This is a genomic window from Bifidobacterium pullorum subsp. saeculare (assembly GCF_016899725.1).
Classification (GTDB): Bacteria; Actinomycetota; Actinomycetes; order Actinomycetales; family Bifidobacteriaceae; genus Bifidobacterium; species Bifidobacterium pullorum_C.
Genome location: NZ_JACLYU010000001.1, coordinates 115,343 through 338,193, shown reverse-complemented (window position 1 = coordinate 338,193; position 222,851 = coordinate 115,343). Strand labels below are relative to the sequence as shown.

Below are 222,851 nucleotides of genomic sequence, written 5' to 3'. Positions count from 1 at the left end.
CCCGCGCCCCGGTCCCGGCGCTGAACCCCGGTCCGCCCGGCCCGGGGCTCAGCGCCGGGACCGGGGCGCGGGCTTGCGCAGCAGCTTGCGTTCCACGAAGCGCGTGACATGCGGCGCCACGAACAGGCAGAGGAAGAAGATGAGGGCCGCCAGCCCCAGGGCGATGGCCGTGGCGACCGCGGTGCGCCCGGTGGGGATGCGCAGGGCGAAGAACCGCGCGACGAAGGGGATGAACGCGCCGGCCACGCCGGCCGCCGCGAACGCCGCGACGAGCACGCCGCGCCACGAATTGAGCGGCTGGGCGACGCGAGCGAGCACGAACACACCCATGAGGAACAGCACGACGGCGCTGGTGGAGCGCAGCGCCATGAGGTCCGCGTCCGAGGCGAGGATATCCCACCCCATGATGCCGGGCAGGATCCATGCGGTCAGCAGCACCGACAGGCCAGTGGCCACGCCGCCGGGCAGCGCGAAGCGCACGACGCGTTTGAGGAAGCCGGGGATGTACCGGCGCGTGTTCGGCGCGAGCGCGAGCACGAAGGCGGGCACGCCGATGGTCAGGGCGCCCACGTAGGTGATGTGCCGGGGCAGGTACGGGTACGGGATGCCGGAGAGCACCACGCCCAGGGAGATGAGCGCCGAGTAGACGGTTTTGACCAGGAACAGCCCGGCCACGCGCTCCATATTGGCCATGACCTGCCTGCCGCGGGCCACCACGTCGGGTAGGTGGGAGAACCTGCCGTCCACCAGCACCACCTGGGCGACGGCCTTGGTGGCGGGCGCGGCGTTGCCCATCGCGATGCCCAGGTCGGCCTCCTTGATGGCCAGCGAGTCGTTGACGCCGTCGCCGGTCATCGCCACCGTGTAACCGCAGTCGTGCAGCGCCTCGACGATGAGCTTCTTCTGCTCGGGCAACACGCGGCCGAGCACGTCCACGTCCTCCAGCAGCCGGCCGAGCTGGTGCGCGTCCTGCGGCAGGTCGCGCGCGTCCATCGCCACCGGCTCGCGGTCGCCGGTCAGCCGCACCTTGCGGGCGATGGCGCCGACGGTGACCGGATTGTCGCCGGAGATGACGCGGCAGCGCACGCCCTGTTCGCGGAACCAGGCGAGCGTCCGGGCGGCGTCCGGGCGGATCCGTTCGGAGCACAGGATGAGCGCGACGGGGCGCGCGGCCGCGTCGAGGACGAGTTCGTCGGCGAATCCGGCGGGGGCAGGGCCGTCGCGCCGGGCGACGAGCAGCACGCGTTCGCCGTTGTCGGCGTGCTCGTTGACCAGGCCGAGCAGGTCGGCGAAGCCGGCGCCCGTGCCGGCGCCGTCCGCGCCCAGCGCGGCGACGATGACCTCGGGGGCGCCGAGGTACCAGGTGGCGGTGCCGGTGGCGATGGCGCTCCATTTGCGCGCCGAGGAGAAAGGCACGCGCGCCTCGATGCCGCCGGGCCGGTAGCCCCGCTCGCCCAACCCCTCGAGGATGGCGCGGCCGGTGCCGTTGGGGTTCTCCTCGTAGGCGAGGTCGTAACAGGCCTGCGTGGCGGCCTCGCGGTCGGCGTCGGTGTGCTCGCCGAGCATGACGAGCCGGTCGAAGGCGATGCCGCCGTCAGTGATGGTGCCGGTTTTGTCGAGGTTGAGGCAGTCGACGCGCGCCAGAGTCTCCACCGACTCGAGCTCCTGGACGAGCGTATGCTGGCGCGCCAGGCGCATCGCGGCGACCGCGAAGTTCAGCGAGGTGAGGAGCACCAGGCCCTCGGGGATCATGCCGACCACGCCGGCGACGGCGGAGACGACCGCCTGCCGCCACTCCCCCGTGGCGATGGCCGTCTGCCAGCCGCCGACGGTGCGCATCTGCGACCAGATGAGCAGCGCGCACAGCGGCACGACCAGGAAGGTCATGAACTTGAGGATCGTGTTGATGCCCTTGTTAAGGTCGGAGACGGTTTTCTTGTACACTTTGGCCTTCGCGGTCAGGGTGGCCGCATAGGAGTGCTCGCCGACGGCGGTGACGCGCACCAGCGCCATGCCGGAGACCGCGGTGGACCCGGAGTAAACGGGGTCGCCCTCGCCTTTGCGCACGGTGCGGGACTCGCCGGTGAGCATCGACTCGTCGAGCTCCAGGCCCCAGGTGCGCACGATGGCGGCGTCGGCCGGCACCTGGTCGCCGCCGCGGATCCACAACAGGTCGCCGAGCACGATCTGGTCGTGGGCGACCTCGGTGTCCGTGCCGTCGCGCCGCACGAGGAAGCGCGAGGCGACGAGGATGGAGAGGCTGTCGAGCGTGCGCTTGGCCTTGAGTTCGGTGACGATGCCGATGCCGGTGTTGATGATGATGACGAAACCGAACACCGCGTCGCGCCAGGAGCCGGTGACGAGGACCAGCGCCATCGCGGCGAGGATGATGCCGTTGAACAGCGTGAACACGTTGGCCCTGACGATGTCCTTGACGGACCGGGAGGTGCTCGCCTTGACGACGTTGGCCTCGCCCGCCTCGGCGCGGGCGGCGGCCTCGGCCGCCGTCAGGCCGGTCTCGTGGACGGAGGGCATGGTGCTGCGTGTGCTCATGCCGTCCAGCCTACCGCCCGCCGCGCGTCAGCGCCGGGTTCCGCCGCCTGTTCGGGGGGATGTTCAGGGCAATTCCCAGTCAATGCCCAGGGTTCGTCCGGGTGATGGGGTTCGCCCGGGTGGCCGTCCGGGCCGGCAGGCGTCAGCGGACGTCGGTGGTGACGGGCATCCGCTTGGCGTGGGGAAGGTCGTCGATGATCTCCATCAGCGCGTCGTCGATGAGTGTGGGGGCGCCGTCCCCCTTCCCAGCTCCTGCGGTGAGGAAGGCGGCCGCGTACAGCGTCCGGTCCGCGGGGGCATGGGCCGGGTCGATGAGCACGACCGGCAGCCCGGCCTGGCGCGCCTCGCCCAGCGCCTCGTCCCAGTCGGCCGCGTTGGCGGTGTCCACCGCGATGCCGGAGACGAGGATGGCGTCGGCCATGCGCGCCACGGCGTCGCGCACGCCGTCGCGCATCGCGGCGTCAGGATCGGGCACGCCGTCCGTGGAGGCGTAGTAGGTGCCGATGCCGGATGCGGCGAGCGCGTCGAGCACCGCCCGGTCGGCGCCGCCGGAGGCGCCGTCCGGCGAACCGACGAGGCCGACGACGAGGTCGCCGCGGTCGGTGGCGTCGACCGGCACCTTCGGCGCATGCTCCTGCGTGTCGCCGACGGCTTTGCCGGCCGGCGCGCAGGAGGCCAGCGCAACGGCCGCGGCCAGCGCCAGCGCGGCCGCCGCCCAGGCGCGCGGCCGGCCCGTCATGCCCGCTCCCGGCGCAGCAGGGCGATGGTCTCCACATGGTGGGTCATCGGGTAGATGTCGAAGGCGTGGATGCCGGCCAGCGTGTAGCCCAGACCGGCCAGCGTGGCGGTGTCGCGGGCCAGGGAGGTCGGGTCGCAGGCGATGTAGACGATGGCGCGGGGGCCGGCCCCGGCGATCTGGCGGCACACCTTGGCGCGGGCGCCGGCGCGCGGCGGGTCGAGCACCACGACGTCGGGATGGGCCAGGCCGGCGGGCACGTGGGCCAGCGTCCTGGCCACGTCGCCGGTGCGGGCGTCCACGTTGCCCAGGCCCGCCGCGCGCAGGTTGCGGCGCGCGTTGGCGACGGCCGGCGCGAAGCCCTCCACGCTGAGCATGCGGGTGCGGGGGCCGGTCAGGGCGGCCAGCGGCAGGGTGAACAGGCCGGAGCCGGAGTAGAGGTCCCAGAGCACGGGACCGGGCGTGCCGTCGAGCTCGGCCATGACGAGTCCGAGCACGTGGGCGACGAGGGCGACGGGCGCCTGCCGGTGCATCTGCCAGAAGCCGTCCGCGGACACCCGGTAGGTGAAGTCGGCGCCGCCGGCCTCGACCCGTTCGGTCAGCGTGCCGGTGCCGGCGCGCAGCTTGCCGTCCACCAGCACGGCGTAGTCGCCGGACTGGCGCGCGGGGGCGTCGCCGCCGCGCGGCTCGGGCACGGCCAGGCGAATCTGGGAGCCGGGAGCGAAGCCGCCGTCCCAGACGTGCTCGGCGTCGGCGACACGCAGCAGCTCCTCGCTGGCCAACGGCATGGTGTCCAACGGCACGCGCACATGCGTGCCGCGGCGGCGCATCGAGGGACGCCCCTGGTCGTCGGCGATCATCTCGATGCGGGTGCGCCAGTGCAGGCCTCCGAGCGCGGCGTCCCCGTCCATCCGGTCCACCGGCACCTGGGCGGCGTCCAAGTCGACATGGCCGAGGCGACGCATCTGCTCGGCGATCGTCGCGGCCTTCCAGGCGAGCTGGCCGGGCAGCGAGACGTGGACGAGGTCGGCGCCGCCGACGCCGCCGCCCATCGCCAGTGGGCCGGCGAGCGGCCACGCGGGAGTCACCCGGTCGGGACTGGGTTCGATCACCTCGCCGACCTCGGCGGTCCAGAAACGCTCCTCGCGGTCATGCGGCTCGTCAAGCGTGACGCGCACGAGCTCGCCGGGCAGGGCGAAGCGCACGAAGACGACACGCCCGTCAATATGCCCGACGCAGCGGCCCTGGTCGGCGTGGCGTTCGATGCGGATGGTCGCGTCCATCATCCCTCCTCGGCGGCGCCGTCGGCCTTGGCGGCCTTCTCGGCGGCGATGTGGCGGTGCAGCGGCGTGGCGACGATGAGGTAGCTCACCCAGATGGCCAGCGCCCAGAACGGGATGCCCATGAGCAGCCTGGCGGTGCCCAGCCAGCCGACCTGGTCGGTCAGGTACAGCGGCACCTGCACGGCCAGGCGCAGGCAGAACAGGCCGAGCCACAGGCCGGTGACGGCCATGTAGGCGCGCTTCAGGGGCCGGTCGTCCATCCAGCCGCGCAGCCATGCGCGCAGATGCTCGGTGGGCAGCTGGCGGATGAACTCGACCATGAGGCCCAGGCCGGGCACGCGCGCCGCCAGGGAGACGGCGAGCAGCACGGCATACACGGCGTTCGTGATGAAGCCGAACATGTAGTAGTTGCGCGCCTCGTGGCTCTGCCACGCCCACACCAGGCAGATGCCGACGGCCACGAGGCCGGAGGCGGCGCCCATCGCGGACTGGCGTTGGACCAGCCGCACGACGACCTGGAGCACGGCGAGCACCGCGGACACCGCGATCGTGAGGTTGAGGTCGGCCGTGGCCACGAATAGCACGACGAACACGAAGCCGGGCAGCACCGATTCGACGACGCCGCGGGGGCCGCCGATCGCGTCGACGACGGAGAAGTCGCCATCGTCGGCGGCCAGGGCGGCGATGCCGGTGCGCTTGGGGCGCGGAGTGGGGTGCGTCATGGGATGTCGGTTCCGCTGCTGGCGCCGGGCTCAGCGCACCTCGGAGAACATCGGGCCGCGGGAGAGCGTGGTCTTGACCTGCGTCTCCTGGTCCTGGCTCAGCGGCCCCTGGGGGCGCTCGGGCACGTCCTTGAGGTGCTCCTTGCCGGAGGCGCCTTCCGCCTCGGCCTCGGTGGCCGCGCGGGCGGCCTTGCGCTCGGCGGGGGCGACGGGCGGGTGCATCGGGATGAGGTCGCGCGGGGCGAGCGGCTCCTCGCCGCGCTCGACGACGATGTCGGAGAAGTACTGGTCGAGCGCGTGGGTCTCCTCGGCGTCCGGGTCGTTGGCGGCCACGCCGGAGAAGATGCCGCGCAGCATCCAGCGGGGGCCGTCCACGCCGACGATGCGCGTGATGACGGTTTTGCCGCCCCGCACCTGCACCGGGAGCATGAGCTCGGTGCCGAAGGTGCCCTCGCGTTCGGTGGCGGCCTCGTTGGCCTTGAGCAGGTCGGCGCGCACGTCGTCCCACAGGCCCAGCGTCTTCGGGGCGGCGTAAGCCTCGATCTCCAGGCTGGAGCCTCGGTAGGTGATCGTGGAGCCGATGACGGCGCGGGTGGCGCGGTTCGCCTTGACGCGCAGCTCGAGGCCCTGCAGATACGGCAGGTAGTAGGAGCCGAGGTCGAGGTAGTCGTCGTAGTCGGGGACGGCCTCGTCGGCCACATCCCACGGGCCGCGTTCCTCGCCTCGCCCCGCGTAGGCGGCTTCGGCGCCGGCGGCGTCCGCGGTCTCGGCGATCGCACTGTCCGCGCGGGCCGCGGCGTTGGCGGCCTCGGCGGCCTTCCGGTCCTCGTCGACCCGCTCGGCGGGCTGATCCTCGCGCTGATGCTTCTTCTTGCCGAATCCGAACAGTCCCATGGGTCCTCTCATTTCAACATGCTTCGGTGTGCAACCCCGACCAGCCTAGCACCAGGCGCCGGGCTTCGCCCGCAGGTCACACGTCGTAGCGGATGGTCAGCGGCGCATGGTCCGACCAGCGGGCCTCGTAGCTGGGCGCCTTGTCGATCACGAAGCCGCGGGCGGTCTCGGCCAGCTCGGGCGTGGCGAACTGGTAGTCGATGCGCCAGCCGACGTTGTTGTCGAAGGCGTGGCCGCGCTGGCTCCACCACGTGTAGGGGCCCTGGATGTCGCCGGCGAGCATGCGCATCACGTCGACGAACTCGTACTCCCCCAGCCAGCGGTCCACGTAGGCGCGCTCCTCCGGCAGGAAGCCCGCGTGCTTCACGTTCGCCTTGGGGCGGGCGATGTCGTGCTCGGTGTGCGCGATGTTGAAGTCGCCGCAGAGCACGGCCTGGCGTCCCCCGTGCGCCGCCTCGTCGCGCAGCTGGCCCATGCGCACGAGCATGGTGTCGAGGAAGCGGTACTTCTGCGCCATCTTCTCCGGGTCGTCGGTGTTGCCGGCGTGCACGTACACGCACACCACGGTGATGCCGTAGCCCTGCGGGGTGGTGACGTCCGCCTCGATCCACCGGCCGGAGTCCACGTCTTCCGTCAGTCCCGGCAGCCCGTGGCGCACGGCGGTGACGGGCAGCGAGGTGAGCAGGCCCACGCCGGCGCGGCCTTTGACGCGGCACACCTCGTTGATGCGCGTGAGCCCCTCCTCGCCGTCGGTTTTGCCGGCCTGGGCGTATTCGCCGGCGAAATCCGCGTAGATCGGGTCGAGCTGGTCCTGCGGGGCGCGCACCTCCTGCATGCACCACACGTCGGGCGTGTGCTCTTCCACCCAGGTGTCGATGCCCTTGCGCTTGGCCGCGCGGATGCCGTTGACGTTCGAAGTCGTGATCGAGATCATGGCCCCGAGCCTAGCAGCGCCCCGAAACGACACCGGCCGCCACAACGGGAAAGCCACCCGCTTCGGGGTGGCTTTCCTTGGGGTCCGTGGCAGCGCGCCGCCTGCCGCGTCAGTCCAAGCCGAGCTGGAGCTTGCCGCCGGGGATGGCGTCGAGCAGGTCGCGGGTGTACTGCATCTTCGGATGGTCGAACACCTCGTCGGTGGTGGCGTGCTCGACGAGCTTGCCGTGCTGCATGACGACCACCTCGTCGGCGATCTGACGCACCACGGCGAGGTCGTGCGTGATGAACAGGTAGCTCAGCCCACGCTCGGCCTGCAGATCGTTGAGCAGGCGCAGCACCTGGTCCTGCACGAGCACGTCGAGGGCGGAGACCGCCTCGTCGCACACGATGACGTCCGGGTCGAGCGCCATGGCGCGCGCAATGGCGATGCGCTGGCGCTGGCCGCCGGACAGCTCGTTCGGATAACGGCCCATCACCGACTCGGGCATCTCGACCATGTCGAGCAGCTCGCGCACGCGCTTGCGGCGGCTGGTCTTGTCGCCGATGCCGTGGATGCGCAGCGGCTCCTCGATGGAGCGGAAGATGGAGTACATCGGGTCGAGCGAACCGTAGGGGTTCTGGAACACCGGCTGCACATGGCGGCGGAAGTCCAGCAGCTCCTTGCCCTTGAACGAGGCGATGTCCTTGCCTTCGTACAGGGCCTTGCCGCTGGTGGGCTCCAGGAGCTTGAGCACCATGTTGGCCACGGTGGACTTACCCGAGCCGGACTCGCCCACGATCGCCAGCGTGGTGCCGCGCTTGACCGAGAACGAGACGTCGTCGACGGCCTTGAACATCTCCTTCTTGCGCGGCAGCTTGAACTCACGGGTCAGATGCTCCACCGTGATGATGTTCTCGCTTTTCTCGAGCTTCTCCTCGCCGACGACGTGGTGCTCCATGAGCGAGGCAGCGTCCTGCCCGCGCTCCTTGGCGGAGATGATGCGCTGGGAGGCCAGGGACGGGGCGGCGGCCACCAGGCGCTTGGTGTACGGATGCTGCGGGTGCTGGAGCACCTCGAGCGAGGGGCCGGACTCGACGACCTGCCCCTTGTACATGACGACGATATGCTGGGCGCGCTCGGCGGCCAGGCCCAGGTCGTGCGTGATGAAGAGCACGGCGGTGCCGAGCTCGTCGGTGAGCATGTGCAAATGGTCGAGGATCTTCTTCTGCACCGTCACGTCCAGCGCGGAGGTGGGCTCGTCGGCGATGAGCAGGTCGGGCCGGCAGGCCAGGCCGATCGCGATGAGCGCGCGCTGGCGCATGCCGCCGGAGAACTCATGCGGGTATTGGCGGGCGCGGGTGGCGGCGTCGGGCAGGCCGGCTTCCGCCAGCAGGCCGGCGATACGGTCGTCCATCGTGGAGCCGGTGACGTACCGCTTGGCGATGTCCCAGGCCTTGTCCTCGTCCAGACCGGCCTTGACCAGCGAATCGGCGACGCGCCAGCGGGTCTCGGAGCCGGGCACCCAGTCGCGCTCGAACTCGGCGAGGGCCTGGTCGTAGGCCTCGCCGGAGACCCCGGCCTCCTGCAGGGCCGTCTTGGCGGCGTCCATCAGCGCGGGCAGCTTGTCGGAGCCGAGGAAGGTCTCGTCGTCCTTGCCGCGCACTTCGACCTCGGCGCCGGCGAGGGCCTTGGCCAGGGCGGAGCGCTTCTCATGCGCGACGTCCATGCCGTTGGCCTTGAGGGACTCCTGAACCTGGGTGCCGATGCGCCACACCGGGTTGAGGTTGCTCATCGGGTCCTGCGGCACCAGGCCCATGCGCGAGCCGCGCAGCTTGTCGAAGTCCTTCTGCTTCAGGCCGGTGAGTTCCTGGCCGTCCAGCTTGATCGAGCCGCCGACCACGTGGCCGGTGCCGGGCAGCAGGCCGAGCACCGCCATGGCGGAGGTGGATTTGCCGGAGCCGGATTCGCCCACGATGGCCACCCACTGGCCCGGGTAGACGGAGAAGGAGGCGCTGCGCACGGCGTGCACCGCGCGCTTGTCGTCGGTGGTGAAGTCGATCGCCAGGTCCTTGACCTCCAGCAGCGGACCGTGTGCGCGCTGCATGGCGACGAGATTCTCGTTGATGTTCTTGGTCATGGTTCAATACCTCAACTTCAGGCCGTGCGGCTCTTGGGATCGAGCGCGTCCTTCACGGCGTCGCCCAGCATGATGAAGCTCAGCACGGTGATGGCCAGCGCGGCGGACGGGTAGAACAGCACCATCGGGTTGGTCATCAGGCTGGTCTGGGCGTTGGAGATGTCGCCGCCCCAGCTGACGGTGCTGCTCGGCAGACCGACGCCGAGGAAGCTCAGCGTGGCCTCGAGCACGATGTAGGAGGCCAGGGAGGTGGTGCCGATCACGATGATCGGGGCCATCGAATTCGGCAGGATGTGGCGGAAGAGGTTGCGCACCGGGGTGGAGCCCAGGGCGGTGGAGGCCGTGTTGAACTCGAGGTTCTTGGCCTCCATCACCGCGCCGCGCGCGATGCGGGCGGTGCTCACCCAGCCGAAGAGCGCGATGACGAGCACGATCTTCCAGATGGAGCCGTTGGTCTTGAACATCTGCAGCACGACGATGGCGCCGAGGAGGATCGGCAGCGCGAGGAAGATGTCGTTGAGGCGGCTGAGGACCGCGTCCACCCAACCGCCGAAGAAGCCGGCGACCGAGCCGATGAGCGTGCCGATGATGACCACCAGGATCGTGGAGGCTAGGCCCACCATCAGCGAGGTGCGGGTGCCGTACACGACGCGCGTGTACACGTCGCAGCCCTGGAAGTCGAAGCCGAAGGGATGCTGGGCGGTCGGGTCTCCCAGCGAGTTATCCAACGTGCAGTAGTTCGGATCCTGCTTGGTGAACAGGCCGGGGAACAGCGCCACCACCACGATGAAGATGATGAGGATGCCGGAGATGATGAACAGCGGGTTCTTGCGCAGGGAGCGCCAGGCGTCCGCCCACATGCTGGTGGCGGGGGGTGCTCTCGTCAATGGAGTCGACGGCCTGCAGCGGGGTCTCGTCGACCGGGGCGACATAGCGCTCCTGGCCGGGAAGCGGCTCCTGCAGCAGGTACTCGTCGGCGGTACGGGCCTGGAGGGCCTCGTCCTTGGTCTCGTTCATGTCATTCGCGATCTGTGCGTCGGTCATTGTTCTCTCCTTGCCTCTCACGCGTAGCGGATGCGCGGGTCGAGCACCGCGTACAGCATGTCGACGATGAGGTTGCACACCACGAAGATCAGCATGAGCAACGTGACGATGGACACGACGAGGTTGCCCTCGCCCTTGAGGATGGACTGGTAGGTGAGCCAGCCGACGCCGTGGATGTTGAAGATGGTCTCGGAGATCATCGCGCCGCCCATGAGGGCCGCGATGTCCTGGCCCAGGTAGGTGACGACGGGGATCAGCGAGTTGCGCAGCACGTGGCGCAGCATCACGGAACGGTTGCTCATGCCCTTGGCGCGCGCGGTGCGCACATAGTCCTCGGCGATGTTCGAGGAGATCTCGGCGCGGGTGAGTCGGATGATGTAGGCCATCGATACGGAGCCGAGCACCATCGCCGGCAGCAGCAGATCGATGAATCCGGGATTGTTGCCGGCCGTCACCGGCAGGATGGACCATTTGACACCCAGGAGGTACTGGCCGAGGAAGCCGGTGACGAAGGTCGGCACCGAGATGAGCAGCAGGGAGACGATGAGGATGACGGTGTCGTACCACTTGCCCTTCTTGAAGCCGGAGATGATGCCGAACACCACACCGAAGATCGCCTCGAACACGAACGCCATCAGCGCCAGCTTGATGGTGACCGGGAATGCGCGGGCGATTTCGTCGATGACCGGCTGGCCGGCGAAGGTGTTGCCGAAGTCCAGGGTCAGCGCATTCCTGAGGAACAGCAGGTACTGGACGATGAACGGCTTGTCAAGGTTGTATTCAGCGCGGATCTGGGCTGCGACGGCTTCATTGACGGGCTTATCGCCGAACATCGCCTTGACCGGGTCACCCGGCAGGGCGAAGACGAGCGCATACACCAGCAGCGTCGTACCAAGAACCACGGGTATCACCTGCAGGATTCGGCGCAGCAGATACTTGCCCATTGGTCACTCCTTGTTGCTTTGACCACTCCCAAGCGTGACGGTTTCGGGTGTGGTCCGACAAATACCCCGATAGTCTACCGCAAGCCTTGACCGATGGGGCCATGGCCGCGGATGCGGGAAGGGGGAGTCCGCGGTGCCGCGGGCTCCCCCTTCGGACAGTGTGCCGGCGCTTCGCACGCTCAGCGCGCCATGCGCGAACCGCTCACTTCTTCGACATCTCCTCGTAGGTGGGCAGGTTCTGCCAGTTGAAGGCGAAACCGGACTTCACGGCTTTGGAGGCGACGCCGTTGGCGTTGGAGTAGTACAGCGGGATGGCCGGCAGCTCCTTGAGCAGGATCTCCTCGCCCTGCTGGTAGATCTTGTTCGCCGCTTCCTCGTCGCCGGTGGCGGCGGCCTGGTCCATGAGGGCGTCGAACTCGGGATCCTTGAAGTCGCCGTCGTTGGAGCCCTTGCCGTCGGCCGCGGAGGAGGCGAACAGCTGCACGAGGTAGTTCTCCGGGGACGGGTAGTCCGGCTGCCAGCCGGTGCGGAAGGCGCCGGTCATCTTACGGTCGGTGATCGCGTCACGGAACTCCTGGAAGGTCGGGATCGGGTTGGTGGAGGCCACGCCCTTGCCCAGCACGTTGTTGATGGAGTTGGCCACCGCGTCGTAGATCGGCTTGGCGCCGCCGTCGACATTGTACGAGAAGGTGAGCGGGCCGTCGAACTTGGAGATCGCGTTGGCCTTGTCCCACAGCTCCTTGGCCTTGTCCGGGTTGTACTCGAGGTTCTCCTTGCCCGGCAGGCTATCGGAATAGCCCGGGGTCTTCGGGGAGGTGAAGTCCGTGGCCGGGGTGCCGGTGCCGGAGAGCACCTTCTCGCACAGGGCCTTGCGGTCGATGGCCATCGAGATGGCCTGGCGGCGCAGCTCGCCTTCCTCGGTGCCGTTCTGGAAGTGCTCCATGTTCGACGGGATCGTGAAGGTCTGGATCACGGAGCCGGCCTCGTTGAACGGCTGGACCTTCGGGTCCTTCTCGAAGGTCTTGGACTGGGCGGCCGGGACGGACTCCATCACGTCGAGGTTGCCGGCCTGGATGTCCGCGTAGGCGGCGGTGTCGGAGGTGTAGATCTTGAAGTCGATGCCGTCGTTCTGCGCGGGGCGGTTGCCCTTGTAGTCCGGGTTCTTCTTCATCATGATGTCCTGGTTGTGCTTCCAGGACTCGAACACGTACGGACCGGTGCAGCCGTCCTTCGGGTTCTCGCCGAAGGCCTTCGGATCGTCGAAGAAGGAATCCGGCAGCGGCGCGAAGGCGGTGTAGCCGATCTTCAGGCCGAAGGCGGAGTCGGGGGCGGACAGCGCGACGGTGAAGGTCTTGTCGTCCACAACCTTCAGACCGGACAGCTGCTCGTCGCCCTTGAGGTTGTCGGCGTCCTGCAGCGCGTCATAGCCGGCGATGGTCTGGAAGAAGGAGGAGCCGAGCATCGCGTTCTTCGCGTTGGCCACATAGCTCCAGGCCTTGGTGAAGTTCTCGGCCTTCACCGGGTCGCCGTTGGAGAACTTCCAGTCCTTGAGCTTGATCGTGTACTCCGTCGCGTTCTCGTTCGGGGTCACGGACTCGGCGATCTCGTTGCTGGCCTTGCTGTTGTCGTCGAAGGACACCAGGCGGGCGAACATCATGTCGGCCGGCTTGCCGCCGCCCGTCTCGTTGATGTTGCCCGGGATGAACGTCTTCTGCGGCTCGGACGCATAGGCGAGGATGTAGCTGCTGCCGGAACCGCCCGCGGTGGTGCTGTCACCGCTGTTGGAGGAACCGCAGCCGGAGAGCAGCATGGCGGCTGCGCATGCGGCGGCGGCGAAAGCGAGCGCTTTCTTCTTCATAGTCATTGTCTCCTGTTCATTGAGAGCGGTGCGTGCCCACCCCAAGCCTCACAAGGCCAGGCGCGGGGCATCGCACCATGCAAAAAGGGGCGGCGCGGTTTCGCCACGCCAACCCCCTTGCTGGTACCACCATTGTCACCCTCAGGGGGGACGGTGCGCAATCACGTCCCGTAATATGGGCGTAGCATGGATGCAATGGTGTGACAACCCGTCGTTGCCCCCTCGCCTCCCCTACTGCCGACTGCGTTCCGCGCCTTCCGCGCGCCACGGACCGGCCGGTGGCTCCCCGAGCCGCATCCCCCCACACAGACCTCCGCCTATGTTACGGACATGTTACCGACTGACATCCCGGCGCATGGAGTCGTGGACGAAGGCCGCGCTCCCCCTCGGCGCTTCAGGTGCCCCCGTTACGAGGATGACGCCGCCATTCCTGGCGGCCGTGGCCCGGACCGGCTCAGGCGCGGGGGAAGGCCTGGGCGTAGCGTTGGCGCAGCTGTTCGATGGAGACGTGCGTGTAGCGCTGCGTGGTTCTGAGCGAGGCATGCCCCAGCAGCTCCTGCACCTCCCTGAGGTCGGCGCCGCCGTCGAGCAGGTGGGTCGCGGCGCTGTGGCGCAACGCGTGGGGGCTGATGTCCGGCACGCCGGCCTCGCGTGATTCGCGGTGGACCACCTCGCGGGCGACGCGTGGGTCGAGCCGGCCGCCGCGGGCGCCGAGGAACAGCGCCGCCCCGCCCGTGCCATCCGGACTGCGCAGCGCGGGCCGGCCGCGTTCCAGCCAGACGTCCAGCGCATGGGCCGCGGGCGCGCCGAAGGGCACGACGCGTTCCTTGCTGCCCTTGCCGGTCACGCGCACGGTGCGCTCGGCGAAATCCACGTCGGCCACGTCGAGGCCGGTGAGCTCGGCCACGCGGATGCCGGTGGCGTACAGCAGTTCCATGATCGCGGTGTCGCGCAGCGCCAACGCCCTGTCCTTGGCCGCGGCCTTGGCCGTGCGCCCGGAGGCGCGACCGGCCGGTTCCGGCTCCTCGGCGGCGTCGGCCTGGCCGTCGGCGTGGTCGAGCAGCGTGGCGGCCTGGGCCTCGGTGAGCACGGCGGGCAGCGTGGTGGGGATGCGCGGGGTCATGAGGCCGGCGGCGGGGTTCACTTTCGTCAGCCCCCGGTCATGCGCCCAGGCGAAGAAGCCGCGCACGGCCACCGTTTTGCGCGCCATGCTGGAGCGCGCGTGGGTGCATGACTCGTGGGCCATCCAGGCGCGCAGGTCCTCCAGCGTCACCTCCCTGAGGTCGCCGATGCCGCGCAGGTCGAGCAGGTGGAGGCAGGCCTCGAGGTCGGCGTGGTACGCCTTGCGCGTGTTCGTGCCCAGGCCTTGGTTCGCCTTGAGATAGGCGAGGTAGGCGTCGAGTTCGGCGTCGAAGCGCATGGCCGTCCCCCTTCCGTGCGCGCCGGTGCGTCCGGCGCCGTATCCATCATGCCATCGAAGCGGCCGGAGCGCGGTATGGTGGGATGAGGCATCGCATCGGGGCGAGGAAAGGACGTGATCATGGTGTTGCCGAAGGAGATTCCCGCGGGTTCGCGTGTGGTGGTGCGCGTCATCGAAGGGGTGGACCCGGCGGACGGGCGCACGAAGTTCCGTGACTATGTGGGCCATGTCACCTCATGGGATGGCGTGACGCTGGAGATGTCGCGCGACGCGTCGGCCAACGGTTCGCGTCCGGCGATGAACGTCCGCATCGACGCGGACACCATCGCCACGTTGAAGCCGGTGCCGGAGCGGCCGCGCCATCCTGCCCGGCCGTGAGCGCCGGTCAGTCCATGCCGGCGGCGGTCACGACGGCGGTGTGGTCGCCGGCGAGGCACACGAGGCGTTCGCCATGGCGCGCGGAGGCGAGCAGCGTCTCCTGCCAGCCTTCGGCAGGAATGGCCAGCGTGCGCTCCTCCGGCTGGCGTTCCGCACCGGCCAGGGCGGCGGCCCGTTCGCGGGCCTTGTACTCGCGGAAGGGCTGGCCGAGTGCGAAGAACGCCGTCAGCGCGCGGTCGTCGTAGGCATCCAGCGCGTCGGCCACGCCGGTCAGGCGGGCGGCCATGGCGCGCAGCAGCGCGGCGACGTTGCGGGAGTCCTCCTCCACCATCGCGCGCGTGCGCTCCGGGTCGGTCAGGGCGACGCGCGTCATGTCGCGCCAGGAGCCGGCCGCAAGCGCGGCCGCGATGTTGCGGTCGGGGTCGGCGACCAACGTGTTGACCAGCGCGGTGGCCACGACGTGCGGCATATGCGAGATGAGCGCGGCGGCCTGGTCGTGGGTCGTGTCGTCGAGGGCGATGATGCGGTTGCCCACGCCTTCGGTGACGAACCGGGCGACGGCGAGGAAGCGCGCGTAGTCGGTTCCCGGGGTCACGGTCAGGGCCCACAGGGCGCCGTCGTACAGGGCCGGGTCGGCGGCCTGCCAGCCGGAATGTTCGTTGCCGGCCATCGGATGGGCGCCGACGTACCGGTCGCCGAGGCCCGCGGCCTCGACCTGCTGGCGCACCATCCCCTTGACGCTGCCGACGTCGGTGAGCGTGATCCGCGGGCGGGAGGCGAGCAGGGGCCGGAGTCCGACGAGCACGCCGGGCATGGCCTTGAGCGGGTTGCACAGCACGATGAGGTCCGGGCCGGCGTCCACGAGCTCGCCGAGTGTGGCGGCGCAGCGGATGCCGTCGCGTTCCGCCTCGGCGTAGGGGTGCGGGCGGTGGTTCCAGGCCACGACGCCGATGCCGCGGGCGACGAGGCGCCGTGCCAGCGAGCCGCCGATGAGGCCGAGTCCCACGATGCCGACCGTGGGGGTGCCGGCGTGCCGTCCGCCGTCCAGGGGAATGCCGTTGGCCATCGTCCTGCCGTCCTTTCCGCTCACCACAGCAGCTCCTTGCGCACGCGCGCGTCCGTCCGCCAATCCTGTCCCAGGCCTCCGGCGACGAGGTGGACGCCGCCTTCGGGCAGCATCCAGGCGTCCACGGGCGGGTTCGGCCGTTCGCGGCGCGGATAGGCGGCGAGCACCTTCACCCAGTCGCCGTGTTCGGCGACCTCGCCGAGCACGCGGCGGAAGCGCGGCTGCCAGGGGGCGGTGTCGATTGTCGCGATGAAGCTGTACGTGCCGTCGTGGCCTTTGATGGGCCGGGAGATGAAGCTCGTCATGTTGAGGCCGGCGTCGCGCAGCACGTCGAACAGGTCGGCGAGCACGCCGGGACCGGTGCTCAGCGGGATGAAGGTGACGATGGTCTCGTATTCGGCCTCGCCGCCGTCGCGTGCGGCGGCGAGCAACCGCGTGGCCTCGGCGCGTGGGACGAGGACCAGGAATTCGGTGCGCGCCCCGTCGAAGTCCTGCACGCCCGCGGCCAGCGTGGTCAGGCCGTACAGCGGCCCGCACAGCGAGGGGCCGAGGGCCACGTCCCCGGGGCGCAGATCGCGGCAGGCGGCGGCGTTGGAGGCGGCGGGCTCGGGCCGCAGCCGGTGGCCGTCCACGAAGCGCCGGCACTGGGCCAGGCCGTGCGGGTGGGCGGAGACCTTCGCGCCGGCGTAGTCGGCGGGGTCCGGCCGCCCGGCGTCCCCGGCGGGCAGGCGGACGAAGGCGTCGAAGGCCACGTCCACGCCCACGCGGGCGAAGCCGGCGGCGTCGGAGGCGTCGATGAGGGCGTCGAGGTTGGGCACCACGTAGCCCTCCACGTTGTTCTCCCAGGCGATGACGCCCCAGGAGGCGCCGCTTTCGACGGCGCGCATGATGGCGGGCACGTCGTCGGCGGGCACCACGCGGGGCCGCTCCCCCAGCACCGGGGCGAGCCGGTCGGCGGCCGTCAGCGCGGCCTGGTGGGTGAACGTGCCCTCGGGGCCGAGGTAGGTCAGCGTCTTCGTGGTCATGAGCTCCACTGTAGCCTCACGCGCCGATGGCGGCGGGCTTGGCCTTGCGTGGCGGAACACGGAACCAGGCGGCGGGCAGGAACACCATCGCCAGTTGCAGGACGATCCCGCCGTACAGCCAGATGAGGCTGGCGTGCTCGGAGAAGAACGGCACCTGGCCGGAGAATCCGGCGGGCATGAGGATGTCGCCGCCCGGACCGGGCCGGGCCATCTGCCAGACCACGAAGGAGGAGGTGATGAGGTGCACGGCCAGGCCGGTCACGTCGGAGCGCGACCGGGCGCACCAGGAGGACAGGCCGAGCAGCAGGAACGCGAGCAGCAGGCCGACCGGGATGTTCTGCGCCGCGCCGAACCGGTGCGCGACGGAGCCGATGGCGCCGACGGCCACGCCTGCCGCCGCCGACACCAGCAGGCGGGCGGGCAGGGGCAGGCGGTGGCTCCACGGCAGCGGCGACGGGGCGCCATCGTCCGCGGGCGCCTGGGGCCGGCGTCCGCCGCGGTCGGCGCCGGCCGTCACTTGGCCGCCGTCTGGTTGTTCTGGCGGCGCTGCTTGGCGCGCCACTTGTACCAGTCCTCGCGGCCGAGGATGATCTTGCGCACGCGGATGGACTCGGGGGTGACCTCCACGCACTCGTCCTCGTTGGCGAAGTCGAGCGCCTCCTCGAGCGTGAGCTTGATCGGCGGGGTGAGGGTCTCGAGCACGTCGGCGGTGGAGGAGCGCATGTTGGTCATGTGCTTGGCCAGCGTGATGTTGACGTCCAGCTCCTCGGGCTTGTTGTTCACACCGACGACCTGGCCCTCGTACACCGGGGACTGCGGCTCCACGAAGAACTGACCGCGGGCCTGCAGGCGCTGCATGGCGTACGGGGTGGCCACGCCCTTGCGGTCGCAGACCATCGAGCCGTTCTGGCGGAGGGTGATCGGGCCGGCCCACGGCGCGTAGCCGGCGGAGATCGACGAGGAGATGCCGGTGCCACGCGTGGCGGTGAGCAGCGCGGTGCGGAAGCCGATGAGGCCGCGGCTCGGCACGGTGAACTGCATGCGCACCCAGCCGGAGCCGTGGTTGCTCATCGAGTCCATGCGGCCCTTGCGGTCGGCCATGAGCTGGGTGACGGTGCCCATGTATTCCTCGGGCACGTCGATCGTGGTGTTCTCCATCGGCTCGTTGACCACGCCGTCGATCTTCTTGGTGACCACCTGCGGGCGGCCGACGGTCAGCTCGTAGCCCTCGCGGCGCATCTCCTCGGCGAGCACGGCCAGCGCCAGCTCGCCGCGGCCCTGCACCTCCCAGGCGTCGGGGCGGTCGGTGGGCAGCACCTTGATGGACACGTTGCCGATGAGCTCGCGGTCGAGGCGGTCCTTGATCATGCGGGCGGTGAGCTTGTGGTCCTTGCCCTCGGTGCCGGCCAACGGGGAGTCGTTGACGCCGAAGGTCATCGAGATGGCCGGGTCGTCCACGTGGATGAGCGGCAGCGGCTTGGGGTCGTTGGGGTCGACGATGGTCTCGCCGATCATGATGTCGTTGACGCCGGCGACGGCCACGATGTCGCCGGGGCCCGCGGATTCGACCGGGATGCGGTCGAGGCCCTGGGTGCGCAGCAGCTCGGAGACGCGGAAGTTCTCGATGGAGCCGTCCACGCGGCTCAGGCCGTAGGTCTTGCCCTTCTCCAGGGTGCCGTTGTAGATGCGCACCAGGCCGAGGCGGCCGAGGAAGTCGGAGGAGTCGATGTTGGCCACATGCGCCTGCAGCGGGGCGCCTTCCTCGTACTCGGGGGCGGGGATGTTGGAGATGATGGCCTCGAACAGGGGCTCCAGGTCCTTGTTGTCCGGCAGGGCGCCGTTGGCCGGCTGGTTGGTGGAGGCGTAGCCCACCTTGGCGGCGCAGTAGATGACCGGCAGGTCGAGCAGGGCGTCGAGGTCGAGGTCCACGCCCTCCTCCACCACGTCCTGGGCCAGGCCGAGGAGCAGGTCGGTGGATTCGCCGACGACCTCGTCGATGCGGGCGTCGGGGCGGTCCACCTTGTTCACGCACAGGATGACCGGCAGCTTGGCCTCGAGGGCCTTGCGCAGCACGAAGCGGGTCTGCGGCAGCGGACCCTCGGAGGCGTCGACGAGCAGCACCACGCCGTCGACCATCGAGATGCCGCGCTCCACCTCGCCGCCGAAGTCGGCGTGGCCGGGGGTGTCGATGATGTTGAGGGTGATGCCCTCCGGGTGGCCGTACTTGGCGGCCAGCGGACCGGTGTAGTTCACGGCCGTGTTCTTGGCGAGGATCGTGATGCCCTTCTCGCGCTCCAGGTCGTTGGAGTCCATGACGCGGTCCGGCACTTCCTCGCGCTCGTTGAAGACGTGGGACTGCTGGAGCATTGCGTTCACCAGCGTGGTCTTGCCGTGGTCGACGTGCGCCACGATCGCCACATTACGGATGTCACCGCGAACAGCCATCGATAACCTCTCTCGTTGATTTCCTTGGGTCGAACACACCCAAACCAACGGAATCGTACCCGCTGAGCCTGACAGGCCGGCGCCCCCGTCCGCCTCGTGGGGCGGGCGGGGGCGCCGGGGCGCGCGGGTTCAGTCCTCGAGTTGCCTGCCCTTGCGCTCGGGCAGGCACAGCGCGCACACGCAGGCGAGCACGAAGGCGGCCGCGAAGACGATGAAGGCGACGGTTTTGTTCCCGCCGGACAGCGTGAGGAACCACGGCATGAGCAGCGGGGCCACGATGGCGGCCACGCGCCCGCAGGCCGCGGCGGCGCCGGCGGCCGCGCCGCGCAGACGGGTCGGGTAGATCTCCGGCGTCACCGCGTACAGCACACCCCAGGCGCCGAGGTTGGAGGCGCTCAGCAGCATGCCGAAGCCCAGCACCATCGCCACCGTGCCGGCCTGGGAGAACGCGAAGGCGGCCACGGCGGAGACGGCGAGGAACACGGACAGCGTGCGCCGGCGGCCCCACCGCTCGACCAGCCAGGCGGCCAGGAAGTAGCCGGGCAGCTGGGCCAGGGAGATCACCAGCGTGTAGCCGAAGGAGCTGGTCAGGGAGCCGAACTGGTCCGCCAGCAGGCTGGGCATCCACGTGAAGGCGCCGTAGTAGGAGAAGTTGACGAAGAACCAGGTGCCCCAGATGGCGGCGGTGCGGGCCAGGTAGCGCCGGCCGAAGAGCTCGTGCGCGCCGATCCTGGGCAGCGGCTCGCCCTTGGGGCTGGCCACGGGGGCCACGCCGCCGGCCTGCTCGAACCAGCGCACGGCGCGCTCGGCCTCCTCCTCGCGCCCTTTGGATTCGAGGAAGCGCACCGATTCGGGGATGTGGATGCGGGTGACGATCGCGTAGAGCAGCGGCAGCGCGCCGATGAGCAGCGCCCAGCGCCAGCCCCAGTCGCCGGTGTTCGGGATCACGAAGTAGCCGATGCAGGCGGCCACGATCCAGCCGACGGCCCAGAAGGATTCGAGCAGCACGGTCATGCGGCCGCGCTGCCTGGCGGGCGAGAACTCGGAAACGAGCGTGGAGGCGACGGGCAGTTCCGCGCCCAGGCCCAGGCCGATGATCAGGCGCGCGCCGAGCAGCATGCCCAGCGACCAGCTGGCGGCCATGAGGCCGTTGGCCAGGCCGAAGATCACCAGCGTGGCGGTGAACACGGTTTTGCGTCCCACGCGGTCGGCGATCCAGCCGCCGAGCGCGGCGCCGACGGCCATGCCGACGAAGCCGATGGACAGCACCCAGCTTTTCTCGGTGGGGTCGAGGTTGAAATGCGGGTCGGCGGCGATGGCAGCGACGACGAAGCTGACCAGGCCGACGTCCATCGCGTCGAAGGCCCAGCCGACGCCGGAGGCGACGAGGAGCTTGCGGTGCGCCTTGTTGAGCGGCAGGCGGTCGAGGCGCTCGTTGCGCGTGAGCGGCCTGGCGCCGGCCTGGGCCGGCGCGGTGCCGGCGGCGGTGGTTGGTGTGGACATGGGAACCCCTTCTTCCGTGGTGGTTGTGGTGTGGCTGGCCCCGGCGCGCAGATCAGCGCGAGGGCATGAGCGCGCTGAGCGCGTCGTCGGCGGAGTCGGCGACGCCGTCCTCCCCGGCCCCGGTGCCGCGGGACGCCGGGTCGAGGGCGTCGAGCCGCTCGCCTTCCCAGGCGTAGGGCCAGGGGTCGGCGGCGGCGACGTAGCGGTAGACGGCGGCCGGGCGCTGGCGTCCTTCGCGCCGTTTGCGCCCGGTGTCCTCCAGCTGGCCCGAGGCGAGCATCTTGCGCCGGAAGTTCGCCAGGTCGATGCCTTGGCCGGAGACGGCCTCGACCACGTCGTGGAGCTGGCGCAGCGTGAACGTGGGGCCGACGAGCCGGGCCACGAGGCTCGGGACCTCGATGCGGGTCCGCAGCCTGCGCAGCGCGTGGTCGATGATGCGCCGGTGGTCGAAGGCGAGTTCGAGGGAGTCGAGCGCGTCCTCGGCGAACCAGCGCACGGTGCCGTCGGAGGCGAAGTCATGCGTCTCGGCGCGTCCGACGAGCGCCCAGTGGGCGATGGTGACCATCGGCAGGCCGCCGTGCGAACGGTCCGGTCCGGAGAACGCGTGCAGCTGCTCCAGGTAGCGCGGGTGGAGGCGGGTGGTGGATTCGAGCGCGCGGTAGGCGGCCCGTTCCAGCGATTCGTCGGCCCGCACGCCGCCGCCGGGCAGGGCCCAGCAGCCGGCGAAGGGCTGCTTGACGCGGCGCACCAAGGGCAGCCAGAGGCGGGCGCGGGACCACTCCCCGTCCGCCGCCTGGGCGTCCGGCGCGGCGCATGCGGCGTCGCCCAGCGCGAGGATGACGACGGAGACGCCAAGGTCCGGCTGACCGCGCCGACGTTCCGAGACGTTGCCGTATCCCATGCCGTATCCCTTCCCCGCGCCCTGGTCCGCGCGGCCGGGGCCAGCATACCACCACTTATGGTCACTCTGACCATAAGTGGTCGGCCGGCGGGCGCTCAGCGTGTCTCGAGGTCCGCGGCGCCTTGCACCGCGTCGGCGGCGGAGGGCATGAACGGGGCGAGGGCGGGCAGCTGGTCGAGGGAGTCGAGCCCCATCCGCTCCAGGAAGACGGCGGTGGTGACCAGCAGCGCGGCATGGGACTCGGGGTCCACGCCCCGCTCGGCCACCAGGCCGCGCAGGCTCAGCGAGCGGATCACCCCGTCGGAGTTGACGCCGCGGATGGCGCCGACCTGGGCGCGGGTGACCGGCTGGCGGTAGGCGATGATCGCAAGCGCCTCCAGCGCCGCCTGGGAGAGCCGGGCGGTCTGGCCGTCGGCGGCGAAGGCGGCGACGACCGGCTCGAATGCGGCGCGGCTCGCGTACTGCCAGCCGCGGGCGGTGCGGCGCAGTTCGAAGCCGCGGCTTTCCTGCGCGTAGGAGTCGCGCAGGCGTTCCAACGCCTCGGCGATGTCGCGCTCCGGCGCGTCGAGCACGCGGGCGATGTCGCCGGGGGTCAGCGGCCGGTCGGTGACCATGAGGATCGCCTCGAGGCAGGCGTCGAGCCCGCCCGGGAATCCCTCGGGGTCCGGTGCCGGCGCGCCTGCGCCGCGCGCCGAGTCCATGGGTGGGGTCGTGATGCGGTCGGTCATGCGAAGTCCTTCTCCTCCAATGCGTCGCCGGCCTGCGCGCCCGGCACCCAGCGCAGGTGGAGCGGCGCGTACGGCCCCTCCTGGCGCACCTGCACCGCGCCCTGTTTGAAGAACGCGAGGATGGCCAGGAAGCGGGCGACCACCTCCAGCCGGCCGGGGGCGTCGGCGGCGAGTTCGGCGAAGGTCGTGCTGCGCCCCTCGCCCAGGGCGCGCAGCCGTCCGGCGACCAGCGCGGCCTGGGCCCTGAGGTCCACCAGCGGCACATGCAGCTGGTGGACGGCCACCTCGGTGGCGGGCGCGTTGGCGAACGCCGCCGCGGCCAGGCGGGCGAGGTCCCCGGGGCCGATTGTCCAGACGAGCTCGGGCAGCAGCCCGGCGAGCCCGTCGTCGCAGGCGGGGTGCGGGTGCCGGCCGGCGTTGGCGGCGAGGCGGAGGCGGAAGTCGCCGGCCGCCTCCCGGTAGGCGCGGTATTGCAGCAGGCGCGCGAAAAGCAGGTCGCGTTCGCGCAGCGCCTCCATGCTCTGTTCGTCGCGCCGGCCCTGGCCGTCGTCGGGCAGGAGGGCGGCGCTTTTGGCCTCCACGAGCGCGGAGGCGACGTCGAGGAAGGCGCTGGCCTCGTCCAGGTCGCCGGCGGCGTCGAGGCCGCGCGCATAGGCGAGGAATTCGGCGGTGACCTGCGCCAGCGCGACCTCCGTCAGCTCGAGCCGGCGGTTGGCGATCATCGACAGCAGCGCGTCGAAGGGGCCTTGGAAGGCCTCGAGCTCCACCGAGAAGCCGGGGACGGGCCCGGGCTCGCCGTCCCGCATCAGGCGACGATGCCGTTGGCGACGAGTTCGCGCGCCACCTCGCGGTACTCCTTGGCGGTTTTGTGGTTCGGCGCGAAGATCGTGATGGGCGCGGCGGCCACGGTGGAGTCGGGCAGCTTGATCGAACGGGAGATGACGGTGTGGAACACCTTGTCCTGGAAGGCCTCGTGGATGCGCTGCATGACCTCCTCGCAGTGCAGCGTCTTGGTGAACATGGTCACGAGCACGCCGTACACCTCCAGGCGCGGGTTGATGCGCGTCTGCACCTTCTCGATGGACTGCATGAGCAGGGCCACGCCCCTGAGGGCGAAGAACTCGGCGGCCACGGGGATGATGACGCCGTCGGCGGCGGTCAGCGCGTTGACGGTGAGCAGGCCGAGCGAAGGCTGGCAGTCCACGATGATGACGTCGTACTCGTCCTTGAGCGGGCGCAGCACGCTGGCGAGCACCTGCTCGCGGCCCACCTCGGTGACCAGCTGCACCTCGGCGGCGGACAGGTCGATGTTCGCGGGGATGATGTCGAGGTTCTCGAAGTCGGTGTGCTGGACCACGTCGTGCACGTCGATGCGCGGGTTGAACAGCGCGGTGTAGATGGTGTTGTCCACGGCGTTCGCGTTGATGCCCAGGCCCACGGTGGCGGCGCCCTGCGGGTCGAAGTCGACGATGAGGCAGCGCCGGCCGTACTGGCTCAGGGCGCCGGCGATGTTGATGGAGCTGGTCGTCTTGCCCACGCCACCCTTCTGGTTGCACATGGCGATGACCCGAGCCGGGCCGTGCTGGCGCAGCGGTCCGGGGGCGGGGAAGGTCTCGTAGTCTCGTCCAAGCATATCCGTAGGCATATCGTTCACTGTATCATCAGCGCCCGCGCCGCCGCGGGCTCACCGCGCCCGGGGGTGGGCCATCACATACGCCTCGATGAGGTTCTCGGGGCTGACATGCGTGTAGATCTGCGTGGTGGTCACGGAGGCGTGGCCGAGCAGCTCCTGCACGGTGCGCACGTCGGCGCCGCCCTGGATGAGGTGAGTGGCGAAGGAATGCCGCAGCGTGTGCGGGTGCAGGGGCTTGCCGAGGCGGGCGCGCTCCCCCGCCGCCTTGACGACCTCCCACACGGACTGCCGGCTCATGCGCGCGCCGCGCTTGTTGAGGAACAGGGCGCGCCGCTCGGGGGCCTTCGCCTTGGCACGGGCCAGCAGCGCGGGGCGTCCGGCCCGCAGATACCGGCGCAGGGCCTGGCAGGCGCAGCCGCCGACGGGCACGAGGCGCTGCTTGGAGCCCTTGCCCATGAGCCGGGCGAGCGCGCCGTCGAGGTCCACGTCCTCCAGGTTGGCGCCACAGGCCTCGGAGACGCGGCAGCCGGTGGCGTAGAGGAATTCGAGGAGCGCCTTGTCGCGCAGCATGACCGGGTCGGCGGCCGGCCCGTCCTCGCCGTCGGCGGGGACGGGCACCGCGTCCAGCAGGCGGGCCACCTCATCGACGGAGAGCACGTCGGGCAGCCGCCGGGCGCCCTTGGGCGCCTTGATGGCGGCGGAGACGTCGTCGGCGACGAGCCGCTGGGCGGCGGCGAAGCGGTGGAACTCGTGGAGGGAGGCCAGGCGGCGCGCCTTGGAGCGGGCGGACTCCCCCGCCGCGTCCAGGCTGGCGACGTAGGCCTCCACGTCGTCACGCGTCACCTCGGCCATGCCACCGCGGCCCCGCCCTTCCAGCCAGGCGGTGTAGCGGCCCAGATCCGAGCCGTAGGCGGCGACGGTGGCGCGCGCCAAGCCCCGCTCCACGTCGATGTGCGCGAGGAACTGCTCGAGCAGCGCCGCGAAGCCGTCCGGCCTGCCGTGTCCCGTGGTGTCCGTCATGCGCCCCATCGTAGCGGCACCGGTACGGCGGGCGCGGCGGCCGTCCGACGCAAGAACCCCGCCTTCCGGAATCGGAAGACGGGGTTCGCTCAGATACCGGAGGGCAGCGCTCAGGCCTGGGCCGGGGCGTTCACATCCTCGGGCAGAGCGGCCTTGGCGGCGTCCACGATGCCCTTGAAGGTCTCCGGGTCGGAGACGGCCAGCTCGGCCAGGGCGCGGCGGTCGAGCTCGATGCCGGCCAGCTTGAGGCCCTGGATGAAGCGGTTGTAGGTGATGCCCTCGGCGCGGACCGCGGCGTTGATGCGCTGGATCCACAGCTTGCGGAAGTCACCCTTGCGGGCCTTGCGGTCGCGGAAGTTGTAGTTGAACGAGTGGAGCAGCTGCTCCTTGGCCTTGCGGTACAGGCGGGAGCGCTGGCCGCGGTAGCCGGAGGCCCTCTCGAGGACGACGCGACGCTTCTTGTGGGCGTTCACTGCGCGCTTGACACGTGCCATATGGTTTTCCTCAGCTTTCTAGAAAATGTCTGTGTCTCGAAACGGTCGCTCACTTGGAGAGCATGCGGTTGAGCTTCTTGACCTGCGGGGTGGCCAGCACCTTGTCGGCGGAGTACGCGCGGGCCTGGCGGGAGGACTTGTGCTCAAGGTTGTGGCGCATGGCGGAGCCGGCGTGCATCAGCTTGCCGGTGCCGGTGCGGCGGACGCGCTTGGAAGCGGCGGAATTACTTTTCATCTTCGGCATTGCTGCCCTCCTTGGTGTTGTTCTTCTTGTCGGAAGTCGCGGTGGAGACCTTCGCCTTGGCGGCCGCGACGGCGGAGGCCTGGGCCTCCTGCTTGGCGGCCAGACGCGCGGCCTGGCGGGCCTGGCGCTCGGCGCGGGACTGGTCGCCGCGGCGGCGCTGCTCGGACTGGGCGTGCACCTTCTTGCCCTTCGGAGCCAGCGTCATGATGATGTTGCGCGGCCCCTCCTGCTTGGGCTGGGACTCGATGGTGCCGTACTCCGCCACCTCGTCGGCCAGACGGTGCAGCAGCTCGACGCCACCCACCGGACGGGACTGCTCGCGGCCACGGAGCATGATCGTGACCTTGACCTTGTCGCCGCCGTTGAGGAAGCGGATCACGTGGCCCTTCTTGACCTCGAAGTCGTGGTCGTCGATCTTGAGGCGGAAGCGGATCTCCTTGATTTCGGCGGTGTTCTGGTTGCGGCGGGCCTCGCGGGCCTTGACCTTCTCGTTGTACTTGAACTTGCCGTAATCGATGAGCTTGGCGACCGGAGGCTTCGCGTTCGGCGCGACCTCGACGAGATCGAGATTCGCTTCCTTCGCCAGGTTCAGGGCGACCGTGGTCGCGATGACGCCGACCTGCTCGCCGTTCGGGCCGATCAGGCGGACCTGCGGGACGCGGATCTCGTCGTTGATGCGTGGTTCGTCGCTGATGATGACTCCAATCCTCATGGGTTCCACGCGGAGCTGCCACAAGAGGTCGTCCCAAGGATTCGGTTCCATGCCATGCGGTGCCCGCGCATGCCCAGAGGCGTATGCGCCGCTGTTGCGCGTGCTTCGCGATGCCCATCGCATCGCTGCCGTGCCCGCGCGATATGACGCGCCGGGCCGTTGGCCGTGGACCCGAGGCCATGGAAGGCTTCCAGGTGGGGTTGCCCCGCTTTCTTGATTTCTCAAGCCGAGGATGAAGTCTACCACAGGCCCGGACATCGCCGGCCGGAAGCATCCGGGCGTGTCGCCTTAGGACAGGGCGTCGAGCAGGCCGCGCACGCCGTCCTTCCTGAGGATGTCACGGTAGGGGCCGGCCTCGTCCGCGATGATGCGGTCGATGGCCCGCATGCCGAGCACCTCGACCGGGGCTCGGTCGTCGGTGAGCACGGCTCCGGACCGGAAGCCCGGCTCCCCCGGCGCCGGCACGCGCCGCAGCCGGGCCGCGACGGATTCCATGAGGCCGGTGAGCTGCGCGTCGCCGGAGCGGGTGGCGGTCGTGGCGGCGAGCGCCTCGGCTCGGCCGTCCAGCAGCCCGGTGCCGTCCCCGCCGGCGGCGGGTCTGACGGCGAACAGCTCGCGGTTGGTGTTGCCGTCCACGTCGGCGGTGGCGACCATGCCGGTCAGCCCCGCGGCGTTGAACACCTGGGAGATCGTGGATTGCAGGGCCTCGTTGATCGAGCCGGCGCCGTCGGAGACCATGTTCATGTTGACGACCATCACGCCGCCGGGGTTGAGGTGCTCGCGCACCATCCGGAAGAACTCCGTGGAGCTCATCTGGAAGGGGATGGTGATGTCCTGGTACGCGTCGACCATGATCACGTCGTAGGTCCGGTCCACGGCGGCGAGCCAGGCGCGGCCGTCGTAGGTGGCCACCGGCACGTCGGCGGGCTCGTCGAAGTACCTGCCGGCCAGGGCGGTGATCTTGGCGTCGATCTCCACGCCCTCCACCGTCATGTCCGGGTAGTAGCGGCGCAGCTGGCACGCGTAGGTGCCGGTGCCCATACCGAGCACGAGGGCGGAGCGGGCGTGGGCGGCGAGCGCGGGCGCGGCGAGGGCCGTGTCGTAGTACATGCCGGTCAGGCCGTCGTCCTTGGTGGTGACGGATTGGACGCCGAACAGCACGTTGGTGGACAGGATCGTGCGGTCGGCCAGGTCCTTGACCTGCAGGTAGTTGTAGATCGATTCGCCCTCGTAGGCGAGGTCGCGTTCCCAGAACGCGAAGCCGGTCAGCGGGCTCAGGCAGCTGGTGGCCACGAACGCCACCACGCTGGCCGCGCATGCGGCCAGACGGGCCTTCAGCGAGAGGAAGTAGACGAGCGGGATAGCCAGCAGCGCGCCGGAGAAGACGAGGAAGGTCACGAAGGTGCCGACGGCGGGGATCGTGACGAAGGTGGGCAGGAAGGTGCCCAGGATCGAGCCGATGGTGTTGCAGGCGGACAGGCGGCCGACCACGGAGGCGTTGTCGTCCAGGGAGTCGGTGGCGAATTTGTTGAGGCCGGCGGTCACGGTGCCCAGCAGGAACAACGGCGGCACGAACACGACCATGCAGCTGACGAACGCGGCGATGACCAGGAAGTTCGTGGACACGGTGACGATGAGCAGCCCGGAGACCAGCAGGATCACGTATTTGCCGACCAGCGGGATGAGCGCGATCCACACGGCGGCGGCCATGATGCGCAGGTAGAGCTTGTCCGGGTTCGGGTCGCGGTCGGCCCAGCGACCGCCGAACACGGCGCCCAGGGCGAGGGCGATCATGATGGTGCCGATGATGATCGTCCACACGATCTGCGAGCTGGAGAAGTACGGCGCCAGCAGACGCGAGGCGCCGAGCTCGGCGGCCATGACGGCCATGCCGGAGAAGAACTCGGTGACGTACAGGAACACCTTCGACCTGAGGATCGGCCGTTCGCTCGCCGCCGTCTTCACCGCCATGGTGGCTCTCCTTTCCTTCCGGTCTCGCCGGGTTCCAGCCCAGTCTATCCGCGCGGGGGCGCCCAGGCCCGCCGCGCCACGGCGCATCCGCGGCGCGGACGGGACCGGCGGCTAGGCTGGCCGCATCGCATGGGACGAGACGGAAAGGACGGTGCCCCATGGCGCACGGCACAGACGTATGCGTGGTGTTCGCGGCGGGCGAGTATTACCCCGGCGCGCGGATCGAGGTGCCCCGGGGCGCGTTCGTCGTCGCGGCGGACGGCGGGCTCGACCATGCGCGCGCGCTGGGCGTCGTCCCGGATGTCATCGTCGGCGACTTCGACTCGGTGCGCGGCCCAGTGCCCGGCGTGGCCGGGGAGTCGGCCGCGGCGGCGGGCGGCGGGCGCGTCCCGCGCACCATCGCGCTGCCGGCGCTCAAGGACGACCCCGACCTGCTGTCGGCGCTCAAGGTCGGCTGGGCGGCGGGCGGGCGCACCTTCCATATCCACGGCGCGCTCGGCGGGCGCATCGACCACACCATCGCGAACATCCAGCTGCTCGCCCAGGTGGCCGCGCACGGCGGCATCGCCTACCTGTATGGCGACGGGGACGTCGTCACCGCGATCAGCGACGGCGCCCTCACCTTCCCCGCCGGGCGCGTGGTCCCCGGCCGGATGGTGTCGGTGTTCTCCCACGCGGACGAGTCGCGCGGGGTGAGCGAGACCGGGCTCAAATACGAGCTGCGGGACGCCTCGATGCGCAACACGCAGGTCGTGGGCGTGAGCAACGAGTTCCTGGCGGGCGTCGAGGCGCGCATCGCGGTGGCCGACGGCACGCTGACGGTCACGTTCCCGCAGGAGGCGGGCGAGCCGCTGGTCGAACGTTTCCACGCCTTCCACGGCGACCTGGGGCCGCTGGACACCGAGGTCTCCCCGCTGCTCAACGCCGCGGCGCGCTGAGGGCCCCGCCCGGCCCGCCGGGCCGACGGCCGGCGGCTGTGAGCGCTCACGGAAACCGGGCGTCCAGTTCCCGAAACACGGGCGGAAACGTTGGCGTAAGTACGCCAGAGGCATTACAGTGGGACATGTTGGAATAACACTGGCCGAGGCATGCACCCGCCCAGCGAGCGCGGGCCGAGGCCAATCCCCAAGGGAGAATTACATGACAGTCAAGATTGGTATCAACGGCTTCGGCCGCATCGGCCGCCTCGCCTTCCGCCGCATCTTCGAGCTGCAGGCCCGCGGCGGCCAGGCCGGCGATATCGAGGTCGCCGCCATCAACGATCTGACCACCCCGTCCGTGCTCGCCTACCTGCTCAAGTACGACAGCACCCACGGCACCTTCAAGCACGACGACGGCACCCCGGTCGACGTCAAGGCCACCGACAACTCCATCATCGTGGACGGCAAGGAGTACACCGTCTACGCGGAGAAGGACGCCAACAACATCCCGTGGGTCAAGAACGACGGCGTCGAGTACGTCCTCGAGTGCACCGGCTTCTACACCTCCGCCGAGAAGTCCCAGGCCCACATCAACGCGGGCGCCAAGAAGGTCCTCATCTCCGCCCCGGCCAAGGACGACACCACCCCGACCGTGGTCTACGGCGTGAACCATGAGATCCTCAAGGCCAGCGACGTGATCGTCTCCGCCGGCTCCTGCACCACCAACTCCATGGCCGCCATGGTCAAGCTGCTCGACGAGCAGTGGGGCATCAAGGCCGGCTTCATGACCACCATCCACGCCTACACCGGCACCCAGATGATTCTGGACGGCCCGCGTGGCACCAAGACCGGCCGCAACCTGCGCGCCGCCGCGATCAACACGATCGCCCACTCCACCGGCGCCGCCAAGGCCATCGGCAAGGTCGTCCCGTCCGTCAACGGCAAGCTGCAGGGCCACGCCCAGCGCATCCAGGTCCCGGACGGCTCCGTCACCGAGCTGACCACCGTCCTGAACAAGGAGACCACCGCCGACGAGATCAACGAGGCCTTCAAGGCCGCGTTCGCCGACTGCGAGTACTACGGCTACAACGACGAGGGCATCGTGTCCTCCGACATCATCGGCGACACCCACGGCGGCGTGTTCGATCCGACCCAGACCGACGTCAACACCGTCGACGGCGTGACCCTGGCCCGCACCGTCTCCTTCTACGACAACGAGTACGGCTTCACCTCCAACATGATCCGTACCCTGCTGTACTTCGCCGAGATCTCCGAGTGACGCCGCGCGGGGCCTGCCCCGCGTCCGCGCCACCGGTGAGACGGTGAATCCCTTGGAAAGGCCCCTGCCCGTTCGCGGCAGGGGCTTTTTCGTCGTTCCCCGGAACGCGCCGCGCCTCCGGCGAGGCGGGCGTGTATACCGGAGTCCATGACGAAGAGGAAGCATGGCGGGGGCACGTCCGGCTCCGGCTCCACGCCGGCGACGGTGGAGCTGGAGCGCGCGGGCGTGCCGTTCCGCACCTACGAGTACGAGCATTCCGACGACCACATGGACGACGGCTACGGCGTGGAGGCGGCCATGAAGCTCGGCTTCGACGAGCACCAGGTGTTCAAGACGCTGATGGCCGATGTGGGCGACGAGCGCGTGGTGGGCGTGGTGCCGGTGAGCGGGCATATGGACCTCAAGGCGCTGGCCCACGCGGTGGGCACGAAGAAGGCGCGCATGGCCGACCCGAAGGTGGCAATGCGCGAATCCGGCTATGTGGTGGGCGGCATCTCCCCGCTCGGCCAACGCACCAGGCACCGCACCGTGCTGGACGCGTCCGCGATGGCCTACGGCGAGATCCTCGTCTCCGGCGGCAAGCGCGGCTTCTCGGTGGGCGTAGCCCCGGCCGACCTGGTCGCGGTGCTCGGCGCGCAGGTCGCCGATATCGGCACCTGGTGAGCGGCCCGCGGGCCGCTCACATCCTCGGCAGCACGAAGTGCATGTCCTCGCGGACGGTGCCGACGGTTACGGTCTCTTCGAAGCCCCGGTCCTGCAGCGCGGCGACGACGCCGGCGACGAGCGCCTCGGGCACGGAGGCGCCCGAGGAGACGCCCACGGTCCGCACGCCCTCGAACCAGGCGGGATCGAGTTCGCTGGCGTCGTCCACGCGGTGGGCCCTGCCGCGGCCGGCCAACGCCTCGGCGGCGACCTCCATGAGCCGCACCGAGTTCGAGGAGTTGGCCGAGCCGACGATGACCACCGCATCCGACCGCTCGGCGACGAGTTTGACGGCGGCCTGCCGGTTGCTGGTCGCGTAGCAGATGTCGGAGGCGGGCGGCTCCTCGATCCAAGGGAAGCGCGCCTTGAGCGCGGCGATGGTGCCGGCGGTCTCGTCCACGCTCAGCGTGGTCTGGGTGAGCAGGACGAGCTTGGTGCCGGGGGCGAAGTCGAGACGGTCCACGTCGCCGGCATGTTCGATGAGGTGGACGTGCTCGGGGCTCTCCCCCACCACGCCGACGGCCTCGTCGTGGCCGTCGTGGCCGATGTAGACGATCTCGTAGCCGGCGCGGGCGAAGCGCAGCACCTCGCGGTGCACCTTGCCCACCAGCGGGCAGGTGGCGTCCACGACGTTGAGTCCGCGGCGCTCGGCCTCGGCCTTGACGGCCGGGGAGACGCCATGCGCGGAGAAGACGACCGGCACGCCGGCCGCCGCCGCCTCGTCGGGGATCTCGTCGAGCTCCTGGACGAACACGGCGCCCTGGGCGGCGAGGTCCTCGACCACGTGGCGGTTGTGCACGATCTGCCGGCGCACGTACACCGGCGGCAGGTCCGCGCCGCCGGCGGGGCGGTCGGCGGCCGCCTTGAGGATCGTGCGCACGGTGAGGATCGCCCGGTCCACGCCGGCGCAGAAGCCGCGCGGATCCGCCAGCACGATGGTCTTGGCCATGTCGGTCCCTCCTTGCTCGGGGCGGCGCCGGACCCGATGGGCCGGCCGCATCCCTGCCACCATACCGCAGCCGGGGCCGCGGAGGCGCCGGGCGGGCGCGGCGGCGGGCGCGGCAGGCTAGACTTGTGGGCGACATCACGTCCGGACCATTTCTCGCAAGGAGCGCCATGACCGTCAAGAAGCCGTTCACCGGCAATCAGTATTCCATCCATTCCGGCGACTGGCATGCCGTCATCACCGAGCTCGGCGCGACGATGCGCAAGGTCACCTACCAGGGCAGGAACGTCATCGTGCCGCTGGGGCCCGACGACCCGGTCACCTGCTGCCACGGCCAGCTGCTCGTCCCCTTCCCCAACCGCATCGAGGCCGGCACCTACACCTTCGAGGGCACGACCTACACGCTGCCCATCGACGAGCACGACCGCAACACCGCCATCCACGGCTACGGCTACCGCTCGTTCTGGACGCTGGAGGCGCTCACCGAGAGCTCCGTCACCCAGTCCTGGCGTGTGCCGTTCCTGCTCGGCTACCCCTTCGACGTGACCGTCACCGCCACGCATGAGCTCAAGGACGACGGCCTGCACATCACCGTCTCGGCCCGCAACGACGGCGGCACGGACGCCCCGTGGGCGCTGGCCATCCACCCGTGGCTCGACAACGGCCTCAACGGCTGCGGCGACGAGATCGACGGCCACAACGCGCAGTGCCATCTGACCCTTCCGGCCGACACGCATGTGACCGTGGACGACAACCTCATCCCCACCGGCACGGAGCCGGTGGACGGCACCAAGTACGACTTCCGCGACGGCATGCTGCTCGACCAGCAGCCCTATGACGACGCATGGACCGACCTGTACCACGAGGCCGACGGCTCCGTGGCCGCCGTGTTCACCCGCCCCGACGGCATGCGCATCACCGTCGGCGGCGACGAGACCATCACCTCGTTCCAGGTGTGCACCGGCACCGGCTTCCCCGCGTGGCAGCATCCGGCGGGCACCGCCGTGGAGCCGCAGACCGCCTACGCGAACGCGTTCAACACGGGCCGTGACCTCACCGTCATCCGCCCCGGCGAGACCAGCGTGACGCGCATGTTCATCGGCGCCGCCATCGACTGACACCACCGGTGCGCCGCAGCCGGCGGCGGACGCCATTGCTTGCGCTCGTCGCCGGTTCGTGCCATAATTCCGAAGGCTTATTCTTCATCTAGCAAAGGAGTCCATCATGGGCATGCGCGGACGTAAGCGCAAGGATCGTCGCAAGAAGGCCGCCAACCACGGCAAGCGCCCGAACGCCTGATCCCTTCCGCGTTCAACAGAGGAAAGCCCGCCGCAGGCGGGCTTTTTCCGTCTCCGGGCCCGACTCTCAGCTCTCAGCGCGAGGCGACGCCGCCGTCGCGGGCGGCGGCCGTCTCGTCGGCGCAGCAGCGGTCAAGCGTCGCCTTGAGCCTGGCCACCAGGCAGTCCGGCGCGCTCTGCGGGCGCAGATACGCGCGCAACGCGGCGATCATCGCCTGCTCGCGGGCACTGCAACAGGAGGCCGGGTCGAAATGGTCGTCGAAGCGGGCGGCAGGACTGTCCGGATCCGCCTCGTAAGGCTCCCCCACGGTCACACGGGTCACGCTGGTGGTGCGGGAGACCATCGTCACGCGTCCCTGCGGCGTCTGGGTGACCTGCAGGTCGGTCCGCGTCACGCTGCCCGCGGCGCGGCGGGTGACGGACACATGGTCATGCCGCTCGATGCCTCCGGTCATGTCCGCTCCTTTCCCGCTGCCGCCGCGGCCTGATCCGCCGCGGCGCGTCGCTTCCCATTATCGGCGCCCCGGCCCCGCGCGGCAACGGGCCGCCGGGATTGAGCCGACGGTGAATCCCCACGGCCCGCCCCGCCGTATCCGCGTTCCCGGGCGTAGGCGGCGAGCTCGCGCTTGAGCTGCGTGCGGGCGCGGTTGAGCCGGCTCATCACCGTGCCGATCTTCACCCCCTGTTCGGCGGCCACCTGCCGGTAGGTCTTGCCGTCGATGGCGGTGTCGATGAACACCTGCCGGCGCTCCGGGCTCAGCTTGGCCAGCGCCTGCATGATCTCCTCGGGCGCGAAGGCGTCCAGGTACTCGTCCTCGGCCGATTTGAGGCCATCGGAGGAATGCTCGGAGGCGTCGTACAGGCCCCAGTCGTCGTATTCGCCGGAGCCGTCGTTGGCGCGCTGCGGACGCCGCCTGGCCTTGGCGTATTGGTTGAAGTAGGCGTTGCGTTCGATCGTGGTCATCCACGCCTCGAAGTTCGTGCCCTCCTTGAAGGAGTCGAAGGCCTTGAACCCGCGCTCGAAGGTGTCCTGCACCAAATCCTGCGCGTCGTCGGGGTCGTTCGTCAACCGCATGGCGTAGCGGTACAGCGGGTCGATGGCCTTCATCGCCAGCGCCTCGAAACGCGCCCTCTTGCCGGCGAGGCGCTCCGTCCTCGCCGCCCCCTGCTCTCCGGACGTCTGGCTCACAACCGCCCATCGTAGCCGACGGACCGGATGGCACCCGGCGCCCTCCCCGAGGTTTCTCCACAGGTCTGCCGCTATACTGGGCGACCGGAACATCCAACACGTCAACCAGGAAACGGACGCTGCGCAATGATCTCCCTGGAACAGGCATCACCTTCCGGCATCGAGGCTCAGGCCGAGGCCCTCGGCTTCGCCCTGCCCATCGAACAGACCCAGGTCTGGGCCGACTACCAGGCCACCATCGACGGACGCACGCCATGGGGCGGCTACGTCATCAAGGACGGCGGCACGACCCTCGGCTTCGTGTCCTTCGTCGACTACGAGACGCACGGCTACCACTTCCTGCGCTCCGTGCACGGCCCCGCCTGGATCCATAAGCCGGACAAGGCCAACGAACGCGAGGCCGTAAACGCGCTGCGCGCCGCGGTGCGCCGGCGCGATCGGCGGCAGGTGTTCCTCCGGTTCGCCGTATGGCATTACGAGGAGGACTGGGCGCTGCCGACGCTGTCCACCGTGCCGTACAACGAGACCGTCGTCATCGACGTGACCGGAGGCGACGAGGAGATCCTCGCCCGCATGAAGACGCGCGGCCGGCGCGACGTGCGCAAGTCGCTGCGCGAATGCCCGGCCGTCTGCACGGACGAGACCCGTGAGGCCATCGCCGATTTCTCCGAATACTACGCGGTGATGGAGGAGACGGGCGCCCGCGACGGGTTCGCCCCCGCCCCGATGAGCGACTACGCCGACATGATCCGCATGCTCGGCGCCAACCACTGCCGCGTGTTCGCCGCCCGCAACGAGGGCCGGCTGGTGGCGTGGTCCATCGTGACGGTGAACGGCACGCACGCGGTGCGCTACTACGCCGCGATGCGCGACGACGCCCGCCGCATGCATGTGACCGACCGCCTGCTGTACTGGGAATGCTGCGAACTGGGCCGCCAGGGCATCGCCGACTACGACCTCATGGGCATCGGCAACGACTTCAACCCCTCGATCAAGGGCCTCAACGAGTTCAAGACCAAGTTCACCAAGCAGACCACGCCCGTGGCCCCGGACCGCGACATCACCGTCAGGAAGGGCTTCTACACCGCCCTGACGCTTGTCAAGCGGCTGCGCGGCGCCCTGCGCCACTGACCGGCCGGCCCGGGGCGCCAGGCAGGCGGCCTGCGGACAGGTCAGCAGGCCGCCTCGCATACCGCGTCGCACACGGCGTGGGCACGGTCCTCGCCCAGCTCCGTGGGCAGGCAGAGCGAACGGCTCACCATCTCGTCGGAGACGACGACCGTGGCACGGTCGAGCCGGTCCAGGCCGTAGGCGGCCGGGTCCGTCACGCCGGGGAACAGCTCCGGTCGGTACCAAGCCTCCGCATAGCCGCCGGCGGCGCGCGCAGCATGGATCAGACGGTCGGCCGCGGCGGTGTCCGCGGCCAGCAGCGGGAAGCGGAGCAACGGCTGCGCGGGGCCGGCCATCGCGCCACCGGGGACCTCGATCCCCCGCGCGGCGCCGAGCCGGCGCCGGTAGAGTGCGACGATGCGGCGGCGGGACTCCTCGTTGGCGTCCAGCGCGCCGATGGCGGCGGCGGCCTTGCGGTCCATCCACGCATTCATCGCGTACGCCGGGTAGCGCAGGCCTCCGGCCATCTCCTCCGGGGCGATGGCGGGCTCGTACAGGCCCGCCGCCGCACAGGCGTGGCGAATCCTGGCACCCAGCGCGCCCAGCCGCGAGAACACGCGGTTCTGGTTCACATACGTCCGCGTCACCATTCCCAGGCGCACGCCCGGCTCCGGCAGGCCCGCGAGCGCGGCGCGCAACGTCTGATCGACCTGCGGCATGCGGTCGCGCAGCCGCGGATTCACCCAGATGGCGCCGCCGAAGCGGGTGGGCAGCATCTTCTCCACGCCGAACGAGTGGACGGACACGTCAGCCACAGACATGCCGTCCCCGTCGCGGGCCACACGGCCCACGCAGTGGGCGCAATCCTCGACCACCAGCGCGCCCGCCGCATGCGCCGCGGCGGCGACGGCGGCGGAGGACCCGTCGTCGACCATGCCGAAGGTGTGCTGCACCACCACCGCACGCGTGGCATCCGACAGCAGCGGCCGCAGCGAGGCGGCGGTCACGGACAGCGTGCCCGCGTCGATGTCGGCGTACCGCGGCGTCAATCCCGCGGCGGTGATTGGATCGACGGCCGTGCAGCAGGTGAACAGCTGCGTGGCGACCTCGCCGTCACCGACAATCCGGCGCAGCGCGTCGAACGCGAGCCTCATGCCGTACCGGGCCTTGAACACCGGGAACCAGTCCTGCTCGCTGGTGCCGGTGCGGTGTGCGAGCGCCCTGCATGATGCGTGAGCGGCCATGGGCAACCTCCATATGCGCGGGTGGCAACGGCGTTCGCGGCGTCGCCTTGTACAATGACTCACGACATCTTAGGCACGGCAGTGCCCACAACTCCATATGAAGGACCAAAGTGATGACTTCCTTCCAACCGGTGATCCTCGGCGGCGATCTGGGCGCCTATGCGCTGGCCCGCGAGCTCAACGACGCCTACGGCGTCCGGCCGATCATGGTCACGGCCTACGATCCGAACGCGATCCGGGACTCGCACATCCTGACGCGCCACGCGTTCGCCCAGGCGAACGAGGCGGAGCCGCTCGTCGACGAACTGTGCCGTCTGGGCAGGCAGCTCAAGCAGGAGCGGCCGGACCGCCGTCTGCTGCTGCTCGCCAACACCGATTGGCGTATCCGCGTGCTCGCCGAGCATCGCGACCGGCTCGAGCAGTGGTATGTGGTGCCGATCCCCCCGCTGCAGGTCATCGACCAGGTCAGCGACAAGCGCATCTTCGCGCAGCTGGCCGCCGAGCAGGGCATGCCGGTCCCCCGGTCGCATTACGTGGACTTCGTGGACGCCGCCGACGCCGGCTGGAGCCCCGCGCCCACGCCGTCCGACCTGCGCTTCCCCGTGGTCGCCAAGCCGGCCGACAGCTCCGACTACGAGAACCTTGTTTTCCCCGGACGGCAGAAGGTGTACCGGATCGACGACGATGCGGCGCTGCAGGCCCTGTGGGCGACGCTGGCGAAGGCGGGCTTCCGCGGCACCTTCGTCGCGCAGGAGCTCGTTCCCGGCGACGACACCGGCATGTATTCGGTCACCGCCTACGTGGACTCCACCGGCACGGTGTCGCTGCTGTGCTCGGCGCATGTGCTGCTCGAGGAGCACCATCCCGCCACGCTGGGCAACCCGTGCGCGATGGTCACCGAGCCTGTGCCGCAGATTCTGGAGCCGGCGCGTCGCTTCCTGGAGTCGATGCCGTACCGGGGATTCGCGAACTTCGACGTCAAGCGCGATCCGCGCACCGGCGAGTTCTTCTTCCTGGAGCTCAACCCGCGCATCGGACGCAACAACTTCTATGTGCAGGCGGCCGGCATCAATCCTATGGAAGTGCTCGTCTCCGATGCCATCGACGGCCATCCGATGGCGCCGCGCACCGCTGACGGCGAGGCGCTGTACTCGATCATTCCCAACCCGCTGCTCCGCCGCTACGTCACCGATCCGGAGCTCATGGCGCAGGTCAGGCGCCTTATGCGCGCCGGGCGCGTCAATCCGCAGCGCAATCCGCGCGACGGCGGTGTCAAGCGCTGGCTGCGCCTTATGGAATCCGAACTGCACCAGGTCGTCAAATTCCGCAAATACTACCCCAAGCCGACCGACACCGGCTTCTAGGCCACGCTGCCGGCGGATGGATCCGTCCCATAGGCGGATCCATCCGAGCACCGTTGCCAACGTTCACGGTCACTGCCGTGGCCGTGAACCGACATACCGATGGAATTTGATGATCTGATGCAGATAGGTCAGCAACGACCAGAAGTTGTGCGCCAGAGTGTCCTTCCTGTAGAACAGCGGGCATCCGTCGCGATGGTCGTGAAGGCGCTGCCGCACCTGCTGCCATGACGAGGGGTCGGCATACCGGCGAATGACCATGGTGGGAATCACGCGGTATGCGAATCGGTGGTTCGCCAGGGTTGGTTCGGCATCATGACCCAAGACATAATGCTCCACGATCGGTTTGACGAAATTCTCCCCCGCCAACGTCACATAATACGTGTTACGACCGGGCCGCGTGTTGATCTCGAAGAACTTGTACGTCCCGTCCCGTTCATCGAATTTGGCATCGAAATTCGCGTATCCTTCGTAACCGACCTCGTTCAGGAATCGCGCGGCCTGATCCAGCACCTCCTGGTCATAGTCATCGATGATGCACACGGGATTGCCGATGGCGGTCGGATCATGGTCCTGCAGCACCACCTTGCCCATGCAGGAGACCGACACATTGCCCTCCGCGTCGCAGAAGCAGGTGATGGACCGCAGCCGAGCGTCATCACCGGGAATGTATTCCTGGATCAATAATGCTTTGTCATAGGAGGATCGCTTCAGTGTCTCGACCAGCCAGGTCAGCTTTTCAGGAGTCTCGATGGTGAATACTTTCTCCTGCCCTTCGAATTGCACGTAATGGTACAGTGCGGAATTCGAGGGCTTGGCGATCAGCGGATAGGTGAACGACCGGGCATCGACGGTGGCGTCGGGATCGGAGCAGTCAACCTCCCAGGTGCGAGGATACGGGATGTTCAGCCGTTCGCAGATATGATAGAACTCGTCTTTCTGCGTGATGCGGTCAAGCAGCGGAAAATCGATATAGGGCACGGTGAACCATGGGGACAACTGCGCCTTGTTCTGTGAGATCAGCCGGACATACCAATCGCCGACTCCCAACAGCAGAGGAATTTTGCGCTCCTGGGCAAGCTGCCTGCCCAACGTGACCAGATAGGGCAGCAGCACGGATTCCCTGTCGATCCCCGGGACGACGCGATACTCGCAGAACCGGCTCGTGGACATATATTTCTAGTTCTGGCTGGCCAACACGATGGATTGCACGCCATACGCCTCATGGAAACAACGGACGTACGAGTATGCCAGGATGTCCGCGCCTACGATCACAGGCTGAAGGCTGCGCAACGTATCCTTCGCCGTTCCCCTCATCATCCGCTGACCGCTTCCTCGATCCATGCCCCGAACTGGTTGGTCGGACTGCCTTTCGGCGTGCCAATCATACGGAGCGGTTTCCCCGTGCTTCTCTCGTCGGTCAGACGGCAGCCGGCCGCCCGATCGACGTACGCCTCAGCCTACCAATCCCATCGGGTAATCGCCCGAATGCGAACCATTTCCCGAGTCGCTGCCCCAGTTGTCGGCGTAAACGCGGTAGGCTTGTTTCCGTGCAACGAATGACAACGAGTGTCATCCGTAGGCACAGGGGAAGAAGGTTGTCATGCCATCAACATGTGCTCATTGTGGAGCGGCGCTGCCCGACGGCGCCAGATTCTGTATCTCATGCGGCGCACCGGTAGCCAATGCTGCGCCGGCTAGCGACGCCACGGCTGCCGGACCGGTCTCCGCGCCCGCGCAGACGCCACAGCCCGGCCAGCCCATGTACGTCGTGCCGGGCCCGCAGCCTGCGCAGCCCCTGTACCCGGTGCAGCCCGGGCAGGTGCCGCCCCAGACGTATCCTCAGGCCGCCGCGGTGCCGGCTGCCGTCGCAGCCAAAACACCGATGTCGCCGAAGAAGCGCACCACGATCATTGTGGTCGCTGTCGTCGCCGTCATCGCCATCATCGTGGCGGTGGCGTTCGGCGTCAAAGCCTCGGCGGACACACGCGCCAAGAACATCGATGGCACGTATTCGTTCACGCCGGGGGATTACTCGGATGACACGATCAATCTGAGCGTCACCGACGGGCACTTTTCGATCACCACCCCGGAATACCCGGGCAGCAATGTGTCAGGCTCCGTCGATAAGGGCACGATCTCCGGAGATTCCGTCACCTATGAGCTCACTGACATCACCATGACGGCCGACGGCGAAACCAAGACGCTCCCCGATCTACTGTCGTTGGTCGGCGTGTCCGACGACGGCATCATGAAGGACGAGGCCAAGGGCGCCGCCGTGCAGCTGACGATTCCCAAGGGTGCCACGCGCGGCAACGTGATCGGCACCTGGGAGCTCTCGATCGGTCTCATGGGCATCAAAGCCGGCGCGCTCACACTGACAGTGGGCCAGGGCAACACCTTCACCTACTCGCAGCAGGCGGCGGGCACGACCTGGTATGACCAGCAGGGTCACTGGAGCGATTTCGGCAACGGACATTACACGCTCTACGACACCGACGGCGATTCCATCGTCAGCGTCACCATGCAGCACTGAGCCGGCTCAGCTGTGCCGCAGCCGCTGCGAGACCACGGTGGTCACGCCGTCGGTGCGCATGGTGACACCATAGAGCGCGTCGGCGATGGCCATCGTACGCTGCTGGTGGGTGATGACGATGAGCTGGGCGTGCTCGCGCAATTGCCGGAGGGCGTCCAGCAGACGCGTGAGGTTGACGTCGTCGAGCGCCGCCTCCACCTCGTCCATCACATAGAACGGGCTGGGCCGCGCGGTGAAGATCGCGAACAGCAGCGCCAATGCGGTCAGGCTGCGTTCCCCGCCGGACAGCAGGCTCAGCTGTTTGACCCGCTTGCCGGCCGGGCTGGCCTCGACGATCACGCCGGTGGCGCGCAGGTCCTCCGGATCCTCCAGGCGCAGCCGGCCCTTCCCGCCGGGGAACAGCGTGGCGAACACCCGTTCGAAGGCGGCCGCCGTGTCTTCGAAAGCGGAGCGGAACACCTCGGTCATTGTGCCGTCGAGGTCCTTGACCAGGCGCATGAGGTCGTCGCGGGACCGCGCCACGTCGTCGCGTTGGGCGGCGAGGTACTGGTTGCGTTCGCGCAGGGCGTCGTATTCCTCGGTGGCCAGCGGGTTCACCTTGCCCAACGCCTTGAGGTCGCGCCGCGCCTTCTCCAGGCGCCGCTCCTGCTCCGCGCGTACATAGGGCGCCGTCCGGTACACCACGGGGCCGTCCGGCACGACCTCGCCGTCCGTGGCGCCGTCGTCCACGGGGATGGGGTTGCCGTCGTCGTCGAGGAGGGGGACGGGCACTTCGGGCCCGTAGTCGCGCACCAGCGTCTCGAGGTCCATGCCGAGTTCGTCGGTGGCCCGCTGCGCCAGCTGACCGTGCTCGGTGGCCAGGCGTTCGCGGGTCACGTCGAGCGCGTGCTCGCGACCCGTCAGCTCCGTGACGGTGGGTTCGATGGCGTCGCGGCGGGCGCGCAGCTCCTTGAGCTCGGCGTCGTGGCCTGAGGCCTCCGCCTGGAGCGCTTCACGCCGGCTGACGACGCCGGCGATGGCGTCGGCGGCCATCGCCGCGACCGCCGTGGCGTCCCGTGCGATGCCCTCGAGCCGGCCAGCCTGGGCTTTGAGCCGCCGGTTCCGCCGGTCGATGCGCTCGCGGCGTTCGGCCGCCTCGCGCGCGTTGGCGTGCAGCAGCCCGGCTTGGCGGGCCAGGGATTCGGCGGTGCGCGTGGCCTCGCCCCAGGCGAGTTTCGCGGTCACTTCCCGTTCGCGCAGCGCGTCCAGGGCCTGTTCCAGAGTGCGTTCACGTTCGGCGAGTGCCTCGGAATCGGCGCGGCCGTCGCCCGCCTGCTGCGCGGCGGCGAGCGCCTGGGCGAGGTCGTCGAGTCTGGTGGCGTGGTCGGCGCGGCCGTCGGCCACGTCGCGGGTCTTGGCGTCGAGGTCGGCGATCTGGCGGTCGAGGCCGGCGAGGCGGCCGGCGGCCGTCTTGAGCGCCCGGGCGGATTGCTCGGCCCTGAGGCGGGCCTCGGTGCGCCGCGTGGTCTCGGCGTCCACGGCGCGGGCGGCCTCGTCGCGGGCGGCGCGGGCCGCGTCCACCTCGCGGTCCAGGTCCCCGGCCTCGGCGCGCAGCGCCTTGGCCTGGGCGAGGGCCTGGTCGCGGCGGGCGGCGAGCGCGAGGCCGCTGTGCGCCAGCCCCGAGCCGCCGGCGGCGGCGACGCCCGCGGCGAACACTTCGCCGCCTCGGGTCACGGCGAGGGCGCACTCCCCCGCCGCCGTCATCCGTTGGGCGTCGCGGGCCGTGGGCGCGGCCATCGCGCCGCGCAGCAACGCGCGCACGGCGGCGGCGACCGCGCATGCCCGCGCTCCGTCCGCAGCCTCGGGGTTCGGATGGACGAGCGCGCCCAGCGGGCATGGCGCGGTGATGCCGGCGGTGTCGTCGGAGGCGTCCGTGCCGTCGACGGTGAGCGGACGGATGACGGCGGTCGCGCCGAGGCGGCGTTCGTCGGCGAGGTCCAGCGCGCGCAGCAGGCCGTCCTCGCCGGGGACGACGGTCGCGCCGGCGAACTGGCCGAGGGCTCGGGCGACGGCGTCCTCCCAGCCGTCGGCCACGCGGATGAAGTCGGTGAGGGGGCCGAGCGCGCCCACGGACGCGTCATCGGCGAGGGAACCGGAGGCGTCGCGGCTGTCCAACGTGTCGCGCAGGGCGTCGGCTTTGGCGTCGAGGGAGACGATGCGCGATTGGAGTTCGCGTTGGCGCTCGAGCATCGCGTCCAGCGCCTCGCGGCGTTCGGCGAGGCTGGCGCGGGCCGCGTCGAGCGCGGCGCCGTCGTCACCGTCGCCGGCGCTCGCCTCGGCCTCGAGCCGGTCGCGGTCGGCCTGGGCCTCGTCGCGTTGGGTGGCGAGCTGGGCGCGCTGGGCGGCGAAGTCCTTGGACCGGGTGTCGGCGGATTGGACGGCGGCCTCCTCGCGGGCGATCCGCTCCTTGAGGCCGGCGATGCGCCCGTCGCGTTCCTTGGCGTCACGGCGCAGCTCGGTGAGGGTCTGGCGCACGGCGGCGAGGCGGCGCTCGTGGTCGGCGCGGGCCTCGGTGGCCTGGTCGAGTGTGAGGCGGGCGTCGTCCACGGCCGCGGCCTGGGCCTTGGCCTGGCTGTCGAGTTCGGTGGCACGGCGTTCGAGCAGGTCCGGGTCCTCCCCCGGCTCGGCGGCGATGCGACCCGCCACGGCGCGGGCGCGTTCGGCGGCGAGGGAGGCGAGCGCGTCGAGCCGTTCCTTGGTCTGGGACAGGGAGCGCCAGGTCTGGTTGACGCGGTCGATGGCGGGGCTCGAGGCGCCGGCGGCGGCCTCGACCTGTTCGATGCGCACCTTGACGTGGGCGAGGTCGCGGCGGGAGGCGGCGAGATCGGCGCGCACCCGGGTCAGTTCGGCGCGCACGTCGGCGCGGGCGGCCGCGGCGCGGGCGGCGTCGTCGGCCAGGAGGCGGGCCTGGGCGTCGCGCAGGGACACCTGGATGGCGTCGGCGCGGCGCGAGACGCGCGCCTGGCGGTCCAGCGGCCCCATCTGGCGGCGGATCTCACCCAACAGATCGTCCAATCGGCTCAGGTTGGTCTCGGTGTTGGCGAGTTTGCGCAGCGCGCGTTCCTTGCGTTTGCGGTGCTTGAGGATGCCGGCGGCTTCCTCGATGAAGGCTCGGTTGCCGGCAGGGTCGGCCCTGAGGATCGCGTCGAGCCGGCCCTGGCCGACGATGACGTGCATCTGCTGGCCCAGGCCGGTGTCGCTCAGCAGCTCCTGGACGTCGAGGAGGCGGCAGGGCGTGCCGTTGATCGCGTATTCGGAGCCGCCGTTGCGGAAGATCGTGCGGCTGATCGTCACCTCGGCGTAGTCGATGCCGAGCGCGTGGTCGGCGTTGTCGATGGTCAAGCTCACCTGGGCGCGGCCGAGCGGCGGCCGGGAGGCGGTGCCGGCGAAGATGACGTCCTCCATGGAGCTGCCTCTGAGGTTCCTCGCGCCCTGCTCGCCCATCACCCACGTCAGCGCGTCGACGATGTTCGATTTGCCCGAGCCGTTCGGTCCGACGACGGCGGTGATGCCGGGCTCGAAGCGCAGCGTCGTCGCGGAGGCGAACGATTTGAACCCCTTGAGGGTCAGTTCCTTGAGGTACATCGCGGCTCCGTGCGGCCCCTCAGGCGGCGTCCGCGCCGGAGGCCGGCGGCTCGGACGGGTCGGTCCGGTCGGATGGCGCCGCCGTGGCGGCGGCTTCCTCCACGGCCTTCACCGCGTCCAGGGGCAGGCCGGAGGCGAGCTCGTCGCCGTCGAAGTCGGCGGGGTCCCAGTCATCGGCATCCTGGTCATCGCCGCGCGGCTCGGGTTCCACCACGGGCTGGTGGATGCCCATCGCGCGCTCCATGACGGGGCTGGCGTGCTCCTTGAGCATGGTGCGGGCGTCGCCGGCGGTCACGAAGCTGCCGCAGATGAGCACGCCGTGGCCGTAGCCGACGCCGAGCTCGTCGTCGACGTCCACCATGTTCACAGCGGTCTGGATCGCGTCGGGCAGCTCCGGCTCGCACACCACGCGGTCACGGCCGAACACTCCGACGGCGATCTGCTCGAGCTTGTCGGCGGGCATCACGCGGTCGCGCCACGAGTTCTCGGTGACGACCACCTGGCTCAGGATCGGCTCGAGCACGCCGAGGTAGGCCTCGACCTGCTTGTCCTCCATCATCGCGACGACGCCCACGAGCTGGGTGAAGCCGTAGTTCTCCTCGATGGCGGCGCGCAGCGACTCGGCGGCGTTCACGTTGTGCCCGCCGTCGATGATGATCGTGGGCGAGGTGCGGATCTGCTCGATGCGCCCCGGGATCTTGACGCCGGAAAGCGCCTCGGCCACGAGGTCGCCGTCCAGCGCGTCGGAGACGGGGATCACGGTCTCGCAGGCGGCGAGCGCGGCGAGCGCGTTATGCGCCTGGTGTTCGCCGAACTTGGCGATCGGCACCTCCTCGTAGGTGCCCAGCGGCGTGGCGAGCGTGGCGACCTGCCCGCCGACGGCCGGCGCGCGGGAGACGACCTCCATCTCCTCGCCGTCGCGGACGAGGCGGGCCTGGTTCGCGCGGGCGGCCTCCTCGAGGATGGGCATGACCTCCTCGGCGTGGGGCTGGGGGCCGATGACGGCGGTGCAGCCGGGCTTGATGATGCCGGCCTTCTCCTGGGCGATCTGCTCGACGGTGTTCCCGAGCCAGGCCATGTGGTCCATGTCCACCGGGCCGATGACGGCCGCGTCCGCGTCGAGCACATTGGTGGCGTCCCAGCGCCCGCCCATGCCGACCTCCACGATCGCCACGTCGACCGGGGCATCGGCGAACTTCCAGATGGCCATGGCCGTCAGGACCTCGAAGAAGCTCATGCGCGGGGCGCCCTGCCGGTCCATCGCCGCGTCGACGAGCGCCACGTAGTCCTTGACCTGGTCCCATGCGTCGACGAAGTCGTCGTCGGACAGCTCCTGGCCGTCGATAGCGATGCGCTCGTTGATGCGCTCCAGATGCGGCGAGGTGTACAGGCCGGTGCGCATGCCGTAGGCGCGGCAGATCGCCTCGGCCATGCGCGCGGTGGAGCCCTTGCCGTTGGTGCCGGTGACGTGGATGACACGGAAGGACTGCTCGGGGTGGCCGAGGATGTCGAGCATCATCGTCATACGCTTCAAATCCAGGTTCGTGGTGTTGCGCTCGGAGGGGCGGGACATGATGTCCCGTTCCACGTCGCGGATGGTCTCGCCGTTCCTGTTCGGATGCTCGAATGACATGCCTCTTCCCATGCTCCTTCGTCTCGTGCGCCCGGGGGCGGGCGCCTCACGTCATTCTAGCGGTTCCAGCGGCCGTCGCCTACGCCTCGCCCTCGGCGGACAGGCGGTCCGGCGCAGCCTAGGACGGCAGGGCGAGCAGCTCATGGCACGGCTTCCTCCCGGCTGAGGCGCACGGGATAGGGGAATCCGCCCTCCTCGTTGAACGTCGTGATGAACATGCGCAAGGCGTCCGCCGAGGTGGTGCCGAGACGCCGCGCCGTACCATGGTGTCCATGCTGATTCGCCATGCTACGTTGGATGATCTGGATGCCGTCGCCGCGTTGGAGGCCGCCTGTTTCCCCGCAGCCGAGGCCGCGGGCCGCGAGTCCCTGCGCGGTCGGCTGGCCGCGTACCCCGACGGCTTCTGGCTGCTCGTCGACGGGACCACGGAGGGCGGCGGGACCGCGGACGGCGAACTCGTCGCCATGGTCAACGGCTTCGCCACCGACCTGTCCGACCTGACCGACGCCATGTACGACGATCCGGGCATGCATGACCCGAACGGCGCCTGGCGGATGATCTTCGGCGTCGACACCGCCCCCGCCCGCCAAGGCCATGGCCACGCCACCCGTCTGCTGCGGCAGGTCATCGCCGACGACCGCGCCGCCGGCCGCACCGGCCTGGTGTTCACCTGCAAGGACCGTCTCGTCGGCTTCTACGCCCGCCTCGGCTTCCTTGACGAGGGCATGTCCTCCTCCACCCACGGCAACGTCGCCTGGCACCAGATGCGCCTGACGTTCTGACGACAGCACCTGCGCTGCAATAAAGCTGCAAGTCATCTGTACTGTTCAATTCATCTCTATACCGCAATGAACATGCATCCGTTTCCCACAGTGATGATGGGTGGAATCATCCCAACTGCACACCGGCAAAATGTTTAAGAGGTGCATGACATGAGCGGACAACAGCGGCTGACCACGGGAATTGTGGACAATGACGTGCTGGTACTGGACGCGATCCGCCATGGTTTTGAGCGATATCGTGCTCCGGTGGATGTTCTCTGGGCTGTGACTTCAGCCAATCTCGCACTGCAGGAATGTCTTGCTGCTAACACGCGGTCACAGGTACTGCTTACCGATATGGAAATGCCGGAAATGAATGGTGCAACTCTGGCAGAACAGCTTTGTGCAGCACATATACCGATCGCCATCACAGGCATTACTGCATTTGATCAGTCATTGTGTGACGGGAATCCCCCACGGGGATTTTCTGCAATACTGCCTAAAGAAGCACCTGTTCCTACGCTAGTACGCGCCATGGGGCACGCAGCAGGCATTCCTCAAATTGCACAGTGGAACATCAACGTCCCAACAGTCAACCCCCTGTCTGCCATGGAACGTGAAGTGCTGCGCCTTTATGCCGAGGGAAAAACAACAGATAGCATTGCCAGACAGCTCAGTATCAGCGTCACAACCGCCAAAACGCATGCGCAACGGGCTTTCCGCAAGCTTCATGCGCATAACCGCACCGAGGCTATTGCCATAAGTATTGATAACGGATGGCTTCGATGAGATTCAGACCAGTTGTTCGCCATACTGTTCGCCACAAAAAATCACCGTCACATATCAATCAGCTTCGCAGACGCGCAGTCGATGGCATACCAGCCGCCATGTGCCTTATGATTTTCGCCTGCGAGCTAGTTGTGTCGTATCGCAATCTGACTGTAATTGATGGTATTTTTGCTGCCCTCTATGCGATGCTGCTGCTCTGTTCTGCAGTACAACCCCGGCCGTACTGTATCATGCTGGCCCTGCTGTGCGTCGCAGAATCCCTGGTCCCCTGCGAGATCAACGGACCAACGATGCTCTGGGGAGTCTGGCTTTCACTCGTCAGACTTGCATATTCAATCAATATGACACTCGCCATAACATTGGGCGGTCTGTGCACACTGACAACGCTGATTTCCCCACTGCTGGAGCAGTCAGCCCCCGGCACCGGAACAATATCACTGGCGGCGACCTACATGGTTGCTGTGGGCGGTGGTGCTGCAGCACGTTGGCGTCAACGTATCACCACACTCCAATCAGAAGCAGAAGTCACGCAGGAACGTATCAGGCAGCAACAAGAGCGTCTCCGCGTCGCTCACACATTGCATGATTCAACAGCCGGTTCATTATCCTATGCCATCCGTCTGTGCCAGACAGGCATGGATAAGTCCTCTTCTGATGCCCGGCAATATGTTCACGCGTGTCACAGGTCCTGGAAGATGCCCTGTACGAGCTGCGCGCTGAAGTGCTCAATCCATTGCGCGATACTTCGCAATATCTGTCTGCCGAAGCTTACGTACATGTTGAAACCCAACCAGCCGTTGCCACAGCGAATCAGATTCCTCAGCCGGATGCTGATTCCCTGCTTGCCATGAAATCATCAGATACATTCGAGCACATACTCGCAAGACAACGGCAACGTCTTGCTTCGCTAGGATTCACAGGTTCCATACACGTCGATTTCGACCGCAGCAGGAATATGCCTGTTCTGCAGGCTATAACATCGATAGTGCTGGAGATCACCAACAACATCATGAAACACGGGGAGCCAGGACGTTATGTACTCACTGTTGTCGGTCACGGCAACACTGCTCATATCCTTGCTGCAAACGCAATCCGGCGCGGAGAATCGTTCGACAATGAACTTATCCCCACGCCGGAGTCCTTGCGTTTCCTCGTCGATTCATGTAACGGCACCATATGTGTCAATACCGATGACGGGGAATGGACCATGTCCATCACTATTCCTGTTCCCTGATTACTTTCTGTCACATAATTAAAAGCGTATCCACGTGCACCTAATTGCACCCATTTTGTAGTCTTTGATGTATTCTTCCAACTCCGAGTCTGGCTTACTGTTACAGTATTTGATTTTGCAAGAAATGCTGCAACCTGAGCATGTGCCACGGCCCAGAAATCAGCTGAAGTTGAGCCACTGATAGCTCCAGGCATGAACGCGTAGTCATTTCCGTAGCAGACGCACCCTGAACCATAGTCAGAGAACACACCAAGGCAATAACAGAGACCAAGCCTTGAGCCTATTCCGCTTGTTCATTATTCCATTCCTTTTTGTTCTGTTCTTTCGTACATAGCTATAACAAGACGCGTGCCGTCAGAAGCGTGAATAGACAGTGATGTAGCATCAGGAAATCGCGACACCGGATATTCAATCGACTCCACACCACCCATGCATGCCTCGTGCAGAATGAGACGACGCCGCTCATCACCGCGTTTCAGAGACAATGAGAATGACGCCTGCGACGGCTGCTTGCACAGATAGGCAACGTAATACGTTGTGTCAGCTCCAACAGCTCCGACCGGTGAACGTAGCGGAATATCACTGTTGCCGTTCGTCGAGGCTTTCCCCAAAAGCCGCGCAGGAACCATGTCGTCATCGAAATCATAGGCCTGCTCATATGCGGTCAACGCCCGTATGGTGAAGTCCCGGGCTGCACGCTTCGCTGCTGCCTCCGATTCAGATTGATCACCGGCGGCAGGTACAGAGCGCTGCTCCGCAGAAGTGTCATGCATTCCTTCACAGGCAGACAGGCCAACCAGACATGCCGTTATCGTCATACCAACCAGTGCACGGCGAATGATGCAGCTACGCATATGCTCACCTCCATTGGAGAGATCTCTGCATGACAGGTGCGGATGGTACCCGTCATGTACCCTCCCCATGCTACGGCGTCACGCATCTCCCTGCCACAGCGTTCTGTCATCCGAATGGACAGTTTTGCCATGACTGAACTGCTCGCCATGACGCAGAAGAACTGAGAGAAAAAACTCATGCACGTACATACGGACCCGGGAATAATCGAAACTGGAAACGCTGCGAGGCGCGGTAGGATGGTGCGCGGAATATGGCATCCGAAGCGACAGGAGGCACCAAGGTGAGCGATGTGATCACCGACAAGGACAGGGAATACGAGGCGCGCGAGGCGGCTGCGGCTCCGGGAGACGACCAACCGAATGCGGACCGGGTGAACAACCGCACGCTGCGCCCCACCGGCGAGACCTTCCGCGAGTTCATGACCACCGGCTGGGACAACCAGGAGCCGGCCATCGAGCCGCTGGAATCCTCGAAGTACATCGGTGCCCGTCTCAAGGCCCTGGGCGCCCACTTCCCCGGCGAGCGCCTGGTGATCCCCGCCGGCCAGCCGAAGGTGCGCAACAACGACTGCGACTACGCCTTCCGCCCGGACACGACCTTCGCCTACTACACGGGCCTGGGCCAGGACTACGAGGCGGGCGCCGTGCTCGTGCTCAACCCGGTGGATCCGGACTCCCCGGAGGCCAAGGCCGGCCAGACCCACACGGCCGAGTTGTTCGTGGCCCCGCGCGCGGACAACTCCACCGCCGACTATTACACGAACGCCCACTACGGCGAATACTGGGTGGGTCCGCGCGCCGGCGTCAAGGAGCTGGCCGCGATGACCGGCCTGGAGACCCATGACATCGCCCAGCTGGCCGACGCGCTGTCCAAGGACGTGGGCGCGGAGGCGGGCGCGGTGCGCGTGCGCGTGGTGCGCGAGGCGGACCCGGCCATCACCGCGATGGTCGAGGGCGTGCGCGAGGCGAATGGCTTCGCCGATCCGGACAGCAACACGGCCGCCGACGACAAGCTGCACGAGGTCGCCGCCGAGGCGCGCATGACCAAGGACGCCTACGAGATCGGCGAGATGCGCAAGGCCATCGCGGCCACGAAGCGCGGGTTCGACCATATCCTCATGAAGCTGCCCGAGGCGCTCGACCAGCCGCGCTCGGAGCGCATGCTCGAGGGCGCGTTCAACGCCGTGTCCCGCGAGGACGGCAACGAGGTCGGCTACGACACGATCATCGCCTCCGGCCCGCACGCCCCGATCCTGCACTGGATGCGCAACACCGGCGTCGTCAAGTCCGGCGACATGCTGCTCATCGACGCGGGCGTAGAGACCGACTCCCTATACACGGCGGACATCACGCGCACCTTCCCGACCAACGGCCATTTCACCCCGCTGCAGAAGGAGATCTACTGCACCGTGCTGCGCGCCCAGGCCGCCGGCTTCGAGGCCGCGCAGGTGGGCGCCACCTACTCGGACATCCACCATGCGGTGATGCGCGTGCTGGCCGAGCAGCTGCACGCCTGGGGCATCCTGCCGGTGAGCGTGGAGGAGTCGCTCTCCCCCGAAGGCCAGCAGCACCGCCGCTGGCACGCCTGCGGCTGCGCCCATCATCTGGGCCTGGACGTGCACGACTGCGCGCAGGCCCGCTACGAGTCGTACCAGGGCGCCGAGATCCGCCCGGGCATGATCTTCACCATCGAGCCGGGCCTGTACTTCAAGGAGAACGACCTGCTGGTGCCGCCGGAGTTCCGCGGCATCGGCGTGCGCATCGAGGACGACGTGCTCATGACCGAGCAGGGCCCCGAATGGCTGTCCATCGACATTCCGAAGAAGCCCGAGGACGTCGAGCAGTGGATGGCCGCCATGGCCGCCAAGGCCCGGTGATCCGGCATCAGTCCGCACGATAGGGGTCTTGGGGAGGGCGTCTGGCCGGGCGTCCTTTCCAAGACCTTGGAAAGGAACGACCATGGCGACGCCACAGTTTGTGCTCGACCTGCGTGCCAAGATCGGGCATGACCTGCTTTGGATGATGGGGGTGACCGGCATGGTGCGCCGCGACGACGGCCGCATCCTGCTGGGCCGCCGCTCGGACACCGGCGAGTGGGCGATGGTGTACGGCATCAATGAGCCCGGCGAGCAGCCGGCGGACACGGTGGTGCGCGAGGTCAAGGAGGAGACCGGCGTGGACGTGGTGGTCACCGACCTGGTGGCCGTGACCTCCAGCCCCAAGGTGCTCACCTACGCCAACGGCGACCGCGCGCAGTACATGGACCATTCCTTCCTGTGCGCCCTGAAACCCGGCGGCAACGCCGAGCCCTTCGTCGGCGACGACGAAAGCCTCGCGGTCGGCTGGTTCGACCTCGACGACCTGCCTTCGCCGCTGGCGGCCAGCACGGTGGAACGGCTGGCCCTGTTCCGCCGCTACCTGGCCAACAAGGCCGCCGGAGACGCCCACGCGCTGTTCGTCGCCGACGGCGAGCAGCACTGACGCGGCCCACCGCACCGACCGTCGTTCTGGAGGCACCATGCCCATCCTCTCCCCCGCCTTGGCCGACTACGCCGCCCGGCGTCTCGCCGCGCGCGGCCCCGAACTCGCCGCCGCCGCGGTGGCGCTCCCCGAATCGCTGCAAGGCGACCGCCGCACGCTGATGGCGCTGCTCATGGGCACGCTGCCGCTGACCGACCTGACGGACCGTCCGGCGGACACGCTGCTCGATTACGTGGACCATGCGCTGACGCTGCGCGCCACGATGCCGTGGACCCGCGCGCTGCCGGAGGACGTGTTCGTGCACTACGTGTTCTGGCCGCGGGTGAACAACGAGCGTCTGGAGCCCTGCCGCGAGCGCATCTTCGACGATCTGGCCGACCGCGTGGAGGGCCTGGACGCCGCGCGCGCCGTGGTGGAGACGAACACCTGGTGCGCCGAGCATCTGACTTATTCGCCCTCCGACGAGCGCACGCTCGGCCCGTACGGCACGCTCAACCGCGGCGTCGGCCGCTGCGGCGAGGAGAGCACGCTGCTGGTGCACGCGCTGCGCGCGATCGGCATCCCTGCCCGCCAGGTGTACACGCCGCGCTGGGCGCATTGCGACGACAACCACGCCTGGGTGGAGGCACTGGTGGACGGCACATGGCGTTTCCTAGGCGCCTGCGAGCCCGAGGAGCGCCTGGACCGCGGTTGGTTCGACCGCGCCGCCTCCCGCGCGATGCTCGTGCATGCGCGCGTGTTCTGCGACTACACGACCGGCACGGTGGACGCCTCGGCGGACGCGGGCTGTCGCGGCGGCGTGCTGTTGGAGAACCTCACCGCCTCCTATGCGCCGACCACCCCGCTGGAGGTGACGGTGCGCCGCGCCGACGGCTCGCCGGCCGCTGGCGCGCTGGTGGCCTTCGAACTGCCCAACGGCGCCGAGCTCTTCCCCCTGGCCACGCTGGCCGCCGACGCCGACGGCCGCGCCCGCCTCGAACTGGGCCGCGGCACCGTGCTCGTGCACGCCTCCCTCGACGGCGACTTCGGCGAGACAATCGCCGACACCGCGGCCTGCGGCGCCGACGGGACCGCCACGGCGTCGGTGACGCTCGACGGACGGATCGCCGCCGATGCTACGTCCCCACAGGCCGCCGACACGTCCGCCACACTGCCGCAGGGGTGGCGGCCGATGACCTTCGCCGCACCGGCCGGCGGCCCCTCGCGCGCCGCCGACGCGACGCCCGAGGAACGCCAGGCCAGCGCCGCGCGCGCCGCCGGGGCCGAACGCCGCCGCGTGGCACGCCTCGCCCGCTTCGCCGACGAGGCGCTGCGCCGCGCCGAGGCGGACGGACTGACCGATCCCGACGTGCCCCGGCTGCTGCGCCAGGCCGGCGGCAACTGGCCGGTGGTCGAGGCGTTCCTCGCCGCCGCCGGCGACGAAGCCGACCGCATGCTGCGCATCCGCCTGCTGACCGCGCTGAGCGCCAAGGACCTGTGCGACGTGTCCGGCGCGGTGCTCGAGGACGCCCTCGGCGGCGCGATGGCCGTGCGGGGCTTCGCCGCGGATGCGCTTGCCAAGCTTCCCGAAGGCGAACGCCTGGGCATGGTCGTCGACCATGTGCTTGATCCGCGCGTGGCCCACGAGGAACTGGCCGGCGACCGCCGCGCCCTGCAGCGGATGATCGACGACACCGGCCGCGGCCTGGCGCGCCGCCAGCCGCGCGCGCTGTGCGCCCTGCTCGACTCGTATGCGACGGTGCCGTCGTGCGAGGAGGTGCCGCCCGTGGCCGCCTCCACCTTCCTGACGGCGCGCCGCGGCACGGCCGAGGAGGCGGCGCTCGCCTTCGTGGCCATCTGCCGCGCGCTCGGCGTGCCCGCCCGGCTCGACCCGGTGACCGGCCAGCCGCAGTGGTTCGACGGCACCGCCTTCGTCGACGCGCGCCGCGCCGGCTCCGCCTCCGACGCGCCCCGGGCCGGCCTCGTGCCGTTCGCCCTCGTCGCCCCCGACGCCGCCCGGCCGCCGCGCCACGGCGTCGACTTCACGCTCGGCCGCCTCGGCGCGACCGGGCACGGCACCGACTGGACCACCCTCGACCTCGGACGGACGCCCTGGCATGACGGCCGGATGGAACTGACGCTCGCCCCCGGCGACTACCGGCTGGTGACCACCGTGCGCCTGCCTGACGGCGGGCAGCTCGCCGCCGTCCGCCGCTTCGCGCTCGGCGCCGGCTCCCCTGTGACGCGGATGCCGCTCGCCTTCCGCGAACCGCGCGAGGACCAGCTGCTCGAACGGCTGCCGCTCGAGGATCTGCCGCTGACCGGAGCCGACGGCGCCGCCACTTCGCTGACGCCGCTCGCCGCCGACGGCCCCGCCGTGCTGTTCGTGCTCGACGCCCACGGCTCCGAACCGAGCATGCATGTGCTCGACGAGCTCATCCAGCTGGGTGCGGACGACCCGGCGGCGCTCACGGCGGTACGCCCGGTGCTCGCGCTCACCCCCGCCGACGCCCCCGTGGCCGAGGCGCTCGCCGGCATGCTCGCCCGGCTGCCCTTCGAGACGCGGCCGTGGCACTGCGACGCACGCACCGCCGAACGCCTCGCCCGGACCAGCTTCGTGGACCCGTCGAAGACGCCGCTCATCGTCGCGCTCGCCCCCGGGGACGACGAAGCCGGAGCATACGCACGGTACGCATGCTCCGGCTACAACGTCGGTTCGGTGGCACTCGCGGTCCGGCTCGCCGCGCGCTGACGCGGCGGGCCGGCGGCCTCACGCCTGTTCGGCCGCGAGCAGCTCGTGCAGCTGGGCCCGGTGCTCGCGCTGCTCGCGCGGGTCGGGCACCGGCAGCGAGGCCAGCAGCTTGCGCGTGTACGGTTCGGCCGGATGCTGCATGATCTGGTCGGCGTCGCCGTGCTCCACGATCCGGCCCTGATGCATCACCATGATCCGGTCGGCGAGCATATCCACCACCGCCAGGTCATGGGTGATGAACAGGCAGGCGAAGCCGATCTCCGCCTGGAGCTGCTTGAACAGCTCAAGCACCTTGGCCTGCACGGACACGTCGAGCGCGGAGGTCGGCTCGTCGGCGATGAGCAGCGAGGGCTTGAGCGCCAGTCCTCGCGCCAGCGAGGCGCGCTGCCGCTGGCCGCCGGAGAGCTCATGCGGGAAGCGGTTCATGTAGGCGCGCGGCAGCTGCACCATCTCCAGCAGGTCGCCCACATAGTCCTTCGCATCGGCGACGGACGAGTACTTGCCGTGCACGATGAGCGGCTCGGCCACGTTCTCCGCGATGGTCATGAGCGGGTCGAAGGAGGAGCCCGGGTCCTGGAACACGAAGCCGATCTCGGCGCGCTTGGGCTTGAACGCGCGTTCCTTGACGCCGTTCATCTCCACGCCCAGCACCTTGAGGGAGCCTCCGGAGACCTTCTGCAGGCCGGCGATGGCGCGTCCGGTGGTGGATTTGCCGGAGCCGGACTCCCCCACCAGGCCCAGGACCTCGGAACGGTGGATCGTGAAGTCGATGCCGTCCACGGCCGTGAAGTCCGGCTGCATGAGGCGGCCCGGATAGGTGATGGTCAGGCCCTTCGCCTCGACGGCCACGGGCTGCGTGCGCCAGTCCACCTTGCGTTCGACGGGTCGGCCCTCGCGGTCGCGCACGACGAGCTTCTGCCCGATGCGCGGCACTGCGGCGAGCAGACGCCTGGTGTAGTCGTGCTGCGGATGGTAGAAGATCTGCTCCACGTCGCCCTGCTCGACGACGTGGCCGCGGTACATGACGACGACCTGGTCGGCGATGTCGGCGATGACGCCCATGTTGTGCGTGATGATGAGCACGGAGGCGCCGAACTCGTCGCGGGCGAGGCGCAGCAGGTCGAGGATCTCCGCCTGCACGGTCACGTCCAGGGCGGTGGTCGGCTCGTCGGCCAGGATGAGCCCGGGGTTGAGCACGAGCGCCATCGCGATGACGATGCGCTGCTTCTGGCCGCCGGAGAACTGGTGCGGATAGTAGTCGACGCGGGTGGCCGCGTCGGGGATGCCGACCTTCTCCAGGATCTCGATGGCCTTGGCCCGGCGTTCCTTCCGGTCCTTCATGCCGTGGGCGAGCAGCCCCTCCTCGATCTGCCATCCGATGGTGTAGACGGGGTTGAGCACCGAGTTCGGCTCCTGGAAGACCATCGCCGCCTCGCCGCCTCGCACGCGGCGCAGGTCGTCGCCGCTGAGGCGGAGCACGTCCACCGCGCCCTTCCCGTCGCGGCTGCGCAGCCACACCGCCCCGGAGGTGGTGGCGGTCTCGGGCAGCAGCTTGATGATCGAGCGGGCGGTCACCGATTTGCCGGAGCCGGATTCGCCGACCACGCCGACGACGGACCGTCGGGGAATCGTGAAGTGGACGCCGTCGACGGCCTTGATCGGGCCGGCGTCGGTGACGAAGGAGACGGACAGGTCGTCGACGACGGCGAGGTCGTCCCCTGTCGGCGGCGTCAGGGCGTCGTCCTTCACGGCCTTTTCGGCCAGGTCATTGTCCTTCGCGCTGTGTGTCCCGGCCATCTCAGGCCTCCTTTCCTGCGTCGCCGACCGTCGTGCTGTCACCCGCGGCGTCCCGCCCGTCCATCGCGTCGAGCTCGGCGAGGACCTGGTTGGCGGCGTCGGGCTTGGCGTTCGGGTCGACCGACGTGTCCTCGATCGATCCGATGACCTCGCCCGCGGACTTGCGGGTGCGCAGTCTCGGGTCCGCCAGATCGTTGAGGGATTCGCCGACCAGCGTGATGCCGAGCACGATGAGCACGATCGCCAGGCCCGGGAACACGGCCGTCCACCAGATGCCGGCGGTCACGTCGGCGACGGAGCGGTTGAGGTCGTAGCCCCATTCGGCGGCCTTGGTCGGCTCGATGCCGAAGCCGAGGAAGCCCAGGCCGGCGAGCGTGAGGATCGCCTCGGAGGAGTTGAGTGTGAGGATGACCGGCAGCGTGCGCGTCGAGTTGCGCAGCAGGTGGCGGGTCATGATGCGCCAGGTGGAGGCGCCAACCACCTTGGAGGATTCGACGAAGGCCGATCCCTTGATGCGCACCACTTCGGCGCGGATCGTGCGGAAGTACTGCGGGATGTACACGACGGTGATGGAGATGCCGGAGGCGAGGATGCCGCCCCACATGCTCGACTGTCCGCCGGAGATGACGATGGCCATGAGGATGGCGAGCAGCAGCGAGGGGAACGAGTAGATTGCGTCGGCGATGACCACGAGCACGCGGTCGACCCATCCGCCGAAGTATCCGGAGACCAGGCCGAGCAGCACGCCCAGGAAGATCGACAGCACGACGGCCACGATGATCGCGATGACGGCGGTGCGCGCGCCCCACACGGTGCGGCTGAACACGTCGTAGCCGCCGACGGTGGTGCCCCAGATATGCTCGGCCGAGGGCGGGGCCTGCGTGGGGAATCCCGTGCCGTCGTCGTATTTCATCTGCGCGTAGCCGTAGGGTGCGATGACCGGCGCGAAGATCGCGACGAGCAGGAAGAAGCAGGTCAGCACAAGGCCGACGATGAGCATGCCCTTCTGCCAGCCGACGGCGATGCCGAGCTGGCGCACGACCGGCAGCTTGGAGAACCAGTGGCGGTTCTTGCTCACGGAGAGCTTCTCGAGTCGGGTGTCGCCGGGCACGCCGACGCTGGTGGCGGTGCTTTCGGGCATCTCAGTACCTCACTCTCGGGTCGATGATGGCGGCGATGACGTCGACGATGAAGTTGACGACGGCAACGATGATGGCGATGAGGATGACGATGCCCTGCACCGCCACGAAGTCGCGCGCCTTGAGGTAGGTGGAGAGCATGAAGCCCAGGCCCTTCCATTCGAAGGTGGTCTCGGTGAGCACGGCTCCGGCGAGCATGAGGGCGATCTGCATGCCCATGACGGTGATGATCGGGATGAGCGCGGGCTTCCAGGCGTGCTTGCCGAGCAGGCGTCCCTCGCCCACGCCGCGGGAGCGGGCCGCCTCCACATAGCCGGAGTTGTAGGTGGCGATGACGTTGGTGCGCACCAGGCGGATGAACACGCCCGCGGTGAGCAGGCCCAGCGCGAGGGCGGGCAGGACGGCGTGGCGGAGCACGTCGGCGAGCACCGACATGTCGCCCAGCTGGAGCGCGTCGACGATGTACAGGCCGGTGGGCGAGACCAGACGCGTGAATTGCATCTCGCTGGACAGCGACGCGCGCCCGGAGGAGGGCAGCACGTTCATCCACACGGCGAAGACGAGTTTGAGCAGCAGACCGAGGAAGAACACCGGCGTCGCATAGCACAGGATCGCGAAGATGCGGATGCCCGCGTCGCTGGCGTGGTCGCGGTGGTGGGCGGCGAGGCGGCCCAGCGGGATGCCGACGAGCAGTGCGATGATCAGCGCGAGGATCGCCAGCTCGAGCGTGGCGGCGCCGTAGCGCGTCAGGATGGAGACGACCGGCTGGTTGTCGGTCATCGTGGTTCCCAGGTCGCCGTGGAGCAGTCCGCCCAGATAGTCGATGTACTGCACGATGATCGGCCGGTCGTAGCCGGCCGCGTGGATGCGCCGTTGCAGCTCGTCGGGGGCGAGACGCCCGCCGAGGGCCGCGGAGATGGGGTCGCCGGTGGCCCGCATCACAAAGAATACGACGGTCACGAGGATGAAGACGGTGGGGATGATGAGCAGGAAGCGCGTCAGCACGAATCGGAAGAATCCGCCGGACAGGCGGTTCCTTTTGACGCGCTTCGCCGGCTTGGCCGGGGCTGCCGCCGCTGTGGGGGAAGACACTCGAAGCTCCTTGTCGCTGGAAGGATGGGAGAGGCCCTCCCCCGGCGCCGTGGGGCGCGCGGAGGAGGGCCGGATGGACCGGATGGCCGGGGCTGACGATCAGCCCTTGGTCACGCCGGCGTAGCGGAAGCGGAAGGACGCGTCGAGCACGACGCCGCTGATGTCCTTGCCGGTGACGGCCACCTGGGCGCCCTGGAGCAGCGGGATCGTCGACAGGTCGTCGGTCTCCAGCTCCTGGATCTGCTTGAGCATGTCCTCGCGCTTGGCGGTGTCCTGCTCTCCGGCCTGCTGGACGATCAGATCGTTGATCTGCTTGTTGGCGTAGCCGTTGTTCACGAAGTTGCCGTCGCGGAAGAACGGGGACAGGTAGTTGTCCGGGTCGGAGTAGTCCGGGAACCAGCCGAGCTGGTAGACCGGGTACGAGCCGTCAGAGTCGTCGGTGACGACGCGCTCCTTGCTGTACTGCGTGTACTCGGTGGACTGCAGGTCGACCTTGAACAGGCCGCCCTGCTCCAGCTGGTTCTTGATCGCGGCGTACTCGTCGGCGGAGGAGGAGCCGTAGTGGTCGGTGTTGTACTGGAGCTTGAGGTCGACCGGGGTGGAGACGCCGGCCTTCTCGAGTTCGGCCTTGGCCTTGTCGACGGACGGCTTGCCGTTCTCGCCGTACTTCTCCTTGAAGGTGTCGACCTTGCCGGCCAGGCCGTCGGGGATGTAGGAGTACATCGGCGTGTAGGTGTTCTTGTAGACCTTGGTGGCCAGCTCCTCGCGGTCGATGAGGTTGGCGACGGCCTTGCGCACGGCGAGGGCCTTGGCCGGGTCGGCGTCGGGCTGGGACTCGCCGAAGGGCTGGATCTTCATGTTGAAGACGATGAAGCGCTCCTCACCGCCCGGGCCCTTGACGACCTTGAGCTTGGAGTCCTTGGAGAGGTCCTCGACGTCGGTCGGGGTCAGCGAGCGGAAGGCGACGTCCACCTGGCCCTGCTGCACGGCCATCTTGAGGTTGGAGGTGTCGGCGAAGTACTGCACCTGCACGGCGTCGTTCTTGGCGGGGGTCAGACCCTTGTAGGACGTGTTCTTGGCGTAGGAGATGGCCTCGTTGAGCTTGAAGGAGGTCATCGTGTACGGGCCGGCGAAGGCCTTGTCCTTGACGATCGTGTCGGCCGGGGTGAGCTTGTCGGCGCTGAAGGATTCCTCGTCGACAATCGGGCCGGCGGGGCTGGAGAGCACCTGCTTGAGGGTCACGTCGTTCTTCACGGCGGCCTTGAACACGACGGTGTCGTCGTCGGGCGCCTCGACAGAATCGATGTTGGCCAGCAGCGAGCTCGGACCGTTCGGGTCGTTGATCTTCTTGATGCGGTCGAAGGAGAACTTGACGTCCGAGGAGGTCAGGTCGTGGCCGTTGGCGAACTTGAGGCCCTTCTTGAGCTTGACGGTGAACTCGGTGCCGTCGGCGCTCCATGTGCCGTCGTCCGCGGCGATGTCCGGGCTCAGTTCGGAGGTGTTGTAGTCCTGGGCGTACAGGAACGGGAACACCTGGATCTGCACGGCGTAGGAGCCGTTGTCGTAGGAGCCGGCCGGGTCGAGGTTGGTGACCTTGTCGGTGGTGCCGATGGTGATGGCGTTGGCGGAGGCCGCGTCCCCCGCGGCGCCGTCCTTCACGCCGCCGCAGCCGGCGAGCGAGGCCAGGGCCGCGGCGCTGGCCACGGCGGCCATGATCTTCTTGGAAGACTTCACTTCGTAACATCCTCTCTTGCTGGGCAGTCCGCCGGCGAATGCCGCGGGGCTCCCCGGGCGCTTGTGGCGCCCGGCGAGGCCCGCCGCCGGCAGGCGTTAGGCACAGTGCTAGAAGAAGGATGTTGCGGGTCAAGCACCCGTACCGCATGGTGAGACACACACGCCTCGAATCTCACCATGCGGACTGAGTGTTTCCTAGGAATTCACGGTGTGCTCTTCGCCCGCGCGGAGCGTTCCGCGCGGGCGCCCGTGGCTGGCGGTCATTTGAGCTTGCGGCCGGCGCACCAGACCTGCTCGACCGTCCAGGTGGCCGGGTCGGTCAGGAGCATGTCGGCGGCGAAGCCGGGGGCCACCAGGCCCAGCGGCGCGCCGGTGACCGCGTTCGGCCGATCGAAGCCGAAGGTACGCGCCGGGGTGAGCGTGGCGGCCTCGACGGCGTCCGCCGGGCTCATGCCGAGCACGGTGACCGCGCGGCGCACGGCCTCCTCGAGCAGCAGCGTGGAGCCGGCGATCGCGCCGTTGGAGACGAGGCGGGCGTGGCCGTCGACCACGTTCACGTCGAGCGCGCCGAGCTTGTACGGGCCGTCCGGGCAGTCGGTGGCGGCCATCGCGTCGGTGACGAAGGCCAGGCGGTGCGGCGCGAAGCCCACGCCCATCCGCAGCATCGGGTCCTGCACATGGAAGCCGTCGTTGATGAGCTCGATGGTGACGCGCGGATCCTCGACCGCCGCCGGGATCGGACCGGGCTCGCGGTGGTGCAGACCGTTCATCGCGTTGAACATATGCGTCATGATGCCGGCGCCGGCATCGAAGGCGCGGCGGGCCGTCGCATAGTCGGCGTCGCAGTGGCCGACGGCCGGCACAGTGCCGGCGGCGGCGAACTGCCTGATTGCGGAGATGCCGTGCGGCAGCTCCGGGGCGATGGTGATCTGGCGCAGCGAGCCGTCGGCCGCCTCGAGCATCCGGTCCACGATCTGGGGCACCGGGGCCTTGAGGCAGGCCGGGTCGTGGGCGCCCTTGCGAGCCAGCGCCAGGAACGGACCCTCCAGGTGTGAGCCGAGCACGTCGGGACGCTCGTCCATCTTGGCGCGCACGTTGCGCAGGTTCTCGCACATCACGTCGACCGGGTTGGTGATCAGCGACAGCACCTGGCGGGTGGTGCCGTGCACGGCGTGGCCGGCGCGGGCCACGTCGATGCCGTCGGGGCCGTCGTCGAAGCTGTGCTCCCACGAGCCGTGCGCGTGGATGTCCACGTAGCCCGGCGTCAGGATGCGGCCGGCCGCGTCCACGACCGCCCCGGAGGCGGGGTCAAGTCCCGCGGCGCGGCACGCCGCCTCGAAGTCGCCGTCGCGCGTGCCAGTGGCGGCGATTGTACCGTCGGGGCCCGCCACGGCCCAGAAGTGGCCGTCGATGCCCTGCGCGTCGATTTTGCGCGCGTTCCTCACGGCGAAGGCGGCCGGCTCCCCGGTGAGGGCCCGCGTCACCTTCGCGACGATTGCTTGCCTATCCATAATGCCTCTTCCTTCCCTCGGCTCCCGCCGGCGGAGACCGTCAGCGAAGCATTGCGCCTCTTCCTCGTATCGGCCCCCGCTGGCGGGGGCTGTCAGCGAAGCTGACTGGGGGTGGTTCACGAGCCGCCGACCACCCCCAGTCGCGCTTCAGATCGCCTGCCAGGCCGGCTTGTGCTCGAAGGCGTACTTGTAGTAGTCCTTGTGGCGCAGGCGGCTGGCGGCGGCCTCGTCCACGATGATCGTGGCGTGCGGGTGCATCTGCAGCGCGGATGCCGGGCAGAAGGCGGAGACACCGCCCTCGCAGGTCTCGGCGATGGCCTCGGCCTTGCCGGAGCCGAAGGCGAGCAGCACGAGGTGGCGAGCCTTCATGATCGTGCCGATGCCCTGGGTGATGCAGTGCATCGGCACCTGGTCGATGTCGTTGTCGAAGAAGCGCGCGTTGTCGATGCGCGTCTGCTCGGCCAGCGTCTTGACACGCGTGCCGGAGGCCAGCGAGGAGCCGGGCTCGTTGAAGCCGATGTGGCCGTCGGTGCCGATGCCGAGGATCTGCACGTCGATGCCGCCCGCGGCCTCGATGGCCGCGTCATAGGCGGCGCCAGCGCCGGCGACCTTGGCGCCGTCCTCGATCGGGCAGCCGTCCAACACGTCGCCCGGCACGTGCACCTTGTCCGGGTCGAGACCCAGCGGCTCGACGACGGTGCGGTGGATGGTCTGATGGTAGGACTCCGGATGCGTCAGCGGCAGGCCCAGGTATTCGTCGAGCGCGAAGCCACGCACCTGGGAGACGTCGATCGCCTCCTCCTTGACGACTTTGGCCAGCGCCTGGTAGGCGGCCAGCGGGCTGGAGCCGGTGGCCAGGCCGAGCACGGCGTCCGGCTTGGCCTTGATGAGGTCGGCCACGCAGCGCGCATACAGCTCGCCGGCCTCGGCCTCGTCCTTGACGATGATGATCTCGGGCATGGTGATCCCTTTCCGGTGGTCCGGCCGAAGCCGGATTTTTTTAGTTAACTACCTTGTCGTTATTGAGTATAGAACGCCCTATGGCCGACGGACGACGCTCGGGGTCCTATTGGCCGAGGACCTTGGCGGCAAGAGCCGCGCCGATCGCGCCGATGGGCTCGTCGGCCGGCAGCAGGCGCAGCCGTCCGGGCATGTCCAGCGTCCGCAGGAAATGGCTGGCGGCGGCGCGGCGGTCGAGTTCGGCCGCGATGGCGTCGATGAGCGGCCGGCCGGTTTTGGCCATGCCGCCGCCGATTGCGATGACGGCGGGATCGTAGGCCTGGATGACGATCTGCACGGTGTCGCCGATGGCATGGACGACCATGCCGAGCACCCGCCCGGCCTCGGCGTCGCCGGCGGCGGCCTTGGCCAGCAGGTCCGGCATCGGCGGCTCGCCCTGCGGCCACAGACGGGCGACGGCGCCACCGGAGGCGACGGTCTCCAGGCAGCCGTGCTGACCGCACGGACACGGCAGCCCGTTGGGGTCGACCGGGATGTGCCCGATCTCGCCGATGGCGCCGCTGGCGCCGTGCGCCACGCGGCCGTCGCGCACGATGCCGGCCGCCAGACCGGTGCCGAAGTTAAGGAACACGAAGTCCTGCCCGGCGGGCACGGGCTCGCCCACGATGGCGGCGGCGCCGAGGGCCGCGGCGTTCACATCGTTCTCGACGCGCACGGGCGTGCCGAGGGCGGCGCCGACCTCCTCGGCGAGGTCGAGGCGCACGATGCCGAGGTTGACGATGTCGCGCACGACGCCGCGTTCGCTGTCCACCTGGCCGGGGATGCCGATGCCGACGGGCAGCGGCGCGTCGCTGAGCCGGCGGCACACCGCGACGACGTCCCCGACCACCTGGGTGTCGCCGGGGCGTGCGGGCACGCGGTGCGTGGCAAGCACGGCGCCGGAGCCGTCCGTGAGCACGCCTTCGATCTTGGTGCCGCCCACGTCGATGCCGATGAGCGTGCCTTGGCGCTCGTTGGTCATATCCGTTCCTTTCCTCCATGCCGCACGATGGCGACGCGATGGCGTCGACGTCGACGACATTTTGTTAACTATCTTTTCATTGATGAGTATAGGGCAAGGTCTCCGCGGCCACGCCGCCGCGGAGACGGCATATAGTCCGCGGGCGCCATCGCCCGCGGAGACAGCTCGTCAGCCTTCGCCGGGAGAATCGGAAAATCGCGTCGGTGGCGCCACCGCTCCATCGTGGCATCGGCTGCGCCGATACCCACCTTCTTCCTCTGTCGGTTTCGCCAACCAATCGCGAATACGCCCGTCCCGGCCCCTGTCCATGGCATGGCGACACGCCGTACACGATATAGTTGTTGTGTTCATAAGCATTCCTAATCATTTGACGTTGAGGTCGGGGGACGTCGCAACGGCACCTTTGCCTCCGCCGCGGCGGGGCAGGCACCACCACACGAGGGAGATGACATGACGACCGCACCGACCATGGCCAGCCGGGACGTCGGCCCCGCGCTGATGCCGCTGATGACCACCACGGAGCGCGCCGACCCCTCGGATGTGCGCATGAGCAACCGGCTGGCGGCGTTCAGCCTGCTGTTCCCCTCGCGTTCGCTTTCCCGCGCCCAGATCGGCCGGATGACCGGCCTGAGCCGCGTGTCGGTCTCCCAGGTTGTCTCCGATCTCATCGACCACCGCATCCTCAAGGAGTCCGGCCGTCAGGAATCCGCGGCACGGCGCGGCAAACGCGGCACACTGATCAGCGTGGACGACTCCCACTGGTCCGTCGTCAGCATCGACCTGTCGCAGCCGTATCTCATACGCGGCGCGGTGCTCAACCTGCTCGGCATCGCGCTGGCCTCCGCCGAGATGGCGGTGGACGACCCCGGGCAGACCACCCCCGAACGGATCGCCGACCTGGTCTCCCGGCTGCTCGCCGCAGCGCCCGGCGACGTGCTCGGCATCGGCATCGCGGTCACCGGCATCGTGGACGGCCATGGCACCGTCATCGATTCGCGCAACCTCGGCTGGGCCGGAGTGGCGCTGGGACCGGCCATCGAAAAGCGCTTCGGGCTGCCGGTCACGGTGAGCAACGACGCGAACAGCGCGCTGCTCACCGAACGCTTCTACGGCGGCGGCACCCCTAACACACTTTTCGTCCAGGTGTCGACGGGCGTGGGCGCGGCGTTGTTGCTCGGCGACTCCGTCGTACTCGGCCCCACGCATGCGGCCGGGGAGATCGGCCATGTCGTCGTCGACCCGGCCGGCGAGGAATGCGTATGCGGCAAACGTGGCTGTCTGGAGGCGATGATCAACGTGCCCCGGCTCAGCGCCGTCATCGCCTCCGATCCCTCGCAGCGCGCCCAGGTGCTCGCCGAGGCCGGCCGTCTGCTCGGCGGGGTGCTGGCGATGCCGGCCAGCCTGCTCGATCTGGCGGACATCGTCGTGCACGGACCGGCCGAAATCGTCGGCGACTCGTTCCTCGGCAGCGCCGAGGCTGAGCTCAACGCGCGCATGGGGTCCGCGCTGCGCCGGCACATCCCGGTGCGCCGGTGCAACTGCGGCGACGGGAACGTCCTGCGCGGCGAGGGCATCGCGGTGCTCCAGGCCGCGCTGGGCAAGCTGTAGGCACGCGCCGCGCTCAGGCGGCGTGCGCCGCGGCGACGGCGGCGCGCACCGTGGCGCGGTCGGTCACCTCGACGGGCGCGGCCCCGCCGCCACCGGGACCGCCTTCGGACAGCACGGTTGTCTTGGCGGACAGGTGCACGGCGTCCACGCCGGCGGCGCGGGCCGCGGGGATGGCCGCGGGACTCAGTCCACCGCCGGCCTGAATCTGGATGCGTCCCGCGGCATGCGCCACCAGCTCGCGCAGCGCCGCCAGCCCCTCGGGCACGCTCGGCGCGCCACCGGAGGTGAGCACACGCGTGTAGCCCAGACCGATAAGCGTATCCAGCGCGGCGAGGCGGTCGGGCAGCATGTCGAAGGCGCGGTGGAAGGTCAGGTCGATGCGCCGGCCGGCCCGCTCCCCCGCCTGGCGGGCGGCGTCGGCGAGCGCCGCGGCGAAGGGCTCGTCCACAGTGCCGTCGGCGGTCAGGCCTCCGACGACCACGCCGGCGGCGCCCGCCTCGATGGCGGCGCGCACGTCGTCGATCTGCACGGCCTGCTCCTCGTCGGTGAACACGAAGGATCCGGCGCGCGGGCGGATGAGCGCGTGCACGCCCAGCGGCAGTTCCACGGCGGCGCAGGCCCGGACCAGACCCACGCTGGGGGTGAGTCCGCCGGTGGCGCCCAGCGCCACACACAGTTCCACGCGGTCCGCGCCCTCCTGCCGGGCGATGCGCGCGCCGGCGGCGTCCTGTACCGCGATCTCGATCGTCGTCATCCTTGACTGCCTCCTTCGGACGGTGTTCCCGGAGCCCGGCATATCGGCTCCACGGGGTTTGCCTACCCATACGAAAAACGGCCACACGGAGCGGAACTCCGTGTGGCCGTCACATGGTGGAGCTGCGGGGCATCCACCGCACGGCTGGAATTCCAACGGTTTCGGGCGTTTCCTATGGCCTTGGCACCTATAGTGGCACCTATGAGAACCAAGGGCACATGGGGCACAATCCTTGTCACACGATCAGGATATCGCGCCAAGTACACGTATAAGAAGCAGACAATCTACCGTCGGTTCCAGAATCGGCTAGACGCCCAAGCATGGCTTGCGCAGGAGCACGCCTTGGTCGAAGCCGACCGGCAAGGGGTCCAGACATGGACACACCCGACCGAGCGTGAACAAGCCGAGCACGAACAGGCTGCGCGTTCGATCACCGTCGGCGAGTGGCTGGAAAAGTGGGGTGACAAATTCATTAAAGAGACTACGACCGGCGCACCTACGAGTGCCGGCACCCAGCGCACAAGAGTCGTATACTTGGCGCATTTGCACCGCGCGCAGTTCATCGACAAGCCGCTTCGCATGCTTACCGCCGCCGACGTGGAAAGGTGGCTCGCTGATTTCGACGCGGGAGCCACGCCACGCAGAAGGTGCTTTCAGACGCTGAAGAAAGCGCTTACGGACGCTGTGGCGCAGGGCTACATCGACAAGTCCCCGATAGAAAGCCGTCCGGCGCCGGCGTTGCCGAAGTCCCGGCAAGCGGAAATCCCTCCGCTCACTCCCAGCGAGCTCGCCACCATCGCCGCGCACATGCCCGCCGGCTACGCGGCCACAATCTGGCTTGGCGCATGCTGTGGCCTCCGTATCAACGAAGTCAGCGCCTTGCAAGCCGCTGACTTCGACTTGCCGCACCGTCTCCTGCACGTGCGGCATTCCCTAGACGCAGCCACACGCGAGCTCAAAGCCCCGAAGACCGAGGCAAGTGAGGCGACTCTGCCGCTCCCTGATGAACTTGTCCCCATGCTGCAAGAACTAGGTGCTGCTCATCCCACGGGACCGGTTTTTCCCGCGCCTCACGGCGGCTTTCTAAGGCATCAGACTCTCCGCTCGTGGTTTGACAAGGCCAAACAATATGCCAATCGCCCCGACGCGCATTTTCACACGTTGCGTGCGACTTTCATCACAGCGCTCACCCTAGAAGGCGCGACGGTCGCGGAAACCATGAGTCTTGGCCGGCACGCCGACGTCGAAACGAGCGTGGAACGATACCAGCGCGCGCTGCAAGGCCGTAAGACGGCGATCATGGACCGGGTTGGCCACGCGCTGGTGCCGCATAAGAGAACCCGTGCCCAAGTCACCCAAGAGCTGAGTGAGGCCCGAGCACGGGTCAAACAACTGGAGGCCGAACTAGCAAAAATGCCGTGCGAGTGACGCATAGTCGACATAACGGCGGCCGCCCACGCGATATGCCCTGAGCTCGCCACGGCGCAGCATCTCGTAGACATGGCTACGCGAACAATGCAGATATGCCATCACGAACGGGATACCCACGATCGTCGGCAAGTCACGCTGTTTTTTCTGAGTCATCCTCGTGTCCTTTCGTGTCCGAAGCTGACTCCGATTCTTGGCTAGCGAGCATGTTCACAGGGCGGCTTTCCGCGGGCATATCCGCCACAGAGGGGACAATCCGAGCAGCCCGAGTGATCGCTGTGTGAGCCTCCGGCGGGGCCACGGCAAGCCAAGCGGCCAACATGTCCTCGGTCATGGGGACACGCTGTGTCGCATAAACCTCGCGCTGGCACCATGTACTAGCTGTGGCATTGTTCCACCATCCGGGTCCCCACACGCGCTGCTCCGGATCACTCGCGTAGCCATCGAGCTGTTCATCCCGAAAGTCCAGCCACGAGCCATACGGGAGCGCGTCCATGATTGCGACCGCCGTCGGTAGCGGGAGCCATGCGCCCACGCCACGGCTAGGACTCACCACGAGATCACCACACCGACGCATCCGCCGGCTCACGGTAATCGCCCGCCGCTTGGCCGCCTCATCCTTGAACCGGTGCCGGCCGGATGTGACCGAAGCCGTGTTGGCCTTCTGAACGAGCCGACGCATCACCCAGAAGCTTTGCGCGCTCATCACCCACGAGGTCGGCTCCCGCATAGGCAGGCCCCGGTCATGCCCCCACATGCGACCACTGGTCGTCTGCCAATCCGGCGGCATGCTTTCGACTTGTCTTTGATAATGCTGCACACCCCGGCTCGCGTGCTTCGCTTGATAGACCAACCACGACTCCGGGCCACGAGCCATGTCCAGCTTCTCCGAGTCCTGCGCGCTAAGCGACGCCGCGATACCCGAGCCTTTGAGAATTTCCACCCAAGCAACAGGAAGCAAAGGACCGTTGATTTCGACCTCCGGTCTCATCCACGCCGTGCAATGGACGTGCGGCGTGCCGGCCGCTGTGAATTCGAGAATCCAGTAGTAGTGCACCATACCGGCGCGCTGGGCCCGTTTGATCCACGTTCGGAGCCACCGGTGGAACGTGGCCGCGGAAACCTCGGGCATAGCATCCGCCGGGATGGTGAGCGTGACCGCGAACGGCCGGTAATCCAACAAATTTTCCTCCTTCGGCTTCGGACCCGCCGCATCACGCCCGTAGAGCTCGCAGGCGATTTCCCAGCGTTGAGTTTTCAGCATCGCGCCGTAGAAGTCGATACGTTGCAGCGCTTGCTCATTCCGCCGAGCCACCGCCGGGGTCCACCCATGACACGTCTCACCGGCCTGCCGCCCGATATGCGAATTAGTCTTCATAGCCGCGCCTATCTCTGCGGGAGAAGGCACCCGGCCGGCACTCATGCCGAACGACCTCGCGTTGATAATGTACTTTTCCATGTCCACTCCTTACCTGTGGTTTCACCACGCACGCTATGCAAGGAGTGACCGACCTGATTCTCGCTACCGCGGGCAAATATAGGGTGAGTTATCAAGATAAAGGGAGTGCCTGCGGGAAGGTTTTCTAATCGGTGTCGGGAATCCCCCAACCGGTCACGCTTCTCTGCTGTGCTTCTCGGCTTGTGTGTGGCCGTGTCCTTTCGCTCCCTAGCGGCTGCGCACTGGGTGCTTGGGGCGGCCTAGGCTACGGGCTGCGCGGCGACGGCCCCCTCACTGGGGGTTGCGGCTTCGGGCGGTCGCTCCCGGCCCTTCGCTCGCCGGGGGCTCGCTTAGGCTTCGCCACGCGGCCCTTTCCCGGCGGCTTCGGGCGGTCGCTGCCCGGCCTCGCCCCCGTTCGGAGGCCTCCCGCTTGCCCTGCGCCTTCGGCGCGCCCGCCCCTTCGGGGCCCCGTACGGTCACGGTGCCGGGCCAACGACCATCCTCGTCGTGCGCCGTTTCCCGCTTAGCCGGACGCCCCCCAACACGCGCATAAGAAAAACCGGCCCCGTAGGACCGGTTTCGTAAATTGTTCTGTTCACCTCCTATTGCATCAGGTCCTGCTCGACCTGTTCCAGCGTGGACATGGACGCCCAGCGCACGTAGGGGTTCGGCGCGGGCTTGGGTTCCGTCGGTTTGAGGCGGGCGAGCTCCTGTTGCGCGGTTTCCGGGCTCATGTAGTAGAACCGCACGGCCTGCGTATGTCCGTCTTCGCCTTGTACGACGGCGCCGCCACGGCGGGAGGCGGGGATTTCGGTCGGCGAGGGGTCGCCGTCGGGAATGGTGCCAAGCACTGCCTTGGCGGCTTCGGCGGTGGTCACACGGAACGCGAGCCGCATGGCGGCGTTGTCGCGGATAGCGGTCGGCAAGGCTTCGCTTGTGGGCTTTTGGGTCAGGAGCAGGCAGCACCAACCGGCCGACCGGCCCTTTTTCACGAGGTCGGTCACAGCCCGAACGCAACGGGCGACCGCCGCTTTGCCGTCCTTGTCAAGACCCGTCGCATCGAAGTAGGTTTGGCATTCGTCGATTACGACCAAGTGGAACGGATGCTCGCTGGACGGTCCACCATGCCAGAAATCAGGGTCAGTGCCCCACGGGTGCCCGCGCAAGTCACGGCGCATCTCCGTGTCCAGCTTTTCCAGCCGGTCAGCGACCGCCCCAATGTCACCATCGTCTTGGTAGAAGCTTGCCGCCGCCTCGCGTGCCCACTCCCAATCGGCGCCACCCTTGCCGTCGAACACGAACACGCGCGCACGGTCAGAGGCGAGGAGCGGGGCTACAAGGTCGATGGCACCGGCGCTTTTGCCGGCTCCGGGGACGCCGCCGACGACAATGCCCGAGGTCTGGGCGAACGACAATGTAGCGGGAGAACCGTCCCCGGTCACGCCGTAGCGCACCATCGTGCCGTTCCACGGCTTGAGATGGGCCAACTCGTGCACGTCGTCCAGCGGGTCCTCGGGCAGGTCGCGGTAGTAGCGGATTGTCCACCGGCCGGGGCTCTCCGGGGTCACGGTCACGGTCACGCACCGCATAGCGCCTAGGGCCTCTTCGCACACGCGGGTCACGGTCTCAGTGGTCACACCGGCGACCCCACAATCAAAGGACAGCTTGGTCTCGCCGTCCTTATATACGGTCACGTCCGCCCGGTAGTCGCGGGAGCCAATAGGCCTCAAACCAATCACACGCTCCACGAAATAAGTAGCTGACTTCTTGCTTGTCCGGTAGCGCCACGAAACAAGCCAGGCACCGAGGGGAAGCAGGACGCGGGCAGGGCGGACGAACAGGGCGAGGGCGAGGATCACGAGTGTGGTCGCGGCCCAAGTCATGCCGTCAATGTGAGCCAAATACCACCACGTCCACACAGACGTAGCGATGGCACATGTGAACGCGCGGCGGCCTTTCTCCTCCGGGTCGTAAATCCCGGTCCAGAGGGGCCATATCATGAGGGCCGCCACGACTAGGGCGGCGAGGATAGCGAGCATATTTTCCATGGGAACCTCCAAATAAAAGAGGGGCCGGTCATGGCGACCGACCCCTAGAAAAACTCAGTGAAAGGAGAGAGCGTTTGGAACCGGCACATACGATTCCGCGTCCGTATCAATCGATCTAGTCCAAGAGGCTTCGCAGTGCATCGCGTCAGGGGGGCACCGCAAGGCCGAGACTGAACTGTCCGTGTCCGTGTCAACGGTGGGGGTCGGGGTCATGCCCCCGATGAGCAGGCCGAGCACAAACACGGCCACGGTCACGGCGATACCGGTACACACGGCGATGATGCGCAAGCACACCTTCGTCTTCTGGACATCGGTCAGGCTGCGCCACCATTGACGGGGCGTCTTACGCGGCGTGTGCGGGGTCGGTGAGGCCACGGTTCACCACCTCCCGTGTCATGGCGCTAAAGCTCACGCCGGCGGCTTCGGCCTGCTGCGTGATCGCGGTCCACATGCTCGCGGGCATGAGCACGGTCACCGGAATCAGCGGCAACGACTTGTCGGCTTCGGTCACTTGAGGTCACCTCCCGCCGGGTTCGGCCGCGTGTCCACCGCGTCAGCCGAGTAGCTGATGCCATTGCGGCCTTCCATCGCCCACGGGATGGCCATGAGTCGCACGAAGTGCACGGGCTTGAGCGGTGTGATCGTGGGTGCGGTCTTGGCGTAGACTTTGACGGGCACGACGGCCGCGCTGTGACGGTCGTCATCCTCGTAGGGCAGGAGCATGACCTGCACCTCCCACTGCGGCGTTCCATCGTCCCGTGTCTTCTGCGACCGGGTTCGCGTCTCGGGGTCGTAGGTCTCGACCGGTTCGACGCCTACACCCAGCGCCTGCGCAGCCATATGGTCGAAATTCACCGGGAGCGGGCCAAAAGAGGTCCAGCCGCCGTTTTGCCTTGCCATGGGAATCCTCCCATTCTCCCGGAATTCCAACGGTTTCCGGGTCCACCGAGGCCCCTCCTTAGAGGCCTACCTAGGAACGTATGCAAGGAGAAAATCGTGTTGTACGGGCTAACGCGGGGAAAGTAGGAAAAACTCGGTCAGGCGGGTCTAAAACGTTGGAATTCCGCCATTCTCTCGGCGTGTCGCGGGTCCGGTAGGGCCGCCTTCGGCGGCATCATCGCCACCGCCTAGTCATCGCCGCTTCGCGGACGGGTCATGGGAGGGCTCGGCATCGGGGCTCCGGGGCTTGTGCACGCCCCTATGCCCCTGCTGCCGGCCATGCCCGAGTCCATGCCGGCCGAGCCTAAACCGGCGCCGGGTCACCAGTGCGTACGTCCAGCCGCGTCCCCGGTCGCCTCCCGTCGCCGGTCCATGGGCAGAACCAAGTCACCGCCGCTCCCGCGGCCGGGTCATGGGAGGGCTCGGCATCGGGGCTCCGCCCCTGCTGCCGGCCATGTCGGCGCATGCGCGCCGCGCGGGCATCGAGCACGGTCAATCGCGGCCCTAGTGACCGGGAGCACCGGGCCCAAACGCCTCCGGCGGGGTCATGGCGGCGCATGCACGCCGCGAGCCGGCACCTATATTGGCACCTAAACCGAGGACACAGGCGGACACGAGCGGACATACCGAACAACTTGTGCATGTTGTCAAATCGGCGCCACGAAGCGGTTTTCGGCATGAAAAAAGGGCCCCGGCGTTTCCGCCGGGACCCTATCCGTGGAGCTGCGGGGAATTGAACCCCGGTCCGGTGACCGTACCCTCAGTCTTCTACGTGCGTAGTCTGCTGGCCTTGCGGCTATTTCCCTGCCCCCGGGTCTGTCGCAGACAACCGCCGGCGGGCACGACCACAGTAAAAGTCCCGGCGCAGCCCTGTGGCGCGGCTACGCAAGCAAGTCCTGAAAACGACGCCCGATCTTCACCCCAGGACGAGGTCAAGCGGACGGAGCGGCTGCTCGCTGGTTAATCCCGAGCGCGAAGCATCAGGCAGCGAGAGCGAACTCAGTGCGATTGGATTTGGCACTTATTGGTGTGCAGGGGTCATCCACGAGCGGACCCTGCGTTCTCGGCACGCTTCCCTGCGACGAACAGGTCACCGTCGAAACCGATCAGCCCCATGTTCAGTTATCAAGCCCCGGCTGTCCGGCCGGACACCTCACTATACCTCGCCGCGCGCCGCCACGCCACTTTCGCGCCGGGCGTGATGGCCCACGGTGCGGTGGGTTGCCCACCATGCGGTGCCCCCACCATGCGGTGGCCCGGAATTCCAACGATATACGGCACCGCACCGTGGGCAAACCACCGCACCGTGGGCGGACCACCGCATGGTGGGCGGACCACCGCATGGTGGGCTAGGCTTGGGCTCATGAGAATCGTCGTGCAACGCGTATCCAGCGCCAGCGTGGACGTGGTCAATGACCTCGGCACCCCGGACGTCACCTTCGAGCCCCAGCAGATCGGCCCCGGCCTGCTCGTCCTGGTCGGCGTGACCGACACGGACACCGATGTCCAGGTCTCCTGGGTGGCGCACAAGCTGCTCAACCTGCGCATCTTCGAGGACGGGCAGGGCCGTATGAACCGTTCGGTGCAGGACGTGGGCGGCGAGATCCTGTCGATCTCCCAGTTCACGCTGTTCGCCGACGTGCGCAAGGGCAACCGGCCGAGCTTCGTCGCCGCCGGAGAACCGGAGCACGCCGACCTCATGTGGATCAAGCTCAACGAGGCGCTGCGCTCCGGCGGCGTGCCGGTGCGCGAGGGGCGCTTCGGCGCGCATATGCGCGTGGGTCTGGTCAACGACGGCCCGGTGACCATCGCCTTCGACACCGCCGAACTCGGTGTCTGAGCCGGCCGCCGGCGTCTGATGGGGTTCCGCCGGCGCTATCGGAGCACGGGCCGGTTCGGCGCGGACACATCCACCTCGTGCTTGTCACCGATGACCTTCGGGTCGGCGAGGATCGTGTCCACGATGGCCTGCTTGAGCTTGAGGTCGCTGGCGTCGCCCCAGACCACGGTGTGCGCGCCGCCGTCGAGCTCGGTTCTGACCGCGTCCTGCGTCTCGGCGGTGACCTTGGTGATTCTGGCGCGCATCGACTCGGGCAGCGCGTCGAGCACTTTGAGCGCCGTCTTGACGGACCGTCCCTTGAGCGCGTGGTCCACGTCCTTGACTTCGATGACGGGCACGCCGGCGGTGTCGGCGCCGCGCACGGAGTTGAGCACACGTCCCCGGGCGTCCACGGCGGTGAGCGCGTCATCCCCCGCCTTGAGCATCGCGGCGGGCCGCTGCGCGGTGATGGCCACGTCCACGCCGTGCGGGAAGCGGCGGGTCACCTCGGCTTTGGTGACGCCGGGGATGGCGCCCATGCGTTCGGTCATCGAGGCAGTGTCGAGCAGCAGCAACGACCGGCCCGCCTGCTCGCCGACGATGCCTGTGATGTCCGTGGCGCTCACCCATTCGTTCGCGCCGGTGACACGGATCTGCGAAGCCTCGAGCCTGAGCGCCGGTGAAAGGAACAGCAGCCAGGCCAGTGCGGCGAGGGCCGCCGCGGCCGCCACGATCGCCGCGACGCGCAGCGCCATCGCCCGCAGGCGCGCGCGCCGGCGTTCTTTGAGCCGTGCCTTGAAGTCGACGACCTTGGGACGGGTGGCCAGGCCGAGCGCCCCCTCGCTTTCCGCGAGGGTTTTGGCGACGATGTCCTCGCTGTCGAGGGCTCGGGCGTCCACGAACTGGCCGGAGGCCGAGCGGCTGGGATGCCGCTGGGACGGGTCGTGGGAGCGGGTGCTGCGCGCGACGCGTCCGCCGCCCTGCGGCGGCACGGTCACGGCCGGCGCATCGGACGGCTTCGGCCCGTGGCCGTATTTGGGCAGTCTGGCCTGGCCTGACGAGGTTCGGCGCGCGCCGGTCCGGCCGGCGGGCGCCTTGCCGCGTCCGTGTGGCGAGCCGGAGCTGACGACGCGTCCGGCCATCAGGCGCAGGCCTCGCGGTGCGCGGCCAGCGCGGTGAGGAGCACGGGGCCCATGTCGGTGATGTCGCCGGCGCCGACGGTGAGGATGACATCGCCGTGGTGGGCGCGCATCGCCATCATCCGGGCGGCCAGGTGCATGTCGTCGACGGCCTGAATCCACCCCTGGGCCGGCTCGTGCGGCACGTCGGCGGCGGCCTTGACGATCGTGGCGGCAGTCACGTCCGGGAAGTCCGCCTGCCGTTCGCGGGCGGGGAAGATGCCGGTGACGATGACGTCGTCGGCCTTGGCGAGCGCCTCGGCGAACTCGTGGGCGAAGAACCGGGTGCGGGAGAACAGGTGCGGCTGGAAGAGCACGCGCAACGTCGCATCCGGGTAACGGCGGCGGGCCGCGTCGAGCAGGGCGGCGATCTCGGTGGGATGGTGGGCGTAGTCGTCGACGACAGTGACCTGCTTGACGGTGCCCCGCACCTGGAAGCGGCGGGCGGCGCCGTGGAAGTCCGAGGCGGCTCGGGCGCAGGCGGCCGGGTCGGCGCCGAGCAGCGCGGCGGCGACCAGCGCGGCCGTGGCGTTGCGCGCGTTGTGCAGGCCGGGCACGGCAAGCGTCACCGGCAGCAGGTCACGGCCCGCCTCGTCGGCCACGGCCGCGCCGGTGGCGGCGCCCAGGCCGGCAACCACGAAGCATTCGGCACCCGAGCCGGAGCGCTCGGATTCGGACAGGATGCGCACCAAGGCGGCGCCGTTGAGGTCGCCCAGCGCCTCGCTGTCCTGGGTCGAATAGGCGATGACGCGGCCGGCCACGTCGGCCGGCAGCGCGCGCAGCACGCCGAGCGCGCCCTCGTCGTCCACGCAGACGACGGCATGGCCAGTGGCGTGGCCGAGGTGCCGGACGAAGGCGGCGTGGTAGTGGGCGGCGTCGCCGTAGTGGTCGAGATGGTCGGGTTCGGCGTTCGTGACGATCGCGATCTCGGGATGGTATTTGAGGAAGCTGCCGTCGGATTCGTCGGCCTCGGCGACGAGCACGGCCCCGTGGCCGGCGTGCCCGCCATCAATCGTGGTGCCGTCGGGGCCCTGGATGGCGCCGCCGATCGCATAGCTGGGGTCGGCGAGCGGGCCGGTGCCGGCGTGGCGCAGGATGTGCGCGAGCAGGGAGCTGGTGGTGGTTTTGCCGTGGGCGCCGGCCACGGTGACGGCGCGGCGGCCGTGCATGAGCAGCGCGAGGATGTCGGAGCGGTGGACGATGCGCGCGCCGGCCGTGGCGGCGGCGACGATCTCCGGATTGTCCGGCTTGATGGCGCTGGAGTAGACGACGGTGGCGGCGCCGGCCACGTTCTCAGCGCGCTGGCCGAGGAACACGGTGACGCCGAGCGCCTCCAGGCGCGCGGTTTTGGCGTTGGCCTCGCGGTCGGAGCCGGTGACCTCGACGCCTCGCTCGTGCAGCATCTCGGCGAGCACGGACATGCCGGCGCCGCCGATGCCGATGAAGTGGGTGCGGCCCAACCCCTCCACGCCCTCGTCGGGGCCGAAGGCGGCCCGCGTGGGGTCGAGCACGATGGGTTCGCTTGCAGTGGTGTCGACGTGCGTCACAGATGCTCCTGACGGTCGGTTGGTTGCGGAGCCGCGGTACCGCGGTCCCCCGGGTTCATGATTATAGGAGCGCCGCCGGGGCCATCGCCCCGCTCAGCCCCGGCGCGCCAGGTCGAGCGTGCGGCGTGCCATGGTCTCGGCGGCGTCGCGGATGCCGTAGTCCCAGGCCTTGCGGCCCATCGCGGCGAGGCGGTCGGCGTCGGCGAGCAGGCCGGGCACATGCGCGCGCACCCAGTCGGCGGTCATGTCGGCGTCGGCGACCATGATGCCGCCGCCGGCGTCCACGACGGGCTGCGCGTTGAAGCGCTGCTCGCCGTTGCCGATGGGCAGCGGCACATACACGGCGGGCAGGCCGAGCGCGGTGAGTTCGCTGACCATGCCGGCGCCGGAACGGCAGATGATGAGGTCGGCGCAGGCGAAGGCCAGGTCGATGCGCTCCAGGTATTCAGCGGCGTGGTAGTCGCCGGCGTGGGCGGATTCGGCGCCGATGCCGGCGAGCGCGGCCTCGCCGACGCGTCCGGCGACGATCCGGCGTACCTCATCGAGCTTGCCCCGGCCGGTCAGGTGGATGACCTGGGCGTGTTCGAGCAGGTCGTCGGCGGCGGAGGCGACGGCACGGTTGAGACTCACGGCACCGAGGGAGCCGCCGGTGACGAGCACGATGGGCTGGTCGGCGCCCACGCCCAGCGCGGCGGCGCCTTCGCGGCGGGCGGCGGCGCGGTCGGATTCGAGCTTGCCGACGAGCCGGGCGATGGCCGGGCGCAGCGGCAGGCCGACCCGTTCGATTCGGGCGCCGTCCTTGGCGGCCTTGAGGCCGCAGCCTTCGTAGACGACGCCGATGTAGTCGGCCCAGCGGGCGCCGAGCTTGTTGGCCATGCCGGCGCGCGCGTTGGACTCGTGCAGCGCCACGGGCAGGCCCATGGCGTGGGCGGCCGCGTACACGGGGGCGGCCGCGTAGCCACCGAAGCCGACGACGACGTCCGCCTCGCGGCTGCGCAGGATCTGCTTGACGTGCGCGGTTTCGCGGCGCCAGCGGACGGGGAAGCGCAGCGCGTCCAGATCGGGGCGGCGTGGGAACGGCACCTTCTCGATGGTGTCGAGTTCGTAGCCGGCGGCGGGCACGAGCCGGGACTCCAGGCCGACCTGGGTGCCGATGACGCTGATCCGCGCCTCGGGGTCGATGGCGCGGATGGCGTCGGCGACGGCGAGCAGCGGGTTGACGTGGCCCGCGGTGCCGCCTCCGGCGAGGACGATATGGGGATGGATGTGTGCGGCCTGGTTCATAAGCGCCCAGTGTAGTTCACTCGCGCGAGGAATCGGCCTTGATCTCCGGCTGACGCCGCATCATGCCGATGGCGACGCCGGCGCCGGCCAGGCACATGACCAGCGAGGAACCGCCGGCGGAGACGAAGGGCATGGGCACGCCGAACACGGGGAACACGCCGACGACGACGCCGATGTTGACCAGCGCCTGGCCGACGATCCACACATCCAGCGTCATGAGCACCATCGAGGCGTAGCGGTCGGCGATGGCCAGGGCCACGCGGATGAGGCACCAGCCGATGACGACGAACAGCAGGATGACGGCGGCGCAGCCGAGGAATCCGAGTTCCTCGCCGATGATCGCGAAGATGAAGTCGTTGTGTGCCTCGGGCAGGTAGCTCCATTTCTCGCGGCTGTTGCCCAGGCCCAATCCCAGGAATCCGCCGGAGGCCATTGCGTAGCGGGCGTGCGTGGCCTGGAAGCAGATGCCCTGGGCGTCGTCGCCGGAGCAGCCCACATAGGTGGCGAGGATGCGGTTGCGGCGGCTGGGGCTGGCCATGATGAGCCCGGTCACGGCCGCGCCCATCACGATGGCGCCCAGTCCCAGCCATTTGCCCGGGAATCCGCCGATGAGGAAGGCGGCGCCGCCGATGAAGATGATGATGATCGCGGTGCCCAGGTCCTTGCCGCCGAGCACCAGCAGCAGGCAGGCGACGAACATGGCCAGCGGCAGGGCGTAGGCCTTGGGCCAGCCGACTTTGCGGGCGCGTGCGGCGGCGGCGAGCAGTGCGGCGGGCAGCCAGATGCACAGCGCGAGCTTCATCGCCTCAGCGGGCTGGAAGCTGTGGCCGGCCACGAAGATCCAGCCGGAGTTGCCGTTCTTCGAACGGCCGAGCGCGGTGAAGGTGAGCGTCTGCAGGAACATCGAGGCGAGCACGAGCACGAAGCCGATCCGGCGGTAGATGGACAGCGGCAGCATCGCGCAGATGAGGCCGAGGGCGAGCCCGCCGACGCAGAACAGGCCCTGCTCGAGCAGGTCCGTGGTCGGGTCGCCGCCGCTGGCCGCGGTGGTGGCGGCCGAGCTGGAGTACACCATGACCAGCCCGATCACGGTGAGCACGGCCACGGCCATGCGGAAGCCGTGGTAGCACCACAGCGGGTTGAGCATGCCGCGCCAGCCCTCGTATCGGCCGCGCGTGGCGGCGGGGCCGTCCGCGGCGCCGTGCGCGCCGCCCTGCCCGGCGCCGCCGCGATGGGATGCGGCGACGCGGGGCGTGGTCTCACCGCGCGCCATGGGCGGCTGCCCAGCGTCCGGCGGCGTCGGCGAACCGGGCGCCACGGTCGGCGTAGGAGGCGAACTGGTCCATCGAGGCGCAGGCGGGCGCCATAAGCACCACGTCGCCGGGGCCGGCCTGGCTGGCGGCGGCCTCGACGGCGCGGTCCATCACCGTGGCACCGTCGAGCGCGGCCCCGTGCTCCTCGGCGTCGATGACGGTAAGCGGAATGCCGGGCGCGGAGGCGGCGAAGGCGTCGAGCATGGGCTGGGGGTCGCGGCCGATGACGACGGCGGCCTTGATGGTGTGCGCCTGGTCGGCGACGAGCCGTTCGAAACGGCTGCCCTTGGCCAAGCCGCCGCAGATCCAGACGACGGACTTCCTCGGGAAGCTGGACAGGGAGGCGCGGGCGGCGTGCGCGTTCGTGGCCTTGGAATCGTCCACGAAGCGAATCGTACCGCCGTCCACTGTGGCGGTGGCGACGGTGGCGATGCGGTGACCGCCGGGCGTGAACGCCTCGAGCGCCGCGACGCAGTCCTTGGGGTCCGCGCCGTAGCCGAGGGCGAGGGCGAGGGCGGTCAGGGCGTCGGCGAGCAGATGCGGGTAGACGGTGCCGTCGGGCTCGGTCAGATGCGGCAGGCCCTTGACGCGCACCAGGCGCGTGGCCTCGCCGGGCTCGCCGCCGGCCACGCCGGACATGTCGACGATCCATCCGTTCTTGACGCCAATCTGGCCTGGCCAGGGTTCGGCGAGCGTGAAGCCGATGCGCCGGCAGCCGGGGGCGGTGCGGGCGCGGCGGGCCAGCATGGTGACGCGCTCGTCCTGCGCGTTGTACACCAGCGCCTTTGTCACGCCGTGGAACACCTTGGACTTGTCGGCGGCGTAGTTCTCGATGCCGCCGTGCCAGTCGAGGTGGTCGTCGGCGATGTTGGTGATGGCCGCGCAGTCGAGGCGCAGCGAGTCGGTGAAATGCAGCTGGAAGGAGCTCAGTTCCACGCACAGCGCGTCATGCGCGGGGTTGGTGGCGCAGCGCGACAGGCTCATCGCCATGTTCCCGGAGGCGATGTTGCCGGCGCAGGGGGCGTCCAGTCCGCAGGCGGTGAGCATGCCGGAGACCATCTCGGTGGTGGTGGTCTTGCCGTTGGTGCCGGTGATGCCGATCCAGCCGGCCGGTTCGCCGGTGCGCGCGTTCGGCACGCGCAGCCGCCAGGCGAACTCGACCTCGCTCATCACCGGGATGCCGCGGCGCTGGGCCTCGAGGATGAACGGCGTGCGCGGGTTGAACACCGGGGAGGTCATCACATAGTCGACGCCTTCCCAGTCCACGTCGTCGAAGGACGCGAGGTCGGCGCCGGGTTTGCGCTCGTCCACGCCAATGACCTTCACGCCGCGTTCGCGCAGCACCTCGACCAACGATGTCCCGGATACGCCGAGGCCTGCGATCACCACGGTCTTGCCTGCGATGTCCATATGTTCGCTCCCCTTGCCTTAAGCATGCATCCGTACGCCGGGTGCCTGCGTTCCGTTCACACTTCGTACCGCACCGATGTTACGTCAGCCGAACAGCAGCCCGGAGCGCGCCGCCCAGTCGCCGTAGAACACGACGAGGGCGAGCAGCACGAATCCGAACTCGATCATCCAGAAACGCACCACGACCTTCGACTCCTGCCATCCGCACAGCTCGAAATGATGGTGGATGGGCGCCATCTTGAACACGCGCTTGCGCGTCATCTTGAAGTAGCCCACCTGGATGACGTCGCTCATCGCCTCGATCACGTACAGGCCGCCCAGGATGACGGCGAGGAACTCGGTGTGGGTGGCGATGGACAGCGCGGCGAACAGGCCGCCCAGGGCCAGCGAGCCGGTGTCGCCCATGAAGATCTGCGCGGGGTTGGTGTTGTACCACAGGAAGCCGAAGCAGGCGACGGCGGCGCACACCGCGATGATGGTCAGGTCGAGCGGGTCGGAGACGGCGTAGGAGAAGCCGCCATGCTCACCGCCCTTGATGTGGTAGCTCTCCCAGAACGCGATGATGGCGTAGCCGGCGAAGGAGATCATCGAGGAGCCGGCGGCCAGACCGTCGAGGCCGTCCGTGAGGTTCACGGCGTTCGTCCACGCGGTCATCAGGAAGTTCACCCACACCACAAACAGCACAATGGCCACCACGCGGCCGGCGAATTCGAAGTTGAGGAACGGGGTCTCGATGAAGCTCATGCCGGGCTGGGCGCTGGGGAAGCCGGATTTGGTAGGCACCAGCAGCGCGAGCACCGCGTACAGCGTGGCGAGGATGAACTGGCCGATGAACTTGCCGGCCACCGTCAGACCCTCGTTCTGCTTCTTGCGCACCTTGGCGAAGTCGTCGATGAAGCCGAGCATGCCCATCGACAGCATCGCGAAGAGCACGAGCACCGCCGACCAGGACGGCACGTCGCCGCTGCGCAGGAAACGGTAGAGCGCGGAGGCGGCCCAGCCGAGCACGATGGCGAGGTTGATGACCACGCCGCCGAGCGTGGGGGTGCCGCGCTTGACCTGGTGCGACTTGGGCCCGTCCTGGCGGATGTACTGGCCGTAGTGCAGCTTGTGCACGAGCTTGATGAGCAGCGGCGTGCCGGCGAGCGTGACGGCCAGCGACACGAGCATTCCGATGATGAGCGCGATCACCCTGTTGGCTCCTCTTCCTGTTGTCCTCTTCTTGACGTCCGTCGATCCGGCCTGCGGCCGGCCCGCCTCAGGCGGCGGGTTCCTCCCAGCGCCGCGCCAGCGAGGCCAGGCCCGAGGCATGCGACCCCTTGAGCAGCACGACGGTGCCCGCGTGGGCGCGCGCCAGCTCGGTGACGATGGCGTCGGCCGCGTCGATGCCGTCCACACAGTCTACCGATACGCCGGCATCCGCGCCGGCCTGGCGGGCGCCGTCCGCCAGATCGGCGGCGAGGGCGTCGAGCCCGTCGGTGCCGTTGCCCACGGCGACGATGTGGTCGATGCCCAAGCCGGCCGCGTAGGCGCCGATGCCGCGGTGGAGCGCGGCCTCGTCGCCGCCGAGCTCGAGCATCGCGCCGAGCACGGCCACGCGGAAGGGCCGGCGGGCGGCGCCGCGGCCCCACCGGGCCAGGCCGTCGAGGCCGGCGCGCATCGAATCGGGGTTGGCGTTGAAGGAATCGTCGATCAGCGTGAACGCGGCGCCGCCGCGCGCCACCGTGGAGACGGCCATGCGGTGGGGGCTGATGGTCCGCTGGCTGGCCAGGCAGGCGGCCACATCAGCCAGCGGCAGTCCGAGCGTGTGGGCGGCGCTGGCCGCGGCCAGCGCATTCATCACGTTGTGGGCGCCGGGGATGGCGAGTGTGACGTGGCCGCTCTGGCCGTCCGCGGCCACGAGGTCGAAGGAGGCGCGGTCGGCGTCGTCGGTGGCCACGGCCTCGGCGTGCAGCCAGTCGCGGCCGAAGTTCGCCGGGGCGATGCCGAAGAAACGCACCTCGCCGGGGGCGAGGCCGGCCATCGCCGCGACATGCGGGTCGTCGGCGTTGAGGATGGCCATGCCGCCAGGTACCAGGCCGCGCACGATCTCGGACTTGGCCTGGGCGATGCGTTCGACGGAGCCGAACTCGCCGAGGTGGGCGACGCCCACCTTGAGCACGATCGCGATGTCGGGCGGGGCGATGCGGGTCAGGCCGGCGATCTCGCCGACATGGTTGGCGCCCATCTCGGCGACGAGGAAGCGGGTGTCCGGCCCCACCTGGCATGCGGTCAGCGGCAGGCCGATGTCATTGTTGAAGGAGCCGACCGGGGCGACGGTGCGCCCCATGCGGGCGAGCATCGTGGCCAGGAGGTCCTTCGTGGTCGTCTTGCCGACGGATCCGGTGAGCCCGACCACGGTGAACGGCGTCGCGCCGGCGGTCTGCGCGGCCTCACGGCGCAGCTCCAGGTTGCGCCGGGCGAGGCCGCCGAGCGCGGCCACGGTGTCGTCGACGACGATCTGTGCCAGCGGCGCGCCGTCGACCACATGGTCGACGAGGGCGCACACGGCTCCCCCAGCGGCCGCCTGGGCGAGGTAGTCGTGGCCGTCCACGCGTTCGCCCTTGATCGCGACGAACACGGCGCCGGGGCGCACCTGGCGCGAGTCGGAGACCGCGCTGTCGCACAAGGGGGCCTCGCCGGGGGTTCCCTCGAGGCGGCCCCCCACGGCTTCGGCCACCTGGCCGATGGTCATTCGCATCATCTTGGCTGTCCTTTCTGGCGGACCGATGGCGGTCAGTGCAGGTCCTGGGCGACGCGCAGCGCGTTGCGGATGTTGGCGCGGCGCACGCCGGCGGCCATCGCCATCGCGATGGCCAACGACAGGTGCCTCGGGTCAGGGCCGCCGGCGGAGGGTGGCACCAGCGCGGCCAGCGCGTCGGAGTCCGAGGTGCGGGCCACGGGCGCCCCGGACCGGGCGGCGCGGAAGCCGTAGCGTTCGGCGAGACGGCGCGCGTCCATGCCCAGGCTGCAGGCGCCGAGCACGTCCACGCTCACCGAGGCGAGCGCCTGGGGCGCCAGCGTGCGATCGTCGAGGCAGACCACCATCGCGGCGGCGCCGTCCTCGGCCGCGATGGCGAAGGCGCGTTGCGCGTCGAGCACGCCGACCGGATGGCGCAGCGTCAGCGCCCGGTCCAGCGAGCGCGATCCCGCGGCGGAGATCACGCCGACGGGGTTGCCGAGCATGTGCAGCAGCGTGGCGACCGCGCGGGCGGCGGCCTGGCCCTCCTCGGGGTCGCGGGCGGCGACGGCGAACACGGCGAGCACGCTGGCGGGGGCGCCCGTCATATCGGAGGCGAGCTTGCCGAGCTGGTCGGCGGTGGGCTCGCCGTAGAGCAGCGGGATGTCCGCGCCGTCGGCGGCGCCGCGCATCGCATGCGGCACGACGGCGGCGTACGCGCCGTGCCGCGCCGCCTCGGCCAGCCGGCCTGCGTCCACGGAGCCGGCGGGCAGATACAGTGCGCCGGACGCCACCGAGTCCACGCTGTCCGCCAGCGACGTGACCGTCACGGTGCGGGCGAACCGTGGGTCAAGATCCCAGCCGTACCGGTCGGCCAACGCGCCCAGCGTCATGCGCTGGGACACCGCCTCGCTCACTGCGCTCATCGGTCCGCCTTTCTCCTCGTCGCGTCCCCGTGCGGGGTGTTCCGCGTGCCATCGTAGCCCGCTGCCATGTCCCTGTCCGTCCCGTCCGATCCGACCATGCTCACCAGGTCATCGGCGCGGCGTCCTTGCGCGGCGCCGAGTTGGGCACTTGATACTTCTGCATGAGGAACTCGCCGATCTGCGCGACCAGCGAGCCGGAGGTGATGCCGCCGTAGGTGCCCGCCGGGTCCTGCATCGCCACGGTGATGACGAAGCGGGGGTTGTCGGCGGGGATGATGGCCGAGTAGTCGGCGACGATCGACGTGAGCCGGCCGTCGGGGCCGGCCACCTGGGCGGTGCCGGATTTGGCGGCGATGCGGTAGCCGGGCACGGAGGAGGTGCTCTTGTAGCTTTCGGCCACGTCCTCCATCGCGTCGAGCACCTGCGCGGCCACGGCCTCGTCCACCACGCGCGTGGCGCCGGTGTTGAGCACGCTTTCCTCCTTGCCGTTGGCGCCGGTGACGGACTTGACGATGGACTGGTCGTGGCGCACGCCCTTGTTGGCGATGGTGGCGACGGCGTTCGTCAGCTGCAGCGCGTTGACCGAGTAGCCCTGGCCGAAGAGGACGGTGTCCTTGGTGCGGCCGTCCCACTGCTCGGGGGAACACAGCACGCCCTGCGATTCGCCGGGCAGTCCCAGCGCGCTGGGCTGGCCGAAGCCGAACTTGCGCAGGAATTCGTAGCGCTGGTCGTTGGTGTAGTTCTCGGAGGCCATCACCATGCCCACGTTCGAGGAGTGGGCGACGATGCCGGTGAGCGTCCACCGCTCGGCGCCGTGCGGCGAGGAGTCCTGGAACTCCTGGCCGTGCCAGTCGATGCGGTCGGGCACGGTGAACTGGTCGGAGGCCTGGCGCGCGCCGGTTTGCAGCAGGCCGGCCATGGTGATGACCTTGCCCACGGAGCCGGGTTCGAAGCTCTGGGTGACGGCGCGCGAGGCGGTCATCTTCGCCTGGTCGCTGCCGGCTTCGATCTGGTCGCTGTCCTCCAGGGCGAGGATCTCGCCGGTGGCGGCGTCCTGCACGACGGCGATGGCCCATTTGGCGCCGAACTTGGCGACGCCGTCGGTGAGCACCTTCTTGACGTACCAGTCCACGTCGGCGTCGAGGGTGAGCGTGACGTCCTTGCCGTCTACGGCGTCCTTCTGGGCGGTGACGGTGCCGGGGATGACCTCGCCGCCGTTGCCGCGCTGGTAGATCATGTAGCCGTCGGTGCCGGTCAGCGTCCGGTCCTCGACTTTCTCGAGGCCGGCCACGCCGACGCCGGCGTCGTCCACGCCGCCGAGCAGGGAGCCCATGAGGGTGCCGTCCGCGTACACGCGTTCGCTGGACAGCTCGCCGTAGACGACGCCGGCCAGGTGCAGGTCGTCGATCCGGCGCTTGGTCTCGGGGGTAACGTCGCGTTTGATGACGACGTAGCGGGAGGTGCCGTCGAGCTTGGCGCCGAGCTCGAGCCGGTCGAGGCCGAGCACGGGGGCAAGCAGGCGCGCGACGGCCGCGGCGCCGGCGGCGCCCACCGGCTTGCCGTCGACGGCATGGCAGTAGCCGAGGGTCTTGGCTTCCTGCGATCCGCAGTCCACCGGTTTGAAGGTGGAGATGGACAGCGGGTCGCCGATGATGTTGTAGCGTTCCACGCTCTGGGCGAGCACGGTGCCGTTCGCGTCGAGGATGCGCCCCCGGCTGGCGGAGAGGACGACCTTCGAGGTGCGCGCGTTGGTGGCGGCCTGGGCGGTGGCGCGTCCCTCGACGAGTTGCATGGCCACGAGCTTGCCGAGGCATGCGATGGCGACGAGCGCGAGCGCCAGCCCCATGGCGATGCACCGCCTGGCGTAGGGGCCGCTATGGGAGATCAGTCGCATGAGCCGCTTCATTTCGCTCCGTCCGCCTTGGGGGGTTGGTATCCGTTGAGGTCGATGGTCACCGACGTGGACTGGGGCACCATGCCCAGGTCCGTGGCTTTCTGCGGCAGGGAGGCCTGCAGTTTGTCCAGCCGGGCCTGCTCCTCCTGCACGTCCTGGGTGAGCCGGCCGATGTTCGATTCGATGGCGCTCATCTCGAAGGCGTTGCTCACCATCTGGGTGCGTAGCATGAGCGCGCCGATGAGCGTGCCGACGAGGAAGGTGATCGCGACGGCCACGTGGACCATTGGAACGCTGCGTGCACGCACCCATCCCAGGGCGCGGCCGAGGCGCTGGACGACAAAGCGGCCCTCGGCGCGGCCGCCTTCCACGACGCGCAGTTCGGGACGCGCCTGCTCGGGGCGCGTCGGCGCGTCGGCGCGGCGGGGCGCCGGGGCGGCGGAGGACCGCGCGACACGCGCGGCATACGGCATGCCTGCCATCAGCGCCTCCTTCCGCGGGAGCCGGACCTGCCGGCGCGATCATGGCCGTCCCCGCCGCCGATGGCGATGGCGGAGGGGTCGGTCGCCTGTTCGGCGAAGCGGTGGCGCCAACGGCCGGGCAGCGGGCGCGTGAGCTCCACGGCGCGCAGGCGCACGGAGGCCGAGCGCGGGTTGGCGGCGATCTCCTGGGGGCCGGCCTTCATCGCACCGCGGGTGAGTTCCTTGAAATACGGCATCATGTCCGGCGGCACGACGGGCATGCCCTCAGGCACGTCGGCCTTGAGGCCCTGCGCCATGAAGGCCTTGACGGTGCGGTCCTCCAGCGAGTGGTAGGACTCGACGACGATGCGTCCCGCCGGCGCGAGCGCGAGCGCGGCCTGCGGCAGTGTGGCGGCGAGCTTGTCCAGCTCGCCGTTGACCTCGATGCGCAACGCCTGGAACACGCGCTTGGCGGGGTTGCCGGCCGGCCGGTGGGCCTGCGGCATCGCCTCGTCGACGAGACGGTTGAGCTCGGCGGAGGTCTCCAGGGGCCGGCCGGCCTCGCGGCGGCGGACGATGGCCCGCGCGATCGGGCGCGCATGGCGTTCCTCGCCGTAGACCTTGAGGATGCGGGCCAGGTCGGCCTCGCTGTATTCGGCGAGCACGCGGGCGGCGGTGAGCGGCTGGGTGACGTCCATCCGCATGTCGAGGGGGGCGTCCTGGGAGTAGGAGAAGCCGCGGTCGGTCTCGTCGATCTGCAGGCTGGAAAGCCCCAGGTCCATGAACACGGCGTCCACCTGCGCCACGCCCTGGTCGGCGAGCACGTCGCCCAAGGCGTCGAAGGCGGCGTGGACCGGCGTGAACCGGTCGGCCAGCCCCTCGCGTTCCAGGCGCTCGGCGGCCAGGCCGAGCGCCTCGGCGTCGCGGTCGATGCCGATGAGCCGGGTGTCCGGCGCGGCCTTGAGGAAGGCGGTGGCGTGGCCGGCCAGGCCCAACGTGCAGTCCACGATCACCGGGCGGCGTCCGTTGACGCGGTCCAGGCCTCCGGTGACCAGCGCCACGCATTCGTCGAGCATGACGGGACGGTGCACGCGCGCGGCCTGCCCGGCCACGTCGGCGGCGGTCTTGGCCTCCAGGCGTCCGCCCGCGCGGCGGGAGGCGGCAGCGAGCCGGGTCTCGTGGGCGATGCGCTCGGCCATCAGATCATCACCTCCGGCAGCACGTCGTCGCTGATGTCGGCGTAGCCCTGCTCCTGGTCGGCGAGGTAGGCCTCCCAGGCGGCGCGGTTCCAGATTTCGGCGCGGGTGCCCACGCCGATGACGACGATGTCGTCCCTGAGGTCGGCGTAGTCGCGCAGCATCTGCGGCACGAGCACGCGCCCCTGCTTGTCCGGGGTCTCGTCGGTGGCGCCGGACAGGAAGACGCGCAGGTAGTCGCGGGCGGCCTTGTTGCCCATCGAGGTGCGCTGGATCTGCATGGCGATGCGGCGGAACTCGCCGATGGGCAGCAGATACACGCAGCGCTCCTGGCCTCGGGCGAGCACGACGCCGTCGCCGAGCTGCGCGCGCAGCTTGGCCGGCAGGGCCATGCGGCCCTTGGCGTCGATCTTGGGGGTGTAGGTGCCCAGGAGCATCGGCGGCAGGGCTGCGGACATGCCGAAGGCGTTGGAATCGTCAGGATTCTGGTCCATGCCGCCACCTCCCTTCGCCGTATACATAAGACCACCGCGCCGCACTGTTCCACCACTGTACCCCACTTCCTGCCACACTCACCCACCCGGACACACTTTGTCCCCATTTACGGCGCCGCCCTCCCACCGTGCCGCCGGCGCAGGCGGGCGCGGTCGGGACCGGTTCATGGCACGGAGTACATTGGTGTGCCTTGAGTTCTGCCCATCGCATGGCACCGGAGAGGAATCGGGAGAGGGATGTCGACCTACGCAACACAGCTTCAGGAGGAGCAGCGGGCCGTGGACCGCACCTACGGCAGGCTTGACGCGCTGCGGGCGGGGGCCCGCGAGCGCCTGGCCACCGTCCGCGCCCAGGGGTCGCACGGCTCGCCCACCCAGCGCACCGAACGCGACTCCTTCGCGACGATGTACGAGGACCGGCTCATCCAGCTGCGCGCGGTGGAGGACCGTCTCGTGTTCGGCCGGCTCGACGCCAAGGACGGTGCCAAGCGCTACATCGGGCGCATCGGACTGACGGACGAGGACCACACGCCGATCCTCACCGACTGGCGCGCGGAGGCGGCCCGTCCGTTCTACGAGGCGACGCCGCAGCACCATGGCGACATCGTCATGCGCCGGCATATCACCCTGCGCTTCCGCGAGGTGGTGGGCGTGGAGGACGAGGTGCTGGACGTGCACTCCGACCAGGTGGGCCAGGCCTCCGCCTCCGGCACGCTCACCGGCGAGGGCGCGCTGCTGGCCTCGCTGAGCTCGCGGCGCACCGGCCGTATGACGGATATCGTCGCGACGATCCAGGCGGAGCAGGACCGCATCATCCGTTCCGAGCTGTCGCGCGCGGTGGTGGTGCAGGGCGGCCCCGGCACCGGCAAGACGGCGGTGGCGCTGCACCGCGCCGCCTATCTGCTCTACACGCACCGGCGCATGCTGGAGCGCGCCGGCGTGCTTGTGGTGGGCCCCAGCTCCGAGTTCCTCCATTACATCGACCAGGTGCTGCCTTCGCTGGGCGAGACGGGCGTGGTCAGCCGCACGATCGGCGACCTTATCCCGGGCGTGGAGGCGACGGCCCTGGACGATCCGCAGGTGGCGCGGCTCAAGGGCGAGCGTCGCATGGCGCAGGCCATCCGCAACGCGGTGGCGGCGCGCGAACGCGTGCCGAAGGCGCTGCCCACCGTGCAGATCAGCGGCATCGCCGTGCCGATGCTGGCCACGGACGTGGAGCAGGCGCTGGCCGATGCGCGCCGCACCCGCCAGCCGCACAACAAGGCGCGCGAGACCTTCGTCAAATCGATGCTCTCCGCGATGCGCACCCGCTACGAGGAGCGGCTCGACTACACGCCGGACGCCGAGGAGCTCAACCGGGCCTCGCAGCTGCTGCGCATGAACGACCAGGTGCGTGTGGCGCTCAATCTGGCCTGGCTGCCGATGACGGGCCGCTGGCTCATCGACGACCTGTTCGCCAAGCCCGCCAAGCTCAGGATGTTCGCCCCGTGGCTGACGGACGAGGAGGTGACGCTGCTCACGCGCCCGAAGGGCTCGCCGCTGACGCGCTCGGACATCCCGCTGCTCGACGAGGCGCTGGAGCTGCTCGGCGAGGATCCGAAGGCGGCGGCGCGCCGCGCCCGCGAGGACGCCCGCCGCGCCGAGGAGGACCGCTTCGCCCGGGACACGCTCGCCCAGGCCGGCATCGGGGGCGGCATCGTCACCTCGCAGATGCTGCTCGACCATATCAACGGCGACGACGCGGAGTCCACGGCCGCCCGCGCGGCGGCGGACCGCGAATGGACGTACGGGCATATCGTCGTGGACGAGGCCCAGGAGCTCACGCCGATGGACTGGCGGATGCTCATGCGGCGCTGCCCCTCCCGCTCCTTCACCATCGTGGGCGACGTGGCGCAGACCTCCGCGCTGGGCGGCACGCATGCGTGGGCCAAGACGATGGACCGGCTCTTCGGCGCCGGCCGCTGGGATCTCAACGAGCTGACCATCAACTACCGCAACCCGCGCGAGGTGTCCGACCTGGCGTCGCGCTTCGCCACCGACGAGGGCCTGTACATCTCCACCGTCAACGCGGTGCGTGCGGTGCCGGACTCGGTCCGCCGCGTCACGGTGGACGACGCGGCGGCGCTGGCGGACGCGGTGGCCGGCGAGGCGACCGCGCTGGGCCGCGAGTTCATCGCCGCCGACGGCACCGGCCGCGTGGCCGTCATCGCCCCCGATTCGATGCTCGACGGCCTGCGCGAACGGCTGGAGCGGGCGGCGCGCGAAGCCTACGGCCAGGCCGAGGCGGACCGTCTCGCCGCGCAGGATCCGTGGGACGCGCAGCTGGCGGTCTGCTCCACCGGCGAGGTCAAGGGATTGGAATACGACGCGGTGGTCGTCGTCGAGCCCGGGCTCATCGAACAGGAGGCGCCCTCGCGCCTGTCGGCGGCGGCGGACCTGTATGTGGCGATGACGCGCCCCACCCAGCGGCTGGTCATTGTTCGGACAGCGATGGACGAACATGCGCTCACCCTCTAACCTTGGTGCCATGGCAAAGGCACTCTTGTTGGAGAACATCCACCCGGACGCGGCCGCGAGCCTCAGGGCCCACGGCTTCGAAGTGGAGACGCGCAAGGGCGCGCTCTCCGAGGACGAGCTCATCGAGGCATTGGAGGGCGTGGACCTGCTCGGCGTGCGTTCCAAGACCACGGTGACCGCGCGGGTGCTCGACGCCCGTCCCACGCTGACGGCCATCGGCTGCTTCTGCATCGGCACCAACCAGGTGGATCTGGAGCATGCGGCCAAGCGCGGCATCGCGGTGTTCAACGCGCCGTATTCGAACACGCGCTCGGTGGTGGAGCTGGTCATCTGCGACATCATCTGCCTCATGCGCCGCATCCCGGCGCACACGCACCATATGAAGCACGGCCTGTGGGACAAGTCCGCCTCCGGCTCGCATGAGGTGCGCGGCAAGACGCTGGGCATCGTCGGCTACGGCAACATCGGCTCGCAGCTGTCGGTGCTGGCCGAGGCGATGGGCATGCGCGTGGTGTTCTACGACATCGAGGAGAAGCTGGCGATGGGCAACGCGCACCGTTGCGACACGCTGGACGAGCTGCTCGAGCAATCCGACGCGGTGACGCTGCATGTGGACGGGCGCAAATCAAACACCGGCTTCTTCGGCGAGGACCAGTTCGCGCATATGAAGCAGGGCGCAATCTTCATCAACCTGTCCCGCGGGTTCGTGGCCGACCTGGGCGCCCTCAAGCAGCACCTCGACTCCGGGCACCTGTCCGGCGCCGCCGTGGACGTGTTCCCGGTGGAGCCGAAGAAGGCGGGCGACCCGTTCGAAACCGCGCTGGCGGACGAGGACAACATGATCCTGACGCCGCATATCGGCGGTTCCACGCTGGAGGCGCAGGAGAACATCGGGCACTTCGTCGCCCAGCGCTTCGAGGACTACTGGAGCAAGGGCTCCACGATGCTGTCGGTGAACATGCCGGTGCTGACGCTGCCTGACCTGGCCCAGGGGGCCACGCGCATCGCGCACCTGCATGCGAATCTGCCAGGCGTGCTCGCCGGCGTCAACCGCGTGCTCGGCGAGGAGAACATCAACGTCACGGCCCAGGCGCTGGGCACCAGGGGCGAGCTCGGCTACGTGGTCATGGACGTGGACAAGGCGCCCTCCCCCACCGCCCTGGAGGCGCTGCGGCGCATCGAGGGCACGATCCGCATGCGCGTCATCGGCTGAGCGCCGGCAGTGGCAGCTGCCGCCGCTCAGTCGCGGATGCGGTCCTCGCAGCGCAGGCGGTCGATGGCCTGCTGGAAGTCCTCGATGTTCTCGTAGTTGTGGTACACACTGGCGAAACGCAGGTACGCCACCTCGTCCAGTTCGCGCAACGGCTCGAGGATGGCCTTGCCCACGTCGTCAGACTTGACCTCGGCCATGCCGGTACTGCGCAGATACTCCTCCACCTTGCGTCCGAGCGTCTTGAGGTCGTCCTCGGCGATGGGCCGCCCCTGGCAGGCCTTGCGCACGCCGGTGATCACCTTGTTGCGGTCGAACGGCTCCACATTGCCGCTGCGTTTGCGCACCAGCAGCATCGTCGTCTCGATGGTGGTGAAGCGTTTGCCGCACCGCGAGCATTCACGGCGGCGGCGGATGGAATAACCGTCCTCGTTCACGCGGGTCTCGATGACCTTCGTGTCGGCGTTGTGGCAATACGGGCAATGCATGGCACCAGCATAACCCGCTCCCCCCGCTCCGCGGCAAACCGCCGGGTTTCACCGGTTCTTGAAATAGCGGAAGAGTCGGGATTCGCGGATGGCGAGAGCTGCCAGGATGGCAGCCAGCAGGGTGCCGGTGAAGAGGGCCAGCGGGGTACGGCAGGCGGTGAAGGCAATGAGGGCGGGGCTGTCGGCGCTGGTGCGCCAGGCGAATGCGGTCAGGAGCGTGCAGGAGGCGAGCGTGCCAAGGCCGCTCCAGACCAGGGTTTCGACGGTGACGGTGAGCAGCTGCGCGGCTTTGGTCTGCCCGGAGTGCAGGGCTCCCGCGTATTCGAGGCGACGCCGGCGCACGGACACCAGTCCGATCAGGATTCCGACCGACAGCCCGGCCCACGGCATCCACCGGGTCATGCGAGCCTCATAGGCGCCGGTGGCGTCGTAATGACTGTCAAACCCCTTGTTCAGCGCGGTGACACCGGTCTGGGAATGGCCGCTGCCGGTGGCGACGGCCGTGGTGTACAGCAGCTGGTCAAGCTGGCCGCTAGCAGGCCACTGCTTGGCCCAGGCTTCCTCAAACGTGCCGTTGGAAGCGGAGACGGGGATGATCAGCGCGTAGGCGAAACGGGTGTTGCGCCCGTCATTGGGCCAGTCGTAGACGCCGGCGACGCGCACGGTACCCCGGTCCGCAGCCAGTTCGGAACCGGCTGTGAGCCCGAAGTCATGCGCCAGATCACGCGGCACCCAGATGCCGCCCGCGTCCGCATCCACCGGCTACCCGTCCGCACCGGTGGTGCCGGCGGGGACCAGCAGGCGCAGCAGTCCGGGCGTGACCTCATAGCTGGAGACATCCTTGCCGGGCGTAGCCAGCGGCGTCACCTGCGGCCCCTTGCGCATCGCGCCGGAGGCGCCCGGCTCGCCGGGCTGCATGGCCAGACGGTCCGCGGCCGTGCCGTCCACCGTACCGCCAACCAGGGTTTTCACGTCGGCATACGCCTGAATACGGGCAGTGGCCTCAGCCTCCAAGCCGGTGACAGACAGCGCCTCATACCCGCCGAGCAGACCGCCCGCCAGCAGCACGGCCAGAAACAGCAGCACGGCACGTGACGTACCGGAAGCGATGTTGCGCATCGCCTCCGACAGAATAGAGGTCAACCTCATCACGCATTCGCCTCCCCTCGGGGCGCGTACTCCGCCAAATCGATCACACGCCGGCATGCGTCACGCGTATCCGGGTCATGGGTGGCCACCATGACAATCATGCCCTGACCGGCCAGATGCCCCAGCACATGGGACACCGAATGCACGGTGCGCGTGTCCAGCTGGGCGGTAGGCTCATCCACCAGCAGCAGATCCGGGCGCGCGCACACCGCACGCGCCAGCATCAGCCGCTGCGCCTCCCCGCCGGACAGATCGGCGAACCGCCGCCCCGCCGCATACTCCAAATCAAACAGTCCCAGCGCTTCCATCGCCTGCGGCTCCGCCGCACGCCGTGTCATTCCCTTGGCCAGCAGCGGGAACACCACATGGTCCAGCGCCGTACGCTCGGGCACGCCATACGGGTTCTGAAACGCCCAGCCGATCCTGCCAATGCCGTGACGTTCCACCGTGCCATGCCAGGGTTTCTCCCAACCGGCCAGAATCGACAGCAGCGTCGATTTGCCGCACCCCGACGGCCCGCACACCGCCACCGTCTCCCCCGGGCGCACAGTGATATTCAGGTGTTCGAACAGCACATCCGTACCCGGAAACCGGTGCGCCACATCATGCGTCGCCACCACCATGCCGTCATCCATGGCCGGCTCCTCACCGGCAGGAACGGCCGGACAGTGCCGAACCGATCGCAACCGTCGCAATCGAGGAAGGTTCCGCCCCGTCAGCCGGCGTGACCAGGCTCACGCCCAGTTCCGAACCCACGATGGTCACCTTCACCACACGTCCGGAAGTACCGGTCTTCCTCTCGGAACCGGATGACGCTCCGGCACCGGCTTTATCCCCGCCGCCCAGCGCGACAACACAACCCGACGTATTCCTGATACCAAACACGGCACCGGCCGGCACACGCAACACCGTCACCGGCTCCTGCAACGTCAGCGTCGCGTCAAACCCGGCGGCACGGGCGTTCTCATCCATACTCTGAAAATCCGGTGTAGCGGCCACCTGAGCCAGGAACGCGGCATCCGCCACCTCCGTCTGCCCGGCCGGCAACGTCGTCGTCTGTCCCAACGCAGTCAGCTGACGGTCATGATCAGACGGCTGACCGTTCTTCACTGCCAGTTTCACCAGACTGCCCGGCACCTCACCCACCGGAGACGCAGCCGACACGGGCGTCCCAACCGTCGCCTGCCAGTTGTTGCCCACCGCTACACTCGCCGCGGGAATCCACAGCGTATCCGCCACCAGAAGATTACCGTCTGAGCTGTTGCCGCTATCAGTCATCAGCTGTTTCCAACCGGCCGACGTAGCCCACGTATACCGGTCTGACCCCGGTGAAGCCCGATACCCCAGCCGGTTCAGCTCATCATTCAACGCGCACATCCTCGCCCGTATCATTCGTGGCGAGATCACGGTACAGCGGACTCGCAGTCGCCAACGCAACCACCGTCCGGTCATTCACCCGGTACGCGCCCTTCCCTGAATTCAGCCCGCCGGCAGACCAGTCAGCCGTCACCGTACCCGACGCATTCCCCACCAGATCACGTTTCGCGCTCATCGACGGCACCACCGTCACCTGCTGCTGACCGGAATACTCCTGTACGCTCGCCGGCGCACTCGTCACCTCCGCAGCCTGCCCCAGCAACGCCGGCGGCCGATCCGGCAGCAACAGCGCACACGCCCCCACCGCCAACGCCGCAGTCAGCAACACCGCCAACAACAGCCACGCCACCGAAACCCTGCGGCGGTCACGCCCGTCTCCCCTGTTCCGCTTACGCTGTGCTTTCACCGGTCTGCCCTCCCCCGGCTGTCAGTAACTGATCCACCGTATAACCGCGCGGCACCAGCCCCATGGCACCGTCAACCATGCCCCGACACATACGTCAACGATGCCTCGAGACAACACAGGCATCGTTTTCTAGCATGTTGTTCGCCACCTGACACGCCTTCACCGCAGGGTCAGCCGGATCAAAGGAGTAACCATGATCATTGCCGCTGCTCTCGGCAGCATGCTCCTGCCTGGCATATTCCCATATTTCAAGAATAGATAAAATGATTAAGGAATATGCCCTATTATCTAATTACCAGAGATGTTCAACCGGATCATCTTCGTAATAAACGAATGATTTGTTGGCAACCTGACAGCCTCGTACTTTCGGATTCTTCGCGCCATATGTAAAAGAATCCGGGCCATTCATCTACTCCTGTGCATACTGTTCAGCAGAGTATTCTTTGGGAACAACATGGTTCTTTTTCAGATAATCAACAATGGCTTCATTGATATTCGAATACAGGTCAGGATTGCCTTGCTGCATGCCGTAAACCATATTGACGAGGTTGAGATCTGCAGCACAGACTGCTTTGTCATCATCGTATTTGTTTTCCTGCTCATGCGTCCCCTTGGCATGCATTGCCTCATCATACATGCCATTAGGATATTTAATCAGCAGTATTTCCCGGTATTCCTTATCCAGCATGCATTGCTTGTAACTGGCCCAGGCGTTTTCATAATCCGACACGGATATGCCCCCATTTGCCTTGGCGCGTTCCAGAACTTCACGAGCCTTATCAGTAGTCTCAGAATAGGACAGAATCTGATCAATGAATGAAGACATTGAATCAGCTTTGCGAGCTCCCTTATTCATAATCTGAGGAGCATCACCACCGGAGGCCGTCTGGTCTGACACTTCTGAACAACCGGAGCAACTACATAACCATGCAGCGCATACGAGTGCGGACATGATTCGCACAAGCATACATGTTCGCACATTTGTCATAGATAGCATATCAGTAAATCCTCGCGCTATCGTTTATATTTAACGCTGACCCATATACAGTAGACTGTACCGTAGAATTACGGGTTTCAGCACTGGCACCTTGTACTCCCGTAAACATCGCAACTACGCACAGTAAAACTGAAGACATAGTCGCCGTGAAAAGCTTAATTTTTTTCATTTTACCCTCCCTTGCATATTGACTACCTCGTCAAATGCCAAGGTACCAAAAGTATCTGCATTCCTCAGGAACCCCAAGTTCTAAGTGCAAGTGTAACACCTGCCTAGTGTCCTGCGTCTGAAGTTTGTTTATTTTTCCAGGAAGACACACCGTCATTACTGCATGAGCCCAGGGTTAAGAGAGGCAATGATGAATACGCGTGTATGCAGGCGCATCTGCGCTGTGATTGTTCTGGCTGGCCTACTTTTGTGTGGCGGGTGCGGGCAGGAGAATCACGCTTCTCCTGATACCGGTGGCGCAAAACTGACGTCTTCGTTAAGCGAGTATGCCCGGCAGCTGCTTGATGCTGACAATGGTTCCATGGATGCCCAACAAAAGAACATCCTTCGATCAGTGATCAAGCATGGCAAAGTCTCAGTTTCCGATTATGAAGCTGCCTGGCAACGGTACAGTTCATGCGTAACAGACAAGGGCTACAACAAACCGCAGATGATCAGATATCCCAACGGGCTGCAGCATCCGGATTCTGATGATGCTTCACCGGAATTGGCAACTGATCTGAACGCCGTGGAAAAGCAGGCCAGGGATCTTGACGCCTGCGACACTGCGCATGTAGAAGCCGTGCAGAAACTGTATATGCTCCAGGTGGGCAATCCCTCCCTCTATAAGGATCAGGATGAGGGCGCCCTTGACTGTCTGAAACGCCATAACCTTGTGAGCACGAGTTATACGCTCGAACAATACAAAAAGGACAGCGGCGCATGGGCTCATGGAAGCGATGACCTCGGCTTCGACCCCAATAACGCGGAAGTTCGGGGATGCCTTGCCGCCAACGGTCATTTGTTTGTTTCCGCAGGCAATGAGTGATCGCCAATACTGCGAAGTATCGCCTTGACCGCTGGGGCCCCGACCCCCGCATGCGCGGAATCACGGTAGGATTGAAGTAAACGAGCATCTGCGCCAGCACCTTCTTGGAGCTGACCTGGACGTTCGGAATAATACCACTTCCACAAGCACCCCCACCGTTCCCGGCTTCGCGCTCACTGTTACATGAGGCCGATTCCTGCAGTAGCGGAAGGGCTGTGAATTCGCGGATGGTAGCGACGGCCAAGAGCGCGGCGTGGAAGATACCGGCGAATAGTGCCCGGGCATTCCACGCCGGACACCGCACGGTCACCGGCCGGGCACGACGAGCCGCTGGCCCACCTGGAGCGACGGCCCCTCCAGACCGTTGAGCTCGACCAGCTCGTCCACGGTGGCGCCCACATCGCCGCCGGCGGGCGTGATGTCCGCCGCATAGCTCCACAGCGTATCCCCCGGGCGCACGGTGACCACGCTCACCGGCGCCTCCGCGCCGATCGAAGGCGCATGCCCGGGCAGCAGCATCCCCGCCATGGCGCCGGAGCACACCGCCATCATCACCATGGCCAGCGCACGACCGGCCGCGGCGCCATGCGCCGTGCGCGAAGCGCCCGCCCCGTCAGTCCGGCGCCCGCGCATGCCTTCCGCCGGCGTGGCGCCGCCCTTGGCCGCCCGCCTGGCCACCGCATGTCCCCACACCATCCGTGCCATAGCCACCACACCCTTTCGAACAGACGTTCTATCGAACATTTGTTCTAAGCATGGCACGGATGTTCGAATCCGTCAAGCACACATCGAACATTTGTTTGATGTCGCGGCGCGAAGCGGTTATGCTGGTGGAAAACAGCCGAAAGGAGCCTGACGTGACCACCATGCCGCCCGATCACAGGCGCTCCGGCGCGGACAGCACCCATGCCTTCGGCGACGTCGGCTCCCTCACCGAGCGGCAGCGGTTGGTGTTGGAGGCGGTGCGCGCGCATATCGCCAGGCAGGGGTTCGCCCCTTCCTTCCGCGAGATCGGCGAGGCGGTGGGTCTCAAGTCCCCGTCCTCGGTCAAGCATCAGCTCCAAGCGCTGGAGGAGAAGGGCTTCCTGCGCATGAACGCGAACAAAGGCCGCGCCATCGAGCTCGTCGACCAGCCGGCGTCCCCCCGTTCCGAAGACGCCGGCGAGGCGGTCCGAGGTTCCGCCGAACCATGCGGCCTGCGACCCGAGGAAGGGGATGAGGGCGCCGCGATCGTCCGGCAGTTGTTCCCCGGACTGCGCGTGGAATCGATCCTGGATTCCCATGACGTGCCTCTGGTCGGCCGCATCGCCGCCGGACAGCCCATCACCGCCGAGCAGCATGTGGAGGATGTGATGCGCCTGCCGGAGCGGCTCACCGGCCGCGGCACGCTGTTCATGCTCGAGGTGCACGGCGATTCCATGGTGGACGCGGCGATCTGCGACGGCGACTTCGTAGTGGTGCGCGAGCAGGAGGACGCGGAGAACGGCGACATCGTCGCCGCGCTGCTGGACGACGAGGCCACCGTCAAAACGCTGCGCCGGGAGCATGGCCACGTCTGGCTGATGCCGCACAACCCGGCCTACTCCCCCATCGACGGCACCGACGCCCGCATCATGGGCAAGGTCGTCACCGTGCTGCGCAAGTTGTAGACGCGCGCCGGTGCCGGCGGCCGTGTCCCGCCGGCACCGGCCCCGCCCGCTCCTACCGGTGGAGTTCGGCAGCCGACGGCGTGGTGTAGCCTTCCGGCTCCAGCTGGAAGGTGGTATGGGAGACGGACACCGGGAAATGCTCGCGCAGGCAGTCCTGCAGCCGGTGCAGGATCTGCGCGCCCTGCTCCATGGTGAGCCCGGGCTCCACCACCACATGCGCCATGAAGATCGGCATGCCCGTGGCCACCGTGCTGGCGTGGATGTCGTGCACGGCCACCACATGCGGCACGGACTCCAGATGCCGGCGCACCTCCTCCAGGTCCAGCCCCTCGGGCGTCTCCTCCAGCAGCACGCGCACCGCATCGCGCAGCAGCTTGACGGCGCGCGGAATCATGAGCAGTGCGATCACACCGCCGGCCACGGCGTCGAAGCCATGCCATCCGGTGGACAGCATCACCACCGCGGAAATCACCACGGCGATCGATCCCAGTGCGTCGTTGAGCACCTCCAGGAAGGCGGCGCGCATGTTCATATTGTCGCCGCGCTGCGAGGCGAGGATGCCGATCGAGCCCAGGTTGGCCGCCAGGCCCAGGATGCCGAAGCCGAGCAGCAGGCGGATGTCATGCACGCCGCCTTCACCGCCGCCGAACAGACGCATGCCGGCCTCCACCAGCGCGTACACGCCCACGATGAACAGCACGGCGGCGCCGCCCGCCGCGGTCACCACCTCGAGCCTGGCCCAGCCCCAGGTGCGGCGTTCGCTGGGTTTGCGGCGCATAAGGGCCGCGGTGATCGTGGAGGCCACGAGCACCGACAGGTCGGTGAGCATGTGGCCGGCGTCGACCAGCAGTGCCAGCGAGCCGGTGACGATCGCGCCCACCACCTCGGCGACGAATACGGTGCCGGTCAGGGCCATGGTCATGAGCAGGCGGCGCTGGTGCGCCGCGGCGGCGGCCGGCGTGGCGCCGGCGGTGGGTGTGGGACGGTGGTCATGTGCCATAGGAGGCTCCTTTCGGTGGCGCATGCCAGTGGTCCGCGGCATGCGAAGGTCAATGGTCGGGGGCGGCGGCAATCGAGATTGTTTCTCACTACCGTTCTCATCGCCGCCTAAACGCCGGAACCCCGGCGCACCTGCGTGGGGCAGGTGCGCCGGGGTTCCGGATGGATATCGGCTAATCGGCGGGTTCGATGGAACCCGGGGCCGTCAGAAGCCGAACTGGGAGGCGGTCTCCCGCAGCGTCTCGGCGGAGCGCTTCAGGGCGGCCAGCTCCTTGTCGGACACCGGCGTGTTGATCGCGGTGTTCACGCCGGAGCGGTTGAGCAGGGTCGGCACGGACATGCACACGTCGGAGATGCCGTGGAAGTCCTTGAGCATGGAGCTCACCGGCAGGATGCGGTTGGAGTCGGAGAGCACCGCCTCGACGATGTCCACGCCGGACATGCCGATGGCGTAGTTGGTCGCGCCCTTGCCGTTGATGATCTTGTAGGCGGCGTTCTTGACCTCCTGGTGGATCTCCTCGCGCTTGGCGGCGTCCAGCGGCTCGTGGCCCGGCAGCGGGGTCCAGTCGCACATCGGCACGCCACCGATGGTGGCGGAGGCCCACAGCGGCACCTCGGAGTCGCCGTGCTCGCCGGCGATGTAGGCGTGCACGTTCTTCACGTTGACGCCGGTCTGCTGCGCGATGAGGAAGCGCAGGCGGGCGGAGTCGAGGTTCGTGCCGGAGCCGAAGATCTGGTGCTCGGGCAGGCCGGTGATCTTCTGGGCCACGTGGGTGGCGATGTCGACCGGGTTGGTGATGAGCATGTAGATGGCGTTCGGGGCCACCTTCACCAGGTTCGGCATGATGGACTGCAGGATCTTCACGGTGCCGCTGACCAGCTCGAGACGGGACTGACCCGGCTTCTGACGCGGGCCGGCAGTAATCACCACCATGTCGGCGTCGCGGCAGATCTCCGGATCGTCGGAGCCATCGATGGACACGGTCGGGTAGAAGCTGGAGCCGTGCTGCATGTCCAGCACCTCGGCCTCCACGCGCTCCTTGGCGATGTCCTCGAGCACGATCTCACGGGCGACGCCACGCTGGGCGGCGGCGAAGGCGAGGGTGGAGCCGACGGCGCCGGCGCCGATGACCGCGAGCTTCGTGGGCTTGACAGATGTTTCCGCCATGATGTTCGACCTCTCTTTGGAACTCATATCGTATGGTCCGCGCCATGCGGGGACCATGGAACCAACAGGGCTCACTGTACTCCCCCAACCCGACGGCCGCACGTCGCCGCAGCAGCGCCGAAGCACTGGAACACCAAGGCTGTGAACGCTCACGATGCCAGCCGGCGGACAGCGCGGACCTCCGTGTGAGCCAGCTCACATCCGTCGTTCAGCCGATGGCGGCGTCCACGATGCGCGCGGCGAGATGGTCGTCCACATCCGCCTCGAGCATCACGCCGTCGCCGCGGTATTCGACGCTGGCCACGCTGCCGTATTCGCGCACCTGGGAGAGCAGGGAGCCGGCCGTGTACGGCAGCAGCGCGCTCACATGCACATCCGGCCTGGGCAGCAGCGCCTCGACGGCCTCCTTGAGCCCGTCGAGCCCCTCGCCGCTGTAGGCGGAGACCAGGTGGGCGTCCGGTTCCAGCGCCATGAGCCGCTCCCGGGTGGCCGCGTCCACGCGGTCGGCCTTGTTGAACGCGAGGATGCGCGGGATGGATTCGGCGCCGGGGATGTCCTTGAGCACCTCGTTCACCGCGTCGATCTGGGAGAATGGGTCGGGGTGGGAGCCGTCGACGACGTGGAGGATGACGTCGGCCTGGCCGACCTCCTCCAGCGTCGATTTGAACGCCTCGACGAGCTGGGTGGGCAGGCGGCGCACGAAGCCGACCGTGTCCACGAGGGCGTAGAGGCGTCCGTCCTTGGCGCGGGCGCGGCGCACAGCCGTGTCCAGCGTGGCGAACAGCGCGTTCTCCACGAGCTCGGCGGAGCCGGTGAGCCGGTTCGTCAGCGAGGATTTGCCGGCGTTGGTGTAGCCGACGACCGCCACGGTGGGCAGGCCGTAGCGGCGGCGGGCGCCGCGCTTGACCTCGCGGGCGGGCGCCATCTGCGCGATCTGGCGTCTGAGCCGGGCGATGCGGCTGCGGATGACGCGCCGGTCCATCTCGATCTTCGTCTCGCCGGGGCCGCGCGAGCCGATGCCCGCGTCGGCGCCGGCCGCCCGGCCGCCGGCCTGGCGCGACAGGGAACCGCCCCAGCCGCGCAAGCGGGGCAGCATGTACTCGAGCTGCGCCAGCTCCACCTGCGCCTTGCCTTCGCGCGAGGTGGCGTGCTGGGCGAAGATGTCGAGGATGACGGCGGTGCGGTCCACGACCTTCACCTTCGTCGCGTCCTCCAGGGCGCGCCGCTGCGAGGGCGGCAGGTCGTCGTCCACGATGATGGTGTCCGCCTCCTCGCGGGCCACGATGTCCGCGATCTCCTTGGCCTTGCCGGAGCCGACATAGGTGGCGGCGTCGGGCTTCAACCGGTGCTGGAGCAAGCCGTCGCAGACGACGGCGCCGGCGGTCTCGGCCAGCGCCGCCAGCTCGCGCAGCGACTCCTCGGCCTGCGCCTCGGTGGTATGCAGCCGCGACCACACGCCGACGAGCACCACGCGTTCGAGGCGCACCTTGCGGTATTCGACCTCGGTGACGTCCTTGAGCTCGCCCATGCCCTCCACATGCTTGAGGGCGTTGCGGGACTCGCGCTCGGCCCACAGCTCGTCGCCGGCGTGGTCGAAGCCCACGCCGCGCGCCTGGCCGTCGAGCAGCACCTCGGACTGCTCGCCCAGCACACCGCCTCCGGCGGCGTCCCCGCCTTCGCCGACGGCATGCATGGCATCATCCTCGCTCAACGGCGCCTCCTCACGGCATGGATGGGTCAATGGCTTTTTATTATCATCGTGGCAACGGCACAAGGCAAACCAACGAACCAGGGAGGCGGCGATGGCACAGGCTCGCGGACGGAACCAGGCGGGCAAAGGCGACGGCGGCGGAGCGCGCCAAGGAGGCGGGACGGGCCAGGGCCGGCCCGGGCGCGCGTCCGGCGAACAGTATTTCTCCGCCGCGCCGGCGTCGCAGGACGCGCGCCGCACGCTGACGGTCGACCTGCGCGGGCACCGGGCCGAGGTTACGACCTCGCACGGCGTGTTCTCCGGCTCCCGGCTCGACCTGGGCACCTCCGTGCTGCTGCGGCAGGCCCCCGAACCTCCCGAGGCGGGCGCGTTCCTCGACCTCGGCTGCGGCTGGGGCCCGGTGGCGCTGGCCATGGCGCTCGACTCCCCCGGCGCGGACGTGTGGGCGGTGGACGTCAACGAGCGTGCGCTGGAGCTCACCGCCGCGAACGCGCGGGCCAACGGCTGCGGCCGCGTCCACGTCGCGCAGACCGGCCAGGACGGCCGCCCGCTGGCCGAGCAGCCGCATACCGCCGCGCTCCCCTGCGAGGCGATGCCGGAGGACCTCGCCTTCGACCTCATCTGGTCGAACCCGCCCATCCGCATCGGCAAGGAGGCGCTGCACACGCTGCTCATGGCCTGGCTGCCACGGCTCAAGGAGGGCGGCGCCGCCTACCTGGTCGTGCAGCGCAACCTCGGCGCCGACTCGCTCATCCCCTGGCTCGAACAGGCGCTGGGCGACGCATTCACCGTGGGCAAGATGGCCAGCTCCAAGGGCTTCCGTATCATCGAAGTCTTGAGATGAGATTCGTTTATCCCCCCGAATTGCCGGTGTCGGCGGCGCGCGACGCCATCGCCGACGCCGTGAGGTCCTCGCAGGTGGTCATCGTGTCCGGCCAGACCGGCTCCGGTAAAACCACCCAGCTGCCCAAGATCCTGCTGGAGCTCGGCCGTGGCACGCACGGCCGGCAGATCGTGCACACCCAGCCGCGGCGCATCGCCGCGCGCACCGTGGCCGAACGCATCGCCTCCGAGATGGGCGTGCGCCTGGGCGAGGAGATCGGCTACCAGGTCCGCTTCACCGACGAGAGCTCCCCCACCACGCGCCTGCGCGTGGTGACCGACGGCATCCTGCTCGCGCAGATCCAACGCGACCCGGAGCTCTCCCGCTACGACACGATCATCATCGACGAGGCGCACGAGCGCAGCCTGAACATCGACTTCCTGCTCGGGTATCTCACGGCGCTGCTGCCCCGGCGCCGCGACCTCAAGCTCGTCATCACCTCCGCCACGATCGATTCGGAGAAGTTCCGCGACCATTTCCAGGAGGCGCTGCACACCACGGTGCCGGTGATCGAGGTGTCCGGGCGCACGTATCCGGTGCAGGTGGTGTACGAGCCGCTGGGCGCCGCGCCCGCGCTGATGAGCGAGGTGCCGGGCTTCGCGACCGGCGCCCGCCCCGGTTCCGACGACTACGGCGACGACGAGGGCATCACCGACGTGCCCACCGCGGTGGCGCGCGCCTGCGCCGAGCTCGTCATCCACTCCTCGCATGAGCGCGGCCCGCGAGACATCCTCGTGTTCGCCTCCGGCGAGCGCGACATCCACGACTTCGAAGCGGCGCTGCGCAAGCACTACGGTCCGCGCGCCGCGGACATGCGCCGTGCGGACGCGATCGAGATCATGCCGCTGTTCGCCCGGCTCTCCGCCGCCGAGCAGCACCGCGTGTTCGAGGCGCATGCCCACCAGCGCATCGTCATCGCCACGAACGTGGCCGAGACCTCGCTGACGGTGCCGGGCATCCGCTATGTGGTGGACCCGGGCACCGCGCGCATCTCCCGATATTCGAAGACCGCGAAGGTGCAGCGCCTGCCCATCGAGCCGATCAGCCAGGCGAGCGCCGACCAGCGGTCCGGCCGCTGCGGCCGCGTGGCCGACGGCATCGCGATCCGCCTGTACTCGCGCGAGGATTACGAGACGCGCCCCCGCTTCACCGAGCCGGAGATCCTGAGGACCTCCCTGGGCGCGGTGGTGCTCCACATGCTGTCGGTGGGCGTGGCCCGCACCGCCGAGGATGTGACGCATTTCGGCTTCATCGACCCGCCGGATATGAAGGCGGTCTCCGACGGCTTCAACGAGCTCACCGAGCTCAAGGCCATCGGCCGCAAGCGCGGCGAGGTGACGCTCACCCATATCGGCCGGCAGCTGGCGCGCATCCCGATCGACGTGCGGCTGGGCCGCATGGTCATCGAGGCGGCGGCGAAGACCACGCCGGACACGCTGGCCGCGGTGCTCGTCATCGTGGCGTTCCTGAGCCTGCAGGACCCGCGCGAACGCCCGGACGAGGCGCGCGAGGAGGCCGACCGCATCCACAACCGCTACGCGGATGCGACCAGCGACTTCCTGACGGCCCTGAACATCTGGGACCGCGTGTTCCAGGCGGACGGCGAGCCGACCAACAACGCGCTGCGCCGCATCTGCAAGGCCGAGCATTTCAGCTGGCTGCGCATGCGCCAGTGGAAGGACCTGGTCAACCAGCTCAGGCAGATGTGCCGCGAGATGAGGTTCCGCGTGGGCGAGCCGCATCCGGTCTCCCGGCCGGACCTGACGGTGCGCCAGCTGCCGATCAACCAGCAGGCCGCGCATTCGATGTGCTGCTCGTGGGACGCCGACGGCATCCACCGCTCGATGCTCGCCGGGCTGCTGTCGATGATGGGCATGCAGGTGGTGCGCGAGCCGAAGGCCTCCGACTACGCCAACCTCAAGGGCGCCGCCCGGGCCAAGGCCCTCAAGCGCGCGCAGAAGATGGCGAAGAACGACTACCAGGGCGCGCGCGGCACGCATTTCGCGCTGTTCCCCGCCTCCACCGTGGCCAAGGCCACCCCGCCGTGGGTGATGAGCACCGAGCTGGTGGAGACGAGCCGCCTGTGGGCCCGGTATTCGGCGGCCATCGACCCGGCGTGGGCGGAGCCGTTGGCCGGCACGCTCACACGCACCACCTACGCGGAGCCGCACTGGTCCGGCTCGCGCGGCTCGGCCGTGGCCACCTCGCGCGTGCTGCTGTACGGCCTGCCCATCGTGCAGGACCGCGCGGTGCAATGGGGGCGCATCAACCCGCCCGAGGCGCGTGACTTCCTGCTGCGCCAGGGCTTGGTGGAGGGCGACATCCAGCAGCGCTTCGCCCACGACGGCTTCATCGAACGCAACCGCGACGTGCTCGAGGAGGCCGCCGAGGACGCGAGCCGCACCCGCCAGCTGGCCGGCGCGGTCAACGACGAGGACCTCTTCGACTTCTACAACGCGCGCATCCCCCAGGACGTGACCTGCGTGGCCGACCTGGCCAAGTGGCTCAAGGGTCCCGCCGGCGAGGACGCCGAGCTGCTGCGCTTCGACCCGTCGAAGGTGGAGCGGCTCACGGACGCCGGCTCGGTGAGCCTGGACGACTACCCCGACCATTGGCACACCGTCGGCACGGACGGCACGCCCATCGACCTGCGCCTGAGCTACGTGTACGACCCGGCCGACCCGGCCGACGGCGTGACCGTGCATGTGCCGCTCAAGGTGCTTTCGCGCCTGACGCCCGCCCAGTTCACGTGGAATGTGCCCGGCCTGCTCGACGAGCTGCTGCTCGGGCTCATCAAATCGCTGCCCAAGCAGCTGCGCGTGCAGTTCGTGCCCGCCCCCGACGCGGCGCGCACGATCCGCGCGTGGATCGACGAACGCTACCCCGACCTGCCCGGCTCCGGCGACCGGCTCAAGCCGAACCTGCCGCCCGCCCCGCAGGACGGCTCGGCGCCCGCGTGGCCGGACCTGCCGCATGTGTTCACCCGCGCGGCGATCGAGACCATCGGCGCCCAGATCCATCCGGAGGTGCTCTCCGGCGAGCAGTGGGAGCGGCTCGCCCCGCATCTGAGGATGACGTTCTCCATCGAGCAGGAGCTGCCGCCGGCGCGCGGCGGCGCCCGGGGGCGGGGGCGCCGCGGCGGGCGCGGGCCGGTCAAGGTGGTCGGCACCGGCAAGGACCTCAAGGCCCTGCAGCGCCGCTTCGCCGAACAGGCCGAGGCCTCCGCCCGCCAGATGGTCCGGCGCAAGGCCGCCAAGGCCGAAGGCGAGGGCAAGGTGGTGGAGAAGGCGAACCTGCTGCACCGGGCGGGCGCCACCACCGAGTCGCGCGCCGCGATGCTGTGGCGGGGCGCGCTGGACGCGCTGCGCCTGCCCGCCGAACGCATCTCCTCGCGCTGGCTCGGCGCCGAGGCGCTGATGCTCGCCTCCGCGCCGTACCCGAACACGAAGGCGCTGGTCGAGGACCTCCAGCTGGCCGCCGTCAAGCGGCTGCTGCCCGAGGTGGCCAAGCTCACCGACGACGAGGCGCTGGCGAACGCGGTGCTCGACGTGCGCGAGGTGTACGAGGACACGGTGTACCAGGTGGCGCATGACGTCATCGCGATCCTCCGACGCTACGCCGAGGTGGACAAGGCCACCTCCGGCAAGGCCGACCTGCCGATGCTCTCGGTGCTCCAGGCCATCCGCGAGCATATCGCCACGCTGGTCTTCCCCGGGTTCATCGGCAAGGCGCCGCCACGCTCGCTGCGGCATATCGAACGCTATCTGCATGCCGACGAGCTGCGCCTGGCGAAGGCGAAGGCGGACAAGAACCGCGACGTGCGCTGGGCGTGGGAGGCCGACGAGGCCCGCCGGCTCGTGGACGCCGCGCGCCGCAAGGCGGACGCCGAGCCCGCCGGCCCGCGCCGCGAGGCGCTCGAAGCCACGGCGGAGGAGGGCCGCTGGATGCTCGAGGAGTTCTACGTGTCCCTGTGGGCGCAGGAGCTCGGCACCCCCAGGCCGGTGTCGATCCAACGCCTGCGCCGGCTGCTCGCCGCGTGAGTGGCGGCGGGCGGCTACACTGGCCGATTATGACATAGGAGAAGAAGAACGGACATAGGACGGACCGGCGCGGCGGGGAACGCTTCTTCACCGCGCCGGTGGTGACGTTGGTCGCCGCCAGCTTCATGCTGGGCATGAGTGAATTCGTGGTCGTGGGCATTCTGCCCGACATCGCCCGGGGGCTGAGGGTCTCCGAGGTGACGGTGGGCAACCTGGTGGCGGTATTCGCGTTCCTGTACGCGCCGTGCACGCCGTTGGGCGCCGCGCTGTCGGCCCGGTTCCCGCGCTTCGGCACGCATATGGCACTTATGGCCGTGTTCCTGGCCGGCAATCTGCTGTGCGCGTTCGCGCCCACCTATCCGGTGCTGCTGGTGGCCCGTCTGCTCATCGCCGCCGTGTCCGGCACCTTGGTGGCCGTCGCGATGACCTATGCCGACGATGTGACCGTGCCGCGCTTCCGCACGAAGTTCATCGCCTGGGTGTTCTCCGGCTTCTCGATCGCCTCCGTCGCCGGTGTGCCGGTGGGCACCTGGATCGCCGACGCGCTGGGATGGCGCTGGAGCTTCCACCTCATCTGGGTGCTGGTCGTCGCGCTCATGGGCGCGATGTGGGTTTTCCTGCCCCACCGTGCCTCCGCGCCGCCACAGCGCATCGGCTTCCTGCGCCAGTTCCGCCTGTTCTTCGACCGCCGCATCCAGCTGGGCGTCGCCGCGGTGGTGTGCGGCGCGGCCGCAAGCTATGTGTTCTACACCTATCTGACGCCCATCATGCGCGACGAGGTGCATGTGCCCGAGCGCTTCCTCAGCCTGGGGCTGGTGGTCTACGGCCTGGCCTGCCTGTGGAGCAATCTCCACGGCGGCAAGCTGGCCGACCGGGGCCGTGGCGTGGAGCCACTCGCCCGGGGCGCCCGATCTATCTGACGCAGGCCGTCGTCCTTGCGGCCCTCGCCTTCGCCGGCGCCAACCCGGTGTTCGGCGCGGTGCTGCTCGTGGCGCTGGGTCTGCTCATGTACCTGCAGAACTCGGCTTCGCAGGTGCTGTACATGGATGTCGCCGCGGAAGCGCATCCGGGCTCGCTCAATCTGGCGGCCTCGCTCAACTCGATGAGCTTCAACATCGGCATCGCCCTGGGATCGGCGGTCGGCGGCCTGGTCAACGACCATCTGGGCCTGGCCTGGCTCGGTCCCTTCGGCGCCGTCTTCGCGCTGCTGGCGGTCGCAGTGACCACCTGGCTGCGCCGCTTCATCATCCGCTGAACAACACTGGGGGCCGGCCTAATTCAGGCCGGCCCCCGATGTGCCGTAGTGTGCCGTAGCGTGCCATCACAGGCGCGGCAGGCCCTTGCGCAGCTCGTACGGCGTGACCTGGCGGTTGTATTCCTCCCACTCATGGCGGCGGTTGCGCAGGAAGTACTCGAAAGCATGCTCGCCGAGCACCTCGGCCATGAAGTCGGACTTCTCCATCACCTTGAGCGCGGCGCCCAGCGAGGTGGGCAGCGGCTCGATGCCCATCGCGCGGCGTTCGGCGTCGGTGAGCTCCCAGACGTCGTCGCTGGTCGGCTCGCCCAGCGTCATCTGCCGTTCGATGCCGTCGAGGCCCGCGGCCAGCAGCACCGCGAACGCCAGGTACGGGTTGGTCACCGGGTCGAGGGCACGGAACTCCATGCGCGCCGAGTTGCCTTTGCCGGGCTTGTACTGCGGGATGCGCAGCAGCGCGGAGCGGTTGTTGTGGCCCCAGCAGATGTAGCTGGGGGCCTCGTTGCCGCCCCACAGGCGCTTGTAGGAGTTGACGTACTGGTCGGTGACCGCGCAGATCTCCGCCGCGTGGTAGAGGATGCCGGCCGCGAACTGGCGGGCCGTCAGGGACATGTTGTACTCCTGGCCGGCCTCGTAGAAGGCGTTCGCGTCGTCGGCGAACAGGCTCAGATGCGTGTGCATGCCGGAGCCCGGGGCGTCCGCCAGCGGCTTGGGCATGAAGCTGGCGTGGATGCCGCGTTCGAGGGAGATCTCCTTGACCACGGTGCGGAAGGTCATGATGTTGTCCGCGGTGGTCAGCGCGTCGGCGTAGCGCAGGTCGATCTCGTTCTGGCCGGGGCCGCCCTCATGGTGCGAATACTCGACGGAGATGCCCATCTGCTCGAGCATGTTCACGGTGGCGCGGCGGAAGTCCATGCCGGGGCTGCGCGGCACATGGTCGAAGTAGCCGCCCTCGTCGATCGGCACCGGCGGCTTGGACCAGTCGTCCTGCTGCTCGAACAAGTAGAACTCGATCTCCGGGTGCACGTAGAAGGAGAAGCCCTTCTCCTTGGCCTTGGCGAGCGCGCGCTTGAGCACATGGCGCGGGTCGCCGAGGCTGGGCTCGCCGTCGGGGGTGAGCACGTCGCAGAACATGCGCGCCGTGCCCTGGGGGCCGCCGCGCCACGGCAGGATCTGGAAGGTGGAGGGGTCGGGCTTGACGATCATGTCGTCCTCGGAGACGCGGGTCATGCCCTCGATGGCGGAGCCGTCGAATCCGAGGCCCTCCTCGAACGCCGCCTCGAGCTCGGCGGGTGCGATGGCGACCGACTTGAGCGTGCCGATGACGTCGGTGAACCAGAGCCGGATGAAGCGCACGTCGCGTTCCTCGACGGTGCGCAGGGCGAACTCTTGCTGCTTGTCCATGAGGCATATCGTCACACCGGCGTGTAAGCGCCTTGTTAACGCCGGTGTCACGGAATGCTGCTAAATGGGGCGGCGCACCCGGCGGCCGCGCTATCGTGGAGCCATGCAGCAACAGAGCCATCTGACCCCGTCCGTCCATCCGCCCGTCGACGTGCGTTCCTGGTATCAGGCCCGCACCCCCGAGGAGCGCCGCGCCGCCGGCGAGGCGCTGCGCGCCCGCGTACCGTTGGCCTCGCATGCCGTCTGGCAGGTGCGCGAGGGCCGGCGCGCGGCCATCTCCCTGCTGGAGGAGCAGTCGGCGGTGCGCGTGAGCGAACTCATCCCGCTGCGGTACAAGCGGATGAGCGCCAACGCGTTCACGTTCTACCGCGGCACCGTGCTCATCATGACCGAGGACCTGTCGCACACGCCGGTCACCGGCGTGCCGGTGCAGTGCGTGGGCGACGCGCATATCGGCAACTTCGGCATGTTCCGCTCCCCCTCGGCCCGCCTCGTGTTCGATGTCAACGACTTCGACGAGACGACCACCGGCCCCTGGGAGTGGGACATCAAGCGCCTGGCCTGTTCGGTGGAGATCTGCGGCCGCGCCAACGGGCTGAGGCCGAAGGAACGCCATGACGCGGTGATGCGCTGCCTGCGCTCCTACCGCGAGCATGTGGCCGAGTACGCCGAGATGGACTATCTGGACGCCTGGTACGACCATATCGACGTGGCCGAGTCGCTGGCCCGGTACGCGCGCACCACCGGCGGCAAGCGCAACCGCACGCTGCAGCAGGCGGCGGAGAAGGCCGCGAAGAAGGACAACGACGCGGCGGCGGCCAAGCTCACGTATTTCGACGGGCGCAAGCTGCGCTTCAAGTCGAAGCCGCCGGAGCTGGTGCCGCTGAGCGAACTGCAGGACTACTACTACGACCTGGAGGCGCTGCAGGCGCGCATCGACACCCTGTTCGAGCACTACCGTCACTCGCTGTACGAGGACCGCCGCCATGTGCTCGACCTCTACCATTACCAGGACACGGCGCGCAAGGTGGTGGGCGTCGGTTCGGTGGGCCAGCGCGCATGGGCGACGATCCTCACCGGCCGCGACGCCAGCGACCCGCTCATGATCCAGATGAAGGAGGCCACGCATTCGGTGCTCGAGCACTATTGCGGCGCCTCCCCCTACGCCACGCATGGCGAGCGCGTGGTGCAGGGCCAGAAGCTCATCCAGTCCACCGCGGACATCTTGCTCGGCTGGTCGAGCTTCATCGGCGAGGACGGCCGCACGCGCGACTACTATGTGCGCCAACTGTGGAACGGCAAGGGGTCGATCGACCTGGACGATCTCGATTACCTGGGGCTTTCGGATCTGTCGCGCCTGTGCGCGCGCTGCCTGGCGCACGCCCATGCGCGCACCGGCGACGCGCTGGCCATCGCCGCGTATATGGGCGACGACACCGAATTCGACGAGGCGGTGGCCGCCTTCGCCGATTCCTACGCCGACCAGACCGAGGCCGACTACGAGGTGTTTATGAACCTCATCGGCATCGGCGCGCTGCCCTGCGCGCGCTAAATAGCACCGAGGCCACGGCGGCCGGGCAGGCCGCCGCGCCTTCGGTCGGTCTCAGTCCTGGGCGACGGCCAGCGCCTCCTGGAGCGTGAAGGCGCGCGCGTACAGGGACTTGCCCAGGATGGCCGAGTCGACGCCGAGCGGCGCGAGCTCCTTGATATGCCGCAGGTCGTCGAGGCTGGAGATGCCGCCGGAGGCCGTGACCTTGGCGTCGGTGCGCTCGGCGACCTCGCGCAGCAGCTCCAGGTTCGGCCCGGACATCATGCCGTCGCGGGCGACGTCGGTGACCACGTAGCGGGAGCAGCCGGCGTCGTCGAGCATCCGCATCGTCTCGAAGAGGTCGCCGCCCTCCTTGGTCCAGCCGCGCGCGGCGAGCGTGTGGCCGCGCACGTCGAGGCCGACGGCCACCTTCTCGCCGTAGCGGGCGATGGCGCGGCGCGTCCATTCGGGGTTCTCCAACGCGGCGGTGCCGATGTTCACGCGGGCGGCGCCGGCCTCCAGGGCGGCGTCGAGGCTGGCGTCGTCGCGCACGCCGCCGGACATCTCGATGTTGACCTGGCCGCCGAGCTCCTGGACGATCCGCCGCAGCTGGGCGCGGTTGTCCCCCGTGCCGAAGGCGGCGTCGAGGTCGACCAGGTGGATCCAATGCGCGCCGGCCTGAACCCAGGTGCGGGCGGCCTCCAGCGGCGAGCCGTAGTCGGTTTCGGATCCGGATTCGCCCTGGCGCAGACGGACGGCCTTGCCGTCGCGCACGTCGACGGCGGGAAGCAGGGTGAGGGCCATGGTTGATGCGTTCCTTTCCTTCGGATGGACTGGTGGACGGGGCGGCGCGGGGCGCTCAGCAGGTGGCGGTCCAGTTGCGCAGCAGCTCGGCGCCGGCGTCGCCGGATTTCTCCGGGTGGAACTGGGTGGCCATGAGCGGGCCGCGTTCGTAGGCGGCCACGAAGCGGCTGCGGCCGTAGTCGCACCAGGTGGTCAGCTGGCCGGGGCCGAGGTCGAGGCTCAGGTCGGAGCGGTCGGCGGGGGTGGCGGAGCAGGCCGCGTAGGAGTGCACGAAGTAGAAGCGCTCCCCCTCCACGCCCTTGAGCAGCGTGGATCCGGGGGCCGCGTCGACGGTGTCCCATCCCATGTGGGGGACGACGTCCGCGTCGAGCAGGTCGACGGTGCCGCCGACCAGGCCGAGGCCGGCGGTGTCGGCGCCGCGTTCCACGCCGTGCTCGAACAGCACCTGCAGGCCGACACACACGCCGAGCACCGGACGGCCGGCGCGCAGGCGGTCGTAGACCACGCGGTCGCCGGAGACCTGCCGCAGCCCGCGCATGCAGGCGGCGAAGGCGCCGACGCCGGGCACGACGAGGCCATCGGCCTCCAGGGCCTGGCGGTAGTCGCTGGTGAGCGTCACGTCGACGCCGAGGCGGGCGAGCGCCCGCACCATCGAGCGCACGTTGCCGAATCCATAGTCGAAGACGACCGCTGTGGTCATAGGTTCCCTTCCTCTTGTGCGTAGCCGCGCGACCTGGTGACGGCCGGCGCGGCCGGAACGCCCGCTATTCGACGCGCGAGCCCTTCGTGGCGCCGCCGCGGCCGAAGCGGGTGTGGCGCGCGAGCACCTCCATGGCCTCGTCATGGCTGAGCGAGGCGGAGTCGACGGTTTCGAAGCCTTCGGTCCGCAGCTGTGCGATGTTGACGATGCCCAGCGTCAGGTCCTCCACGAACCGGGGCGTGGAGGTGAACAGGATCGGCGGCGCGATGGTCTGCCCGGCCTTGCCGTGCATGTACAGCGTCGCCTCGAGCTTGTCGGCGCGGTTGACGGCGAGGATGAGCGACATGCCGTTGACCACGGTGGTCAGGTCGCGCGCGGCGGCCTCGGGCCCGTCGCCGTCGAGGTTGCGCAGCACCGCGCAGGCGCCCTGGTTGGAGCCGAGGCATTCGGCGGAGATGTCGGCCAGCTGGCAGAAGGCGGCGAGCAGCTCGGCGGAGGCGATGCGGGTGACGAGCACCGCGACCTTGGCCTTGTTGCCGAGCAGGCCCTGCAGCTCGTCCTCGAAGCCGACGGAGGCGTCGATGGCGGAGGCGTCGGCGGGGATCTCCACGTCGCCGATGTTCGGCAGGTCGCCGGCGTCGTCCGGTATCGCGGCGGCGTCGGAGGCATCTCCGGCGTGGAACTCCTTCTCGAAGTCGGCCATCGCGCGGTCGAGGTCCTCGTCGGTGAAGTGGGCGTCGTCGGGGTCGAGGCCGTCCAGCGGATCCTTGGTGTCGTCGGCCATCACAGCGCCCCCTTCGTGCTGGGGATGCCATGCACGCGCGGATCGGGTTCCACGGCGGCGCGCAGCGCGCGGGCGACGGCCTTGAACTCGGCCTCGGCGATGTGGTGGGGGTCGCGGCCGGCCAGCACGCACAGGTGCAGGCAGATGCCGGCGTGCAGCGCGATGGATTCCATGACGTGGCGCACCAGCGAGCCGGTGAAATGGCCGCCGATCATGCAGTATTCGAAGCCGTCGGGCTCGCCAGAGCACACGCAGTACGGTCGGCCGGAGATGTCGACGACGGCCGTGGCGAGCGCCTCGTCGAGCGGCACGGTGGCGTCGGCGAACCGGCAGATGCCGCGCTTGTCGCCCAGGGCCTGCCTGAGGGCCTCGCCGAAGACGATGGCGGTGTCCTCCACGGTGTGGTGGACGTCGATGTCGGTGTCACCATGCGCCTTGATCGTCAGGTCGATGAGCGAATGCTTGCCCAACGCGGTCATCATATGGTCGTAGAACGGCACGGACGTGCTGATGTCCGTCCTGCCGGTGCCGTCGAGGTCCAGCGCGAGGTCGATATGCGATTCGCTGGTCTCGCGGACGATGTGTGCGGTGCGTGCCATCCGGCGCTCCTTCCTCGGCGCCCCGCCTTCCGCGGCCGGGCGGGGCCTTACTGCTGTTCCACTATACGCAGGGACTCCACAAGCGCTTCGCGGAAACGCGCCATCTCCGCGTCGGTGCCCATGCACACGCGCAGCCAGCCTTCGGGGCCGACGACGCGGATGAGCACACCGCGCTCGAGCATCGCGTCGAAGATGGCGTCGCGATGGTCGAAGCAGCCGCCGAAGAGCAGGAAGTTCGACTGCGAGTCGGCCACGCGCAGCGGCGTGCCCTTGTAGGTCTGGGTCTTAAGCCAGGCGGCGGTGGCGTCGCGCGTGTCGCGCAGGTGGGCCACGCGGGCGAGCTGCTCGTCGGTGTGCTCGAAGGCGGCGAGCGCCGCGGCCTGGGTGACGGCGCTCAGATGGTAGGGCATGCGCACGATGCGCACGCAGTCGATGATGCCCTGGTCGGCGGCCAGGTAGCCGACGCGCGCGCCGGCGAAGGCGAAGGCCTTGCTCATCGTGCGGCTCACCGCGAGGTTCGGATGCTCCCCGATGAGCGTGACGGCGCTGGGGGTGCCCGGGTCGCGGAACTCGATGTAGGCCTCGTCGATGACGACGACCGGGCGGACGCCGGGGTTGGCCCCCGCCACCTGCACCTGTTCACAGGCGGCGAGCACGCGTTCGATGTCGGCCTGCGGCAGCGGGGTGCCGGTGGGGTTGTTCGGGTTGGTCAGCAGCACCATCGACGGGCCGGTCTCCTCGATGCGGGCGATGAGGCGGTCGACGTCGAGCGTGAAGTCGGCGTTGCGGTGGGCGAGCTGCCAGCCGGTGAAGGTGTCGCGCGCGTACTCGGGGTACATCGAGTACGTGGGGTCGGCGCCAATCGCGGTGCGCCCCGGCCCGCCGAAGGCCTGGAACAGCTGGAGCATGATCTCGTTGGAGCCGTTGGCGCCCCACAGCTGGCCGACCTCCAGGCGCGCCCCGGACTCGCGTTCGAGGTAGCCGGCGAAGGCCTGGCGCAGCGCCACATGCTCGCGGTCCGGGTAGCGGTTGAGCGTCGGGGCGATGGCGCGCACGCGGGCGGCGATGGCGTCGCACACGGCCGGCTCGGGCGGGTACGGGTTCTCGTTGACGTTGAGGCACACCGGCACGTCGAGCTGGGGCGCGCCGTAGGGCTCCTCGCCGATGAGGTCGTTGCGCAGCGGCAGGCTGGCGGGGATGGCGCTCACTTGAGACCGGCCTCCTTCTCCTGCTCGTCGAGCGTGGCCTTGTCGTACGGGTCCTTGACGAATCGGGTGAGCACGCATTCGCCGTGGCCGGGCAGGTCCTCGGAGACCGCGAAGGCGTTGATGCGCGCGGCGAGCGCCTTGAGGCCGGCCTCGTCGTATTCGATGACCTCGACGGGCTTCATGAAGGTGTGCACGCCCAGGCCGGCGGCGAAGCGGGCGGTGCCGCCGGTGGGCAGCACATGGTTGGAGCCGGACATGTAGTCGCCCAGCGGCACCGGCGAGTAGGGGCCGCGGAAGATGGCGCCGGCGTTGCGGATGCGCCCCACGACGGCGTCCGCGTCGGCGGTCTGGATCTCCAGGTGCTCGGCCGCGTAGGCGTTGGCCGCGTCGATGGACTGGTCGAGGCCGTCGGTCAGGACGATGGCGGACTGGCTGCCGGACAGCGAGGTGTGCACGCGCTCGGCGTGCTCGGTGCGCGGCACGCGGACGGCGAGCTCGGCCTGCACCTTGCCGGCGAGCACCGGGTCGTCGGTGAAGAGCACGGAGCCGGCGAGCTCGTCGTGCTCGGCCTGGCCGATGAGGTCGACGGCCAGGAAGCGCGGGTCGGCGGTGGAGTCGGCGATGATGCCGATCTCGGTGGGGCCGGCCACCGCGTCGATGCCGACGAAGCCGGAGACGAGGGACTTGGCGGTGGCCACGAAGATGTTGCCGGGGCCGGTGATCTTGTCGACCGGGTCGCACAGCACGCCGCCGTCCTGCGGCTCGGAGCCCTTGGCGCCGTAGGCGAACATGGCGATGGCCTGGGCGCCGCCGACCGCGTACACCTCGCTGACGCCCAGGATGGCGCAGGTGGCGAGGATCGTGCGGTTGGGCAGGCCCTCCGGGTCGCCCTTGGCGGGCGGGGTGGCGATGGCGAGCGATTCGACGCCGGCGGCCTGGGCGGGCACGGCGTTCATGATCACCGAGGAGGGGTAGACGGCCTTGCCGCCGGGCACGTACAGGCCCACGCGCTGGATTGGGATCCAACGCTCGGCCACGCGGGCGCCTTCGGCCAGGTCGGTGGCGAAGTCGTGGGGCACCTGGCTGGCGGCGACGGCGCGGGCGCGGCGCACCGACTCCTCGATGGCGGCGCGGACCTCCGGATCGAGCGTCTCCAGGGAGGCGGCGATGGCCTCGGCGGGCACGCGCAGATGCTTCGGGGCCACGCCGTCGAACTTCTCCTCGTAGTCGCGCAGGGCCGCGGCGCCGCGCTCCTTGACGTCCTCGAGGATCGGGCGCACGAGGTCGGTGGCCTCGGCAGTGCCCATGGCGGCGCGCGGCATGGCCGCGAGCAGTTCGGCGCGGGACAGGTTCTTGCCGCGCAGGTCGATGATTCGCATGATGTTCTCGCTCATGGGCCCCATCGTAACGCCGGGGCGCTCCCCCGTCCCACCCATCGGCCGTTTCCGTCCGATGGGCGGACGGCCGGCCGGATGCGGCCGGCCGGCGCCGCGGCGCGCGCCTCAGATGTTGCCGCGGGCGTGCTGGTCGGCCCAGGATTGCGAGCAGACGTTGGTGCGCGGGTCACCGCCGACGCGGCCGGTCGGCGTGTGCAGGGCGTCGATGGCCATGAGCTCGGCGTCGGTCAGGTCGAAGCCTGTGGCGGCGAGGTTCTGGCGCATGCGTTCGGGATGCTTCGACTTGGGGATCACGATGCGCCCCTGCTGCGTGTGCCAGCGCAGCACGACCTGCGCCGGGGTGACGCCATGCGCCTTGGCCGCGGCGAGCACCGGCTCGGCGTCCGTGTCGGCGCCGTGGCCGAGCGGCGAGTACGCCTCCACCGCGATGCCATGCTCCGTGCAGTAGGCGAGCGTCTCCGGCTGGCTGAAGCGCGGATGCACCTCGATCTGGTCGACGGCCGGCGCCTCGCCGGAGTCCGCGGCGATGACCTCGAGGTGTTCGGGCAGGAAGTTGCTCACGCCGGGCACGCCGATAAGCCCTTCGTCGCGCAGCTCCAGCAGCGAGCGCCAGGTCTCGGCGTAGCGGCCGATGGCCGGGAACGGCCAGTGGATGAGGTACATGTCCACACGGTCGAGGCCGAGCTTCCTGAGCGACTCCTCGAGGGCGTAGCGGGCGGCGTCCCGGCCTTGGTCGCAGTTGCGCAGCTTCGTGGTGACGAACACCTTGCCCGCCATGCTGGTGGCCCTGAGGGCGTCGCCCACCTCCTTCTCGTTGTAGTAGGCGGCGGCCGTGTCGATGTGCCGGTAGCCGATCTCGAGCGCCTCCTCGACGGCCCGCTGCGTGTCCTCGGGCGGAATCTGGAAGGTGCCGAACCCGGTCTGCGGGATCATGGTGTGGGTGGCGTCGTTGAGCTCGACCCGGAGCGTGCCATTGGACTGCGTCATCGTTCCCTTCTTTGGAAGACCATCCGATGATGTCCTCCTTCAGTCTAGGCCCGTCCGGTGGACGCCCCGGCGCCGCTTCACGCGGCGGGCAGGCAGTGTGGCCCCAGGAGGATCTTGAGGTCGGCGAAGAGCTCGGTGTCGCGCTTGACGCGGAATCGGTCGCCAAAGGTCAGCACCTGGGCGGCGCCCTTGCCATCGACGATGGCGAGCTTGACCTCGCAGTAGCCGGGGTGCGCGGCGAGCACCTGGCCGAGCCGTCGCATCCGGTCCTGGCCGAGCGCCGCCTGGGGCAGCGTGATGACGACGGGCTTGGTGTCCGCCGCCTCCAGGCTCGGCACCTGCATCTCCGTGGCCCTCAGGCTCACGGTCTCGTCGCGCAATTCCACCACGCCGCGAATCTGCACCACCTGGTCGACGGCGAGCTCCGTGGCGGCGGCCTCGTACACCTTGCCGAAGAACATGCACTGGATCGAGCTCTCCAGATCCTCGATCGTGACGATGGCCCACGGGTTGCCCTTCTTGGAAACGCGCCGGTCCACGCCGGTGATGAGGCCGGCGAGCGTGACCTGCTGGCCCTCCCCCATCGTCTTGGCACGGTCGATGAGATGCGCGATGGACATCTCGCGCAGCCCTGCGAGCACGGCGGTCATGCCGGAGAGCGGATGGTCGGAGACGTACAGGCCGAGCATCTCACGCTCGAAGTTGAGCTTGGTCTTCTTGTCCCATTCCTCCACGTCGGGCACGTTGACCACGGCGTCGCCCATGTCCCCGGCGCCGGCGTCGTCCATGTCGGCGAACAGGTCGAACTGGCCCTCGGCCTGCTTGCGCTTGATGCCGATGACCGAGTCGATGGCGGCCTCGTGCACCTGGTAGAGCGCGCGGCGGTTCGGGGAGATGGAGTCGAAGGCGCCGGCCTTGATCAGCGATTCGACCAGGCGCCGGTTGAGCACGGAGATCGGCACGCGGCGGATGAAGTCCATGAAGTCGACGAACTTGCCCTTGGGCCCCTCGCGTTCGGCGATGATGTCGGCCACGGCCTTGTCTCCCACGTTGCGGATGGCGCCCAGGCCGAAGCGCACGACGTCGCCGACGGCGGAGTAGGCGTACACGGACTCGTTGACGTCCGGGGAGAGCACCTGGATGCCCATGCGGCGGGCCTCGCCCAAGTACAGGGCGGTTTTGTCCTTGTTGTCCTTGGTGCCCTGGAGCAGGGCGGCCATGAACTCCACCGGATAGTGGGTCTTGAGGTACGCGGTCCAGTAGGAGATCAGGCCGTAGGCGGCGGAGTGCGCCTTGTTGAACGCGTAGCCGGAGAACGGGACGAGCACGTCCCACACGGCCTGCGCGGCCTCTTCGGAGTAGCCGTGCTCCTTCATGCCCTCGAAGAACGGGATCTTCTCCTTGGCCAGCACCTCGGGCTTCTTCTTGCCCATGGCACGCCGGAGCACGTCGGCCTTGCCCAGCGAATAGCCGGCCAGGATGCGGGCGGCGGACTGCACCTGCTCCTGGTAGACGATCAGACCGTAGGTCTCGTCGAGCACCTGCTTGAGCGGCTCCTCGAGCTCGGGGTGGATCGGCGTGACCTTCTCCAGCCCGTTCTTGCGCCGCGCGTAGCTGTTGTGCGAGTCCATATCCATCGGGCCCGGCCGGTACAGGGCGATGAGGGCGGAGATATCGTTGAAGTTGTCCGGGTGCAGCGAGCGCAGCAGGGCGCGCATGCCGTCGGAATCGAGCTGGAACACGCCAAGCGTGTCGCCGCGGGAAAGCAGCTCGTAGGTGGCCTTGTCGTCCAGCGGGATCTTGGTGTAGTCGATCGGCTCCTTGCCGTTGGCCTTGATGTTCTTCAGGGTGTCCTGGATCACCGTGAGGTTGGACAGGCCCAGGAAGTCCATCTTGACCAGGCCCAGCGTCTCGCAGGTGTGGTATTCGAACGTGGTGGTCACGGTGCCGTCCACGCGCTCGAGCAGCGGGGAGGTGTCGGTGATCGGCTCGGAGCCCATGATCGTGGCGCAGGCGTGCACGCCGGTCTGACGGATCAGCCCCTCGAGCATCTTGGCCTTGTCGACGATGCGGTGCACGTCCGGGTTCGCGTCGTACAGCTCGCGGAACTCGCGCGCCTCAGCGTAGCGCTTCGAGGCCGGGTCGAAGATCTCCTTGAGCGAGGCGTCCTTGCCGTTCTTGCTCGGCGGCAGCGCCTTGGTGACCATGTCGCCCACCGAGAACTCGTAGCCCATGATGCGCGCCGAGTCCTTGAGCGCCTGCTTGGTTTTGATCACGCCGTAGATCACGCACTGGGCCACCTTGTCGCGGCCGTATTTCTCGCCGCAGTAGTCGATGACCTCCAGCCGGCCCTCGGGGTCGAAGTCCACGTCGATATCCGGCAGGCTGACGCGTTCGGGATTGAGGAAGCGTTCGAAGATCAGGCCATGCTCCAGCGGGTCGAGCTCGGTGATGCCCATCGCGTAGGCGACCATCGAGCCTGCGGCCGAGCCTCGGCCCGGCCCCACCATGATGCCGTGGTCCTTGGCCCACTGGATGTAGTCGGCCACCACCAGGAAGTAGCCGCAGAACTGCATCTGGCAGATCACGCCGCATTCGTAGTCCGCCTGCTTGCTCACCTGCAGCGGCACGTTGCCCTCGTAGCGGCGTTCCAAGCCCTCCTCCACCTTCTTGAGGAACAGGGAGGCCTCGTCCCAGCCCTCCGGGCAGTCGAAGCGCGGCATGAACGCGCCGTCCTCGTGGTCGTCGAAGATCACGTTGCAGCGTTCGGCCACCTCGAGCGTGTTGTCGCAGGCGCCGGGGAAGTCCTTGAACAGTTCGCGCATCTCCTCCGCGGGGCGCAGGTAGTAGCCTTCGCCCTCGAATTTGAAGCGGTCGGGGTTGTCGAGCCGTTCGCCGGAGTTGATGCACAGCATCGCGTCCTGGGCCTCGGCGTCCTTGGCCTCCACGTAATGCGAGTCGTTGGTGGCCAGCAGCGGCGCGTTGAGCCGTTTGGCGATCTCGAGCAGTCCGGGGATGTTCTTGCGTTCGAGCTCCAGGTTGTGGTCCATGATCTCGATGAAGAAGTTGTCGCGCCCGTAGATGTCCTGCAGTTCGCCCGCGTAGCGCAGCGCCTCGTCGAACTGGCCGAGCGCCAGCCTGGTCTGGATGATGCCCGAGGGGCAGCCGGAGCCGCAGATCACGCCTTTCGAGTAGGTGGACAGCACCTCCTTGTCCATGCGCGGGTAGCGTTGCACGCGGCCCTCGAGGTTGGCCACGGAGCTCGCCTTGATGAGGTTGACGAGGCCCTCGTCGTTCTCCGCCCACAGCGTCAGATGCGCGATCAGGCCGCCGCCGGAGACGTCGTTCGGATTGCGCCGGCGGTGCTTGGGGTCCATGTTGGGATCCCAGTTGGTGTCCCAGCTGACGCGGGCCTTGTCGCCGCGCGCGGTCTCCGGCGTGGTGTAGGCCTCGATGCCGATGATGGGCTTGACGCCGTTGGCCACGCAGTTGGTGAACATCTCGTAGGCGCCGTGCATGTTGCCGTGGTCGGCGATGCCCACGGCCGGCATGCCGAGTTCGGCGGCCTTGCGGGCCAGGTCCGGGATCTTCGACGCGCCGTCGAGCAGCGAGTAGTGCGTGTGGTTGTGCAGGTGGACGAAGTTGCCGGATCGAGTCATGCGTCCACGATACCTCACTGCCCGCACGCCGCCGGCCGCTGGCCGCGGGCGCGCAGCATATCGAGCGCGTGGGCGAGGTCGGCAGGGTACTGGGGCGAGGTGACGGTGGTCCACAGCCGGGTGCGCGGATGGCGGAACTCGAGTTGCATCGCATGCAGCCATTGGCGCTGGAGCCCGAGCTCCTCGGCCAGGCGCGGGTTGGCCCCGTACATCGGATCGCCGACGAGCGGATGGCCGATCGAGGAGAAATGGACGCGAATCTGGTGGGTGCGGCCGGTCTCCAGGTTGACTTTGGCGAGCGTGGCCTCGCCGAATCGCTCCATCACATCCCAGTGGGTGATGGCGGGTTTGCCGGCCGGCGTGACGGTGAATCGGAAGTCGGCCACCTTGGCGCGGCCGATAGGCGCGTCGATCGTGGCCCGGTCCTGGACCAGATTGCCCTGCGGCAGCGCATGGTAGGTTTTGACGACCTCGTGCTCGGCGAACTGGCGGCGCATCTCGGTGTAGGCGAGGTCGGACTTGCACACGAGCATCAGGCCAGAGGTGCCCACGTCAAGCCGGGAGACGATGCCTTCGCGGCCGGCGGCGCCGAGCTTGGTGATGGCCACGCCCCGGTCCCGCAGCGAGCCGAGCACCGTGGGACCGGACCACCCGACGGAGGCGTGCGCGGCCACGCCCACCGGCTTGTCCACGACGACGATGTCCTCGTCCTCGTAGACGACGGGCATGTCCTCGGCGATGGGTTCGGGTGTCTCGCGTTCCTCGGGCAGGTCGATCTCGACCATCTCGCCGTCTTGCAGCGAGCCGGACCGGGCGATGTCGCGGCCGAGCACGCGCACCTGGCCGGCGTCGATGAGTTCGGCGGCCTTGGACCGCGACAGGCCGAGCATCTTGGCGACGGCCACGTCGAATCGTCGGCCGATGAGCGCGTCGGGGGCAGGGACCACACGGGATGTCATCGGCCGCCGGCCTCCTCCCGCTCATCGCGGCCCGCGCCATCCGTGGCCAGGTCCTTCGCGCTGAACGGCACGTTGAGCAGGATGAGCACGACGACGGCGATGCCGGCGGCCATGAGGAAGATGTCGGCGACGTTGCCCACCGACCAGCCGTAGTCGAGGAAATCGACGACCTTGCCGTCGAGGAAGCCCTCGGCGTAGGCGATGCGGTCGATGAGATTGCCGAAGGCCCCGGCGAAGGCCAGGGACAGCGCCGCCGTCCACACGAGGTTGACGGTGCGCAGGGCGGCGACGACGAGCGCAACGCACGCGGCGACCGCCAGCAGGGCGATGGCCCAGGTGTGCCCGGAGCCCATTCCCAGCGAGGCGCCGGGGTTATGCACGAGCTTGAGGGCGAGCAGCCCGGGGATGACGGTGATGGTGCGACCGTCGGCCAGCGTCGCCTCAGCCAGCAGCTTGGTGCCCTGGTCGAGCGCGAGGGCCACGACCGCCACGCATGCGAGGACGGCCACACGTGCGCGCGGCCGTCCTAGGATGAGTCGGGTTCCGCTCATGCCTGCTGCTGGGCGGGAGCGGACTGCTCGGTGGCTTCGTAGCCGTTGGCCTGGGAGACCTGGGCGGCGAGCTGGCCGAGGAAGTCGGTCAGGCGGGCACGGTACTCGGTCTCGAACTGCTTGAGGCCCTGGATGTTGCCTTCGATGACCTTGGAATCCTGCTCCAGCTTGGCGTGCACCTGGGCGGCGTAGTCGTCGGCGGCGGCACGGGTCTGCTGGTCGTAGGCACCGGCGCGCTCGTGGACCTGCACCTCGTACTGGTCGGCCTCGTCGCTCTTGGAAGCGAGGTACGAGTCCGCGCCCTGACGGGTCTGGGTCGAGTAGTCGTCGGCGTCCTGGCGCGTCTTGGCCGAATAGGCGTCGGCGTCCTGGCGCGTCTTGGCCGAATAGGCGTCGGCGTCGTCGTGCGTCTGCTTGGAGTAGGAGTCGGCCTCCTGGCGCGTCTTGGCCGAATACTGGTCGGCCTCGGAGTGCACGCGCTGGTTGTAATCGTCGGCCTCGGTGCGGGTGCGGTTGGAGTAGTCGTTGGCCTTGGTGACGAGCTCCTCGTACTTGGCCTGGCTGGCCTCGGTGATCTGCTGGGCCTTGGCCTTGCCCTTGTCCACATACTGGTCATGCAGCTGCATGGCCAGGGTGAGCATCGCGGTGGCGCGCTCCGGCTCGGTGCTGGCCTGGGCCGCGGCGCCGGCGATCTTCTGCAGGGAACCGGTCTCGGTGCTCGGCTCGACCTTGGCCACCTGCTCGCGCAGCTGGTTCTCGCGCTGCTTGGATTCCTCGAGCTGACGGCTGAGGTCGGCGAGCTGCTGGGACTGCTGGGCGGCGGCCTGCAGCTGCTGCTGGGCGGCGGCCAGCTGGCGGGCCAGCTCCTCGCCCTTGGCGCGGTACTGGTCGCGCTCGTGCTGCACGGCGGCGATCTGCTGGGCCACGGCGTCCTGGTTGCCCGAGGCCTGCGCGGCCTGGGCCGTGAGCTGGTCGACCTGCGCGTTGAGCTGGTCGACCTGGCCCTTGAGCTGCTCGTTCTGCTGGGCAAGGGCGCGGTTGGATTCCTCGGCCTCGGCGAGCTTGGTGGCATCGACCTGGGCGGACTGGTCGCCCGCGGGGCGCTCCTCCTTGAGCTTCTTGTTCTCCGCGGTCAGCTGTTCCACCTGGGCGGTCAGGTCGGAGATCTTGGTGTTGAGCCCGGCCACGTCCGGGCCCAGGGACTGCGTGGACTGACCGGCGGCGACCGCCTGCTTGCCCAGGGCCTCGACGGTCTCGGTCACCTGGTCCAGGAAATCGTCGACCTCGTCGACATCGTAGCCCTCCTTGAATCGGACGGTCTGGAAGGTATGCTCCCTAATGTCCTTCGGCGTCAACAGAGCCATGAATCTTACACCTCGCTTCGGGGCAGTGCCTCGCATTGGTACGTATCAATCCACGACTCTAGCACGGGGCCCGCCGCTCAGATGAGGACACGCAGCACCACGAGCGCGAAGTAGAGCACGATGAAGCTCATATCCAGCGCGATGGGCCCCAACGGCAACGCCGGAATATAGCGGCGCAGCCAGCGCAACGGCGGGTCGGTGAGCCGGTAGACCACGTCGATCAGGGAGGCGACGACGCCGCGCGGATACCAGCGCGGCGCGAGCACCGCCACCCAGTCGAGGATCATGCGCACGACGAGCACGGTGATGTAGGCGTCGATGAGGAAGTCGAGGATCCTCATCACGATGAGCAGCAGCATAACGTCGGGTCCGTAGGGCTGGATGGCGGAACAGGGTCAGTCGGCGAACAGATCGTGGGCGTTGTCGCCGGAGGCCGGCTCCTCGACCTTGATGTTCACCTGGGCCGGGCTCAGGAGGAACACGCGCGGAGTGACGCGCTCGATCGATCCACGCACGCCGAACACGACGCCGGCGGAGAAATCGACGATGCGGTAGGCGACGGCCTCCGGCACACCGGTGAGGTTGAGCACCACCGGCACGCCGTCGCGGATCGCACGGCCCACCATCTGGGCATCCTCATAGGTCTTGGGGTGGATGGTGGTGATGCGGCTGACGCCGCGGCCGGCGAAGGGGCTGGCCTCGCGCGCCGTCGCGGACGCGGAGGGGGCTGCCTGCGTGCCCGTGGGCGTCACGGAGTGGTCGGAGTCGAAGGAGGAGGACTGGCCCGCCGGAGTCTGAGGCTCCTCGTCCTCGAAGTCGTCGTCCTCCGCCACGTCGCTCATGCCCAGGTAGGACATCGCGTTCTTCATGAAGCCTGCCATGTCAGGGTCCTTTCGTCAGCGCAGGAAGTCCGGGATGTCGAGCGGGTCGTTCATGCCGTACTGGGTGGAGGGGACCTCCGGGAACGGCTGGGACGTGGCGGCGCCCGAGGCGGGAGCGAAGGACTCCAGCGGCTTGACCGCCGGGACGGTGTTCATCGCGCCGGTCTGGTCCGCCTGGCCGGGGGCATCGGCGGCGGGCGCCGGCTGCGCGGCCGGGGCGGCGGGCTGGGCGGCGGGCGCGGCGTGGCGGGCTTCCGGCTGGGCGGCGGAGAGGTCCTCCACTGCGCCGGTCTTCTTGCTCGTGGTGTCGAATCCGGCGGCGATGACGGTGACGCGCACCTCGTCGCCGTAGGCGTCGTCGAGGGCAAGGCCCCAGATGATCTGGGCCTCGGGATGGATGGCCTTGCGCACCAGTTCGACGGCGGCGGAGGCCTCCTGCAGGCCGATGTCGGTCGGACCGGCGATGTTGATGAGCGCGCCGTGGGCGCCTTCGATGCTCTCCTCGAGCAACGGGGAGCTGATGGCCAGTTCGGCGGCTTGGGTGGCGCGGTCCTCGCCGCGGGCGGAGCCGATGCCGAACAGGGCGGTGCCGGCGCCGCGCAGGATGGCGGTGACGTCGGCGAAGTCGACGTGGATGTAGGAGTTGGACGTGATGAGGTCGGTGATGCCCTGCACGCCGGACAGCAGCGCCGTGTCGGCGGTTTTGAAGGCGTCCATGATCGTGATGGTGCGGTCCGACAGCTCCAGGAGGCGGTCGTTGGGAATGACGATGAGGGCGTCGACCTCCTTGCGCAGGTTGTCGATGCCGAACTCGGCGCTGGCGGCGCGCTGCGGGCCCTCGAAAGTGAACGGACGGGTGACGACCGCGATGGTGAGGGCGCCCTGCTGATGGGCGGCGCGCGCGACGATCGGGCTGGCGCCGGTGCCGGTGCCGCCGCCCTCGCCGCAGGTCACGAAGACCATGTCGGCGCCCTTGACGGCCTCCTCGATGTCGGACTGATGGTCCTGGGCGGCCTTGGCGCCCTTCTCCGGGTCGGCCCCCGCGCCCAGGCCACGGGAGGAGTTGTCGGACAGGGCGATCTTCACGTCAGCGTCGGAGCGGAGCAGATCCTTGGCGTCCGTATTCACGGCCACGAACTCCACGTTCTGCAATCCCTCGGCGATCATGCGGTTGACGGCGTTGCCGCCGGCTCCGCCCACGCCCACGACCTTGATGTTGGTCTTGTCGTTGAACTCCGTCTGGGTGATCTCGCTCACCATAGTCTCCTGTCCACACTTCACGGTTACGCCCAAGGATAGCGCATGGCGGACACGCCGGGCGGACATTCGCCGAACGTGTACCGCGGTTTGTTCATTTTCTGGACCTCATGTGGCCACTGTCTCAGTAGCTGGCGTCCATCGGGTCGTCGCCGAACAGCGCCTCGCGTTCGGCGGGGGTGGTGGTGCGCGAGTCCAGCCACCCGTACGGCAGATGCACTTTCTTGGCGAAGCGCACGCGGCCGCGCGGCTTGTCCGCCACCCGGCTGGGCAAGCGCACGGACGGGTCCAGTCGCCCGCATTCGCGGTCCACGTCCGCCAGGCTTTCGCATTCCATGAAGGCCTTGCGCGTGGAGCCGCCCACCGGGAAGCCCTTGAGATACCAGGCCACATGTTTGCGCAGGTCGTGCACGGCCATGCGTTCGTCGCCGTCGTAGAACTCGACGAGCAGGCGGGCGTGGCGGCGGATCACCGCGCACACTTCGCCCAGCGTGGGGTCCGTGCGCTCCGGCGAGCCGGCGAAGGCGTGCTTGAGGTCCGCGAACAGCCAGGGACGGCCTTGGCAGCCGCGTCCGATGGCCACGCCGTCGCAGCCGGTCTGCCGCACCATCGCCAGCGCGTCGTCCGCGCCCCAGATGTCGCCGTTGCCGAAGACCGGCACGTCCAGGGCGGCCTTGAGCTCGCCGATGCGGCTCCAGTCGGAGTGGCCGCCGTAGTATTCGGCAGTGGTGCGGGCGTGCAGCGTCACGGCCGCGCAGCCCTCCTCCTGGGCGATGCGCCCGGCCTCGAGGAAGGTCTCGTGCCCGTGGTCGATGCCGACGCGGATCTTCGCGGTGACGGGGATGCCCGCCGGCTCGCACACCTCGACCACACGGCGGATGAGCTCGGCGAACAGGTCGGTTTTCCACGGCAGGGCGGAGCCGCCGCCGCGGCGCGTGACCTTGGGCACCGGGCAGCCGAAGTTGAGGTCCACATGGTCGGCCATGCCCCCGTCCACCACGATGCGGGCGGCCTGGGCGGTGATCGAGGGGTTCACGCCGTACAGCTGCAGGGAGCGCACACGCTCGGTGGGCGCGAAGCGGCACAGGCGCAGCGCCTTGGGGTTGCGGGCCACGAGGGCGCGAGCGGTGACCATCTCGGCCACGTACAGGCCGTCGGGACCGTATTCCTCGCACAGCACGCGGAACGGCCAGTTGGTCACGCCGGCCATCGGGGAAAGCACCACCGGCGTCGGCACCGTGATGCGCCCCAGGCGCACCGGCGGCAGCGCGACGGGTTCCGGTGCGGCGGCCTCGCCGCCGTCCCCGTCCGTCCGGCGGACTGGGGAGCACGGGTTCTCCCCCACGCGGCCGTCCCCGCGCACGTCGATCACATCCTCGTCGCTGTTCGTCACGTCATCCCCCGTCGTCGTCTGGTGTCGTCGGCGTTCCGCGCCGGCGCAGGGCCGGCCCGGAACATGACGGGACGGCAGCGGCCCGGCCGGGCGTCGCTGCCGTCCCCTGCGGCCAACGGCCGTCAGTACAGGCCGCCGGCCTCCTGGATGTGCACGGAATCCGGCCAGGCGGCGCCGCCCATCGACTCGGGCTTGAGCGGCACGGCCACGCGCTTCTCGCCGATGCGCTTGGCCACGTAGTCGGCCACCTGGTCCAGGCTCACGCGCTCCTGGGCCATGGTGTCGCGCTCGCGGATCGTGACGGCCTGGTCGTCGATGGTGTCGAAGTCGACGGTGATGCACAGCGGGGTGCCGATCTCGTCCTGGCGGCGGTAGCGGCGGCCGATGGCGCCGGACTCGTCATAGTCGATCATCCACTCGTTCTGGCGCAGGTCGTTCGCCAGGTTCTGCGCGATGGTCTGCAGCTCGGGCTTCTTGCTCAGCGGCAGCACGGCGGCCTTCATCGGGGACAGGCGCGGGTCGAGGCGCAGCACGGTGCGCTTGTCCACGCCGCCCTTGGTATTCGGAGCCTCGTCCACGTCGTAGGCGTCCACGAGGAAGCACATGAGGGAGCGGGTCAGGCCGGCGGCCGGCTCGATGACGTACGGGATGTACCGCTCGCCGGTGGCCTGGTTGAAGTAGCTCAGGTCCTCGCCGGAGTGCTTGGCGTGGGCCGTCAGGTCGAAGTCGGTGCGGTTGGCCACGCCCTCGAGCTCGCCCCAGTCGGAGCCCTGGAAGCCGAAGCGGTATTCGATGTCCACCGTGCGCTTGGAGTAGTGGGCGAGCTTCTCCTTGGGATGCTCGTAGTGGCGCAGGTTCTCCGGCTTGACGCCCAGGTCCAGGTACCACTGGGTGCGCGCGTCGATCCAGTACTGGTGCCAGGCCTCGTCGGTGCCGGGCTCGACGAAGAACTCCATCTCCATCTGCTCGAACTCGCGGGTGCGGAAGATGAAGTTACCGGGCGTGATCTCGTTGCGGAAGGACTTGCCGATGTTGGCGATGCCGAACGGCGGCTTCTCGCGGGAGGAGGTCATCACGTTCTTGAAGTCCACGAAGATGCCCTGGGCGGTCTCCGGGCGCAGGTAGTGCAGGCTGTTCTCGTCCTCCACCGGACCCAGGTGGGTGCGCAGCATCATGTTGAAGTCGCGCGGCTCGGTCCACTGGCCACGGGCGCCGCAGTCGGGGCAGACGATGTCGGCCATGCCGTGCTCGGGCAGCTGGTCGCCGTGCTTCTCGGCGTAGGACTCCTCAAGCTTGTCGGCGCGGTTGCGCTTGTGGCAGTTGAGGCACTCGACGAGCGGATCGTTGAACACGCTCACATGGCCGGAGGCGACCCACACGGCGGACGGCAGGATGATCGAGGTGTCCACGCCGACGACGTCGGGGCGGGTCACGACCATCGAACGCCACCATTCGCGCTTGATGTTGTCCTTGAGAGCCACGCCCAGCGGACCGTAGTCCCAGGCGGAACGGGTGCCGCCGTAGATCTCGCCCGCGGGGAACACGAACCCGCGGCGCTTGGCGAGGGAGACGACTTCATCGAGTTTGGACTGAGCCACAATGCACCTTCTGGTTTGAACGGTTTGGGGTCAACGTGGCAAGGATACCGGGATACGGGGACGCTGAAGACCCCTCCCCCGGCGGGCCCCGACCAGGCCGCCGGCGCCGCTGCCGCCACGGCGCCTATGCTGGTCTCAGGGCGCCGCCGCGGGGACTGCGCGCACAGGGAAGACAGGGGGCGGACCATACGATGGTCGATCTGACATTCGATGCGAGGGTGCTGCGGCTGGCGGCGATCGCGGCGGGGATGCAGGGACTCGACCTGCGCCGGCTGCTGGTCGCGCTGGTCGAGGAATACGCCGCGACGGTCTCGGCCGACGAGGTGGCGGCCGTCCGGGGCATGGTGGACGATGCGCGCGTCGCCGCGGCGGCGCGCGCCCGGGGCCCGATCCACGGCGACCTGACGGCCCGCAGCCCTGCGGACGTAAAGGAACGCCTCGACGGCATCGTCGGCAGGCTCGACAAGGCCACCGTCCTGTCCACGACCCCGCCGGAGGACACGCTGGCGCGGCGCCGACGGATCTGGGAGGCGGCCTGCCGGGAAGCGGCCGCCTTCCCGCTCGATGCGACGGAGGCCACGGAACAGCCCGACGGTCCGGAACAGCCCGACGGTCCGGAACAGCCCGGCGGTCCGGACGCGCGCTGACCCCGCGCCGGTCCCGGGGCGGCGGGCTCAGCCCACCAGCGGGATGGCGCCGCGGCGGACGATCTCGGCGACGGTGGCGTCGTCGGTCAGGCATTCGCCCATGCGGTTCGGTTTGCCGGCGCCATGCCAGTCGGAGCCACCGGTGACGAGCAGGCCCAGCCGGCGGGCCAGGGCGAGCAGGCGCTCGCGCTGGGCGGGCGGGTTGCCGCGGTGCCAGACCTCCAGCCCGGCGAGCCCCTCGCGGGCGAGCGCCTCGATGCGTCCGTCGGACAGCAGGTGGCGGTTGCGGCTCGGGTCACCGGCGTGGGCGATGACCGTCACGCCGCCGGCCCCGCCGATGGCGGCGACGACTTCGCTGGTCGTGGGCGAAGGCGTGGGGATGTAGTACTTCGAGCCGGCGCTCACCGCGCCGGCGAACGCGGCGGAACGGTCCGGGTAGACGCCGGCGGCGACCAGGGCGTCGGCGATATGCGGGCGGCCGACGGTGGTGCGCGCCCCTTCGCGCACCTGCGCGAGCACCGCGTCCCAATCGATCGGGAAATCCTCGGCCAACCGGTCCACCATGCGCTTCGTGCGCCGTAGGCGAGCCTCGCGGGTGCGGGCGAACAGGTCGACGACGTGCCTGTCGGTCGGGTCGTACTGCAGGCCGAGCATATGCACGGACACCTCGCCGTCGCAGGCGGTGATTTCGGTGCCGCGCAGCAGCGGCATCCCCTCGGCGCGAGCGGCGGCCTCGGCGCCGTCCCAGCCGGCGGTGGTGTCGTGGTCGGCGATGCCCACGCCGTGCAGGCCCAGGGCCTTCGCCTCGGCGACCATCCCGGCCGGCGTCTCGGTGCCGTCGGAGTAGGCGGTGTGGCAGTGGATGTCCCAGCCTTGCGACGGCGGCGCCACCGGCATCTCGTAACACGTCATGGCCTTTATCCTAACCGGCTTTGCGGCGGCGCGGCGCCCGTTGTGGGAGAATGCCGGGTATGAGCAACACGCAGACCCCATCCCCGTCCATCGTCTCCGACTCCCCCACGCGCCCCGCGGACGGCCGCGCCGGCATCCCAGCCGGCTGGCGGCACGGGGCGGTCTGGACGTATCTGGTGATGCTGCTCGCCTCGGCCGCGGCGCTGGTCGCGTCGTTGGTCCTGAGCGCCGACACGCTCCAGCTGGCCCGTCATCCCGAGTCCAAGCTCGGCTGCGACATCAACGCGACGCTCTCCTGCTCGGCGGTGGCGGAATCCTGGCAGGCGGAGATCATCAAGATCGGCGGACTGTCCTACCCGAACGCGTTCCTCGGCATCGCCGCCGAATCGGTGTTCGTGACCGTCGCGGTCATTGGCATGGCGAAGGTGGCGGTGCCCCGCTGGTTCGCCGCCTGCACCTGGCTGGGCGGCCTGGCGGCGCTCGCCTACGCGTACTGGCTGACCTCGCAGTCGCTGTTCGTCATCGAGGCGCTGTGCCCGTGGTGCCTGGTGCTTATGGCGTCCACCACCATCCAGTTCATGGCGCTCTCCCACGCCACCGTCACCGTGCAGGCCCTGCCGTCCGGCCGAGGCGCCGCCGGGCTGCGCACCTATTACCGGTTGGGCTTCGACCTCATGGTGGACCTGGTGTGGATCGTGGCGGTGGCCACCGTCATCCTCGTCAAGGACGGCCCCGCGCTGTTCCTGTGAGCCCGGGCCGCGCGGCCGGGGCTCAGCCGACGGCCCAGGGCAGGTGCATGAAGTCGGGGACGCGGTACCACTTGACGGGGTATCCGGCGCCGTGGGCGCAGAACACCGAATCGGGGGTGTTCTCCACGTCGGCGGCGGGGTCGTAGCGGGCGGCGGCGACCACCCGGTTCTCGTCGTGGCAGGGCCGGTATCCGGCGAAGGTGCAGGCGAGGCGGCCGCGGCCGCGCGTGTAGACGTTGACGTCCGTCGCGTAGTCGCGCATCTCGGAGACCGGGCATTCACCTTCCACGGTGGCGTAGTCGCCGTCCATGGCGGGCGGCGCGAAGCTGCCGGACATGCGCTGCACGTCGCTGATCGCGCGGCCGAGCATGTCCTGCGGCACTTCGAGGCGGAAGGCGTACCACGGCTCCAGCACCCGGCACCGGCAGGGACCGAACGCGCCGACGCCGGCGTCCCGGCCGTCGTCGGCCTCGGCCTCGGCGCCGTCGCCCGCGCCGGGCCGCCCGGCCGCCGTCTGGTCGGCCGTGGGATGCCCGCTGACGCCGGCTCTGAGCTCCATGAGCCCCTGTCGCACGGCGCGGTAGGTGGCCTGGCGGAAATCGCCGCCCTCGGTGTGCTTGTCGTGCGCGCGCCCGGCCACCAGCGTGAGCCGCACGTCGGTGATCGGCGCGCCGATCAGCGTGCCGAGATGCTCCTTCTCGCTCAGGTGCGTCAGGATGAGCCGCTGCCAGTTGCGGACCAGGTCGTCACCGGAGACGGCCGAGGCGACCGTCACCCCGCTGCCGGGCTCCCCCGGTTCGATGAGGATATGCGCCTCGGCGTAATGCCGCAGCGGTTCGAAATGGCCGACGCCTTCGATCGGCGCGGTGACGGTCTCGCGGTACAGGATGCCGCCGGGGCCGAATCCGACGTCAAGGCCGAAGCGCTCGCGCAGCGTCTGCTGGATGACCTCGAGCTGCACGGCGCCCATCGGCTGCACATGGATCTCCTGCAGCCGTTCGATCCAGGCGACGTGGAGCAGCGGCTCCTCGTCTTCCAGCTCGCGCAGCGCGGCCAGCACCTGGTGCCGTGTCAGGTCGTCGAAGGCCGGCCGGGGCGCGGCTGCCGCGCCTTCCCCGTCCTCGGTGTCGCCGGCGTCGGCCTCGCTGGCAGCGCTGGCCGCATCGGCCGCGTCGGGCGGCAGCACCGTGTAGGTGAGCACCGGCTGCAGCGACGGCGCCTCCGCGTCGGCTTCGGCGCCGAGGCCTTCGCCGGGATAGGTGTGGGTGAGCCCGGTGACGGCGCAGACGCCGCCCGCGGGGACGGTCTGGACGATGTCGTGTTTCGCGCCGTTGTAGACGCGCACCTGGTCGCTTTTCTCCCGCCACGCCGGCTCCGGGGCGGCCTGCCCGTCCGCCGGGGCGGTGGAGGCGGTCAGCACCGCCTTGGCGTTGAGCGTGCCTCCGGTCACGCGCAGCCAGGTGAGGCGGTTGTGCTGCGCGTCGTGCGACACTTTGTACACGCGCGCGCCGAATTCGGCCGGCCAAGTGCGTTCGCGCGTGTAGGCGGCCAGGCCGGCCATGAGGCCGTCCACGCCGTCCAGTCTGAGCGCCGAGCCGAAGAACACCGGGAAGACGCGGCGCCCGGCGACCATCGCGCGCACCCGGTCGGCGTCCAGCGTCCCGGTGCGCAGGTAATCCTCCATCGCGGACTCGTCCAACGTGGCGAGGTCCTCGAGCATGGCGTCGCCGCAGCCGTCGGCCACGCCGGGCATCGCGGTGAAATCCATCGCGGCGTCGGACAGGCGCCGGCGCAGCTGCGCCATCACCGCCTGCCGGTCGAAGCCGGCGGCGTCGCATTTGTTGACGAACACGAACACCGGCACCTGGTAGCGGGCCAGGAGCCGCCACAGCGTCTCGGTGTGCCCCTGCACGCCGTCGGTGCCGGAGACGACGAGGATGGCGTAGTCGAGCACGCGCAGCACGCGTTCGGTTTCGGCCGCGAAGTCGACGTGGCCGGGGGTGTCGAGCAGCGTGAGCTCGGTGGCCCCGCCGTCTTCGCCCTGGCCGATGACCACGCGCGCCTGGTGGGCGTGGATCGTGATGCCGCGCTGCTTCTCCAGGGATTCGGTGTCGAGGAAGGCGTCGCCGTGGTCGACGCGGCCGAGCCGGCGCACGCCGCCGCCCAGGTAGAGCATCGCCTCGGACAGCGTGGTTTTGCCGGCGTCCACATGGGCGACGATGCCGGCGACGATGTGCTTCATATCCCTCCTCGCAAGGTGGCGTGCCGCGGCGCCGGCGAACCGGCGCCGCGGCGGGGCTCAGGCCTTGGCCAGCTGCACGCCGAGCTCCGTCGCCTCGCCGGAGGCGACGATGTCCAGCGTGGCGGCGAGGGTCTCATGCGCGATGAGGTCGCGGAACTCCTCGGCCTTGGGCGCGTCGGCGGCGGGCACGGTGAGCGTGAGCGCGATGCGATCGGCGATGTCGAGGCCGGCGTCCTTGCGGGCGTCCTGCACGGCGCGGATGGCGTCGCGCGCATAGCCCTCGGCCTCGAGCCGCGGCGTGAGCGCGGTGTCGAGGATCGCGAAGCCGCCGGTGGGCAGCGCGCAGGACACGGAGGCGGCGGCGTCGGCCGCGTTCTCCTCCTCCACGCGGTTGATGAGCTCGTACTCGCCGTCCTGGAGCGTCACCTCGCCGTCCGCGGTCTCCACCACGGGCGCGCCGTCGGCGCCGAGATGCCAGGCGCCGGACTTGGAGGCCTTGATGGCGGACTGGACCCCGCCGCGCAGGCGCTTGCCGGCCACACGCGCGTTGACGCGCAGCTCGTTGATGATCCGCAGGCCGCGGGAGCCGGCGTCCTCGAGCGTGGTGAACTCGATGTCCTTGACGTTGAGCTCGTTCTTGAGCAGGTCCGCGTAGGCGGCCACGGCGGCCGGGTCCTCGACCACCACGGTGAGCCGGGCCAGCGGCTGGCGCACGCGGATCTTGGCGCCCTTGCGCAGGGACAGGGCGGAGGAGACGACCTCGCGCACCTTCTCCATCGCGGCGACGAGCGCGTCGTCCGCCGCCAGCGTGCGGCCCAGCTCGGTGGGCTCGCCGGTCTTCTGGTCCTGAAGGAACGGCCAGTCGGCCAGATGCACCGACTCCCCGCCCGTCAGGCCGCGCCAGATCGTCTCGGCCTCCATCGGGGCGAGCGGCGCCATGACGCGGCTGAGCACCTCGAGCGCGGTGTACAGCGTGTTGAAGGCGGCGGCGTCCTCGTTCCAGAAGCGGTCGCGCGTGTTGCGGATGTACCAGTTGGTGAGCACGTCGATGAAATCGCCCACGGCGCCGCAGGCGTCGGAGATCGCGAAGTCGTCGAGGTCGTGCTCGACGGACTCCACCAGACGGCGCAGGCGGGCCAGCAGGTAGCGGTCCATCTCGGGCAGGGAGGCGACCTCGTCGGCGCGCACGTGGCGCGCGTCGAAGCCGGCGCCGCCGTTGGCGGCGTTGGCGTACAGCGTGAAGAAGTAGTAGGAGCTCCACAGCGGCAGCATGACCTGGCGCACCGTGTCGCGGATGCCGCCGGCGGTGACGATGAGGTTGCCGCCCCTGAGGATCGGCGAGCTCATGAGGAACCAGCGCATCGCGTCGGAGCCGTACTCGTCGAACACGCCGTTGACGTCCGGGTAGTTGCGCAGGTGCTTGGACATCTTCTGGCCGTCGGAGCCGAGCACGATGCCGTGGCAGATCACGTTCTTGAACGCCGGCTTGTCGAACAGGGCGGTGGCCATGATGTGCAGCGTGTAGAACCAGCCGCGCGTCTGGCCGATGTACTCGACGATGTAGTCGCACGGGAAGTGCTGCTCGAAGTACTCCTTGTTCTCGAAGGGGTAGTGGAACTGCGCGAAGGGCATGGAGCCGGACTCGAACCAGCAGTCGAGCACGTCGCTGATGCGCCGCATCGTGGACTTGCCGGTCGGGTCGTCCGGGTTGGGCCGGGTGAGCTGGTCGATGTACGGCCGGTGCATGTTGATCTCGCCGTGCTCGTCGCGCGGGTAGTCGCCGAAGTCGCGCTTGAGCTCCTCCAAGGAGCCGTACACGTCCACGCGCGGGTGCTTCGGGTCGTCGGACACCCACACCGGGATCGGCGAGCCCCAGAAGCGGTTGCGGGAGATCGACCAGTCGCGTGCGTTGGCGAGCCACTTGCCGAACTGGCCGTCCTTGACGTTGCCGGGGATCCAGTTGATCTCCTGATTGAGCTCGAGCAGACGGTCCTTGATCTTGGTGACCGCCACGAACCAGCTGGACACCGGCTTGTAGATCAGCGGCGTGGCACAGCGCCAGCAGTGCGGGTAGGAGTGCACGTAGCTCTTCTCCTGGAAGAGGATCGCGCGGCGCTCCTCGGGGATGCGGGCCAGCGGGCCGTCGCCGGCGCGCAGGTTGCGCAGGATCGGCAGGTTCGCGTCGAACACGTACATGCCCTCATAGTCGGGGCACTGCGAGGTGAACACGCAGCCGTCGTCGAGCACGTCCGTCGAGGCGATGCCGTGCTTGTTGAGCGTGGTCATATCGTCCTCGCCGTAGGGCGCCTGGTGCACCAGGCCGGTGCCCTCGGTGGTGTCCACGTAGTCGGCGGTGAAGATCTGGTAGGCGTTCGGGCCGGGCACGCCGCCCTCTGCGGTGGCCGCGTCGTCGGCGAAGTACGGGAAGACCGGCCAGTAGCGCCAGCCGACCATGTCCGAGCCCTTGAGCTCGCGCACCACCTCGTAGTCCTCGCCGAGCTCCTTGGCGTAGGAGCCGACCAGGGCCTTGGCGAAGTAGAACTTCTTGCCGGCGAACCGGCCCTGCGTGGGGCGCACCTCGACGTAGTCGATGTCCGCGCCGACCACGATCGCGAAGTTCGTGGGCACGGTCCACGGCGTGGTGGTCCAGAAGACGGCGTAGGCGTCCTCCTCGTCCTTGAGCTTGACGGCCACGGAGACTGTGGTGTCCTGGCGGTCCTGGTAGACGTCCGCGTCCATCCTGAGCTCGTGGGCCGAAAGCGGCGTCTGGTCCTTCGGGCAGTACGGCAGCACGCGGTAGCCCTTGTAGGCCAGGCCCTTGTCGTACAGCTGCTTGAAGGCCCACATCACCGACTCCATGTACGGGATGTCGAGGGTCTTGTAGCCGTGCTCGAAGTCCACCCAGCGGGCCTGGCGGTGCACGTACTCCTGCCATTCCTTGGTGTACTTGAGCACGCTGGCGCGGCAGGCGGCGTTGAACTTCTCGATGCCCATCTGGTGGATCTCGTCCACCGAGTCGATGCCAAGCTCCTTCTGCGCCTCCAGCTCGGCGGGCAGGCCGTGGGTGTCCCAGCCGAACACGCGGTTGACCTTGCGCCCCTTCATCGTCTGGTAGCGCGGGATCACGTCCTTGGCGTAACCGGTGAGCAGATGGCCGTAGTGCGGCAGGCCGTTGGCGAAGGGCGGGCCGTCGAAGAACACGAACTCGTTCTGGCTGTGGTCGCCGGACGGGCGGCGTTCGATGGACTTCTGGAAGGTCTTGTCCTCGTCCCAGTACCCGAGGGTCTTCACCTCGAGGTCCGGGAAGCTGGGGTTCGGGGTCACCTGCTCAAGGCTGGGGTCGCAGGCCGCCTTCGGGAACTTGTTGCTCACCGCTGTTCTCCTCGTGTAGCGTCGGTTGCTTGCCACGAGGACGACGCCCGGTTGCTGCCCGGCGCCGCGGTACCACCTCGCTTGCCGCGCGCTAAGGCGCGCGACCGCTTCGTCCTGTCCGGCTGTGTCGGGCCGGTCCCGTCGGTTCTACTGGGGACCGCCGAGCCGTGGCGCGGCCGTCCTGTTCTTCCGAGCGCTCCCCGCTGATGACGGATCGATGCGCGATTCGACGCCGACTATAGCACCGCCGCCGGAACGCCGCCCGCCGCCGCCCGCTCCCCGGGCGCCACCCGGGGCGGCGTGGCTTGTAAGGGTTGGTTGGTAGGGTTGACGGGTAGCAAATCCCCCTGTGCGTAAAGGAGCTTTGGCTTTGTCGGCTGAACTCGAGGACATCCATGAGGAGTGTGGCATTTTCGGCGTCTGGGGGCACCCGGACGCGGCCCGGCTCACGTATTTCGGACTGCATGCGCTGCAGCACCGCGGCCAGGAGGGCGCCGGCATCGTGTCCAACGACGGCGGCACGCTCATCGGCCACCGCGGGCTCGGCCTGCTGACCCAGGTCTTCTCCGACGAACGCGAGATCACGCGCCTGAAGGGCGACCGCGCGATCGGCCACGTGCGGTACGCGACCTCCGGCTCCGGGTCGACGGACAACATCCAGCCTTTCATCTTCCGCTTCCATGACGGCGACGTGGCCCTGTGCCACAACGGCAACCTCACCAACTGCGTGACGCTGCGCCGCGACCTCGAGGACGAGGGCGCCATCTTCCATTCGAACTCCGACACCGAGGTGCTCATGCACCTCATCCGCCGCTCCGGCAAGCCCACCTTCATGGACAAGCTCAAGGAGGCGCTGAACACCGTCCACGGCGGCTTCGCCTACCTGCTCATGACCGAGGACGCGATGATCGGCGCCCTCGATCCCAACGGCTTCCGCCCGCTGAGCTTGGGCCGGATGAAGAACGGCGCGTATGTGCTCACCTCCGAGACCTGCGCGCTGGACATCGTCGGCGCCGAGCTGGTGCGCAACATCCGCCCGGGCGAGATCGTGGTGGTCAACGACCACGGCTACCGGATCGTGCAGTACACGGAGAAGACGCAGCTGGCCATCTGCTCGATGGAGTTCATCTACTTCGCGCGCCCTGACTCGGACATCTACGGCGTGAACGTGCATTCCGCGCGCAAGCGCATGGGCGCCCGCCTGGCCGCCGAATCGCCGGTGGACGCGGATATGGTCATCGGTGTGCCGAACTCCTCGCTGTCCGCCGCCTCCGGCTACGCCGAGGCCTCCGGGCTGCCCAACGAGATGGGTCTGATCAAGAACCAGTACGTGGCCCGCACGTTCATCCAGCCCACGCAGGAGCTGCGCGAGCAGGGCGTGCGCATGAAGCTCTCCGCCGTGCGCGGCGTGGTCAAGGGCAAGCGCGTCGTGGTCATCGACGATTCCATCGTGCGCGGCACCACCTCCCGGCGCATCGTGCAGCTGCTCAAGGAGGCCGGCGCGGCCGAGGTGCATATGCGCATCAGCTCGCCGCCGCTGAAGTACCCGTGCTTCTACGGCATCGACATCTCCACCACCAAGGAGCTCATCGCCGCGAAGAAAAGCGTGGAGGAGATCCGCGACTACATCGGCGCCGACTCGCTCGCCTTCCTGTCCCTGGACGGCCTCATCGAATCGATCGGACTCAACGCGGCCGCCCCCTACGGCGGCCTGTGCGTCGCCTACTTCAACGGCGACTACCCGACCGCGCTCGACGACTACGAGCAGGAGTTCCTCGACTCGCTCACCCCCGAGGACCGCGTGCGCCTGCCGCGCTTCGCCCGCGAGCAGAGCGAGTACGCCGGCAACGAGTACACGAGCGCCGAATGAGGCGCGCACCGCAACACCAATCCATCAAGCACCCAAGAAAGGTCCAAGGTCCCCATGCCCACAGCCTATGAGAACGCTGGCGTCAGCGTCGAAGCCGGTTATGAGGTCGTCAATCGCATCCAGAGCCACGTGGCCCGCACCGCCCGCCCCGGCGCCGGCGGCATCGGCGGCTTCGGCGGCCTGTTCGACCTGTCCCTGCTCGGCTACCGGGAGCCGGTGCTCATCTCCGGCACCGACGGCGTCGGCACCAAGCTCATGGTCGCCAAGATGATGAACAAGCACGACACCATCGGCCAGGACTGCGTGGCCATGTGTGTCAACGACATCCTCGCCCAGGGCGCCGAGCCGCTGTTCTTCCTCGACTACATTGCCTGCGGCAAGAACGACCCGGCCCTGCTCGAGCAGGTCGTCAAGGGCGTGGCCGACGGCTGCGTGCAGGCCGGCGCCGCGCTCGTGGGCGGCGAGACCGCCGAAATGCCGGACATGTACACTCCGGACGAGTACGACCTGGCCGGCTTCACCGTGGGCGTGGCCGAGAAGTCGAGGATCATCGACGGCTCGGCGATCGCCGAGGGCGACGTGCTCATCGGCCTGCCGTCCTCCGGCATCCACTCCAACGGCTACTCGCTGGTGCGCAAGATCCTGTTCAAGGACCACCACATGTCCGTGGACGACCGCCCCGAGGAGCTGGGCGGTGAGACGCTGGGCGAGGAGATCCTCAAGCCCACGCGCATCTACGCCAAGGCCCTCAAGCCCCTGTTCGCCGGCGACCAGCTGCTCCACGGCGTGGCGCACATCACCGGCGGCGCGTTCGTGGAGAAGGTGCCGCGCATCATCCCCGAGGGCCTGGCCGCCTCCTTCGACATCTCCTCCTGGCAGGTGCCGCCGATCTTCCAGATGCTCGAGCGTCTGGGCGGCGTCGATCACAAGGAGATGTACAACATCTTCAACATGGGCATCGGCATGGTGCTTGTCGTCGCTCCGGAGAAGGTGGCCGAGGTCGAGGCCATCCTCGACGCGGAGCAGGAGGTCCACCACACCATCGGTTCCATCGTCAAGGATGTGGACGGCACCCGCGTCCAGCTGCATCAGTGAGCGTGACGGGGCCGCGGCCATGACCGGCCGCGGCCCCGTCCCAGGTTTTCAGGCCGGCGTCGCCGGCATCCCATCAACGGAAGGCACAGACATCATGAAGGTTCTGGTCATCGGCTCGGGCGCACGCGAGCACGCCATCGCCCACGCGCTGCTCAGGGGCGGCTCCGTCGAGCAGGTCACCGTCGCCCCCGGCAACCCGGGCATGGAGAAGGACGGCATCAAGACCACGCGGCTGAGCGAATCGAACCACGCGGCGCTCATCGACTTCGTCAAGGACAACGGCTACGACTGGGTGTTCGTCGGCCCGGAGGTCCCTCTGATCGAAGGCATCGTCGACGACTTCCAGGCCGCCGGCATCCCGGCCTTCGGCCCGTCGAAGGCCGCCGCCCAGATCGAAGGCTCCAAGGACTTCGCCAAGCGGCTCATGGAGCGCCACGGCATCCCGACCGCCGCCTACCGCACCTTCGAAGACCTGGCGTCCGCCAAGGCCTATGTGGCCGAGCACGGCGCGCCGATCGTCATCAAGGCCGACGGCCTGGCCGCCGGCAAGGGCGTCACCGTGGCGATGGACGTCGAGACCGCCGACGCGGCGCTGGAGGACATCTTCGTCGACCACCGCTTCGGTTCCGCCGGCGCCAAGGTGGTCGTCGAGGACTTCCTGGAGGGCCAGGAGTTCTCCCTGATGAGCTTCGTCAACGGCACCGACTTCTGGCCGATGCCGATCTCCCAGGACCACAAGCGCGCCTACGACGGCGACAAGGGCCCGAACACCGGCGGCATGGGCGCCTACAGCCCGGTGCCGCAGATCGGCGAGGACGTGGTCCGCGCCGCGGTCGACACCATCGTCCGCCCGACTGTGGAGGCGATGGCCGAGGAGGGCACGCCGTTCACCGGCATCCTGTACGCGGGCCTTATCGCCACCGCGGACGGCCCGAAGGTCATCGAGTTCAACGCCCGCTTCGGCGACCCGGAGACCGAGGTCGTGCTGCCGCGGCTGACCAGCGACCTGGGCGCCGGCATCAAGGCCATCCTCGACGGCGGCACCCCGGACTTCACGTGGGCCGCCGACGGCGCCACCCTGGGCGTGGTGCTCGCCTCCGACGGCTACCCGACCGACGTGGTCAAGGGCGCGCATGTGCCCGACATCCCGGTGGACGATGACGCGCATGTGTATTACGCGGGCGTGGCCGCCGGCCAGGAGCCGGGCGAGCTGGTGGCCAGCTCCGGCCGCGTGCTCTTCGTGGAGGTGTCCGCGCCGACCATCAAGGCCGCGCAGGACAAGGTGTACGGCATCCTCGACGGGCTCGACGTCACCGGCATGTTCTACCGCCATGACATCGGCGCCAAGGCGCTGGCCGCCTCCGGCGGCGAGGCCTGACGGTCCGGTCCGTCCGACGGGCGCCTCCCCATCCCGGGGAGACGCCCGTCGTCGTATCCGGGCGCGAAGCGGCATGCCCGTGCGGCGGGTACAATGGGCGCCAACCGCACGGACGGCACCGGGGAAGGCGCCGCGCGCCCGAGACGCAAGGAGGCACCATGCACACGCAGCAACGCACCCACCGTTACTTCGAGGGGGCGTCGGTGGTCGTCACCGGCGCCGGCAGCGGCATCGGACGGCTCATGGCCCTGCGCGTCGCCAGGGAAGGCGGCCGCGTCGCCGTCTGGGACATCGACGGGCAGGCGGCGCAGACCACCGTCGACATGGCCGAGCAGGAGGCGCGGCAGGCGCTCGGCCCGGCCGCGCAGGGCGCGCCGCGCGCCATCGCGCTGACCGTGGACGTGACCGACCCCGCCGCAGTGCGCGAGGCGGCCGGACGCACACTTGCGGCGCTCGGCAAGGTGAACGTGCTCATCAACAACGCCGGCATCGTCTCCGGCGCCCCGTTCGAGGAGCTCACCGAACGGCAGATCCGCCGCACCTTCGAGGTGAACGCGCTGAGCCTGTACTGGACCACGAAGGCGTTCCTGCCCGAGCTGCGCCGCCGCCGGCGCGCCGCCATCGTCACCGTCGCCTCCGCGGCGGGCATCGTCGCGGTGGCCGGCCAGACCGACTACGCGGCCAGCAAGTTCGCGGCCGTCGGCTTCACCAACGCGCTGCGCAGCGAGCTCAAGAAAGCCGGCTCCACCATCCGCACGCTGCTCGTCTGCCCCTATTACATCGACACCGGCATGTTTGAGGGCGTGACCACCCGCTTCCCGCTGCTGCTGCCGATCCTCAAGGAGGAGGCCGTGGCGGACCGCATCGTCGAGGCGGTGGCCAAGGGGCGCGAACGGCTCATCATGCCGCCGTTCGCCGCCGTCGCCGGACTGGTGGCGGCGCTGCCGCCGAAGGTGGCCGACCCGATCTACTCGTTGTTCGGTCTCAACGAGGGCATGGACCATTTCACCGGAAGGAGGGACGCGCGATGAGCGGGGGCACCACGGCATCCCCGGACGCGGCGCGCTCCGCCGCCGACCCGCGTGCGGTGGCGGAGCGCCTGCGCGCCACCTTCGCATCCGGCCGCACCAAATCCCTGGCATGGCGGCGCAGCCAGCTGACCGCGCTGCGCCGCATGCTCGGCGAGAACCGCGGCGCGCTGGAGGACGCGGTGCGGGCTGACCTGGGCAAACCGGCGGCGGAGACGCTGCTTATGGAGATCGACCTGGTGATGGACGAGGCCCGCTTCGTGCGCCGGCGCATGGCCGGCTGGTCGGCGCGCAAACCCAAGCCGATGCACTGGTTGCTCCAGCCGGCGTTCGCATGGACGCTGGACGAGCCGAAGGGCGTGGCGCTTATCATCTCGCCGTGGAACTACCCGGTGCTGCTGAGCCTGGAGCCGTTGGCGGACGCGATCGCCGCCGGCAACGCGGTGTGCCTCAAACCCTCCGAGCTCTCCCCCGCCACCTCGGCGCTTATCGCCCGGCTCGTGGCCGACTACCTCGACCCGGAGGCCTTCGCGGTCGTGCAGGGCGGACCGGAGGAGACGACGGCCCTGCTCGAGCAGCCCTTCGACCATATCTTCTACACCGGCGGCGGACGGGTCGGACGCATCGTCATGGAGGCGGCGGCGCGGCATCTGACGCCAGTGACGCTGGAGCTCGGCGGCAAGTCGCCGTGCTTCGTGGACGACACGGTGGACCTCAACACCGCGGCCCGGCGCATCGCGTGGGGCAAGTTCACGAACGCCGGCCAGACCTGCGTGGCGCCGGACTATGTGCTCGCCACGCCGGGGGTGGCCGAGATGCTCGCGCGGCGCATCGCGGTGGCCGTCACCGAATTCTACGGGGAGGATCCGCGGCGGTCGCCGGATTTCGCACGCATCGTCAACGACCGTCACTTCCAGCGGGTGACCGGGCTTATGGAAGGCGCCGGGCAGCTGGTGTGCGGCGGCGAGACCGACCGCGCCGAGCGCTATGTGGCGCCCACCGTGTTCCTGGGCACGCCGCCGGACGCGCCGGTGATGGGCGAGGAGATCTTCGGCCCGATCCTGCCGGTGGTCATCGTGCGCGATGTGGACGAGGCGATCGCGTTCATCAACGCGCGCTCCCATCCGCTCGCCGCCTACGTGTTCTCGCATTCGCGCGAGGTGCGCCGCCGCTTCGAGCGGGACACGAGTTCGGGGGCGCTGGGCTACGGCCTGCCGCTGGGCCATCTCATCTCCAGCCGTCTGCCGTTCGGCGGCGTCGGTTTCTCCGGGATGGGCGCCTACCACGGGCGCGAGGGCTTCCGCGTGTTCAGCCACACCAAGACCGTGGTGGACAAGCCGTTGTTCCCGGACACGCTGCGGCTGGTGTACCCGCCGTTCACCAAGCTCCGGGAGCGGCTGGTCCGGGTGCTCGCCAAGCTCAGCTGACCGGTTGGCCCTGTCCGGGCCGCGGGGCCCGGACAGGGCCGGGCAGGGCCGGTGGCACCGCCGGTTGGTAGGATGGCCTCCGACCGTTTTCCAGGAAGGTGCCATGACGGACGATTTGCAGCAGACCGGTTCCTCCGGCGCGGACGCGCCCCGCTCCCCCGAGCGTACCCACGATGCGACGCGGGCCACGTCGCGCCCGCCGAGGGCGAAGCGCAAGGCGGACCGCCGCGCCCGCCGCAGGGAGTTCCACGAGGAGCTGCGCGCGCAGATGCGCGAACATCGGAGCACCTTCGTGGTGTATGTGACGCTGCGGCTGCTGGTCATCGTGACGATGGTGCTGCAGTTCCTCAACGGCAACTACGAGAACGTCGCGCTGTGCGTCGCCACGCTGCTCATGCTCATCGCGCCCAGCTTCGTGCAGGTGCGCTTCCAGGTGGAGCTGCCGGATGTGCTGGAGATCATCCTGCTGGTGTTCGTGTTCGCCTCGGAGATCCTGGGCGAGATCAGCGCCTTCTACGTCATCTTCCCGTTCTGGGATACGATCCTGCACACGTTGAACGGATTCATCGCGGCCGCGATCGGATTCTCGCTCATCGACATCCTCAACCGCTCGGCGTGGGTCGAGTCGCATCTGTCGCCGTTGTACGTGGCGATGATGTCGTTCTGCTTCTCGATGACGATCGGCGTGCTGTGGGAGTTCTTCGAATTCACGATGGACATGCTCTTCGGCTTCGACATGCAGAAGGACACGGTGGTCCACTCCATCAGCTCGGTGCTGCTCGGCCCGACCGGCGGCAACACCCCCACCGCCATCCGCGGCATCACGGAGGTGGCCGTCAACGGCCGGGACCTGGGGCTGGGCGGCTATCTCGACATCGGTCTCATCGACACGATGCAGGACCTCATCGTCAACTTCATCGGCGCGTTCGTGTTCTGCGTGTTCGGCTACCTGTACGTGAGGAACCGCGGCCGCAGGACGTGGCTAAGCCGCCTCATCCCCCACCGCAGGCGCGCTGAGACCGAAACCGAGGCCCGAACCGAGGCTTTGGAGTCCGCCCGATGAAGATGACCGAGGACGAGTTCGCCGGCACGGTGGAGAAGGCGCTGGCCGGCATCCCGGAACGTTTCCGCGGCGTACTCGACAACGTGGGCGTGGCCGTCGCCCCCGAGCCCACCGCGCGCGAGCTGGGCACCCTGGCCTGCGGCGGAAGCGAACTGCTCGGCCTGTACGAGGGCGTGCCGCTGCCGCAACGCACCACCGGCTACGGCGGCGTGATGCCGGATGTCATCACCATCTTCCAAGGGCCGCATGAGCGGATCTGCGCCACGCGCGCGCAAATGGTGGAGCAGATCCGCAGAACCGTCATCCATGAGATCGGCCATTACTTCGGCTTCGACGACGACTATCTGCACGCCCACGGCTACTGACGCGCGGCGCCTTCGCCCGTCGTCGCCTCACATGGCGCGAGTCGCGGCCCGGCGGCGGGCGCGCAGGCGGAACGCGCAGCACAGCGCCACCCAGCTGACCACGCAGATCACCACCATGGTGACGAAGGTCCACTGGCCGCCCACGGCCGTGGCATGCATGAATTCGGGGCTGCCCTCCGCGCCGTGGCCGGCCTGGGCGATGGCGATGAGCGTGGAGAACAGGGCGGTGCCCGCGGCGCCGCCGAACTGCAGCGAGGTGTTGAAGATGGCGTTGCCGTCCGGGGTGAGCTCGTGCGGCAGCTCGCTCAGCGCGCTGGTCATCACGTTGGCGTTGCCCATCGCGAAGCTGAAGCCGAAGATGAAGTAGAACACGGCGAGCGTGGCGGGCGTCAGGTCCAGCGCGAACACGGCAAGCAGCACCGGGCCGAGCGTGGCCACGGCAAAGGGGACGAGCACCGGCAGCGTGGCGCCGAAGCGGTCGTACAGCCAGCCGCCGATGGGCGCGCACACGGCGCCGATGAGCGCGCCGGGCAGCACGAGCGCGCCGGCGAGGAAGGCGTTGGCGCCCAAGGCCAGCTGGGCCACGTTAGTGACCACGTAGCCGAAGCCGATGGACACGATCGGCATGATGAGGTAGGCCACCAGATGCAACAGCACCACCGGGTCGCGCAGGATCCCCAGGCGCAGCAACGGCGAGAACGCGCGCTTGGTGAGCAGGGCGAAGCCAACGAGCGCGGCCACGCCGACCGCGAACGCGGCGATGGCCACGGCGGTGGCGGTGCGCGAGGGATGGCCGGCCACGGCGGCGCTCACGGCCACGCCGGCTTGGTTGAGGCCCAGCACCATGCCGACGAGCGCGAGCACGATGGCACCGAGCTGCAGCGGGTCGAGGTAGGCGGCCTCGGTGGGGCTTTTCTGTTCGATGCATTTGCAGCCGACCACGCAGGCCACCAGCACGATGGGGACGACGATGACGTAGATGGCCCGCCACGGCAGCACGCTGGTCACGGCGCCGCCGACGGTGGGGCCGATGGCCGGGGCCACGGTGATGACGAGGGAGCCGACGCCCATGAGTCGCCCGATCTTCGAACGCGGCGACTGTTCGAGGATAATGTTCATCATAAGCGGGGTGGCGATGCCCGAACCCATGCCCTGGATCACGCGCGCCACGATGAGCAGCGGGAACGCCGGTGCCACGATCATGATGGCCGAGCCGGCGATGGCCAGGGCCACGGCCGCCAGGAACAGCGACTTGAGCCGGAAGCGGCGCTTGAGGAAGGAAGAGACCGGCATGGTTGCGGCCACGGTGAGCAGGTAGATGGTGGTCACCCATTGCACGGTGGCCGTGTCCACGCCGAACTCGCGCATGAGTTCGGGGAAGAGCACCGTCATCACGGTTTCGGTGAGGATGCCGATGAAGGAGAGGGCGCCGACGGCGACGATGGCGCCGATGAGTTTGGCAGGGATGCGGTCGTCGGCCGGGACGCCGGGGCGTCCTGGGGTTGCGGGAGTGGTGCCAGGCATGGGTGGGTTCCGTTTCCTACTGGTTCGTCGTGGGCCGTGCGATGACGGCCGGCTTGGAACTGTAGTCGCCGTGGCTGGACAAACCAGGCCGCGCCGGCTCACCTGCCGGCATGCTCGTCCCCGGCGTGCAGGATCGGCCGGATGCGCGCCAGGCGCTGGCCCACCTCATGCTCGTAGCCGCGGTCGTTCGGATGGTAGTACTCGGTGCCTTTCAGGTCGTCGGGCAGGTACTGCTGCGGGGCCACGGCACCGGGCCAGTCGTGCGCGTACTTGTAGCCCTCGTGGTTGCCCCATTCCTTCATGAGCTTGGTGGGGGCGTTCCTCAGGTGCAGCGGCACCGCGCCGATATGGCCGGCGTCCACGTCCGCCAACGCCTGGTTGATGGCCAGGTAGCTGGCGTTGGACTTGGGCGCGGTGGCGACGGCGAGCGCCGCCTCCGACAGGATGATGCGCGCCTCGGGCATGCCGACCAGGGCCACGGCCTGGGCGGCGGCGACCGTGACCTGCAGGATCTGCGGGGCGGCCATGCCGACCTCCTCGGCAGCGGCGATCATGATGCGCCGGGCGATGAAGCGGGGGTCCTCCCCCGCGCGGATCATGCGGGCCAGGTAGTGGACGGTGGCGTCCGGGTCGGAGCCGCGCATCGACTTGATGAACGCGGAGATCACGTCGTAGTGGTCGTCGCCGTCCTTGTCGTAGCGCACGGTGGCCACGTCCATGACGGTGGAGACGACCTCGGGCGTGATCGTCGGGCGGCGGGCGCCCTTGGCGCGCGCCTTGTCACCGGTGACGGCGCCGGCCGCGGCCTCGAGGATGGTCAGGGATTTGCGGCCGTCGCCGCCGGCCATGCGCACGATCTCCGCGACGGCCTCGTCGGTGGCCTTCACCTCGCCCTTGAGCCCGTGGGAACTGGCGAGCGCCCGGGTGACCAGTTCGGTCAGTTCCTGCGGTTCCAGGGATTCGAGCTTGACGACGACCGAGCGGGAGAGCAGCGGTTTGATGATGGAGAAACTGGGGTTCTCGGTGGTGGCGCCGATGAAGGTGACGTCACGGTTCTCCACGGCGGGCAGCAGCGCGTCCTGCTGGGATTTGGAGAAGCGGTGCACCTCGTCGATGAACAGGACGGTTTCCTCGCCTTTGGCGACGAGCCGCTCGTGGGCGCGGGCGAGCACCTCGCGCACGTCTTTGACGCCGGAGGTGACGGCGGAGAGTTCCTCGAACACGCGGCCTGACTGCCGGGCCACGATGTAGGCGAGCGTGGTCTTGCCCACGCCGGGAGGGCCGAACAGGATAACGGAGCTCGGCGCCGTCAGGCTGCCCTTCGAGGCGGGGTTGGCGAGGCGGCGCAGGGGCGACCCCTCCCCCAGCACCTGGCGCTGGCCGACCACCTCGTCCAGGGTGGCTGGGCGCATGCGCACGGCCAGCGGGCGCGTCACGTCACGGGGGGCGTCCGTCGCCCCGAACAGGTCCTGTTCCTCGCTCATACCCCTCACTCTACCGCACGCTCGAACAGCTGTTCGACCGACTGCGACACGCGCTTCGAGATCACCGACGAACGACTGGCAACGCTGAAAGCCGACGGCTACCAGATTGTCGGCCGCTATCTGACCGAGCCGAACCGGGAATCGCTGGATCCCAAGGACTACTTCAAGGCGATCCGCCCCGGCGAGTTGGAGCGCATCACCAAGGGCGGCATGAAATTCTACCCGATCTTCCAGGAGTATTCCACGAAGCTGGAGCATTTCACACCGGCGAACGGAGCCGCCCATGCCAAGGCCGCGCGTGAGGCAGCCGAACGTCTGGGCATTCCGCCCACTCACATTTACTTCGCCGTGGACTTCGATGCCACCGACGACCAGGTGACCAGCACTATCCTGCCGTATTTCAAGTCCATACTGGCAAATCTTGGCGGAGGGTACAAGGTCGGCATCTACGCTTCGCGCAATATCTGCAGCCGCGTCATCAATGCCGGACAGGCTGGCGTGGCCTTCGTATCGGATATGTCGACAGAATTCTCGGGCAATCCGGGATTCCCAATTCCGGATAACTGGGTATACGACCAGTTCACCGAAATCAGTAACTACAAGAACCAAGGTTGGGATCTGGACCGAGTTGCCTATTCAGGCAAGATGGAAGCAGTATCCTACGTCAGGCAACCGTCAGCCGGCGGCAGCGAAATTAATCAGGGGACAGATTACACCCAGATGGATGCCATTGACCTCATCTGGCATTTAGAACAGCGTTTCGATGAATTGCGCGCACAGGGTAAAGTTGGAAGAGATTATATCCCAAATGGTACGACCGGAATCTGGAATACCGTCCCTACCTGGGAGTGTATGTTGAAATATTTATCTAAGTACTATCTACGCGTCGGCGGGAACAAATCCACTCTGAAGTGGTCCATGGCTGTGGAAAACTTCCGCAGCGCCGATGCAAAGGTTCTTGAAGCCGACACGGAATCCGCAAAAATCATCGAGGCGTTGGATCGCTATATCGGCTCCTGGCGCCAATCCATGGTCGATATCTCTAATGAAGAGGTGGATTTGGCACATATGTGCGTCACAACGTTATGAACTGGCCTGGTTTTTGTTCCGCCCTTATAGTGAGGCAGCTTGTGCTGCCTGGTGTTCATAGTACTCGTTCTCGACCTGCTGTGGTGTCTTGTAGCCCAGGGACTGGTGGAGCCGCTTCGTGTTCCACCACGAGACCCACTGGAACGCGGCCAGTTCCAGCCCGTCCAGACTGCGGAAGGGCCTGCCGCGCCAGACGAGCTCGGTCCTGTACGCGCCGTCGACGGATTCGGCCATGGCGTTGTCGCACGAGTCGCCGACCATGCCCGTGGACGGGAGCATCCCGTACTCCATCACCCTGGTGGCGCACACCGTGCCGATGTACAGGGCGCCGTGGCCGCCGTGGCGCACGAGCCCCCGGGCGCCGCCGCGCCTCGACGCCCAGGAGACCGCCCGTTCCAACGCCCGCAGGGGCAGCTCCTCCGTGTTCATGCTCGCGGCGCACGCCCAGCCGACGATACGACGCGCGTACACGTCGGCGACGAACGCCGCATACGCGAACCGGCCGCCGGCCATGCGCGCGTAGGCGATGCCGGCCACATGCAGCCGGTCCGGCGCGCACGCCCGGAACCCGCGCTCCACCAGGCCGGGCCTGCCGCCCGCGCCCTTGGCGGGCCGGGCGGCCGCGGGCGCGCGTCCGCGGCGCACACCCCGGACGCCCAGTCCGCGCACGATCCGCGCGACCTGGTCACGGCCGATCCCCGTCCATCCCCGCGCCAGCAGCCGGGCGCGCATCTTCCCGTACCCGCACACGGCCATGAAGAAGTCCGAGCGGATCTGCATGATGCCGCGCGCCAGAGCCTCGTGACGCGCGACCACGCGGCTTACCGGCCTGCTCTTGAACCGGCGGCAGCCTCGCGGCGTGAGGAACCCGCAGTCCAGGGCCGCGGACAGGACCCGGCAGATCGACCCGACCCCGAAACGATCCCGATGCCCGTCGATGCACGCGGCCATCAGAGCCGTGCCGGGCCGAGCCTTGCCGCGAAAAAAGCCGACGCCGTCGTCAGGATCTCGTTCGCCCGACGCAATTCGACGACCTCCCCGCGCAGACGCTTGAGCTCCTCCAGCGCGGCCTGCACGTCCTGCGCGGACCGCGCGGCCGCGGCCCCGTCCGCCTGGCTGCGCCAACGGCGCAGCGTCTCCGGGGCCACGCCCAGGTTCCCGGCGACCTGCGCCAACGCGCGTGTCTCGGATGAATGCGACTCCCGTGACTCCACCAGAAGCCCGACGGCCTTCTGACAGAACTCCGGCGTATACCGCATGCCCTTGCCCATGATCCCATCATCTCCCATCCAGTCAGGGGAAACACGGAACAAAAATCAGGCCATATCAATGGGATTACATCGAATATAGCGGAGAATTACATTCATCAATACCTTCCTTCTACTTGCCAGCACTTCTTACCTTTGACACAATTTCAACATCTCTAATCCTCGGTCAGACTTCTTCTGCGACGTATCATTCAAGCACAGTATATCTCAGACATCACTCAGCTATGTACCTCACTTTCCGTTTCACCAATCCGTTATGTTTACGCAGAACCTTTTGCATCATCTGCAGGTTTCGCCGCCACACCTTCCCCGCCCACACTCAACCCTTCCTCGTCGACGTCGCGCACACCGATCAGATACCCGTATCGACCGTGGTTTGGGTCCTTGGTGAACTCGATGACATTGGTGTCGAGATCCAACGGGAGCAAAACCACGAAAATAACAGGAAGAGACGTGCCCAGCGTAAGCAATGAAGCACAGAAAGTCCCAAACCTTCGTCACCAGGGCGATGAGACAGTTTCGGGATAAGCGCCGCGAATACCGGCCTGCATGATATTGCCCACGATGCGGTGGCAGCCCCACCGTGCGGTGGTCAGAATTGTTGGAATTCAGCGCCACCGCATCGTGGGACCACCGCATCGTGGACGAACCACCGCACGGTGGGCGCCCCAATGAATCAGCTCACCGGCCCCACGTGGTAGTCGACGAACACGACCTCGCCGGACTCCTGGGTGGCGTCGAGGTCGACGGTGCCGGTGATGGCCCAGTCGTGGTCGCCGTCGGAGTCGTCGATCACCTGGCGCACGCGCCACGTGTGCTCGTCGCGCTCGTGCCGGTCGTCGAGGATGAACAACTCACCGGAGCGCGCCTCGGCGCCGGTCTCCACATACTCGTGCTCGTCGTAGTAGTCGTCGAGCGTGTCCTCCCACTCGTGCACGCCCCAGCCCCAGTCCTTGTCCAGGGCGCCCAGCTCCTCCGGCCGGTCCAGGTCCATAAGCGTCACGCGGCGGAACAGCGCGTTGCGCACCAGCACCGTCAGTCCCCGCCGGTCCTCCACCACCTCGTCGCGTCGTCCGGGGGCGGCGAGGCTGGCGGCCGCCTCGGAGGCGTCGAGCGAGGCGTCGGCCTCGCCGGCATGCTCCCATTCGTCCACCAGCGAGGAGTCGATGGAGCGCACGAGCACGCGCAGCCAGGCGATGATGTCGTCGAGCTGCTCGTCGCGTTTCTCCGGCGGCACGGTGCGGGAGAGCGCGCGGTACGCGTCCGACAGGTAGCGCAGCAGCGTGCCCTCGGAGCGGGCGATGTTGTAGCGGGCGATGTAGCCGGTGAAGTCGGAGGCGGTCTCCACCATGTCGCGCACCACGGATTTGGGGGAAAGCCAGTAGTCGTTGGCCCACGGCACGTCGTGGCGGTACTGCGCGAAGGCCGCGTCGAGCATCTCCTCCAGGGGCTTGGGGTAGGTGATGTCGGCGAGCTTCTCCATGCGCTCCTCGTACTCGAGCCCGTCGGCCTTCATGTCGGCCATGGCCCTGTCGCGGGCGGCGCGCTCCTGGGCGCGCAGCACCTGCTTGGGATCGTCGAGCGTGGACTCGACCATCGAGATGACGTCGAGCGCGTACGTGGGCGATTCGGGGTCGAGCAGCTCGAGCGCGGCCAGCAGGAATGGGGACAGCGGCTGGTCGAGCGCGAAGTCGTCCGGCATGTCCATCGTCATGAAGTAGTCGGTGCCGCCGTGGCCGTCGTCCTCGGCTTCGATGACCTCCGTGTCGAACAGCGTGGCGAAGATCTCGTCGGCGCGCTGGTGCAGTTTTTCCTTCTGCTCGGGGGTCTGCGCGGAGTCGTCGATGAGCCGGTCGATGCGCCGGCGCGCGTCGCCGCCCTGCTCCACCTCGTTGAGCACCATGGCATGCGTAATCTTCAGGTGCGGGACCAGCGTCTCCGGCGCCGCGTCGATGAGCCGGTCGAAGGTGTGCTCGTTCCAGGTGACGAAGCCCTCCGGCGGCTTCTTGCGCTTGACCTTCTTGAGCTTCTTCGGGTCGCCGCCCGCCTTGGCGATGGCCTTCTGGTTCTCGATCTCGTATTCGGGCGCCTCCGCGATCACCAGGCCCTTGGTGTCGAAGCCCATGCGCCCGGCGCGGCCGGCGATCTGGTGGAATTCGCGGGCCTTGAGCCGGCGCATCTTCGAACCGTCGAATTTGGTCAGGGCGGTGAGCACCACCGAGTGGATCGGCACGTTGATGCCCACGCCCAGCGTGTCGGTGCCGCAGATGACGGGCAGCAGGCCCTGCTGGGCGAGCTGCTCGACCAGGCGGCGGTAGCGCGGCAGCATGCCGGCGTGGTGGATGCCGACGCCGGCGCGCAGCAGCCGCTGCAGGATCTTGCCGAAGGCGGTGGTGAAGCGCACGCCCTTGATGGCCTCGGCGATGGCGGCGCGCTGCTCCTTGCTGGACACTCCGGTGGAGGCGAGCGCGTTCGCGGTCTCCAGCGCGGCGTCCTGGGAGAAGTGCACGACGTAGATCGGTGTGGAGCCTTCGCGGAAGGCGAGCTCGACGGTTTTCTCCAGCGGGTCGAGCGTGTATTCGTAGCTCAGCGGCACGGGCCGGGGCGCGTCGGCGATGACGTCCACGTCCGGAGTGTCGTTCAGGTCGGCGAGCTTGTCCGCGATGGCGGTCACGTCGCCCAGCGTGGCGCTCATGAGCAGGAACTGGGTCTGCGGCAGCGTGAGCAGCGGCACCTGCCAGGCCCAGCCGCGTTCCGGGTCGCCGTAGTAGTGGAACTCGTCCATGGCCACGAGCCCCACGTCCGCGTGCTCGCCCTCGCGCAGCGCTTGGTTGGCGAGGATCTCCGCGGTGCAGCAGATGATCGGCGCGTCCGCGTTGATGCGGGTGTCGCCGGTGATCATGCCGACGTTGTCGCGCCCGAAGGCCTCCACCAGGTCGAAGAACTTCTCCGAGACGAGCGCCTTGATCGGCGCCGTGTAGTACGAGCGCCGCCCGGTGCACAGGGCCGCGAAGTGCATGCCGAGGGCCACCATCGATTTGCCGGAGCCGGTGGGCGTATTGAGGATCACATGGTCCCCGGCCAACAGGTCCATGATGGCCTCCTCCTGGTGGGGCCAGGGTTCGATGCCCTTGGTATCCGCCACCCAGCCGAAGAACCGCTCGTAGATGTCGTCGTCGGTGAGGTTGCGTGCGCGTCCTTCGCCGTCCCATGCGGGGGCGAGCGCCCCCAGCGAGCCGAAGGTGCTGGTCTTCTCGTCGGTCATACCCGTCAGTCTAGCGGCCAGCCGGCATCGGCCGTCCTGCCCGGGCGCCCGATATGGCGGGAGCGCCCCGCCGCGGCCGATGCGGCGGGGCGCTCCCGTGGGCCGGCCGGCGCGGACTGCGCCTGCCGGCCGGTCCCTCACTCGGATTCCGGCCGCGCGGCGGACTCCCCGCCCTCGGGCAGCTCGTCGCGGTACCGTTTGCCGGTGCGCGGGTCGATCTGCGACTCGGGATGGGTCTCGTCGTAGCCTTGCTCGTAGCGCGACTGGCGCCAGTTGCGGATCGAGGCGTTTGTGCCGCGATGGTGGACGTGGTACTGGCGCGGCGTGCCGCGCAGCGGGCGTTCCTCGACCTCCTTGGCCACGGCGATCTGGTTGACGTTCGACGGGTCGCCGGCGGCGATTGGCGCGAGCGGCTCCAGCTCGGCGGGGGCGGCGGTCATGCGCTGCATGCGCGAGGGCAGCCATTCGGCCAGCCGGCTCAGCAGCCAGCAGACGATGAAGTACACGACGCCGGCCACCACCAGGGTCTGCAGGATGTTGAAGTACATCGAGCCCAGGCGGCGGGATTCCTGCAGCAGATCGGTGTACATGATGATCGAGCCCAGGGCCGTGTCCTTGAGCACGACGACGAGCTGGGTGACGGCCGCGGGCAGCATCGCGACGATGGCCTGCGGCACCTCGACCTGCATCAGCGACTGCGTCTGCGTCAGGCCCAGCGCCAGCGACGCCTCGCGCTGGCCGCAGGGCAGGTTGCCGACGCCGGAGCGGACGAGCTCGGCGACGACCGAGCCGTTGTACAGCACCAGGGCCAGGACCACCGCCCAGTAGCTGGCCTCCTGGATGCCGGCGAAGGCGAACCAGCGCCAGAAGAAGATCATGAGCAGCAGCACGGGCACGGCGCGGCAGAACTCGACGACGGCGCCGGAGATGACCCTCAGCGCGACGTTCGGCAGCAGACGGCCGATGCCGAACACCAGGCCGAAGGCCACGGAGCCGATCACGGCCAGCACGGAGGCCTTGACCGTCATCCACAGGCCGGGCAGGTAGAAGTCGGTCCAGGCCTCGGCCTCGAGCGCGGGCTTCCACAGGGCCCAGTCGAGCTGGTTCTCGCCATCCGGCGGGTTGTGCAGGCGCAGCAGCACGAGCACGACCACCACCGCGAAGACGGCGGCGGCCACCCAGTTGAGCACCATGATGCGGCGGCGGCCCTTGGGGCCGGGCTGGTCGAAGAGCACGGACGAGGACGCCGAAGCGGCGTTGTGTTTGCTGGTCATGGCGGTCACCTCCTCACCGCGAGCTTGTTGGACAGGTATGTGGTGAGCATGCCGATCGGGATGATGAGGATCACATAGCCGAACGCGAAGATCAGGAAGATCGACACGATGACGTCCGGATGGTATTCGATCATCTCGCTCATCAGCGAGCTCGTCTCGGTGGACACGGAGGCGGCGGCCGCGACCGTGGAGTTCTTGAGCAACGCGATGAGCGTGTTGCCCAGCGGCGCGACGGAGCCGCGGAAAGCCTGCGGCAGGATGATCTGCGTGGCGGACTGCATGAAGTTCAGCCCCAGCGCACGGGCGGCCTCGGCCTGGCCCAGCGGCACCGTGTTGATGCCGCTGCGCAGCGACTCGCACACGAAGGCCGCGGTGTACAGGCTCAGGCCGCACACCGCCAGCCAGAAGAAGTTCGTGGCAAAGACGTCGGAGAAGCTGAGCTTGAGCTGCGCGAAGGCGCCCAGGACCATGAACACCATGATGATGGTCAGCGGCATGTTCTTGAAGAACTCGACGTAGCCGCCGGCCACCGCCCGCAGCGAGGAGATGGGCGAGATGCGCATCATGACGAGCACGGTGCCCAGCAGCATCGAGAACAGCGCGCTCCACAGGGTCAGCTCGATGTTGACGAGGAAGGCGTGGAGCACATCGTATTCGGAGAAGAGCATGAGGAAGCTGTCCATGGGTCAGTCCTCCTTCCCGGTGGCGACGCGGTCATGGCCGACGCCCTCGGTGGCCTTGGGCGGGTTCACCTTGGCGTTGGGCGTGTAGCCGGTCCCCTTGGTGTTGTCCTTGATGGCGCGCTCCCAGGAGCCGTCGGCGACCATCTGGTTGATGGCCTTGTCGATCTTGCGCGCCAGGTCCGTGGAGCCCTTCTTGATGCCGACGCCGTAGTACTCCTCGGTGAAGGGCTTGCCCACCACCTCGAGCTTGCCACGGGAGGCGGCGGCCAGGCCGGCGAGGATGATGTCGTCGGTGGTGACCGCGTCCACGATGCCGCTGAACAGGGCGGTGGCGCATTCGGCGTACCCGGGCTGCTCCATGAGCTGCACCTCGTTGGCGAAACGGTCCTTGACGGTTTTCGCGGAGGTGGAGCCGGTCACGGAGCACAGGCGCTTGCCGTTCAAATCCTCGGGGCCGCGGATGGAGGTGTCGCCTTTGCGTACCATGAGGTCCTGGCCGGCCACGAAGTAGGGGCCGGCGAAGTCGACGGCGTTCTTGCGCTCGGCGGTGATCGAATACGTGGCCAGGATCATGTCCACGTCGCCGTTCTGCAGCATCGCCTCGCGCTGCTTGCTCGGCGCCTCCTTCCACACGATCTGGTCGTCGGAATAGCCCAGGTCGCGGGCGATGTAGCGGGCCACGTCCACGTCGAAGCCGACGTAGGTGCCGGACTTCTTGAAGCCCAGGCCCGGCTGGTCGAACTTGATGCCGATGCGGATCTTGCCCGCCTCGTCATCGGAGCCGCAGGCGGCCAGCGCCACCGTGCAGGCGGCGGCGCACACGGCGGCCACGCAGCGTTTCACAAGGTGTTTCATACGGAAGACTCCTCGGTGTCAGTGCGTCAGGATCTTCGAGAGGAAGTCCTTGGCACGGTCGGTCTGCGGATGCTCGAAGAACTCCTCGGGGGTGTTCTGCTCGAGGATCCGGCCGTCGGCCATGAACACGACGCGGTTGGCCACCTTGCGGGCGAAGCCCATCTCGTGGGTGACGCAGATCATCGTCATGCCCTCGTGGGCGAGCTCGACCATCACATCGAGCACCTCGTTGACCATCTCGGGGTCGAGGGCGGAGGTCGGCTCGTCGAACAGCATCACCTTCGGATGCATCGCCAGGGCGCGGGCGATGGCCACGCGCTGCTGCTGGCCGCCGGAGAGCTGGGAGGGCATCTTGGCCGCCTGCGAGTCGACGCCCACGCGGGCGAGCAGCTCCATGGCCAGGTCCTCGGCCTCCTTCCGGTCCATGTGGCGCACCTTGATGGGCGCGAGGGTGACGTTGTCGAGGATCGACTTGTTGGCGAAGAGGTTGAAGGACTGGAACACCATGCCCACCTCGGCGCGCAGGCTCGCCAGTTCTTTGCCCTCCTGGGGCAGCGGACGGCCGTCGATGCGGATGACGCCGGAGTCGATGGTCTCCAGGCGGTTGATGGTGCGGCACATCGTGGATTTGCCGGAGCCGGAGGGGCCGACGACCACCAGCACCTCGCCTTTGCCCACGGTGAGGTTGATGTCCTTGAGCACGTGGAGCTCGCCGAAATGCTTCTCCACATGGGAGAGCTCGACGAGCGGGCTGCGCGGATCCTCCGCGCCGGGCACGAGCGCCGCCATCGGGCGCTGGATCTCACTGTTCTGTTCGGTCATAAGGGACACCCTATCGAATCCCCCGGCCACGGGGCCGTCGGATGTCCCCCATTCGGGCGGCCGACGCGTTCCGCCGGCCGCCCCGTCATCCCTCCTTGACGAGGCAAGCCCCGCCGAAGCGGGGCTTGCGCACATCCGGGGAGCGAGGGGTCACTCCTCCTCGTCGGGGTCGTAGTCGACGCCGGTCTCGGCGCGCTGTTCGGCCGAAATCGGGGCCGGGGCGCCGGTCAGCGGGTCGCGGCCGCCGCCGGCCTTCGGGAAGGCGATGACGTCGCGGATGGTGTCGGCGCCGGCCAGGATGGACACGGTGCGGTCCCAGCCCAGGGCGATGCCCGCGTGGGGCGGCGCGCCGTACTTGAAGGCCTCGAGCAGGAAGCCGAACTTGTCCTCGGCCTCTTCCTTGCCGATGCCGAGCACGTCGAGCACGCGGTCCTGGATGTCGTCGCGGTGGATACGCACCGAGCCGCCGCCCATCTCCTCGCCGTTGCAGACGATGTCGTAGGAGTCGCTCATCGCATGCTCGGGATCCTTGTCGAAGGTGTCGATCCAGTCCTTGGACGGCATGGTGAACGGGTGGTGCATCGAGGTCCACTTGGAGTGGGAGATCGAGTAGTCGTCGTCGTCCGGGTCGTCGGTCGGCTTGAACAGCGGGAAGTCGACCACCCAGGTGAAGGCGAACTTCTTCGGGTCGAGCAGGCCCTCGCGACGGGCGAGCTCCACGCGCACGGCGCCCAGCAGCAGCTGGGAGGACTCGCGGCCGCCGGCGGCGAAGAACACGGCGTCGCCTTCCTCGGCGTGCACGGCCTCGCGCAGGCCCTGGCGCTCCTGCTCGGAGAGGTTCTTGGCGACGGGGCCCTTGAGCTCGCCGTTCTCGCCGAAGACCACGTAGGCCAGGCCCTTGGCGCCGCGCTGCTTGGCCCAGTCCTGCCAGGCGTCGAACTGGCGGCGCGGCGTGGCGGCGCCGCCCTTGAACACCACGGCGCCCACGTACGGGGCCTGGAACACGCGGAACGGGGTGTCCTTGAAGTAGTCGGTGAGCTCCACGAGCTCGTTGCCGAAGCGCAGGTCCGGCTTGTCGGAGCCGTACTTGTCCATCGCATCCTTCCAGGAGATGCGCGGCAGCGGCAGCTCGACCTCGTAGCCGGCGGACTTCCAGATGGCGGCGATGACCTTCTCGGCCATGGCCATCACATCCTCCTGGTCCACGTACGCCATCTCCATGTCCAGCTGGGTGAACTCGGGCTGGCGGTCGGCGCGGAAATCCTCGTCGCGGTAGCAGCGGGCGAGCTGGTAGTAGCGCTCGACGCCGGAGACCATGAGCAACTGCTTGAGCAGCTGCGGGCTCTGCGGCAGCGCGTACCAGGAGCCCGGCACCAGACGGGCCGGCACCACGAAGTCGCGGGCGCCCTCCGGCGTGGACTTGATGAAGGTCGGGGTCTCCACCTCGGTGAAGTCCATCTCCTCCAGGGCGTGGCGGGCCGCCTTGGCCATGTCGGAACGCAGCTTCAGGTTGCGCTGCATGGAGGGGCGGCGCAGGTCGAGGTAGCGGTACTTGAGGCGCACGTCCTCGCCCGGCAGCTTGTTCTCGGACTCGTTCTCCAGCGCGGTGGACACCTGGAACGGCAGCGCGTCGGACTTGGCGAGCACCTCCATCGTCTCGGCCACGACCTCGATCTTGCCGGTGGCCAGGTGGGTGTTCTCGTTGCCCTCGGGGCGCAGGCGCACCTCGCCGGTCACCTGGATGACGAACTCGCTGCGCAGCGGGCGGGCCATCTCCTCGTCGTAGATGACGACCTGCACCAGGCCGGAGCTGTCGCGCAGGTCGATGAAGGCCACGCCGCCGTGGTCGCGCCGGCGGTCGACCCAACCGGCGAGGGTCACCTTCTGGCCGACGAGGGCCTCGGTCACCTCGGTGGCGTGATGTGTTCTGTAAGCCGTCTGGCTCATCTTCGCTTACTCCCTGTTCTCTTCCCGCGCCCATGTCCGGCGGGAGTGGATGTGCGTTGGAAAATCGCCGTTTCCGTCAGTCCAGGACGACGGTCTGCCGAGCGGACATGCTATCCGGCTCCCACGACGTGGCGTCGGCCGGAGACTGCTCGCCGGAGACGATGTCCTTGACCTCGTCGCCGGCCCCGTCCTGGCCGGGGAACCACACGTAGGGGATGCCGAGCTTGTCGGCGTATTTGATCTGCTTGCCGAGCTTGGCGGCGGTGGGGGCCACGTCGACCGCGATGCCGCGGGCGCGCAGCTTGGCGGCGATGGCGTCGGAGGCGTCACGCTCGTCCTCGTTCCACACGGCCACCATCACGGCGGCCGGGGAGACGCGGCTGGCGTGGGCGCCGGCCACGTGCAGCATGTGGGAGACCAAGCGGGACAGACCGATGGACAGGCCCACGCCGGGGTACTTGCGGCTGCCGGAGGAGGCGAGGTTGTCGTAGCGGCCGCCGGAACAGATCGAGCCGAGCGAGGCGGCGCCGTCGAGGAAGGTCTCGTACACGGAACCGGTGTAATAGTCGAGTCCGCGGGCGATCTTCAGATCGGCGATCACCGAGCCGGGGCGGATGGCCGCGGCCTTGTCGATGATCATCGCGAGCGTGTCCAGGCCCTGGATGGCGAGCGCGTACGCCTCGCCGTCGGTGGCGATGCCGTGCGCCGCGCACAAGGCGTCGAACTTTTCGCGCAGCTGCGCGCCGTCGGCGGCGGTGAGGTCCGCGAGCTCGAGGCAGGCGGCGGCCTGCGCCTCGGTGGCGCCGCAGGTGAGCACCAGCAGCTTGGCCACCTCGTCGGCGCCGATCTTGTCGAGCTTGTCGATCTCACGCAGCACGCCCTCGATGTCCGTCAGGCCCAGGCCGCGGTAGAAGCCTTCGGAGAGCTTGCGGTTGTTGGCGTGCACGGTGGCCTTCGGGCAGCCGTACGGCCGCAGCTCCTCCAGCGCGGCGACCATGACCAGCGGCAGCTCCACCTCGTAGTGGTCGGGCAGCGTGCCCTCGCCGATCACGTCCACGTCGGCCTGCACGAACTCGCGAAAGCGGCCCTCCTGCGGGCGCTCGCCGCGCCACACCTTCTGGATCTGCCACCGCTTGAACGGGAAGACGAGCCGGCCGGAGTTCTCCACGACGTACCGGCTCAGCGGCACCGTCAGGTCGAAGTGCAGGCCCAGCCGCTCCTCGACGGGGGTGTCGTTCTCCTGGCCGACCTCCTGCAGGCGGCTCAGCAGATAGATCTCCTTGCTGGTCTCGCCCTTCTTGAGCAGGGAGGCGCCGGTTTCGACGGCGCGCGTCTCGATGCCGATGAAGCCGTTGAGCTCAAAGACCTTGCGAAGCGTGTCGATAACACGCTGCTCCACCACACGTTCCGAGGGGAGCCACTCGGGAAAACCTGATATTGATGCACCTTTAGCCACGGAATCAATATAATAAGTGAGGTTGCGGAAAACACCGGGCCTTCTCCCGATGCGGAACGCACCCCTCCATTCCACGAAGCCTAAGGAGCTGGCCATGGCCGACGAGACCGACACCACCATCGAGAACACCGCCCAGAACACCGCACCGGCACCGTCGCCGGCCGCCGCTGAGGCGACGACGCCCGCCGCGGCCAAGCCGGCGGCGCCGTCCCCGGCCGCGATGCCCAAGCTCCACGCCCCCTCCCCCGCCGCGTTCGCCAAGCGTCCCGCGGCGGCCGCCCACGTGCCCGCCCCGGCCGCCGGCTCCTACTCCGAGGAGGCCGTGAAGGCCGCCGAGGCGTTCGGCCGCGTGGACGACAACGGCACCGTGTATGTGCGCGAGGGCGAGGCCGAGCGCGAGGTCGGCCAGTTCCCGGACGCCTCCAAGGAGGAGGCGCTGGCCCTGTACGCGCGCCGCTACCTCGACCTCAAGGAGAAGCTGGACCTGCTGGAGAACCGCCTCGACGCGGCGAACGTCAAGGCCCGCGAGATCGACGACGCGCTCAAGACCCTGGGCGAGGAGACCGCCGAGCCGGCCGTCGTCGGCGACATCGCGGCGCTCAAGGCCCAGTTCGAGGCGCTCAAGGCCGCCGGCGAGAAGAAGAAGGCCGAGCTGGCCGAGGCCCGCAAGGCCGCTGTGGCCAAGGCCGTGGCCGAGCGCACGAAGATCGTCGAGAAGGCCGAGGCGCTGGCCGCCGGCCTGGGCGACGGCACGAACTGGCGTTCCACCGCGGACAAGTTCCGTTCGCTGTTTGACGAGTGGCAGAACCACCAGCGCACCACCGTGCGCATCGACAAGGCCGACGCGGATGCGCTGTGGAAGCGCTTCTCCGCCGCCCGCACCACGTTCAACCAGGCCCGCCGCAAGTGGGCGCAGGCGCGCGACGCCGAGCGCAACCACGCCAAGGAGGCCAAGGAGGCGATCATCGCCGAGGCGAACGAGATCAAGGACTCCACCGCCTGGGGCGAGACCTCCCGCAAGTTCAACGAGCTCATGGACCGTTGGAAGAAGGCGGGCCGCGCCGGCCGCAACGAGGACGACGCACTGTGGGCGCGCTTCCGCGAGGCCGCCGACACCTTCTTCAACGCCCGCCAGGCCGACCGCGACCAGATCTCCTCCTCCGAGAAGGAGAACCTGGCCGCCAAGGAGGCGCTGCTGGCCAAGGCCGAGGCGCTGGTGCCGGTCGCGGACGAGAAGGCCGCCAAGCAGGCGCGCCAGGCCCTCGCCGCCATCCAGGAGGAGTGGGACCAGATCGGCTACGTGCCGCGTGAGGCGATGCACCGCATCGAGTCCCGTCTGGATGCGGTGGACAAGCAGATCAAGGCCGTGGAGGACGCCGCCTGGAAGCAGTCCGACCCGGAGGCCGACGCCCGCAAGTCCAGCTTCGAGGAGCAGCTCATCGCGCAGCTCAAGGAACTCGACGAGAAGATCGCCGCCGAGTCCGACCCGGCGAAGAAGTCCAAGCTCGAGGCCGAAAAGGCCACCAAGGAGCAGTGGCTCAACGCCGTGAAGTGAGCCGCCCGGCCCGCGTCCACTGACACATGGCCATCGGTGCCCCTGGCCCGTCCCTCCCCCATCCCGGGAATCGACGGGCCAGGGGCACCGTCGTATTCCGGCGACCATCGCCCACCGTGCAGCGTCCCACCGTGCGGTGGTTTCCCCACGATGCGGTAGTTTCCCCACCGTGCGGTAGTCCCACGATGCGGTGGCGCGGAATTCCAACGATATGCGGCACCGCACCGTGGGCGAGTACCGCATCGTGGGAGTTCCACCGCATCGTGGGGCATCACTACCGTGCCATGGACCGGCGCCGTGAGGCCAGACGCTCGCGCTCATGCCTCCGGGCGTTGACGGCGAGTCTTGGGTCGGCGAGGCAACGGCATTCACGCGCAGGGCAGCCGGGCACCGGGATACCCAGGGCCTCGGCCACCTGGGCCACGAAACGTCGCTGCGAGCGCATGTCGGACAGGTCGTCGGCGAACACCACGATCACCGTCCAACCCAGTTGGCGCAACCTGTCGCGTTTGCGTTGGTCGCGCACATACTGGCTGCGGAACCGGCGGTGATGGTCGCCGTCGTATTCGATGGCCACCTTCCGCTCCGGATACGCCATGTCCACGACGTACCGCATGCCACGCTCGCAATCCTCCACCACATACCCGGTACGGCATTCCGGCAATCCGTTCCGGCGCAGAACCAACCGTGTCCTGGTCTCCTGCACGGAGTCCGACGAGGCCATCAACCCCAGCGCCGCCAGGCAGCGCCTGCGCCCGGTGACCTTGCGCAGCGACTCCAGCCGTTGTGCGAACCGCTCCCCGGTGATCGACCAACGACGCGCAATGGCCTCGGCGAGCACCACCAGCTCGACCACATCGAGATACTGCGCGTAATGGATCCACACATCGACCGGAGCCATGCAGACCACGCCGCTGTTGAGCCGCCAACACTCATAGGGGTGCTGCCAGCAGCGGTATTCGGCCACCTTGGAGAGGGAACGTTGCGCAGGCGTCCGCACGACCACGCGCAACATGCCGCCTGGCAGGGCGGCGCACCGTGGCTGCTCCACCTCGAGCAACGCCAAGGCCGTGTCCAAGGCGAAGCACACCGTCCTCGCCTTGCACAGGCTCTCCATATACCGCAGGCACCGATCATGGCAGTCGGCGCCCCGGCGCATCAGCTCAGTGCGCATATAGTCGCGCACTTCCCCTCCGATCACGGGCAGGTCATTCATCGCGTCCATGGTTCCATTGAAAGCAACGCCCGGCGGCTTGTCCATCCGGACGGGGCATTGTGGTCGGATCCCCCCGTCGTCGCGCGATTCGCGCCACCGCGGCCCCGCCGTGCGACGCTACACTGGGTGCATGGGCAAGGATGCATGTGGCGGATATGACGCCAAGGAGGTCGGCAAGGCGCTCGACCGCGCCGAATGCGCGCTGGAGGCCATCGACGGGGCTTCGGATGTGCCCGAGCGCATGGCCCGCGCGGCGAAGGCCTCCGAGCTACTCAGCGCGGTGTGGATATTGCCGCCGGCGCAGCTGCTGCGTTTCCATGGCGCGTCCCTGGCGGCCACGGATGGCGCGGCCACGCCCGGTTTCCACGCCGGCCGCGAGGAGGCCGAGCGCTTCATCGACCTGAGTTCCTCGGAGATCTCCCGCTACCAGCGCCTGCTGTATGCGAACGCGGTGGCCGGCGGCCGGCGCCGGCTGCTCATCGTGCTGCAGGGCATGGATGCCTCCGGCAAGGGTGGCATCGTGCGGCACGTGTTCCGCCAGGGCGACCCGATGGGCATCCATTACCACGGCTTCGGCCGGCCCACCGAGGAGGAGCGGGCGCACGGCTTCCTGTGGCGTGTGCGCCGCGAGCTGCCGAAGCGCGGCTGGATCGCGGTGTTCGACCGCTCCCACTACGAGGACGTGGTGATGCCACGCGTCTGGGGCGGCGTGGACGAACGCGAGCGGCAGGCGCGCTTCGACGAGATCAACGATTTCGAACATGGGTTGGTGGCCGACGGCTGCGCGATCATCAAGATCTTCCTGGCGGTGAGCCGCGAGGAGCAGCGGCGCCACTTCCTGCGCCGGCTCGAGGATCCGACCCGGTTCTGGAAGTTCGACCCCTCCGACCTCGAGGCTCGCGAACGTTGGGATGACTATATGGACGCCTGGCAGGAGACCTTCGCGCGCACCAGCACCTCCGTGGCGCCGTGGCATGTGGTCCCCGCCGACAACCGATGGTATTCGCGCGCCGTCGTCTCCGAGCTGCTGCGCGGCGCGCTCAAGGCCATGGACCTGACTTGGCCGCCGCTGCCGGCCAGCGTGGACGCCGACGAGGCGCGGCGGCAGTTGCTCGCCGACGGCTGACGCCCGCCACGCCTGCCGCTCCGGGACTCAGAGCACCTGAGTGTCGCGTGGCGACGTGCGAGCGACGACACGTCCGCGTCGGATGTTGAACAACACCTCGGCCCTAGTGTTCACCGCCTCGTAGAAGTCGGGCGCATCAAGCACGATGCAATTCGCGTCGTTGCCCACCTTCACGCCGTACCCGTCGCCCAGATGCAGCGTGCGCGCCGCATTCGTAGTTACGAAGCGGTACGAGTCCATGATTTGCGAGCGCCCCATGAGCTGCGCGGCGTACAGACCCATGTGCACAACGTCGAGCATGTTGCCGTCTCCAAGCGGACTCCAAGGATCGCGGATGTCATCCTCGCCGAAAGACACCGTGATGCCGGCCTCGTCGAGTTCCTTGACCCGGGTCAGGCCACGGCGCTTCGGGTAGGTATCGAAGCGGCCTCCCAGGTGCATGTTCACCAGCGGGTTGCTCACAAAGTTCATGCCGGCCATACCGAGCAGACGGAACAGCTTGTACGCGTAGGCGTCGTTGTACGAGCCCATCGCTGTGGTGTGACTGGCCGTGACCATCGGCCCCATGCCGCGCTCGTACGCCTCGGTGGCGAGCACCTCGAGGTTGCGGGAGGCGGGGTCGTCGATCTCGTCGCAGTGCACGTCGACGAGCCGGCCAGTGCGTTCGGCCAAGTCCATGAGGAAACGTACAGACGCCGCGCCGTACTCTTGGTTGAACTCATAGTGCGGGATGCCGCCGACCGCGTCGGCGCCCTCGCGCACCGCCTCCTCCATGAGTTCCTTGCCGTGGGGGAAGGAGAGGATGCCCTCCTGAGGGAAGGCGACGACCTGCAGATCGACGTAATCGCACACCTCCTCGCGCAGAGCTAGGAGCGCGTGCAGGGCCGTGAGACTGGGGTCGGTGACGTCGACATGGGTCCGGATGTGTTGGATGCCGTGCGACACCATACGCATCACCGTGCGCCAAGCCCGGTCGTGCACGTCGTCGTAGGTGAGGGTCCGCTTGCGTTCGGCCCATATGCGGATGCCGTCGAACAGTGTGCCGCTTTCGTTCCATTCCGGCTCCCCGGCGGTGAACGCCGCGTCGAGATGGACGTGCGGGTCAACGAATGGCGGCAGCAGCAGCCCGCAGTGCCCGTCGACGACCACTTCGCCCGGCTTGGCCGCCAGATGCGGCCCGAACTCGACAAAGCGCCCGCCGCCGATGCGCACATCCGTCGCTTCGAGCGCGTTCGCGACATGGACGTTGCGGATGAGCATCATGCCATCCGGAGCCAGCGCCGTGCCGGTCATCGGCGCGCCTCCCCGGAGAGGGCGGAGGAGGTGGCCCTATCATCATGCCGGCCGATGCCGGTGGCGGTAGCGAGGACGAGGTACAACAGCGCGGAGGTGGCCATGCCGCCCAGCCAGCTGAGATCCACACCGCCCATCGCGGCGGCGATCGGGCCATGGAACACGCTACCGTAGCTCATCGCCCAACACATGGCCAGGCCGGCGAGGAAGGCGACGAGCGCCTGCCAGCGCACCAGCGGCACACCTTCGCGGCCCTTCGGATTGAGCACCAAGGCGAAGTCGTCGCGCCGGCGTTCGACGACCAGGAAGTGGACCATCATCACACCGCCCCACACGGCCGTCCACCCGGCCACGGCGGACAGCCAGCCGTCGAGCGTGTCGCCGATGTTCGAGATACCGAGGAACAGCAGCACGCCGAGCCAGGCGAGCACGCCCACGCCCACGTTGAGCACGCGGCGGTTCACCTTGACGTCCAGGCAGAGCACGGACTGGGTGCAGCTGTAGATGTTGAGAATGTTCGTGGCGATCGGGCCGTGGATGACGAGCAGCAGCACGGGGATGGCCAGCGCGCCGAAGTTGTCGACGATGAGCTGGCCCGGGTCGATGCTGCCGGACTTGGTGGCGAGCGTCGCGCCCAACAGGCCGAGCCAACACACGGGGATGAACTGGCCGAGCGCGCTGGCGCCGAACAGCCTGCGCCGCGGCACCGACCGAGACACGAAGCGCGAGTAGTCGCAGGCGTAGGTGAGCCAAGTGAAGCCCCAGCCGATGCCGATGGCGGTCATCACCGAGGAGATGGCAGCGATGTGGTCCGTGGTGCCGCCAGGCAGCGTGCCCGCAGCGTTCCAGTCGACGCCCATGAAGCCCCAAGCGGCGATGGTCATGACGACAAGGATGGCCACGGTGGGCGGCACCGTCCACTTCTCAAAGGTGGAGATGCACCGGTAGCCGAACAAGGAGACGACGACCTGGATGACCATGATCACGCCACCAATGCCGGCCTTGAGCCAAAAATGACCGGCGATGGAGTCGACGAGGCTGAGCTTCATGAGCAGCGCGGTGACGAGGTCGAGCACCACCCAGGTGTTCACCGCGCACCAGCCGATGACGACGAACGACTGGATGAGCGAAGGCAGGTAGTTACCGAAACGACCGAACACGCGGCGGCCAAGCAGCATGCCGGTCAGGCCGGTGCGCTGGCCGAGCAGCACCATGACGCCAAAAACGGACATGCCGATGAGATTGCCGACGACGATGACCGCGAAGGTCTCCCACAGCCCGAGCCCCATCTGTACGCCGAGCGCGCCGAGCAGCCAGTTGATGGGCGCTACGTTCGCGCCGAACCATACCCAGAACTGACCCCACAGGCTGGTCGTCTTGGCGTGTTCGGGAACGACGCGCAGCTCGTCTTCGACGTTCTCCCGGGCGCCTGTTGCGCTCCGTGCGGCGGCCGGTCCCGCCATGCCCTCGATTGCAGCTGATGCCATGATGCAGCCCACCTTTCGTCCTTGGTTTACCGATAACTCCCTTCGTTGCCCCGCTCATGCCACGTATATCAGCCGGACGCTTGTGCGGGGCCTAGAACAGGCCATAGACCCATCCCGGGTTCGCCGCCCACTATGCACCCGCCGATTTGCGCGGCTATGACAGGCTGATTACCGACACACGGCATCAATTGGACGATTTGTCAAAGGTAGAAGTCAGTTGCCGATGTTTATCACCGGCTGCGCGCGGCATCGCGAGTCGCGCGAATCAAACGTGCTCCAACCAGCATCGCGCTCCATGAAGCCGGATCCTCCGGACCGATGCCAGTGACCCATTCCACCCTGGACAGTCGGTTATATAGTGTCTGACGCTGGATTCCCAGCAGCTTGCAGGCCGCAGTCTTGTTCCCGGCACAGGAATGCAGCGTGCACAACGTGTCGATGAGGACGTCATCGGCATTCCTCAGAGCAGCGGCCGTTATCTCGATGAAATAGCGCACGGCATCAGCAACATCACGACTAGGGTCAATCAGCATCCGGTCATAGACTTGGTCCCCTACTGACATGATCCCTGTATGCGTCGCGCCCCGGCACGCCGTCAGTCGTACGGCTTCAATCTGTGACACAAGCCCGGCGACATCCACGGCTGGTATGCCACGCACAACAGCAAAATGGGCACCGTACAGGTCCTCTAGGACCTGTCGAGCCCATGTCGGGAACGTGGCAAACGTATTGGCATCATCGTCGATCAGACATCCCAACAATTGGTCACCGTTCATCGCCGATAGCACCGTCAACCCACCGCCAGATTCGCGATTCACAGTATCCCCAGGCTTCGGATTCGCCAATGCCTGTACCGCCGCCAATGCGAAGATGAAGGAGTCGCCGCCATCATCCCAGTCAACGGGGGCCAGGCTGAAGGGGACCGCCCGGAACTCTCCGAGCACGCCCAACGCACGCAGTAGGTCAGTCGTCTCGATGGACGAGGCGTCGCCGCGTGTCCCATCTCCATGAGCCGGCATGCTGTGCAGCAAACGACGCGCAAAATTGTCGCGGACACTCGGAGCCATGGCAAGGCCTACGAGGCGGCTCATCCCCTCTTCCACCGCGCTCAGCACCCCGTCGTCCGGCACACCCCGCCGCGGAATGACAATGACGCTCGCGTGGCCGCTTCCGCCGCATGCAACCGACAGCGTGACACCGTGTCTGCGATGCATCGGCCTGAATGGTACCTCGTCACAATTTCCAGAGTCTGCGCCGGCATCCATCTCGGAGTCGCAGTGTGTTACGACCCTCCCGTCGGGCGCAATTACAATAACCCTCGCATCCAGTATCTTCGCGACTACGGACGCCGCATCCGCGAGCGTGCCAGCTCGGGATAAGCGCCTCCGTAATGCGGCAACCTGATCATTGGTGGCCTGATCTCTAGCCATCTGTTCATGAACAATGCGCGTGTTGATTTCTCTGCACAGCTCCACGAACGGCACTCGTTGCCGCAGGCCGATGATGGGCAAGCCGCACGCGTCGGCGACATCACGCATAGATTGAGGGATGCAGCGAAAATAATCGACCAGTTCCACGGCCAATCCCGCGGCGCCAGCCTGATGCAGGGATTCCACATACCGTCGCAGTTCTTCCGGTTGACTGCAATCAATCAGCGTGCTGCCTTCGATGATGAGCAGCTCTCCGCCTTCCAGAAACCGGGTCACGTCGTAGCGTTCATGAGTGTATGCCCACCGCACGGATCGATCCAGTCCAGATCGTCCTGCAACCACCTCCGGGCTACTTGTTTGGAAGATGGGCCCTTCCATTGCCTCGCGCACTGTCATTGCCATGACAATCTGTCCATTCCACTGTTGTCGATGCTCATCTTGGCGTTACCGCACGGCAATCGTTAGCGACGATAGTAACAACACATATAAAAACGCAATATCAACACAGTCTGAAGTAACCAATTCGAAGGTTCCGACGTCAATCAAAGAAAGGGACTGGAATGCTGGCCATCACCAACGCCATTATCGTCACCGTCGACGATTGCAACGCCGTCATCAAGGACGGCACGATTCTCATCGAAGGTCGCTCACTTGCGTATGTCGGCCCATCCGACTGTGTCCCCTGTATTCCTGCCGGCGCGACGCTCATAGACTGTGCCGGCAAGTTTGTGGCGATGCCTGGTCTCATTGATACGCATAACCATTCCTCACTTATCCGCGGCGTAGCAGAGAACCTCAATCTCGTCGATTGGCTGCCCGTCTATGATCTCGAACACCGAACATGTACGCCGCAGGATGCCCGCCAAGCGTATCGACTAGGGTACATGGAGTGTCTGCTCAACGGGACGACCACTGTTCAAGACATGTATCGCTTCATGGATCAAGCTGCACAAGTAGCTGGAGAACTTGGCATCCGAGCATTTCTAGCCCCGTATGCAGCTGATATGCCACCCTATGATTTCTTCGAAAGCAGTGAAGCAAATGAGCAACTCATCAAGGACTGGCATGGCGCTTTCAACGGCAGAATCCAGGTAGAAGCTGGTATTGAAGATGTATTCTATGCCGGCGAAACAATGTACCGCCGCGCACTCGACATGCATGAACAGTATGGCGTACGCATCCATACCCACGGACCTGAGCATGCGGAGGAAGAGACAACTGCGCGCAAACGCTTTGGCATGTCTATCATCGAACTGCTCAACAATCGCCGCTTACTTGGAGACTTTCTATCGCTTGGCCATTGCGTACCTATCAGCCGACATGACATGGAGCTCATTGCCGCGGCAGGAGCCAGCATCTGTCATTGCCCGGTGTCCGCAGCGAAACTGGGATGCGGCACAGCTCCGGTCAAAGATATGGAAGAAGTTGGCATCAATGTCTCGCTAGGCTCCGACGGTCCGATTGATAATAACTCGATGGATTTGTTCCAGGAGATGAAGGTCGCTTCGCTTATGCAGAAAGTGCACTACGCCGATGCCAAAGCCTTTGATGCGACACATATGCTTCGCATGGCAACTATCAATGGAGCCCGTTCCCTAGGCATAGATGGTTCTGTTGGTTCGCTCGAGCAAGGTAAGCTCGCCGATGTCATTCTTATCAGTCTTAATCACCCCAGCCTACGGCCAGTGTGTTGGAATGACAACGATTCAACCACTCTCATCTGGGCATTGGTATTCGCCATGCAGGGATCCTTCGTTGACACGGTAATCGTCGATGGGCAGCTCGTTGTCCGCCATGGACACCTTGTTACCGCAGACGAACAGGAAATCATCGATGACGCACAGCGTCAAGGCGTTGACTGGATGAAACGACGCAATGCCGCCGCAACCCACGTACTCGCGCCTATCCGAGATTGACGGATGACCTTGTTTTAGCTATCAAGAAACGCAAAATATCACCAACTAAGGAGAACAACCATCATGCCGACAACCCACGCACCCACCGCCACACTGTTCACCAACGCGCATCTCGCCACCGGCGAGCCCGGTTCCACCGCGGCGGACACGGCCCCTCTCAAGGATCTGCTGGTCGAAGACGGCCGCTTCGCCGCCATCGGCCCGGATCTTGCGGCCCGGCTTGCCGCGCAGGGCCGCGACATGCGCGGTGTGCAGACCGTGGACCTCGGCGGCAGGCTCGTCTGCCCGCCGTTCTGCGACACGCATGTGCACCTCGACTATGTGTTCACCGCGCGCAAGCCGGGGGCGGTGAATGAGTCCGGCACCCTGTTCGAAGGCATTCAGCGGTGGAGCGAGACCAAGTCGGACCTTACCGTCGAGGAGGTGAAGGCTCGGGCCAGGCGCGGCATCGCCAAGGAGCTGCGCCACGGCGTGCAGCACATCCGCACGCACGCCGACGTGACCGACCCGTCGCTCACCTCCCTCAAGGCGCTGCTCGAGCTGAAGGAGGAGCTCAGGGACACCGTCACCATCCAGATCGTCTCGTTCCCGCAGGAGGGCATGTACTCATACGAGGGGCCGCACGGCGAATCCGGCGCCGATCTGGTGGAGGAGGGCCTGAGGATGGGGGCCGACTGCGTGGGCGGCATCCCCCACTACGAGCAATGCCGCGAGTTCGGCGAACGTTCCATGCATACCGTGGTCGAGCTGGCGTCCAAGTATGGCAAGCGCATCGACGTGCACTGCGACGAGACCGACGACCCGCAGTCGCGCTTCGTGGAATTGCTCGCGGCCCTGGCCTACCGCGAGGGCATCGGCGAGATGACGACCGCCAGCCACACCTGCTCGCTCGGCTCGGCCGACAACGCCTACTTCTTCCACCTGACCAAGCTGCTCAAGGCCTCGCATATGAACTTCGCCTGCGCGCCCACCGAGAACCTGTACTTGCAGGGCCGGCAGGACACCTTCCCGAAACGTCGCGGCATCACGCGCGTCAAGGAGCTCACCGAGGCCGGCGTCAACGTGTCGCTCGGCCAGGACTCCATGCAGGACCCGTGGTATCCGCTGGGCAACGCGAATATGATGATCATCCTCGACTACATGCTCCATCTGGCGCAGATGATGAGCTTCCCTCAAATCGACGACGCGCTGCGCTTCCTCACCACCAACGGCGCCCGCACGCTCGGCATCCTCGACGACTACGGACTGAAGGAGGGCAGGCCGGCGAATTTCATCGTGCTGGACGCGGACAGCGTGCTCGACGCCGTCTATGAGCGCGCCGACGTGTTGCGTTCGGTGCGCGCGGGGCGCACGCTGTTCACGCGCACGGAGACGGTGCGCACCGACTGCGATCTGCTGCGCTGACTGACGCCACGGCCTCCACACCGCCACGCGCCCCATAACGACGGATGCCTCCCGGCCATCAAGACCGGGAGGCATCCGACTATGTCAGAACGCTCGTGACACCGTCACTCGGCGGGAATCTCCGCGGCGCCCGCCGCGACCGGTTCCGGAGCCGGGCCGTCGTCCGGAGCTCCGCCGTCGGACGGTCCGTCGCCGGAGCCGTCCTGGCTATCCTGGCCATCGTCCGGGGCGCCCGCGTCCGCGAACTTCTCGCCCTTGAATGTGAACTCGCCGAGGATGCCCTCGCCCTCCGCGTCCACGAGGATGCGCTCGCCGTCGGTGAGCTCGCCCATGAGGATCTGCTCGGAGATCGCATCCTCGATGTCGCGCTGGATCACGCGGCGCAACGGACGGGCGCCGAGCAGCGGGTCGAAGCCCTTCTGCGCGAGCAGGTCCTTGGCGGCGTCGGTGAGTTCCAGGGACATGTGGCGGTCGAACAGGCGGTCGTTGAGCTGCTTGACGTCCAGGTCCACGATCTGGCGCACCTCGGGCTCCGTGAGCTGACGGAACACGATGATGTCATCCAGACGGTTGAGGAACTCCGGGCGGAACTGCTGCTTGAGCTCCGAGCTGACCTGGTCCTTCATGCGCTGGTAGCTGGACTCGGTGTTCGACCCCAGGTTGAAGCCGGTGTTCGCGGCCTTGGCGATGTCCCGGGTGCCCAGGTTCGTGGTCAGGATGATGATGGTGTTCTTGAAGTCCACCTTGCGGCCCTGGCCGTCGGTGAGGTGGCCGTCGTCGAGCACCTGCAGCAGCGTGTTGAAGATGTCCGGGTGGGCCTTTTCGATCTCGTCGAACAGCACCACGGAGAACGGCTTGCGGCGCACCTTCTCGGTGAGCTCGCCGCCCTCCTCGTAGCCGACGTACCCCGGGGGCGCGCCGAAGAGGCGCGAGGCGGCGTACTTCTCGGAGAACTCGGACATGTCCACGCGGATGAGCGCGTCCTCGTCGTCGAACAGGAACTCGGCGAGCGTCTTGGCCAGCTCGGTTTTGCCCACGCCGGTGGGGCCGGCGAAGATGAACGAGCCCGCCGGGCGCTTCGGATCCTTGAGGCCCACGCGTGTGCGGCGGATCGAGCGCGCCAGCGCGGAGACGGCCTCGTCCTGGCCGATGATGCGCTTGTGCAGCTCCTTCTCCATGTTGAGCAGCTTCTTGGACTCGGCCTGGGTGAGCTTGACGACCGGGATGCCGGTGGTGGAGGAGACGACCTCGGCGATCACGTCCTCGTCCACGACCATCTTGACGTCGGACTCGCCTTCGCGCCAGGCCTGTTCCTTCTGCTTGCGCTCGGACTCGAGCTTCTCGAGGTCGTCGCGCAGGGAGGCGGCCTTCTCGAAGTCCTGGTCCTTGACGGCCTGCTCCTTCTCGGCCGTGAGCTTGGCCACCTTGGCGTCCATCTCCTTGAGCTCCGGCGGCGCAGTGAGGCGCTTGATGCGCAGACGCGCGCCGGCCTCGTCGATCAGGTCGATGGCCTTGTCCGGCAGACGGCGGTCCTGGATGTAGCGGGCGGAGAGCTCGGCCGCGGCCTGCAGCGCCTCGTCCGTGATGGTGACGTGGTGGTGGTTCTCGTAGCGCGAGCGCAGACCCTTGAGGATCTCGATGGTCTCCGCGATCGTCGGCTCGTGCACCTGGATGGGCTGGAAGCGGCGTTCCAGCGCGGCATCCTTCTCGATGTACTTGCGGTACTCGTCGGTGGTGGTGGCGCCGATGGTCTGCAGTTCGCCGCGCGCCAGCATCGGCTTGAGCATGTCGGAGGCGCCGAGCGCGCCGTCGGCGGAACCGGCGCCCACGATGGTGTGGATCTCGTCGATGAACAGCACGATATCGCCGCGGGTCTTGATCTCCTTGAGCACCTTCTTGAGGCGTTCCTCGAAGTCGCCGCGGTAGCGCGAGCCGGCCACCATGGAACCCAGGTCGAGCGAGTACACCTGCTTGCCCTTGAGGGTCTCGGGCACGTCGCCGGCCTGGATCTTCTGCGCCAGGCCCTCGACGACGGCGGTTTTGCCGACGCCGGGCTCGCCGATGAGCACCGGGTTGTTCTTGGTGCGCCGCGACAGCACGACCATCACGCGCTCGATCTCGGAGGTGCGTCCGATGACCGGGTCGAGCTTGCCTTCGGCCGCCTCGGCCGTCAGGTTGCGGCCGAACTGGTCGAGGATGGCGGAGCCGGACTTGGCGGACTTGTCCGCCACGCCGCCGGCGTTCGCCAGCTCGCCCTTGCCGTCCGCGGTGCCGGAGTTGCCGCGGATCATGTCGATCGTGGTGCTGCGCAGCTCGCCCAGGTCCACGTCCATCTTGATGAGCACCTGCGTGCCCACGCCCTCGCCCTCGCGGATCAGGCCCAGCAGGATGTGTTCGGTGCCGATGTAGCTGTGTCCCAGCTGCAGCGCCTCCCTCAGGCTCAGTTCGAGCACCTGGCGGGCATGCGGGGTGAAGGGGATGTGGCCGTTGGGCGCCGCGTTGCCCTTGCCGATCATCTCCTCGACCTGCTTGCGCGTGGCGTCCAGCTCCACGCCCTTGGACGCCAGCGCCTTCGCGGCGACGCCCTCGCCCTCGCGGATCAGGCCCAGCAGCAGGTGTTCGGTGCCGATGTAGTTGTGCTGCAGGGAGCGTGCCTCCTCCTGCGCCAACACGATCACGCGCCGTGCACGGTCGGTGAACCGTTCGAACATGCTTGTCCTTCCTCAATTGACAGTCTGGCACCACTCTACCGATTCGCGGTGACGAGGGGCGCCACCGAGGCCGTTTTGCGCTCTGGACGCAACGGCTTGCGCGTGGAACGGGAATCCACCCGATATGCTGGGAACATCACGTCTGCTCCGAGGAGGAACCATGAGCGAGAACAGCACCCCCGATCCTGCCGTCGCCCCCGCCGCGCCCGCCGGCAAAGCCGACATCGTCGTCGGCGTGGACGGCTCCGACGAATCCTTCGCCGCCCTGCGCTGGGCGTTGCGCGAGGCGTCGCTGACCGGCCAGTATGTGAACGCCGTGTTCGGCTGGACCCATTCGTGGGACATGGGTTCGGAGCCGGACAACGACGAGGCCTGGGCCCAGGTGCGCCATGAGATCGCCGCCGAGCTGCGCACCTGGGTGGACCGGGCCAGCGAGGACATCGACTTCGACCCCACGCGCCTGAAGCTCACCAGCGTCAAGGCCTCCGGCACCTCCGCCCTGCTGCAGATCGGCAACGACGCGCAGCAGATCGTCGTCGGACGCCGTTCCCTGGGCCGCGTGCTGCGCTGGTTCATGGGCTCCCTGTCCGCCTCGATCGCCGAGGAGGCGACGGTGCCGGTGACGGTGGTGCGCATCATCGACGGCGAGGACGAGTCCACCCAGGATGCGATCGCCAACGCCCTGACACCCTCCGATGTGACCGTGCATTACGCGCAGCCCGACCGCTCCCCCGCCCCCGCCGACCGCCGCCCGATGGTCGTGGGCGTGGACGGTTCGGAGACCTCCCGCCACGCGCTCGCCTTCGCGCTCGATCAGGCGCGGATCCATGGCGCGCCGCTGCATGTGCTGTTCTGCTGGCAGCAGCGCGACCTGGGCCAGGTGCCGGGCTACGAGAACGCGGTGCCGCCGACCGAGGCCTGCCAGCGCTATGCGGAGAAGATTCTGGCGAATATGGTCGCCACGGCCGAGGTGCCCGCCGGGGTGCGCGTGGAGACGCACGCCTTCCACATCCCCGCGTCGAAGGGCCTGATCGCTGCCTCCCGCTACGCCAGCCACCTCATCGTCGGCTCGCGCGGTCTGTCCGGCCTGGACGCGCATTTCCTGGGTTCCGTGTCCAAGCAGATCGTGAACTTCGCCGAATGCACCGTCACCGTCGTCCACTGACGGCCGGCGCCACCCGGCCCTGACGACAACGGGCGCCTCCCCATCCCGGGGAGGCGCCCGTTGCATAGAGCGTCCTGTGTTCGCCTGCGCTAGGCGTCCTGTTCGCCGGCGGAGGACTCGTCGGACCCATCGGACTCGTCGGTTCCGTCGGGCCCGTCGGGGGTGGTTCCGTCGGATTCGTCGCTCTCGTCGGAGTCGGCGTCGGCAGCGTCGGCACCGTCGATGGCGATGGTGGCGACGACCTCGGGTTCGTCGGACTCGGGCACGGTCTGCGCCTCGATGTCCTCCTCGCTGGCCTCCTCGGCGGCGGTGTGCGCCTCGATGTCCTCCTCGGTGGCCTCGTCCTCGTCGGCGCCGTGGCGGGCGTCGGAGACGATCTCCTCGAGCAGCTCCACCTGACTGCGCTCGTCGCGCGGCGTCTGGGCGATGATGTCGATGTGCAGGTCATCGAAGGCGGGCTTGGACTGCACCCACAGATGGCTGGGCTCGGGCGGCTCGATCTCGGAATGCTCGCCGCAGCCGTGGTCCAGCGAGACGACGCGACCGTCGTCCGGACTCCACTTGTTCGCGCACACGCCGAACATCGTGCCCAGCTCGCCCATCAGCGGCACGAAGAAGCCGCAGGTGGAGCAGGGGTTGCCGGCGGCGGTTTTGGTGCTCAGCGACTTGGGTCCGCGCGGCCCCTCGTACCAGCGCTTCGCGGTCTGGGCGCGTCCCAGCTGCGAGAGCACATGGCGGCGCGAGAGGTCGAAGTCGTCGCGGGCCTGCTCCACGTCGGGCAGGGAGGACTCGGCGACCCCGCCCTCCTCGAGGCGGGGGTCGTCGGGGTCGGTGCCGATGGAATCCGTGGGCGACAGGTCGGTGGGCTCCAGACGGTCCTTCCACGGCACCCATGCGGGCGGGCGCAGCGCGCTGTCGGTGGGCACCAGGGAGGATTCGTCGACGGTCCAGCGGTCGGCCTCGGCGTCATGGTAGAGCGTGACCGACCATTGCCAGCCCTCGTAGCCCTTGAGCTCGCAGGCGAAGCGGAAGTCGCTCACGCCGTCGGCCAGGTCGGTGCGGGAGACGAACCCGCCCACATGCGAGTAGTCGTCGGCCACATCCAACGCCACGGCGCGGGCCAGCTCCAGCGGGTCCTGAATTCCGGTCGGCTCGGGTTCGGTCGTCTCTGCCATGCCTGGTGCCTCAGTCCTCGACGTCGAAATTGTCGGCGACCGCGCGCAGCAGCGTGGCGAGCTTGTGGCTCTCCGCCGCGGACGGATAGCGACGGCGGCGCAGCGTGTTGCCGGCGGAATCGAGCAGCTTGATGAGGTCCTCGCAGATGGCGGCCATGTCCTCGGGCTTGGGGCGGGTGGCCTTGACCAGCGACGGGGCGGAGGCGACAAGCGTCAGGTCCATCGCCTGCGGGCCCTTGCGGCCCTCGACCACGGAGTACTCCACCTTGGCGCCCTTGCGCAGCGTCGTGACGCCGGCGGGCAGCGCCTGGGCGGGCAGGAACACGTCCCCGCCTTCCTCACTGGTGATGAAGCCGTATCCCTTGGCAGCGTCGAACCAACGAACTCGACCGGTGGGCATCTCGCGGAACCTCTCTAGCGACTCGAACGGAAATGAACAACATCTCAGTCTAGCGCATGGACGGGGATGCTCCTACGCCGCGAGGTGCCTCATTTGAAAGTGAGTGCGGAACCGGGAGTGGTGCCTTGCGTGGGGTGGGCGTGAAATCCTGGTCGGTGTCGGCTGGGGTTTCGTTGTTGTCTTCCGGTCGGGCGCCCGCGATGCGTGCGGGTGTCCTGTTCGAGTATGGGATGTCGGGGCCGACGCGCTGCTCGAGGCGTCGGGTGCGTGGGGCGGCCATGTCCTCGGGCTGGTCCTGGATGGCGTGGGTGCGGCGGACGGGCTCGGCCGGGTTCGTCTCGGCGGTCAGGCGTTCGATGCGCTCGCGTCGTTCGGCCGGGATGTATCCGGGTCCGCCGGCGGCCCGGTCCTGTTCGTCGGACCTTGCGGGCCGCCGCCATGGGGCCATGGGCCGGTCGTGGACGCGCCTGGGGCGTCCGTCGCGGGTGCCGGAGCGTCCCACGGGTCTCTTGGACGGGGTGAACGGGTTGGCCTTGACGCTCACGGGCCGCCACGGCTCGTTCAACAGGTCGGGTTCGGCGAGTTCGCGCCGGCGGTCGGAACGCGTGCTCGCGCACGACGTGGTTGTCGCGGGACCCGACGGTGGCCTGGCCGTTCTTCCTGTGGGGACGGCCGCGGGTCCGCTGGGTGTCGGGCCGCCGGAGGCGGCCGATGGAGTCCGCGTTGACGGACTCGCCGCCGTTGTCGTTGTCGTGGGAGCGGATCGGGAACGGGATCCTCTCCTCGATCATCGCCTCGGCCTGGGAGAGGTCGCGGTACGCGTTGTCGCGGGCGGACGCGTTCCCGGCCCATCCGGTGGCGAAGTCGACCACGGCCGGGGTGCGGCGGGACCCGCCCTTGGGACCGGGGCCGCAGCGGGCGACGGTGTCGGCCTCCACGTTGCCGGGCAGGCCGTCCGGCCCGTCGCCGGCCTTCCTGATCGTGATCGAGTCGCGCGACGGCTCGCCGGCCGGACGCGTGGCCGCCGACCCCCTGGGGCGGGCGGCGTCGCGCGCCGGCCTGAGGCGCCGGTCGATCGTCGAGGCGTCCATCGCCATAAGCTCCCCCGGGCGCGTGTCCGTCCCACTCGTCCGGCTGCCCGTGCCCGCGCAGCACGGGCAGCCACCGCGGCGGCATCGCCTTGGGATACCTGCCGCACGGCATGTCCGTCAACACCCGCACCCGCACCGGCGGCTCGCGCGACTGGCCGGAATGCCGGCGCGGCCGCTCCCGCGCCGCCGGCGCCGCGCCGTTCCCATGCCGCCCGGCCTGGGCGAGCAGGCGCCTGGCCGTGCCCCCGCCCACCCCGGGCGTCTCGCGCATCCTGTCCAGGATGACGCCCTTCCGCTTCTTCGACACCCTCACATACCCGTCCCTGAACCTGAGGGCGACCTGCCGCCTCGCCGCCACGCTGATCCCGTCCTCCATACGACCAGCCAAACAGACCGACCCGGTCTCGCGCTCACCCCCGATGAGGCACCACTACACAATTCACGCTCAAAAAACGCGAAGCACGTCGCCCCGGCGGCATAGGGCGCGGCGTGGCCCGGCTCATTTGCCGCCGAACCACGACCCTTTGCGCTCCTTGTCCTTGGCGCCCTCGCGGCCCTTGGCCTTGGCCCGCCCCTTGCCGCCCTGGCCTTCGCCGGCCGTGCCGTCGGTCGGCGAGGGCGCCGGGGCGGCCGGGCCGATGGGCAGCACGATGGTGAAGGTCAGTCCCCCGCCGTCGGTGGCGGTGGCGCAGATGAAGCCCTTGTGCGCCTTGGCCACGGACTGCGCGATGGCCAGCCCCAGGCCGGTGCCGCCCTTCTCGCGGGCGCGCGAGGGGTCGGCGGTGTAGAAACGTTCGAACAGCCGGGGACGGGATTCGGCGGGCACGCCGGGGCCATGGTCGACGAACCGCAGCACCGCGTAGTCGGTGCCGACGCCCATCGAGCCGCCGACCTCGGCGGCGTCGAGGAACCGGCGCATCGACTCGTCGGTGGCGGGCAGCGCGGCGAGCGCCGCGGGGGCGATGGAGGCCGTCACCACCCCGACCCCCATCTGGGCGGGCGAGTCGGCGGGCGTGTAGCGGTGGATGTTGCCGACGATGTTGGTGACCACCTGGCGCAGACGCGAGACGTCGCCGGTCAGGGCGAGGTCGGGCATCGGCCCGGGCGTGACGGCCAGGTCGCAGCCGCCGGCCGAATCCGCGCCGCCGGCCGGAGCAGGCCGGCGGACGAGCGCGACGGCGCCGCGGGTGATCTCGCGCTCGGGGTCGAGGGCGTGCAGGTCGTCGGCGGCGTCCTCGACCAGCGTGGTGACCGGCACCCGCTGCGTCATGTCGATGCCACGGCCCTCGTCCAAGCGTGCGAGGGAGAGCAAATCCTCGACGAGCACGGTCATGCGCTGGCTGGAGCGTTCGATGTGCGCGATGGACTCGTCGGCGCGTTCCAGCGCGCCGGGCATGCCGCGCTGCATGGTGTACAGCTCCGCATAGCCGTGGATGGCGGCCAGCGGGGTCCGCAGCTCGTGGCTGGCGTCGGAGACGAAGCGCTTCATCTTCTCGGTGGTCTCCTCCTGCTCGCGGAAGCTCGATTCGATGCGGGCGAGCATCGTGTTCAGGGAGGCGGCCAGGGATCCGACCTCGGTGTTCTCGGGGGCGGAGGGGATGCGTTGGCTCAGGTCGCCGGCGGCGATCTTGGCGGCGGTTTTCTCGATGCGTTTGAGCGGCACAAGCGTGCGTTGGAAGATGAGCGCGGAGAGGGAGCCGCCGATGAGCACGATGGCGATGCCGACGGTCACGCAGTAACGGGTGAGCGTGTTGATCGTGTCGTAGGTGTCGCCCATCGACAGGCCGATGTAGCAGATGTTCTGCATGCGTCCCTTGTCGTCCTGCACCTTGAGGGCGATGACGCGCCATGGGGAGGAGGCGGCCTTGATGTCGCCCCGGCCGATGCCCTGGTGCGGGGCCACGGTCACAATCGCGGAGGTGGTGAACGGCTCGCCGAAGGTCACGTTCGTCGACCCGGAGGCGGGCAGGCGCGGCACGGAGACCAGGCCGTCGGGCAGCGTGGTGGGCAGGAGCCAGGTCTCGGGATCGGCGTTGTGGGCGTCGCGCACCTGCATGAAGTAGTTGTTGGGCATGTTGCTCAGCACGTCGCTGCTTTTCATGAGCTCGGCGCCGGTGTAGATGAACTGCGCGTTCTGGTTGGTCAGCTGCGAGTCGATCTTGTCCACCAGGTAGTTGCCGACGAGCTGGCGGATGGAGTAGGAGATGCCGGCGGTGCCGATGATGAGCACGATCAGCGTGGAGGCCACGAGCTTGGAGACCAGGGACACGCGGTCGAGCCGGTCGAGGAAGAACCGCGCGAAGCGGCGCATCGGCGGCAGCCCCGGCTTGGGCGCGGCCCCCGGCTGCGGCATGGGTGCGGCCCCCGGCTGCGGCATGGCGCCCGGCTGCGGCGCGGGGTTCTGCGGCATCGTCATCGGCGTCAGCGCTTGGGCTCGCGAATCATGTAGCCGATGCCGCGCTTGGTCTCGATCAGCGGGGTGACCTTGTGCTTCTCGCCGGTGTCGGGGTCGGTGACCTCGACGCCGTCGACCTTCTTGCGCAGGTAGGAGATGTAGGACTCGACGATGGCCGCGTCGCCGCCCCAGTCGTACTGCCAGACATGGTCGAGGATCTGCGCCTTGGAGAGCACTCGCCCCTGGTTGTCCATGAGGTAGCGCAGCAGCTTGTATTCGGTGGGGCTCAGCTCGACGGTCTGGCCGGCGCGGGTCACGTCATGCGAGTCCTCGTTGATCTCCAGGTCGGCCACGCGGATAATCGGGTCGTCCTCCACATGCTCACGGGTGCGGCGCAGGATGGCGCGGATGCGGGCGACCACCTCCTCGAGGCTGAAGGGCTTGGTCACGTAGTCGTCGCCGCCGACGGTCAGACCCATGACCTTGTCCTGCGTGTCGTCCCGGGCGGTGAGGAAGAGCACCGGCGCGTCGATGCCCTCCTGGCGGATGCGGCGGGTGACGGTGAAGCCGTCGATGTCCGGCAGCATGACGTCGAGCACGATGAGGTCGGGGCGGACCTTCTCGATGACCTCGATGGCCTCGGAGCCCGAGGCCGCGGTGTTCACCTCGAAGCCGGAGAAATGCAGCGACGCGACCAGCAGATCACGGATGGACGGTTCGTCGTCCACAACGACGATGGATGCTTCGATGGGCTTGCTCATGGCTCCCAGCTTGGCCTCGGTTGCTGGAGGTTTTCTGAATGTCCGCTGTCAGTTGAGGGATCGGTCGGGGGCGTCGGACTCCTCCTCGCGCTTGGCGTCCGCGGCCACCTCGCGGCGGCGCCGCACGACAACCATCACGGCGGCGATGACGACCAACGCCGCCAATGACGCCCCCATCGCGACGACACCCGCCGTGGACAGCCGCGTGGAGGTGGCGGTGCGCTTGGCCTGCCGCAGCTGTTCCATCATCGCCAGCGCGGAGCCGGCCCAATCCTGTCCGCCGTCGGTCAGCGGCTCGGCGGCCGCCTCGGACAGCGCGTCGACGGTGCCGCGGTCGCGCAGCCATTCGTCGGAGTTCGAGGAGACGACGACCACGAGGTTGCCGTCGCCGGAGGCCACGGCCAGCATCACGGTGTTCGGTTGCGGTTTGGTGGACTCCAGCAGCTGCGAGGCCCAGTCCTCGGGCTTCTGGCCGTGCTCGGCGTTGAAGCTGTCGACGAACACAAGTTTGACGTGCGCGCCGGTCTCCCTGTCGGTCCGTTCGATGGCGTCGGTGACCTTGGACGCGCTGGCGCCCAGCAGGTTCTCGGTGTCGGTCACGTCGTCGGTGAGCGTGGTGGCGGCCGCGCCGGGCTCCGCCGGCGCGGCGTCGCCCCCATCGCCGTCGGCCAGCGCGCAGGGCGCGGCCCACATCGCCAAGGCGCATGCCAGCAGCATGCCGAGAAGCCGCGCCATCACACCGCCGTGCGTCCACGCCGCCGGGCGCGACACGCCCGGAGCCGAGGATCCGACCACAATGCCCCGCGGGGCTGTCGCTCGATTCGCAGATGCCATAGGCTCCACCTTAGCGGCCGGTTCCGCCAAGCGGAACGGCCGCCGCCCGGGCACGGCAACGAAGCGACACACCCGAAGGAAAGGAAGCGACGATGCCCCAGTACACAGTCGATCCGGAGAGGATCCAGTCATCCAGCGCGGCGGTGAGCGCCTCGGTGGGCCAGATCAGGCAGGCGGTGGGCGGCATGTACACCAACCTCACCGCGCTCGAGGAGGCCTGGCGCGGCGTCGCCGCCACGCAGTTCGCCTCGGCGGCCGCGCAGTGGCGTGCGGCGCAGCAGCAGATGGAGGCCTCGCTCGAGTCCATCCAGGCGGCGCTGGCGCAGGCCTCGGCGGTCTACTCCGACGCCGAGTCGCAAGCCACGCGCCTGTTCGCGATGGGCTGACGGCGATGGACGCGCACGCCTGTCGCCCGCTGCCCCGCCTGCCGCCCGCGAAACGCGGGAACCCCGCCCAAGCGCTTATGCGCGTGGGCGGGGTTCCGATGGCTCCACCGCCCCGTAGGGGGCGGCGAAGCGGTGCGTCAATCGCGGACGGGCGGTCAGTAGCCCATGTCACCGCCGTTGTTGGCGCCGGCGGCCGGAGCGGGCTCCGGCTTGTTGGCGACGACGGCCTCGGTGGTCAGGAACAGGCCGGCGATGGAGGCGGCGTTCTGCAGGGCGGAACGGGTCACCTTGACCGGGTCGGTCACGCCGGCAGCCATGAGGTCCTCGTACTTGCCGTTGGCGGCGTTGAAGCCCTCGCCGTCCGCGAGTTCGCGGACCTTGGCGATGACGACGTCGCCGGACTCGCCGGCGTTCTCGGCGATCTGCTTGATCGGGGCCTCGATCGCGCGGAACACGATGGCGGCGCCGGTGGCCTCCTCGCCGGTCAGCGAGGTGATGGCCTCGTCGGTCTCGGCCTTCTTGGCGGCCTGGACCAGGGCCACGCCACCGCCGGGCAGCAGGCCCTCCTCGATGGCGGCCTTGGCGTTGCGCACGGCGTCCTCGATGCGGTGCTTGCGCTCCTTGGCCTCCACCTCGGTGGCAGCGCCGACCTTGATGACAGCCACGCCGCCGGCCAGCTTGGCCAGACGCTCCTGCAGCTTCTCACGGTCGTAGTCGGAGTCGGTGTTCTCGATCTCGGCGCGAATCTGGGAGACGCGGGCGGCCACGTCCTCCTTGGAGCCGGCGCCGGAGACGATGGTGGTCTCGTCCTTGGAGACGATGACCTTCTTGGCGGAGCCGAGCACGGACATATCGATGGAGTCCAGCTTGAGGCCGAGCTCGTCGGAGACGACCTGGGCACCGGTCAGGATGGCCATGTCCTGCAGCATCGCCTTGCGGCGGTCGCCGAAGCCCGGGGCCTTGACGGCGCAGGACTTGAAGGTGCCGCGGATGTTGTTGAGGATCAGGGTCGGCAGCGCCTCGCCGTCGACGTCCTCGGCGATGATGAGCAGCGGCTTGCCGGTCTTCATGACCAGCTCGGCCACATGCACCACATCCTGCTGGGAGGAGACCTTGCCGGAGGTCAGGAGGATGTAGGGATCCTCGAGCACAGCGGTCTGGTCCTCGGCGCTGGTCACGAAGTACGGGGCGATGTAGCCCTTGTCGAAGCGCATGCCCTCGGTGAAGTCGAGGTCCAGGCCGAAGCGGTTGTTGTCCTCGACGGTCACGACGCCGTCCTGGCCGACCTTGTCCAGGGCCTCGGCGATCTTCTCGCCGACCTCGGGATCGGCGGCGGAGATCGTGGCGGTGGCGGCGATCTGCTCCTTGGTCTCGACGTCCTTGGCGGCGTTGACGAGCTCCTTGACGATGACGTCGGCGGCCTTCTCGATGCCGCGGCGCAGCGCGATCGGGTTGGAGCCGGCGACCACGTTCTTCAGGCCCTCGTGGACCAGGGACTGGGCCAGCACGGTGGCGGTGGTGGTGCCGTCGCCGGCGACGTCGTCGGTCTTCTTGGCGACTTCCTTGACCAGCTCGGCGCCGATGCGCTCGTACGGATCCTCGAGGTCGATCTCCTTGGCGATGGACACGCCGTCGTTGGTGATGGTCGGGGCGCCGTAGGTCTTGTCCAGCACGACGTTGCGGCCCTTGGGGCCCAGGGTGACCTTCACGGTGTTGGCGAGCTTGTCGAGGCCGGCCAGCATGCCCTGGCGTGCATCCTCATCGTACGCAATGATCTTTGCCATCTGTGTTCCTCCATATGGCTGTGCGGTCTTCTTCCACCTGGGGCCGGGCGTCTCGCCGGCCGTCAGCTGCCGGTTATCACTCCCCTGCCCCGAGTGCTAACCGACACCTTAGCACTCGCCCCCGGAGAGTGCCAACATCGACGCCGCGATTGCGCCCTGAGCAACAAAAAAGCCCCGTCGTACCGACCGGGGCGTTCATCCAAGGGGTTCCGGTCCGAGACCGGGCGGGTGTCAGCGGGAGGGGCCAGTCCTCAGAGCTTGGTGACCTTCGTGGCCTGCCAGCCCTTCGGGCCCTTCTCGACCTCGTATTCGACCCTATCCCCCTCGTTCAGCGTTTTGAAGCCATCCTGCTGGATGACCGAGTAATGCACGAAGACGTCATCGCCGCCGTCGTCGGGGTTGATGAAGCCATACCCCTTGCCTGCGCTGAAGAACTTCACAGTGCCCTGTGCCATAATCTCATTCCTTAATCCCATAACGCCGCGTCGGCATACAGGGGGAGCATGGCTCAGACAACATCGCGCTCCCCCCGCCTCGCGACTGCACACCTATTGTACTGGGTCGTCGGGCGGAAACACCGGATTTCGTACCATTGGAGGAAGGAAAACTGTGTGACGGAGCACATCCGGCCGCCCCGCGCATAAGGCGGCGAGGTCCGCCGGGTCAGCTCATGAGCACGACCACCACGGGGGCGGAGATGTTGGCCAGCTGCTGCACATTGGCGATGCCGAGCGTGGCGGCCACATCCTCGGCCGTGGCCTTCTGCGCCTCGCTCTGGTACCACACCACGGTGGACGAGGGCAGCGTGCCGGTCGGGTTGCCGGCGGAGACGGCGGTGTAGCCGGAGCCCTGGAGCTGGGCGGCCTTGCTCGCCGCGTAGCCGTTGATGCGCGTGCCGTTGACGACGCGCACGGCGGTGGCCTTGTCCACCGTCGCGGCCGGCTGCTGCGGTTGTTCGGCCGGCTGCTGCGCCTGCGTGTCCTGGGGGGTCTGCTGGTCCTGGCTGGCGGAGGCGTCCTGCTGGGCGTCCGGAGTGGCGGAGGCGTCCCCGTCGGCGGAGGCGTCGCCCTCGGCGGACTGGTCGGAGGCCTGGTCCTTGGCCTTCCCCTCGTCCTTCGTCTTCCCCTTGTCCTTGGAGGCGCCGTCGGAGGCGGCCTGGGAGGTCGTCGCCGGCTGCCACGGCCAGCGGATGTTGCCAAGCTCGCCGGAGAACCAACCCCAGGCGAGCATGCCGCACAACGCGGCCACCACCACGATGACGACGAACGGCAGCGCCCGCGCCGCCGCGGAACGGTTGCCGCGGTGGACGCCGGCGGGACCGGCGGGAGGGGTGTCGAAGACGTCGCGTTCGTAGCCGCCCTTGTTGTCGAAGTCGTTGTTCGCCATCGCTTGGGGCCTTTCCTTCATTGCACATGCGATCCAACCAACCCAGTTTAGCCGGTGCCCGCCACCGGAGCGGAGCGCCTCGGCGACAGGCACCGGATATGCACGATTAGGGGGCCTGATTACAGTGGGGCCCATGACCACCATCAAACCGCTCAAGGACCTCGTGGAGCCGGGCTGGGCCGCGGCGCTGGCCGACGTGGAGCCGACCGTGCACCGCATGGGCGATTTCCTGCGCGCCGAAACCGCCGCGGGCCGCCCCTGGCTGCCGGCGAGCCGCAACATCCTGCGCGCGTTCACGATCCCCTTCGATTCGATCAAGGTGCTCATCGTGGGCCAGGACCCCTACCCGACGCCCGGTCATCCGGTGGGGCTGAGCTTCTGCGTGGCGCCGGACGTGCGCCCGCTGCCGAAAAGCCTCGTCAACATCTACAAGGAGCTGACCGAGGACCTGGGCGTGCCGATGCCGAGCAACGGCGACCTGACCCCGTGGACCGAACGCGGCGTGATGCTGCTCAACCGGTGCCTGACGGTGGGCGTGGGACGGCCGAACAGCCATCAGGGCAAGGGCTGGGAGGAGGTCACCGAGGCCGCGATCCGCGCGCTCAACGCCCGTGTGGACGCCGACGGCCGTCCCCGGCCGCTGGTCGCGATCCTGTGGGGGCGCAACGCGCAGAGCCTGGAGCCGTTGCTCACCAACGCGTTCATCATCAAGTCCGCGCATCCCTCGCCGCTGTCCGCCTCGCGCGGGTTCTTCGGGTCGCGTCCCTTCTCCCGCGCCAACGAGGCCCTGGCCCGGATGGGCGCCCAGGGGGTCGACTGGCGCCTGCCGTAGCGCAGCGGCGTCACCGCGGCTTGTTACCGTGGTGGCATGACGCTTTTCCCTCCGAAGTTCCCCCAGCCCGCGCCCCCCGCGCCGGTCCCCGCGGCCGCCACGGCGATCGGCCAGGACGACCTGTCGCGTGCGAAGGCGTTGGCCGACCGCGTGCGCGCGCGCTTCGACGCGACGCTCGTCGGCCAGACCAAGCTGCGCGAATCGCTGATCCTGACGATGGTGGCCGGCGGCCACATCCTCATCGAATCGGTGCCGGGCCTGGCGAAGACGACGGCCGCGCAGACGCTGGCCACCTCCGTCTCCGGCACGTTCAAGCGCGTGCAGTGCACGCCGGACCTCATGCCCTCGGACCTCGTGGGCACGCAGGTCTTCGACTTCGCCTCGCAGCGCTTCACCACGCAGATCGGTCCGATCCATGCGAACTTCGTGCTGCTCGACGAGATCAACCGTTCGAACGCGAAGACGCAGTCCGCGATGCTCGAGGCGATGGCCGAGGGCGCCACGACGATCGGCGGCGAGCGCATCCCGCTGCCCCGCCCGTTCATGGTCATCGCCACCGAGAACCCGGTCGAGGAGGAGGGCACGTTCGCGCTGCCCGAGGCGCAGATGGACCGTTTCATGATGAAGGCGGTGATGACGTACCCCTCGGCGGACGAGGAGCAGCGCATGCTGCGGCTGTTGGTGCGCCGCGGCTCGGACACCATCGACCCTTCGCAGCCGGTGTCGGACACCATCGCGATCCAGGACGTGGAGTTCCTGCGCGCGGCGGCCAAGCGCGTGCATGTGTCGGACGCGATCATGGCGTACGCGGTGGATCTGGCGGCCACGTCGCGCGGCCTGGGCTCGCATCCGGTGCAGGGCCTGGCCTCGCTGGTGCGGCTGGGCGCCTCGCCGCGCGCCTCGATCGCCCTGGTGCGCATCGGCCAGGCGCACGCGCTGCTGTCGGGCCGCGACTATGTGGTGCCGGAGGACGTCAAGACCTTCGCGGCCGAGGCGCTGCGCCACCGCATCATCCTCACCTTCGAAGCGCTGGCGGACGGCGTGTCCGCCGACCAGGTCATCGACCGCATCGTGCAGGCGGTCCCGGTCCCATGATCGCAAGGAGGAAGCCGGGGTCCGCCCCGGTCGTTCCCCCGCCCGCCGCGGCCTCGCCCGGGAACGGCGGCGGGGACCGGTCGGCCGAGATCCGGCGCCGCATCGAGGCGCTGGGCACGCGGCTGAGCCTGCCGACGGTGCGCAAGGCGCTGGGCGTGGTGGAGGGCGAGCATGCCTCGCACCGCCCGCTGGGCTCGGGCGACATGATGGACGCGCGCGTCTACGAGCCCGGCGATGAGGCCCGGCTCATCGATTGGAAGACCAGCGCGCGCATGGGACGTCCGATGGTGGTCAACCGCGAGCGTCTGGTGACCTCGCGCGTGTGGCTGCTCATGGACGTGGGCCGTGAGATGACGGGGATCTGCCCTTCCGGAGAGCGCGCGCTGGAGGTGGCGGCGAACGGTCTGCGCATGTTCGCCGCGCTGTCGTTGCGCCGGGCGGACACGATCTCGCTGGTGTTCGCCGACGCGGCGAGCATCACGCGCGTGCCGTTCACCGGCGGCTTCGCCCAGTTCGGCCGCGCCTTGGACGGCGCGTTGGAACGGGATTGGAACCAGCCGCGCAACATCGACGCGCTGCTGGACTACGCGCGCCGCATCAAGGACCGGGAGGCGCTGGTGGTGCTGGCGACGGACGAGCATGCGCTGGGCCGGCGGCATCTCGAGGCGCTCCGGCGCATCGCGCGCACGCATCCGGTGGTGCTCATCGACGTGGCGACGCTCAATCCTTTCGCCGCCAGGGCACCGCAAGGCTACGCCGCGGTGGCGGACGGGGCGGGCGCGCGGCGCGTGCCCGCGTTCCTGCGCACCGCGCGCACGCAGGCGGAGGTGACCACGCACCGCGAGGCGGTGGCGGCGATGGTGGAGCGCGAGCTGGCGCGCTCGGGGTCCCGCATGATCCGGGCCGGTTCCAGCGAGGCGATGTTCGACGCGTTCGTGGCGATGGTCTCGCGCGCGGTGGCCGGCTCCTCGCCGGCGGTGCCGCGCGGAGCGCTGGCGGCGGCGGGTGATGCCCGATGATCTGGCTGTCCCCGGTGGCCTCGGCCACCCTTCTGGCCGCTGTCAGAACCGACGACCTGCGTCCGGCCGCCTCGCCTGAGGTCTCCGGCGTCCTCGCGGTGGTGCTGGTCGCCGCACTGGCGGCCGCGGCGCTGTGCGTGGCGCTGGCGGCGGTGCTGTCGCGTCCGCGCCGCAGGGCCCCCAAGCCGGCCGCCCGCGGCGCCCATGCCACCGGCGGTGACAAGGACCTGTGGCGCCGGCGCGTCGACGACGTGTTGGCCCGGCATCGCGCCGGCGCCTTGGAACGCCAGGAGGCGTTCAACGAGCTCGCGGCCATCGCCCGCGACTTCGCGTCCCAGGCCTCGGGCCGGGACCTGACGTCCAGCACGCTGGCCGATATCGCGGGGGCGCCGCGCACCTCGGCCGACCGCCAGGGGCTCGACCTGCTGCGCGTGACGGTGACGGCGCTGTACCCGCCCGAGTTCGCCGACCAGACGGCGGACGCGCGCGCCGGCGCCGTCACCGTCGAGGAGGCGGCCGGCTGGGTTTCCTCCCTGATCGAAAGGTGGCGCCGATGATCCTGTCATGGCATTGGCCGTGGGCCGCGCTGGCGGCGGCCCTGGCGGCGCTGGCGGCCATCGCGCTCGTCGCGGGGCCGTCGCTGCGCCGCAGGGCGAAGGGCGAGGCCGCGCGCGCGTTCTCCTTGGACGACGACCTCAACACCCCGGAGGCGTCGCGGCTGTTCCGCCAGTGGCGTTGGCTGGGCCGCCTCGCCGCGGTGGCGTTGGCGCTCGCGTTGGCGCTGGCGGTGGCGCTGGTGGCGCGTCCCTCGACGGTGGACCGCGGCCAGGAGCGCTCGGCGAGCCGTGACATCGTGCTCTGCCTCGACGTCTCCGGTTCCACGCTGCCCTATGACCGCGAGGTCATCGACACCTACCTCGACCTGGTGAAACGCTTCGAGGGCGAACGCATCGGCATGAGCATCTTCAACTCGACCTCGCGCACCGTGTTCCCGCTCACCGACGACTACGACCTGGTCACCCGCCAGCTCGAGGAGGCGAGCCGCGTGCTCAAGGGCGTCACCTCCCAGGACAGCATCGACCGGATGAGCGAGCGCGACTACCAGCGGATCTCCGATTGGCTGGACGGCACGCAGAACCGCAAGGACGAGACCTCGCTCATCGGCGACGGCGTCGTCTCCTGCGCGGCGATGCTGCCCGGATTCGCCTACGGCACGGCCCAGGCCGGTTCCGACGGGCAGGACGGGCAGAAGGATTCGGCGCGCCACCGCGCCGCCTCGATCGTGCTGGCCACCGACAACGTCGTGTCCGGCAATCCCACGTACACGCTGGACGCGGCGCTCGACCTGACGCGCCAGGCGGGCATCACGGTGGACGGCCTGTATTCCGGCCCCGCCTCCGCCGAGTCCGACGCGCGCACGAAGGCGATGCGCACGGGCATCGAATCGCATGGCGGCGTGTTCCTGCCCCGGTCGGGCGGCGAGGATGTCGAATCCCTGGTGCGCCGGATCGACACGCGCCGCCAGGCCGAGGAGCGCCGGGACGACCAGGCGGCGCTGGTGGACGCGCCCGGCTGGTGGACGCTGGCGCTGGTCGCCATGGTGGCCGTGTGGCTGACGGCGGTCTGGAGGCTCAGACGATGAACGGTCTCACCTTGTCCCCTTCGCTCGGCTGGGTGGCTGGCGGTCTGCTGGCGGCGGCGATGCTGGCGATGGCCGTTGCCGAGGTCGTGCTCCATGTGCGCCGCCGCGGCGCCAGCGACGAGGCCGCAGCCGCCTGCGTGCGCCGCGTGCTCGTCTGTCTGCTGGCCGCGGTGATGCTGCTGACGCCGAGCGTCGTCTCGCGCACCGCCAGCCGCGTGGTGAACGCGACGGATGTGGTGCTGGCGGTGGACGTGACCGGGTCGATGGCGGTGGACGACGCCCAGTACGGCTCCGAGGAGCGCATGACGCGCCTCGACGCGGCCAGGCGGGCCGTGGACGACCTGACCCAGCGCTACCAGGACGCGAGCTTCGCGGCGGTGCGCTTCGGCGCCTCGGGCACGCTGGACGTGCCACTGACGCCGGACGCGCTGGCCATCCGCAACTGGGCGGCCACGCTGGCGCCGGAGCCGACGGACGCCTCGGCGGGATCCTCGCTGGACGCGCCCGTGGACCAGCTGCTGCTGGAGCTCAAGTCCATCCGCGAACAGCACCCCGACGACGCGATCGTGGTGTATGTCATCACCGACGGCGAGCAGACGTCGGCACGCACGCGCCGCACGTTCTCCTCGCTGCGCCGCTACGCCGACGACGCGTTCACGCTTGGCGTCGGCTCGACCGAAGGTGGCCAGGTGCCGCTTATCGAGGCCGGGGCGTCCGGCGCGCCGGACGACGGCCAGCGCTGGGCCACCGACCCGGCCACCGGGCAGCCCGGCGTCTCCAGGATGGACGAGGCGAACCTCAAAGCCATCGCCGACGAGATGGGCGGCGCCTATGTGCGCCTGGACTCCGGCACGACGGCCACGGCCGCCGTCTCGGCCACGCGCTCGGAGCGGTACGCCGTCACCGAAACCGCCAAGACGCGCACCCGGACCACGCCCGTGGTCTGGCCGTTCGCGATCGCGCTGGTCGCGCTGCTGGCCTGGGAGGCCGGGGCGATGATCGTCACCTCGAGGAGGCTGCTATGAGCCGGACGGCCACCGCACGGACCGAAGCGAACGCCACCGGGGCGCGCCGGAGGGCGCGGGCCCCGCTCGCCGCGCGCATCGCATTGGGCGTGGCGGCCGCGCTGCTGGCCGCCGTGGCCACGCTGGCCGGCGTGAATCTCGCGGCCGACTCCTCCTATGGGCAGGCCACCGCCACGCTGACCTCGAATCTCAAGCAGGCGGCCAAGGACGACGCCGACCTCGACACCTTGGAGGCGAGCCAGCGGCAGACCGACGCGCAGTTCGCCGACGCGCAGGCCCTCTCCCCCGTGCTGGCGCCGCCGCTCAGGGATGCCATCGCGCGCAACGCGGAGGTCTCCCGTACCCTCACCGAACGCATCGCGAAGGCGCGCCAGCAGGCCAAGGGCCAGGCGGACACCTCCGAGAAGCTCGCCGCGCAGGCGCAGAACGGCGGCGGGCAGGGCGGCGGCCTGACCGCCGAGCAACGCCGGCAGGTGGAGGATCTGCTCGCCTCGAACCAGCGGTCCGCTCCCCCCAGCGACGGGCAGGGCGACGCCGGCGACGAGTCCGGGGAACGGGGTTCGCAAGGCGACCAAACGTCGTCCCAGACGGCCAAGCCGTGGTGACGCCGGTTCCCCGCTGACGCGCCGGACAGTTTGCCGCGCCCTGCCTTTCCCCCGATTGTGGACGGGCCGTCCGCCTGTCCCCAACGATTGTGGACGACACGCCCGGAACCGGGGATCCGACCACAATGCCCTGGCGGACTGGAGGCACCCCCGCCGGCACGGTTGGATGGAGGCATGAGCGCATTCCAACCGGCGCCGTCGCCCTTCGCACCCCAGGGCACGGCCTTCGCCGCCCCAGGGTGCAGATGCCATGTGGTGGTGGCCGAGGGCCGGGCCTTGGTCAGCTCCGCGGCGGCCGGCACCGCGCTGGATTGCGACGGGGCGCTGGCCGCCATCGCCTCGTCCCGGTCCATCGTGTGGGAGGGCGCCGCCGCGGACCTGTTCCGCGAACGGCTGGACGGCATGCGCGCTCCGATCGACGGACTCGACGTGGACGCGGGCGCCACGCTGCGGCTCGCGGATACGGCGGGTGCGTGATGGGCTGGCAGGTGAGGGCGAGTGTCCAGGGCGGCCGCAGGCTGGCCCCGGCCGACCTGGAGGAGTACCGTGCTGCGGCGACGGCCCTGGACGACGCCGGCGACCGTCTCCGTGCGCGTTCGGAAACGTGGACGACCACGATGATCCGCCTGCGGGCGCAGCGCGCCGACGTGCCGCTGTGCCCGGCGATTTCCGGCCATGCCAGCCCGGCCGGCCACGAGATGCTCCCCTATGACGCGTTGGGCTCGGAATGCGAGCGCCACGCCGCCTCCTGCGAACGCGTCGGCGAGGAGCTCAAGGCGATGGCGGCGCTGCTGGTGCGTGCCCACCAGCTCTACGAGGAGGCGGAGTCGAACGCCAGGCGGACGGTCACCGAGCTGGTGCAGGCGGGCGTGCAGCTCAAACCCAGCTATGCGGCGGCGGGCACCGCGGCCCTCGCCGCAGGAGGACTGGTGGTCGGTTCGATCAAGGAAGGCCGGCTCAACCCGATCCACGCCCTGGACGCCACCGCCTGGGCGCAGGAGGGGCTGATGAGCGGCGCGGGCGCGTTGGTCGGCGGCGTCGCGCCAGGCAAAGGCGTGGCGCGCACCGACGAGGTGAACACGGCGGCCGGGCGCATCGCCACGGTGTCCGCGCCGGTGCACGGCGCCATCCAGGGCAGCGCGCTGACGGTGCGCGAGGTCACCGCGCGCACCGACGTGGTCCGCGCCTCGTCCTCGGTGGCCGAGTCGTTGGAGAACCTGCGCCGTCTGGCCGAGGAACGGCTCGGCAAGATCGACCTCGACTCCGGACTGTCCTACGCGACCATCGCGGTGCAGCGCTACCGGCAGCCGGACGGCTCCTCCTCCTGGCTGGTCACCATCCCCGGCACGGATGGCAAAGCCAATTCGCCGTTCGGGTGGCCCCAGAACGTGGAGCTCATGAGCTCGGACGCCGAGCGGCGCCGGCAGGCGGACAGCGCGCGCATGGTCGTCGAGGCGATGGAGATGGCCGGCATCCCCGACGACGAGCCGGTGGCGCTCATCGGTCACTCCCAGGGAGGCATCGTGGCCGCGGCCGTCGCCGCCGACCAGGCGGACCGCTTCGACATCCGGCATGTGGTGACCGCCGGCTCGCCGGTGGCGAACCATCCGATCCCGGACAAGACGTGGGTGACGAGCATCGAGATCGACGACGAGCTCGTCGCCGCGCTCGACGGCGCCCAGAATCCCGTCACCGACACCTGGCTGACGGTCCGCGGCACCACCAGCCCGGCCCCCGCCGAGGCCGCGGGCCCTTCCGACGCCACCCCGTACGGCGCCGCGCCCACCCCGTACGACGCGGCGCCCGTCGCCGACTCCCTCGAAGGCAAGGAGATCACCCACTGGCTCAAATACCATCAGGCCGCCTACCGCAACGCCACCGACCTGGGCTCGCCCGCCGTGGCCGCGCACGAGGAGCATTTCGCCGGCATCGTCACCGGGGACCTGGCCGAGACCCGCTACTTCGAGGGCCGCATGCAGCAGGGCGCCGACCTGGCGCCCGCCAAGACCGACCCTCCCAGGCCCCTGGTCCCCGGCTGAGCCGGGCGGGGCCGGGACGGGCCGCGGCCCCTTCGCGGGGTGGCGCTACCCTTGTGAGGCATGAAGCTCACCGACATCACCCCCGCAATCGCATTGACCTCCCTCGACGGCCGGTACCACCGCCAGACCGCCCCGCTGGTGGAGTATCTGAGCGAGCCCGCCCTCAACCGCGAACGCATGCGCGTGGAGGTCGAGTGGATGATCCTGCTGGCCAACGGCTTCGATGGCAACGGCAACCAGCCCATCGTCGAGGGCGTGGCCCCGTTCACCGAGGCCGAGCAGGCGTTCCTGCGCGCCATCCCCGAGGACTTCGGCGCCGAGGGCATCGCCGCGCACGCCGCCCACGAGGCCGTCACCCACCATGATGTGAAGGCCGTGGAGTATTACATCGACGACCAGATCGACAAGGCCCCGGCCGAGCTCACGCATCTCGACGACCGCCTCAAGACGCTCGTGCATTTCGCCTGCACCTCGGAGGACATCAACAACCTGTCCATCGCCCGCTGCGTGAAGAACGCGATGGAGCAGGTGTGGCTGCCGGCCTACCGCCGCATCATCGACCATCTGGCGGGCAAGGCGGACGAGTACCGCGACATGCCGCTGCTGTCCCTGACGCACGGCCAGCCGGCCACGCCCACCACGCTAGGCAAGGAGCTGGCGGTGTACGTGTACCGCCTGACCCGCCAGCTGCGCCATCTGGAGGCGCAGGAGTACCTGGGCAAGATCAACGGCGCCACCGGCACCTTCGGCGCGCATCTGGCCGCCTGCCCGGACGTGGACTGGATCGCGGTGTCGCGCGAGTTCGTCACCGAGCGCATGGGGCTGACCTGGAATCCGCTGACCACGCAGATCGAAAGCCATGACTGGCAGGCGGAGCTGTACTCCACCGTGGCCCATGCGAACCGCATCATGCACAATCTGTGCGTGGACGTGTGGATGTACATCTCGCGCGGCGTGTTCGCGCAGGTGCCGGTCAAGGGTGCCACGGGCTCCTCCACGATGCCGCACAAGGTCAACCCGATCCGCTTCGAGAACGCGGAGGCGAACCTGGAGCTCTCCTGCTCGCTGCTGGACACGCTGTCCGCCACGCTGGTCGAGTCCCGCTGGCAGCGCGACCTGACCGACTCCACCACTCAGCGCAACATCGGCTCCGCCCTGGGCTACTCGCTGCTCGCCCTCGACAACCTCATGGGCGGCCTGGAGTCCATCCACCCGAACCGGATCGTCATCGAACGCGAGCTCGACTCGAACTGGGAGGTGCTCGGCGAGCCGATCCAGACCGCGATGCGCGCCTGCGAGCTCAGGGGGCTGCCCGGCATGGACAAGCCGTACGAGAAGGTCAAGCAGCTCATGCGCGGCCATGAGATCAGCCGCGAGCAGGTGGAGGCCTTCATCGACGAGCAGTCCTTCGACCCCGCCACCGCCGCCCGGCTCAAGGCACTGACCCCCGCCACCTACACCGGCGTGGCCGCCAGGCTCGTCGACTTCGACCGCTGACCCATCCGACGTCGAATCGAGGCTGCACCCACCTATGAGCGCCCACGACGACCCTGCCGTCGCCGAGAACGCCGCCGCCTGCCCGCCCGACGGGAGCGGCGGCGTTCGCATCGACGACGTTCCCCCGCACCGCACGCACGACTTCGGCGACCTGCTGCACGCGGCGGCCTCCGTGCTGCTCGCGGCCGTCATCATGTTCTTCGCCACCTATCTGCGCGGCATCACGATGGGCGTGGAAAGCGACGTGCAGCACGCCGGCCATGCGCTCAGCTGGCTGGCGGACCTGCCCGCCTCGATGCTCACGCAGCTGGCGACGGTCGCGGTCGTCGTCTCGGTCATCGTCCACCTGCTCGTGGGCCGGCAATGGGCGCAGACCGTCGCCGCGATCGTCGCGATGTTCGGCGGCTACGCGGCCGCCTGGGGACTGTCGCTGGCGATCTCCGCGGTGCCGCTGCCGGCGTTGGCCACCGCGTTGCTGTCTCCGGTCACCGCGTTCGGCTCCACGCTGCTGCCCGACTTCTACGCGGGCATCGCCGCGTTCCTGACCGCCGCCGGCCCCCGGCGCATCCGCGCGACCGTCAAATGGGGCTGGACCATCCTGTGCGCGGTGGCGCTGCTGCTCGTCGTGCTCTCCTGGCATTCGGTGGCGGGCGTGCTCGTGTCCCTGGCCACCGGGCGTTTCATCGGCATGCTGGTGCGGTTCGCGGCCGGCACCGAGAACCAGGGCGCCTGGGGAGGGCAGGTCGTCGAGGCGCTGCGCGGCATCGGCCTCGACCCGGTCTCCTTGGAGCGCCGCCACGAGGTGGGCGAGCCGGGCGGCTCGCTCGGCGCCACATTGGACGACGACCTGGTCGAGGGGTCGCGCATCTATGACATGACCGACCGGCACGGCCGCAGCTACGTCGTCTCCGTGCTCGACAGCCAGGTGCGCGCCGCCGGCTATCTGCGCCAGCTGTGGCACTGGGTGCGTTTCACCGGCATGCCCACGCGCCGCGACCGGTCCACGCGCGAGGTCACCCAGCATCATCTGGGCATGATGCTGGGACTGCGGAACGCGGGGCTGCCCACGCCGGAGGCCTACGGCATCGCGGACACCGGCGAATCCTCGATCCTGGTGCTGCGCGGCGCCGAAGCGATGACGCCTTGCAATCTCAACACGCTGACGGACGACGACGCGGCGGGCCTCATGCGCTACCTGTCGGTGGCGAACCGCCACGGCTACACGCACCGGCGCATCGCGCCCGCCACCTTGGCCCGGCTGGAAAGCGGCACGCCCATCCTCGCCGGCTGGCAGAACGGCGACGATGCGAGCACCCCCGCCAATGTGGCGCTCGACCAGGTGCAGCTGCTCGCCCTGCTCGCCGCGCTCATCGGCGTCGACCGCACGCTGGCGGCCGCCCGCGCCACCTGGAGCGACGGCGAGCTGGCCTCGCTGGCTCCCTTCGTGCAGAAGGCGGCGGTGCCGGCCGCCACGCGCGCCCTTGCGCAGTGGGACAAGACACTGCTCGCGCAGCTGCGCGACCGGCTCAAGGCGCTGGTGGACGAGGCGGTGGCGGAGACGATGGAGCCGGTGACGATCAGCCGGTTCTCGCTGCGCTCCTTCGTGGGCCTGGCGCTGCTCGTCGTGGCCGTGGCCGTCGTGTTCACCCAGCTCAAGCCGGACGAGGTGATCGCCGCCGTCAGGAACGCGAATCCGGTGATGGCGCTGATCTGCGTGGCGCTGGGCTTCGTCGCCTGGGTCGGCTCGGCCATCGAGCTGGGCGCGTTCATGGACCGGGGCAAGCGTACGCCGATGGGCCTGTTCATGTCGCAGGCGGCCGCCGGGTTCACGGTCGTCTCGATGCCGGCGGGCGTGGGCCCCGCCTTCGTCAACCTGCAGTACCTGCGCCGCAGCGGCTACCGCAACACCAAGGCCACGGCCATCATGAGCGCCGTGCTCGCCGTCTACTATGGCGGCACGGTCGCGCTCATCCTGCTGCTCGGCCTGTTCACCGGCCATAACGCGTTGACGGGCATGATCCCCGCGAACACGCTCATCGTGGTGATCGGCGTGCTCGCGATGGCCGCCGCCGTGGCGATGATGGTGCCGCCGTTGCGCCATCTGGTCATCGAACGGCTGCTGCCGCTGGTCGGCGCGTATGTGCGCCAGCTGGCCGACGTGCTCAGCCAGCCCCGCCAGCTGGCGGTGAGCGTGGCCGGCATGCTGGTGCTCAACCTCGCGACCGCCCTGGGGTTCTGGGTGGCGCTGCTGGCCTTCGGCCAACGCACGAGTCTCCTCGAGACGGTGTTCCTGTTCATGCTCGCCTACGCGCTGGGCTCGGCCGTGCCGACGCCGGGCGGCCTGGGCGGTGTGGAGGCGGCGCTCACCTTCGCGTTCGCCGGCGTGGGCGTGCCTAGCGCGGTGGCGCTGTCGGCGACGCTGGTGTTCCGCGTGGCGTTCTACTGGCTGCGCATCCCGCTGGGTGCGCTGGCGATGCGCTGGCTCGACCGGCACAACCTGGTGTGAATCGGCGTGGACAATCGATGACGAAGGGTCGGAAAACCCCACGGATGCGCGGTTTTCCGGCATTGTGCGCTATCATCGGTGATGTACCAAGGGACGGGCATTGAGTCTGACTGTCCCCCGAGATAAAGAAGGATGCTTTATGGCATACAACAAGTCTGATCTCGTTTCGAAGATCGCCCAGAAGTCCAACCTGACCAAGGCTCAGGCCGAGGCCGCCGTCAACGCGTTCCAGGATGTCTTCGTCGAGGCCATGCAGTCCGGCGAGGGCCTGAAGCTGACCGGCCTGTTCTCCGCCGAGCGTGTCAAGCGCGCCGCCCGCACGGGCCGCAACCCGCGCACCGGCGAGACCATCGAGATCCCCGCCACCTACGGCGTGCGCATCTCCGCCGGCTCTCTGCTCAAGAAGGCCGTCACCCAGTGAGACTTGGTTGTCTGCACCAGGCATAAGGAAAAACCCCGACCATCGACGGTCGGGGTTTTCCATATCCGCAGGGCAGGTCCCGGGCCTCACAGCGCGCGCATCAGCCGCGCATAGGCACCGTCCGCCGCCGTGGAGAACGGGTCGAGCAACGTCGCCTCGGCCGCCACCGGCTCGAGCAGCCGCAGCGTCGTCCAATCGCAGGAGAAACGGGCCCCGGCCTGGGTGGCCTGGCGCACGAAGGCGCCGCGCAGGGCGGCGCGGGTGTCCGACGGCGGATCCTGGACGGCCTGCGCGGCGATGGCGCCGTCGGCCAGCCGTCGCATCCCGCCATGGGCGAGCAGCGCGGCGTAGGCACGGCCGTTGGCGATGTCATGGTAGTCGAGTTCCAGCGCCTCGAGCCGTGCGTCCGATGCCTCCGGATGGCGGCGGCGGTAGGCGGCGAGCAGGCGGCGTTTGGCCGCCCAATCCACCCGGTCGGCCAGCACATCCCAGTCGCCGGATTCCAGGGCGTCCAGCGCGCACGACCATTCGCCGAGCACGTCCGGACCCGCGGGCACGGCCTCGGGATGGCTGGCGGCAAAGGCGCCCGCCAGGTCCAGGTAGCGCCGTTGCATGGCCAGCGCGCTCATCGCGCCGCCGTCGGCCAGGGCCAGCGGCGCGGCAGGGTCGTCGAGGAAACGGCTCACCGCGCGGTTCGCGGCGGCCGGATCGGCCAGGGCCAGGCCTTCGGCGCCGCATGGCACGTCGCGGCGCACCGCGTCCTCGATCGCACACAGCACCAGATGCGTGGTGGCCAGCTTCATCCAGGTGGCCCATTGGGAGCGGTTGGAGTCGCCGATGATGACGTGCAGCCGGCGGAACGCCTCGGGGTCGGCGTGGGGTTCGTCGCGGGTGTTGACCATCGGACGGGCGCGGGTGGTGGCGGAGGAGACGGCCTCGTCGAGGAAGTCGGCGCGCTGCGTGATCTGGTAGCCGCCGTCGGCAAGGCGGCCGGCGCCGGTGTAGAGCTGGCGGGTCACCAGGAACGGCAGCAGCTGCGCCTCGATGAGCGGCAGCGGCACGATGCGCCGCACCAGGTAGTTCTCGTGGCAGCCGAAGGAGTGGCCGGCGCTGTCGGCGTTGTTCTTGAACACGTGGATGCGGGCGCGCTCCCCCAGTTCGCCGCGCAGGCGGTCCTGCGCCCCCTGGGCGAGCCTGGCCATGATGCGTTCCCCGGCGAGGTCCTGGGCGAGCGCGGTCGACGGGTCGCGCGCCTCGGCGGTGGCGTACTCGGGGTGCGAACCGACGTCCAGGTACAGGCGGGAGCCGTTGGGCAGGTAGGCGTTGGTGGAACGGGACCTAGAGACGACCGGACGGAACATCTCCATCGCCACGCGGCCGGCGTCCACGGGCCGGCCGGCGCCGGTCACGGAGACGCCGTACTCGGTCTCCAGGCCGAAGATACGGGCGAACCCGTCCAGCTCGGCGGCCGGGACGGGTTCGCGGTGCGTCAGGTCTCTGGTGCCGCTGTCGCGCAGCTGCGGCATCACTCGCCGCCCTTCTGCACGAAGCTGCTCACGTATTCCTCGGCGTTGGTCTCCAGCGTCGTCTCGATGTCGTCGAGCACGGCGTCGAGCACGTCGATCTGCTCGCCGGCCTGCTCGCGGGCGGCGCCGGAGCCGGCGGCCTGCGTCTCCTGCTCGCGGCGCTGTTCGCCGGCCGCCTCGGCGCGCATGGATTCCTGTGGCATCGGTCAGTCCCTCCAATGGTTCTTGAGATAGGGCATGAGGTCGTCGTTGATCAGGCCGTTCGTGGCCACGACGTCGTTCTCGGAACGCCAGTGCACATGGTCGCCGTTCCACCGGCGGAAGTAGCCCTGCGCCTCGCGCAGGACCAGGCCGCCGGCGGACACGGCGGGCACGTCCCAGGCGTGCAGATGCGGCTCGAAGTAGGCGTCGTAGGTGCCGTCGGCCACCTTGCACAGGTCGAGGGAGGCCGGGCCGACGCGCTTGATGTCGGAGGGGCGTCCGGCGAGCGCTGCCACCACCTCGAGCGCATGCTTCGATTCCTCGGGGATGTACGACATGCCGTAGCTGATCACCGCGCCGTCGAGGGAGTCGGTGATCGAGGGCATGATGTTCTCGCTTTTCTCGCCGAGGGGGGTGCGGCGCACGCGGATCGCGCCGCGGTCGCGGGCGGCCATGTAGGTCAGGCCGAGGGCGGGCGCGCGCACGACGCCGATCATCGGTCGGGCGGAGCGTTCCTCGTTCACCTCGAACATGGAGATGGTGACGGTCCACTCGCTCATGTTGCGGATGTAGTTGATGGCGCCGTCGATGGTGCCCACGCACCAGAAGCGCTGGCCGGGCTCCACCTGGTCGGGCCGGTCGCGCCACCAGCCGTCGAGGGGGTCGATGGCGGCGAGCTTGGTCTCGATGTACCGCACGAGCTTGCCGTCCACTTCGGCGGTGAACTTGGTGTGGTCGTTGGGGTCGCGCGGGGTGGACAGGTCGTGCGGGTTGGCTTGGTCGTGCAGCGCGTGCTCGCCGGCGGCCTGGGCGACCTCGGCGACGCGTTTGGTCAGGTCACGGAGTTCCATGGGCATTCGTCTCGTCTCTTGGGGGGGGGTATGCTTCATCGATCGATTCACGATTCTACCGTCGTGCGGCGGGTGCCGGAGGCAATGGCCGCCAGCCAGTCGGCGGGGGTGCGCGCACCGGGGGCGGCCGGATCCGCGTCCAATGCCGCGCCGATGCCGGGGGCGGCCGCCTCGCAGGCGTCCTTCCCGTAGCTGTCCGGCTCGGCCATCGCCAGGGTGAACAGGTCGCCGGGCCGGCTGGCGGCGCGGCTCGCGTTGCCGTAGACGTCGGCGAGTCCGCTTCCGGCCGGCGCCTCGGCGTCGGCCGGATGCACGCGCACGGTCAGATGGGTCCAGCTGGCGGCCACGATGGCCTCGGGCCAGCGGCGCACCGCCTTCGCGCGCAGCCAGGCGCGCGTGTCCTCGGGCGGTTCGGCCGCGGCATGGGCCAGCGCCGCGGCGTCCGTCAGACGCTCGGCGTGTCCGGCGACGCGGTCGAACACGCTGGCCGCGGGGTCGAGCGCCGCCCAACGCAGGTCGAGGGCGCGCAGGCGCGCGTCGTCCCAGCCGCAGCCGGTTTTGCGGCGCAGGCGTTCGAGCAGCTGCCATTTAAGCAGCCATTCGAGGCGGGAGGCCGGGCCCGCCATCGTGAGGCGTTCGTCGTCGGAGGCGTGGCGCACGGCGGCCACGTCCGCGAGCGCCTGCCCCCACATCGCCATGATGTTGCGCGTGGGACGGTCGGGCCACAGCGGCTCGCCGCGGGTGTCGGTGCCGTGGATGGCCGCGCCGGCCTGGTAGACGGCGGCGCGCAGCAGCACCTGCGTCTGCCAGGCGGTGACCGAGGCGCCGTCCTCCACCGCCAGCGGGGCGGCGAGCGTCAAGTCGTGGGAGACGGTGTGCATGGCGTCCACCGGGTCGGCGAGGGCGAGCCGCGCGAGCAGTCCCGCCAGATCGACGCCCGCCTCGTCGGCGTGTTCGAGCAGCCACAGCAGCATGCTCGTGGTGCCGAGCTTGAGCGCCTGGGGGACGTCCATGCGGTTGGCGTCGCCGACGATGACGTGCAGACGGCGCCGGTCCGCGGGGGCGTGGGGTTCGTCGCGGGTGTTGACGATCGGACGGTCGAAGGTGGTCTGCAGGCCGATCCGGGAGTGGATGTAGTCGGCCCGCTGGCTCAGCTGGTAGCCGGCCGACTCGCTGCGCTCCCCCAGTCCCACGCGTCCGGAGCCGGCCCAGGTCTGGCGGGTGACGAAATGTGCGGTCATCAGCGCGGCCACGTGGCCGAACGGCACGGCGCGCGCCATCGTGTAGTTCTCATGCGTGCCCCAGCTGGCGCCTTTGCCGTCCACGTTGTTGCGGTGCAGCGCAACGGGCCGGCCGGCTGCGGTGGCCGCCCGCCCTGCGGCCTGGCGCATGAGCAGGTCGCCGGCGTGGTCGTAGGCCACCGCGTCGAAGGGGTCGAGGGTTTCGGGCGCCGAGTACTCGGGGTGGGCGTGGTCCACGTAGATGCGGCCGCCGTTGGGGGCGATGACGTTGGCGATGTCGAGCTGGGGGGCGTCGGTGAGCATGTCCGGCCGGGCGGCGGCGCGGTCGAGGCGGGTGCCACGCATGTCGTTGACCGGATCCTCCTGGCGGTAATCCCAGCGGATATGCGCGCGGGCGGGGTCGGCGGCGGCTTTGACGACCTCGAAGCTCAGTCGCACGGGCTGGGCGTGCGGGTCGCCGGGCGAGGAGACAGCGTATTCGGTTTCGGTGCCCATCGGACGCTTGACGCTCATCGGATGGCCTCCTGGTCCATGAGCTCGCGCACGGCGGGGCTCTCGTCCGCGGCGGGGCGGATGGCGGTGAGGCACCCGGGGTCCATGCCGTTGACGCGCGCCCACTGCTCCAGGTCGGCGTCGAGCACGGCGTCGCGGGTTTCGCGCGTCTCCTCGCCGACGGCGGCGGCGAGCAGGTCCACCCCGATCGCCACGAACGCGCCGGAGGCGATGGAGGCCTTGACCGCGCCGGTTTTGGCGCGGTCGACGATGTTGCGCAGCATCGCGCCGGAGACGACGTCCGCCAGGTACAGCGGCTGCCAGCGGCCGTGGCCGTCGCGCGTCTCGGCGAGGCGCCGTGCCGGCGTGCGGGCGAACACATCGCGCACGAGCACGGCGGCGAGCGCGTCCGCGTCCAGTCCCCGCTCCAGCGGCAGGTCGTCGGTCAGGTAGTGGCGCACGATGGCGGTGGCGCCGGCCGGATCGGGCCGGTCGATGCGGATCTTCACGTCGAGGCGGCCGGGGCGCAGCACGGCGGGGTCGATCATGTCCACGCGGTTCGAGGCGCCGATCACGATGACGTTGTCGAGCCGTTCGACGCCGTCGAGTTCGGCGAGGAACTGCGGCACGATCGTGGTCTCCACGTCGGAGGAGACGCCGGAGCCGCGGGTGCGAAGCAGGGAGTCCATCTCGTCGATGAACACGATGACCGGGCGGCCGTCCGCGGCGCGTTCGCGGGCCCGTTGGAAGATCTGGCGCACAAGGCGCTCCGATTCGCCGACGAACTTGTTGAGCAGCTCGGGGCCTTTGACCGACAGGAACACGCCCGCGCCGGCCCCGGCGCCGCCGGCGGCGAGCGCATGGGCGACGGCCTTGGCGATGAGCGTCTTGCCGTTGCCGGGCGGGCCGTACAGCAGCACGCCCTTGGGGGCGGCCAGGCCGTAGCGCTCGAAGAGGTCGCGGTGCAGGAACGGCAGTTCCACGGCGTCCTTGATGCGGCCGATCTCGGCGTCGAGGCCGCCGATGTCGGCGAAGGTGACGTCGGGGGTCTCCTCGAGCACGAGGTCGGCGTCGTCCTCGCCGGGCAGCGCCTCCAACGCGAGCCGGCCGGAAGGGTCGACGGTCACACGGTCGCCGCGGGAGGGTGCCGCGCCGGCGAGCGCGCCGGCGCGGCGCACCAGCGTGGGGTTGTCGCCGGCGTCAACGACGATGAGCCGGCCGTCGCCCAGGTCCTGGCGCACGGTGCGCACGGGGCCGGCCGTGTCCGGGCCGCGGCCTTCGACGAGCACCATCGCGTCGTTGAGCATCACGGTGTCGCCGGCCGCGAGGCGGGCGGGGTCGAGCGAGGCGGCGACGGGCACGACGAGGCGGCGGGTGCCGGCGATGACCTCGGCGCTGGCGTGGCGCACGCCCTGGTCGTCGGTGGAGCAGCGGTCGACGCGCACCATCGTCGCGAAGCTCAGCGGCGGCTGGGTCTGCTGGGCCAGCTGGGCCTTGGCCTTGGCCAGCTCCTTGCCGGCGCGGTTCAGCGCCTGCGCCAGCGCGTGGTTCCTGGCCTGCAGGCGGTCGGCCAGGGCCGCCAGGTCCTGCGCGCCTTCGTCGCTCATGCGTCCTCCTCGGGTCCCTTCGTCGCCTTGCGTTCCACCATCACCTTACGGACCGCGCGGCCGACGAGCACGGCGATGACCAGGATGAAGACGGCGATGACCACGTCCTCGAACACGCCGAGCGCGCCGAGGATGGAGCACCATTGGTCGCCGAGCAGGTAGCCGGCGGTGACGAGCGCGGTGTTCCAGACGGCCGAGCCGAGCAGCGTCCAGCCGGTGAAGCGGGCGAAGCCCATGCGGTTGAAGCCGGCGGGGATGGAGATCAGAGAGCGGACCACGGGGATCACACGGCCGATGAGCACGGACCAGGTGCCGTAGCGGGTGAACCAGTCGTTGGCCTTGCCCACGTCCTTGCGGCTGACGCCGGGGATGCGGTCGGCGGCCTTGTTGATGCGGTGCAGGCCTACCCAACGGGCGATGCCGTACAGCGCCCACGCGCCGAGCACGGAGCCCACGGTGGCGAAGACGATCGCCTCCGCCAGCCCCAGGCTGCCGCGGGCGGCGGTGAAGCCGGCCAATGGCAGGATGACCTCGCTGGGGATGGGCGGGAAGATCGATTCCAGGGCGATGGCCAGGGCGACGCCCACGCCGCCGACCGCCTCCATGAGGTGGACGAGCCAGTCGGTGATGGCTCCGATGAGGCCGGTTTCGCCGGTGGAGCACACGGGGGCCGCGTCGGCGGCGAGGACGGCGGCGTGGCCGAGGACGTCGGGCAATGCGATCGGGAAAGACATAGGGGCCATTGTCCCAACGATTTCCCACAATCAAAGGCATGGCCGACGAACGTGTGCACATCCTTGACAACCCCGGCGCCCCCGTGCCCGCAGTGGCGGAGGCTCCCCGGGCGTCCAGGCCGTCCCTGGCGAGGCCGGGGCTGCTGGTGATGGACGTCGATTCGACGCTGATCGACGAGGAGGTCATCGACGAGCTGGGCGCGGCCGCCGGCTGCGGCGCGCGCATCGCCGAGGTGACCGAACGGGCGATGCGCGGCGAATTGGATTTCGCCGAGGCGTTGCGCGCCCGCGTCCGGCTGTTGGAGGGGCTGCCGACCTCGGTGTTCGCCCAGGTGCAGCAGCGGATCCATATCACCCGCGGCGCGTTGGAGCTCATCCGCACGCTGCACGCGCACGGCTGGACGGTGGGCGTGGTCTCGGGCGGCTTCCACGAGGTCGTGGACCAGCTGGTGGCCGAAACCGGCATCGACCATGTGGTCGCCAACCGGCTCGAGGTGCGCGACGGCCGGCTGACCGGCCGCGTCGAGGGGCCGATCGTCACGAAGGAGACGAAGCTTGCCAGCCTGCGCGCATGGGCGCGGCTCGACGGCGTGCCGATGGAGCGCACCGTCGCGGTGGGCGACGGCGCCAACGACATCCCGATGATCCGGGCCGCGGGCCTGGGCATCGCATTCTGCGCCAAGCCCGCCACCCGCGCCGCCGCGCCGCATGCCATCGACACGCGCGACCTGACGCTGGTCCTCGACTTCCTGCGCTAGGCGCCCGCCCCGCGACTCAGCGCAGGCGAGCGCCTTCGGCCAGGCGGGCGCCGCGCGCCCAGTCGGCGGCGCGCATGGCCTTCTTGCCCTGGGCCTTGACCTCCAGCAGCTCCAGCGGCGCGGTGGCGGTGCCGGCCCACACGTTGCGCTTGCCCACGGCGAGCAGGCCGGGCGCCAGGTCCGCCGGAACGTTCGGCGCGGCCGTGTCCGCCGGCCGGGCCGCGAGGATGTGCAGCGTCTGCGGCCGCGCATCCGCGTCCGCGGGCCGTCCGTCGTCGAGGCTGGCCCAGGCGCCGGGGGCGGGGGTGCAGGCGCGGATCTGGCGGTCGACGGCGGCCACGTCGTCCGTGAAGCGGATATGCGCGTCGTCGGTGGTGATCTTGTGCGCGTACACGGCGCCCTCGCCCTTCTGGGGCGTGAGCGTGGCGGTGCCGGCGCCGACGGCGGCGAGCGCGTCCACATACATCGGCGCGCCTTCCTCGGCCAGTCGGGCGAGCAGCTCGCCGGAGGTCTCCGTGCCGGTGAGCGCCACGGTCATCGAGGCGACGATGGGCCCGTCGTCCAGTCCCTCCCCCACTTTGAACACGTCGGCGCCACAGGTCACGTCGCCGGCCCAGATCGCGCGTTGGACGGGGGCGGCGCCGCGCCAGCGCGGCAGGTTGGAGAAGTGCAGGTTGTACCAGCCCAGCGGCACCGCGTCGAGCACCGGCACGGGCAGGATGCTGCCGTAGGCGATGACGGCGGCGATGTCCACGCCGACGGCCGCCAGACGGTCGAGGAAGCCGGGGTCGCGTGGCTTGGCGTCGATCACGTCAAACCCCAGGTCGAGGGCGGCGGCCTTGACGGGGCTGGGCATGAGCCGGCGGCCGCGGCCGGTGGGCGCGTCGGGGCGGGTGAGCACGGCGGCCACCTCGAAGCGGGGGTCGGCGGCGAAGGCCTTGAGCGAGGGCACGGCCACCTCGGGGGTGCCGGCGAACAGCAGTCGCAGCGCCATCATCGCACCGCCGGGATGTCCACGCCGTTGGCGATGAGCAGCGCGCGCAGCTTCGCCGGGTCCTGGAAGCGGATGCCGCGGATGCCGGCCTGGTTGGCGCCGACGATGTTCATCGCCTTGTCGTCGATGAACACGGCTCCGGCGGCGTCGATGCCGAAGCGTTCGAGCGCGGCCTGGTAGATGTCCCGGTGGGGTTTGCGCATCTTGACGAAGCCGGAGACGAGCCGGCCGTCGAGCGATTCGAGGATATCGCACTGTTCCTCGGCCACGTGGAACAGCGAGGCCTCCCAGTTGCTCAGGCCCCACACGCCGATGCCGGCCGCGCGCAGGTCGTTGACGAGCACGCGGGCGCCGGGCACGATGCCGGTCAGGGAGTCGCGGAAGTTCTCCACGTAGTACGCGAGGATGTCGGCCCATTCGTCGCCGGCGTGCCCGCGCATCCAGGCGATGGCCTCCTCGGGGGTGGCGCCGCCGTCCATCATGTCGTTGGCGTCGTAGAAGCCGGAGATGTCGTTGTCGAGGAAGCGGTCGATGGTCTCCTGCCGGTAGCGGGGCACGAGCACGGCCGCCGGATCCCAGTAGATGAGCACGTTGCCGAAGTCGAAGATCACGTCGTCGATCGGCTTGCCCGCGTTGGCGGCGGCCGCGCCGTCGGCCACCATCACGTCGTAGTCCATGTCCGGTTCGCCCGGCCAGCCTTTCATCGCATCCTCCGTTCGTTGGGACGAGCCGCCGGACCCCTGCGGCCCGGTGACGGACGCCATCTTACAATCGGGCTGGCCCGCCCGCGGCTAGATGAGGTCCTTGGGGTCGATCTGAAAGCGCAGCTCGCCGGTCTCGCGGTTGGCCACATGCCGCGCCACCGCGGTGCGCAGGCGCGTGGCGAGCTCGCCGCGCCGCCCCGCGGGCACGCGCACGACGGCCTTGACCCGGTCGGCGGTGCCTTCCAGCTCGCGCGCGTCCACGGTGCGCGGCTGGGGGATCGGCACCGGTCCGAGCATGCCGGGCAGTTCGCCGCCGCCGGGCAGCGGGCAGGCGGCGAGGTCGCCGTCGAGGGCGCCGATGCGGCGCAGCGCGCCGAGCACCGCGTCGCGCCGCCCCCACACGCAGGCGGCGGTGATCGCGGGAGGCAGCCCAGTCTCGACGCGTTCGGCCACCTCCTGGGCGGCGAGCTGGGTGGAGTCCCAGAGCATGAGCGAACGGGCGAGCGCCGGGTCGGTTTCGCCGATGAGCAGCGCCTGGCCGCCGCGGGAGCGCGGCGCGCACATCGCAACGGCGCGCATCCAGTCGTTGAGCGTGTCCACGCGCGCGTCCACGCCGGGCTTGTACAGGCTGGTCCAGGCGTCGAGCACGGCGACGGCGGCGTATTCGCCCATCGTGCCGTCCGGGTTGAGCACGCGAGGTTCGGCGCCGGGTGTGGCGATGACGATGAGTGGCCGGGCCTCGATGCGCGCGATGGGCCCGTGCGGCTGGCTGGGGCTGGACAGCAGCATCGTCACGCCGCGGAACAGGCCCTGCAGCTCCTGGGCGGTGCCGGCCGCGCCGACGCGCACCAGCCGCAGCCGCGTGCCGTGGCATTGGGGGCAGGACCAGTCCGTGGCCGCGGCGTTGCACCACCGGCATCGGGGCGTGTGCGAGCCGGGGTCGAGGCCGAGCGGGCCGGTGCACCGGGGGCAGCGGGCCTGCTTCAGGCAGGAGGCGCAGCCCAGCGCCTGGCTCACGCCGTCGGAGGGGATGGAGAAGAGGACGGGACCGGCGTCCAGGGCGCGCCGCACGTTGGCGACGGCGGTGTGGGGTACGCGTGCGCCGATAGAGGGGTCGGCGAGGCGGGTGAGCTCCTCGCGGTTGAGCCAGCGGATCCAGGGGGTGCGGTCCTTGGCCACGGTGGCCAGCGGGCTGATGGCGTGGGCCGGCCCGCCGACGCCGGTTTCGATGACGTCGCGCGCGCCGCCGGGCCCGCCGGCGGCCTCCCATTGGCTGATGGGGCTGCGCGCGTCGGCGAGCGCGACGAACACCCCGCCGTGCAGCCTGGCTCGCAGCCGCAGCACGCCGCGCGCCTGCGCGTAGGGCATCATGCCGTCGGCCTGCTGGTAGGCGGTGTCGTCCATGATCGCGAACAGGCCGCCGCCGTCGGCGACGGGCGCGTACATCGCGGCGCGCGAGCCGATGACGCAGCGCACCTGGCCCTGGGCCACGGCCATCCAGGCGCGGTAGCGGTCGGCGGGCGGCAGGGCGGCGTTGAGCACGGCCACATCGCCGGCCCAGGCGCCGGAGGGGGTGGGGGCGAAGGGTTTCAGGCCCAGGGCGACGAGCGCGGCGAGCAGGTCCTCGGTCTCCTTCGTTCCGGGCAGCACCACGACGGCGGGGCGGTCGGCCGCGAGCGCGGAGGCGGCCATCCAGGCCAGCAGGCGGGACTTCTCCCCCACGCCGGGCAATGGGTCGAGTACGAAGGCCGAGAATCCGGAGCGGCCGAGGGCGTCCCGGATGGCGGCGAGGCCGCCGCCGGCGCCGCCGTAGGAGGCGAGGAGCGTGGCGCCCCGGGCCGCCAGACGGTCGGCCAGCGGACCGTCGTCCGCCGTGCCGGCGGTCTCGCGGCGGAAGCTGGCGGCGAGGCGCTGCTCGGCCTCGACCTTGGCGACGCGCGGCGGCACTGCGAGGCGCAGGATGTTGGCGCGGGTGCCGCCGTAGGCGTCGGCGATGGCGGTGATGTCGTCGCGCAGGGCGGCGGGCACGGTGACGTCGGTGGTGATCACGCGCTCCAGGTAGCGCAGGGCGGAGGCGGCGGTGGCGCTGGTGGCGGCGCGCTCCCAGATGACGCCGCTGACGCGCCGTCCGCCGAATCGGACGCGTACGAAGGCGCCGGGCACGGCGGCCGCGGATTGCCGCTCGTCGACGAGGTAGTCGAAGGTCTGGCCCAGATGGGTGGTCTGCACGTCGAGTACGACGCGCGCGATGGGGTCGCGCTCCGCCGGGATGCGCTCGGCCGGCGCGCGTTTGCGGCGCCTGCGGGGGGCGAGGCCCTCGAGCGCCGGCTGCTCGGCGTCCAGATGCGTGCTCATGGTTCAAGGGTACGGCACGCTTGCGCGCACGGTATTTTTTTACCGTGCGCGTGTGCCCCGGGGCGTGCGCCTACCGGGCCGAGCGGTCCGTGGTCCACCAGGGGCGCAGCGGATAGGAGGCGCCGTGGCCCTCCGGCGGCTTGACGCACAGGTACTGGTGGATCTGGATGGTGTTGAGTTCGAAGTTGAGCGCCGAACCGGCCATGTACAGGCCCCACAGGCGGGCCTTGGGCTCGCCGACCATGTCCGTGGCCTCCTGCCAGTGGGCCGCCAGGTTCGCGTTCCAGTGGTGCAGGGTCAGGGCGTAGTGCTGGCGCAGGTTCTCCTCGTGGATGACCTCGAAGCCGGTGTTCTGGATCTTCGTCTCGATCTCGCCCGGGGAGGCGAGCTCGCCGTCGGGGAAGATGTAGCGGTCGATGAACGGACCGGCGGACTTGCCCACGTAGGAGTTCGTGCGCGTGATCTGATGGTTGAGCAGCATGCCCTCGGGCTTGAGCTTGTCGTAGATCTCCTGGAAGTAGGCCGGGTAGTGCTTGACGCCCACATGCTCCATCATGCCCAGCGAGCAGATGCCATCGAAGTCGCCCTCGGGCACGTCGCGGTAGTCCATGAGGCGGATCTCCGCCAGGTCCTGCAGGCCTTCGCGTTCGATCCACTCCTGGCCCCAGGCCACCTGCTCGTCGGCCAGGGTGACGCCGAGCACGTGGATGCCGCGCTTGGCGGCCTCGATCTCCATGGAACCCCAGCCGCAGCCGATGTCGAGCAGCCGGTCGCCGGGCTTGAGGTTGAGCTTGTCGAGCACGAGGTCGAGCTTGCGCTGCTGCGCCTGCTCGAGGGTGTCGTCCGGGGAGTCGAACACGGCGCAGGTGTAGGTCATGGAGGGGCCCAGGAACAGGCGGTAGAAGTCGTTCGACTGGTCGTAGTGGTAGCTGACGGTGGCGGCGTCGCCGGCCTTGGAGTGTGGCACCAGGCCCTCGGTGAGGCGGCGCAGCCGGCCCGGGCCCTCGATGCTCGGCGGTTCGGGATGGCGGATGCCATGCGAGGCGACCGTGGCCAGCGCACGGGCCAGGCCGGCCGGGTTCGGCTTGCGCGTGTAGCCCTTGATCGCGGTGAGCTTCTTGAACACCTCGTAGGGGTCGCCGGGCACGAGCTCGGGAGAGCCGATGTCGCCCTGCAGGTAGGCGCGGGCGAGGCCGAGCTCGCCGGGATGGTCCACCATGTAGTACACGGCGCGTGAATTGTTGACCGTCAGATGCAGCGGCGCGTCCTCGCGGCCGAACGACGAGCCGTCGAAGGCGTCGATGCGGATCGGCGCGTCATCCTTCAGGAACAGGGCGATCATGTCGCCCACGGTCATTGCTGCCATTGCCTTTCCCCTCGCTGTGCCGGACGGGGCGTCTCATCCCCGATGTCAGCGTCCCATTATACGGACATGCCCCGGGCAGGAGTCCCGGGGCATGTCCGCATGCCGGTCCGCGCGGGGCCCGGCGCCGTGGCTCAGGCACCGGCGACGGCGGCCTTGAGCGCCTCGACCTTGTCCAGGCGTTCCCACGGGAAGTCGGCGTCATCGCGGCCGAAGTGGCCGTAGGCGGCGGTCTTCTCGTAGATCGGGCGCTTGAGGTCGAGCTCGTCGATGATCGCGGCGGGGCGCAGGTCGAACACCTGGCGCACGGCGGCGGCGATCTGTTCGCGCGTGACGCCGATCTCAGTGCCGAAGGTCTCCACATTCACGCTCACCGGGTCGGCCACGCCGATCGCGTACGCGACCTGCACCTCCACGCGGTGCGCCAGGCCGGCGGCCACGATGTTCTTGGCCACCCAGCGGGTCGCGTAGGCGGCGGAACGGTCCACCTTGCTCGGGTCCTTGCCGGAGAAGGCGCCGCCGCCGTGATGGGCGGCGCCGCCGTAGGTGTCGACGATGATCTTGCGGCCCGTCAGGCCCGCGTCCGCTGCCGGGCCGCCGAGCACGAAGGAGCCGGTCGGGTTGACCAGCTGACGGTAGTCGTCGTGGCGCACCGCGTCGCCGAGCACCTCGTCGAGCACCGGGTCGATGACGTGCTCCTTGAGCTCGGCCTTGAGCCAGGCCTGCGTGGCCTCGGGGTCGTGCTGGGTGGAGATGAGCACCGTGTCGATGCGCACGGGGTGGCCGGCGTCGTCGTATTCGACGGTCACCTGGGTCTTGCCGTCCGGGCGCAGATGGGCCACCTCGCCGCTTTTGCGCACCTGGGCCAGGCGGTACGCCAGCTTGTGCGCCAGATGGATCGGCAGCGGCATGTACGCCGCCGTCTCATCGGTGGCGTAGCCGAACATGACGCCCTGGTCGCCGGCGCCCTGCGCCTCGTAGCGTTCCTCGCGGCTGGCGGCGGTCTCCCGCTCCCCCGTCAGGCGGGAGACGCCCTGGTTGATCTCGGCGCTCTGCTCGGTGATCGCCACGATCACGCCGCAGGAGTCGGCGTCCAGCCCCACCTCGGAGCTGGTGTAGCCGATGCGGCGCAGCGTCTCGCGCACCTTGGTCTGCACGTCCACGTAGCCGCTGGAGGTCACCTCGCCGAAGACGAGGAACACGCCGGTGGCGGCGGAGGTCTCGACGGCCACGTGCGAGGACGGGTCCTGGGCCAGCAGGTCGTCGAGGATCGCGTCGGAGATCTGGTCGCAGACCTTGTCCGGGTGGCCTTCGGTCACTGATTCGGCCGAGATCAGCCTGCGCTCTGTGGTGCTCATATCATCCCTCTTTCGGACTTATCGCCCCGCGCCCAGGCGAGGCACAATGATACGGTGTTCGGTTCTATGGCGGGGCTGCCGCCGGCGGCCGCCTCGGGCCGCGCGGCGGACGTCATGCGAAAGGCCCGTGCCTGCCCACATGGTCAGGCACGGGCCTTCACATCCTGGTATCCCCTGCGCTCTGTTCTAGTCCCCCGCATGCCCATCGGCAACAGGGGCGCGGCGGTTCGCCGGCGGTCGGGCTCAGTTGCCCTCGGTCAGGTCGTCCTCGCCGAGGGTCTCCTCCAGCAGGCCGGCGTCGATCTCGCGGAAGGCGATGGACAGCGGCTTCTCCTGGTTCTGGTAGTCGACCAGCGGGCCCACGTTCTGCAGCAGGCCCTCGTTGAGCTGGGTGAAGTAGGAGTTGATCTGACGGGCGCGCTTGGCGGCGAAGATGGCCAGCGCGTACTTGGAGTCGGCGTGCTCCATCAGGTCGTCGATCGACGGGTTCGCAAGGCCGGTCGGATGGGGCTCGGTGCCAAATGCCATGATGTGCATCTCCCAACAACATGAAAACTGCTAATCCGTGTACAGTATAGTGTGTTGCCTTGACGACTCTCGACATGCTCAGGCTTTACACCTTGCGCACGCTTTACACATGAACTGCTGCATCCCTGTTCTAACGCCCGCGTTCACTCAAATTATCTTTTGGCAGCATATACACATTTCCATATTCCCGTCAAGTTAACTTAAAACTGAGTTTGATACATCTATGTATACAGCATATGCCCCAGCATGCAAATGAAATACCTATCCCAAAGTTGTATCCAAACTGGGCCAAAAAGCTCATATACCATTTTTAAACGCAAGACAAATTATTGGTGTATATTTAATCAGAAATGGTATGATAATAGAACCATCCAAAGTCACTACTGCCATATCAATCTCAATGATTGAATATCCATGAGAAGCTGGACATGTTCGACGCTTTCGTCTGACCGTCCTGAATCATGCCAGCATCTAGTTAGCGGCGGATGTTGTCAATCAAGCTTATGTCCGCTATCTCCCATCTGTAATTTCAGTGCAGCTACAGATGGGAGAGGAAGTCAAGCCCACAATGTCAAACTGGTTTAATAGAGCCTAACTTTAAATGGTTGGAACAGTGATGCCTTTGATTGTTGCGAATTGTTGCACTTCTGTGTGTGTCCGTTCCGCCCATTCAGGAATCCACTCCACAGACGGGACAATAGTTTGTAGGGAAGGGAGTGTTTCCATGCGCGGCAGGTTTTCTTCCGGCTTATTGATTGCAGTTTGAATGGTGCTCATATACTGATTAATATCTTCAATACAAGCCCAGTCCGTTGCTAACGGAGCCACATAGCCAACATCACGACGCTTCCTTTCGCATTCCTCGTTTTTACATTTCTCCAGTTCCTGTAAATAGCTAGTGTCGACTGGCATAGGATGAGTATAAAGAGGTTCTTTGACGGTCGTCTTATCCTTGTCAAAATCATTGTCAGAATTATTGTCGGAATCATTGCCAAAAGCAAAAAATACGATAATTCCCACAATAGCAACTATGAGAGCAGGCTTTAATGTATCTTCTGCCAAAAAACGGAAATCACTCTGACTATCAAGCAATGCCATGATCCGGGTGATAACAAAGAATAGAACAGTCCATATCCCCGCGAGAGCTGCCACAAGAAAGCCCATAATAGAAAGATGGCTCAGCGGCTTATTAGGCAAGCTATCTTTCTCCGTTTTCTTTAACTCTCTCTTTTGCTCTGCTTCCTCTAATGCCTTATTATATTTATCTCTTTGCTCTTTATTATATTTCTCCACTCTATCCTTATCGGCTTTTTGAGCCACTTCGATTCTCTTTTGCTCTTCTTCAATTCTAGGATCATACTGCTTTTCAACTTCAGCAATACGACGGTTTTCTTCCTGCGTAATGTCTTCTGACAGAAGAGGCATTAGCAGCGATGAATAGGCGACATTTTTTGTTATCTGATTTTGCGCAATCTTCTCGTACCGGCGAAAGAATCGACCATCTTCCGTATTGGAAAGCCAGTTAGCGTAGTTTGCATGTATTTGATTTTGAAGCATTCGCTCTTGCTGTTTAGTTTGCTCCGCCTGCTCTTCCAGAGTTTTGGATTGTAGTTCAAGCGTTTTGCTCTGTGCTTTTAGCGCATTGCTCGCAATGATTTTGAGGTTAGCGATCTCTCGCGCCTGTCGCTCGAGCTTCGCATTGGCAACGTCCTGCCGGTCCGCTAGCTCGACTGCGGCTCGCAGGGCCTTGTTGCTGACGTCTGCTGCGGTTGAACTATTGATCGCATTAATGAGGCCGATGCTTCCGACTTCCCATGCTAGGGTGTTGTTGCTGACTCCCTTGTGGTATCCCCCGTCCCCCATTCTGAAGTGGCCTGATTGTCGCTTCGCCCTTATAGCGAGGCGGCTTGTGCCGCTTGGTGTTCATAGTACTCGTTCTCGACCTGTTGCGGTGTCCTGTAACTCAAGGAAACGTGCAGTCGCTCCGAGTTCCACCACGAGACCCATTGGAACGTGGCCAGTTCCAGCCCGTCCAGACTGCGGAAGGGCCTGCTGCGCCAGACGAGCTCGGTCCTGTACGCGCCGTCGACGGATTCGGCCATGGCGTTGTCGCACGAGTCGCCGACCGTGCCGGTGGACGGGAGCATCCCGTACTCCATCACCCTGGTGGTGCACACCGTGCTGATGCACTGGGTGCCGTGGCCGCCGTGGCGCACGAGTCCCTGGGTGCCGCCATGCCTCGACGCCCAGGAGACCGCCCGTTCCAACGCCCGCAGGGGCAGCTCCTCCGTGTTCATGCTCGCGGCGCACGCCCAGCCGACGATACGACGCGCGTACACGTCGGTGACGAACGCCGCATACGCGAACCGGCCGCCGGCCATGCGCGCGTAGGTGATGCCGGCCACATGCAGCCGGTTCGGCGCGCACGCCCGGAACCTGCGCTCCACCAGGTCGGGCCTGCCGCCCGTGCCCTTACAAAGCAATCCTCGTGAATATCCAAGATGCCACGAAACTCCGTCAGTGGCCACACGTCATCCCGTTCCACGATGCGGCCGACCCCATGCCCCCGTGCCCGCCGTCACGGACAATGGTGGCCATGGAAATGCGTTCCGAGAAGATCATGAAGGGCCGCGTCTTCGCCGGCGCCCGCGCCCTGTACCGTGCGGCCGGCGTGCCCGGCGAGGACCTCGGCAGGAAGCCGATCATTGCCATCGCGAACTCCTTCGACGAGTTCGTCCCCGGCCACGTCCACCTCAACAAGGTGGGCCGCCTCGTCTCCGAGGCGATCAAGGAGGCGGGCGGCATCCCCCGCGAGTTCAACACGATGGCCGTGGACGACGGCATCGCGATGGGCCACACCGGCATGCTGTACTCGCTGCCGAGCCGCGACATCATCGCCGACACCGTCGAATACCAGGTGAACGCGCACTGCGCGGACGCCCTGATCTGCATCCCGAACTGCGACAAGATCGTCCCGGGCATGCTCATGGCCGCCCTGCGCCTCAACATCCCCACCGTGTTCGTCTCCGGCGGTCCGATGGAGGCCGGCACCACCGTGCTCTCCGACGGCACCGTCAAGCAAAACACCGACCTCATCTCTGTGATGTACGCCTCCGCTGATGACAACGTCTCCGACGAGGACCTGCTCGCCTATGAGAAAACCGTGTGCCCCACCTGCGGCTCGTGCGCCGGCATGTTCACCGCGAACTCGATGAACTGCTTGACCGAGGCGATCGGCCTGGCGCTGCCGGGCAACGGCACGATCCTGGCCTCGCACGGCTTCCGCAAGGACCTGTTCCGCCGCGCCGCGCGTCAGGTGGTCGAGATCGCCCGCCGCTACTACCAGGAGGACGACGCCTCCGTGCTGCCGCGTTCGATCGCCACCAAGGAAGCGTTCGAGAACGCGATGACCATGGATGTGGCGATGGGCGGCTCCACGAACACCGTGCTGCACATCCTGGCCATGGCCCAGAGCGCGGACGTGGACTTCACGCTCGACGACATCGAGCGCATCAGCCACACGGTGCCCTGCATCTGCAAGGCCGCGCCCTCCGGCAAGTGGGAGATCTCCGACGTGCATCGCGCCGGCGGCATCACCGGCATCCTGGGCGAGCTGGACCGCGCGGGCAAGCTGCACCGCGACGTCCACTCGATCGACTACCCGGACCTGGAATCCAAGCTCGCCGACTGGGACATCATGCGCGACACCTGCACCGAGGAGGCCAAGACGATGTTCCGGGCCGCCCCGGGGCACATCGTCTCGCCGGAGCCGTGGACGCACACCACGCTGTTCGACGAGCTGGACACCGACCGCGAGCATGGCGCGATCCACAGCATCGACCACCCGGAGATCAAGGAGGGCGGCCTGGCCGTGCTGCACGGCAACCTCGCCCCCGACGGCTGCGTCGTCAAGACCGCCGGCGTGCCCGAGGAAATCTGGAAGTTCCGCGGACCGGCCCTGGTGGTGGAGTCCCAGGAGCAGGCCATCGAGGTGATCCTCAACAACACGCTCAAGCCGGGCATGGCGCTCGTCATCCGCTACGAGGGTCCCAAGGGCGGCCCGGGTATGCAGGAGATGCTCTACCCGACCTCCTTCGTCAAGGGCAAGGGTATCGGCAAGCAGGTCGCGCTGCTCACCGACGGCCGCTATTCCGGCGGCTCCTCCGGACTGTCCATCGGGCATATCGCGCCGGAGGCGGCGAGCAAGGGCCCGATTGCGCTCATCAAGGACGGGGACATCATCTCGATTGACATCCCCGCCCGCACGGTGAACGTGGAGCTCACGGACGAGGAGCTGGCCCAACGCCGCGCCGAACTGGAAGCCGGCGACGGCTACGTGGCGCACCGCGACCGCAAGGTGAGCCTGGCGCTCAAGGCCTACGCCGCCTTCGCCCGCTCCGCCGACAAGGGTGCCACGCGCGATCCAGAGCTCATCAACAAGCTCTCCGGCTTGGCCTGACCGGTCCCAACCGGCCGATTCCGTCTAGGGGGGTCCTTCGGGACTCCCCCTTTCCATGTCCGGATGCCGTCCCTGCCCGGGAACATATGCGACAGCATGGGCGGGGTGAATGTCGCATATGTTTTCCCAGGTGGAACGGACGCGACTAGGATGGCGGGCATGACGGGTTTCACTGGGGATGGGCGTCCGGCCGCGGCGACGCGGACCGTGGCACTGCCGGACGGGGGACGCATGCCGGCGATCGGCATGGGCACATGGCATATGGGCGAGGACCGCGCCTCCGAGGAGGACGAGGCCGGGGCACTGTGCGCGGGGATGGCCGCCGGGATGCGGCTCATCGACACGGCGGAGATGTACGCGGACGGCGACACCGAACGCGTCGTGGGGGCGGCGCTGAAGAAGGCCCTGCACGGCGGCGTGCCTGGCCTGACGCGGGATGACCTGTTCGTCGTGGACAAGGTGCTGCCGGAGCATGCCGGTGCGGATGATGTGCGCCGCAGCTGCGAGGCGAGTCTCAACCGTCTGGGCACAGAGTATCTGGACCTGTATCTGCTCCACTGGCGGGGCGACGTGCCGTTGGCAGAGACGGTCGCCGAATTCCGCAAGCTCTGCGACGAAGGACTGATCCGCCGCTGGGGTGTCTCCAACCTCGATGTGCCGGCCATGGAGGAGCTCATGGCCGTGCCGGGCGGCGACGGCTGTGCGACTGACCAAGTGCTTTACCATCTGGGCTCGCGCGGCGTGGAGGTGGCGTTGCAGCCGTGGCTCAGAACACACCGGATGCCGATGATGGCGTATTCGCCGCTCGCCCAAGGCGGGACCCGCAGCAGGCGGGGGCTCTTCCAGGACCCCACGGTGCGCGCGATCGCACAGCATCATCAGGCCACGCCCGCCCAGGTACTGCTGGCCTGGGTGCTGCGGGACGATCACACCGTCGCGATTCCGATGGCATCGTCAATAACGCATGCGCAGCAGAATGCCGCGGCCGCAGCCCTGCGTCTCACGGAAGAGGATCTGACACAACTGGACGAGGCGTTCCCCGCGCCGACGGAGAAGCAGCCGCTCGACTGGCTGTGAGCTGCTGGTGCTGGCCGACGCCATCCGCATCCCCGCCATCGTCCACGACTGATGCCGATTTCTCGGCATCGTTCGGACACTGCCATTGCCATGCCCGCCGTGACATCAGCGCCATTCCGCGATGATGTCGCTCCTGTAGAACATCACGGACTTGGACGGCACAATGCTTGACTATGAGAGTCAACGTATCGTCCGTAGCCATGCGCGGATGTCGTGCGACAATGCTGCCTGTGACTGATGTGGTGTTCGACGTAGGCGGCGTGCTCGTGGAGTGGCATCCGCGGCTTGCGCTGCGCAGCATGGTCCCTGCCGACCGGATGGCCGAGCTGGTGGCCGACGACGACCGACACGGCTTCTGGTATGCCGAGGACCTGCGCGAGCGCGGCATGACCGCTGCCGAGGTGCTCCCTCGATACGAAGCCGAACAGGGGCCGGAATATGCGGCGCTGTACCGGCTGTTCAATGAGCACTGGGAGGAAGCTCTCACGGGTGCCGTGCCCGGCATGGCAGACCTGCTGGCCGACCTTGCGCCGCAGGGGGTACGCCTGTGGGCCCTGACCAACTGGGCCGCCGACCGCTTCCCCACGGTCAGGGCCCGGTTCCCCGAGCTGTTTACGCGTCTTTCCGGCGTCCTTGTCTCCGGCGAGGAACATATGGCCAAGCCCGACCCCGAGTTCTACGCGCTGGCCCTCACCCGGTTCCGCCTCGATTCCGCGCACACGCTGTTCCTGGATGACCTGCAGTACAACGTCGACGCGGCGAACGCCGCGGGCCTTCCCGCAGTCCGCTTCGCCGGCGCCGACCAAGCCCGCGCCGTGCTGCGCGTCCGCGGGCTCGACCTCTGACGCCCCTCAGTCCGGCTCCCGGACAGCCCCTGCCCACGAGCCGGGCACGATGGTGCGGCCACCGCGCCCCCTTCCTATGATGCGATGCTGGCTTCGGTCCCGCACGCGGCGGTGCCGAGGACAACGCAAGCAAACTGTGATGCTCAGGGTGGCGGAGGGCTATGATGCAGCAATTCTCCTTGACGGCGAATAACGATTTCCTTGACCAGCAGGGGGCCGGGTGGCGCGCGGTGCGCCTTGGTGACCTGGTATTCCCCTCGGCGCCTGACCCGCAGGCCGGTCAGTATGCCGATGATTTCTGGCCGAGCCGTCATGAGGAGTACAACCGTCTGGAATGGGACCGGATGGACTGGACGGCCGTGCGCGACGAGCTGTTCGCCGCCGCCGGCACACTGAAGGCCGCTGAAGGCGATGTTGCCGGCAACGGCGCCGGTGAGCCGCCGGTCCCTGGGCACACAGACACGCTCATGGTGCGCCGCACACCCAGCCACGGCACGAACATCCTGAGCGCCGCCCACTCCCCCGTCGTCTCCGCCGCTCCTTGGGTGAACCCGGTGAATGACCGCGCGCTGGAACTCGAGTTCGACGTGCCCTCGATCCGCGAGCGTACGTTCCTGGAGATGTGGTTCGGTTACGGCGACCCCAGCGTGGAGGTGCGCCGCCGCGCCGACGGCCGCTTCGACGTCGGCTACGGCCAGCACCGCATCTGCGCGGTGGCCGATTATCCAATGCCGGCACGCGACCGCCGCCTCATGCGTCT

General features: G+C 68.6%; 183 protein-coding genes, 1 other RNA gene, 5 pseudogenes and 1 riboswitch (1 of these 190 cut by a window edge). Of the genes and pseudogenes, 60 read left to right on the top strand and 129 right to left on the bottom strand.

Features of this window, described 5'->3' with window-relative positions:
• Positions 1-48: 48 nt before the first annotated feature.
• From H7U32_RS01400 to H7U32_RS01350, 11 genes and pseudogenes are all read right to left on the bottom strand, one after another.
• Entirely contained in the window at positions 49-2,535 is a 2,487-nt protein-coding gene (locus H7U32_RS01400) for an HAD-IC family P-type ATPase (RefSeq protein WP_239457410.1), read from the bottom strand.
• Between the two features lie 160 nt (positions 2,536-2,695).
• The gene (locus H7U32_RS01395; protein ID WP_204467346.1) at positions 2,696-3,292 is read right to left on the bottom strand and encodes a sugar ABC transporter substrate-binding protein; all 597 of its coding nucleotides are present in this window, start codon (positions 3,290-3,292) and stop codon (positions 2,696-2,698) included.
• Positions 3,289-4,572, bottom strand: a complete 1,284-nt coding sequence (locus tag H7U32_RS01390) for a class I SAM-dependent RNA methyltransferase (RefSeq protein ID WP_204467398.1) — start codon at positions 4,570-4,572, stop codon at positions 3,289-3,291. Before H7U32_RS01390 ends, H7U32_RS01395 begins: the two co-directional genes overlap by 4 nt.
• Positions 4,572-5,294 (bottom strand): DUF3159 domain-containing protein, encoded by a 723-nt coding sequence (locus tag H7U32_RS01385; protein ID WP_204467345.1) that lies wholly within the window; start codon positions 5,292-5,294, stop codon positions 4,572-4,574. The genes H7U32_RS01390 and H7U32_RS01385 overlap by 1 nt, the downstream gene beginning before the upstream one ends.
• Before the next feature lie 30 nt (positions 5,295-5,324).
• Complete coding sequence (locus tag H7U32_RS01380; RefSeq protein ID WP_204467343.1) at positions 5,325-6,188, bottom strand: DUF3710 domain-containing protein; 864 nt, start codon at positions 6,186-6,188, stop codon at positions 5,325-5,327.
• A 76-nt stretch (positions 6,189-6,264) separates the two neighbouring features.
• Entirely contained in the window at positions 6,265-7,122 is an 858-nt protein-coding gene (locus H7U32_RS01375) for an exodeoxyribonuclease III (protein WP_204467341.1), read from the bottom strand.
• Between the two features lie 109 nt (positions 7,123-7,231).
• Positions 7,232-9,241 carry a dipeptide ABC transporter ATP-binding protein gene (locus H7U32_RS01370; RefSeq protein ID WP_204467339.1) on the bottom strand — a complete coding sequence of 670 codons (2,010 nt, stop codon included), beginning with the start codon at positions 9,239-9,241 and terminating at the stop codon, positions 7,232-7,234.
• A 17-nt stretch (positions 9,242-9,258) separates the two neighbouring features.
• A pseudogene (locus H7U32_RS01365) lies at positions 9,259-10,258 on the bottom strand (ABC transporter permease).
• Positions 10,259-10,302: 44 nt separating this feature from the next.
• Positions 10,303-11,229, bottom strand: coding sequence for an ABC transporter permease (locus H7U32_RS01360; RefSeq protein ID WP_204467338.1), 927 nt, complete (start codon positions 11,227-11,229; stop codon positions 10,303-10,305).
• 202 nt (positions 11,230-11,431) lie between these two features.
• On the bottom strand, positions 11,432-13,087 hold the full coding sequence (locus tag H7U32_RS01355) for a peptide ABC transporter substrate-binding protein (protein WP_204467396.1): 1,656 nt from the start codon (positions 13,085-13,087) through the stop codon (positions 11,432-11,434).
• Between the two features lie 454 nt (positions 13,088-13,541).
• The gene (locus H7U32_RS01350; protein WP_204467336.1) at positions 13,542-14,507 is read right to left on the bottom strand and encodes a tyrosine recombinase XerC; all 966 of its coding nucleotides are present in this window, start codon (positions 14,505-14,507) and stop codon (positions 13,542-13,544) included.
• Between the two features lie 120 nt (positions 14,508-14,627).
• Between H7U32_RS01350 and H7U32_RS01345 the strand changes: the two genes are divergently transcribed.
• Positions 14,628-14,885 carry a DUF6725 family protein gene (locus H7U32_RS01345; RefSeq protein ID WP_204467334.1) on the top strand — a complete coding sequence of 86 codons (258 nt, stop codon included), beginning with the start codon at positions 14,628-14,630 and terminating at the stop codon, positions 14,883-14,885.
• A 7-nt stretch (positions 14,886-14,892) separates the two neighbouring features.
• Here the strand turns inward: H7U32_RS01345 and H7U32_RS01340 are convergent, their stop codons facing one another.
• The 14 genes from H7U32_RS01340 to H7U32_RS01275 form a co-directional block, all read right to left on the bottom strand.
• Entirely contained in the window at positions 14,893-15,951 is a 1,059-nt protein-coding gene (locus tag H7U32_RS01340; protein ID WP_204467394.1) for a prephenate dehydrogenase, read from the bottom strand.
• 20 nt (positions 15,952-15,971) lie between these two features.
• Positions 15,972-16,976 carry a prephenate dehydratase gene (locus H7U32_RS01335; protein ID WP_204467332.1) on the bottom strand — a complete coding sequence of 335 codons (1,005 nt, stop codon included), beginning with the start codon at positions 16,974-16,976 and terminating at the stop codon, positions 15,972-15,974.
• Between the two features lie 16 nt (positions 16,977-16,992).
• A complete protein-coding gene (locus tag H7U32_RS01330; RefSeq protein WP_323804546.1) occupies positions 16,993-17,493 on the bottom strand; it encodes an alcohol dehydrogenase in 501 nt (166 codons plus the stop codon).
• Positions 17,490-19,421 carry a translational GTPase TypA gene (typA, locus tag H7U32_RS01325; protein WP_204467330.1) on the bottom strand — a complete coding sequence of 644 codons (1,932 nt, stop codon included), beginning with the start codon at positions 19,419-19,421 and terminating at the stop codon, positions 17,490-17,492. The genes H7U32_RS01330 and typA overlap by 4 nt, the downstream gene beginning before the upstream one ends.
• 129 nt (positions 19,422-19,550) lie before the next feature.
• A complete protein-coding gene (locus H7U32_RS01320; RefSeq protein WP_204467329.1) occupies positions 19,551-20,924 on the bottom strand; it encodes an MFS transporter in 1,374 nt (457 codons plus the stop codon).
• A gap of 52 nt (positions 20,925-20,976) precedes the next feature.
• Positions 20,977-21,825 (bottom strand): NUDIX hydrolase, encoded by an 849-nt coding sequence (locus H7U32_RS01315; RefSeq protein WP_204467327.1) that lies wholly within the window; start codon positions 21,823-21,825, stop codon positions 20,977-20,979.
• Positions 21,826-21,920: 95 nt separating this feature from the next.
• The gene (gene scpB, locus H7U32_RS01310) at positions 21,921-22,526 is read right to left on the bottom strand and encodes an SMC-Scp complex subunit ScpB (protein WP_239457408.1); all 606 of its coding nucleotides are present in this window, start codon (positions 22,524-22,526) and stop codon (positions 21,921-21,923) included.
• Positions 22,527-22,549: 23 nt separating this feature from the next.
• Positions 22,550-23,359 (bottom strand): segregation and condensation protein A, encoded by an 810-nt coding sequence (locus H7U32_RS01305; protein ID WP_204467323.1) that lies wholly within the window; start codon positions 23,357-23,359, stop codon positions 22,550-22,552.
• On the bottom strand, positions 23,359-24,198 hold the full coding sequence (locus tag H7U32_RS01300; RefSeq protein ID WP_204467321.1) for a ParA family protein: 840 nt from the start codon (positions 24,196-24,198) through the stop codon (positions 23,359-23,361). Before H7U32_RS01300 ends, H7U32_RS01305 begins: the two co-directional genes overlap by 1 nt.
• 39 nt (positions 24,199-24,237) lie before the next feature.
• Positions 24,238-25,215, bottom strand: a complete 978-nt coding sequence (gene xerD, locus H7U32_RS01295; protein ID WP_440201414.1) for a site-specific tyrosine recombinase XerD — start codon at positions 25,213-25,215, stop codon at positions 24,238-24,240.
• Positions 25,216-25,316: 101 nt separating this feature from the next.
• The gene (gene rplT / locus H7U32_RS01290) at positions 25,317-25,700 is read right to left on the bottom strand and encodes a 50S ribosomal protein L20 (protein WP_204467318.1); all 384 of its coding nucleotides are present in this window, start codon (positions 25,698-25,700) and stop codon (positions 25,317-25,319) included.
• Positions 25,701-25,749: 49 nt separating this feature from the next.
• The gene (rpmI, locus tag H7U32_RS01285) at positions 25,750-25,944 is read right to left on the bottom strand and encodes a 50S ribosomal protein L35 (RefSeq protein ID WP_204467317.1); all 195 of its coding nucleotides are present in this window, start codon (positions 25,942-25,944) and stop codon (positions 25,750-25,752) included.
• Complete coding sequence (gene infC, locus H7U32_RS01280; RefSeq protein ID WP_204467315.1) at positions 25,925-26,656, bottom strand: translation initiation factor IF-3; 732 nt, start codon at positions 26,654-26,656, stop codon at positions 25,925-25,927. The genes rpmI and infC overlap by 20 nt, the downstream gene beginning before the upstream one ends.
• A 288-nt stretch (positions 26,657-26,944) precedes the next feature.
• Entirely contained in the window at positions 26,945-28,627 is a 1,683-nt protein-coding gene (locus H7U32_RS01275; RefSeq protein WP_239457387.1) for a spermidine synthase, read from the bottom strand.
• Positions 28,628-28,785: 158 nt separating this feature from the next.
• Here H7U32_RS01275 and H7U32_RS01270 point away from each other — a divergent pair, with 158 nt between their 5' ends.
• The 3 genes from H7U32_RS01270 (at position 28,786) to ybaK (ending at position 31,489) form a co-directional block, all read left to right on the top strand.
• Entirely contained in the window at positions 28,786-29,565 is a 780-nt protein-coding gene (locus H7U32_RS01270) for a thiamine diphosphokinase (protein WP_204467313.1), read from the top strand.
• 202 nt (positions 29,566-29,767) lie between these two features.
• Entirely contained in the window at positions 29,768-30,826 is a 1,059-nt protein-coding gene (gap, locus tag H7U32_RS01265) for a type I glyceraldehyde-3-phosphate dehydrogenase (protein WP_204467312.1), read from the top strand.
• 147 nt (positions 30,827-30,973) lie between these two features.
• Complete coding sequence (gene ybaK, locus H7U32_RS01260) at positions 30,974-31,489, top strand: Cys-tRNA(Pro) deacylase (RefSeq protein ID WP_204467310.1); 516 nt, start codon at positions 30,974-30,976, stop codon at positions 31,487-31,489.
• 16 nt (positions 31,490-31,505) lie between these two features.
• On the opposite strand, the gene H7U32_RS01255 is transcribed toward ybaK, so the two are convergent.
• A complete protein-coding gene (locus H7U32_RS01255) occupies positions 31,506-32,477 on the bottom strand; it encodes a 4-hydroxy-3-methylbut-2-enyl diphosphate reductase (RefSeq protein ID WP_204467308.1) in 972 nt (323 codons plus the stop codon).
• Positions 32,478-32,644: 167 nt separating this feature from the next.
• Between H7U32_RS01255 and H7U32_RS01250 the strand changes: the two genes are divergently transcribed.
• On the top strand, positions 32,645-33,592 hold the full coding sequence (locus H7U32_RS01250) for an aldose 1-epimerase family protein (protein WP_204467306.1): 948 nt from the start codon (positions 32,645-32,647) through the stop codon (positions 33,590-33,592).
• A gap of 106 nt (positions 33,593-33,698) precedes the next feature.
• Complete coding sequence (locus H7U32_RS12555) at positions 33,699-33,773, top strand: 50S ribosomal protein bL37 (RefSeq protein ID WP_003817083.1); 75 nt, start codon at positions 33,699-33,701, stop codon at positions 33,771-33,773.
• A gap of 73 nt (positions 33,774-33,846) precedes the next feature.
• Here the strand turns inward: H7U32_RS12555 and H7U32_RS01245 are convergent, their stop codons facing one another.
• A complete protein-coding gene (locus H7U32_RS01245) occupies positions 33,847-34,116 on the bottom strand; it encodes a hypothetical protein (RefSeq protein WP_440201417.1) in 270 nt (89 codons plus the stop codon).
• 107 nt (positions 34,117-34,223) lie between these two features.
• Positions 34,224-34,880, bottom strand: coding sequence for a sigma-70 family RNA polymerase sigma factor (locus tag H7U32_RS01240; RefSeq protein WP_204467389.1), 657 nt, complete (start codon positions 34,878-34,880; stop codon positions 34,224-34,226).
• Positions 34,881-35,087: 207 nt separating this feature from the next.
• On the opposite strand from H7U32_RS01240, the gene H7U32_RS01235 reads away from it, so the two are divergent.
• Entirely contained in the window at positions 35,088-36,092 is a 1,005-nt protein-coding gene (locus H7U32_RS01235; protein ID WP_204467303.1) for a lipid II:glycine glycyltransferase FemX, read from the top strand.
• A gap of 41 nt (positions 36,093-36,133) precedes the next feature.
• Here the strand turns inward: H7U32_RS01235 and H7U32_RS01230 are convergent, their stop codons facing one another.
• A complete protein-coding gene (locus H7U32_RS01230; protein ID WP_204467301.1) occupies positions 36,134-37,315 on the bottom strand; it encodes a DegT/DnrJ/EryC1/StrS family aminotransferase in 1,182 nt (393 codons plus the stop codon).
• A 113-nt stretch (positions 37,316-37,428) separates the two neighbouring features.
• Between H7U32_RS01230 and H7U32_RS01225 the strand changes: the two genes are divergently transcribed.
• On the top strand, positions 37,429-38,679 hold the full coding sequence (locus H7U32_RS01225) for a carboxylate--amine ligase (protein ID WP_204467300.1): 1,251 nt from the start codon (positions 37,429-37,431) through the stop codon (positions 38,677-38,679).
• 69 nt (positions 38,680-38,748) lie between these two features.
• Here H7U32_RS01225 and H7U32_RS01220 read toward each other — a convergent pair whose 3' ends face one another.
• Positions 38,749-39,849: a carboxylate--amine ligase gene (locus tag H7U32_RS01220; protein ID WP_204467298.1), complete on the bottom strand. Its 1,101-nt coding sequence runs from the start codon at positions 39,847-39,849 to the stop codon at positions 38,749-38,751.
• 430 nt (positions 39,850-40,279) lie between these two features.
• Here H7U32_RS01220 and H7U32_RS11755 point away from each other — a divergent pair.
• Together H7U32_RS11755 and H7U32_RS01215 are read left to right on the top strand one after the other, a co-directional pair.
• Positions 40,280-40,351: pseudogene (locus tag H7U32_RS11755) on the top strand (zinc-ribbon domain-containing protein); the annotation flags it as partial.
• A gap of 210 nt (positions 40,352-40,561) precedes the next feature.
• Positions 40,562-41,212 carry a hypothetical protein gene (locus H7U32_RS01215; RefSeq protein ID WP_239457386.1) on the top strand — a complete coding sequence of 217 codons (651 nt, stop codon included), beginning with the start codon at positions 40,562-40,564 and terminating at the stop codon, positions 41,210-41,212.
• A gap of 6 nt (positions 41,213-41,218) precedes the next feature.
• Here the strand turns inward: H7U32_RS01215 and smc are convergent, their stop codons facing one another.
• The 3 genes from smc to H7U32_RS01200 all read right to left on the bottom strand — a co-directional run bounded on the left by smc (position 41,219) and on the right by H7U32_RS01200 (position 46,756).
• Positions 41,219-44,836 (bottom strand): chromosome segregation protein SMC, encoded by a 3,618-nt coding sequence (gene smc, locus H7U32_RS01210; protein ID WP_204467295.1) that lies wholly within the window; start codon positions 44,834-44,836, stop codon positions 41,219-41,221.
• Positions 44,837-44,855: 19 nt separating this feature from the next.
• The gene (locus H7U32_RS01205) at positions 44,856-46,469 is read right to left on the bottom strand and encodes a bifunctional folylpolyglutamate synthase/dihydrofolate synthase (RefSeq protein ID WP_204467293.1); all 1,614 of its coding nucleotides are present in this window, start codon (positions 46,467-46,469) and stop codon (positions 44,856-44,858) included.
• A gap of 140 nt (positions 46,470-46,609) precedes the next feature.
• Positions 46,610-46,756 (bottom strand): hypothetical protein, encoded by a 147-nt coding sequence (locus H7U32_RS01200; RefSeq protein WP_204467291.1) that lies wholly within the window; start codon positions 46,754-46,756, stop codon positions 46,610-46,612.
• Here H7U32_RS01200 and H7U32_RS01195 point away from each other — a divergent pair.
• The 3 genes from H7U32_RS01195 to H7U32_RS01185 all read left to right on the top strand — a co-directional run bounded on the left by H7U32_RS01195 (position 46,742) and on the right by H7U32_RS01185 (position 49,253).
• Positions 46,742-47,251 carry a GNAT family N-acetyltransferase gene (locus H7U32_RS01195; RefSeq protein ID WP_204467289.1) on the top strand — a complete coding sequence of 170 codons (510 nt, stop codon included), beginning with the start codon at positions 46,742-46,744 and terminating at the stop codon, positions 47,249-47,251. The two genes, H7U32_RS01200 and H7U32_RS01195, sit on opposite strands and share 15 nt — an antisense overlap.
• A gap of 150 nt (positions 47,252-47,401) precedes the next feature.
• The gene (locus tag H7U32_RS01190) at positions 47,402-48,019 is read left to right on the top strand and encodes a response regulator transcription factor (protein WP_204467287.1); all 618 of its coding nucleotides are present in this window, start codon (positions 47,402-47,404) and stop codon (positions 48,017-48,019) included.
• 676 nt (positions 48,020-48,695) lie between these two features.
• Positions 48,696-49,253, top strand: coding sequence for a hypothetical protein (locus H7U32_RS01185; protein ID WP_204467285.1), 558 nt, complete (start codon positions 48,696-48,698; stop codon positions 49,251-49,253).
• 296 nt (positions 49,254-49,549) lie between these two features.
• Here H7U32_RS01185 and H7U32_RS01180 read toward each other — a convergent pair whose 3' ends face one another.
• On the bottom strand, positions 49,550-50,107 hold the full coding sequence (locus H7U32_RS01180; RefSeq protein ID WP_204467284.1) for a hypothetical protein: 558 nt from the start codon (positions 50,105-50,107) through the stop codon (positions 49,550-49,552).
• Positions 50,108-50,388: 281 nt separating this feature from the next.
• On the opposite strand from H7U32_RS01180, the gene H7U32_RS01175 reads away from it, so the two are divergent.
• The 3 genes from H7U32_RS01175 to H7U32_RS01165 all read left to right on the top strand — a co-directional run bounded on the left by H7U32_RS01175 (position 50,389) and on the right by H7U32_RS01165 (position 55,319).
• On the top strand, positions 50,389-51,984 hold the full coding sequence (locus H7U32_RS01175; RefSeq protein ID WP_204467387.1) for an aminopeptidase P family protein: 1,596 nt from the start codon (positions 50,389-50,391) through the stop codon (positions 51,982-51,984).
• A gap of 82 nt (positions 51,985-52,066) precedes the next feature.
• The gene (locus tag H7U32_RS01170) at positions 52,067-52,588 is read left to right on the top strand and encodes an NUDIX hydrolase (protein WP_204467282.1); all 522 of its coding nucleotides are present in this window, start codon (positions 52,067-52,069) and stop codon (positions 52,586-52,588) included.
• A 37-nt stretch (positions 52,589-52,625) separates the two neighbouring features.
• Positions 52,626-55,319, top strand: a complete 2,694-nt coding sequence (locus tag H7U32_RS01165) for a transglutaminase-like domain-containing protein (protein ID WP_204467280.1) — start codon at positions 52,626-52,628, stop codon at positions 55,317-55,319.
• 18 nt (positions 55,320-55,337) lie between these two features.
• Here H7U32_RS01165 and H7U32_RS01160 read toward each other — a convergent pair whose 3' ends face one another.
• The 7 genes from H7U32_RS01160 to H7U32_RS01130 all read right to left on the bottom strand — a co-directional run bounded on the left by H7U32_RS01160 (position 55,338) and on the right by H7U32_RS01130 (position 64,573).
• On the bottom strand, positions 55,338-57,116 hold the full coding sequence (locus tag H7U32_RS01160; RefSeq protein ID WP_204467279.1) for a dipeptide ABC transporter ATP-binding protein: 1,779 nt from the start codon (positions 57,114-57,116) through the stop codon (positions 55,338-55,340).
• Between the two features lies 1 nt (position 57,117).
• A complete protein-coding gene (locus H7U32_RS01155) occupies positions 57,118-58,257 on the bottom strand; it encodes an ABC transporter permease (RefSeq protein WP_204467277.1) in 1,140 nt (379 codons plus the stop codon).
• A 1-nt stretch (position 58,258) separates the two neighbouring features.
• On the bottom strand, positions 58,259-59,347 hold the full coding sequence (locus H7U32_RS01150; protein ID WP_204467275.1) for an ABC transporter permease: 1,089 nt from the start codon (positions 59,345-59,347) through the stop codon (positions 58,259-58,261).
• A gap of 99 nt (positions 59,348-59,446) precedes the next feature.
• Positions 59,447-61,060 carry an ABC transporter substrate-binding protein gene (locus H7U32_RS01145; protein WP_204467386.1) on the bottom strand — a complete coding sequence of 538 codons (1,614 nt, stop codon included), beginning with the start codon at positions 61,058-61,060 and terminating at the stop codon, positions 59,447-59,449.
• A 281-nt stretch (positions 61,061-61,341) separates the two neighbouring features.
• A complete protein-coding gene (locus tag H7U32_RS01140; protein WP_204467384.1) occupies positions 61,342-62,595 on the bottom strand; it encodes an N-acetylglucosamine-6-phosphate deacetylase in 1,254 nt (417 codons plus the stop codon).
• A gap of 144 nt (positions 62,596-62,739) precedes the next feature.
• A complete protein-coding gene (gene nagB / locus H7U32_RS01135; RefSeq protein ID WP_204467273.1) occupies positions 62,740-63,552 on the bottom strand; it encodes a glucosamine-6-phosphate deaminase in 813 nt (270 codons plus the stop codon).
• A 106-nt stretch (positions 63,553-63,658) separates the two neighbouring features.
• The gene (locus H7U32_RS01130; RefSeq protein WP_204467272.1) at positions 63,659-64,573 is read right to left on the bottom strand and encodes an ROK family protein; all 915 of its coding nucleotides are present in this window, start codon (positions 64,571-64,573) and stop codon (positions 63,659-63,661) included.
• 450 nt (positions 64,574-65,023) lie between these two features.
• Here H7U32_RS01130 and H7U32_RS01125 point away from each other — a divergent pair, with 450 nt between their 5' ends.
• On the top strand, positions 65,024-66,181 hold the full coding sequence (locus H7U32_RS01125; protein WP_204467270.1) for an ROK family protein: 1,158 nt from the start codon (positions 65,024-65,026) through the stop codon (positions 66,179-66,181).
• 13 nt (positions 66,182-66,194) lie between these two features.
• Here the strand turns inward: H7U32_RS01125 and H7U32_RS01120 are convergent, their stop codons facing one another.
• On the bottom strand, positions 66,195-66,935 hold the full coding sequence (locus H7U32_RS01120; RefSeq protein ID WP_204467268.1) for a copper homeostasis protein CutC: 741 nt from the start codon (positions 66,933-66,935) through the stop codon (positions 66,195-66,197).
• Positions 66,936-67,277: 342 nt separating this feature from the next.
• On the opposite strand from H7U32_RS01120, the gene H7U32_RS01115 reads away from it, so the two are divergent.
• Positions 67,278-68,363, top strand: a complete 1,086-nt coding sequence (locus H7U32_RS01115; protein ID WP_204467267.1) for a tyrosine-type recombinase/integrase — start codon at positions 67,278-67,280, stop codon at positions 68,361-68,363.
• Here H7U32_RS01115 and H7U32_RS11750 read toward each other — a convergent pair.
• The 6 genes from H7U32_RS11750 to ssrA form a co-directional block, all read right to left on the bottom strand.
• Entirely contained in the window at positions 68,340-68,465 is a 126-nt protein-coding gene (locus H7U32_RS11750) for a helix-turn-helix domain-containing protein (protein WP_369122463.1), read from the bottom strand. The two genes, H7U32_RS01115 and H7U32_RS11750, sit on opposite strands and share 24 nt — an antisense overlap.
• Positions 68,466-68,496: 31 nt before the next feature.
• The gene (locus H7U32_RS01105; RefSeq protein WP_204467263.1) at positions 68,497-69,822 is read right to left on the bottom strand and encodes a rolling circle replication-associated protein; all 1,326 of its coding nucleotides are present in this window, start codon (positions 69,820-69,822) and stop codon (positions 68,497-68,499) included.
• Between the two features lie 581 nt (positions 69,823-70,403).
• Complete coding sequence (locus tag H7U32_RS01100; RefSeq protein WP_204467261.1) at positions 70,404-71,849, bottom strand: hypothetical protein; 1,446 nt, start codon at positions 71,847-71,849, stop codon at positions 70,404-70,406.
• A gap of 343 nt (positions 71,850-72,192) precedes the next feature.
• The gene (locus H7U32_RS01095; RefSeq protein WP_204467259.1) at positions 72,193-72,360 is read right to left on the bottom strand and encodes a hypothetical protein; all 168 of its coding nucleotides are present in this window, start codon (positions 72,358-72,360) and stop codon (positions 72,193-72,195) included.
• A complete protein-coding gene (locus tag H7U32_RS01090) occupies positions 72,357-72,689 on the bottom strand; it encodes a hypothetical protein (RefSeq protein ID WP_204467258.1) in 333 nt (110 codons plus the stop codon). Before H7U32_RS01090 ends, H7U32_RS01095 begins: the two co-directional genes overlap by 4 nt.
• Before the next feature lie 814 nt (positions 72,690-73,503).
• Positions 73,504-73,902, bottom strand: a transfer-messenger RNA (tmRNA) gene (gene ssrA, locus H7U32_RS01085).
• A gap of 249 nt (positions 73,903-74,151) precedes the next feature.
• Between ssrA and dtd the strand changes: the two genes are divergently transcribed.
• The gene (gene dtd, locus H7U32_RS01080; protein WP_204467256.1) at positions 74,152-74,628 is read left to right on the top strand and encodes a D-aminoacyl-tRNA deacylase; all 477 of its coding nucleotides are present in this window, start codon (positions 74,152-74,154) and stop codon (positions 74,626-74,628) included.
• A 35-nt stretch (positions 74,629-74,663) separates the two neighbouring features.
• On the opposite strand, the gene H7U32_RS01075 is transcribed toward dtd, so the two are convergent.
• The 12 genes from H7U32_RS01075 to mraZ form a co-directional block, all read right to left on the bottom strand.
• Positions 74,664-75,749: a cell division protein FtsQ/DivIB gene (locus tag H7U32_RS01075; RefSeq protein ID WP_204467254.1), complete on the bottom strand. Its 1,086-nt coding sequence runs from the start codon at positions 75,747-75,749 to the stop codon at positions 74,664-74,666.
• Positions 75,749-77,332, bottom strand: coding sequence for a UDP-N-acetylmuramate--L-alanine ligase (gene murC / locus H7U32_RS01070; protein ID WP_204467252.1), 1,584 nt, complete (start codon positions 77,330-77,332; stop codon positions 75,749-75,751). Before murC ends, H7U32_RS01075 begins: the two co-directional genes overlap by 1 nt.
• Before the next feature lie 93 nt (positions 77,333-77,425).
• Entirely contained in the window at positions 77,426-78,616 is a 1,191-nt protein-coding gene (locus H7U32_RS01065) for a UDP-N-acetylglucosamine--N-acetylmuramyl-(pentapeptide) pyrophosphoryl-undecaprenol N-acetylglucosamine transferase (RefSeq protein ID WP_204467250.1), read from the bottom strand.
• Positions 78,617-78,632: 16 nt separating this feature from the next.
• The gene (locus H7U32_RS01060) at positions 78,633-79,763 is read right to left on the bottom strand and encodes an FtsW/RodA/SpoVE family cell cycle protein (protein WP_204467382.1); all 1,131 of its coding nucleotides are present in this window, start codon (positions 79,761-79,763) and stop codon (positions 78,633-78,635) included.
• Between the two features lie 112 nt (positions 79,764-79,875).
• The gene (gene murD / locus H7U32_RS01055; protein WP_204467249.1) at positions 79,876-81,339 is read right to left on the bottom strand and encodes a UDP-N-acetylmuramoyl-L-alanine--D-glutamate ligase; all 1,464 of its coding nucleotides are present in this window, start codon (positions 81,337-81,339) and stop codon (positions 79,876-79,878) included.
• A gap of 84 nt (positions 81,340-81,423) precedes the next feature.
• Positions 81,424-82,530: a phospho-N-acetylmuramoyl-pentapeptide-transferase gene (gene mraY / locus H7U32_RS01050; protein ID WP_204467247.1), complete on the bottom strand. Its 1,107-nt coding sequence runs from the start codon at positions 82,528-82,530 to the stop codon at positions 81,424-81,426.
• A 67-nt stretch (positions 82,531-82,597) separates the two neighbouring features.
• The gene (locus H7U32_RS01045) at positions 82,598-84,082 is read right to left on the bottom strand and encodes a UDP-N-acetylmuramoyl-tripeptide--D-alanyl-D-alanine ligase (RefSeq protein WP_204467245.1); all 1,485 of its coding nucleotides are present in this window, start codon (positions 84,080-84,082) and stop codon (positions 82,598-82,600) included.
• Between the two features lie 32 nt (positions 84,083-84,114).
• A complete protein-coding gene (locus H7U32_RS01040; protein WP_204467243.1) occupies positions 84,115-84,984 on the bottom strand; it encodes a UDP-N-acetylmuramyl peptide synthase in 870 nt (289 codons plus the stop codon).
• A gap of 100 nt (positions 84,985-85,084) precedes the next feature.
• Positions 85,085-86,890 carry a peptidoglycan D,D-transpeptidase FtsI family protein gene (locus H7U32_RS01035; protein WP_204467241.1) on the bottom strand — a complete coding sequence of 602 codons (1,806 nt, stop codon included), beginning with the start codon at positions 86,888-86,890 and terminating at the stop codon, positions 85,085-85,087.
• Positions 86,887-87,351, bottom strand: coding sequence for a hypothetical protein (locus H7U32_RS01030; RefSeq protein WP_239457404.1), 465 nt, complete (start codon positions 87,349-87,351; stop codon positions 86,887-86,889). Before H7U32_RS01030 ends, H7U32_RS01035 begins: the two co-directional genes overlap by 4 nt.
• An 8-nt stretch (positions 87,352-87,359) precedes the next feature.
• Complete coding sequence (rsmH, locus tag H7U32_RS01025; RefSeq protein WP_239457403.1) at positions 87,360-88,415, bottom strand: 16S rRNA (cytosine(1402)-N(4))-methyltransferase RsmH; 1,056 nt, start codon at positions 88,413-88,415, stop codon at positions 87,360-87,362.
• A gap of 122 nt (positions 88,416-88,537) precedes the next feature.
• Positions 88,538-89,029, bottom strand: coding sequence for a division/cell wall cluster transcriptional repressor MraZ (gene mraZ, locus H7U32_RS01020; protein ID WP_204467237.1), 492 nt, complete (start codon positions 89,027-89,029; stop codon positions 88,538-88,540).
• A gap of 237 nt (positions 89,030-89,266) precedes the next feature.
• On the opposite strand from mraZ, the gene H7U32_RS01015 reads away from it, so the two are divergent.
• On the top strand, positions 89,267-91,546 hold the full coding sequence (locus H7U32_RS01015) for a HelD family protein (RefSeq protein ID WP_204467235.1): 2,280 nt from the start codon (positions 89,267-89,269) through the stop codon (positions 91,544-91,546).
• Positions 91,547-91,556: 10 nt separating this feature from the next.
• Entirely contained in the window at positions 91,557-92,759 is a 1,203-nt protein-coding gene (gene serA, locus H7U32_RS01010; RefSeq protein ID WP_204467233.1) for a phosphoglycerate dehydrogenase, read from the top strand.
• Positions 92,760-92,785: 26 nt separating this feature from the next.
• Here serA and nrdR read toward each other — a convergent pair whose 3' ends face one another.
• The 7 genes from nrdR to H7U32_RS00985 form a co-directional block, all read right to left on the bottom strand.
• Entirely contained in the window at positions 92,786-93,244 is a 459-nt protein-coding gene (gene nrdR / locus H7U32_RS01005) for a transcriptional regulator NrdR (protein ID WP_204467231.1), read from the bottom strand.
• Positions 93,245-93,292: 48 nt separating this feature from the next.
• The gene (locus tag H7U32_RS10685; RefSeq protein ID WP_239457382.1) at positions 93,293-94,003 is read right to left on the bottom strand and encodes a hypothetical protein; all 711 of its coding nucleotides are present in this window, start codon (positions 94,001-94,003) and stop codon (positions 93,293-93,295) included.
• Positions 94,004-94,006: 3 nt separating this feature from the next.
• Positions 94,007-94,393, bottom strand: coding sequence for a hypothetical protein (locus H7U32_RS10680; protein ID WP_239457381.1), 387 nt, complete (start codon positions 94,391-94,393; stop codon positions 94,007-94,009).
• Positions 94,393-95,028, bottom strand: a complete 636-nt coding sequence (locus H7U32_RS00995; protein ID WP_204467229.1) for an ABC transporter ATP-binding protein — start codon at positions 95,026-95,028, stop codon at positions 94,393-94,395. Before H7U32_RS00995 ends, H7U32_RS10680 begins: the two co-directional genes overlap by 1 nt.
• 10 nt (positions 95,029-95,038) lie before the next feature.
• A complete protein-coding gene (locus H7U32_RS10675; RefSeq protein WP_239457380.1) occupies positions 95,039-95,671 on the bottom strand; it encodes a hypothetical protein in 633 nt (210 codons plus the stop codon).
• An 82-nt stretch (positions 95,672-95,753) separates the two neighbouring features.
• Positions 95,754-96,119, bottom strand: a complete 366-nt coding sequence (locus H7U32_RS10670; protein WP_239457379.1) for a hypothetical protein — start codon at positions 96,117-96,119, stop codon at positions 95,754-95,756.
• Between the two features lie 466 nt (positions 96,120-96,585).
• Positions 96,586-97,128 carry a hypothetical protein gene (locus H7U32_RS00985; RefSeq protein ID WP_204467227.1) on the bottom strand — a complete coding sequence of 181 codons (543 nt, stop codon included), beginning with the start codon at positions 97,126-97,128 and terminating at the stop codon, positions 96,586-96,588.
• Positions 97,129-97,564: 436 nt separating this feature from the next.
• Here H7U32_RS00985 and H7U32_RS00980 point away from each other — a divergent pair, with 436 nt between their 5' ends.
• Complete coding sequence (locus H7U32_RS00980) at positions 97,565-98,209, top strand: hypothetical protein (protein ID WP_204467225.1); 645 nt, start codon at positions 97,565-97,567, stop codon at positions 98,207-98,209.
• 306 nt (positions 98,210-98,515) lie between these two features.
• On the opposite strand, the gene H7U32_RS00975 is transcribed toward H7U32_RS00980, so the two are convergent.
• Complete coding sequence (locus H7U32_RS00975; RefSeq protein ID WP_239457378.1) at positions 98,516-98,914, bottom strand: LysM peptidoglycan-binding domain-containing protein; 399 nt, start codon at positions 98,912-98,914, stop codon at positions 98,516-98,518.
• Positions 98,915-99,159: 245 nt separating this feature from the next.
• Between H7U32_RS00975 and lexA the strand changes: the two genes are divergently transcribed.
• Positions 99,160-99,858, top strand: coding sequence for a transcriptional repressor LexA (gene lexA, locus H7U32_RS00970; protein ID WP_440201416.1), 699 nt, complete (start codon positions 99,160-99,162; stop codon positions 99,856-99,858).
• 52 nt (positions 99,859-99,910) lie between these two features.
• Here lexA and H7U32_RS00965 read toward each other — a convergent pair whose 3' ends face one another.
• The 3 genes from H7U32_RS00965 to hflX all read right to left on the bottom strand — a co-directional run bounded on the left by H7U32_RS00965 (position 99,911) and on the right by hflX (position 103,718).
• Positions 99,911-100,858: a cation diffusion facilitator family transporter gene (locus tag H7U32_RS00965; protein WP_204467222.1), complete on the bottom strand. Its 948-nt coding sequence runs from the start codon at positions 100,856-100,858 to the stop codon at positions 99,911-99,913.
• Between the two features lie 204 nt (positions 100,859-101,062).
• Positions 101,063-102,025: an L-lactate dehydrogenase gene (locus H7U32_RS00960; protein ID WP_204467220.1), complete on the bottom strand. Its 963-nt coding sequence runs from the start codon at positions 102,023-102,025 to the stop codon at positions 101,063-101,065.
• 208 nt (positions 102,026-102,233) lie between these two features.
• Positions 102,234-103,718, bottom strand: a complete 1,485-nt coding sequence (gene hflX, locus H7U32_RS00955; RefSeq protein WP_204467377.1) for a GTPase HflX — start codon at positions 103,716-103,718, stop codon at positions 102,234-102,236.
• A 259-nt stretch (positions 103,719-103,977) separates the two neighbouring features.
• Here hflX and H7U32_RS00950 point away from each other — a divergent pair, with 259 nt between their 5' ends.
• The 3 genes and pseudogenes from H7U32_RS00950 to H7U32_RS00940 all read left to right on the top strand — a co-directional run bounded on the left by H7U32_RS00950 (position 103,978) and on the right by H7U32_RS00940 (position 109,914).
• Complete coding sequence (locus H7U32_RS00950; protein ID WP_239457401.1) at positions 103,978-104,580, top strand: class I SAM-dependent methyltransferase; 603 nt, start codon at positions 103,978-103,980, stop codon at positions 104,578-104,580.
• A complete protein-coding gene (gene hrpA / locus H7U32_RS00945) occupies positions 104,577-108,659 on the top strand; it encodes an ATP-dependent RNA helicase HrpA (protein WP_204467216.1) in 4,083 nt (1,360 codons plus the stop codon). The genes H7U32_RS00950 and hrpA overlap by 4 nt, the downstream gene beginning before the upstream one ends.
• A 125-nt stretch (positions 108,660-108,784) precedes the next feature.
• Positions 108,785-109,914: pseudogene (locus tag H7U32_RS00940) on the top strand (MFS transporter).
• A gap of 66 nt (positions 109,915-109,980) precedes the next feature.
• Here the strand turns inward: H7U32_RS00940 and H7U32_RS00935 are convergent.
• Positions 109,981-111,318: a glutamine synthetase family protein gene (locus tag H7U32_RS00935; RefSeq protein ID WP_204467215.1), complete on the bottom strand. Its 1,338-nt coding sequence runs from the start codon at positions 111,316-111,318 to the stop codon at positions 109,981-109,983.
• A gap of 103 nt (positions 111,319-111,421) precedes the next feature.
• Here H7U32_RS00935 and H7U32_RS00930 point away from each other — a divergent pair, with 103 nt between their 5' ends.
• Positions 111,422-112,870, top strand: coding sequence for a DUF2252 domain-containing protein (locus H7U32_RS00930; protein ID WP_204467213.1), 1,449 nt, complete (start codon positions 111,422-111,424; stop codon positions 112,868-112,870).
• 51 nt (positions 112,871-112,921) lie between these two features.
• Here the strand turns inward: H7U32_RS00930 and priA are convergent, their stop codons facing one another.
• The 16 genes from priA to H7U32_RS00850 form a co-directional block, all read right to left on the bottom strand.
• A complete protein-coding gene (gene priA / locus H7U32_RS00925) occupies positions 112,922-113,650 on the bottom strand; it encodes a bifunctional 1-(5-phosphoribosyl)-5-((5-phosphoribosylamino)methylideneamino)imidazole-4-carboxamide isomerase/phosphoribosylanthranilate isomerase PriA (RefSeq protein WP_204467211.1) in 729 nt (242 codons plus the stop codon).
• A 55-nt stretch (positions 113,651-113,705) separates the two neighbouring features.
• Positions 113,706-114,350 (bottom strand): imidazole glycerol phosphate synthase subunit HisH, encoded by a 645-nt coding sequence (gene hisH, locus H7U32_RS00920; protein WP_204467210.1) that lies wholly within the window; start codon positions 114,348-114,350, stop codon positions 113,706-113,708.
• Positions 114,351-114,414: 64 nt separating this feature from the next.
• Positions 114,415-115,134 carry a hypothetical protein gene (locus H7U32_RS00915; protein WP_204467208.1) on the bottom strand — a complete coding sequence of 240 codons (720 nt, stop codon included), beginning with the start codon at positions 115,132-115,134 and terminating at the stop codon, positions 114,415-114,417.
• The gene (gene hisB, locus H7U32_RS00910) at positions 115,134-115,733 is read right to left on the bottom strand and encodes an imidazoleglycerol-phosphate dehydratase HisB (protein WP_204467206.1); all 600 of its coding nucleotides are present in this window, start codon (positions 115,731-115,733) and stop codon (positions 115,134-115,136) included. Before hisB ends, H7U32_RS00915 begins: the two co-directional genes overlap by 1 nt.
• 47 nt (positions 115,734-115,780) lie before the next feature.
• Positions 115,781-116,941: a histidinol-phosphate transaminase gene (locus H7U32_RS00905; protein WP_204467204.1), complete on the bottom strand. Its 1,161-nt coding sequence runs from the start codon at positions 116,939-116,941 to the stop codon at positions 115,781-115,783.
• Entirely contained in the window at positions 116,938-118,335 is a 1,398-nt protein-coding gene (hisD, locus tag H7U32_RS00900) for a histidinol dehydrogenase (RefSeq protein WP_204467202.1), read from the bottom strand. The genes H7U32_RS00905 and hisD overlap by 4 nt, the downstream gene beginning before the upstream one ends.
• Before the next feature lie 108 nt (positions 118,336-118,443).
• Positions 118,444-119,325 carry an aldo/keto reductase gene (locus H7U32_RS00895; protein ID WP_204467200.1) on the bottom strand — a complete coding sequence of 294 codons (882 nt, stop codon included), beginning with the start codon at positions 119,323-119,325 and terminating at the stop codon, positions 118,444-118,446.
• Positions 119,326-119,402: 77 nt separating this feature from the next.
• On the bottom strand, positions 119,403-122,984 hold the full coding sequence (dnaE, locus tag H7U32_RS00890; RefSeq protein WP_204467198.1) for a DNA polymerase III subunit alpha: 3,582 nt from the start codon (positions 122,982-122,984) through the stop codon (positions 119,403-119,405).
• Between the two features lie 14 nt (positions 122,985-122,998).
• Positions 122,999-123,943 (bottom strand): RluA family pseudouridine synthase, encoded by a 945-nt coding sequence (locus H7U32_RS00885; protein ID WP_204467196.1) that lies wholly within the window; start codon positions 123,941-123,943, stop codon positions 122,999-123,001.
• Complete coding sequence (locus tag H7U32_RS00880) at positions 123,940-124,494, bottom strand: signal peptidase II (RefSeq protein WP_204467194.1); 555 nt, start codon at positions 124,492-124,494, stop codon at positions 123,940-123,942. Before H7U32_RS00880 ends, H7U32_RS00885 begins: the two co-directional genes overlap by 4 nt.
• Positions 124,491-125,858, bottom strand: a complete 1,368-nt coding sequence (locus tag H7U32_RS00875) for a DivIVA domain-containing protein (RefSeq protein ID WP_204467192.1) — start codon at positions 125,856-125,858, stop codon at positions 124,491-124,493. Before H7U32_RS00875 ends, H7U32_RS00880 begins: the two co-directional genes overlap by 4 nt.
• 77 nt (positions 125,859-125,935) lie before the next feature.
• Positions 125,936-126,217 carry a YggT family protein gene (locus H7U32_RS00870; protein WP_204467191.1) on the bottom strand — a complete coding sequence of 94 codons (282 nt, stop codon included), beginning with the start codon at positions 126,215-126,217 and terminating at the stop codon, positions 125,936-125,938.
• A 36-nt stretch (positions 126,218-126,253) separates the two neighbouring features.
• Positions 126,254-126,739, bottom strand: coding sequence for a cell division protein SepF (locus H7U32_RS00865; protein ID WP_204467189.1), 486 nt, complete (start codon positions 126,737-126,739; stop codon positions 126,254-126,256).
• A 15-nt stretch (positions 126,740-126,754) separates the two neighbouring features.
• Positions 126,755-127,996 carry a cell division protein FtsZ gene (ftsZ, locus tag H7U32_RS00860; RefSeq protein WP_204467187.1) on the bottom strand — a complete coding sequence of 414 codons (1,242 nt, stop codon included), beginning with the start codon at positions 127,994-127,996 and terminating at the stop codon, positions 126,755-126,757.
• Positions 127,997-128,120: 124 nt separating this feature from the next.
• Positions 128,121-129,341, bottom strand: a complete 1,221-nt coding sequence (dusB, locus tag H7U32_RS00855) for a tRNA dihydrouridine synthase DusB (RefSeq protein ID WP_440201415.1) — start codon at positions 129,339-129,341, stop codon at positions 128,121-128,123.
• Positions 129,342-129,511: 170 nt separating this feature from the next.
• Positions 129,512-130,987, bottom strand: a complete 1,476-nt coding sequence (locus H7U32_RS00850; protein ID WP_204467184.1) for a glycine--tRNA ligase — start codon at positions 130,985-130,987, stop codon at positions 129,512-129,514.
• Between the two features lie 191 nt (positions 130,988-131,178).
• Between H7U32_RS00850 and H7U32_RS00845 the strand changes: the two genes are divergently transcribed.
• Entirely contained in the window at positions 131,179-131,634 is a 456-nt protein-coding gene (locus tag H7U32_RS00845; RefSeq protein ID WP_204467182.1) for a hypothetical protein, read from the top strand.
• A 27-nt stretch (positions 131,635-131,661) separates the two neighbouring features.
• On the opposite strand, the gene H7U32_RS00840 is transcribed toward H7U32_RS00845, so the two are convergent.
• On the bottom strand, positions 131,662-132,555 hold the full coding sequence (locus H7U32_RS00840) for a PHP domain-containing protein (RefSeq protein ID WP_204467375.1): 894 nt from the start codon (positions 132,553-132,555) through the stop codon (positions 131,662-131,664).
• Positions 132,556-132,605: 50 nt separating this feature from the next.
• On the opposite strand from H7U32_RS00840, the gene H7U32_RS00835 reads away from it, so the two are divergent.
• Positions 132,606-133,295: a vitamin K epoxide reductase family protein gene (locus tag H7U32_RS00835; protein ID WP_204467180.1), complete on the top strand. Its 690-nt coding sequence runs from the start codon at positions 132,606-132,608 to the stop codon at positions 133,293-133,295.
• 22 nt (positions 133,296-133,317) lie between these two features.
• Here the strand turns inward: H7U32_RS00835 and H7U32_RS00830 are convergent, their stop codons facing one another.
• Entirely contained in the window at positions 133,318-135,537 is a 2,220-nt protein-coding gene (locus H7U32_RS00830; RefSeq protein ID WP_204467178.1) for an elongation factor G, read from the bottom strand.
• Between the two features lie 57 nt (positions 135,538-135,594).
• Positions 135,595-138,909, bottom strand: a complete 3,315-nt coding sequence (ileS, locus tag H7U32_RS00825) for a mupirocin-resistant isoleucine--tRNA ligase (RefSeq protein ID WP_204467176.1) — start codon at positions 138,907-138,909, stop codon at positions 135,595-135,597.
• 370 nt (positions 138,910-139,279) lie between these two features.
• Between ileS and purF the strand changes: the two genes are divergently transcribed.
• The 7 genes from purF to H7U32_RS00790 all read left to right on the top strand — a co-directional run bounded on the left by purF (position 139,280) and on the right by H7U32_RS00790 (position 147,135).
• Positions 139,280-140,779, top strand: a complete 1,500-nt coding sequence (gene purF, locus H7U32_RS00820; RefSeq protein WP_204467174.1) for an amidophosphoribosyltransferase — start codon at positions 139,280-139,282, stop codon at positions 140,777-140,779.
• 54 nt (positions 140,780-140,833) lie between these two features.
• A complete protein-coding gene (gene purM, locus H7U32_RS00815) occupies positions 140,834-141,874 on the top strand; it encodes a phosphoribosylformylglycinamidine cyclo-ligase (protein WP_204467172.1) in 1,041 nt (346 codons plus the stop codon).
• 94 nt (positions 141,875-141,968) lie between these two features.
• The gene (gene purD / locus H7U32_RS00810; RefSeq protein ID WP_204467171.1) at positions 141,969-143,252 is read left to right on the top strand and encodes a phosphoribosylamine--glycine ligase; all 1,284 of its coding nucleotides are present in this window, start codon (positions 141,969-141,971) and stop codon (positions 143,250-143,252) included.
• A 158-nt stretch (positions 143,253-143,410) separates the two neighbouring features.
• Positions 143,411-144,283, top strand: a complete 873-nt coding sequence (locus tag H7U32_RS00805; protein WP_204467169.1) for an SDR family oxidoreductase — start codon at positions 143,411-143,413, stop codon at positions 144,281-144,283.
• Positions 144,280-145,707 carry an aldehyde dehydrogenase family protein gene (locus H7U32_RS00800; protein ID WP_204467167.1) on the top strand — a complete coding sequence of 476 codons (1,428 nt, stop codon included), beginning with the start codon at positions 144,280-144,282 and terminating at the stop codon, positions 145,705-145,707. Before H7U32_RS00805 ends, H7U32_RS00800 begins: the two co-directional genes overlap by 4 nt.
• Before the next feature lie 268 nt (positions 145,708-145,975).
• Complete coding sequence (locus H7U32_RS00795; RefSeq protein WP_239457399.1) at positions 145,976-146,770, top strand: hypothetical protein; 795 nt, start codon at positions 145,976-145,978, stop codon at positions 146,768-146,770.
• Entirely contained in the window at positions 146,767-147,135 is a 369-nt protein-coding gene (locus tag H7U32_RS00790; RefSeq protein WP_204467165.1) for a metallopeptidase family protein, read from the top strand. Before H7U32_RS00795 ends, H7U32_RS00790 begins: the two co-directional genes overlap by 4 nt.
• 27 nt (positions 147,136-147,162) lie before the next feature.
• Here the strand turns inward: H7U32_RS00790 and H7U32_RS00785 are convergent, their stop codons facing one another.
• The gene (locus tag H7U32_RS00785) at positions 147,163-148,659 is read right to left on the bottom strand and encodes an MDR family MFS transporter (protein WP_204467164.1); all 1,497 of its coding nucleotides are present in this window, start codon (positions 148,657-148,659) and stop codon (positions 147,163-147,165) included.
• 98 nt (positions 148,660-148,757) lie between these two features.
• Positions 148,758-150,143: a replication-associated recombination protein A gene (locus H7U32_RS00780; protein WP_204467162.1), complete on the bottom strand. Its 1,386-nt coding sequence runs from the start codon at positions 150,141-150,143 to the stop codon at positions 148,758-148,760.
• Here H7U32_RS00780 and H7U32_RS10665 point away from each other — a divergent pair.
• Positions 150,030-151,232 (top strand): glycoside hydrolase domain-containing protein, encoded by a 1,203-nt coding sequence (locus H7U32_RS10665; protein ID WP_306452342.1) that lies wholly within the window; start codon positions 150,030-150,032, stop codon positions 151,230-151,232. The two genes, H7U32_RS00780 and H7U32_RS10665, sit on opposite strands and share 114 nt — an antisense overlap.
• Positions 151,233-151,287: 55 nt before the next feature.
• On the opposite strand, the pseudogene H7U32_RS00770 reads toward H7U32_RS10665, so the two are convergent.
• The 9 genes and pseudogenes from H7U32_RS00770 to hisS form a co-directional block, all read right to left on the bottom strand.
• A pseudogene (locus H7U32_RS00770) lies at positions 151,288-152,503 on the bottom strand (IS3 family transposase).
• Positions 152,504-152,760: 257 nt separating this feature from the next.
• On the bottom strand, positions 152,761-152,919 hold the full coding sequence (locus H7U32_RS00765) for a hypothetical protein (RefSeq protein WP_204467160.1): 159 nt from the start codon (positions 152,917-152,919) through the stop codon (positions 152,761-152,763).
• 257 nt (positions 152,920-153,176) lie between these two features.
• Positions 153,177-155,765: a DEAD/DEAH box helicase gene (locus tag H7U32_RS00760; RefSeq protein ID WP_204467158.1), complete on the bottom strand. Its 2,589-nt coding sequence runs from the start codon at positions 155,763-155,765 to the stop codon at positions 153,177-153,179.
• 137 nt (positions 155,766-155,902) lie between these two features.
• Complete coding sequence (locus H7U32_RS00755; protein WP_204467156.1) at positions 155,903-157,039, bottom strand: amino acid ABC transporter permease; 1,137 nt, start codon at positions 157,037-157,039, stop codon at positions 155,903-155,905.
• A gap of 5 nt (positions 157,040-157,044) precedes the next feature.
• On the bottom strand, positions 157,045-157,722 hold the full coding sequence (locus H7U32_RS00750; protein ID WP_204467154.1) for an amino acid ABC transporter permease: 678 nt from the start codon (positions 157,720-157,722) through the stop codon (positions 157,045-157,047).
• Positions 157,723-157,725: 3 nt separating this feature from the next.
• Positions 157,726-158,577, bottom strand: a complete 852-nt coding sequence (locus H7U32_RS00745) for a glutamate ABC transporter substrate-binding protein (RefSeq protein WP_204467152.1) — start codon at positions 158,575-158,577, stop codon at positions 157,726-157,728.
• A gap of 18 nt (positions 158,578-158,595) precedes the next feature.
• Positions 158,596-159,366 (bottom strand): amino acid ABC transporter ATP-binding protein, encoded by a 771-nt coding sequence (locus H7U32_RS00740; protein ID WP_204467373.1) that lies wholly within the window; start codon positions 159,364-159,366, stop codon positions 158,596-158,598.
• A gap of 183 nt (positions 159,367-159,549) precedes the next feature.
• Positions 159,550-161,346 carry an aspartate--tRNA ligase gene (aspS, locus tag H7U32_RS00735; protein WP_204467150.1) on the bottom strand — a complete coding sequence of 599 codons (1,797 nt, stop codon included), beginning with the start codon at positions 161,344-161,346 and terminating at the stop codon, positions 159,550-159,552.
• 76 nt (positions 161,347-161,422) lie between these two features.
• Positions 161,423-162,802 carry a histidine--tRNA ligase gene (hisS, locus tag H7U32_RS00730; RefSeq protein ID WP_204467149.1) on the bottom strand — a complete coding sequence of 460 codons (1,380 nt, stop codon included), beginning with the start codon at positions 162,800-162,802 and terminating at the stop codon, positions 161,423-161,425.
• Between the two features lie 94 nt (positions 162,803-162,896).
• On the opposite strand from hisS, the gene H7U32_RS00725 reads away from it, so the two are divergent.
• Positions 162,897-164,357, top strand: coding sequence for a DUF349 domain-containing protein (locus H7U32_RS00725; protein ID WP_204467147.1), 1,461 nt, complete (start codon positions 162,897-162,899; stop codon positions 164,355-164,357).
• Positions 164,358-164,631: 274 nt separating this feature from the next.
• Here H7U32_RS00725 and H7U32_RS00720 read toward each other — a convergent pair whose 3' ends face one another.
• Positions 164,632-165,582 (bottom strand): endonuclease domain-containing protein, encoded by a 951-nt coding sequence (locus H7U32_RS00720; protein WP_204467145.1) that lies wholly within the window; start codon positions 165,580-165,582, stop codon positions 164,632-164,634.
• Positions 165,583-165,703: 121 nt separating this feature from the next.
• Here H7U32_RS00720 and H7U32_RS00715 point away from each other — a divergent pair, with 121 nt between their 5' ends.
• Positions 165,704-166,699: a PPK2 family polyphosphate kinase gene (locus H7U32_RS00715; RefSeq protein ID WP_204467143.1), complete on the top strand. Its 996-nt coding sequence runs from the start codon at positions 165,704-165,706 to the stop codon at positions 166,697-166,699.
• A gap of 27 nt (positions 166,700-166,726) precedes the next feature.
• Here the strand turns inward: H7U32_RS00715 and codA are convergent, their stop codons facing one another.
• From codA to H7U32_RS00700, 3 genes are all read right to left on the bottom strand, one after another.
• Positions 166,727-167,992 carry a cytosine deaminase gene (codA, locus tag H7U32_RS00710; RefSeq protein WP_204467141.1) on the bottom strand — a complete coding sequence of 422 codons (1,266 nt, stop codon included), beginning with the start codon at positions 167,990-167,992 and terminating at the stop codon, positions 166,727-166,729.
• Complete coding sequence (locus H7U32_RS00705; RefSeq protein ID WP_204467139.1) at positions 167,989-169,479, bottom strand: purine-cytosine permease family protein; 1,491 nt, start codon at positions 169,477-169,479, stop codon at positions 167,989-167,991. Before H7U32_RS00705 ends, codA begins: the two co-directional genes overlap by 4 nt.
• A 230-nt stretch (positions 169,480-169,709) precedes the next feature.
• Positions 169,710-171,311 (bottom strand): PucR family transcriptional regulator, encoded by a 1,602-nt coding sequence (locus H7U32_RS00700; RefSeq protein WP_204467137.1) that lies wholly within the window; start codon positions 171,309-171,311, stop codon positions 169,710-169,712.
• Between the two features lie 158 nt (positions 171,312-171,469).
• On the opposite strand from H7U32_RS00700, the gene H7U32_RS00695 reads away from it, so the two are divergent.
• Together H7U32_RS00695 and H7U32_RS00690 are read left to right on the top strand one after the other, a co-directional pair.
• On the top strand, positions 171,470-172,825 hold the full coding sequence (locus tag H7U32_RS00695; RefSeq protein WP_204467135.1) for an amidohydrolase family protein: 1,356 nt from the start codon (positions 171,470-171,472) through the stop codon (positions 172,823-172,825).
• 63 nt (positions 172,826-172,888) lie between these two features.
• Positions 172,889-174,229, top strand: coding sequence for an amidohydrolase family protein (locus H7U32_RS00690; protein ID WP_204467134.1), 1,341 nt, complete (start codon positions 172,889-172,891; stop codon positions 174,227-174,229).
• A 104-nt stretch (positions 174,230-174,333) separates the two neighbouring features.
• Here the strand turns inward: H7U32_RS00690 and H7U32_RS00685 are convergent, their stop codons facing one another.
• Complete coding sequence (locus tag H7U32_RS00685; protein WP_204467132.1) at positions 174,334-176,940, bottom strand: ATP-dependent Clp protease ATP-binding subunit; 2,607 nt, start codon at positions 176,938-176,940, stop codon at positions 174,334-174,336.
• Positions 176,941-177,100: 160 nt separating this feature from the next.
• Here H7U32_RS00685 and H7U32_RS00680 point away from each other — a divergent pair, with 160 nt between their 5' ends.
• Complete coding sequence (locus H7U32_RS00680; protein WP_204467130.1) at positions 177,101-178,105, top strand: universal stress protein; 1,005 nt, start codon at positions 177,101-177,103, stop codon at positions 178,103-178,105.
• Positions 178,106-178,194: 89 nt separating this feature from the next.
• Here the strand turns inward: H7U32_RS00680 and H7U32_RS00675 are convergent, their stop codons facing one another.
• The 5 genes from H7U32_RS00675 to H7U32_RS00655 all read right to left on the bottom strand — a co-directional run bounded on the left by H7U32_RS00675 (position 178,195) and on the right by H7U32_RS00655 (position 184,662).
• On the bottom strand, positions 178,195-179,280 hold the full coding sequence (locus H7U32_RS00675) for a DUF3027 domain-containing protein (protein ID WP_204467128.1): 1,086 nt from the start codon (positions 179,278-179,280) through the stop codon (positions 178,195-178,197).
• Positions 179,281-179,290: 10 nt separating this feature from the next.
• Positions 179,291-179,680 (bottom strand): cold-shock protein, encoded by a 390-nt coding sequence (locus H7U32_RS00670; protein WP_204467126.1) that lies wholly within the window; start codon positions 179,678-179,680, stop codon positions 179,291-179,293.
• A gap of 1,590 nt (positions 179,681-181,270) precedes the next feature.
• Positions 181,271-183,082, bottom strand: a complete 1,812-nt coding sequence (locus tag H7U32_RS00665; RefSeq protein ID WP_239457397.1) for a HAMP domain-containing sensor histidine kinase — start codon at positions 183,080-183,082, stop codon at positions 181,271-181,273.
• 110 nt (positions 183,083-183,192) lie between these two features.
• A complete protein-coding gene (locus tag H7U32_RS00660; RefSeq protein WP_204467122.1) occupies positions 183,193-183,927 on the bottom strand; it encodes a response regulator transcription factor in 735 nt (244 codons plus the stop codon).
• A gap of 48 nt (positions 183,928-183,975) precedes the next feature.
• Positions 183,976-184,662, bottom strand: a complete 687-nt coding sequence (locus H7U32_RS00655) for a TPM domain-containing protein (RefSeq protein ID WP_239457375.1) — start codon at positions 184,660-184,662, stop codon at positions 183,976-183,978.
• Positions 184,663-184,853: 191 nt separating this feature from the next.
• On the opposite strand from H7U32_RS00655, the gene H7U32_RS00650 reads away from it, so the two are divergent.
• A complete protein-coding gene (locus H7U32_RS00650; protein ID WP_204467120.1) occupies positions 184,854-185,147 on the top strand; it encodes a WXG100 family type VII secretion target in 294 nt (97 codons plus the stop codon).
• A 155-nt stretch (positions 185,148-185,302) separates the two neighbouring features.
• Here the strand turns inward: H7U32_RS00650 and groL are convergent, their stop codons facing one another.
• The 3 genes from groL to H7U32_RS00635 form a co-directional block, all read right to left on the bottom strand.
• Positions 185,303-186,931: a chaperonin GroEL gene (groL, locus tag H7U32_RS00645; protein WP_204467119.1), complete on the bottom strand. Its 1,629-nt coding sequence runs from the start codon at positions 186,929-186,931 to the stop codon at positions 185,303-185,305.
• Between the two features lie 251 nt (positions 186,932-187,182).
• Entirely contained in the window at positions 187,183-187,386 is a 204-nt protein-coding gene (locus H7U32_RS00640; RefSeq protein WP_204467117.1) for a cold-shock protein, read from the bottom strand.
• A gap of 208 nt (positions 187,387-187,594) precedes the next feature.
• Positions 187,595-188,317 (bottom strand): LytR C-terminal domain-containing protein, encoded by a 723-nt coding sequence (locus H7U32_RS00635; protein WP_204467115.1) that lies wholly within the window; start codon positions 188,315-188,317, stop codon positions 187,595-187,597.
• 133 nt (positions 188,318-188,450) lie between these two features.
• On the opposite strand from H7U32_RS00635, the gene H7U32_RS00630 reads away from it, so the two are divergent.
• The 12 genes from H7U32_RS00630 (at position 188,451) to H7U32_RS00575 (ending at position 200,998) form a co-directional block, all read left to right on the top strand.
• On the top strand, positions 188,451-189,149 hold the full coding sequence (locus H7U32_RS00630) for a uracil-DNA glycosylase (RefSeq protein ID WP_204467114.1): 699 nt from the start codon (positions 188,451-188,453) through the stop codon (positions 189,147-189,149).
• A 36-nt stretch (positions 189,150-189,185) separates the two neighbouring features.
• Positions 189,186-190,244 carry an AAA family ATPase gene (locus H7U32_RS00625; RefSeq protein ID WP_204467112.1) on the top strand — a complete coding sequence of 353 codons (1,059 nt, stop codon included), beginning with the start codon at positions 189,186-189,188 and terminating at the stop codon, positions 190,242-190,244.
• A gap of 149 nt (positions 190,245-190,393) precedes the next feature.
• On the top strand, positions 190,394-191,263 hold the full coding sequence (locus tag H7U32_RS00620) for a DUF58 domain-containing protein (RefSeq protein ID WP_239457396.1): 870 nt from the start codon (positions 190,394-190,396) through the stop codon (positions 191,261-191,263).
• Positions 191,260-191,820 (top strand): hypothetical protein, encoded by a 561-nt coding sequence (locus H7U32_RS00615; RefSeq protein WP_204467109.1) that lies wholly within the window; start codon positions 191,260-191,262, stop codon positions 191,818-191,820. Before H7U32_RS00620 ends, H7U32_RS00615 begins: the two co-directional genes overlap by 4 nt.
• A complete protein-coding gene (locus tag H7U32_RS00610; RefSeq protein ID WP_204467107.1) occupies positions 191,817-192,905 on the top strand; it encodes a vWA domain-containing protein in 1,089 nt (362 codons plus the stop codon). The genes H7U32_RS00615 and H7U32_RS00610 overlap by 4 nt, the downstream gene beginning before the upstream one ends.
• Complete coding sequence (locus tag H7U32_RS00605) at positions 192,902-193,930, top strand: vWA domain-containing protein (protein WP_204467105.1); 1,029 nt, start codon at positions 192,902-192,904, stop codon at positions 193,928-193,930. Before H7U32_RS00610 ends, H7U32_RS00605 begins: the two co-directional genes overlap by 4 nt.
• Positions 193,927-194,535, top strand: coding sequence for a DUF6466 family protein (locus H7U32_RS00600; protein ID WP_204467104.1), 609 nt, complete (start codon positions 193,927-193,929; stop codon positions 194,533-194,535). The genes H7U32_RS00605 and H7U32_RS00600 overlap by 4 nt, the downstream gene beginning before the upstream one ends.
• 174 nt (positions 194,536-194,709) lie before the next feature.
• On the top strand, positions 194,710-195,012 hold the full coding sequence (locus H7U32_RS00595; RefSeq protein ID WP_204467102.1) for a hypothetical protein: 303 nt from the start codon (positions 194,710-194,712) through the stop codon (positions 195,010-195,012).
• A complete protein-coding gene (locus H7U32_RS00590) occupies positions 195,012-196,574 on the top strand; it encodes a PGAP1-like alpha/beta domain-containing protein (protein WP_204467371.1) in 1,563 nt (520 codons plus the stop codon). Before H7U32_RS00595 ends, H7U32_RS00590 begins: the two co-directional genes overlap by 1 nt.
• 60 nt (positions 196,575-196,634) lie before the next feature.
• Complete coding sequence (purB, locus tag H7U32_RS00585; protein ID WP_204467100.1) at positions 196,635-198,071, top strand: adenylosuccinate lyase; 1,437 nt, start codon at positions 196,635-196,637, stop codon at positions 198,069-198,071.
• Positions 198,072-198,105: 34 nt separating this feature from the next.
• Positions 198,106-200,577, top strand: coding sequence for a lysylphosphatidylglycerol synthase transmembrane domain-containing protein (locus tag H7U32_RS00580; protein ID WP_204467098.1), 2,472 nt, complete (start codon positions 198,106-198,108; stop codon positions 200,575-200,577).
• Between the two features lie 139 nt (positions 200,578-200,716).
• On the top strand, positions 200,717-200,998 hold the full coding sequence (locus tag H7U32_RS00575) for an HU family DNA-binding protein (RefSeq protein ID WP_204467096.1): 282 nt from the start codon (positions 200,717-200,719) through the stop codon (positions 200,996-200,998).
• An 86-nt stretch (positions 200,999-201,084) separates the two neighbouring features.
• On the opposite strand, the gene pafA is transcribed toward H7U32_RS00575, so the two are convergent.
• From pafA to H7U32_RS00545, 6 genes are read right to left on the bottom strand one after another with little or no spacing between them, the layout of a single operon-like run.
• Positions 201,085-202,524 carry a Pup--protein ligase gene (gene pafA, locus H7U32_RS00570; protein ID WP_204467094.1) on the bottom strand — a complete coding sequence of 480 codons (1,440 nt, stop codon included), beginning with the start codon at positions 202,522-202,524 and terminating at the stop codon, positions 201,085-201,087.
• Positions 202,524-202,727, bottom strand: coding sequence for a ubiquitin-like protein Pup (locus tag H7U32_RS00565; RefSeq protein ID WP_204467093.1), 204 nt, complete (start codon positions 202,725-202,727; stop codon positions 202,524-202,526). Before H7U32_RS00565 ends, pafA begins: the two co-directional genes overlap by 1 nt.
• A gap of 3 nt (positions 202,728-202,730) precedes the next feature.
• Positions 202,731-203,576, bottom strand: coding sequence for an inositol monophosphatase family protein (locus H7U32_RS00560; RefSeq protein WP_204467369.1), 846 nt, complete (start codon positions 203,574-203,576; stop codon positions 202,731-202,733).
• A gap of 47 nt (positions 203,577-203,623) precedes the next feature.
• The gene (dop, locus tag H7U32_RS00555) at positions 203,624-205,330 is read right to left on the bottom strand and encodes a depupylase/deamidase Dop (protein WP_204467091.1); all 1,707 of its coding nucleotides are present in this window, start codon (positions 205,328-205,330) and stop codon (positions 203,624-203,626) included.
• On the bottom strand, positions 205,327-206,916 hold the full coding sequence (arc, locus tag H7U32_RS00550) for a proteasome ATPase (protein ID WP_204467089.1): 1,590 nt from the start codon (positions 206,914-206,916) through the stop codon (positions 205,327-205,329). Before arc ends, dop begins: the two co-directional genes overlap by 4 nt.
• Complete coding sequence (locus tag H7U32_RS00545; protein ID WP_204467088.1) at positions 206,913-207,650, bottom strand: DedA family protein; 738 nt, start codon at positions 207,648-207,650, stop codon at positions 206,913-206,915. Before H7U32_RS00545 ends, arc begins: the two co-directional genes overlap by 4 nt.
• Positions 207,651-207,688: 38 nt before the next feature.
• On the opposite strand from H7U32_RS00545, the gene serB reads away from it, so the two are divergent.
• Positions 207,689-208,408 (top strand): phosphoserine phosphatase SerB, encoded by a 720-nt coding sequence (gene serB, locus H7U32_RS00540; RefSeq protein WP_204467086.1) that lies wholly within the window; start codon positions 207,689-207,691, stop codon positions 208,406-208,408.
• Positions 208,409-208,424: 16 nt separating this feature from the next.
• Here serB and H7U32_RS00535 read toward each other — a convergent pair whose 3' ends face one another.
• The 8 genes and pseudogenes from H7U32_RS00535 to H7U32_RS00500 all read right to left on the bottom strand — a co-directional run.
• On the bottom strand, positions 208,425-209,402 hold the full coding sequence (locus H7U32_RS00535) for a methionyl-tRNA formyltransferase (protein ID WP_204467367.1): 978 nt from the start codon (positions 209,400-209,402) through the stop codon (positions 208,425-208,427).
• Positions 209,402-210,106, bottom strand: coding sequence for an HAD family hydrolase (locus H7U32_RS00530; protein ID WP_204467084.1), 705 nt, complete (start codon positions 210,104-210,106; stop codon positions 209,402-209,404). The genes H7U32_RS00535 and H7U32_RS00530 overlap by 1 nt, the downstream gene beginning before the upstream one ends.
• An 87-nt stretch (positions 210,107-210,193) precedes the next feature.
• Positions 210,194-212,461, bottom strand: a complete 2,268-nt coding sequence (locus tag H7U32_RS00525; protein ID WP_204467082.1) for a primosomal protein N' — start codon at positions 212,459-212,461, stop codon at positions 210,194-210,196.
• A gap of 70 nt (positions 212,462-212,531) precedes the next feature.
• On the bottom strand, positions 212,532-213,827 hold the full coding sequence (locus H7U32_RS00520) for a class I SAM-dependent methyltransferase (protein ID WP_204467080.1): 1,296 nt from the start codon (positions 213,825-213,827) through the stop codon (positions 212,532-212,534).
• A 131-nt stretch (positions 213,828-213,958) separates the two neighbouring features.
• Positions 213,959-215,182, bottom strand: a complete 1,224-nt coding sequence (metK, locus tag H7U32_RS00515; RefSeq protein ID WP_204467079.1) for a methionine adenosyltransferase — start codon at positions 215,180-215,182, stop codon at positions 213,959-213,961.
• Positions 215,178-215,236, bottom strand: a riboswitch (SAM riboswitch). It overlaps the preceding gene by 5 nt.
• Positions 215,237-215,425: 189 nt before the next feature.
• Positions 215,426-215,710, bottom strand: a complete 285-nt coding sequence (gene rpoZ, locus H7U32_RS00510) for a DNA-directed RNA polymerase subunit omega (RefSeq protein WP_204467077.1) — start codon at positions 215,708-215,710, stop codon at positions 215,426-215,428.
• A 597-nt stretch (positions 215,711-216,307) separates the two neighbouring features.
• The gene (locus tag H7U32_RS00505) at positions 216,308-217,573 is read right to left on the bottom strand and encodes a hypothetical protein (RefSeq protein ID WP_204467075.1); all 1,266 of its coding nucleotides are present in this window, start codon (positions 217,571-217,573) and stop codon (positions 216,308-216,310) included.
• 60 nt (positions 217,574-217,633) lie between these two features.
• A pseudogene (locus tag H7U32_RS00500) lies at positions 217,634-218,184 on the bottom strand (DDE-type integrase/transposase/recombinase); the annotation flags it as partial.
• Positions 218,185-218,312: 128 nt separating this feature from the next.
• On the opposite strand from H7U32_RS00500, the gene ilvD reads away from it, so the two are divergent.
• The 4 genes from ilvD to H7U32_RS00480 all read left to right on the top strand — a co-directional run.
• Positions 218,313-220,169: a dihydroxy-acid dehydratase gene (gene ilvD / locus H7U32_RS00495; protein ID WP_204467365.1), complete on the top strand. Its 1,857-nt coding sequence runs from the start codon at positions 218,313-218,315 to the stop codon at positions 220,167-220,169.
• 159 nt (positions 220,170-220,328) lie between these two features.
• Entirely contained in the window at positions 220,329-221,246 is a 918-nt protein-coding gene (locus H7U32_RS00490; RefSeq protein WP_239457374.1) for an aldo/keto reductase, read from the top strand.
• A gap of 230 nt (positions 221,247-221,476) precedes the next feature.
• Positions 221,477-222,091, top strand: a complete 615-nt coding sequence (locus H7U32_RS00485; protein WP_204467073.1) for an HAD family hydrolase — start codon at positions 221,477-221,479, stop codon at positions 222,089-222,091.
• A gap of 161 nt (positions 222,092-222,252) precedes the next feature.
• Positions 222,253-222,851, top strand: the 5' portion of a protein-coding gene (locus tag H7U32_RS00480) for a hypothetical protein (protein ID WP_204467071.1). Its footprint extends 73 nt past the window's final position; the window shows 599 of its 672 coding nt (coding positions 1-599); its start codon is at positions 222,253-222,255; the stop codon falls past the right edge of the window.

Bases quoted from the DNA above. Each gene is read 5' to 3' on its own strand.
- H7U32_RS01395 (WP_204467346.1), bottom strand. From the start codon at position 3,292: ATGACGGGCCGGCCGCGCGCCTGGGCGGCGGCCGCGCTGGCGCTGGCC.
- H7U32_RS01390 (WP_204467398.1), bottom strand. From the start codon at position 4,572: ATGGACGCGACCATCCGCATCGAACGCCACGCCGACCAGGGCCGCTGC.
- dop (WP_204467091.1), bottom strand. From the start codon at position 205,330: ATGAGCGTCAAGCGTCCGATGGGCACCGAAACCGAATACGCTGTCTCC.
- scpB (WP_239457408.1), bottom strand. From the start codon at position 22,526: ATGGACTCGGCGCGCGGCGCAGGCGCGCCGGCACCGGACCCCGAGGGA.
- H7U32_RS00635 (WP_204467115.1), bottom strand. From the start codon at position 188,317: ATGGCGAACAACGACTTCGACAACAAGGGCGGCTACGAACGCGACGTC.
- H7U32_RS01370 (WP_204467339.1), bottom strand. From the start codon at position 9,241: ATGACCAAGAACATCAACGAGAATCTCGTCGCCATGCAGCGCGCACAC.
- H7U32_RS00795 (WP_239457399.1), top strand. From the start codon at position 145,976: ATGCGCGAACATCGGAGCACCTTCGTGGTGTATGTGACGCTGCGGCTG.
- H7U32_RS00930 (WP_204467213.1), top strand. From the start codon at position 111,422: ATGCAGCAACAGAGCCATCTGACCCCGTCCGTCCATCCGCCCGTCGAC.
- H7U32_RS00700 (WP_204467137.1), bottom strand. From the start codon at position 171,311: ATGGCAATGACAGTGCGCGAGGCAATGGAAGGGCCCATCTTCCAAACA.
- H7U32_RS00835 (WP_204467180.1), top strand. From the start codon at position 132,606: ATGAGCAACACGCAGACCCCATCCCCGTCCATCGTCTCCGACTCCCCC.
- H7U32_RS00865 (WP_204467189.1), bottom strand. From the start codon at position 126,739: ATGGCAGGCTTCATGAAGAACGCGATGTCCTACCTGGGCATGAGCGAC.
- H7U32_RS00870 (WP_204467191.1), bottom strand. From the start codon at position 126,217: ATGCTGCTGCTCATCGTGATGAGGATCCTCGACTTCCTCATCGACGCC.
- H7U32_RS01060 (WP_204467382.1), bottom strand. From the start codon at position 79,763: ATGCTCAACCCGCTGTGGTGCTACCACGGCTTCCGCATGGCCGTGGCC.
- H7U32_RS01345 (WP_204467334.1), top strand. From the start codon at position 14,628: ATGGTGTTGCCGAAGGAGATTCCCGCGGGTTCGCGTGTGGTGGTGCGC.
- H7U32_RS00875 (WP_204467192.1), bottom strand. From the start codon at position 125,858: ATGGCTCTGTTGACGCCGAAGGACATTAGGGAGCATACCTTCCAGACC.
- H7U32_RS00985 (WP_204467227.1), bottom strand. From the start codon at position 97,128: ATGTCCGCACTCGTATGCGCTGCATGGTTATGTAGTTGCTCCGGTTGT.
- H7U32_RS01090 (WP_204467258.1), bottom strand. From the start codon at position 72,689: ATGGCTGCGCAGGCGCTGGGTGTAGGCGTCGAACCGGTCGAGACCTAC.
- H7U32_RS00695 (WP_204467135.1), top strand. From the start codon at position 171,470: ATGCTGGCCATCACCAACGCCATTATCGTCACCGTCGACGATTGCAAC.
- H7U32_RS00915 (WP_204467208.1), bottom strand. From the start codon at position 115,134: ATGGCCGACGACACCAAGGATCCGCTGGACGGCCTCGACCCCGACGAC.
- H7U32_RS00575 (WP_204467096.1), top strand. From the start codon at position 200,717: ATGGCATACAACAAGTCTGATCTCGTTTCGAAGATCGCCCAGAAGTCC.
- H7U32_RS00880 (WP_204467194.1), bottom strand. From the start codon at position 124,494: ATGAGCGGAACCCGACTCATCCTAGGACGGCCGCGCGCACGTGTGGCC.
- H7U32_RS00520 (WP_204467080.1), bottom strand. From the start codon at position 213,827: ATGGCAGCAATGACCGTGGGCGACATGATCGCCCTGTTCCTGAAGGAT.
- murD (WP_204467249.1), bottom strand. From the start codon at position 81,339: ATGGACATCGCAGGCAAGACCGTGGTGATCGCAGGCCTCGGCGTATCC.
- H7U32_RS00660 (WP_204467122.1), bottom strand. From the start codon at position 183,927: ATGAGCAAGCCCATCGAAGCATCCATCGTCGTTGTGGACGACGAACCG.
- H7U32_RS01180 (WP_204467284.1), bottom strand. From the start codon at position 50,107: ATGCGTAGCTGCATCATTCGCCGTGCACTGGTTGGTATGACGATAACG.
- H7U32_RS10675 (WP_239457380.1), bottom strand. From the start codon at position 95,671: ATGACTGATAGCGGCAACAGCTCAGACGGTAATCTTCTGGTGGCGGAT.
- H7U32_RS01340 (WP_204467394.1), bottom strand. From the start codon at position 15,951: ATGGCCAACGGCATTCCCCTGGACGGCGGACGGCACGCCGGCACCCCC.
- H7U32_RS01215 (WP_239457386.1), top strand. From the start codon at position 40,562: ATGTCGCCGAAGAAGCGCACCACGATCATTGTGGTCGCTGTCGTCGCC.
- hflX (WP_204467377.1), bottom strand. From the start codon at position 103,718: ATGCATGCCGTCGGCGAAGGCGGGGACGCCGCCGGAGGCGGTGTGCTG.
- H7U32_RS10680 (WP_239457381.1), bottom strand. From the start codon at position 94,393: ATGAGGTTGACCTCTATTCTGTCGGAGGCGATGCGCAACATCGCTTCC.
- H7U32_RS00725 (WP_204467147.1), top strand. From the start codon at position 162,897: ATGGCCGACGAGACCGACACCACCATCGAGAACACCGCCCAGAACACC.
- xerD (WP_440201414.1), bottom strand. From the start codon at position 25,215: ATGGGGCGCATGACGGACACCACGGGACACGGCAGGCCGGACGGCTTC.
- H7U32_RS00530 (WP_204467084.1), bottom strand. From the start codon at position 210,106: ATGAAAGGCTGGCCGGGCGAACCGGACATGGACTACGACGTGATGGTG.
- metK (WP_204467079.1), bottom strand. From the start codon at position 215,182: ATGAGCACCACAGAGCGCAGGCTGATCTCGGCCGAATCAGTGACCGAA.
- H7U32_RS00690 (WP_204467134.1), top strand. From the start codon at position 172,889: ATGCCGACAACCCACGCACCCACCGCCACACTGTTCACCAACGCGCAT.
- aspS (WP_204467150.1), bottom strand. From the start codon at position 161,346: ATGAGCCAGACGGCTTACAGAACACATCACGCCACCGAGGTGACCGAG.
- gap (WP_204467312.1), top strand. From the start codon at position 29,768: ATGACAGTCAAGATTGGTATCAACGGCTTCGGCCGCATCGGCCGCCTC.
- H7U32_RS01400 (WP_239457410.1), bottom strand. From the start codon at position 2,535: ATGCCCTCCGTCCACGAGACCGGCCTGACGGCGGCCGAGGCCGCCGCC.
- H7U32_RS00505 (WP_204467075.1), bottom strand. From the start codon at position 217,573: ATGGGGGACGGGGGATACCACAAGGGAGTCAGCAACAACACCCTAGCA.
- H7U32_RS00885 (WP_204467196.1), bottom strand. From the start codon at position 123,943: ATGACATCCCGTGTGGTCCCTGCCCCCGACGCGCTCATCGGCCGACGA.
- hisB (WP_204467206.1), bottom strand. From the start codon at position 115,733: ATGGCACGCACCGCACACATCGTCCGCGAGACCAGCGAATCGCATATC.
- H7U32_RS01075 (WP_204467254.1), bottom strand. From the start codon at position 75,749: ATGGCCGGACGCGTCGTCAGCTCCGGCTCGCCACACGGACGCGGCAAG.
- H7U32_RS00965 (WP_204467222.1), bottom strand. From the start codon at position 100,858: ATGGCACATGACCACCGTCCCACACCCACCGCCGGCGCCACGCCGGCC.
- H7U32_RS00830 (WP_204467178.1), bottom strand. From the start codon at position 135,537: ATGAAGCACATCGTCGCCGGCATCGTCGCCCATGTGGACGCCGGCAAA.
- smc (WP_204467295.1), bottom strand. From the start codon at position 44,836: ATGTACCTCAAGGAACTGACCCTCAAGGGGTTCAAATCGTTCGCCTCC.
- H7U32_RS00760 (WP_204467158.1), bottom strand. From the start codon at position 155,765: ATGACCGACGAGAAGACCAGCACCTTCGGCTCGCTGGGGGCGCTCGCC.
- dnaE (WP_204467198.1), bottom strand. From the start codon at position 122,984: ATGACTCGATCCGGCAACTTCGTCCACCTGCACAACCACACGCACTAC.
- H7U32_RS01040 (WP_204467243.1), bottom strand. From the start codon at position 84,984: ATGAGCGCAGTGAGCGAGGCGGTGTCCCAGCGCATGACGCTGGGCGCG.
- H7U32_RS00600 (WP_204467104.1), top strand. From the start codon at position 193,927: ATGAGCCGGACGGCCACCGCACGGACCGAAGCGAACGCCACCGGGGCG.
- H7U32_RS00560 (WP_204467369.1), bottom strand. From the start codon at position 203,576: ATGGAACTCCGTGACCTGACCAAACGCGTCGCCGAGGTCGCCCAGGCC.
- H7U32_RS00670 (WP_204467126.1), bottom strand. From the start codon at position 179,680: ATGCCCACCGGTCGAGTTCGTTGGTTCGACGCTGCCAAGGGATACGGC.
- H7U32_RS01220 (WP_204467298.1), bottom strand. From the start codon at position 39,849: ATGTCCACGAGCCGGTTCTGCGAGTATCGCGTCGTCCCGGGGATCGAC.
- mraZ (WP_204467237.1), bottom strand. From the start codon at position 89,029: ATGGACCAGAATCCTGACGATTCCAACGCCTTCGGCATGTCCGCAGCC.
- H7U32_RS01355 (WP_204467396.1), bottom strand. From the start codon at position 13,087: ATGAAGAAGAAAGCGCTCGCTTTCGCCGCCGCCGCATGCGCAGCCGCC.
- H7U32_RS00685 (WP_204467132.1), bottom strand. From the start codon at position 176,940: ATGTTCGAACGGTTCACCGACCGTGCACGGCGCGTGATCGTGTTGGCG.
- ybaK (WP_204467310.1), top strand. From the start codon at position 30,974: ATGACGAAGAGGAAGCATGGCGGGGGCACGTCCGGCTCCGGCTCCACG.
- H7U32_RS01030 (WP_239457404.1), bottom strand. From the start codon at position 87,351: ATGCCGTATGCCGCGCGTGTCGCGCGGTCCTCCGCCGCCCCGGCGCCC.
- H7U32_RS01305 (WP_204467323.1), bottom strand. From the start codon at position 23,359: ATGCGGGACGGCGAGCCCGGGCCCGTCCCCGGCTTCTCGGTGGAGCTC.
- H7U32_RS01385 (WP_204467345.1), bottom strand. From the start codon at position 5,294: ATGACGCACCCCACTCCGCGCCCCAAGCGCACCGGCATCGCCGCCCTG.
- H7U32_RS00895 (WP_204467200.1), bottom strand. From the start codon at position 119,325: ATGACGCAGTCCAATGGCACGCTCCGGGTCGAGCTCAACGACGCCACC.
- H7U32_RS01035 (WP_204467241.1), bottom strand. From the start codon at position 86,890: ATGAAGCGGCTCATGCGACTGATCTCCCATAGCGGCCCCTACGCCAGG.
- hrpA (WP_204467216.1), top strand. From the start codon at position 104,577: ATGAGATTCGTTTATCCCCCCGAATTGCCGGTGTCGGCGGCGCGCGAC.
- H7U32_RS00745 (WP_204467152.1), bottom strand. From the start codon at position 158,577: ATGAAACACCTTGTGAAACGCTGCGTGGCCGCCGTGTGCGCCGCCGCC.
- H7U32_RS01360 (WP_204467338.1), bottom strand. From the start codon at position 11,229: ATGGGCAAGTATCTGCTGCGCCGAATCCTGCAGGTGATACCCGTGGTT.
- H7U32_RS00595 (WP_204467102.1), top strand. From the start codon at position 194,710: ATGAGCGCATTCCAACCGGCGCCGTCGCCCTTCGCACCCCAGGGCACG.
- H7U32_RS01240 (WP_204467389.1), bottom strand. From the start codon at position 34,880: ATGAAGGCCATCGACCCGCTGTACCGCTACGCCATGCGGTTGACGAAC.
- H7U32_RS01230 (WP_204467301.1), bottom strand. From the start codon at position 37,315: ATGGCCGCTCACGCATCATGCAGGGCGCTCGCACACCGCACCGGCACC.
- H7U32_RS00590 (WP_204467371.1), top strand. From the start codon at position 195,012: ATGGGCTGGCAGGTGAGGGCGAGTGTCCAGGGCGGCCGCAGGCTGGCC.
- H7U32_RS00740 (WP_204467373.1), bottom strand. From the start codon at position 159,366: ATGGCGGCGCTCGTGCCCGGCGCGGAGGATCCGCGCAGCCCGCTCGTC.
- H7U32_RS01245 (WP_440201417.1), bottom strand. From the start codon at position 34,116: ATGGTCTCCCGCACCACCAGCGTGACCCGTGTGACCGTGGGGGAGCCT.
- dtd (WP_204467256.1), top strand. From the start codon at position 74,152: ATGAGAATCGTCGTGCAACGCGTATCCAGCGCCAGCGTGGACGTGGTC.
- purM (WP_204467172.1), top strand. From the start codon at position 140,834: ATGCCCACAGCCTATGAGAACGCTGGCGTCAGCGTCGAAGCCGGTTAT.
- serA (WP_204467233.1), top strand. From the start codon at position 91,557: ATGGCAAAGGCACTCTTGTTGGAGAACATCCACCCGGACGCGGCCGCG.
- H7U32_RS00545 (WP_204467088.1), bottom strand. From the start codon at position 207,650: ATGTCTTTCCCGATCGCATTGCCCGACGTCCTCGGCCACGCCGCCGTC.
- H7U32_RS00750 (WP_204467154.1), bottom strand. From the start codon at position 157,722: ATGGACAGCTTCCTCATGCTCTTCTCCGAATACGATGTGCTCCACGCC.
- H7U32_RS01105 (WP_204467263.1), bottom strand. From the start codon at position 69,822: ATGGAAAAGTACATTATCAACGCGAGGTCGTTCGGCATGAGTGCCGGC.
- H7U32_RS00625 (WP_204467112.1), top strand. From the start codon at position 189,186: ATGACGCTTTTCCCTCCGAAGTTCCCCCAGCCCGCGCCCCCCGCGCCG.
- H7U32_RS00935 (WP_204467215.1), bottom strand. From the start codon at position 111,318: ATGGACAAGCAGCAAGAGTTCGCCCTGCGCACCGTCGAGGAACGCGAC.
- arc (WP_204467089.1), bottom strand. From the start codon at position 206,916: ATGAGCGACGAAGGCGCGCAGGACCTGGCGGCCCTGGCCGACCGCCTG.
- hisD (WP_204467202.1), bottom strand. From the start codon at position 118,335: ATGAGCGAGAACATCATGCGAATCATCGACCTGCGCGGCAAGAACCTG.
- H7U32_RS01125 (WP_204467270.1), top strand. From the start codon at position 65,024: ATGACGACCGCACCGACCATGGCCAGCCGGGACGTCGGCCCCGCGCTG.
- H7U32_RS01045 (WP_204467245.1), bottom strand. From the start codon at position 84,082: ATGATGCGAATGACCATCGGCCAGGTGGCCGAAGCCGTGGGGGGCCGC.
- priA (WP_204467211.1), bottom strand. From the start codon at position 113,650: ATGGCCCTCACCCTGCTTCCCGCCGTCGACGTGCGCGACGGCAAGGCC.
- H7U32_RS00680 (WP_204467130.1), top strand. From the start codon at position 177,101: ATGAGCGAGAACAGCACCCCCGATCCTGCCGTCGCCCCCGCCGCGCCC.
- H7U32_RS01200 (WP_204467291.1), bottom strand. From the start codon at position 46,756: ATGGCGAATCAGCATGGACACCATGGTACGGCGCGGCGTCTCGGCACC.
- H7U32_RS01375 (WP_204467341.1), bottom strand. From the start codon at position 7,122: ATGATCTCGATCACGACTTCGAACGTCAACGGCATCCGCGCGGCCAAG.
- H7U32_RS00715 (WP_204467143.1), top strand. From the start codon at position 165,704: ATGGGCAAGGATGCATGTGGCGGATATGACGCCAAGGAGGTCGGCAAG.
- H7U32_RS01100 (WP_204467261.1), bottom strand. From the start codon at position 71,849: ATGGAAAATATGCTCGCTATCCTCGCCGCCCTAGTCGTGGCGGCCCTC.
- H7U32_RS00630 (WP_204467114.1), top strand. From the start codon at position 188,451: ATGACCACCATCAAACCGCTCAAGGACCTCGTGGAGCCGGGCTGGGCC.
- H7U32_RS00790 (WP_204467165.1), top strand. From the start codon at position 146,767: ATGAAGATGACCGAGGACGAGTTCGCCGGCACGGTGGAGAAGGCGCTG.
- H7U32_RS01270 (WP_204467313.1), top strand. From the start codon at position 28,786: ATGGCGCACGGCACAGACGTATGCGTGGTGTTCGCGGCGGGCGAGTAT.
- serB (WP_204467086.1), top strand. From the start codon at position 207,689: ATGGCCGACGAACGTGTGCACATCCTTGACAACCCCGGCGCCCCCGTG.
- H7U32_RS00800 (WP_204467167.1), top strand. From the start codon at position 144,280: ATGAGCGGGGGCACCACGGCATCCCCGGACGCGGCGCGCTCCGCCGCC.
- H7U32_RS01380 (WP_204467343.1), bottom strand. From the start codon at position 6,188: ATGGGACTGTTCGGATTCGGCAAGAAGAAGCATCAGCGCGAGGATCAG.
- H7U32_RS01255 (WP_204467308.1), bottom strand. From the start codon at position 32,477: ATGGCCAAGACCATCGTGCTGGCGGATCCGCGCGGCTTCTGCGCCGGC.
- H7U32_RS00975 (WP_239457378.1), bottom strand. From the start codon at position 98,914: ATGGCACGGATGGTGTGGGGACATGCGGTGGCCAGGCGGGCGGCCAAG.
- H7U32_RS00615 (WP_204467109.1), top strand. From the start codon at position 191,260: ATGATCTGGCTGTCCCCGGTGGCCTCGGCCACCCTTCTGGCCGCTGTC.
- H7U32_RS00845 (WP_204467182.1), top strand. From the start codon at position 131,179: ATGGTCGATCTGACATTCGATGCGAGGGTGCTGCGGCTGGCGGCGATC.
- H7U32_RS01205 (WP_204467293.1), bottom strand. From the start codon at position 46,469: ATGTCATTCGAGCATCCGAACAGGAACGGCGAGACCATCCGCGACGTG.
- H7U32_RS01065 (WP_204467250.1), bottom strand. From the start codon at position 78,616: ATGAACCAGGCCGCACACATCCATCCCCATATCGTCCTCGCCGGAGGC.
- nrdR (WP_204467231.1), bottom strand. From the start codon at position 93,244: ATGCATTGCCCGTATTGCCACAACGCCGACACGAAGGTCATCGAGACC.
- H7U32_RS00605 (WP_204467105.1), top strand. From the start codon at position 192,902: ATGAACGGTCTCACCTTGTCCCCTTCGCTCGGCTGGGTGGCTGGCGGT.
- codA (WP_204467141.1), bottom strand. From the start codon at position 167,992: ATGACCGGCACGGCGCTGGCTCCGGATGGCATGATGCTCATCCGCAAC.
- infC (WP_204467315.1), bottom strand. From the start codon at position 26,656: ATGAGGATTGGAGTCATCATCAGCGACGAACCACGCATCAACGACGAG.
- H7U32_RS00565 (WP_204467093.1), bottom strand. From the start codon at position 202,727: ATGCCACAGGAATCCATGCGCGCCGAGGCGGCCGGCGAACAGCGCCGC.
- H7U32_RS00580 (WP_204467098.1), top strand. From the start codon at position 198,106: ATGAGCGCCCACGACGACCCTGCCGTCGCCGAGAACGCCGCCGCCTGC.
- H7U32_RS00705 (WP_204467139.1), bottom strand. From the start codon at position 169,479: ATGGCATCAGCTGCAATCGAGGGCATGGCGGGACCGGCCGCCGCACGG.
- rpmI (WP_204467317.1), bottom strand. From the start codon at position 25,944: ATGCCGAAGATGAAAAGTAATTCCGCCGCTTCCAAGCGCGTCCGCCGC.
- H7U32_RS00755 (WP_204467156.1), bottom strand. From the start codon at position 157,039: ATGACCAGCAAACACAACGCCGCTTCGGCGTCCTCGTCCGTGCTCTTC.
- pafA (WP_204467094.1), bottom strand. From the start codon at position 202,524: ATGCCGCAGCTGCGCGACAGCGGCACCAGAGACCTGACGCACCGCGAA.
- H7U32_RS01015 (WP_204467235.1), top strand. From the start codon at position 89,267: ATGTCGACCTACGCAACACAGCTTCAGGAGGAGCAGCGGGCCGTGGAC.
- H7U32_RS00665 (WP_239457397.1), bottom strand. From the start codon at position 183,082: ATGCGCCGCTTCGCGCGGTTCTTCCTCGACCGGCTCGACCGCGTGTCC.
- groL (WP_204467119.1), bottom strand. From the start codon at position 186,931: ATGGCAAAGATCATTGCGTACGATGAGGATGCACGCCAGGGCATGCTG.
- H7U32_RS00655 (WP_239457375.1), bottom strand. From the start codon at position 184,662: ATGGCGCGGCTTCTCGGCATGCTGCTGGCATGCGCCTTGGCGATGTGG.
- H7U32_RS01235 (WP_204467303.1), top strand. From the start codon at position 35,088: ATGATCTCCCTGGAACAGGCATCACCTTCCGGCATCGAGGCTCAGGCC.
- H7U32_RS01155 (WP_204467277.1), bottom strand. From the start codon at position 58,257: ATGCCCGAAAGCACCGCCACCAGCGTCGGCGTGCCCGGCGACACCCGA.
- rplT (WP_204467318.1), bottom strand. From the start codon at position 25,700: ATGGCACGTGTCAAGCGCGCAGTGAACGCCCACAAGAAGCGTCGCGTC.
- H7U32_RS01170 (WP_204467282.1), top strand. From the start codon at position 52,067: ATGGCGACGCCACAGTTTGTGCTCGACCTGCGTGCCAAGATCGGGCAT.
- H7U32_RS00960 (WP_204467220.1), bottom strand. From the start codon at position 102,025: ATGGCGGAAACATCTGTCAAGCCCACGAAGCTCGCGGTCATCGGCGCC.
- H7U32_RS00535 (WP_204467367.1), bottom strand. From the start codon at position 209,402: ATGGCGCTGCGACTGCTGTTCGCCGGCACCCCCGAGGTGGCCGTGCCC.
- H7U32_RS01275 (WP_239457387.1), bottom strand. From the start codon at position 28,627: ATGGCGGTGAAGACGGCGGCGAGCGAACGGCCGATCCTCAGGTCGAAG.
- H7U32_RS01190 (WP_204467287.1), top strand. From the start codon at position 47,402: ATGAGCGGACAACAGCGGCTGACCACGGGAATTGTGGACAATGACGTG.
- H7U32_RS00995 (WP_204467229.1), bottom strand. From the start codon at position 95,028: ATGGATGACGGCATGGTGGTGGCGACGCATGATGTGGCGCACCGGTTT.
- H7U32_RS01145 (WP_204467386.1), bottom strand. From the start codon at position 61,060: ATGGCCGCCGTGGCCAGCGCCGCGGCCCTGGCCTCGCTCGCCGGCTGC.
- H7U32_RS01335 (WP_204467332.1), bottom strand. From the start codon at position 16,976: ATGACCACGAAGACGCTGACCTACCTCGGCCCCGAGGGCACGTTCACC.
- purD (WP_204467171.1), top strand. From the start codon at position 141,969: ATGAAGGTTCTGGTCATCGGCTCGGGCGCACGCGAGCACGCCATCGCC.
- H7U32_RS01320 (WP_204467329.1), bottom strand. From the start codon at position 20,924: ATGTCCACACCAACCACCGCCGCCGGCACCGCGCCGGCCCAGGCCGGC.
- H7U32_RS01120 (WP_204467268.1), bottom strand. From the start codon at position 66,935: ATGACGACGATCGAGATCGCGGTACAGGACGCCGCCGGCGCGCGCATC.
- H7U32_RS00640 (WP_204467117.1), bottom strand. From the start codon at position 187,386: ATGGCACAGGGCACTGTGAAGTTCTTCAGCGCAGGCAAGGGGTATGGC.
- H7U32_RS00525 (WP_204467082.1), bottom strand. From the start codon at position 212,461: ATGAGCACGCATCTGGACGCCGAGCAGCCGGCGCTCGAGGGCCTCGCC.
- H7U32_RS00805 (WP_204467169.1), top strand. From the start codon at position 143,411: ATGCACACGCAGCAACGCACCCACCGTTACTTCGAGGGGGCGTCGGTG.
- H7U32_RS00780 (WP_204467162.1), bottom strand. From the start codon at position 150,143: ATGAGCGAGGAACAGGACCTGTTCGGGGCGACGGACGCCCCCCGTGAC.
- hisH (WP_204467210.1), bottom strand. From the start codon at position 114,350: ATGACCACAGCGGTCGTCTTCGACTATGGATTCGGCAACGTGCGCTCG.
- H7U32_RS00490 (WP_239457374.1), top strand. From the start codon at position 220,329: ATGACGGGTTTCACTGGGGATGGGCGTCCGGCCGCGGCGACGCGGACC.
- H7U32_RS00675 (WP_204467128.1), bottom strand. From the start codon at position 179,280: ATGGCAGAGACGACCGAACCCGAGCCGACCGGAATTCAGGACCCGCTG.
- H7U32_RS00650 (WP_204467120.1), top strand. From the start codon at position 184,854: ATGCCCCAGTACACAGTCGATCCGGAGAGGATCCAGTCATCCAGCGCG.
- rsmH (WP_239457403.1), bottom strand. From the start codon at position 88,415: ATGCTCGACGAATGCGTGGCGCTGGTCACCGGAGGCCTGGACCGCGTC.
- H7U32_RS01315 (WP_204467327.1), bottom strand. From the start codon at position 21,825: ATGGGATACGGCAACGTCTCGGAACGTCGGCGCGGTCAGCCGGACCTT.
- ilvD (WP_204467365.1), top strand. From the start codon at position 218,313: ATGCGTTCCGAGAAGATCATGAAGGGCCGCGTCTTCGCCGGCGCCCGC.
- H7U32_RS01165 (WP_204467280.1), top strand. From the start codon at position 52,626: ATGCCCATCCTCTCCCCCGCCTTGGCCGACTACGCCGCCCGGCGTCTC.
- purB (WP_204467100.1), top strand. From the start codon at position 196,635: ATGAAGCTCACCGACATCACCCCCGCAATCGCATTGACCTCCCTCGAC.
- H7U32_RS01195 (WP_204467289.1), top strand. From the start codon at position 46,742: ATGCTGATTCGCCATGCTACGTTGGATGATCTGGATGCCGTCGCCGCG.
- H7U32_RS00720 (WP_204467145.1), bottom strand. From the start codon at position 165,582: ATGGACGCGATGAATGACCTGCCCGTGATCGGAGGGGAAGTGCGCGAC.
- H7U32_RS00610 (WP_204467107.1), top strand. From the start codon at position 191,817: ATGATCCTGTCATGGCATTGGCCGTGGGCCGCGCTGGCGGCGGCCCTG.
- H7U32_RS01300 (WP_204467321.1), bottom strand. From the start codon at position 24,198: ATGCCTACGGATATGCTTGGACGAGACTACGAGACCTTCCCCGCCCCC.
- H7U32_RS01160 (WP_204467279.1), bottom strand. From the start codon at position 57,116: ATGGCCGGGACACACAGCGCGAAGGACAATGACCTGGCCGAAAAGGCC.
- typA (WP_204467330.1), bottom strand. From the start codon at position 19,421: ATGGCTGTTCGCGGTGACATCCGTAATGTGGCGATCGTGGCGCACGTC.
- H7U32_RS11750 (WP_369122463.1), bottom strand. From the start codon at position 68,465: ATGGCATATCTGCATTGTTCGCGTAGCCATGTCTACGAGATGCTGCGC.
- H7U32_RS01225 (WP_204467300.1), top strand. From the start codon at position 37,429: ATGACTTCCTTCCAACCGGTGATCCTCGGCGGCGATCTGGGCGCCTAT.
- rpoZ (WP_204467077.1), bottom strand. From the start codon at position 215,710: ATGGCATTTGGCACCGAGCCCCATCCGACCGGCCTTGCGAACCCGTCG.
- nagB (WP_204467273.1), bottom strand. From the start codon at position 63,552: ATGCCCGAGATCATCATCGTCAAGGACGAGGCCGAGGCCGGCGAGCTG.
- H7U32_RS01350 (WP_204467336.1), bottom strand. From the start codon at position 14,507: ATGCGCTTCGACGCCGAACTCGACGCCTACCTCGCCTATCTCAAGGCG.
- H7U32_RS00785 (WP_204467164.1), bottom strand. From the start codon at position 148,659: ATGCCTGGCACCACTCCCGCAACCCCAGGACGCCCCGGCGTCCCGGCC.
- H7U32_RS01250 (WP_204467306.1), top strand. From the start codon at position 32,645: ATGACCGTCAAGAAGCCGTTCACCGGCAATCAGTATTCCATCCATTCC.
- H7U32_RS01130 (WP_204467272.1), bottom strand. From the start codon at position 64,573: ATGACCAACGAGCGCCAAGGCACGCTCATCGGCATCGACGTGGGCGGC.